Source organism: Amycolatopsis sp. cmx-11-12 (assembly GCF_046269425.1).
Taxonomy (GTDB): domain Bacteria; phylum Actinomycetota; class Actinomycetes; order Mycobacteriales; family Pseudonocardiaceae; genus Amycolatopsis.
Window position 1 is genome coordinate 1 of record NZ_JADNQM010000005.1, and the last position, 230686, is coordinate 230686.

A 230686-nucleotide genomic window follows, 5' to 3' on the forward strand; every position below is an offset into this window, starting at 1 on the left:
TCAGGGCTGCTCCCGCTTCCCCAGCGTCTCCTGGTTCCGCTGCCCTCAGCTATCACCGCTATGATGCGACATAACAATGGTGCAGGTCTTTCACCTCCACATTGATTGACAGCGCCTCGTGGCGCACGCCGGGTCTTCGGCACTCGCGATCCCGGACGCGGACGAACTCGGCCATCGCCGCGTCCGGTCGATACCGGGTTCTGCCGAGATCTTGGACCTGCCCACTCAAGGGGTCGGTGATGATCCGCCGCAACACCGTGTTCGGGCCCGTGGCGATGTGGCGGCCCAGCGAAGCGGGGATGTGGCCGTGTCCGGCCATCTTCACCGGATCGTCGTTCAGCCCCAGATACGTGAACATGTCCATGTAGAGGAACACTTCGGCTCGCTCGGCGGCGCCACCTTTCCCGCTGAGCAACAGATCGAGGGCGATGTCGGCCCGGAGCTGGTTCATCGTCCGGGTATCGCCGTCGTTCTTCAGCGCCCTGGCCTCCTGGTGGATTCGCCGGTAGGCCGCGTTGACCTTCTCCGCCTGCCCGTCCACCACTTCGATCGAGGCGACCCCGGCCCCGCCTTGTGCCACCGACAAACGGCGCCTGTCACGGCTTTCCTTCGACCGTTTTCCGGCACCGACCGGATCGGCCTTGTTCGCGGCGTAGTTCGCCGCCTTGCGGACCTGGGTACTGTTCTTCTTCGGCAGCCGCGACTCCAACTTGGCATCGACCACCAGCGAATCCTCGTCCGACAACCACGCCGTCGCCTCGGCGACCTTCTGCGCGGAGTAGCCGCCCACCAAACCCCGGTCCAGCAAGGACAGCGTCCGCGGTAGCCGGGATGTCAACGCGACTCCTGTCGAGACAAGGGAACCGGCGAAATTGTCCACAAGAGACAGCGTCATCGCCACCTCTTGCACCACGCTCCGCACGCCGCCCCGAAGCTCGCTCAGCCGTGACAGGGCGCGATACCGGACGGCTTCCCACCGGGCGAGCGCGGCGGTGGCTTCCTGTGCGACGAAGATGGCGTCCTTGTCGTCCAGGGAATTCAGCAGGGCATTGATTTCCTCCAGGTCAGTTGAGTCGGATAGGTCCTTCAAAGCGGCGATGGCCGCTTGGGAAGTTTCCATGCGGTGAAGGTACCGTCGACCACCGACAAAAAACTGAAACCTGTTTGCTGGCAAGGAAATCTGGCCTAATCGATGCTCGCGGGCGCTCGCGTTGCCGAATACCGGCGAAGGCGCATCTGGCGACAGAATCTTGAGCAGTTCAATCCTGAGTTCTCGAGTGAGAAGCTGTGTGAAGGGTCTTGAGCCTTCAGTGTGGCCGCGATCCTCGGCGTCGTTGGGATCGCGGCCGCCCGTGTTGCCGAATACCGGCGAAGGCGCATTTGGCGACAGAATCTTGGGCAGCCAATCCTGAGTTCTCGAGTGAGAAGCTGGGTGAAGGCCCCGAACCACCAGCGTGGCCGCGATCCTCGGCGCCGTTGGGATCGCGGTCACCCGCGTTGCCGAATACCGGCAACCTCACCCGACAACAGAATCCCAAGCATCCACCCTCGAAGCCTCGAGCGAAAGCTCCGCGAAGGCTCCCAAGCCACCAACGCGGCCAAGAACATCAACGCGTGCCGATCCGCCACCGTCCGCGTCGCCAAAGACCGGCAAAACCTCACCCCGCAACAGAATCCCGAGCAGCCGCCACCCTCGCAACCTCAAGCGACGAACTCCGCGAAGGCTCCCGAACCACCAGCGTGGCCAAGAACGTCAACGCGATACACCCGGTCACCAGCCAGAAGAACACGCTCTCGTGCCCGGCCTGCTTCAACGCCAGAGCGATCGGCTCCGAAAGTCCGCCGAAGATCGCGGTCGCCAGTGCGTGCGGCAGTCCGACGCCGAGGGCGCGGACGTTGGTGGGGAACATTTCCGCCTTGACGATCGCCGACAACGCCGTATAGCCGCTGAGAAACACCAGTGCCGTGATCATGAGCAGGAAAGCGATCCACGGATCGGACGTCTTGCCCACGAGCGTCATGATCGGGACGGTCAGCAGCATGCCGCCGATGGAGAAGCAGAACATGACCGGACGGCGGCCCCAGCGGTCGGAGAGCGCGCCGGCGACGGGTCGCATGAAGATGAACAGGAACAGTGCGGCGAGAGGCAGTCGGCTTGGGGATTCCCGCCGTGTTCACCATGTACTTCTGCAGGTAGCTGGTGAAGGTGTGGAACGCCACCGTGCCACCGATCGCGAGGCCGAGGACAGCGAGGACCTGGCGGCGGTGCCGGGTCAGCAGGACTCGGAGGCCGCCGGGTTTCGGGGAACGGGCCGAGAGCCGGAAGTGTTCCGACTCCATCATGGTGCGGCGCAGGTACATCACCACGAGTCCGGCGATCGCGCCGAGGACGAACGGGATCCGCCAGCCCCAGGCGTACATCTGCGCTTCGGTCAGCAGCGACTGCATCACGATCATCACCAGCAGGGTCGCGAGCTGGCCGACGGTGATCGAGACGTACTGGAAGCTCGAGTAGAACCCGCGTCGTCCCGGCGTGGCGATCTCGGACAGGTAGGTCGCGCTCGAACCGAACTCACCGCCGACCGAGAGGCCTTGCGCGAGCCTGGCGACCACCAGGATCACGGGCGCGAGGATGCCGATCGACGCGTAGCCGGGTGTGACGGCGATGGCCAGCGAACCGAAGCTCATCAACGTCACGGACAGCGTCAACGCCGCCCGGCGGCCGAATTTGTCCGCGTAGAGGCCCAGTAGCCAGCCGTCGAGTGGGCGCATCAGGAAGCCGACCGTGAACACGACGGCCGTGGAAAGCAACTGTGCCGTCAGGTTTCCTCGGGGAAGAAGCTGGCCGCGAAATAAATACTGAACGAGGCGTAGACGAACCAGTCGTACCACTCGACCAGGTTTCCGAGGCAGCCGCGAACCACGTTCGCCACGACACCGGGTTTCTTGTGCGGCAAGGGAAGCTCCTTCGCTCCGGGAATACCGACCATCATGAGCTGTGATCCCCACGGCTGAGAAATAGAAATCCGCGATGGGCACATACCCGGTCGGCATGAGCTATCCGAGGAAGTCGCTCACCAGCTCGCTCGACTCCGGGCGGCATTCGTCGAAGTAGGCGTGCCGTGCCCCGGCGAAGAGGTGCATCCGGGCGTCGGGAATCCGGTCGGCCAGCAGGGGCGCGTTCACCGGCGGTGCGAGCAGGTCGTCGTCGCCGTGGAGGACCAGGGTGGGGGCGGTGATCTCCGGGAGCACGTCCCAGGCGTCGTGGGTGTTGCTCGCGACGAGGTGCCCGCGGACCGCGTGTGGCGGCATCCCGTGTGCACCGAGCACCCGGTACGGGCCGGGGTTCGCGGCTCGCCATTCGGGCGTGTACATCAGATTCTCCAACGTTTCCCGTGCCTCGACGGAGGATCGCCGGGCGAGGGCCAGCCGCACGTCGTTCGACCGCTCGACGCCGTGGGTGCCGCCGGGTGAGGTGCAGCCGAGGACGAGCCGCCGCACCCGGCCGGGATACCGCGCGGCGACCCATTGCGCGACACGGCCACCCATCGAGGTTCCGTAGACGTCGGCCTCGGCGACGCCGAGTTCGTCGAGGACCGCGATCACGTCGTCCGCGAATCCCGTTGTGGAATACGGGGTATCGGGTGCGTCGCTGGCCCCGGTGCCGCGGTAGTCCATGGTGATCTTGCTCGGGAAATCCCCGCGTGCGCGGTTCCACCACGTGTGGTCGTTCGCCTGTCCGGCCAGCAGCACGAGCGGCCTGCCCGTGCCGTGCCACTGGTAGGCCAGCCGGGTGCCGTCGGCGGCGACGGCGTGGCCGGTTCGGGGGAGCGTGGTCATCCTTCTCCTGTTCGGTCTTCCCAGATCCGGGCCGAGGGCCACTCGCCCTCGTTCACCGTCTGATGGATCTGCTGGACCAGTGCCCGCGCGACGGCGTCGACGGCGGGCGTGACGCGGCCGGTCCGGGGGATGCCGAGGACGACGGTGCGCCAGACCTCCGGTTCGCTCACCGGAGCCGCGCTCAAGACGCCGTCGGCGACGTCCGCCGCGATGCCGATGCCCGGCAGGATCGTCCAGCCGTGCCCGCCCAGTACCAGCCGTTTTTGCAGCGTCATGGAGTTGGTCTGCACGGTGACCTCGGTCTGGGCTCCTGCCTCACGGGCCGCGCCGTCGATAAGGGTGCGCAGCGCGTGTCCCTCGGACGGCATGACGAGCGGATGCGCGGCCACCTCGGCGAACGGGACGGGGTGCGCGGGGTCAAGGCCGTCCGACGGGGGAGCGACGGCCCAGAGTCGTTCGCGGACCAGCGGGCGGACGTTGAGTGAAGGCGTACTGGTCAGGTTGTACAGCAGGCTCACATCGACGTCGCCGTCGTCGATCCACCGCTGGAGTTGCCCCGAGTACGCGGTCAGCAGCCGCAGTTCGATCCCCGGATGGTCGCGCAGCACGGCCGTCGTCAAGGGCGCGGCGAGCCGTTCGGCGGTGCTCTCCAGCAGGCCGACCGTGACGATCCCGGTGACCACGCCGGGTGCCGGGGCCAGTTCGGCCTTGGCTCGGTCGAGTTCGGTGAGCGCCCGCCGGGCGCGTTCGACGAGGGTCGCCCCTGCCTCGGTCAGCCGCATCCCGTTGCGGGTCCGCTCGAACAGCGGCACCCCCAGTTCCTGCTCCAGGGTACGGATCTGCCGGGTGACCGCGGGCTGGACCAGGTGCAGCAGCTCGGCCGCGCGGGTCACGCTGCCGACCTCGGCGATCGTCACCAACGCCTTGAGCTGCTTCAAGTCCATCGTCGTCCCCTGTCATCGCGCCTCGGTATGCAGCGATCACGATTCGGTATTTCACTTACCCAGTCATCAGGGCTCATGATAATCACATGACCGAAGAAGAGGACGCGATCGTCGCGCTCGTGGCGGAGTTCGTAGATCGCGAAGTCCGGCCCGTCGCGCGGGAACTCGACCACACGAACACCTATCCCGAAAAGCTCATCGATCAGATGAAGGCGATGGGCGTCTTCGGGCTGGCCGTGCCCGAACCTTGGGGCGAGACCCAGGTTTCCGCCCAGTGCTACGCGCTGGTCACCGAGGAACTGGCGCGCGGTTGGATGAGCCTCGCCGGCGCGATGGGCGGCCACACCGTCGTCGCGAAACTCCTCGCCACATACGGTACGCGGGAGCAGAAGGACGCTTACCTGCCGAAGATGGCCGCCGGCGAGATCCGCGCGACGATGGCGCTCACCGAACCCGGCGGTGGCTCGGACCTCCAGGCCCTGCGCACCACGGCGCGGCGCGAGGGCGACGAGTACGTCGTCAACGGCAGCAAGACCTGGATCACCAACGCCCGCCGGTCCCAGCTGGTCGCGCTGCTGTGCAAGACCGACCCGGCCACCGAACCGGCGCACCGGGGGATCTCCGTCCTGCTGGTGGAGAAAGGGCCCGGTTTCCAGGTCTCGCGGGATCTGCCCAAACTCGGCTACAAGGGTGTCGAGAGCTGCGAACTCTCCTTCGACGACTTCCGCGCCCCGGCCACGGCGCTGCTCGGTGGCGAGGAGGGGAGCGGCTTCGGTCAGATGATGCGGGGCCTGGAGATCGGCCGGATCCAGGTCGCCTGCCGGGCACTCGGTGTCGGACGGGCCGCGCTGGAGGATTCCCTGCGCTACGCCCAGGAACGGGAGAGCTTCGGCAAGCCGATCTGGCAGCATCAGTCGATCGGCAACTACCTTGCGGACATGGCGACCAAACTCGAGGCCGCGCGCCAGCTGGTGCACCACGCGGCCCGGCGCTACGACTCTGGTGAGCGCGCGGACATGGAGGCCGGGATGGCGAAATTGTTCGCTTCCGAGGCCGCGATGGAGATCGCGCTCGACGCGGTCCGCATCCACGGCGGTTACGGTTACTCGACCGAGTTCGACGTCGAGCGGTACTTCCGCGACGCGCCCCTGATGATCGTCGGTGAGGGCACCAACGAGATCCAGCGCGGCGTGATCGCGCGTCAGCTGGTCGAACGGCACCGCATCCCGTCCTGAACGGCAAGGAAGGCAGTATGCGCCAACCACTCGAGGGAATCACCGTCGTCGCGCTCGAACAGGCCGTCGCGGCGCCGTTCGCCTCGCGCCAGCTCGCCGACCTCGGCGCGCGGGTCATCAAGATCGAACGTCGCGGCGTCGGCGACTTCGCCCGCGACTACGACCGGACAGTGCACGGGCAGTCGAGTTACTTCGTCTGGCTCAACCGGGGCAAGGAAAGCGTTGAACTCGACATCAAGGATCCGGCCGATCGGGCGCTGCTCGACACGATGATCGGCCGGGCGGACGTGTTCGTGCAGAACCTCGTCCCCGGTGCGGTGGAGCGACTCGGACTCGACGCCGAGACGCTGCGCGCGGAACGTCCGGAACTGATCCACTGTTCCATCTCGGGTTATGGTCCCGAAGGTCCATATAGGACGAAGAAGGCGTACGACCTGCTGGTGCAGTGTGAAACCGGGCTCGTGATGTCCACCGGGACACCGGAGACCCCGGCCAAGGCAGGGATCTCGATCGCCGACATCTCCACCGGGATGTACGCCTACACCGGCATTCTCACCGCGCTCTACGACCGCGAGCGCACCGGTGAGGGCGCGAGCCTGCACGTCGCGATGATCGACTCGCTCGGCGAGTGGATGAGCCAGCCCGCGTATTTCTCGCGCTACGGACAAGAACCGCCGCGGCGCACGGCGGCGTCACATCCGTCGATCTCGCCGTACGGGCCGTACCGCACCGGTGACGACAAGGTCTTCCTGAGTGTCCAAAGTGAACGGGAATGGGTCGTGCTCTGCCAGGACGTGCTGGGGCGCAAGGAACTCGTCGACGAGCCGCGCTTCCGCACCAACGACGACCGCGTCGCCCACGACGACGAACTCACCGCGATCCTCGAACAGGCCTTCACCGGCCTGACCGCGGACGAGGTCGGCGAGCTGCTGGAGCGTGCCGGGATCGCCAACGCCCGGCTGCGGACGCCGGAGCAGTTCACCCGGCATCCGCAGCTGGCCGCGCGGAATCGCTGGCGCGCGGTGGAGACGCCGGCCGGCGTGCTGGAGGCGTTGCTGCCGCCCGTCGAAGTGGCCGGTCAGGAACCGGTCATGGGGCCGGTTCCGGCGCTGGGGGCGCACAACGAGTCGATCCGGGCCGAGTTCGGCACCGCCGAGGAGGTTCGCGCGTGAAGGAAGTAGCCGAGGTTTTGCAGCCCGGCCCGGCGGAAGCGCTGGGCTCACTGCTCGACGTCGAGATGCCGGATCTGGACCGCGACGGCCTGCCGTTGCTGTGGCATTGGTTCTACCTGCTGGACCGGCCGGCGCAGGCCGATCTGGGGCCGGACGGACATCCCGTGTCGCCGGAGCCGGGACGCTGTCGGATGTGGGCAGGCGGGCGGGTGCGGACACTGGGGCCGTTGCGGTGCGGACTGCCCGCGATCCGGCGTACGGAAGTGCTTTCCACACAAGAGAAACAAGGGCGCACCGGACGGCTGACGTTCGTCGTGACCGGACACAAGATCTTCCAGGGCGGCAAGGTCGTGGTCGAGGAAGAGCAGGACATCGTCTACCGCGACGCCGCTTCCGGACCGGCCAAGACGGCCGCCGAAGAGCCGGAGGCGCCGGTGACCGAGGACGAATGGGCGATCGACGTCTCGCCGACCCTGCTGTTCCGCTTCTCGGCGCTGACCTACAACGCCCACCGCATCCACTACGACCGCGACTACGCCAGGGACGTCGAAGGCTATCCGGGGTTGCTCACCCACGGGCCGTTGCAGGCGCTCGCGATGGCCGAAGCCGCGCGACGGCGGGGGAGCGGCGGGGAACTGGCCTTCGATTATCGGCTCGTCTCGCCGCTGTTCGACCACCAGGGCATGATCGTCCAGGCCGAGGCAGGAGCGGCGGAGACCGTCACCGCCGTGCGGGATCGCCACGGGCGGCGGACCGCGGCCGGGACGGTGCGGAGCCTCGGCCGATGAGCGATCTCCTTGCCCATGCGAAGACCTTCCTGTTCGTCCCGGGTCACCGGCCGGACCGGTTCGCCAAAGCCGCGGCCAGTGGTGCCGACGTCGTGATCCTCGACCTGGAAGACGCCGTTGGGCCCGATCGGAAGGAGTCCGCGCGCGAGCATGTCCGGGCGTGGCTGGCGGAGGGCCATCAGGCGGTCGTCCGGATCAACGCCGCGGGAACCGTTTGGTACCAAGAGGATGTCGCGAGCGTCGGGCGCGCGCTCGCGGTGATGCCGCCTAAGGCCGAGGACCGCGCCGAGCTCGACGCCCTCGCCGGACGGCTGCCCGGCGTGCCGATCCTTCCGCTGGTGGAGACCGCGGCCGGGATCGCCGCCGCGATGGCCGTCTGCGGCGCGGACGCGGTGGTGCGGCCGGCGTTCGGCAGCGTCGACCTGGCCGCGCAGCTCGGCGTCGACCATCGGTCGCACGAGGCGTTGCGGTACGCGCGATCCGCGCTCGTCGTCGCCGCGGCGGCCACGGGCAGGGCGGCCCCGATCGACGGTGTCACCACGGCGCTCGACGACGAGGCCGCGCTCACCGCGGACCTCGATCACGCCAAGACCCTGGGTTTCACCGGGAAACTCTGCGTGCACCCGCGCCAGGTGCCCGTCGCGAATCGCGGAATGGCCCCGTCGGAAGGCGAAATCGAGTGGGCCCGAAACGTGGCCGCGCTCGTGGGCGACGGTTCCGTGGCCGTGGCGGACGGCCAGATGGTCGACCGACCGGTCGAACTGCGCGCCAGGGCGATCCTCGACCGCGCCGGTGAGCCATTTCGACCAGCCGGATGACTCCGACTCGGCCTGGCAGTGCCCGCCGGTTGGCGGTACCGTTCCGGTGAGCGGACTTTTCGTTACGGGTGAACGGAAAGGAGCGTGGTCCCGTGCACGAACCGAGGGTGACGGACTTCGCGACCACCGATCCGGAACAGGCGCGTGCCCTGATCGCCGAGGCTTACCGCGACAACCGGTTGCGGGTGCGAGGCACCGTCGAGAACTACCGTTTCGAGCACAACCGCTGTGACCTCGGGGACGTGCATTTCGACTTCCTGCACAACACGCTGACCACCGAGGTCGTCGTCCAGCCGCTGGGCAGGGTGGTGCTGTTGCGCGTGCTGGGTGGTGAGCTGGAGATCGATGACGGCGTCAGCGACCGTCGGCTGGGTCCCGGCGACGTGTTCGTCGGCCCGCACCCCGGCCACGGCTACCGGACGGGGATGCACGGCGCGCGGCTGCAGGTCACCGGTATCGATCTGACCCTGTTGACCGAGATGGACCCGGCGCGGGACGGCGGGGCGGTCGAAAGGCTGCGCTACGAGCCGGTGTGCCTGGAGAAGGCACGACGATGGCAGCGGACGGTCGACTACCTCACCGGGCTCTTTTCCGAACCGGGGGTGGAGCACGGCCCGCTGGTGCTCGGCGCGGCGGGACGGCTGATGGCCGCCGTGGCCCTGGACACCTTCACCGCGGGCGAGGGCGACGCCCACCCCAGTGACCGCCGGGACGCCGTCCCGGACACCGTGCGCCGCGGGATCGCCTTCCTGGAGGCCAATCCGGACCTCGATCTCGGCGTGGCCGACGTCGCCCGTGCCTGCTGGGTCTCGGTGCGTGCCCTGCAACTGGCGTTCCGACGGCACCTGGACACCACGCCCATGGCCTATCTGCGCCGGGTCCGGCTGGACCGGATCCGGGCCGAGCTCCGCGCCGCCGTACCCGGCGACGGCACGACGGTCACCGGTATCGCGGCGAAGTGGGGGTTCCTGGACGGCAGCCGGTTGAGTGCGCACTACCGCGCGACCTTCGGCGAGTCGCCGAGTCAGACCCTGCACAAGTGCTGAGTTCGCTTTCGTCGGTACGACTCTGCGTTTTCGCCGCTGGACGACCGAGGCCGGGAGCGGTTCCATGGATTCCGGCACCAGTAACGCCGGGTCCCCGCCTACTGGTGTGTCGTAGCCGGACCGGCCGGTCGGTTGCCTAATGACGGTTCGCGATCCCGTCGTACATGACGCGGCGGACGGCTCTGCTCATCGCCGCCTGCCCCTGCGGCGACGGATCGCGCAGTCCGGACAGCACCGAAGCGAGGATCATCCCGTTGATCGCCCGCGCGGTGGCGTCGACGTCCAGATCCTCGTGCAGATAACCGAGACGGACGCCGTGGTGGAGGTAGCCCGCGGTCAGTTCCGCGGCGGTCTCGTAGAAGTCCAGTACGCGCTCCCGCATCTCGGCGTCGATGCCGGCGGCCTCGAGCAGGAGGAACCGGGCCATCCGCGGGTCGCTGCCGAAGATCTGGGCGAGCGCGTCGCCGATCCTCGCGCTCTGCTTGCGGTATTCGGCCAGGCTGTTGACCGCGTCGGGGGCGTTGTCCGCCGCCAGTGAGGCGACCACCTTCTCGACCAGGTCCGTGATGACGTGGTCGACGATGTCCCGCTTGTTCTGGAAGTAGCGGTAGAAGGTGCCGTGCCCGATGCCCAGCCGCGCGGCGATGTCGGCGATCCCCGTCGCGTGGTAGCCGCGTTCGGCGAAGCAGTCGAACGCGGTCTCCACGATCTCGCGCCGTAGTTCCTGCTTCTTCCGTGCGGCCCTGCTGACCGGGGTCTCCGTCGTCATCCCGCCAGCTTATTGCCCCGCGCGCTCAAATGACATACCGTTCCGGAAATGACACGTCATTCCGCGAGAGCACTGGTGCTCGGCTGCGGCGGCACGCTGGGCTTCGCCTGGACAGCGGCGGTCCTCGACGCGCTGCACACCCGGGCTGGCTGGGACCCGCGCGAGGTGGACGTCCTGGTCGGGACCTCCGCGGGCGCCGAGGCGGTGGCCATGCTCGGGGCGGGTATCCCGGCGAAGGCGATCCTCGGCGCGCTGGCAGGCACGCCTGACGGCGATCCCATCGTCGCCGCGCACGTACGGCGGGTGCCGAACCGGTTCCCGCCGGTGCCGTATCCGCGGTGGCCCGCCGCCAAGCTCGTCCGGGCCGCGCTGCGCCGGGACGTCGACGCGACGGCCGGTCTCGCGGGACTTCTTCCCCGTGGCAGGGGAGACGCCGGCTGGCTCCGTGAACTCGGGGTCGCGCTGGCACCGGACGGCTGGGTCCCGCATCCCGCGACCTGGCTGATGGCCACGGATCCGGCGGGCGAGCGGGTCGCGCTCGGCTCCGCGGACGCGCCGACCGCCCGGCTCGGCGAGGCGATCGCCGCGTCGTGGGCGATCCCCGGCTGGTTTCCTCCGTCCGTTGTGGACGGACGTCCGCTGCTCGACGGCGGAACGGTTTCGCCGACCTCGGCCGATCTCCTGCTCGGCCATGACGTCGGCGAGGTCGTGCTGATCGCGCCGATGAGCAGCGAAGGCGGGGCTCCGGCGCGCGGTCCGGCCAGGCTGGAACGCCTGCTGCGGAAGGCGATGACCCGGCGCGTGGACGACGAGGCGCGGCGGTTGCGCGCGGTGGGCGTGCGGGTGGTCCGGATCGAACCGGGGCCTGCCGATCTCGCCGCGATGGGCGCCAACTTCATGGACGGACGGCGGCGGGAGCAGGTGCTCGCGACCGCGTTGCGGACGGCGCCCGGACTGGTCGCCGGTGCTTTCGAACGAGAGGGAGTGCGCGCGTGAGCAAGTACCCGGACCTCGACCTCGCTCGCGCGCATGTGGCGATCACCGGTGCGGGACAGGGCATCGGCCGCGCGACCGCGGAACGCATGGCCGCACTTGGCGCGCGTGTGTCCATCGGCGACCTCGATCTCGAAGCCGCGAAACGTACCGCCGCCGACATCGGCGGGACCGCGCATCACCTCGACGTCGCCGACCCCGTCTCCTTCGCCACCTTTCTCGGTGACGCCGAACAGGCGAACGGGCCGCTCGCGGTGCTCGTCAACAACGCCGGGATCATGCCGAACGGTGGTTTCCTCGACCTCTCCGACGCCCTGAACCGGGCGACCATGGAGGTCAACGTCTTCGGCGTCGTCCACGGCATGCGGCTGGCGCTGCCCGGCATGCTGGAGCGCGGCCGCGGGCACATCGTGAACGTCGCGTCGCTGGCAGGGAAGTTCCCCGTCAAGGGGCTGGCGATCTACAACGCCAGCAAGTTCGCCGTCGTCGGGCTGACCGCGGCGACCCGGCTGGAGTACGCGCCGCACGGCGTGAGCGTCTCCGCCGTGCTGCCGTCCGCGGTCGACACCGCGCTCGCGTCCGGACTCGACATGCGGCCGATCCCGAAGGTGAAACCGGGCCGGATCGCCGACGCCGTCGTGGCTTCCGTCCGCACCCGTGCCGCGGAGATCGCCGTGCCCGGCTATGTCGGCGCGCTCGCCACCCTCGCGGCCGTCACACCCGAACCGGCACGCAACGCCTTCCGCCGCCTGATCCGGGACGACCGGGCCCTGCGCCCCGACTCACCGGATCGCGCGGCCTACCGCACGCGTCTCGACCAGGACACCCACCGGGAGGAAAACGCATGAACGCGCAGTACGACGCCGTCGTCGTCGGGGCCGGTTTCGGCGGGATGGGCGCGGCGATCCAGCTCAACCGGCTCGGCTACGACAACCTGCTCATCCTCGAACGCGAGTCCGATCTCGGCGGCACCTGGCATGTGAACCGCTATCCGGGGCTGGCCGTCGACATCCCGTCGGCCACCTACTCGTACTCGTTCGAGCCGAACCCGCACTGGTCGCGCCTCTTCGCGCCGGGCGCGGAACTCAAGCGATACGCCGAGCACGTCGCGGACAAGTACCGGCTGCGGCACTACATGCGCTTCGGGACCGTCGTCACCGGCGCGGTCTGGGACGAGGCGAACGCGCACTGGACGGTGTCCCTCGCCGACGGTGAGCCGGTCACCGCGAAGTACCTGCTGACCGCGACAGGATTCCTTTCCCAGCCCAAGAAACCCGACATCCCCGGGATTGATACCTTCGGCGGCAAGGTCATCCACACCACCGCCTGGGACGACGGCTACGACCTCGCGGGCAAACGCGTCGCGGTGATCGGCACCGGCGCGACCGCGGTCCAGCTGATCCCCGAGATCGCGAAGGTCGCGCGGGAACTCAGCGTGTACCAGCGGACCCCGATCTGGGTGAGCCCGAAACTGGACTTCCCGGTGCCCAAGGCGGTCCGCCGCGCGTTCGCCGCGGTCCCGTTCACCCAGCGGGTCGCCCGGCTGACCGGGACCGCGCTGCTGGAACTGATGATGGTCTCCGGCGTGCTGCACTACAAGCAACTGCCGATCGCGAACCGGCTCGGCAAGATGTGGTGCCTGGCGCACCTCCGCCGCCAGGTGCGGGATCGGGGGCTGCGCGCGGAACTCACACCGCGGTATTCGTTCGGCTGCAAGCGCCCGACGTTCTCCAACGAGTACTTCCCGGCCTTCACCAAGGACCACGTGCACCTGGAGACGACGTCCATCGCGAAGATCGACGAGACCGGGATCGAGACCGCCGACGGTGCGCGGCGGGACATCGACGTCCTGGTGCTGGCGACCGGATTCGACCTGTGGGAGGCGAACTTCCCGGCGATCGAGATCATCGGCCGCGGCGGTCGCGATCTCGGGAAGTGGTGGCGGGAGAACCGGTTCCAGGCCTATGAGGGCGTCGCGATCCCGAAGTTCCCCAACTTCATTTCGCTCAACAGCCCGTATTCTTACTCGGGACTGTCCTATTTCACCACCATCGAGACGCAGATGCGGCATATGGACCGGCTTTTCGGCGCGATGCGGCGGCGCGGCGCGACCGAGTTCGAGGTCACGCAGGAAGCCAACGACGCGTTCCTCGACCGGATGACCGAACGGCTCGGCGACTCGATCTTCACCCTCGGGAACTGCGCTCCGGCGAACAGCTACTACTTCAATCCGCACGGGGAGGCGACCCTGCTCCGCCCGTCCTCCACGCTCAACGCCATCAAGGAGGCGCAGAGCTTCCCCATCGAGGACTACACCTTCGCCTAATACCGCCCGTTCGCGGCCGTGATCAGACGGCGCACACATGTGATCAGGCGGAGAACACGCGTGATCAGACGGAGAACACACCCTGGACACTGTCCTCCGGAGTGTTCTCCGTTCAATCACGCATGTTCTCCGCCTGATCACGCGTGTTCTCCGTTGGCGTCCGCTGGGGCCGGGATCCCGCGCGATCCCGGCCCCAGCGTCACTGCCGCTTACTGCCTGCGGAGCCGCAGCGTGACGGCCGTGCCCGCCACGGCGAGGAACACCGCGCCGAGGGCGTACGGCCACCACGGCACCGAGTTGTCACCCACCGGCGAGGCGCCGTAACCACCGGCCGCGCCCGTGCGGTCGTAGGTCGAGCCGGGCAGTTTGTCGCCGTAGCGGCTTTGCAGGGCCTCACGGTAGGCGGCGAGGGTCATCTTCTCGCCGGTCTTCGCCACCGACGATCCATCGAGGACGGTCACGGTGTCCCCGTCGACGGCGTACCAGGCACCGGCCTGCGGTTCGCTCAGGAGATAGCCCTTGCCGGTTCGCGCCGCGAGGCGCTTTTCGACGTCACCCGAGGCGACGTTGTAGACCGACCAGCCCGCGCCTTCGCGCTGCGACCACACGGTCGCCGCGTCGCCGTTGCCCAGGGTGGCGGGAGTGGCGACGTAGGCCAATTCCGCCGGCACGGCCGAGGTGCCGGCGATGAAGGCCGCAGTCGGCTGGTAGACCGCCACCGGGGTGCGCGGATCGGCCTTGGCGGTCCTGGCCGCGATGGCCATGTCAGCCTTGGCGGCACCGGGGAACTCCGCTTTGGCGAGCCGTTGGGTGGTCGCGTCGCTGGTGACCACTGTGGACACCGCGGCGAGGTCGGCGGCGGTGGGTGCGCCGGCCGGGGCGTCGGCGGCGGAGGCGTGGCCGCCGAGTGCCAGTGACAGTCCGATGGCGAGGATCGTGGCGCCGAGGAAGGTTCGCTTCATGGTTTCAGTCCTTGATCCCGTAGACGGTGTGGGTCCAGGTGAAGGAGTTGTTGGACCGGTAGGCGTTGTAGCTCATCTGGTTGTAGCGGGGGCTCGAGCCCCACGGGTCGCCGTAGTACACCGTCGTCGCGCCGCCTGAGTTGTCGTAGCCGTAGAGCACGTGCATGTGGCCGCCGCCGTTGCGCCAGCCGATCCGGGTGCCGATCGGCTGCCGCGCGTCGACCTGGCTCTTGATGGTGGCGAAGCTCAGCGTCTGACCGGAGGAGTTGTAGCTGCCGACGTTGCTGAACCCGAGCCACCGGAACACGCGCTGCTGATCGCTCAGGTAGCCCTGGTTGTTCGCACAGTCCGAACCGGACTCGTTGTGCGCGACCTGGCAGAACTTCGTCTGGGTGATCGAGTGCCCCCACCACGCGGCGATGGTGTTGCCGCTGGCGTCCCAGCACCAGTTGCTCTTCTGCTGGGCTTGCATGGTGATCGGGATCGTGGTGGCCGCCGTGATCGCTGGCGCCGCGGAGGCTGGCGCCTGCAAGGCGACCATCGCGGCGACACCGGCGCAGGCCGTGGCCAGCCCGCGCCTGAATGAGGTCTTCACCGTCGGAACACTCCTAACTGGATGGTCGAACGCGAAGCACGCGCGGGCGGCTACCCGGAGGGGACACGTGAAGGCTTCGGCTACCCGACTGGGTGGCCGTCCGGCGCGAGCGGGGGACTTGCGCTGTGGTGAGGTAACACAGGGGCACTGCGAACAGACTGAGATTCACCCTCCGGGGGTACCCGTGGCAAGGTTCGCGGCAATACCTAAGGGTCCGTATTGCCGATGCAGGAGTCCGCGCCGGGCAGGTCGGCGTCGACCGATCGAGTTAACGCGGTGACTCCGGTGGTGTGGACCAGCGGAAAGCCTTCGGCGCCTGGTCACTGTTCGTGTTCCCGCCTTTCGGCGGGTGTCCTCTCGGTATGGTCCCGAGCATGCCGACGATCGGTGCGGCACCGGTGTTCGTGGCCCGCGACACCGAACTGGCCGAACTGGTGCGCCTCACCTCGAGCCCGCCGTCGGTCGCCGTGGTCGAGGGCGAACCGGGTGTGGGCCGAAGCCGTCTGCTCGAAGAATTGGCTTCCCATCCCGCGATCGCGTCGCGCGTGGTCTGGTCCGCCCGCTGTGGTTCTTTCGCGCGGCCGTGCCGGTTGGCGCCCTTGGTCGACGCGCTGCTCGGGAAGAGCGAGGTGGCCGCCGCCCACGCGGCAGGCTTCTCCCCGGTGACGGGCGTCCTGCGACGGCTGATCCCCGAATGGTCGCCGTGGCTGCCGCCGTTCCCGGAGAACGCGGACGCCGAGACCGTCCGGCAGCAGGAGTTCCGTGCCGTGCGCGAAGTCCTGACCGGCTGCGGTCCGGCGGTGCTGGTGCTCGACGACGTCCACTCCGCCGACGACGACACGTGGGAGTTCCTGCGCGGGCTCGCGGCGGCGCCGTTGAGCGTGGTGGTCAGTTCGGTCGCGTGCGGCCCGCGGCGATTCCCGCCGATGAGGGAGATCGCCGCGCATCTCACACTTCCGGCGTTCACCGCCGCCCAGGTGCGGACACTGCTGGACGCGACGTTCGGCCGCTGCGCGCCGGATTTCGCCGAAGCGGCGCACCGGCGGACGTCCGGGATCGCCGTCGACCTGACGGCCTTGGTACAGAGCGTCGGTGACACGGCCGAGGCGCTGTCGGCGGACAGGCTGGCGTCGGCGACCGTGCCGCCGATCGTCCGGAGCCGGGTCGCCGGGCTGATGGCGGAGATCGGCTCGACCGCGCGGGACGTCGTGCGCGCGGCCGCCGTGCTGGGATCCCCCGCCGGGGAAGCGGAACTGGGTGCGGTGGCGGCACCGTCATCCGGGGAGGTCTCTGGCGCGGTTACCGAAGCGGTGGAAACGGGGCTGTTGCGGGATCTCGGCCGCGGCCGCTACGAGTCGGGGAGCCCGCTGATCGCCGAAGCGGTCTACGCACTGCTTCCCGGCCCTCAGCGCTGCGCGATGCACGGCCGCGCCGCCGCCAGGCTCGCCTCGGGCGCGGAACCCTTCGCGTCGCTCATCGCCCGGCACGCGCGGCTGGCGGGTGATCTCGTCGCGTGGACACAGTGGACCTGTGTCGCGGTCGACAACGCCATCGAAGACGGCCGGACCGAGGAAGCGAGTTGTCTGCTCGAAGCGGCTTTGCGGGATCCGGACCTGCCCCGGACCGCGCGCGAGTCGTTCGCCGTCCGACTCGGGCGGGAACTGCCGCGCAGCATCGCCCACGCAGGCACGGTCCGGCTGCTGCGGGAGATCCTGCGCGAATGGCCGCTGAGCAAGGCCGCGCGGGGCGAGATCCGGGTCCACCTCGGCCAGGTGCTGATCAACCAGGTGGGCAAGGTCGAAGCGGGCAGGCTCGAGATCGAGCTGGGCGCGGCCGACCTCGGCAGACGGCAGGCGCTGCTCGCCAGGGGACTGGTCACCTTGGCACTGCCGCATATCGGGACGGTCCCGGTCGAGGAGAACTTCCGCTGGCTCGACGAGGCCGAGCAGGTGAGCAAAGGGGAACACGACGCAGGGCTGCTCGCCGCGATCGCCGCCAACCGGCTTTCGGCGCGGATGCAGGTCGCCGATCCGGACGCCTGGCACGCCATCGCCGACCTGCCGCGGGCCCCCGAATCGGCCGAGGTCTGCCGCCAGGTGGCTCGCACCTACATCAACCTGGCCGACGCCGTGGCGTGGAACGGGCACTACCCGGTCGCGCGGGCCTACCTCGCGACCGCGCGGCGGCTGATCCGCGACGACCACCAGCCCTACCTCGACGCGCTGGCCGACGGTACGGAACTGCGCCTCGACCTCGCGATGGGGGAGTGGTCGATCGTCGCCGAGAAGGCGCGGGCGATGCTGACGCGGGTCGACAAGGACGGTTCACTGGCCGCCGAACCGCTGCTCGTCCTCGGCTGGTACGAGTACGGGCAACACCGGCCGACGGCGGCCCTGCGCAGTTTCGACGCGGCGTTCGCGCTGTCCGCGGGCAGTGTCCCGATCCAGGCGTCGGCGTACGCGGGCCGCGTCGCGGTCCATCAGGCGGGCAAGGAGCTGCAAGCCGCCCGGCGTCTCGCCGAGTACGGCCTGGATACCGTGCGCCGCAAGAACAACTGGGTCTGGGCGGCCGAGCTGATGCCGTTCGCCGTGCGGACCATGCTCGGGCTGGGACAGCTCGTCGAGGCGAGGGAACTGCTCGGGGAGTACCGGCAGGGCATCGACGGCAAGGATGCGCCGGTCGCCAACGCGGCGGCGCTGCTGTGCCGGGGAATACTGACCCAGGCCCGCGGTGAGACGCTCGCCGCCGGAGACCTGTTGCTCGGTGCCTCGAAGGCCTACTACGCGCTGCCTTTCCCGTACTTCGCCGCCTACGCCGACGAACTCGCGGCCGGATGCTTCGCCGAAGCCGGGGATCGGGAACGCGCCCTCGCCTCTTACACCACCGCCGAGACGGTGTACGCGAATCTCGGCGCCGCTGTGGACGCGCTCCGCTGCCGTCGGTCGTTGCGCCGATGCGATCCGGAGATGCCTCGTCGTGGCCGCAAGGGGTACGGCGAAGGGTTGTCGCCGCGGGAACTCGAGGTCGCCAGGCTCGCCGCCCAGAACCTCACCAACCGGGAGATCGGCGAGCGGCTGTTCCTGTCGCCACGGACGGTCGAGATCCACGTCGGACGGGCGCTGCGCAAATTGGGGCTGCCTTCGCGCACGGTCCTGACCGAGGACATGCTCCGCGACGCGAGCGGCGAGGATTCCAAAACGGCCTGAGGTATTCCTTAGGGGTCCGTATTCGGCGATTCGCTGGGTAATTCGTGAGAAACCGCAGGTGAGAGCCGGTTTCTTTAAATAGTGGAACGACTGCCGCGTTCCACTATTGTTCCGTTTCCGCCGCCGTCCGACAGTTGTCCGGCAGTCGCGATTTCCCGGAAAGGAATCACCGTGAGCAGAAAACGGATCTTCGGCGTGGTCGTCCTGACCATGGCCGCGCTGGCACCGGCGGCCGGCATCGCCGGTGCGGCACCGGACACTCCATCAGCCGACCTCCACCGTGCCGTCGCCCCGACGGATGCCGCGCCCTTGCCGACGGGCGGCGTCCACGGCCAGAGCATCGGAGGCTCGCCCGCGTCGGTCAAGGACTACCCGTACGTCATCGCCGCGCTTCGGGAAGGCGGTTCGCGGCCGAAAGGGCAGAGCTGCACCGGTTCCGTCATCGCGCCGCGGAAGGTCATGGTCGCGGCCCACTGCAAGGAACTGGCCGGCGAAAAGAGTGTCCTTTATGGACTGGATGACCTCAAGAGCGCCGGCGGCACCCAGCTGAAGGCCGTCGACTACCAGCTCCACCCCAGATTCACGCAGCCGTGGAACGGTTACGACGTCGCGGTGATCACCACCGACGGCGACATCCCGGTCCCGCCCGGCGGTTATGCCAAGGTCGCCACCTCCGCCGACACCGGCCTGGAGACGCCCGGCAAGGACGGGTTCAGCCTGGGTTACGGCAAGAAGGACATGAACGACTCCACCCAGGACGTCACGCTGCACAAACTGACGCTGCCGATCGTCAACGCGAGTCAGTGCACCGGCGTGGAGAACGGCGTCGACCCGAAGACGATGATCTGCGCCGGGTACTCCGACGGCCGCAAGACCGTCCTGCCCGGTGACAGCGGTGGCCCGTTCGTCGTCGACGGGAAGGTCGTCGGGATCACCTCCTGGAGCCGCAGCGATTTCCGCTGGTACAGCGTCTACAGCAGGCTCAACAACGAGATGGGGGACTGGGTCGCCGAGCAGATCGGCGGCGAGCAGCCGGGCGACGCCTTCACCCTGGCCGCTTCGCCGTCGTCGGTGAAGGTCCTGCCAGGCAAGTACGTGTCGGCGAGCGTCACGAGCAAGCCGGGCAAGAACGGCGCCGAGAACATCACGCTGTCGGTGTCGGGACTGCCCGAGGGAGCCAAGGCCACCTTCCAGCCCGCCACGATCAAGGCGGGCGAGGTGGCGAAACTGACCATCGAGACCACCTCCGGGACACCGGAAAAGGCCTATCAGGTCACGATTTCCGGGAAGGGCACGACCGAGACGGCCACCGCCGGGCTCACCCTCACCGTCGGCGCGGGCGAACCTCCCGTCGGCGATCTGAAGGTGACGGTGAACCCGTCCTCCGGATCCGGCCGCGCGGGTTCGCTGGTGAGCGCCACCGTCACCGCGACCGGCGGCAGCGGCTCGATCACGTTGTCCGCCAGTGGTTCCGGGCTGCCGATCAACCCGTTCTTCTCGCCGCAGAGCGTGTCGAGCGGTGGCAGTTCGACCATGCAGGTCTTCGCGCCGTTCCAGCCGGGCACGTATCCGGTCACGGTGACCGCCAAGGACGCCGTCGGCAAGACCGCGACCGCCACGTACACCCTCACCGTCCAGTGATCTTCGCCGAAACAGAGGTGACAATCCATGCGTAACAAGACGAAAACCCTGCTGGCACTGGGCTTGTTGGGCCCACTCCTCGCGCTCGGCGCCGGAACCGCCGTCGCCGCCGGGGCGGAAGGCGTCGTGATCCCGGCCAAGGAACACTATGGTGATCAGTACATCGTCGTCCTCCACGACGTCGCCGCGGCCGGGCAGTCGGCTTCGGCCGAGCTGGCCCACCGATACGGCGGCGAGGTCCGTTCGGTCTGGACCGCGACCATCCGCGGGTTCTCGGCCAAGAGCATGACCCTGGCCGAAGCGCGGAGGCTGGCCGCGGACCCGTCGGTCAAGACGGTCTACGAGGACGGCACCGCACGCGGCACGGGCACCCAGCAGAACCCGACGTGGGGGCTGGACCGGGTCGACCAGAAGAACCTTCCGCTCGACAAGACCTACACCTATCCCAACGAAGGCGAGGGCGTCACCGCCTACGACCTCGACAGCGGCATCAACCCGTCGAATCCGGAGTACGAAGGCCGTGCCAGCCTCGGCAAGGACTTCTTCGGCGGTGACGGCAAGGACTGTCATGGCCACGGCAGCCACACCGCGGGCACACTCGGCAGCAAGACCTACGGCGTCGCGAAGAAGGTCAAGATCGTCGGGCTGAAGGTGCTGGGTTGCGACAACTCCGGGCCGGACTCGGGCATCATCGACGCCGTCGACTGGGTGACGGCCAACGCGAAGAAGCCCGCGGTGGCGAACATGAGCCTGGGCATGGACGCCCCCGGGGTCGGTGACGACGCGGTCAAACGGTCGATCGCCTCGGGTGTCGTCTACGGCGTGGCGGCGGGCAACGCGTCCACCGACGCCTGCAACACCAGCCCGGCGCGGGTGCCGGAGGCGATCACCGTGAACGCCTCGGACTCCGGCGACAACCGGTCGTCGTTCTCCAACTACGGCAGCTGCACCGACATCTTCGCGCCGGGTACCAACATCATGTCGCTGAGCCCGGGCAACGGCGGTTCGGCGGGGATGAGCGGAACCTCGATGGCGACGCCGCACGTCGTCGGCGCGGCCGCGCTCTACCTGTCGGCCAATCCGGGCGCCACACCGCGACAGGTCCGGGACGCGCTGGTCGACAACGCGACCGCGGGCGTCATCAAGAACGCGGGCAGCGGCTCGCCGAACAAGCTGCTCGACGTCTCGTTCATCGGCACCGGCGGCCCCGGCCCGAAATGCGGCGTCAAGTCGAACACCACGCCGGTGTCCATTCCGGACGCCGGAGCCGCGGTGACCAGTTCGGTGACCCAGGAAGGCTGTGACGGCAAGGCTTCCGCGTCGTTGCCGGTCAAGGTGGACGTCTCGCACACCTACAGCGCCGACCTCGTCCTCGATCTGGTCGGGCCGAGCGGCAAGACGTACCGGCTCAAGGGTTCCGGCGGCGGCGGCTCGGCCGACGGCGTGCACCAGACGTTCACGGTCGACGCGTCCGGTGAAGCGGCCAACGGCACCTGGAAGCTGAGCGCGCAGGACGTCTACCAGTTCGACACGGGCAGCATCGACGGATTCAGCGTCACCTTCTGAATCCGGTGAGACTCGCCGGCAGGGCGGGGAGGGAAGACACCGGCGGGGCCGCGCTTGCGGTCCCGCCGGTGTCGCTTTGGTCGCGAGTGGGCAAGTCGGGAGGCTGGCGTCACGGCCCGGTGAACTGAGCAGCGCGCGGCTCGGCCTGCCCGAGAGATCGTCAGGATGCTGTGAGCGCCCGCCGGAGTTCCTCGTAGGTCGGCGCGAGCGCCCGGAGCGTGTCCGCGGCGCGCGTGTCGTCCTCGGTGACCAGGTCGTACTGCAACGAACCGACCAGCCGCGCTTGCGTGGTGAGGATGGCGGCGGCGCCGTCGTGGCCCACCCGGCGCAGGCACGTCGCCGCGTCGGTCAGCCGCCGAGCGCCGACGCGGACCCCGAAGTGCACGAGGAGCCCGCGCAGGTCCGGGTCACAGCGGGAGCCGATCCGGGCGGCCAGCGCCAAGGCCGCGTCGGCGTTGCCGAGGCTGCCCGGCGGGAGTCCGGCTTCGTTCTCGCCGCCGAGCCTGCCGATCGCGCGGGGGAGCGACGCGACGATCGCGGCCTCGTCGGCGACGACGGTGTGCCGGACGAAGTTCGTCCGCATCGTGTGTGGCTTGCCGTAGGCCACGGTTTCGGCCCGCCACGCGGCGGTGAACTCCGCGTGCGGTAGCCGCGCGTACGGGTATCCCTGCGGGTCGTGGACGGTGACGGACTCGCTGTCCGCGGCGAGCACGACGAGGAAATGGTCGGCTCCGATCGGGCCGGTCATCCCGGGCTGGTAGCGCAAATGCCCCATCTCGACGGGGCCGATCATGACCGGGCCGTCGGAAAGGCCTTCGACGAGGCGGGCGAACGCGTCGTCGGGGTCTTCATCGCTGAAGGTGTCCGCGCTCCAGCCGAGGACGTCGAGCGCTTCGCCGATACCGATGTCGGGATCCCAGCCGAAGGCGTCGAAGAACGGCAGCGATCCGCCGACCAGTTGCATGCCGAAGGGGCTGCCGGTCACGGTTTCGAGCACCTCGATTCCCGGCGCCTCGGCGCCGAGCATCATCGCGAGGGAATGGGCGTAGCAATAGGGGCCGGAGCCCCGGTAAGGAAAGTCGATCACGTGTTCGACGATGGCAGTTTTCGCGGGAAAACACCACCCTCGATGCTTGCGGTCCGTTGTGGACGATTCTCCGGGCTTTCATCACCCGTCCGGGGGTTTCCAGGCCACTCAACGGGTTCTATCCAGGGGACACCGCCGATCCCGGTTGCCGTCCATGATCTTCGCGACACAGGATGACGTCGATCGGGCTCGCTGTCCCCGTCGTCCTGACCTGGGCCGATGGAAGCGAGGGGTGAGGCGGAGGCGGCATGGCGGTACGTCGTGGGCGAAATCGGTGGCGCCGGGGCATAGCGCTGCTCGCGGTGGTCGCCGTGGCCCTCCTGATGGGTGCCCCGCTGCCCGCCAGTGCCCAGACCCAGCCGCGCGGAGCGGGCACCGAACGGCCGATCGGGCCGGAGCCGGTGTACAACGGGCTGGCGCACGGCGGGATCGCGATGGCCGCCAACTCCGTTGTGCAATGCGGTTTCGGCGTCGTTTGTGACGGCTCCGCGAGCAACGCGAGCCCGGTGTCCTGGATCAAGACCGATCCGGCCGCGCCCGGCAACACCGCCTCCGCGGCGAACCTGAGCATTCCGGCCGGCGCGAAGGTGCTCAACGCCCGGTTGTACTGGCAGTTCAACCCGGTCGCCTCCGCCGGGACCTCCGGTGACGGCTCGATCGGCAACCAGGTCTCGATGAAGACCCCCGGGTCGACCTCCTACCAGCGGATCACGGCCGACACCTACGACTATTTCCCCGCGCTGACGACGTCCGGTTTCCCGACCCCGTACGCCTACGGTGGCGCGGCCGACGTCACCGCCGCGGTGGCCAGGGCCGGGGTGGGCCAGTACACGGTCGCCGACATCCAGGCCTGCCAGGGCCAGTCGATCAGCGGGACCAACCTCGGCTGCTGGGGCGGCTGGTCGCTCGTGGTGGCGTACGAACTGCCCAGTGCGCCGCTGCGTTACCTGCAGGTCTGGGACGGTCTTCAGCGAGTCGCGGGCGGTGGCACGCCGGTCTCGGCGACCATCGAACTGAGCGGCATCAAGGCCCCGACCTCCCGTCAGCCGAACGTCGAACTCGGCATCGTGGCCGGTGACGGTGACGCGCCCATCTCCGGTGACTACCTCCAGGTCGGCCCGAACTCCTCCAGCCTTCAGGACATCCCTCTGCCCGGCCCCGCCGGCACGGTGACGAACAACGCCTTCACCAGCCGTATCGACAAGGTGTCGTCGAGCGGCTCGGGATCGAACGTGACCACGCGTGATCCGAACCCGCTGAACAACGTCGGGTACGACGCCCGCAGCATCGACATCACCGGCAAGGTCCCCGCGGGCACGTCCGCACTCGACGTGAAGCTCGGTACCACCGGCGACGCGATCTACTCGCAGGTGGTCTGGCTCGTCACGGACGCGCTCGAGCCGGACTTGCAGATCACCAAGGCCAACGATCCGGTCGGCAACACGAACGACAACCCGCCCGGGTACGTCACCAAGGGCGGCGAGGTCACCTACACCTTCGACGTCACCAACAAACACGCTGACGGCTCCGTCAACGACCTCGACACCGCGACGAACGTGGTGCTCACCGACACCCTGCCGGACGGCGTGACCTTCGTGGCCGGGTCCAATCCGGACTGTTCGGCCGCCGGGCAGGTGGTCACCTGCCGGGTGCGGAATCTGCCGCCCGGCCAGTCGCAGAAGGTCGTCTTCAAGGTCAAGGTCGGTGCGACGGTGCCGGACGGCACCAAACTCGACAACACCGGCAAGCTGACTTTCCGCGGACAGGACACCGGCCGCCCGCAGGAACGCACTTCGAACACGGTGCGGAACACGGTCGCCTCGCCGGGATATCAGCTGACGAAGTCGGTCGACCTCGCGGAGGCGATCCCGGGGGACACCCTGACCTACCAGGTGACCGTGCGGAACACCGGTGTGATCCCGGTTCCCGCCCTCACCGTTCGCGACACCTTGCCGCCGGGCACGACCTACGTGTCGTCCGCTCCTTCGAAGGGAACGGCGTCGGGCACCGGCCCGATCGACTGGGCGGTGAACGGCCTCGCCGTCGGGGAGACCGCGACGCTGACGGTGCGGGTGAAGGTCGAAGAGGCCGCGATCGGCAAGGAACTGGTGAACCGGGCGACCGTCCCGACCGGACCGCCGCCGGTCGTCCCGCCCGACAACCGCTGTCCGGACGATCCCGCCGCGGCTTGCGCGAAGACCAAGGTGCCGCCGCCCGCGTACACGGTGACCAAGACCGCGGACAAGGAGTCCGCGAACCCCGGTGACACCGTCCGCTACACGGTCAAGGTCGCCAACACCGGACGGGTGACCGCGGCGGGCCTGAAGGTCGTCGACGACCTGACCGGGGTTTTGGACGACGCGGTCTACCAGAACGACGCCACCGCGTCACCGGGCTCGGTGTCCTATGCGGAGCCGAAACTGACCTGGACCGGAACGCTCGCCGCAGGGGCAAGCGCCGAGTTCAGCTACACGGTCAAGGTGAAGAATCCCAACACCGGGGACAACCTGCTCAAGAACGTCGTGACGTCGGAGACGCCGGGTGGCAACTGTCCGCCGGGTTCGACGGATCCGAAGTGCACCACGACGACGCCGGTGTCGGGCTTACTGATCGAGAAGTCCGTGGACAAGCAGTCGGCGAATCCCGGTGACGTCGTCAAGTACACCGTGACAGTGCGGAATACCGGTCAGACGAAGTTGACGGGTGCGACGTTCACCGATGACCTGAGCCAGGTTTTGGACGACGCGGACTATCAGAATGACGGTGCCGCGACGATCGGTGGTGTTTCGTTCGCGGCGCCGAAGCTGACCTGGACCGGTGACCTCGGCGTCGGTGAGACGTCCACGGTGACCTACACGGTCAAGGTGAAGAAGCCGAACACCGGCGACAACCGGCTGAAGAACACGGTGTCGTCGGAGACGCCGGGTGGTAACTGTCCGCCGGGTTCGACGGATCCGAAGTGCGGGACGACGACGCCGGTTTCCGGTTTGCTGATCGAGAAGTCCGTGGACAAGCAGTCGGCGAATCCCGGTGACGTCGTCAAGTACACCGTGACAGTGCGGAACACTGGTCAGACGAAGTTGACGGGTGCGACGTTCACCGATGACCTGACGCAGGTTCTCGATGACGCGGACTATCAGAACGATGGTGCCGCGACGATCGGTGGTGTTTCGTTCGCGATACCGAAACTGACCTGGACCGGCGACCTGGACGTCGGGCAGACGTCGACCGTGACGTACACGGTGAAGGTGAAGAACCCGAACCCTGGCGACAAGAAGTTGTCCAATGTGGTCACTTCGGACACGCCGGGTGGCAACTGTCCGCCGGGTTCGACGGATCCGAAGTGCGGGACCACGACTCCGGTGTCGGGCTTGACGATCGAGAAGGTTGTCGACAAGCAGTCGGCGAACCCCGGTGACGTCGTCAAATACACCGTGACCGTCACGAACACCGGCCAGACGAAGCTGACGGGTGCGACGTTCACGGACGACCTGACTCAGGTCTTGGACGACGCCGTCTATCAGAACGACGGTGCGGCGACGATCGGCGCGGTGTCCTATGTGGAACCGAAGCTGACCTGGACCGGCGACCTCGACATCGGCCAGGCGTCCACGGTCACTTACACGGTGAAGGTGAAGAACCCCAACACGGGGGACAACCGGCTCAAGAACGCGGTCAGTTCCGAGACCCCGGGCGGGAACTGTCCGCCGGGTTCGACGGATCCGAAGTGTGGGACCACGACTCCGGTGTCGGGCTTGACGATCGAGAAGGTTGTCGACAAGCAGTCGGCGAACCCCGGTGACGTCGTCAAATACACCGTGACCGTCACGAACACCGGCCAGACTAAGCTGACGGGTGCGACGTTCACGGACGACCTGACTCAGGTCTTGGACGACGCCGTCTATCAGAACGACGGTGCGGCGACGATCGGTGCGGTGTCCTACGCGGCACCCAAGCTGACTTGGACGGGCGACCTCGAAATCGGAGGGGCCTCGACCGTCACTTACACGGTGAAGGTGAAGAACCCCAGCACCGGAGACAAGAAGCTCGTCAACACGGTCAGTTCCGAGACGCCAGGCGGGAACTGTCCGCCGGGTTCGACGGATCCGAAGTGCACCACGACGACTCCGGTGTCGGGCTTGCTGATCGAGAAGTCCGTGGACAAGCAGTCGGCCAACCCGGGCGACGTCGTCAAGTACACGGTGACCGTGCAGAACACCGGGCAGACCAAGCTGACAGCAGCGACGTTCACCGATGACCTGACCCAGGTTCTCGATGACGCCGACTATCAGAACGATGGTGCCGCCACGATCGGCGCAGTGTCCTTCGCGGCGCCGAAGCTGACCTGGACCGGCGACCTCGGCGTCGGTGACACGGCCAAGGTGACGTACACGGTCAAGGTGAAGAACCCGAACACCGGGGACAACCGGCTCAAGAACACGGTGTCGTCGGAGACGCCGGGCGGCAACTGTCCGCCGGGCTCCACGGATCCGGCCTGTGGCACGGACACCCCGGTGTCGGGCCTCAAGATCGAGAAGGCGGTCGACAAGCAGTCGGCGAACCCGGGCGACGTCGTGAAGTACACGGTGACCGTCACCAACACCGGGCAGACCAAGCTGACCGGCGCGACGTTCACCGATGACCTGACCCAGGTTCTCGATGACGCCGATTACCAGAACGACGGCGCGGCCACGATCGGCGCGGTGTCCTATGCGGAACCGAAGCTGACCTGGACCGGCGACCTGGAGATCGGTGGTACGTCCACGATCACGTACACGGTCAAGGTGAAGAACCCGGGCGACGGCGACAAGAAGCTCGTCAACACGGTCACCTCCGAGACGCCGGGCGGCAACTGCCCGCCGGGTTCCACCGACCCGAAGTGCGGGACGACGACCCCGGTTTCCGGACTACTCATCAAGAAGGTCGCCGACAAGAAGTCGGTCGACCCCGGTGACACGGTGAAGTACACGATCACCGTCACCAACACCGGGCAGACCAAACAGGACGGTGCGGCGTTCACCGACGACATGACCGAGGTCCTGGATGACGCCGACTATCAGAACGACGGCGCGGCGACGATCGGTGGCGTCACCTACGCGGCACCGAAACTGAGCTGGACCGGTTCGCTCGACATCGGGCAGACGTCGACCATCACCTACACGGTGAAGATCAAGAACCCGAATACCGGCGACAAGAAACTGTCCAATGTGGTCACGTCGGACACCCCGGGCAACAACTGCCCGCCGGATTCGACCGACCCGAACTGTGTCGCGGACGTGCCGTCGCGGGAACTGACGGTGAAGAAGACCGCGGACAAGCAGACCGCGAACCCGGGCGACGTCGTCACCTACACCGTCACCGTCGCCAACACCGGCAAGGTCGATCTGGTCGGTGAGGACGCCGCGCGCGTCACGGACGACCTGTCCGAGGTGCTCGACGACGCCGACTACCGGGACGACGCCGCCTCGGTGCCGGTCGTCGGGACGTTCGTCTTCACCACGCCGAACCTGGTGTGGACCGGCGATCTCCCGGTGGGGGCGTCGATCACGCTGAAGTACTCGGTGAAGGTGAAGAGCCCGGTCACGGGCGACCACGAACTGCGGAACACCGTCAGCACCAACACCCCGGGCACCTGCCCGCCGCAGTCCGACGACCCGGCCTGTTCGACCAGCACTCCGGTACCCGGCATCACGCTGGAGAAGAAGGCGGACAAGGCGACGGTGAACCCGGGTGACGTCGTGAAGTACACGGTCACGGTCCGCAACACGGGCAAGACCAAACTGACCGGCGCGACCTTCACCGACGACCTCACCAAGGTCCTCGACGACGCCGAGTTCCAGAAGGACGGCACGGCGACGATCGGCGAGGTGACCTACGCGGAACCGAAGCTGACCTGGACCGGTGATCTGGAGATCGGGCAGACGGCGACGGTCACCTACAGCGTGAAGGTGACCAAGACCGACGGTGACGGCAAGCTGATCAACGCGATCACTTCCGACACCCCCGGCGGAAACTGCCCGCCGGGCAGCAAGGATCCGAAGTGCGGCACGACGACGCCGTTGTCCAGCCTGAAGATCAAGAAGACGGTCGACAAGACGGAGGCCAAGCCCGGCGAGGTCGTCACGTTCACCGTCACGGTGGAGAACACCGGACAGGCCACAGTGGACGATGCGAAGTTCACCGATGACCTGACCCAGGTGCTCGACGACGCCACCTTCGACGGCACGGCGAAGGCCAGCATCGGAACGGTGACCTATTCCGCGCCGAAGCTCACCTGGAAGGGCAAGCTCGAGCCGGGGGAGAAGGCCACCGTCACCTACGCCGTCACCGTGCGGAAGCCGGCGATCGGTGACCACCGCCTCCGCAACGCCGTCACCTCGGACAACCCCGGTGTCAACTGCCCGCCGGGCTCGGCGAACCCCGATTGCGGCACCGACACCCGGGTGCCGCCGGACCCGGAGCCGCCGGTGAAGCCGGACCCGCAGCCGCCGGTCACCCCGCGTCCGCCCGGCCTGGCCGTCACCGGTTCGCCGGTGAAGACGATGACGGTGCTGGCGCTGGGGATGCTGGCCATCGGCGCGCTGCTGCTCCTCGCGGGACGGAGGCGCCGGGAGTCCTAGTGCCTAGTGCGGGCCCGGCGACATCAAGACGGTGAGGGCCGTTCCATCGTCACGGGACGAGCTTAGGCACCGCGACCAGCGCTTCGACCTCGACGACGAGTTCCGGGCGGGCCAGCGCAGCCACGACGATCAGCGACTGCGCTGGCCAGTCCGCTTCGGGATACCAGCGGGTGAAAGCCTCGCGGGAGGCGGTGCGGAAGCCGTCGAGGTGTTCGGTGCCGGACAGCATGCTGAAGACCTTGACCAGGTTCCCCGGTCCCGCGCCCGCGGCTTCGAGCAGCCGTTCGAGGTTCGCGAACACCGCCCGCGTCTGGGACTCGGCGTCGGGCCCGGCGAGGTCCCCGCCGCGAAGGACGCCGACCTGGCCGGACACGACGACCAGTTCGTGGTCGGCCGGGACATGGGCCAGATGGCTGTAGGGCCCGATGGGGGCGGCCACCGCCTCCGGGTTCCAGCGCCGGATCATCGGCTCTCCTCGTGCGCGGGGGACGGATCCGCGTTCCGAAAGTATCGGCGACCGATGATTCCGGACCGCGACGGGAGTCTCTTCCTGAGAACGACTGGAGGGAGTCCGAGATGACGAACACGGGACCGCGAGCGCGCGGCCGCGCCGCGACCGGGGTCTGGCCGCTGATCCACACCGAGCGGGCGGCATTGGCGAACGACCTGATCGGGCTCACCGAACCGCGGTGGGAGACGCCGTCGCTGTGCACCGGGTTGACCGTGCGCGAAGTGCTGGCGCATCTCACCGCGGGGGCGAGTCTCACGCCCGCGCGCTGGCTGGCGGGGGTGCTCCGCTGCCGGTTCGATTTCGACAAGCAGGTCGCGATGCGACTGGCCGAACATCTGGGGGCGGACGGCGCCGAGACGCTGGAGCGGTTCCGCCGAGCCGTCAAGAGCACGACGAAACCGCCGCTCCCCGCCATCGCGATGCTCGGTGAGGTGATCGTGCACGGCGAGGACATCCGCCGCCCGCTCGGTCTCCGCCGTGACCATCCAATCGCCGTCCTCACCTCCCTGGCCGGCTACTACCAGGGTGCCGATCTGGTGGTGATGGCGAAGGGACGCATCGGCGGGCTCCGGCTCGAAGCGACCGACGGCCCCTTCGCCGTCGGATCCGGGCAGCTCGTCTCGGGCACGACCCTGGCGCTGATCATGGCCATGACCGGACGAGCGGCCTATCTGGACGAGCTCCGCGGTGACGGGGTCGCGATCCTGCGGCGGCGCGTTCCCGCTCCGGAGTGAGGATCAGTTCTGCTCAAGCGGGAGGCCGGCGTCGGCCCAGTCCTCGATGCCCTCCCGGTATTTGCGGACGTCGGTGTAGCCCAGCGCGGTGAGCCGGTCGGCGACCTGTCCGCTGTTGGGGCAGGCGGGGTTCGAGCAGTAGGTGACGATCGTCGCGCCGCGATCGGGCAGCACGGTGGCGGCCCGGGCGTCGACGTCCGCGAGGACGAGAGGGACGGCGCCAGGCAGATGCTGCTTGGCGTAGTACTCGCCACCCAGCGCGTCGACCACCGTCACGGTCTTCGCGTCGATCGCGGCCTTCAGTTCGTCACGGGTGATGAGTGCGGTCATGTCGCTACCTCCGAGCTAATCGGACTATAGTCCGTATGTGTCCCACGACCGTAACGGACCGAAGTCCGCTTTCGCAACGCCGCTGGAACTGCTGCGCACGCCGCCACCCAAGGAGCGCGCGGACGCCGCCCGAAACCGGGCCGCGATCCTGGACGCGGCCGCGTCGCTGTTCGCCGAGCAGGGTGTCGACGCGGTCTCCATGGACCAGGTGGCGGCGGCCGCGAATGTGGGCAAGGGGACGCTGTTCCGCCGCTTCGGCGACAAAGCCGGACTGGCCGCCGCGTTGCTGGACGCGCGGGAACGCGTGCTCCAGGAAGGGATCCTGCACGGACCGCCACCGCTGGGGCCCGGGGCGCCGCCGTCCGAGCGGCTCTTGGCCTTTGCCGATGCCTACGTCGACTACGTGCTCAAGCATCTGCCGCTGGTGCGGATGTCGGAGACCGCGGCACCGGGGGCGCGCTACCGCATCGGCGCCTACCGGTTCTGGCACCGGCACGTCGCGATCCTGCTCGACGGCACCCCCGACCCCGAGCATGCCGCGCACGCCCTCTTGGCCCCGCTGGCGGCCGAACACGTGACCGCGCTGCTGCCGGAACTGGGGGAGGCCCGCCTTCGCGCCGGCATCGCGCGACTGTGGCGGGGCGCCGGAGCCAAGTAGGGTGTCGGCGAGAACTCCGGGAGTGTGTCGATGACGGTGGAGAGCCGGACGTACCGGCCTGCCAGGCAGGCCGTGCTGGTGCTGCTCGCCGCCGTGCTGACCGCGCTCGGCCTGTTCTTCGCGCTTCACTCGGGTGATTCCGCTTCGGCGGACGACTCGCGTGGGGCGAACGCGATGGTCGACTCCTCGGTCTCCAAGGCCGTGGCACCGGTGCGCGCCATGGGCAGGCTCGCCGCCGAGCCTTCGCTCCTGGGTGTGCACGGTCACGGTGACCTGCCTCTCTTCGGCACCGTCCCGCACGGGCCAGGGTCGACGACGTTGCTCCGGCTCGGTGAACTCCACGCCGACGTCACTCCTCTCTCCCGCGCGGCGCACCGCCTCGCGCTGGGGGATCGCGCTCCTCCTTTCCCGGTAGCCGTCTGAAGCTCACGGGCGCGCCTTCCGTGCGCCCGAACCGGGAAAACATCGAGGAGAAACCGTCGTGCCGCGCGAAACCGCGCGGCGAGGCATGACCGGGCGAGCCGTCGTCTCGCTGGTCGTCCTCGCCGCGACCGTGTACCTGTTGCTGACCACCGCCCCGCGCCTGGGGCTCGATCTGCGTGGTGGCACGCAGATCGTGCTGGAGACCAAGGACTCGCCGACCGCCACCGCCGGGCCGGAGACCACCGACCGGACGCTCGAGGTGCTGCGCCGCCGGGTCGACGCGCTGGGCGTCGCCGAACCCATGCTCGCCCGCTCCGGGGACAACCGGATCATCGTCGAACTGCCCGGCGTGCGGGATCCGCAGGAGGCCGTCGAAGTGATCGGCCGCACCGCGCAACTGTCCTTCCATCCGGTGCTCGGAGCTTCCGCCGAAGCATCGCAGGGAAGCCGCGTGTTGCCCGACGAGAGCGGGCAGTCGATCACCCTCGGGCCCGCGGCGCTGACCGGGGAAGGCGTCGACAAGGCAAACTCGACGATCGATTCGCAGGGCGGCGGCTGGCTCGTTTCCGTTGACTTCAAAGGGGATTCCGGTCGTGCCTGGGAGAAGCTGACCGGGCAGGCCGCCTGTTCCCCGCCCGGCGATCCGACCCGGCGGGTGGCGATCGCGCTCGACGACAAGGTGATCTCGTCGCCACAGGTGAGCCCGCAGGTCGCCTGCGGAGTCGGGATCGTCGGCGGGAGCACGCAGATCACCGGGCGGTTCTCCCCGGACGAGGCGAAGGATCTGGCGTTGCTGATCAACGCCGGCGCGCTGCCGACGCCGGTCGAGATCATCGAGCAGCGCACGGTCGGCCCCACCCTCGGCGCCGCCGCGATCGACGCCAGCGCCCGCGCCGCCGTGATCGGCCTGGCGCTGACCGCGCTGTTCCTGCTGGCGGTGTACCGGCTGGCCGGATTGATCGCCGTCGGCGCGCTGGTCGCGTACGCCGCCGTGTCCTACGCCGCCCTGCTCGCCGTCGGCGCGACGCTGACCTTGCCAGGGCTCGCCGGGTTCGTCCTGGCCATCGGCATGGCCGTCGACGCCACCGTGCTCGTCTTCGAACGGGCGAGAGAAGAACACTCGGTCAAACGAGGAGGCACGCTGTCCCGATCGGTCAGCCGCGGGTTCAGCGGGGCGTTGTCGGCGATCGTCGATTCGAACGTGACCACCCTGCTCGCCGCGGGGTTGCTGTTCTGGCTGGCGTCCGGCCCGGTGCGCGGGTTCGGGGTGACGCTGTCCATCGGGGTGATCGTCGCCCTGTTCATCTCGCTCGTGCTCACGCGCTGGCTGCTGCACCTCACGATGCGGGGAGTGGTCGCGCGTAAACCGCGGCTTTCCGGGCTCACGCACGAAGGCCGGGTCCGCCAGTGGGTGAACCGCCGCGACCCGGCGTTCCTCGGCGAACCCCAGCGCTGGCTGATGGTGGCCGGGGCGGTCGTCATCGCCGCGATCGCGGGACTCTTCGTGGCGGGGCCGAATCTCGGCGTCGAGTTCACCGGCGGCCGGGTGATCGAATACAGCACTTCGGCGTCCGCCGACGTCGAACAGGTCCGGGACGCGGTGTCCGACGCCGGATTCCCGCGCGCCGTCGTGCAGATGTCCGGCGAGAAGGACATCGCGGTGCGCACCGAGCCCATCGACGAGGCCGCCACCGAACGGATCCGGGCCGCGGTCGCCGGGGTCACGGGTGACGCCACCGAGATCCGCGACGAACAGATCGGCCCGAGCCTCGGCGCCGAACTGCGCACCAAGGCGGTCATCGCGCTCGGCCTCGCCGTACTGGCGCAGCTGATCTATCTCGCGGTGCGGTTCGACTGGCGGCTCGGCCTCGCCACGGTGGCGGCGCTCGCCCAGGATGTCCTGATCATCCTCGGGATCTTCGCCTGGCTGGGCAAGTCCATGGACGGCGTCTTCCTCGCCGCGCTGCTGACGGTGATCGGCTATTCGGTCAACGACTCGGTGGTGGTCTTCGACCGGGTCCGGGAAGTGCGGGGGCTGCGCCGCAAGGAACCGTTCGCCCGCGTCGTCGGCACGGCGGTACTGCAAACGTTGCCCCGGACGATCAACACCGGCATCGGGGTGCTGTTCGTGCTCGGCGCGCTGCTGTTCCTCGGGGACGGTTCGCTGGCCGACTTCGCCCTCGCGCTCCTGCTCGGTCTCATCGCGGGCACAGTGTCCACTGTGGCCACAGCGGGGCCCGTGGCCATCCTGCTCGACCGGCGGTGGCCGGGAGCCGGACGTCCGGTCAGGAAGCCGTCGCGGACACGGGAGCGCGAAGACAACGGCGCGGTGGTGTGATCGGCGTTCCTTTGTGGACCGTCGCGCTCCGCCCGGCCTCTATGCTCGTTCCCGGTGGCAGGGGAGTCCACCGGGAACGAGGGGTGGGGTAGATGATCCAGAGTGTGCTCGTCGGCGCGGTCGTCGTGCTGGCTTGGACGATGACGGCGGCACGGCTGGAGCGGTGGCAGATCACCGCGCCGATGGCGATGGTCGTGGCGGGGCTGGCGATCGGGTTCAGCACCCGCAACGACCTCGGCAACGGGCTCAACACCGAGATCGCCCTCAACGCCGCGGAACTGATCCTCGCGCTGTTGCTGTTCGTGGACGCCACCGCGGTCAAGGGCGGCTACCTCGGTCACGACGGCAAGACCGCGGTCCGGCTGCTGCTGATCGCGCTGCCGCTGACGATCCTGATCGTCATGGGCGCCGGCCTGCTGGCGCTGCCGGGTCTCGGGTGGCCGGTGGTGCTGCTGATCGCCTGCATCATCGCCCCCACGGATTTCGCGCCGGCGACGTCGGTGGTGCACGACGTCCGGGTGCCCGAACGTGTACGGCATCTGCTGAACGTCGAAAGCGGCTACAACGACGGCGTCGTCGCCCCGGTGTTCATCTTCGCGCTCACCCTCGCGGGGAGCAATCACCAGGCGAACACGCCGGGTGAGGCGTTGCAGGCCGCGATCCCCGCGGCGCTGCTGGCCGTGCTGGCGGGCTCCGTGATCGGCGCGGTGGCCGCGGTGGCGATGAACGTGACAGGCAAGCACGGCTGGTCGACACGGCATTCCGCGCGGGTGGCGGCGGTCGCGTTGCCGCTGCTGACCTACACCGCCGCCGTCGCGATCGGCGGCAACGGCTTCGTCGCCGCGTTCATCTGCGGAATCGCCTACAAGACCGCCCGGCACCCGAGCGAAGACGAACTCGGGCTGGCCGAAGACGTCAGTTCGCTGTGCGGGCTGCTGATGTGGTTCGTCTTCGGCAGCACCGCGGTGCTGGTGCTGTCCTTCGGCCTCACTTGGGGCGTGGTGATCGTCAGCGTCGTCGCACTGACCGTCGCACGGCTGATCCCGGTGCTGCTCACCCTGCTGCGGACGGATTTCCGGTGGCGGGACCGGATGACCGTCGGCCTGCTGGCGCCGCGTGGCGCGGCGTCGATCGTGTTCGGGTTGCTGGCCTACAACTCACTCGACGGGGACGCGGCGGACATCGCGTTGAGCGTCATGGCGGTCACGGTGCTGGCGAGTGTGCTCGCGCATGGCGTGGGAGCGTCGGCGTTCTTGAACCGCAAGTCGAAGACTTCGTGACGAGGTAGGAACCTGAGTCCGAAGTTCGTGTCGTGAGCACGCGAGTGCCGGGTTTGATCCAGATTCCCGCTGGACGCACGAACCTCCGGCGCGGGGCACTGGTCGATTCCGAGCCGCCTCAGCCGCTCATCGCCTTCCTGATCGCCTCTTCGAGCACCTTCACGTTCTTGGAGTCCATCCCGCCATAGGTGAAGGTGTTCATGTCCACCTTGTCGGCGTACATGGGCACGTCCTCGACGACAGCCTTGGACGCGCCAGGCACCTCGAAGACGAGCTTCCCCGGCTTGAACGCCGTCGGCGGAATGTTCTTGAGGCCGCTGATCTTCCCGACGCTGAACGTGTGCTTTCGGTCGCCGAGTCCTTTGACGGCGGCCTTGATCGTGATCGTCCGGCCGCTGAAACTGATGGATCGACGTCTGGCGTGGATGTACACGAACCCTCCCCTGGGCGCGGAAAAAGGCACTCTATGAGAGAGGCGGAGCGCTGACGGGCGCTCGTTCCCGAACCGTTATCGCGCGTGACGGTGAGCGCCGGGCGGTCAACATCCGGTGTCGGCACCTCGAAACCGCCATCAGTCCCTGTCGTCCGGGCTCAGGTCGTACGGTTCGGCGCTGTCCCACAACGCCTCCGCCTCGCCGAGGAAGGTCCGGTAAGCCGCGCCGTCCCCGGGTTGCAGGACGAACTTCGGCTCGCCCGCCGCCTGGTAGGTGTAGTACTCGGCGAACAGTGCCGAGCCGGTGGCGATGACCCCGACGGCGATGGGATGGGTGACGAGCCGGACGGAGAGATCGCCGCCGGTCGAGCGCCTCAGCTCGGCGAGCACCCGCAGCGTGTGGAGAACGCGTTCCCTGGCGCTTTCCGGTGAGCGGACGGCGTAGTAGCGGGACGCGGCCGTGTCGATCGCGGGCGAGTGCGGGTCGATCAGCACGAACCGGATCCGCGCCTCGGCGCTCAGCCGTTCTTCCAGCTTGCCGTAGTTGTTGTTCACCAGGGTGTTGCGGGCCATCCCGGTGACGAGCAGTTCGCCCGCGTCGCCGATCGCCTCGGTGAGTTCGGGGCCGAAGCCCTCGCTGAAGACCGGACGGCGTGCCCGCGCGACCTGATCCGCGGGGGACAGCGGCCAGGGTGTGCCGTCTTCCCACAACCGTTCCGCCTCGTCGGCGAAGTACTGGAACCAGGGAGCGTCCTTCGGTTCCACTGTGAACACGGGCGCCGCTTCTCCGGACGGCCGGTGTTCGTAGTGCTGCACGCAGATCAGGCCCCGTTTGCTCGCCATGTCGAGACAGTTGAAGCCCGCGGACGAGATCCGTGACGACACCCGGATCTCCAGTCTGCCGCTCGTCCTGCTCCTCAGCGACGTCAGTTCGTCGAGGGTGGTCATGATCCGTTGCCGCATCCGTCCCTGACCGTGGCTTCGCGAGATCCGGCGGTCCGCGACGTCGACGATCGCTTCGTCGGTCGGGTCCAGCACGAGTACCCGGATCCGTCCGCCCGCTTCGAGGATCGACCGGATGTCGCTGCGCATGCCCTGCACGGTCCTGGTCATCGAGTGGCCGATGAGCAGGATGTCGAAGGCCGCCGCGCGCCGGGAGATGAGATCCGCGGGGAACTGCGGTTCGAAGAACGCCGCCGGGCCGCCCCGGTTCGAGTCCCGGACCTGTTCGGTCAGCCGTCGCGAGCGGATCTGTGAAAAGGCGAGCAGGGCCAGCAGCGCCGTCACCACGGAAGAAAGCGTTTTGACGTCCGAGATCCCGGTCGCGCCCAGGACGGTGAATGCCAGCGCGACAGTGCCGAGTACGTACAGATCCAGGTTGTCGTCGGTGATCACCCGAGTCAGCGACCGCCGGATCCGCCCACGCTCGTCCGCCACGAAACCCCCTCGTCGTCATCGGCTCCGAGGTGGACCGTATCGGTCGAGTGCCCCTCTCGTCCGGGATTCCTTCACGTTCACGGGATCCGATACCGAATTCCTGACATCGATGGCATTTCACGGCCGCCGGACCGTTTCCGCGTGTTAGTGCCTGGTCAGGACCCCTGGCGGGCACCAGAAACCCCTCCCGGGTACCGCCGGTGCCGGAACGACGCGAAGCCATTCGGAGCATTTCTTCACTTGGTCCAGTCCAGTTACCGCTCTAACGTAGAGGGATGGAGCTGGAACTGCGCCACCTGCGCATCATGTGCGCCATCGCCGAACTCGGGAGTATCACCAAAGCGGCGAACACGCTCGGAATGGCGCAGCCCGCTTTGACCGCACAACTGAAGCGCATCGAACGGACGCTCGGCGGGAAGCTCTTCCTCCGCGATCACACGGGGACTCGGCCGACCGCGCTAGGCCTCCTTGTCCTCGACCGGGCCAAGATGGTGCTCCCCGCCGTGTCGTCCCTGCACGACGAGGCGGCACGCCTCGCCCAGCACGCCGGCACCGCCGAACCGGTGACCTTGCGACTCGGCTCGGCGACGGGACCGATGCTCGGGGCGCTCCTGCAGCGACTCGGCACCACCCATCCCGACATCCATGTCGCCACGCATACCTCGTGGTCGGCCAACAAACTCGCGGACATGACCGTCGAGGGGGCGCTGGACTTCGCCTTCGTCGGCGTCTGCGGTGACGCCGGGCCGCCGCCGGAGCCCGGCGTCCGGTGGCGGACGCTCGCGCATCATCCGGTGTTCGTGCTGATGTCGGCGCGCGACGAACGTGCCCAGCACGACGAGGTGGAACTCGGCGCACTGGCGGACGAACGGTGGTGCGCCACGCCGGGGGACGGATGCTTCGGCGACTGTTTCGCGTCCGCGTGCGCCCGGTCGGGGTTCACGCCGCGTTCGCTGTACGAGACCGATGTGCTGACCTGTATCGAGATGGTCGAATCGGGACACGCGGTGGTGCTGTGCCAGCCGCTGTTCCACGAGATCCCGGGGATCGTCGCCGTCCCGATCGCGGGGAATCCGCTGAGCTGGCGAAATCTCGTCGGCTGGTCGGAGCGAGGGGAGATGGGGCCGTTCGCCGCGGAGATGATCGCCCTGTCCCGCGCGGTGTACGGCGAACTGATCGACCGGCGGCCGACCTACTCGAAGTACCTCGAGTTGAACCCGGGTTACGGTGTCGACTACACGGACGCGGGGGTACGCTGACCTGCGCCGAGTCCGGTAATAGGTCCAGTCCACTGGGGTGGGTATGACCTAAATGGTATGTACCTTTTGCGTGAGGCGCCTCGTACGGTCGGGGACGAGATCCCCTTCCGGTACGTCTTGAGGAAGCGCCTGAAATGAACCGTAAGATCGTAGCGGCCGCCGCGGCGGCCATCACCGGCGCCGGCCTGGTCACGGCCATCGCGCTGACACCGAGCGCCAGCGCCGGCCAGACCGTCTCGGCGGCCGACCAGGTCCAGTCGGAGATCGTCGCCGCCTTGTCGCGCGACCTGAAGATCAGTCCGGATCAGGCAAAGACCCGCCTCGCCGGTGAGCAGACGGCGGCCCGCGCCGACAGCGCCCTCAAGAGCAGACTCGGTTCGTCCTACGCGGGATCGTGGCTGGACGCGGCCGGGACCACGCTGACCGTCGCGGTCACCGACGCCGCGCTGGAGAGCGCCGTCCGCGAGGCGGGCGCGACCCCCAAGATCGTCGCGCGGAGTGCCGCCCAGCTCGACGCGGCGAAGCTCTCGTTGGACGCCAAGGGAACCAGCGCGCCGAAGTCCGTGCCCGGCTGGTACGTCGACGCCGCCACCAACTCGATCGTCGTACTCGCCAACGCCGGCACCGAGGCCGCCGCGAAGTCGTGGGCCACCGCCTCCGGCGTGCGGGCCGACGCGGTGCGGGTCGAGGCCAGCACCGAGAGCCCGGTCCCGCTGATCGACGTCATCGGCGGCAACGCCTACACGTTCGGTTCGGGCCGCTGCTCGATCGGTTTCTCGGTCGAGGGCGGCTTCGTGACCGCCGGGCACTGCGGCACCACCGGCACGCGGACCTCGAACCCGAGCGGGAGCGTCGCGGGCTCCAGCTTCCCCGGCAACGACTACGGATGGGTCCGCGTGGACGCGGGCAACACCCCGCGTCCGCTGGTGAACCGCTACCCGGGCACCGTGCCGGTGGCGGGCTCGCAGGAGGCCGCGATCGGCGCTTCGGTCTGCCGCTCCGGTTCCACGACCGGCTGGCGCTGCGGCACCATCCAGCAGAAGAACGCCTCGGTGAACTACCCGCAGGGCACCGTTTCCGGTCTCACCCGGACCAACGCCTGCGCCGAGCCGGGAGACTCCGGTGGTTCGTGGCTCGCGGGCGACCAGGCGCAGGGCGTCACCTCCGGCGGTTCCGGCAATTGCAGTTCGGGCGGCACATTCTACTTCCAGCCGATCTCGGAGATCCTGAGCGTCTACAACCTGCGGCTGGTGACCTCCGGCTCGAACCCGCCGTCCAGCACCACCACGACGCCGACCGGTCCGACGACGTCGAACCCGCCCACCGGAACCTGGGCGGCCGGTACCACCTACGCCGTGGGCGCGACGGTCACCTACAACGGCGCTTCGTACCGGGCCTTGCAGGGCCACACTGCTCAGGCCGGCTGGGAGCCGCCGAACGTCCCCGCCCTTTGGGCGCGCTCCTGACCGCCTAGCCGTCCGGGCCACACGCAGGGGTGCGCCCGGGCCCGACCGCCCCCGACGTCGTCCGTGCGTCGGGGGCGGTCCCTTTTCGGGGGACTGAAGGGGACTTTCCCCGCGTGGCATGCGGGGATGGCGTCCTTCGCGTCGCGAAGCTATTGAGGGGTAAGGCAACGGTGGAGTCGGGCGAGGGGTGTGTGGATTTTGGGTCATCTAACGCACCAAAATCCACACAGTGAGGGACGCGGTCCGGCATCGGGACCGTGCCCGGGCTCAATGCAGGACTTTCAGTCCCACCACACACGCGACGATCCCCACGATCAGCAGAATTTTGGCCAGTGAGGCGGTTTCCGCGCCCGACCACATGCCGTAGCCGACGGTGAGCGACGCCCCGATCCCGACCCAGACCGCGTAGGCGGTGCCGACCGGGAGATCCTTCATCGCGTAACCGAGACCCACCATGCTCGCCACCAGTGTCACGCCGAAGATCACCGACGGCGTCGGCCGGGACAGTCCTTCGGACTTGCCGAGGGCGGTGGCCCACACGGCTTCCAGAACACCCGAAACGATCAGCACAAGCCAGGACATGACGCGCTCCCAGAGCGCCGTCTTGTCGCTGGCCGGGTACGGCACCCACTCGTCCGGGGACCTCGATCACGAGGTTCCGTACCCAGGATCGCACACCGTCGGTGTGGGGCGCCCGCGGGTTTGACGAGGATCACCCACGCGGACGCGCCACTGTGGACGGTCAGGGCTTCAGTTTTGGCGCCCTGCCAGCACCTTGGGTGCCGACCAGGCGAGCAAACCCAGTTCCAGTACCGAGAACCCGATCAGCGCCCACGCGCTCGGCAGCCAGATCAGCGCGATGCCGACGAGAAGGATGGGCAGGACCAGTCCGGCGTAGGCGGCCAGGAACAGGGCCGCGAGTACTTCGCCGCGCACCGGCGGTTCGGCGAGGGTGGCGACGGTGGCCACCGAGGCGCGGAAGCCGAGCCCGACGCCGGCACCCGCCGCGATCCCGCCCGCGAGGAAGAGCCACAGCTGGGACGCGGTCACCGCGACCGGCAACGCCACCAGGCCGGACACCATCAGCACGAGGCCGAGCCGAAGCTGGGTCCGCCTGGCCAACCCGGCGAAGATCACCTGTGCCGCGGCGGCCGCGACGAACACGGAGAACGACGCGAGACCGGCCAGCAGTCGCGAACTCTCGTGCATACCCTGCGCCAGCAGTGTCGGCGTCAGCGCCATGAACAAGCCGGTTATCGCGAAGGCCGCGAAGGCGCCGATCGCCGCGCCGAAGAACGCGGGCCGCGCGCTCGACGGCAGCGAGACGCGTTGTGGCCGGTACGCGGGCCGTTCCTCGGCGCGCTCCACCGTTTCCGGTACGAGCGCGACCGCGATGGCCGAGACCAGCAGCAGTACCAGGAAGAACACGAACGGGGTGACGAGCGGCTCTGCCGAATAGCTCGCGAACACCCCGCCGAACAACGGCCCGAGCGACAGTCCGCCCATGTTGACCACGGTCGCGATCAGTCCCGCGCGGCCGTGGTCTTCGCGCGGCCGGGCCACGGCGCGCAGTTCGGATAGATGCGCGGTGGCGGTCGCGGTCAGCGCGCCGATCCCCGCGCCGCCGACGAGCCTGGCCAGGATCAGCCCGGGGACGTCCGGCCACGCCAGGAAGAGCGTCGCGGAAAGCGCCTGTGCCAGGGTCGCGGCGAGGATCACGCGCCGTCGTCCCAGCCAGTCGCTGACATGACCGGCGAGGTACAGGCTGGCCATCACGCCGACCGCGTACGCCGCGAACACGATGGTCACGACGTAGGTCGGGAAGCCGTCACGCTGCTGGTAAAGCACGTAAAGCGGGGTGGGAACGGTCGAGAAGGCCAGCGAGACGGCGTAGGCGGCCGCGATGACCCAGAAGCCGCGACCGTGGCTGATCCGCCGGAGCGCGGTACGGGGGAGGGTGACGGTGTTCAGCATTTCTCCACTGTGGATCCTCCGATCATCCAAGTCCAACGAACAATGCTGGTCACAGTTATCCTGAACTGCGATAATTGCCGTCGTGGAGACCCGTCAGCTCGAATGCTTCGTCGCCGTCGCCGAGGAACTCAGCTTCACCCGCGCCGCTCGACGGCTGTACGCGGTGCAGTCCACCGTGTCGGCGACGATCCAGGCGCTCGAAGGCGACCTGGGCGTCAAACTGTTCGACCGGTCGACGCGGCGGGTCGAGCTTTCCCCGGCGGGCAAGGTGTTCCTGCCCGAGGCCAAGGCCGCGCTGGAGGCGCTCGGCAGAGCGCGTGAGGTGGTCGCCGACGCCTCCGCCGGTCTGCGCGGCAGTCTTCGCGTCGGGACCCTGACCAGCGTCGGGGACCTCGACCTGCCGGATCTGCTCGGTGCGTTCCACCGGCGGTACCCGCTGGTCGACCTGCACGTCACGGTGTCGATCACCGGATCGACCGGATTGGCCGAAGACCTGCGCCAGGGCAGGCTCGACATCGCCCTGCTCGGCCTGCCCGAGTCCGATCTAGCCGGGCTCGACACCAAACTGGTCGGCGCGGCGCCGTTCGTCGCCGTGCTGCCGGACGGTCACCGACTGGAAAACCGCCGATCGCTGACCTTGGCGGATCTCGCGGACGAGTCGTTCGTGGACAATCCGCGCGGCTTCGGCAACCGGGTCGCCCTTGACCGCGCGTTCGAGGCGATCGGGGCCCCGCGTCGGGTCATCGTCGAAGTCGCCGATCTGCGCGCGGTGCCCGCTTACGTGGCGGCGGGGCTCGGCATCGCCGTGGTGCCCGATCTCCGGCTGCTGTCGGGGGTCAGGACGATCCCGGTCGACGAACCCGGCCTTGTCTGGCCGCTGACGATCGCCACCAGGGGCGAGCGGCCGCCCGGTCCGGCGGCCCGTCTGCTGCTCGACCTGATCGACGGCGGGGAGTTCTCCATCGCGATCCCGGTCCGGACCTGAACTCAGCGCCTGTTGGCGGAGCTGCGACGTGCTTCGCGAAAGGGACATAACGTGTGAACCCGCTCCGGCCGAAGGCCCCGCTATCGCGGTGGCAGGGCGCCTCTGTCGCCAACGTGAGAGGTTTGATCAGGTCGCGCCCTGTCGACGCGATCGCGGACGCGGGTTCACCAACAGACACTCAGCCCGAGCCCGACAGCAGCGTGCGGGTCGTCCTGGCCACCAGGTCGACGGTGCGTGGCGGCGGTGCCTCGCCGCGGTCGAGGTGTCTCCTCACCGCGGCGTAGGGGAGGTCCACGAGGGCCAGCATCAGTTCATCGGTGCTCTGGCCGGTCAGCGGGCGCAGCCGTCGCACGATTTTGGTGATCGCCGCGTCGAGGCGGCGGTTGGCTTCGTCCGCGCGAGCACGGTCTTCGTCGTTCCAATCATCGACGCCGAGCGCGCGATTGCCCTGGTAGAGGAGTTTTCCCTCGGCGGGATGGGCGCGGCACCAGCGGACGATCTGTGCCGCCGCTTCGATGGCGGCCTCCAGGGGCGGTTCCTGTTCCAGGGCTTCGAGGTAGCCCTGCTGGAAGCTGGTCAGGGTACGGAACCAGACGGCCGCGAGCAGGGCCGGACGTCCGGGGAAGCGGTGGTAGATCGACCCGCTCGGCGCGCCGACCTCGCGGGCGACGGCGGACATGGTCACTCCGGCGGCCCCTTCGGCGGCGAAGAGCCGCACCGCGGCGTCGAGGAAGTCGTCGGCGGTGTGCCGCGGTGGCCGTCCCATTTTCAGAGACTATCCTCTACTATGGTTTTAGTGGAAGGTCTCTAGAACTGGGAGGCGCGATGCGCGTATGGAACAGGCATTCCCGAACTTTCGCCGTGTCACCGGAGCGCGTCGGCGTGCTGATCGACACGCTTGCCGGGGACGACGACAGACTTTGGCCCGTCGACTCGTGGCCGCCGTTGCGGTTCGACCGGCCGCTCGGCGTGGGAGCCGACGGCGGGCACGGGCCGGTGCGGTATTTCGTCGAGTCCTACGAACCGGGGAAGTCGGTCCGGTTCCGGTTCACCGCGCCCCGCGGCTTCGACGGCTTCCACGAATTCACCCTGCGTGCCAGGGAAACAGGGGAGATCGAGCTTGAGCACCTGATGGTGCTGCGGCTCCGGCATCCCGCTTGGTTCACGTACCCACTGCTCTGGCGGCCGATGCACGACGCCTTGATCGAGGACGGCCTGGACCGTGCCGAGCGGGAACTCACCGGCACGGTCCGGACGCCCGCGCGGTGGAGTCCTTACGTCCGGCTCTTGCGGAACCTGATCTCCGGCAACAGGTTCTTCCGCTTCAGGAAGAACAAGGTCCCGCCGATGAGCGCGACGGCGATCAGGTAGCCCAGCGCCAGTGACACGGCGCCGCCGTTCGCGGGTGGGAGCAGTACACCGAACACCGCGCTGATCCCGGCGAGGATCCACCGCCCGCGGCCGGTGGTGAGGCTGACGGCGAGCAGCGCGACCGTCCACAGGAGATACCACGGTTGCACGACCGGTCCGAGGATCAGCATCGCGGCGAAGGTCAGCCCTGCGCCGTAGAGCGGATGCATCTTCTCGCGGTAGGTGAGCCACAACAGCCTGGCGCCGACGGCGAGGCCGAGGATCGCGCCGATGAGCGAGAACACCTTGATCGCGCCGTCGGTCAGGTCCGCGCCGAAGATCTTGCCTATCCCGCCGACGAGGAAGCCGAGTTCGTTGGTGGGCGCCATCCAGCTGTGGACCTGGCCGGAAACCCCGGAGAGCACGCGGACCCAGCCGAAACCGAGCCCGCTGCCGAGGGAGATCGCCACGGTGACCGCGGCGAATCCGGCGGGCAGCCCGAGCGCCACCGCCACCCGGCCGGTGGGTGTCGCCCGGCGGAACAGGTCGACGCCGACGAACAGCAGACCCGCGACGGCCACGATCTTGATGTTCGCGGCGGCGCTCACCGCGATCACACCCGCCGCGATCAGCGACGGCCGGGTAGCGCCGGTCTTCGCCGCGCCCATGAGGACGAGTTCCAGCCCGGCGACCATCAGCCCGACCATGAGCCCGTCGTTGTGCACGCCCGCGACGATGTGCCACAACACCAGCGGGTTGAGCAGGGCCAGCCACAGCGCGATCGACGGCGAGACGCCGACGCGGCGGGCGAGCCGGGGGAGCGCCCACGCCATGAGCGCGATACCGGCCAGCCCCAGCAGCCGGTGCAGCAACACGGTCGGGACGAAGTCCTCCCCGGCGATGTGGGCGATCGTGCGGGCCAGCGCGACGAACGCCGGTCCGTAGGGCGCGGGGGTGTCCCGCCAGTAGTGGCTGACCGCCAGTGTCACCGGCGAATCGGCGCCGAGTGCCTCCGCCGGTCCGACGAGATAGGTGTCGAACCCCTTGGCCGCGATGAGCCCCTGCGCCAGATAGCTGTTGATGTCGCCGCTGAACAGCGGGCGCGCGACCAGCAGCGGCGCGCACCACGAGACCGCGATCCAGTACAGCCGCCGTTCGGGCAGGCCGGCGGCGAGCCGTCCGATGCCCAGCCAGGACAGCACCAGGGTGGCCATCCCGGTGACGCCCAGTGCCACCACCAGTACCGACGGCAGGCCGATCCCGGACGTGACCAGCACCAGCACCGCGATTCCGAGGAAACCCGCCCAGTGCAACGCCGAGATGTTCAGCCCGGTCTTCTCCGGCGCGGGCAAGACGTTTTGCATGCGGTCAAACTACTCCAACCGCGAAATCCGGTTCGGCCGATCGTCCGAGAAACCGGCCGGGACGCTTCGAGACCGCGTCCACCGGGTATCCCCGCGCTGGAGAGGCGGTGATGGGCGTGAAGAAACGCTGGGTGCGTCTCGGCGCGTTCGCCCTGGTCGGTTTGCTGATCGTCGGTGCTGTGTTGCAGTTCACCGGGCTGCTGTCGAAGCTCAACCCGTTCGAAACGTCCACTGTGGACCGTTCGCAGCCCGCGGTGCTGCAGGCCATGCGCGACCTCAGCCAGTATCACGCCGCGGTCGGCGACTACCAGGTCATCGTCGACATCGAGAAGGACGTCAAGTGGGTGCCCGCGAGCATCGCCGGGGAGCGGACCCTGTTCGTGGCGGCGGGCTCGGTCGACGCGTACCTCGATTTCGGCTCGCTGGCGGAGAAATCCCTCACTGTCTCGGAAGACCGGACCTCCGTCGAGGTGCGGTTGCCCGAACCTCAGCTGGCGAAACCCAACCTGGACAACGAGCGCAGCTACGTCTTCGGCCAGGAGCGCGGCCTGGTCGACCGGCTCGGGGCGCTCGTCTCCGTGCCGGACCAGCATCAGTTCTACGTCGCCGCGGAGAAACGGATCGCCGACGCGGCGCAGAACTCCGGCCTGCTCGAGCGCGCCAAGATCAACACCAAGGCGATGCTGACGGGGATGCTCCAGGCGCTGGGCTTCCGCGTGACGTTCCCGGCCGAGCCGACGACCTGACCGGCGCCCGGGAATGCGCGTACGTGCTGTACTTGCGGTTACTCTCTTGACCACGTGACCTCGTGCTGGTGGGCTCAGGGTGTCGAATGGGAGGCACGATGGTGACGAAGCCGAAGGACAGGCTGATCTGCAAGCCGCTCGCCGCCGGTGAGGTCACCGTCGACGCTCCGCCCGAGATCGTGTACCGGCTGGTCAGTGACCCCGTCGCGATGGCGGAGTGCGCTGAGGAGCTTCGTAAGGCTCGCTGGATCCGCGGTGCGACCGAGGCCGCCGTGGGGAACCGGTTCGCGGGCAGCAACCGCAACGGCTGGCGGCACTGGGTGACCCACGCCGAAATCATCGAAGCCGAGCCCGGGCGCCGGTTCGCCTACCGGGTGCGCACGCAGTTCCGGGTGCCGATTTCCCGCTGGGAGTACGACATCCGGTCCGACGGGGACGGCAGCCGCGTCACCGTGACGAACTGGCTGTGGATGCCGTCCTGGTTCGTCCCGATCGCCATCTTCATCACCGGCCAGTCCGACCGCGCCGGGGCCAACCGCGCCAACATCGCGATCACCTTGCAGCGGTTGAAGGCCCGGGTCGAGGGCCGGGACTGGCGTCGCGACTAACGCCACCCGCCTCGCGTGTCCAGACGGCGAACTCACGTGCTTGAACGGCGAACTCACGTGCTTGAACGGAGAACACGCGTGATTGGGCGGAGATCACGCGGCGGGATCCGGCCGGGCGTGTTCTCCGCCCAATCACGCGAGATCTCCGTCTAATCACGCGAGTTACGTCTCTGAGCACGCGTGATCTCCGTCCAAGCACGCGAGTTCGCCTCGGCAGGTGTGGCTCAGCGGACTTCGAGTCCTTTGTGGACTGCCAGTTCGACACCGACGGCGAGCCGGTACGGGCGGGTGTCCACAATGGCGCCGAGCAGCCGCCGCAGGCGGGAGACGTCGGCGCGCACGGTGACGAGGTGTTCGGCGTCGCCGTAGAGCGCCCGGCTGAGCGCCTCGGTCGAAAGCCCGGCCGGACCCGTCGCGTGAAGGTGCACCAGGATCTCCGCGTGCCGGGGCGTCACGGTGCGGACCCAGCCGACGTCCCCCGCGAGCATCCGCAGTACGGGTGCGTGGCCGAGTTCGAGGTCCAGCCGGACCTGGCGCGCGGTGTCGGCGGGGCGTACGAGCCAGCCTTCGGCGAGGCGTTCGGGCAGGCAGGCGCCCAAGCCGGGAACGGCGAGGATCTGTCCCTCCGTGGGCGCGGCGATCCTCGCGCCGGGGGAGATTTCGGCCGAGTGGGCCACCCAGCCGTCGTCGTCCACCAGCAGTGCCGGACCGCCGACCCCGGCCACCACCGGCTCGGCCGTCCTCCGCAGTTTGTCCAGGCCTTGCTGGTGGTGGCGCCAGAGTTCGGATTCGGCCAGCCGCCTGCGGTCTTCACCAGCGCGGCGATCGCCGGGTGCAGGGTCAGCGCGGCCCCGCTGACGTCGATCACGCCGAGCAGTTCGCCGGTCCGCAGGTCGTGCACCGGCGACGCCGTGTAGTACCAAGGATGCTGGCCCTGTTCGAAATGTTCTCCGGCGAGCAGTTCCACCGGCGCGGCCTCGGCGAGCGCGGTGCCGATCGATGTAGGAATCGGGACAGTGAACGTCCCAGTTCCTACATCGTCACTGCCGAGTGCTGCCCGCCGGTGATCGGCAACGTGCCGGTCTACCTCGACGACAACCACGTCAGTGATCCAGACAACAAATCGCCGCTGGATTGTGTAACAGTGCACTGAATCGATGGTTCGCCATCAGCTTGCGCAACGATTCGCCCTTATCTGCGCAGCGATACGGCAGATATCGTCATCGGCATGAAGGTCGCTGTCCACCAGGGTTCCTACGCCGAACTCCCTGCCGCGGTCGCGGCGTCGGACGCCGATCTCGTGGTCGCCGCCGAAATGATCACCACCGGCTACCACATCGGCGCCCGTTCCCATGAGCTCGCCGAACCGGTCGACGGTCCGGCGGCGGCGCGGATGTCCGCGCTGGCCACGGAAACCGGCGTCGCGCTGGCTTACGGCTATCCCGAACGCGACGGCGCCCACGTCTACAACAGTGTCCAGCTGATCGGCCCCGACGGCCGCCGTCTGGCGAACTACCGCAAGACACATCTGTTCGGCGACATCGACCGCTCCTGGTTCGAGCCGGGCACCGAAGCGGTCGTACGCGCCGATCTCGGCGGTGTCTCCGTCGGCCTGGTGATCTGTTACGACGTCGAGTTCCCCGAGTTGGTGCGGGCGCACGCGCTGGCCGGGACCGACCTTCTGCTGGTGCCGACGGCGCTGATGAGCCCGTACGAACTGGTCGCCGACACGCTGGTGCCCGCCCGCGCGTACGAAAGCCAGCTGTACGTCGTCTACGCGAACCGGTGCGACACCGAACAGGAACTGACTTACTGCGGCCGGTCCTGCGTCGTCGCCCCGACCGGTGAAGTGCTCGCCCGCGCGGGCGACGGTCCGGAGCTGATCAGCGCCGACGTCGACCGGGCCGCGCTGCTCGCTTCCCGCGCCGAAAACACCCACCTGGCCGATCGACGGCCCGAGCTGTACCGAGGACTCTCCGCATGACTTCCGCTCTCCCGACCGCGATCCACCATGACGAACCGGCCGGTCGTCCGATCACCATGTTCGGCCCCGATTTCCCGTTCGCCTACGACGATTTCCTCGCGAATCCCGCCGGTCTCGGCTCGATTCCGGCCGACCGGCACGGCACCGAGGTGGCGGTGATCGGCGGTGGCCTTTCCGGCATCGTCACCGCGTACGAGCTGATGAAACTCGGCCTGCGCCCGGTCGTCTACGAGATCGCCGAGATCGGCGGCCGCCTGCGCACGGTGAACTTCCCCGGCTGCCCGGACGACGTCGTCGCGGAGATGGGCGCGATGCGTTTCCCGCCCGCGTCCACCGCGCTGTTCCACTACATCGACAAGGTCGGCCTGGAGACGACGCCGTTCCCGAACCCGCTGGCGCCGGGAACGCCGAGCACCGTCGTCGATCTCAAGGGCGAGAGCCACTACGCGCGCACGGCGGACGAACTTCCCGCCGTTTTCGGCAAGGTCGCCGCCGCCTGGGACAGCACGCTGACCGAGCAGGCCGCGTTCACCGAGATGCAGACCGCGATCCGGGACCGCGATGCGAAGACGATCAAGCGGTTGTGGAACGAACTCGTGCCGCGGCTGGACAACCAGACGTTCTACGGTTTCCTCTGCGACTCGCCCGCGTTCGCCTCCTTCCGCGACCGCGAGATCTTCGGCCAGGTCGGCTTCGGCACCGGCGGCTGGGACACCGACTTCCCCAACTCCATCCTGGAGATCCTGCGGGTGGTCTACACCGGCGCCGACGACGAGCACCGCAGCATCGTCGGCGGCAGCAGGCAGCTTCCGTTGCGGCTGTGGGAACACGCGCCCGAGGACATCGCGTTCTGGCCCGCCGGAACGAGTTTGAGTTCGCTGCACGGCGGAAGCCCGAACCCCGGCGTCGCCCGGTTGCACCGCACCGCGCCGAACAACATCACCGTGACCGACACCGAAGGCCGCATCCGCACCTATCCCGCGGCGGTGTTCACCGCGCAGAGCTGGATGCTGCTGTCGAAGATCGAATGCGACGAGGCGCTGTTCCCGATCGACCACTGGACCGCGATCGAGCGCACGCACTACATGGAGTCGTCGAAGGTGTTCGTCCCGGTGGACCGGCCCTTCTGGCTGGACAAGGATCCGGAGACCGGCCGCGACACGATGAGCATGACACTGACCGACCGGATGCCGCGCGGCACCTATCTGCTCGGCGACGATCCGGACGCGCCCGCGGTGATCTGCCTGTCCTACACCTGGGCCGACGATTCGCTGAAGTGGCTGCCGCTCTCGGTCTCCGAGCGCGTCGAGGTGATGCTCCAGTCGCTGCGGGAGATCTATCCCGGCGTCGACGTCCGGCGGCACATCATCGGCGACCCGGTGACCGTGTCGTGGGAGGCCGAGCCGCATTTCATGGGCGCGTTCAAGGCCAACCTGCCCGGCCACTACCGCTACCAGCACCGGCTGTTCACGCACTTCATGCAGGACGGCCTCGAAGCCCGTCACCGCGGCCTTTTCCTCGCGGGCGACGACGTTTCGTGGACGGCCGGCTGGGCCGAAGGCGCCGTCCAGACGGCGTTGAACGCGGTGTGGGGCGTGCTGAACCACTTCGGCGGCGAGACCGACCCGGCGAATCCGGGGCCGGGTGACGTCTACGACGACATCGCGCCCATCGAACTGCCCGACTGAGCACGGCGGTTCGCGAGGCGGGCCGTGACGGCGGCGAGGAGAACGCCGAGGACCGCGCCGAGGGTGTTCATCAGCCAGTCGTTGGTGTCGCAGGCGCGGCCGATCGTGGGCACGAGTGCTTGCGATGCCTCGACCACCGCGGACAGCGCCGAGCCCGCGGCGAGCGTCGTCAGCGGGCGCCGGGACGCCAGCGCGGCGAAGTACACCGGCGGCAGGAACAGCGCGACGTTGGCCAAGAGTTCCACCGCGCCCAGCGAGGGCAGGGAAAACTGGACCGTGCACACGATCTCCTCGATCGTGCTGCCGGTGGGCACCAGCGTCAGCGCGAAGACCGGCACCAGGGCCACCCCGGTGAGGGCCCAAAGGATCCGGCGCCTGCCCGCGAGCAGGCGACCGAGGACGGCGCAGACGAGCGCGACCAGCAGGATCGCCACCGGCACGAGTGCCGAGTGGTCGAGCAGGAAGTTCGTGATCATGCGGTGAAGTCGACCTCCGCCGCGGGCACCACGCGCAACCGCCCGCCGGGGTGGATCGCCGTACTGAGGATCAGGTTGTGCCGGGCGATGACCTGTTCGGCGGTCAGCCCGGTGATGGGATCGCCGTCGGACGACGGCGCGTGGCCGTCGCCGACCAGGACGACGTCCAGGCCGTGGCTCTGCGCCGACCGGGCGGTCGCGTCGACGCAGTAGTCGGTCGCCAGACCGGTCAGCACCACCGTGTCCACGCCCCGTTCGACGAGCAGCGCCGCCAGTCCGGTGCGGTAGAAGGAATCCGTCGCCGTCTTCTCGACCACGAGGTCGATCGGTTCGAGGCCGAGCAGGTGGCTCAGCCTGGTGCCCGGCGACGCGGGGTCGAAGTCGGTGCCGGACGCGCCGATCTGCCTCAGCGCGATCACCGGGACCCCTTGTTCGCGGGCCTCGCGCGCCAGCACGGCGATCCGGGCCGCCAGTTCCTCGCCGCGCCAGACCAGGGGAACGAGCATTTCCTGCATGTCGACGATCAGCAGCGCGGCTCTCATGTCCGGCAGCGTAGGGCAACGCGGGCGCAGGACACGTCCGACACCGCCCGCGCGCCACCCGGATCGGCCGCCGCGACGCTGGATACGTGCCCGCGGTCGGCGTCGGCCGTGCTGCCACACGCTCGTGATCGGCGACTTGTTCGCCGACGCCGGGACGTTGCCGAAGCTGACCCAGCTGTTGTGCTTGCGGCAGAGTGAGACATCAGATGTCTTAACTGCACCTAAACGGCACGGAACGCGCCGACCTATCAAGATCACTTGACCGGAGTAGTCCTGCCTGGCGGCGAAATCGATGGCCTTATCGCAATTGGCTGATTCAGCCGGTTGACGGTGGCATCGCCATAAGAACCGGCTCATATGGTGCACTCATCCGACCATTGGTTAAGCTGGTGGGCGTGAAGCCCCTTTTGCCGAGGTCTGCCGGATACACGATCGAAGAACTTTCCGCGATCGTCGGCATGTCCGCGCGCAATATCCGGGCACATCAGACGAGAGGTCTGCTGCCACCCCCCGCCCGGCACGGCAGGTCGGCGTACTACGGGCCCGTGCATCTATGGCGGTTGCAACGCATCACGACGCTGCAGAAACAGGGCTTCAACCTGGCCTCCATCGCCGCGATGCTCGGAACGGCCACAGTGGACGGCGGCGACGGTCCGCTGGACGCGGCGATGGCCGACATCGCCCGCGACCAGCCCGCGATCGTCCGTTGCCTGGAACGGCACGGTGTGGTCGGCCGCGACGATGCCGGGGCGCCGGCCGTCGTGCGCCCGTCCGTGCGACGCGCGGTCGCCGATCTGGCCGGAGCCGGGGTGCCGCCCGCCGCGGCCCTGCGGTTCCTCGGGCAGTTCATGGACCGGGTCGCGCCACTGGCCGACGAGCAGCTCGCCGCGCTCAGGGCGCAGACCGGAGGCACTTCGGCGGCTCCGCGAGCCTGTCTTGCCGAGCTGCTGGTAAGCGCTTTCAGCGTGATGGTCGAGAACGCGGCCCAGGTCACTTTTCCAGACGGGGAGCCAGGGACGAGGCGGCCGACGTAGCGGCCGCCGTCGCCACCGAGAGGCCCGTGCCTTCGGCGAAACTGCACAGGACGACCACGATGTAGCGATCGCCTTCGCCGACGAGCCCGGTCGTGTGCGCGTCCACGGCGCCGCGTCCGGCCGCCCAGCCCTGCTTCACCGCCCACGGCCGGTCGTGGAAGGCCGACGGGATGCCGAAGTGCTGGTCGAACCCGTCGGCGGCGGTCCTGCTCGCCTCTCGCAGCGGTTTCAGGATCAGATTTCGCTTGGCCTTCGGCAGCTTGAGGATGTGCCGGTAGGTCGCGACGACGTCGTCCGCAGTGGACAGTGTGTCGCCCCAGCGGCCCGCGTCGGCGGGTGGGGCGGTGTTCTTCAGCCCGGCGGCCGCCACCGTCCTGGTGACGATCGCGGACGCGCCGTTCCGGCTCCAGAGCGTGTTGGCGATCGCGTCGTCGCTTTTGGACAGCATCCGGCTTATCTGGGCCTCGTCGGACTTCCGCGGGCTGTGCGTGATCGCGTCCAGCGCGATGAATAGTTTCACCACCGAAGCGGTGCGGAATCTCTCCGTGCCCCGGTCACCGATCACCTGCTTGCCCGACGTACGGTCGAAGACCGCGGTGGCGACCCGCTTTCCCGGCGCCGAGCGGCTTGCCGCGTTGGCCTGGAAGATCACGTAGCCGAGGATTCCGGTGACGACCAGCAAGGCGATCAGCACCGCCACGCGAAGGTGGAGTCGCCGATTCGCGCCGGGAACGGCGATCGGCGTGGTTCGTTCGTCGAACATGATGTCGATGTTCAGAGACGATCATCGTTGTCCCGTCTCGTTCATGTCATGAATTCGTAACAGCGCCGAGCCGCACAAAACTATTCTTCGCGCTTCGGGAAATGTGGCCGGAAAATGGGATCCGATACCGGCCGATCGGCCGAGGCGGACTGGCTTTCCGGACGATGCGCTCGTCGCCGGATCAGGTGGGGGCTTCCGCAAGTAGTCGACTGGTTGCGGCCCGTTCGGCGATCTCGCGTGACTGGGCGGAGATCTCGCGTGATTGGACGGAGATCTCGCGAGTTACGGCTCTAATCACGTGAGTTCGGAGGAAACGACCGAGGGCAGGGCCCGCAGTCGGTCCAGCAGCGGCTCGACCTCGTCTTCCCCGAGCAGGACGGCGCAGGTCATGGCGCTTTCCCTGACCCCGTCGCGCACGTCGACGGACAGTTCGTGGACGAGGCAGCCGAGTGTGTCGACCAGGGCGGGGATCTGTTCGACACCGCCGACGAAGTAGGTGGCGATCCGGCGGCGGACCATCAGGGACGAGCGGGGAGCGGGAACCTGGAACGTGGTGAGCGACATCGTGGTCTCCAAGAAACGGGACGAATCGGCCAAGAGGGCCAGGTCCCGGGAGATACCCCGTGTCGAGGGGTCGCCGGACTGCGCGCCGGCGACCTGGTTCAGCCGGCGCGCTTGAGTACGAGTCGAGACCAGCGCTGCACGGCGACAGGCTAGCACGACCTACTCGCGGGTCACGAGAGCCGCAGCCGGGGTCCCTGTTCGCGGACGTGCGCGGGGGAGCCGCAGTCCAGATCCAGCTGCCGCTGCCGTTCCGCGACGAAAGCCCGTCCGAGACCCGTGCGGTCCGAAGTGGACATTGTGCGCCGGAGTTCGTTCAGCAACCCGCGCTCTTCCGAACGGATATGCGTGTCGACCGAATTCTCCAGCGACACCAAGGCTTTTTCGAAGTCGTCGGGTTCGAGTACTGCCAGCAACTCGGCTGCTAGGCCGCTCTCTGTCGCATCAGGACGGACGATCCGTTCCGTCGCGGTGACGTGGGCGACCAGCAGCGCCGAAAGTTCCGCGACCAGCGCAGGGCGGTCGGCCTCGTCGTTGCGGAGGTCGCGGAAGAGCTGCTCGATCCGGCGGTGATCGGCCAGGACGACCTCGACCAGATCGGAGCCCGGCGGCGCGGCCGTCGGCCCGGGACGCATCCAGCCGAACGTCAGTTCCACGGCCTGCCGCCACTGCGCGTACTCGCTGTCGCGGCGGGTGGGGTTCATCGACGGCAGCCATTGTCCGGCGCGGTGCCAATTCCTGCGCAGGCCCTCCAGATCCGGCCAGTACCCGACGGACAACCCGGCCGCGTACGCCGCGCCCAGCGACACCGTTTCGGCGACCATCGGGCGGACCACCGGAACGTCGAGCACGTCGGCGACGAACTGCATCAGCAGGTTGTCCGCGGTCATGCCACCGTCCACTTTGAGCGTCGACAGGGCGAGTCCGGAGTCGGCGTTCATCGCGTCGACGACCTCGCGTGTCTGCCAGCCTGTCGCCTCCAGCACGGCACGAGCGAGGTGTCCCTTCGTGATGTACGACGTCAGCCCGGCGATCACGCCGCGCGCCTCGCTGTGCCAGTGCGGCGCGAACAGGCCCGAGAACGCGGGCACGATGTAGCAGCCGCCGTTGTCCTCTACGGTGCGCGCGAGCGTCTCGATCTCGGGCGCGCTGCCGATCAGTTCGAGGCCGTCCCGGAACCATTGCACCAGCGAGCCGGTGACCGCGATCGAGCCTTCCAGCGCGTACACGGCGGGCTCGTCGCCGATCTTGAAGCCGACGGTGGTCAGCATGCCGTGGGCCGAAAGCACCGGCGTCGGACCGGTGTTGAGCAGCAGGAAACTGCCGGTGCCGTACGTGCACTTCGCTTCGCCGGGCGCGAAGCAGGTCTGGCCGAACAACGCCGCCTGCTGATCGCCGAGCGCCGCCGCGATCCGGATCCCGGGCACCACCCGCGACGTCGTCCCGTACACCTCTGTCGACGGCCGGATCTCCGGCAGCATCGCGCGCGGGACGTCGAAGAACTCCAGCAGTTCGTCGTCCCACGACAGCGTCCGCAGGTTCATCAGCATGGTGCGCGAGGCGTTGGTGACGTCGGTGACGTGGACGCCACCCTCCGGACCGCCGGTCAGGTTCCAGATCAGCCAGCTCTCGACCGTCCCGAACAGGACGTCGCCGCGCTCGGCGCGTTCCCGCAGGCCAGGGGTCCTTTCGAGCAGCCACCGGACGCGGGGTGCGGAGAAGTACGTGGCCAGCGGCAGCCCGCACAGTCGCCGGACGCGGTCGGCGCCCGGCTCGCGGGCGAGTTGTTCGAGCATCGCGTCGGTGCGGGTGTCCTGCCAGACGATCGCGCGCCCGACCGGGTTGCCGGTGTGCCGGTCCCACAGCACGGTGGTCTCACGCTGGTTCGCGATGCCGAGGCCGACCACCTGCCCGGCTTCCGCGCCGGCGTCGGCCAGCGCCTGCGGCACGATCCGGGCGACGTTGCGCCAGATCTCCGCCGCGTCGTGCTCGACCCAGCCCGGTCGGGGGAAGTGCTGCTGGTGCTCGCGTTGTGCGACCGAGACGAGCCTGCCGCGCGCGTCGAACAGGATGCACCGTGTCGACGTGGTGCCCTGGTCGATCGACATCACATAGCGCTGGACCACGCGAGCACCTCCATCACCATCGGGACGCGCCGAGATCGCGGGAGACCGCCCGTGCCGCGTCGCGCACGTGGCCGAGCAGCTTCGGGATCGGGCTGCCGTCGGCCTCGCAGATCCGTTCCACCGCGCCGGACACCCCGATCGCACCGACCACGATGCCGCCGTGGCCGCGGATCGGCGCCGCTATCCCGGCCTCACCGGTGATCATCTCGCCGTTCTCACTCGCCCAGCCCGCCTCGCGCACCTTGCCGCAGGCGCGTTTGATCGCGGTCTGGGTGACCAGGGTCCGGCGGGTGTAGGCCTCCGGCCCGCCGGTGCGCAACGATGCCACGAGACCGGTGTCGTAGGCCAGCAGTACTTTCCCGAGCGCGGTCGCGTGCAACGGCAGGAGCGTGCCGACGTCGAGCGTTTGCAGGCTGTCATCCGGCCGGAACACGTGGTGCACCACCAGGACCCGGCCCTCCAGCGGCGAGCCGATCCGGACGGCCTCGCCGCTGCGCGCGGCCAGCGCGTCGGCCCAGTTGATCGCACGCGAGCGGAGTTCGTTGACGTCGAGGTAGCTCGTGCCGAGGTGCAGCAGTGCCGCGCCGAGCTGGTACTTGCCGCTGTCACGATCCTGCTCGACGAACCCCACACCCTGCAAGGTGCGCAGGATCCCGTGCGCGGTTCCTTTGGCCAGTTCGAGGGAATCGGCGATCTCGCCGACCCCGAGACGGCCGGAACCGCGCGCCAGCAACCGCAGGATCGCGGCGGCGCGCTCGATGGACTGGATCGGACCGGGCACGGCACAACCGTAGCCCGACCGGCCCTGATTCGACAATGTCGAACATCGTCTCCGGACGTTCGACAATGCCGACCGGGGTCCGTTGACCCCGGGTTTCCTCGAACTTAACTTCGGCTTCAGCAGGGCAACGGTGTCCTTTGTGGAGGAAGCAATGGTGCGAAACCTCAAGGCTCGCGGACTCGCGGGCGAACTGGCGGCGGAGTTCGTCGGGACGATGATCCTCATCCTGTTCGGCTGCGGGGTGGTGGCCCAAGTCGCAGCCGCGGGTATCGGGGATCACGACAGCATCGCGTGGGCCTGGGGCATCGGCGTCACGCTCGGTATCTACGTGGCTTCGCGGGTCAGTGGGGCACATCTCAACCCCGCCATCACCGTGGCGCTCGCGGTGTTCAAGGGCTTCTCCTGGCGCAAAGTCGCCCCGTACGCCCTCGCGCAGACCGCCGGCGCGTTCCTCGCGGCGATGCTGGTGCGCTGGAACTACACCGAGGTGCTCAACGCGGCCGACCCCGGTCTGACGATCAAGACCCAGGGCGTCTTTTCCACCCTTCCGGGTAACGGAACCCTGCCGGTGGGTGACTGGGGTGCCTTCCGCGACCAGATCATCGGTACCGCCATTCTCGCTCTGGTGATCTTCGCCATCACCGACCTCCGCAACACCTCGCCCGGCGCGAATCTCGCCCCGGTCGTCGTCGGGTTCTCCGTCGTCGCGATCGGCATGGCCTGGGGCACCAACGCCGGTTACGCGATCAACCCCGCCCGCGACTTCGGCCCGCGCCTCGCGTCCTGGCTCACCGGTTACGACACCGCGTTCACCGACCAATACGGCTATCCGTACTGGTGGATCCCGATCGTGGCCCCGATCATCGGCGCGGTCATCGGCGGCGCGATCTACAAGTACTTCATCGAGCGCTATCTGCCCGCCGAGCCCCAGCCCGTCGCCTGAGCCTACGAAGGAGAGAATCCATGCCTGACTACATCGGCGCCGTCGACCAGGGCACCACCAGCACGCGGTTCATGATCTTCGACCACGGCGGCAACGAGATCGCCCGCCATCAGCTGGAGCACGAGCAGATTCTGCCGAAGCCGGGCTGGGTCGAACACGACGCGACCGAGATCTGGGAGCGGACCCGCTCGGTCATCGCCACCGCGCTCAACAAGGCGAACCTCACCACGGCCGACCTCGCCGCGCTCGGCATCACCAACCAGCGCGAGACCACCGTCGTATGGAACCGCCGCACCGGGCGCCCGTACTGCAACGCCATCGTGTGGCAGGACACCCGCACCGACCGGATCGCCTCGGCGCTGGAACGGTCCGGCAAGGGCGACGTCATCCGCCGCAAGGCCGGGCTGCCGCCCGCGACGTACTTCTCCGGCGGCAAGCTTCAGTGGATCCTGGAGAACGTCGACGGCGTCCGCGAAGACGCGGAGAAGGGCGACGCGCTCTTCGGCACCACCGACTCCTGGCTGATCTGGAACCTCACCGGCGGATCCGACGGCGGCGTCCACGTCACGGATCCGACCAACGCGTCGCGCACGATGCTGATGGACCTCGAAACGCTGGAGTGGGACGACGAACTGTTGTCGTTCTTCGACATTCCGACGCAGATGCTGCCGTCGATCCGGCCGTCGTCGAACAACGGCCACTTCGGGACCACCCGCGCGGACGGCCCGCTCGGCGGCGAGGTGGCCATCACCGGGGTGCTGGGCGACCAGCAGGCGGCGACCGTCGGCCAGGTGTGCTTCCGTCCCGGCGAGGCCAAGAACACCTACGGCACCGGCAACTTCCTGTTGCTCAACACCGGCCACGAGGTCGTCCGCTCGAAGCACGGCCTGCTCACCACGCTGGCCTACCAGTTCGGCGACGAGAAGCCGGTGTACGCGCTGGAAGGTTCGATCGCCGTCACCGGTTCCGCCGTGCAGTGGCTGCGCGACCAGCTGGGCATCATCAGCGGAGCCTCGCAGAGCGAAAGCCTCGCCCGGCAGGTCGAGGACAACGGCGGTGTCTACTTCGTACCGGCGTTCTCCGGACTTTTCGCGCCCTACTGGCGTTCCGACGCGCGCGGCGCGATCGTCGGCCTCACCAGGGCGACCACCAACGCGCATCTGGCGCGCGCGACGCTCGAAGCGATCTGCTATCAGACCCGCGACGTCGTCGAGGCCATGCAGAACGACTCGGGCGTCGCGCTCGACGTGTTGCGTGTGGATGGTGGCGTGACCGCGAACGAACTGTGCATGCAGCTCCAGGCCGACATCCTCGGCGTGCCGGTGTCGAAGCCGGTCGTCGCCGAGACCACCGCGCTCGGTGCCGCCTACGCGGCCGGGCTGGCCGTCGGGTTCTGGAAGAACACCGACGAGCTCCTGCAGAACTGGAACGAGGACAAGCGCTGGGCTCCGTCGTGGACGGACGAACAGCGCGCCGAGGGCTACGCGGGCTGGCAGAAGGCCGTCGGCCGCACGCTCGACTGGGTCGAGGTCGAGTGAACCCGATGAAGACAAGGAGAAGCACAGTGACACCCGTACCGCTTTCCCCGGTCTACCGTGCCGAGACGCTGCGCAAGCTGGCTCGTGAAGAGGTCGACGTGCTGGTCGTCGGCGGGGGAGTGACCGGTGCCGGCGTCGCGCTCGACGCGGCGTCGCGCGGGCTCTCCGTCGCGCTCGTCGAGGCCCGTGACTTCGCCGCCGGTACGTCCAGCCGGTCCAGCAAGCTGATCCACGGCGGGCTGCGCTACCTGGAGAACCTGGACTTCAAGCTGGTCCGTGAGGCGCTGAAGGAGCGCAGCCTGTTGTTGCAGACGCTGGCGCCGCATCTGGTCCGGCCGGTGAAGTTCCTGGTGCCGCTCAAGCACCGCGTCTGGGAGCGCGGCTACATCGGCGCCGGTGTCACGCTCTACGACACCCTCGGCGGGGCTCGCGCGCTGCCGCGCCACCGGCACCTGTCCAAGCGCGGCGCCGCGAAGGTGGCGCCCGGGCTGGCCGAAGACGCGCTGATCGGCGCGATCCAGTACTACGACGCCCAGGTCGACGACGCCCGTCACACGATGACGATCGCCCGTACCGCGGCCGAGCAAGGCGCCTCCGTCCTGACCCGAGCCCGGGTCACGTCGCTCATCCGCGACGGCGAACGCGTCGTCGGCGCCAAGGTCGTCGACCGCGAGAGCGGCGCGGAGATCGAGGTCCGGGCGAAGACGGTCGTCGCGGCCACCGGTGTGTGGAGCGACGACATGGCCGAAGCGGCGGGCATCCCCGCGCCGTTCACCGTGCGTGCGTCGAAGGGCATCCACCTGGTGGTGCCGCACGAGAAGATCGACCTGGACACCGGGCTGATCCTGCGCACCGAGAAGAGCGTCCTGTTCGTCATCCCGTGGGGACGGCACTGGATCGTCGGCACCACCGACACCGAATGGGATCTCGACCGCGAGCACCCGGCGGCCAGCCAGGCGGACGTCGACTACGTGCTCGGCCACCTCAACGCCGTCCTGCGCACGCCGCTCACCGCAGACGACATCGAAGGTGTGTACGCCGGGCTTCGGCCGCTGCTGGCCGCGAAGGCGACGTCGACGACGAAGCTGTCGCGGGAGCACGCTGTGGCGCATCCCGTGCCGGGTCTGGTGATCGTGGCCGGTGGCAAGTACACGACCTATCGCGTGATGGCCGCGGACGCGGTCGACGTCGCGGTGGAGGACCTCGGCCGTCCGGCGCCGTCGTCGTGGACCGAACGCCTGCCGATCGTCGGTGCGGCGGGCTACCACGAACTGTGGGGCGCGCGGCATGCGCTCGCCCAGCGCGCCGGGTTGCCGCTCGGCCGGATCGAGCACCTGCTCCAGCGCTACGGCACCGCGACCGAGGACCTTCTCGCGTCCATTGTGGACCTTCCCGAGCTCGGGGAGCCGATTCCGGGAACGGCGGAATACCTCAAGGCGGAAGCCGTGTACGCGGTCTCGCACGAGGGCGCGCTGCATCTGGAGGACGTCCTGACGCGGCGCACCCGGATCTCGATCGAGGAGCGGGACCGCGGGGTGACCGCGGCGCCGGTGGTGGCCGCGTTGATGGCGCCGCTGCTGGGCTGGGACTCGCACCGGCAGCAGCGCGAGGTCACCAACTACCTCGCCCGGGTCGAGGCGGAGCGCTCCGCTCAGGCCCAGCCGGATGACGAAGCGGCGAACGCCAGCCGTCTCGCCGCTCCGGCTCTGTTGCCGAGCTGAGCTGAGCTGAGCTGAAGGGGCCCTTCGCCGCATACCACGCGGCGAAGGGCCCTTTCGTCGCGTCACATGCGGGCATGGTTCCCTTCAGCTCGCCTACTTGAGCCAGTCGAGGTACCGGGTCGCGGCGATGCGGGCGCCGTCCTTCGTGGTGAGGACGTCGCCCTTGACGGCGGAGAACATGCCCGCGGTCTCGTCGACGGTCACCGAACGCGTGTCACCCTTGGCGGACAAGGTGATCCGGCCCAGTTCGTCCAGCGGGTAGACGTCCGGACCGCCGACGTCGAGGGTGCCGCTCAGCGGCTTTCCGGCCGAAACCTCGGAAACGGCGGCGGCGACGTCGGCCGCCGCGATCGGCTGGACCGGCGTGCTGGGTAGCCGGACGGTCGTGTCGTCGGACGTCCAGGACAGGACGGCGCCGACGAATTCCATGAACTGGGTGGCGCGGACGATCGAGTAGGGGACGCCGCTGCTCTTGAGGATGTCCTCCTGCAGCGTCTTCGCCCGGTAGTAGTCGAGTTCGGGGACCTGGTCGACGCCGACGATCGACAGGATCACGAAATGCCCGGTGCCCGCCTTCTTCGCCGCGGCGACGAGGTTGTCCATCGAGGTCTGGAAGAACGCGGGGGAGGCCTCGTCGAAGGTCGGGGAATTGGTCAGGTTGACGACCACGTCGGCGCCGTCGAGCGCGGTGTCCAGACCCTGCCCGGTGAGAAGGTCGACCCCGGTGGACGGCGAATGCGGCACCGCTTCGTGCCCGGCCTCGTTCAGGTTCCGCACGACCTGCGAGCCGATCAGCCCGGTCCCGCCGATGATCGCGAATTTCATGACCCAGTGCCCTTCGTCGGTGGATGTCCGCTAACCCGGACACCTTATGTCCGAGATAATACTCAGACACATTGTGTCCGAGTCAAGAGGGCGGGTTAGAGTCATCCGGGTGAAGATGTCCGGCGGGGTCGAATGGGCCCTGCACTGCTGCGTCGTGCTGACCTCGGTCGACGAACCCGCGCCTGCCGCGCGCCTGGCGCAGCTTCACGACGTCTCCCCGAGCTACCTCGCGAAGCAGCTCCAAGCCCTTTCACGGGCCGATCTCATCCGGTCGGTGCAGGGGAAGGCCGGCGGTTACGTCCTCACTCGGCCGCCTTCGGAGATCACGGTGCTCGACGTCGTCGAGGCCATCGACGGGCCCGGCCCGGCCTTCATCTGCACCGAGATCCGGCAGCGCGGCCCGATGGCGACGCCGCCCGAAGCGTGCACCGCGCCCTGCGCCATCAGCCGCGCGATGGCCAACGCCGAGACACAGTGGCGAGCGGCGTTGCGCGCGGTCTCCATCGCGGATCTGGCCGACGACGTCAGGGGCGACTACGGTCCCGGCGCGCTCGCCGGAATCGGTGCCTGGTTCAAGGCCGCCGACGGCTAGCCGCCGGGTCACCTGCTCCGCTGTGCCCGGTCCGGGTTCCCCAATGTCGCATTTGAGTCGCTGAGCGTCTCACATGCGGCATTGGGAACATCGGCGGCTGAGAGACCACGCGACTCGCCGCTCACGATCTGCCGCCCCGGTCGGCCACTCGATGTGGCTGGTAAGCGTGTGAGGTATCACCCAGGGTGAGGGGTGTGTGGATTTCGGGTCATCTGAGAGCCCCAAAATCCACACAGTCGGCGTCCTGGAGTGGACGTCGCGCAGGGCCACTGACCACCCGCACCCGTCCCCTTCAGCTCCGGGTCTTGGGCCGCATCAGCGCGGTGGCCCCCATGGTCGCGACCACCAACGCCGCCGCCAGCGAGAACGCCCGCATAGGCGAGTGCCCGTGCAGGAAGACGGTGCCGAACACCGCGATACCCAGCGTCCCGCCCAATTGCTGCACCGCGTTCAGCAGGCCCGCCGCGGATCCGGTCTCATGTGGACGGACGCCCGCCAGTGCCGTGGTGAAGAACGGCACCGTGAACAGTCCCAGGCCGAGCCCGCCGATCCCGAGCGCGGGAAGCAGCGGGCCCGCCATCGCCAGCAGGATTCCCGCGAGCAACAGCGTCAGCCCGGCGAAGGCGACGCGCAGTCCGTAACGGGGCACGAGCCATCCGCCCGCCACCCACGACGACACCGCAAGCCCGCCCGACCACGGCAGCAGCGTCAGCCCGGACGCGAGAACCCCGCGTCCCTCGTCGAGTTGCTGGTGCAGGACGACCACGAGCATCAGCCCGTTCATCACCGCGAAGAACAGGGTCGACGCCACCAGCGCCGCGGGGAAACCGCGGTGGTCGAACAAGCTCGGCTCGATCAGCGGATGCCGTCGTTTCCGCTGGTGGAATCCGAACGCCACCAACACGGCGGCACCGCCGGTGAAGAGACCCCAGTTCCACTTGTCGATCAGCGGGTACACCAGCAGTCCGACGCCGAGTGAGGCGAGCACGGTGCCCGGCACGTCCAGCCGGACCGGCCGCGTGGCACGGTCTTCCGGCAGCAGCCGCCCGGCCAGCAGCACCGCGATCGAGATCGGCACGTTCACCAGGAACGCCGCCCGCCAGGAAACCAGATCCGTCAGCAGGGCGCCGAGCAGCGGCCCGCTCACCGCGGACAGCCCCACCACCGGCCCGTTCCAGCCGAGTGCCGCCGCCAGCGCCGGGCCGGTGAACATGGCCTTGATCAACCCGATGGTCTGGGGGATCACCAGCGCCGCCGCCATACCCTGCACCGCTCGCGCGCCGATCAGCACGCCGGTGTCCGGCGCGAGCGCGCAGCACAGCGACGCGAGGGCGAACACGGCGACCCCGGACCGGAACACGCGGCGGCGGCCCAGCAGGTCGCCGAGCCTGCCGCCGGTGATCAGGAGTACCGCGAACGGGAGCGTGTACGCGGCACTGAACCACTGGATGCCGGAAGCGGAGCCGCCCAGATCGGCGTGGATCGCCGGACCGGCGACCTGGGTGATCGTCGCGTCCAGCACGTTCATCGCCTCGGCCGCGAGCAGGACGGCGAGGGGAACCGGACTTGTCTTCGTTACTTGCATGGTCGGGATCGTGCGGCGAAGATGAGTTCTATTCCATGAAACCCGCCTCGGATGGACGAAATATTCCATGCTCGACGAAATCGACCGCGCTCTGATCCACGCCCTGCATATCGACGCCCGTGCGCCGTTCAGCCGGATCGGCGAGGTGCTCGGCGTCTCCACCCAGACCGTCGCCCGTCGCTACCAACGGCTTCGCGCCGACGCGGGGTTGCGAGTGGTGGGTCTGCCCGATCCCGACCGGGCAGGCCTGACGCAGTGGCTGGTGCGGCTCACCGCGCAGCCCGCCACCGCGCGGACGCTGGCTCGTTCGCTGGCCAGACGGGCGGACACGTCCTGGGTCAAGCTGACCTCGGGCGGCACGGAGATCGTGACGATCGCGCATACGCCGAGACATTCGCCGAGTGCCATGTTGCTGCACGACATCCCGCGCACCGCGAGCGTCACCGCGGTCTCCGCGCATTTCATCCTGCACACCTATCTCGGCGGGCCGACCGCGTGGCACGGCAGGGTCGCCGCGCTGACCGACGAGCAGCAGGAAGCGTTGCGGCCGCCGGAAACCGTCGCCGAGGACGAGCCGCTGACCTCGGCGGATCACGCGCTGATCGCCGCACTCCGGCACGATGGCCGCACGGGCATCGCGGACCTCGCCGCCGCGGCGAACCTGGCACCGGCCACCGCGGCCCGCCGCTTGGCGAGCCTTCGCGAGCGGGGTGCGCTGTTCTTCGACGTCGAGATCAGCGCTGCCCTGTACGGCGTGACCACCCAGGCGTTCCTGTGGATAGCCGTCCCGCCGGCGGACCTCGACGAGGTGGCGACGACGCTGGCCACTCACGAGGAGTTGGCCGTCGTCGTCGCCACGACTGGCCCCACGAACCTGGCCGCGCAGGCGTTGTGCCCGGATCCCGCCGCACTACACCGCTATCTCACGCACCGGCTCGGCGCACTGCGCGCGATCCACACGGTGCACACCGCGCCGGTGCTGGAAATCGTGAAGGCGGTCGGACCGCTCACGCGGTGAACCGGTCGGCGTGCTCGCTCACCCACTGCGCGAAGGTGCGGGCGGGGCGCCCGGTGACCTGCTCGACGGTGCCGACCACAGTCCTCGCCTCCACCGGCGGATCGGAATGCCAGCCGACGACGTATTCGGCGTCCGCCACCGAGACGCCGTCGGCCAGCAGCCGGTCGATCGCCTGCTGCCGGGTGATCTGGTCGAGATCGAGGTCTCGGCCGAGGGCGGCGCCGAGGATCGCGATCCGTTCGCGGGTGGTCAGCGCTTCCGGGCCGGTCAGGTTGTAGACCTTGCCGGAGTGCCCGTCCTCGACGAGCGCGGTGGCGGCGACGGCACCGATGTCACCCTCGTGCACCACCGCGCTGGGGAGGTCGAACGGCTCGCGGACCACGCCGTCGGCGCGGATGGAGTCGATCCAGGTCAGGGCGTTGGACATGAACTCCTGCGGCTCCAGTCGCGTCCATTCCACGCCGGACTCGGCCATGGCCTGCTCCGTCGGCCCGACGTAGCCGCCCCAGACGATGGTCATCCGGCGCACGCCCGCGTCGACGGCGCGTTTGACCAGTTCCGCGCCGACGTCGGCGAGTCCGGCGGTGACGGTGATGTGCAGCCGGGTGACGCCCTCGAAGGCTTCGGTCAGCGTTTCCGGCGCGGTGTGCGTGCCTTCCACCAGTTCGACCTCCGACGGAAGCCGGGCTCCCGCTGGATTCCTGGTGAGTGCCCGGACGCGTTCCCCGCGACGGACGAGTTCGGCCACCACGTGGCGGCCGGTGTTGCCGGTAGCCCCTGTTACCAAGACGGTCATCGTTGTTCCCTTCGTTTCCCGTGAAGGTAGAAGCTCAAGTAATGTGGAGGTCAAGCGGGCTCGGCGCCCGGTGGCCAGATGACGGGTCAAGTCTTAGTTCACGGCAAAAATTAACGGCAGTCGTACCTGTCCGAAACTCTTGACGCCGCCGCCTTGTCCGGTGAGGATCGGCCAGTCCCGTCTCCCGCAGAATGGACCAGACCATGGCAAGACGTCTCCGCGCGCGCCGAAGTCCGCTGATCGCCTTGATGAGTCTCGCCCTGCTGGGAGGGGCGGTGGTGGCCGCGCCGACCGCGGGCGCGGCCGAGCAGCCGGTGATCGGGAAGCCCGCACTCGACCGGGACGGCTGTGCCCGGATCGAGAAGAGCCTGCCGACGCTCGCCGACTGGCCGAAGGTCGAGAGCCGGTTCAAGGGCAAGACCGGTGACGAGGCGCGGATCGCCCAGATCCTCGGGGGAATGACCCTCGAGGAGAAGGTCGGGCAGATGACGCAGCCCGAGATCGCCGCCATCACCCCCGACGAGGTCCGCCAGTACTCCATCGGCTCGGTCCTCAACGGCGGCGGTTCGTGGCCGAACCAGGACAAGCACGCGTCCCAGCGGGATTGGCTGAAGCTCGCCGACTCCTATTGGGACGCCGCGAAGGCCGGCCGGACGAAGATCCCGGTGATCTGGGGTATCGACGCCGTGCACGGCAACAACAACGTGTACGGGGCCACCGTCTTCCCGCACAACATCGGACTCGGCGCGGCGCACGACCCGTGCCTGGTGCGCGACGTCTCCGCGGCGACGGCCCGGCAGATCCGCGCCACCGGCCAGGACTGGGCGTTCGCGCCGACGCTGGCCGTCGTGAAGGACGACCGCTGGGGCCGCACCTACGAAGGATTCTCGGAGGACCCGCGCATCACCCGCGCCTACGGCTACGAGGCGATCAACGGGCTTCAGGACGGCTCGACCAAACGCATCGGCTACAACGGCGTCATCGGCACCGCCAAGCACTTCATCGGTGACGGCGGCACCCTCAAGGGGCAGGACCAGGGCGTCACCCCGGCGTCCGAAGCCGAGATGATCAACGTCCACGGCCAGGGCTACTACGGCGCGCTCGCGGCGGGCTCCCAGACCGTGATGGTGTCGTTCAACAGCTGGACCAACGCCGAACTCGGGATCGACGAGGGCAAGCTGCACGGCAGCGACAAGGCGCTGAACCAGATCCTCAAGGGCAAGATGGGCTTCGACGGCCTCGTCGTGTCCGACTGGAACGGCATCGGCCAGGTTCCCGGCTGCACCAACGCGTCCTGCCCGCAGGCGATCAACGCCGGCATCGACATCGTGATGGTCCCGCACGACTGGAAGGCGTTCATCACGAACACCGTCGCGCAGGTCAACGGCGGTCAGATCCCGGTCTCGCGGATCGACGACGCGGTGACTCGTATCCTGCGTGTCAAGCTGCGCTCGGGGCTGTACGAATCGCAGAAGCCGTCGGATCGTTCCTACGCCAACTCCGACGAAGCGCTGAAGGAGACCTGGCTGGCCCGCGACGCGGCCCGCTCGTCGCAGACGTTGTTGAAGAACAACGGAAACGTGCTGCCGCTGAAGCCGAAGTCGAAGATCCTCGTGGTCGGCAAGAGCGCGGACAGCATCCAGAACCAGACCGGTGGCTGGACGCTGAGCTGGCAGGGGACCGGCAACACCAACGCCGACTTCCCGAACGCGACGTCGATCCTCGCCGGGCTCAAGCAGAATCTCGGCGACGTCAACGTCACCTTCGACGAGAAGGGCGACGCCGACCCCGCGGGCTACGACGCCGTCATCGCCGTCATCGGTGAGACGCCGTACGCGGAAGGTGTCGGCGATCTGACTCGCAAGACGCTCGAGGCCTCGAAGCTCTATCCCGAAGACCTGGCCGTGCTGGACAAGGTCCGTGGCAAGGGTGCCCCTGTCGTCACCGTCTACGTCGGCGGGCGACCGCTGTACATGAACAAGGAGATCAACCGTTCCGACGCGTTCGTGGCGGCCTGGCTGCCCGGCACCGAAGGCGGCGGCGTCGCCGACGTGCTCGTCAAGGGCGGTTTCAAGGGCACCTTGCCGTACTCGTGGCCCAAGAACGCGTGCCAGACGCCGCTGAACGCGGGCTCGGCCGAGTACGACCCGCTGTTCAAACTCGGCTACGGCCTCAAGACCGGGCAGCGCGTCACCATCGGGCAGCTGGACGAGACCGTCGGTCCGGTGACCTGTGGCTCGACCGGTGGCGGCGGCACCGCGACCGAGGATCTCGAGGTGTTCAACCGCACGGATATCGCGCCGTACAAGGGTTTCATCGGCTCCGCGCAGAACTGGGGCGGCACCGAGATCGGCCCGGACGGTGCCGCTTCGCACGCCGAGATCGACGTCGTCCAGTCCGATGTGAACGTCCAGCAGGACGGGCTCAAGTCGACCTGGACCGGCACCGGCCCGGCGCAGCTCTACTTCCAGAACCCGGCCGGTACCAACGATCTGCGGGGTTACCTCAACGCCGACGCGGCGCTGGAATTCGACACGATCGTGCACGAGGCACCGGCCAACCGGACGGTGATCAGCATGCACTGCGTCTACCCCTGCTTCTCCGAGGTGAACGCGACCAAGCTGTTCACCGACCTGGCGGGCACACCGAAGTCGACGGTGAAGATCCCGGTGTCGTGCTTCGCCAACGGGCTGGACCTGGAGAACATCAACACGCCGTTCCTGGTGTACACCGACGGGCGGTTCTCGGCTTCGTTCGCGAACGTGCGGTGGGTGCCCAAGGGGGCTCAGGATCCCGATGCGAGGTCTTGCTCGAGTTTGAGCTGACCTCGAGCGGGTGGTGAGCCGGCTCGAGCTGTCCTTACCACTCACGACGGCCCATGCGGCAGAGCGTGGGCACTTCCCTGCCGCTGCCCGACCGCAAGTAGTCCTCTACTTGCGGTCGGTGTGAGTGGTGTCGGCACTTGCCCGCCTTCACGTGCTGTCGGCCTGCAGCGAACCTCGGGTGCGCTATGAACGGCCCGTTACTTGCAAAATTTGCAAGTAACGGGCCGTTCATAGCATCAGGACGCGCTCAAGAAGGGCGGTTCATGTCCGGGATCTCGATGTTCACCGGCCTGCCTTCCGAGAGCCACAGCCGGATGTACTGCCGGATCGCCTCGTCCAGCACCCAGGCGACCGGCGGCACCAGCGGCAGCGGGATGAGCTTCTCGTGGAACGCCACCAGTGCCGGGAACGCGGTGCCGATGAGCGGGTCCCAGATTTGTTCCCGTGGGATGCCGTTCCATTCGGAGAACCGATCGCCGATGATGTAGCGGGCCAGCGCGTTGACCATCGGCCGGTCGGCGCCGCCGGGGCTGGTCTGGTCGGCGAGCATGTCGAGGAGGATGTCGGTGAGTTCGACGCCCTCGCGGGTCGGCCCCATCGCCGGGTCCAGCACCTGCTTGGACTGGGCGTTCGCCGCGTCCCACGACGACGGCAGGTACTCGTCGCTGATCCCGAGCATATGTCCGGTCACCTGCCAGATGTGCAGGTACGCGGCGGAATGGGCGGGGGAGACGCGGACGCGCCATTCGGTCAGCTTCTGCATCGTGTAGGTCGGCAAGGTGTGCCAGGTGACCAGCATGTCGTTCTGGCTGATCGGGATTCCCTGCTGCCAGTGCGGTGATTGCGGCAGCAGATGCCGGACGGCGGCGTGCACCAGGCGGGTCTTCACCGCCGAGACGATCATCTGGCCGTCGGGTCGGTAGGCGTTCAGCGAGCCGACGTCGTAACCGAGTTTCGCCGTTTTCGCGACACGGTCCTTCATGTCCGCGCCACCCTTGGAGTAGTAGACCGCGCGGGCCTCGTTCGGGATGGCGGTGCTCAGCATCCCGCCGCCGAGTCCGTTCAGCAGGTTGACGAACCGCCCGCTGACCTTCATGAAATCCGCTGCCTTGTCCAATGTGGACTGATTCGCCCACGGTGGCAGCCGTCGCGCGTGTTCGATGAACTCCCGCAGGTCCGGCGGGAGCCCGGACGGTGTCGGTTGATCGTTCCTCGTCCAGGTCCGCAGCGCCCGGTTGACCTCAGCGACCTGTCCCCGGTCGAGGACGGCGGCGACCACCGGATCGGCTTCGGCGTCCCATACCCATTTCGGATCGGTGCCCGCCCCCGCCCCGGCCACCGAACCGCTCGGACTCCACGCCCAGGCGGGCTGGGCCATCCCCATGGCCCCCAGCAGGGTCGCTCCGCCACTGACGATCAGCATCTTGCGTCGATTGAGTTCGGTCATGCGCCAGTACTCCTCCTTGAGTCCCGGACCTGCGGATTGATACTGTGATACAAATAGTGCAACCGCGTATCTCAAGGAGAGCACAATCATCGCGAAGACGCCAGACCCGGATTCTTTGCTGGAGCGCGCGCTCGCCGACGCGCTCGAACGCGCCGAAGAGGGTGACGAGATCGCTCTTCGGCTGCTCGACGCCGCCTACGAACAGTTCTGCCGGATGGGGATCCGGCGGTCGACCATGGAGGACGTCGCCCGCCGGGCCGGTGTCTCCCGGATCACCGCGTACCGCCGGTTCGCCACCAAGGACGCCTTGGTGGAACAGGTCGTCCGCCGTGAGTTCCGCCGCTACTTCGACCAGTTCCTGCTCGACATCCAGCTGGCCGAAACCGCCGCGGACCGGGTCGTGCTCGGCTTCGCCAGCGCGCTGCGGGCGATCCGGCACAACCCGTTGATCGGCGGGCTGATGGCCGTCGAACCCGACGTGCTCGTCCCGTCGATGGTCAGCGACGGCGGCGGCACCCTGGCGACGGTGCAACGGTTCGTCGCGGGTCAGCTCCGCCGCGAGCAGCACGCGGGCAACGTGGCGGAGGACGTCGACGTCGAACTCGTCGCCGAACTGATGACCAGGGTCTCCGCCTCGTTCCTGGTCACTCCCAGTCAGGTCATCGATCTCGACGACGACGAACAGGTCCGCGAAGTGGCTAGGCGGTTCCTGGTCCCGATGCTGCGGCCGCGACAAGGCCGGTGATCAGCAGATCCAAGGCCCGGGTGAAGTCCCGTTCGGGATCGCCGGCCGTCAGCGCGGGTATCGCGCGGCTGAAGTTCGGCAGGACCGCCGGGTCGACCCGGCGGAGGTAGTGATCCTCTTGCTCGGTTTTGCCGCGGCGCGGCGTGGTGAAGCCGACGGTCGTCAGCAGCAGGGAACCGAAGACGAGACTGTTCAGCGCTCCCAGTGTCTGGCGGATTCCGTCGTCTTCGAAGCCTGCCTCGTAGAGCGCGCCGACGAGATCGTCGATCGGTCGCAGGGCCCGCAGTGAGTTCGGATTGGCCTCGTCGGTGGCTAGCGCCATCGGCACGACCGGATGCCGGGCGAGTGCGCGATAGATGTTGAGCACGGTGCTCCGTACCCGTTCCGGCCACGGTGAATCCGGGTCCGCGCGCTCGATCCCGCTGTAGACGCGCTCCGCGATGCCGTCGAGGATGTCGGTCTTGTTCTGGACGTGGTTGTACAGCGCCATCGCTTCGACGCCGAGCGTCTTGGCGAGCTTGCGCATCGACAGTCCCTTGAGCCCCTCCTCGGCGGCCAAAGCGAGCGCCGCGTCCAGGACCTTCTCCCGGTTCAACGGTTCTCGTCGCGTCATCTCGGCGCCTCTCGTTTGACAGGTTTACGGTGTATCTATCATATTTACGGCGTAAATATACACTGTAAATGCGGGGAGTGTCGTGAACGACGTGATCATCGTGGGCGGGGGACCGGTCGGCCTGCTGCTCGCAGGTGAGCTTCGGCTGGCGGGAGTCGATCCGCTCGTCCTGGAGGCGGCTGACGGGTCCGCCCGCCGAAACCGGAGTTTCGGGTTGCGCGGGATCAATGGCCGGACCTCGCAGTCCTTGCGGTTGCGGGGCCTGACCGAGGCGTTGTCGAAGGCGCAGAGCGAGATGTTCGGCGTCGCCCGAGGGCTCTCGCAGCTGATGAACGGGAATCAGGCCAGGGGGCATTTCGCGGGTCTGCCGCTGCTGGAGGACGAGGCCGAGCCTGGGGCGGCAGCCGGATTCGTGCTCCGGCAGCATGTCGTGGAACAAATCTTCACTGACTGGGCGACCGGGCTCGGTGTCCGGATCCACGCGGGCCACGAGGTCGTCGATGTCGTTCAAGAGGACGACGTGGTCCGGGCTGTGCTCGCCGACGGCCGTTCCGAACGGGCCGCCTACCTGGTGGGGTGCGACGGCGGCCGTAGCGTCGTGCGGAAGCGGTCCGGGATCGCGTTCCCCGGTACGGCCGCGACGATGACCGGGCGGGTCGCCTCGGTCGAACTCGCCGATCCCGGCGCGGTGAAGTCGTCCATGCACGGTCCCGGCGGGATGGTGCACCTGTCGCCGGTGCCGGGGGAGATCTCCACCATGGAGTTCGACGGCGGACCGGGTGACCGGGACGCGTCGCTGACGGCCGAGGAGATGCGGGCGAGCATCAGCCGGACCAGCGGGATCGACGTGACCGTCACCAGGCTGGACGGTGGGATCCGCTTCAGCGACAACACGCGCCAAGCGGCCACTTACCGGCAGGGGCGGGTGCTCCTGGCCGGCGACGCCGCGCATGTGCATTCGCCGATCGGTGGCCAGGGGCTGAACCTCGGCCTCCAGGACGCGATGAACCTCGGCTGGAAACTGGGCCTGGTGACGCGGGGTGTGGCGCCGGAGTCCTTATTGGACACTTACACCGCGGAACGGCATCCCGTCGGCGAGCGCGTGCTGCGCAACACCCGGGCCCAGGTCGCCCTGATGCGTCCCGGCCCGCAGGTCGCCGCGCTCCGCGAAGTGCTGGAGGAGACGCTGGAGATCCCGGCGGCCAAACGGCATTTCATCGCGATGGGCAACGGGGCCGACATCGACTACGCACCGGACGCCGCGCATCCACTCGTCGGCCGGTTCGCTCCGCTGCCGTTGGTGTCCGAAGACGGCCGCCCGATCCTGGTGGCCGGCTCCGAAGGGATCCGAGACGTGGTGAACGGCCGGGTCCGGACCGTCGAGACGGACTCCGAGCCGTCCTTCCTGATGCGTCCGGACGGGTACGTCGCTTGGGCCACCTCGGACGGTGATCCGGCCGGACTGACCGAAGCGCTCCGGCTCGTTGCGGGGTCCGACCGGACGAGTGTATAAAGTGAAACGAGTGTTCAAAATGTAACGACTGTTCAAGTTTTGGAGCGTGTTGTGGCCAACCCGTACCGCGAGTTGTTCTCCGCGAAGGGCTCGATCGCCTTCTCCGCGGCGGGCTTAGTCGCCCGGATCCCGGTCCCCATGATGGGGATCGGGATCATCACCATGCTGGCGCAGACGCGCGGCGACTACGGCCTCGCCGGGCTGGTCTCAGCGGCGTTCACGCTGTCCATGGCGCTGCTCGGACCGCAGGTTTCGCGGCTGGTGGATCGCCGGGGGCAGAGCCGGATCCTCCTGCCGGTGACCGGAATCAGCGTGATGGCGCTCGGCGCGCTGCTGCTCTGTGCCCGGTTCGGGGCTCCCGCCTGGACGCTGTACGTGTGCGCGATCCTCGCCGGGTTCATGCCGAGCATGGCGGCGATGGTCCGGGCCCGCTGGTCGCAGCTGTACCGCGACTCGCCCCGGCTGCACACGGCGTTCGCGCTGGAATCGGTGGTCGACGAACTGACCTTCGTCATCGGGCCCGCGCTGTCGGTGGCGTTGTGCACCATCGTGTTCCCCGAAGCGGGACCACTGGTCGCCGTGGTGTTCCTCGCCGTCGGCGTGCTGCTGTTCGTCGCGCAGCGCGAGACGGAACCGGCTGTCCTGCCGACGAGCGGGCCGGCGGGCCGGTCGGCGATCCGGCTGGGCGCGGTACGGGTGCTGGTGCTGACACTGGTGGCGGGCGGTGTCATCGTCGGCACGGTCGACGTCGTCAGTGTGGCCTTCGCCCAGCACGTCGGGTCGCCGTCGGCCGCGGGCATCGTCGTGTCGGTCTACGCGGTGGGCTCCGCGATCTCCGGGCTGGCCTTCGGGACGCTCAAGATGACCACGGCGCCGCCTCGGCTGCTCCTGATCGGCACCGCGGGCACGGCCGCGAGTGCGGTGCCGCTGCTGATCGTGGACGGGATCGTGAGCCTGTGCGTCGTGGTCTTCGTCGCCGGATTGTTCTTCTCTCCCACGATGATCGTCGTGATGGGGATGATCGAAAAGGTCGTCCCGGCCGAGAAACTGACCGAGGGGATGACGTGGGCGATCACCGGCCTCAGCATCGGTGTCGCGCTCGGCGCCGCCGTGTCGGGCGAGGCCGTCGACCGCTTCGGGCCGGATGGCGGGTTCACCGTCGCGGTCGTGGCGGGCGGTTCGATCATCCTGATCGCCCTGCTCTCGTATCCTCTGCTGAGCACCGTGGTGCGTGAGAAAGCGGAGGCGGCACACTGAACGAACCGATCACCGACGGCCGCCTGGCCAAAGGCGAGCAACGGAAACAAGAGCTGATCGAGGCCACCCTGCGCATCGTCGCGAGGGACGGGGTTTCGGGGGTCAGCCATCGCACGGTCGCCCGTGAGGCGGGTCTCCCCGCGACGGCGGCCGCGTACCACTTCAAGGGGATCGACGACCTGTTGACCGCCGCGCTGACCCGGTGCATGGACGAAGACACCGAGCGGATGCGTGTCCTCGCCGCGGAAACCGGCGAAGACGCCTTGCGGAAGTTCGCCGCCCTGATGGCCTGGGTGGTGACGGAACCCGGGCATCTGCTGGCGGAGTACGAGCTGTACCTGCTGGCCGCGCGGGAGCCGAAGCTCCGCGAGTCGACCGATCGCTGGATGGCGGCCTTGGCGGACTTCGCGCGACAGCACACCGACGATCCGGTGCGGGTCGAGATGCTGGTCGGGCTGGTGGACGGGTTGCTGCTGCAAGCCTTGCTGCGGGACGAACCGCCGACCGCGGCACGGTTCGAGGCCGTCCTGCGGACCGCACTGGGGTTTCCAAGTACTTGAAGGCCCCCTTCCTGTACCTAGGCGTAGGGTCCCGGCAAAGTCATATACCTGCTGGTCGACGTGGCGTGTCGCGAAAGCCACTTTCGAGACGTCTGGTGTCCCGAAAGTGGCTTTCGCGACACGAGCATCGTTGCCGTGCGGACCAGATGCCGCCCTGCTGTCCACAAGAGACACTCGTGGGAAGTGAGATGTACGGTTAATGGCGATATGCCCGATTGTCGGGCGAGGTCGCGAGTCCCCGATGCCCCACCTGATCGGCCAGTATGCGACTTTGCCGGGACCCTGTACCTAGGCGCAAGGAAGGGGGCCTTCATGTACTTCAGGAGCCTGGCGTCACGCGGTCGCGGGTGGCGACCAGGTCAGCCGTGGGTCCGTCTGCACGAAGCTGCCCAGCAGCTGATCGATCCGGGTCAGCGCGTCGAGGTCCAGTGTCACCCCGGACGCCTTCGCGTTCTCGGTCACCTGGGCGGCGCTGCTCGCGCCGGTCACCACCGAGGCGACGGTGTTGTGCTGCAACGTCCACGCGAGCGCCAGCTGGGCCATGGTCAGTCCGGCCTCGTCGGCGACGCCGCGCAGCATGCCGACGCGTTCGAGGAGGTCCGGCAGGAGCAGCGGCCGGGCCTCGCGCGCCGTGGCGGCCCGCGAGTCCGGCGGGATCTCGCCCGGCCGGTACTTGCCCGTCAGCACACCTTGCGCGAGGGCGACCGACGCGAACTGGCCGATCCCGGCGCGTTCGCACACCGGCATCACCTGCGCCTCGGCGACCCGCCACAGCATCGAGTAGTGCGGCTGGTTGGCGATGAGCGGGACACCGTGCCGGTCGGCGATCGGTTTGGCCTCCAGCAACTGTTCGGCTGTCCACTCCGCGGTGCCGGCGTAGAGGATCTTCCCCTGCCGCACCAGATCCGACAGCGTGAGGAACGTTTCTTCCAGCGGGGTGCGGTAGTCGAACCGCAGCAACTGGTAGACGTCGACGTAGTCGGTGCGCAGACGCCGCAGCGAGCCGTGCAGCGACGTGACCAGGTGCTTTCGGCTGAGGCCCGCGTCGTTGACACCCGGGCCTTCGGGCCAGAACACGCCGGTACACAGGACGAGATCGTCGCGGCGCGCGTGTCCCAGTGCCGCGGCGAGGTTCTCTTCGGCGGCACCTCCGTCCCAGGCTGCGGCGGTGTGGAAGGTGGTGATGCCCGCGTCGAGGGCGGCTTGGACGCAGTCCGCGCCGTCCGGGTGCGTGAGCCAGTTGCCGTAGGAGATCTCGCTGACGGACAGCCCGCTCGCGCCGAGCCTGCGGTAGTCCATGCTCACCTCTTCCGCGCGCCGGTTTCGAGGATGGTGCGGTCGATCCATTCGTCGAGACCCGCCGCCTTGCGCGCGTAGGTCTCGCGCACCGATTCGTGCGGCAGGATCAGGAACTCCTCCGACGCCAGGCCGTGCACGACGGACTCCGCGACGTCCTCCGGTTCCAGCAGGGGCGCCGCGGCGGCGATCGCGAGTGCGGCGGGGTGTCCGGCGGCGATCCCCGGTTCCAGCAACGCGGTCCGCACGCCGAGCGGGCACAGCGCGCTGACCCGGACCCCGCGCGGCCGGTAGGTGATGGCGAGCCATTCGGCCAGTCCGACGGCGGCGTGCTTGGTCACCGAGTACGGCGCGTCGCCGGGAGTGCCGAGCAGGCCCGCTCCCGACGCCGTGATCAGCAGGTATCCCTGACCACGGCTCAACATCGCGGGGAGCGCGACCTGCGCGGCGTGTACATGCTGCATGACGTTGATCGCCCACGATCGCGACCATTGTTCGTCGGCCGCGTGCACGCCCGTCCCGAACGCGGCACCGGCGTTGGAGCAGAACAGGTCCACCGGCCCGAACTCCGCGCGCGCCTCGGTCACCAGCATCTTCAAGTCCTCTTTGGACGATGCGTCGGCGTGGCGAGCGATCGCGGCACCGCCTGAGTCCGTGATCCCGGCGACGACCTTCTCCGCCGCGTCGAGATCGAGGTCGGAGACCACCACTCCGGCGGCGCCCTCGGCGGCGAACCGCCGGGCCATGGCGGCGCCGATACCGTGTGCCGCGCCGGTCAGCACGACGACTCGTCCTGTCACTTCCACATGCGCTCCATGGTTATTGATTCTGCTTTCGATGACAATTCTTCTGTTTTGTCACGCCGGTGAGCAACGTGCTGCCGAAATCTGGAATACGGGTGATAAAAGTGCAGGTCAGAAGCTTGCTCTGATCGTGTCGACATATTTGTTTCCGGCGCCGGACTTTAGCACGCGTTCCCTTGTTTTCCGAGTTTTCGCGCGAGAGTATTGCGCTCTCTGCGGCAAGTAGGTTATTTCTTGGGAATCCCGCTGAAGATCGCCGAACCCGGCGAGGTTCGACCAGCCCCAGCCGAACAGGAGGTTCGCCGGTGAGTCTTGCGACGGCGCGCACGCGGGTACTCGGCGTCAACCCGCTCGGACGTCCGGATCCCGGGCTGGCGGCCGCCGTCGCCAGGGGAGGTGGCCTCGGGGTCGTCGACCTCGGCCGCGCAGGGTCCACAGTGGACGGAGGATTCCCCTTCGGTGTCCGGATCCCCGAGGGCTGTCAGGTGCGGTCCGAAGAGGTACGGGAAAGCGGTGCGGGGCTCGTCCTGCTGGCCGAAGGGGCAGTTTGGCAGGGCAAGGGCGATCTCCCCGTGCTGGCCGAGGTGACCGGTGTCGAGCAGGCCGTCCGGATGCTCGGCACCGGCGCCTCTGGTCTCGTCGCGAAAGGCTCCGAGGCCGGCGGCTCGGATCTCACCACGTTCGTCCTGGTACAGCGGTTGCTGGAGCGGTTCGGCGACGAAGTCCCGGTGTGGGCGTACGGCGGCATCGGACCGCGGACGGCGGTGGCCGCGATCGCCGGCGGCGCGGCAGGAGTGGTGCTCGACGGACTCGGCCTGTTCCCGGAGACCGACGTGCCCGCGGCGGCGAGGAACGAACTCGCCAGGGCCGATGACGGACTCGCGACCTTGTTCGCGAATCGCTTCGAGGCCGCGGAAAGCGCTGTCCGATCGGTCGTGCGCTCACTCGCCACGCTGCCGTCGGCGAACCCCTTGGACCAAGGCGCCCGGCTGTGCCGGACGTTGGGGACCGGCCTGCCGGTAGTGCAGGGACCGATGACGAGGGTGAGTGACCAGCCTGGTTTCGCCGCCGCCGTCGCCGCGCACGACGGGTTCCCGTTCGTCGCGGTGGCTACCGCGAACGGCGCCAAGACCACCGAACTGCTCGGCCGCACCGCCGAAGCGCTCGGCGAACGGCCTTGGGGTGCGGGCATCCTCGGCTTCGTCCCGGAGGACTTGCGCGCCGAACAACTCGCGGCTGTCCGTGCCGCGCGCCCGCGGTGTGTGCTGATCGCGGGCGGGAAACCCGCGCAGGCCAAGGCACTCGAAGCCGACGGGATCGCGACCTTCCTGCATGTGCCGTCGCCCATCCTCCTGCGGCAGTTCCTCGACGCCGGGATCCGCCGGTTCGTCTTCGAGGGCGCCGAATGCGGTGGGCACGTCGGCCCGCGGTCGAGTTTCGTGCTGTGGGAGCAGCAGCTGGACGTCCTGCGTGAACACGGCGCCAAGGACGTCGAAGTGCTGTTCGCGGGCGGGATCCACGACGCCCGGTCCGCCGCGATGGTCGCCGCGATGGCGGAGCCGCTCACCGGGATCGGTGTCCTGATGGGCACCGCGTACCTGTTCACCGAGGAAGCCGTGACCCACGGCGCCATCACCGAGGTCTTCCAGGACCGGGTGCTCGATGCCGGGTCCACGGTCACCCTGGAGACCGCGCCCGGACATCTCACCCGCTGCCTGCCCAGCCCGTACACCGACGAGTTCGCCGCGCTGAAGGCCGGGCTCCGCGCGGACGGCGTCCCGCCGCAGGAGAGCTGGCAACGGCTGGAGGAGCTGAACACCGGACGGCTGCGGATCGCTAGCAAGGGGATCCGGCGTGAAGGAGACGCCCTCGTCGACGTCGACGCTGATGGTCAGCTCGCCGAGGGCATGTACATGGCCGGACAGGTGACGGTCCTGCGGGAGCAGCGCACCGATATCGGCACGTTGCACCGCGAAGTCACCGAGGGCGCGGCGGAACTGCTCGCCTCCCGCACACTGCCTGAAGAGTCCGTTGTGGACGGTGACGTCGCCATTGTCGGCATGGCTTGCGTGTTCCCCGGCGCCCCCGACCTCCCGGCCTTCTGGTCCAACGTCGTGCGCGGCGCCGACGCCGTCACTGAGGTGCCGGATCAGCGCTGGGACAAGAAGGTCTACGCCGAACAGTCGACGTCCAAGTGGGGCGGGTTCCTGCCACCGGTGGACTTCGACCCGCTCGCGTACGGCATCCCGCCGAAGTCGATGGGCAGCATCGACCCGGCCCAGCTGGTGTCGTTGCAGACGGCCCGGCGTGCGCTTGAAGACGCGGGCTACGGCGATGGCGGTTTCGACCGTGAGCGCACTAGCGTCATCTTCGGCGCCGAAGCCGGGGGAGACCTGGCGAACGCCGGTGTCCTGCGCGCGCTGCTGCCCAGCTATTTCGAAGACGTCCCGGAAGAACTGCTCGCGCAGTTGCCGGAACTGACCGAGGACTCGTTCCCCGGCACGCTCGCCAACGTCATCTCGGGCCGGATCGCCAACCGGCTCGACCTCGGCGGCACCAACTACACCGTCGACGCCGCGTGCGGTTCCTCGCTGGCGGCGCTGGACCTCGCGGTGAAGGAGCTGCGGGCGGGTACGAGCGCGATGGTCCTGTGCGGTGCAGTCGATCTGCACAACGGCGTCAACGACTACCTCATGTTCACCTCCGCGGGCGCGTTGTCACCGACCGGACGGTGCCGTCCGTTCGACGCGACGGCGGACGGGATCGCGCTCGGCGAGGGCGTCGCGTGCCTCGTGCTCAAGCGACGCGCCGATGCCGAACGCGACGGCGACCGGGTCTACGCCGTGGTCAAGGGGGTCGGCGCCGCGAGTGACGGCAAGGCGCTCGGCCTCACCGCGCCCCGGCCCGAGGGACAACGGCGAGCGCTTGAGCGGGCCTACCGCGACGCGCGAGTGTCCCCGGCGGACGTCTCGCTGGTGGAGGCGCACGGCACCGGCACGGTCGTCGGCGACGCCACCGAACTGACCACGCTCACCGAGTTCTTCCTCGACGCGGGCGCCGAACCGGGCACGTGCGCGCTGGGTTCGGTGAAAAGCCAGATCGGGCACACGAAATGCGCCGCGGGACTGGCGGGCCTGATGAAGGCGGCGCTGGCGCTGTGGCACGAGGTCGTGCCGCCCACGCTGCACCTGAGCAGGCCGAACCCCGCGTGGGACGCCCAGAGCAGTCCCTTCACCTTCTCCACCGGTGCCCGGCCGTCGCCGGTTCCCCGCGGACGTGAGTTCGCGGGCGTGAGCGCGTTCGGGTTCGGTGGGACCAATTTCCACGCGGTGCTCGCGGCCCCGGAAGTCCCGCCCGCCCGGCGGCACGGGCCTCGCGACTGGGACGCCGAACTGGTCCTGCTCCGCGGTTCCGATGTGGACAGTGCCCGCGCCGCGCTGCGCGAGTTGCTGTCGGAGAACGAAAGTCGGCCGCTGCGGGAAATCGCCGCTCTCGCCGCCGAGCGAGGCAGGCCTGAGCCGGTGCGGCTCGCGGTCGTCGCGAGTGATCTCGCGGAACTGCGCGAGGCCGCCGAGAACGCGGGCGGGCTCACCGCGGGGAACACCGAATCCGGTGCGGTCGCGTTCCTGTTCCCCGGACAGGGCAGCCAGCGGACCGGCATGCTGGCCGACTTGTTCGTGCACTTCCCGGAACTCGCCGACGTCCTGAAGCTCGCCCCCGATGCCGCCGCGACCACGTTCCCGCCGCGTGCCTTCGCCGAAGAGACCCGCGCGGCGCAGGACGAGGCTCTCAAGGACACACGGGTCGCGCAGCCCGCGCTCGGGCTTGTCGAGTCGGCCGTGTGCCGGTTGCTCGCCGACCTCGGTGTCCGGCCGGATCTGCTGGCGGGGCACAGCTACGGCGAGCTGGCCGCGCTCTCGGTCGCCGGAGCCTTCGACACCCCGACCCTGGTGGCGCTCAGCCAGGCCAGGGCCCGCTCGATCGCCGAGGTCGCGGGCGGCGATCCTGGGGCGATGGCCGTGGTGAAGGCGTCCCGTGAGGACCTGGCCGCCGCCCTCGACCGGTCCGACGTCGTGCTGGCCAACCACAACGCACCCGCGCAGACCGTCCTTTCCGGACCGACGGCGGCCATCGAAGACGCCGTCCGCACACTGCGGGAGCAGGGGATCGGGGCCAAACGGATCCCGGTCGCCTGCGCCTTCCACAGTCCGCTGGTGGCCGGGGCGAGCGACGTGTTCGCCGTCGACCTCGACAACGCCGAGATCGGCGAGCCGGGCCTGCCGGTGTGGTCGAACCGCACCGCCCGGCCGTACGAGCCCGGAAAGGTACGCGCTGAACTGGCCGATCAGATCGGCTCGCCGGTGCGCTTCGTGGATCTGATCGAGGACATGTACGCCGCGGGCGCGCGCACGTTCGTCGAGGCAGGCCCCGGACAGGTGCTTTCCCGGCTGGCCAAGGACATCCTCGGCGATCGGCCGCATACCGTGATCGCGTGCGATCCCGGCGGCCCTGGCCTGCGCGGGTTCCTCACCGCGCTCGCGCGCCTGGCGCTCACGGGCGTCGATGTGCGCACCGAACGGCTCTTCCGTGGCCGCGTCCGCGTCGGCCCGCTTCCCACGCCGGCTTGGACCGTGGACGGCCAGACCGTCCGCGCGCCCGGCGGCGAGGTCCCCGCCCATGGGCTCGTGCCCGCCCGACGAATCCCGAGGACGACCATGAACCAGCCCGCGCCCGGTCGCGACCAGGCCGTCGTCGAATTCCTCCGCACCAGCCGCGAACTGCTGGCGGCGCAACGGGACGTGATGCTGGGGTACCTCGGCACCGCACCCCTCGCCGCCGCTCCGGCACCGGCCCCGGTCGCGCCGGTGCTGCTTCCGCCGGTCGAGACCCCGGCCGTCATCGTGCCCGCCGCCGCCCCGGAACCCGTTGCCGAGACCCCCGTGCAGGACGTGCTGGCCACCGTCATCGGCGCGATCAGCGAACGCACCGGCTATCCGGCCGAGATGATCGACGACGATCTCGACCTGGAAGCGGACCTTTCCATCGACTCGATCAAGCGCACCGAAATCGCGGGCTCGCTGTTGGCGAAGCTCGGTCTCTCCGGACGGGTGCACGACGACGCCCAGGACCAGCTCAGCCGCGATCGGACGGCGAGCGCGCTCGCCGCCAGGCTGCGGAAATGGCTCGAACCGGCGGCTCCGGCCGCCGTGACACCGGCCCCCGTCGAGGCTCCGGCAGGCCGCGCGCCCGGCCGGTACCTGCTCAGCCGGGTAGCCGCGCCGCTCGGGACGCCCGACCTCGCCAGGGTGGGCGGTAAGACGATCGCGGTGAGTTTCGAGCCCGGTCAGGAGGAGTTGGCCGAGTCGGTCCGCGCGGTGTTCGCCGAGGCGGGCGCCGTTCCGGGAGCGTTGGACGTCGCGGACATCCTGATCGTGCTGAATCCGTTGTCGGACGCCGAAGAACCGGTCGCGGCGCAGGTTTTCTCCCTGCTCAAGACCGCCAAGGGTGCGGTGGTCGTGGTAGCGAGGCCGGGGTCCGGCCACACCGCCGGGCTGCGTGGCCTTGTCCGCGCCGCGGCTCGGGAACGGACCGAGCCGACCAGACTGGTCGAACTGGAGTCCACAGTGGACCTAGCGCGGATAGCGCTGGAGGAGGTGATCGCGGAAGGGCCTGCCGCCGTGCGATACGACACCGCGGGTCGCGCCGCTTTCGAGCCGTCCGCCGGCTCTCTCGGCTCGATCGCTTACGCGGGCGCGGGTCCTGGTGGCGGCGAGACCACCGCGCTCGGGCTCGGGGTGGACTCGGTGCTGCTGCTGATCGGTGGCGCCCGCGGGATCACCGCACGGGCGGCGGTCGCGCTGGCGGCGAGCGGCTGCCGGATCGAACTGGCCGGGCGCACCCCGTGGCCCGCCGAACCCGGCGACGAGGACTTCCCCGGCGACGCGCCGGGGATGCGGTCGGCGTTGGCCGCGCGCGGCGGTTCACTGGCGGACATCGAACGCAGGGTGCGCACAGTGCTGGCCCAGCAGGAGATCGCCAGGACGCTCGACCAGATCGCCGCGGCCGGTGGGACCGCGGCCTATCGGTCGCTCGACGTGCGTGACGGCGCCGCCGTCCGGCAGGTGGTCAAGGACCTGCACACCCGCTACGGCCGTATCGACGGTGTCGTCCACGCGGCCGGGGTGATCGACGACAAGCTGATGGCGGACAAGGACGAAAACTCGTTCCGCACGGTCTACGGGACCAAAGTGGACGGTGCGCGGGCGCTGCTCGACGCCTTGGAACACTTCGGCGTCCGGCCCGGGTTCGTGACCTTCTTCGGAAGCATCGCCGCCGTACTGGGCAACCGTGGCCAGACCGACTACGCGGCGGCGAACGATGCGCTCGAGACCCTCGGCGAGCAGTGGGCGGACCGCACCGGCTGCCGGGCGTTGACCGTCCATTGGGGACCGTGGGCGCCTTCGGACGATCACACAGGCATGGTCTCGCCGGAGCTGGCTCGCGAGTACGAACGACGGGAGGTGGCGCTGATCGACCCGGACGAAGGCACCGCCGCCCTCTTGCGTGAACTCGCCTACGGCCCGGCCGACGTCCGCTCAGTGCTGTACACGGCATCGCTGTGGTGAACCAAGAGCCGGTCGCGATTGTCGGGATGGGCGTGTTCCTCCCCGGATCGTCCACTGTGGACGAGTATTGGCAGAACATCGTTTCCGGTACCGACGCGATCACCGAGATCCCGCCGCATCGCTGGGATCCGAGCTTCCACGACGGCGACGGCCGCACTCCCGACCGCACTTACGGGCGGCGCGGCGGGTTCGTCGCCGACAGCCTGGACTTCGACGCGACGGGTCTCGGCATCGCCCCCAGTTCCGTCGCCGGGATGGAGCCCGACCAGCTGGTGGCGCTGGCCGTCGCTGCTTCGGCAGTCGACGACGCGGGCGGCCTGCGACGGCTGGGCGATCTCGAACGCGTGGGCGTGATCCTCGGCAGGGGCGGCTATCTGTCGCCCGGACTCCAGCGGTTCGACCAGCGAGTCCGGTCGGTCCGCCAGATCACCGGCGCCGTCCGGGAACTGCTCCCGTCGGCGCGGCCGGAGATGCTCGACAAGCTGCGGGACGCGTTGCTGGAACCGCTCGGAGAGTTCCGGCCCGACACCGCGATCGGGCTGGTGCCGAACCTCGCCGCGTCACGCGTGGCCAACCGTTTGGACCTCGGCGGCCCCGCGTACACGGTGGACGCCGCCTGCGCGTCCTCGTTGCTGGCCGTGGACCAGGCGATCGGCGAACTCGCCCGGCGCCGCTGCGACGTCGTGCTGGCCGGCGGGGTGCACCACTGCCACGACGACACGCTCTGGTCGATGTTCACCCAGCTCGGCGCCCTGTCGCCGAGCCAGCGGATCAGCCCGTTCTCCCGCGACGCGGACGGTCTGCTGATCGGCGAGGGCACCGCGATCGTCGTGCTGAAGCGGTTCTACGACGCGCGTCGCGATGGCGACCGGGTCTATGCGGTGCTCCGCGGGTCCGGAACGTCCAGTGACGGCAAGAGCGCGAGCCTGCTCAGCCCGGCCGTGACCGGTCAGACCCTGGCGCTGCGCCGCGCGTGGGCGTCGGCGGGCCTCGACCCCACCGCGCCCGGCGCACTCGGCCTGCTGGAAGCGCACGGGACCGCGACGCCGGCCGGGGACGCTGCCGAACTCGCCACGCTCGCCGAGGTGTTCGGCCCGCCGGACGGACCGCGCGCCGCGATCGGCGCGGTCAAGGCGATGATCGGGCACACCATGCCCACCGCCGGTGCCGCCGGACTGATCAAGGCCGCGCTCGCGTTGCATCACGCCGTCCTGCCGCCGACCCTGAACTGCGCCGATCCGAGTCCGCTGCTGGACAAGACCCGGTTCCGGACCTTGGCCACGGCCGAGCGCTGGTTCGCCGGTGACGTGCCACGCCGGGCGGCGGTCAACGCCTTCGGTTTCGGCGGCGTCAACGCGCACGTGGTGCTGGAAGAGGCCGACCCGGCGCCCACGCGGCCGCGCCGGGCCAAGGTGTCCGAGGAGCCCGAGCGGGTCTTGCTGCTCGCGGCGTCCACTCCGGACGAATTGCGGGTCCTGCTCGACCACCCGGACCCGGAATCCGGCGGACGTGGACCGTGCCGGATCGGGATCGTCGGACCGACCGACAAGCGCCTCGCAGTCGCGCGGCGAGTGCTCGCGAAGGTCGCTGCCGAGGGCAAGTCCTGGCACGGGCCCAACGACATCTGGTGCAGTACGGCGCCTTTGCTGGAGCAGGAGGGCGCGAAGACCGCTTTCGTCTACCCGGGACTGGAGGCGGACGCGGAACCGCGCTGCGCCGACGTCGCCCGGCACTTCGGGCTGGAGCGGCCCGAGTGGTCGACGACGAGTGTCCTGTCCCGCGCGTCGAGCGTGTCCCAAGTCGGATTGCTGCTCGACACCGCGCTACGGCGACTCTCCATCACCCCGGACCTGCTCGCCGGGCACAGCGTCGGCGAGTGGACCGCGATGCAGGCCGCCGGGATGTACCCAGGACAGTCCACGGAGGACATGTTGAGCCGCTACTGGCCGCAGGGATTCACTCTGCCCGACGCCGAGTTCCTGGTGCTCGGCTGTTCCGCGGAACGGGCCACCGCACTGCTCGCCGCCGAACCGGAGCTGATGATCTCCCACGAGAACGCGCCACGGCAGACGATCGTCTGCGGTGACCCGGCGGCCGCGGCCCGGCTCGCCCGCCTGTGCACCCAGCACGGCGTCGTCGCACGGACGCTGCCGTTCCGGTCCGGGTTCCACACCCCGCTGATGCGCTCCCGGCTCGGCCCGTTCACCCTGCTCGCGGCGGAACTGGACCTGAAGGCGCCGCGGATCCCGGTCTGGTCGGCGACCACGGCCCGGCCGTATCCGGCGGATCCGGTGGAGGTCCGTGAGCTGTACCTGGCCCACCTGGTGCGCAAGGTCCGGTTCCGGGAACTCATCGACGCGCTCCATGCCGACGGTGCCCGCGTTTTCGTGCAGGCGGGCGCCGGTCAGGTCGGTTCGTTCGTGGCCGACACGCTGGGGGACCGGCCGCATCTGGTCATCGCGGCGTCGTCCGGCACGAGGCCCGGCCTCGCCCAGTTGCGCCGGGTGGCCACCGCGGTCTGGGTGGAGGGCGGGTCGCCCGCGTTCGACGCGCTGGAGCCACGCCGGACCCGGATCGACACGGCGGGCACACTGCTCTCGGTCGACGGTGATGCCAAGGGCATGTTCGACGGCGCGGTGCCCGAACTGGTCGACGGCGTGCCGGACGCGATCGTCGCGGAGTTCACCGCGTTGCTCGCCGAAACCAGGCAGGCCGCCGCGAGCGTCGTCAACGCGGCTGCCCGGCGCACTGACGAGTCCACTGTGGACGCCTCGCTCTCGGCGATGCCGTACCTGGTGGATCACCGCTTCTTCCGCCAGCGCCAGGACTGGCCCGACGAAGCGGACTTCCGCCCCACCGTCCCCGCGACGACGCTGGTCGACCTTGCCTGCCGCGCGGCGGAACGGGCTTGGCCGGGGATGATCGCGACCGGCGTGAGCAACGCGGCCTTCTCCCGGTGGCTGATCGCCGCACCTGCGCAGCGCGTGCCGCTTTCGATGACCCGTGAGGGCGACCGGATCAGTGTCCAAATAGGACCGCACGCCAGTATGGACGTCCAGCTGGCGCCGCGGTATCCCACGGCGCCCCGGCCGTCCCCGCTGCCGGGACCGGAAACCGCGCCCCCGCTGACCGCCGCCGAGATCTACTCGCGCCGGGAGATGTTCCACGGCCCCGCGTACCAAGGGCTCGCGAGGCTCACCGGGCTCGGTGAACGGCACATCCGCGGCGACCTCGTCGTGCCGACGGCGCCCGGCGCGCTGCTCGACAACGTCGGACAACTGCTGGGCTGCTGGCTGATGGCCACCAAGGCGGACGCGCTGCTGGCGTTCCCGACGTCGATGGGCCGGATCACCTGGTACGGCCCGGAACCGGCGCCGGGCACGCCGCTCCAGTGCGTCGTCCGGGTCCGGCTGCCTCGTCCGGACGTGCTGGAGATGGACGCCGAACTGGTGCGGGACGGCACCGTGCTGGCAAGGATCGAACAGTGGCGGGACATCCGGTTCCCGTGCGACCGGCCCGCTCACCGGGTCTACGCCTTTCCCGACCGGCACCGGCTTTCCGAGGACCACCCCAGTGGCTGGACGCTGGTCACCGACCGGTGGCCGAGCCCGGCCGCGCGCGACATCTACGCCGGCGTCCACCTGGGTTCGGCGGAACGCGCCGAATTCGCCGCCTGTGCGCCCCGGCGGCAGCGCGGCTGGCTGCTGGAACGGATCGCGATCAAGGACGCCGTGCGCGCGAAACTCAGGCTGGACGGCGTTTACCCGGCGGAAATCCGGGTCAGCGCCGACGGTACGGCGGTGACCGGGGTCCACGGCCGGGAACTGCCGCCGCTGGCAGTGGCCGTCGCGTCCACCGGAGAGGTCGCGGTGGCCCTCGTCCGGGAACGGGGCGCGACGCCGCCCCGGATCGCGGTCCGGGCCGAGGGTGATTTGGCGGGGCTGGCCGAGGAGGTCGGCCCCGGGGTGGAGTTCGCCGGGATACCGGGGCACGTGGTGGCCTGGAACCGCGGTTAGGAACAGGAGCAGAGCATGACGATCGAACAGCAGAGCCCGGCCTCCGTCTTCGGCACCGTGGCCGAATTGCTGAGAGAACTGGTGGGGGACGTCGACGTCCTCGGCATCGAGATCACCCCGCGGACCACCTTCCACGAGGATCTCCAGCTGGAGAGCATCGACCTGGTGACGTTCGCGAGCATCCTCGCCGAGTTCTTCGGCGCGGACGTCAATCTCGCGGAGTTCCTGGCGGAGAAGGATCTCGACGACGTGATCGAACTGCGGGTCGGCGACATCGCCGACTACGTGGCCGCCCGCCTCGGTGAACGGGGCTGAGGCGGTGCCGACGATGACCGTCAACGGGCTGCGCACGAACGTGCACCTCGTGCCCGGCGGGGGTACCGAGACCGTGGTGTTCCTGCACGGCATGGGTACGGACAGCCTGGCGAGCTTCTACCTCACGCTGGCCCCGCCGGTCGCCGCCGCCGGGGTGGACGTGGTCAGCTACGACCTGCGCGGGCACGGCAAGACCGAACGTCCCGAGCGCGGGTACACGATCGCGGACTTCATCGCCGACCTCGACGACCTGCTTGCCCAGCTCGACCTCGACCGGCCGGTTCACTTGGTGGGCAACAGTTTCGGCGGCACCCTCGCCTATAGCTACGCCGTGGCGAAACCGGAGCGTGTGCGCAGCATCGTGTGCATCGAGTCGGAGCCCGCCACCGAACTGTGGGCGGACAAGATGGCGCAGATCCTCGAGCACACCGTGCGGTTCTTGAAGGTCGAGGAGAGCTTCGACTGGATCGAGGCCAACTACAGCGCCCATCACCGGCGGCTGGCGAGAATGGCGGCCGAGCGGATCATGTCCACGACGATGGCCGAGGAGGTTCCGCTCGGCCCGTTGCTGACCCTGGACCAGGTGGCGGGGATCGACTGCCCCGTACTGTCCATTTTGGGCAGTCACGGGTATCAGGCCGACGATCTCAACGCGCTGACGTCCTTGTTGCCGCGCGGCGAGTTGCACGTGTTCGAGGGCCAGGGGCATTCGGTGCTCGTCGAGCAGCACCGTGAAGTGCGGGAGCTGCTGCTGAACTGGATCTCCCGGCACGGGAGGCCACGCGGATGAGCCGGTTCCTGCTGGTCGTCCCGCCGCTGACCGGACATGTGGCGCCGTTGCGCGCGGTGGCCGCCGAACTGGTGGGCCGCGGTCACGACGTCGCCTGGTGCGGTCCGGAACCCACGACGTCGGAGCTGACGCGGGCGGGCCGGGTGTACGCGGCGGGGGACGCGCTGGAGTTCGCCGTGGAGCGTCGTCCCGAGGGCCTGCGCGGCTTCGCGGCACTGAAGTTCCTGTGGGAGCAGTACCTGGTGCCGCTCGCGGACGCGATGGTCCCCGGGGTCGAGAGAGCGGCGGCCGCTTTCCGGCCCGACGTCGTCATCGCGGACCAGCAGGCCTTCGCGGGCGCCCTGGTGGCGAGCCGTCGTGGGCTGCCGTGGGTGACCTCGGCGTCGACGTCGACCGAACTCGGCGACCCGCTCGCCGCCATGCCGAAGATCGCCGCCTGGGTCGACAAATTGCAGGAAGACCTCCGGACGCGGCACAAGGTGTCCTGCGGTGACCTGCGCTTCTCCCCGGGCCTCGTTCTCGCTTTCACCACCGTGTCACTGACCGGACCGATCGCCGGCACGGGCGCTGTCCGGTTCGTCGGCCCGGCGCTGGCTCCCGCGCCCCCGGTGGGCTTCTCGTGGGACCGGCTCGACGGCCGTCCGCTCGTCCTCGCCACCCTCGGCACCGCCAACGCCGCTCTCGGCCGCCGCTTCCTCGCCGAATGCGTCGACGCCCTCGCCGGGATGCCCGAGGTCCAAGGCCTGGTCGTCGACCCCACCGGCGAACTGCTCAGCGAGGAAGTGCTGATCGCCAGGCGGATCCCGCAGGCGGAAGTGGTGCGGAAGGCGGCGGCGGTGATCTGCCACGGCGGGCACAACACGGTCAGCGAGACCCTCGCGTCCGGGCTGCCACTGGTGATCGCGCCGATCCGGGACGACCAGTCGATGCTGGCTCAGCAGGTCGAGGCCGCCGGGGCCGGGTTGCGGCTGCGCTTCGACCGCGTGAAGGCGCCGGACATTCGCGGCACGGTCACCGAAGTCCTCACCGAGCCCGCCTATGCCGCGGCGGCCGCGCGGGTGCGGGCTTCGTTCGCGGCGGCCGGGGGAGTGGTGGCCGCCGCGGACCACTTGGAGTCCTTGCCCTAGGGAGGGCCGCGCACTGCTCCCCGTGCGTTGCGCGTGAAGGTCCCCTTCCCTCGGCTCAGCCGAGGGAAGGGGACCTTCACGCGCCGTCGATGTGATCTCTGGTGACGTCGGGGCGAAAGTGGCCGGAGCCTTTCACGGACATGCGCGGCTGAGGAAACTCGACCTTCACACCGTCCCCAGTACATGAAGGACCCCTTCCTTGCGCCAGGCGCAAGGAAGGGGTCCTTCATGTACCTCAGACAGGCTCGCGCGGGAGGCCACCTCACCCTGGCGGGGCTTCCCGCGGTGACCGGAACGTCCTCGCCGCGATCCACCCGCCCGCCAGCGCCGCCACGGCCGCGATCCCGAGCGACACGGGGATCGACCAGCCCGACGGCCGTCCCAGCGCGAGCGCCCTGGTCGCGTCGATCGCGTAGGTCAGCGGGTTGATCGCCGAGACCACCCGCAGCCAGGTCGGCATGGTCTCGAGCGGCATGTAGGCGCTGGAGGAGAACATCAGCGGGAACATGACCACGAAGGACGCCATCTGCAGCGTTTCGGCCTTGCGCAGCCAGGTCGTGATGGCGACGAAGATCCAGCTCAGGCACCAGCCGACGACGAGGGTGAGCAGAAGTGCCGCGGTGACACCGAAAACCCCGCCGGTCGGCCGGAAACCGAGCAGCACCACGCTGGTGAGCGCCGTCACCAGCAGCTGCACCGCGAGCCGGGCGGAGTCGGAGATGGTGCGGGCCACCAGGACAGCCGAAAGGCTGATGGGCATGCAGCGAAGGCGTCCGGTGAAGCCACTGTAGATCTCCGCGAGCAGGCCGGCGCCCGAACTCATCGCCGTGGTCATCGCGATGTTCACCAGTGTCGCCGGGACGAGGAAGTTCACGTATCCCTGGTATGCGGCGACGCCGGGCAGCGTGCTGACGCCGTTGAAGACCTGACTGAACAACAGAAGCAGCACGATCGGTTGCAGGAGACCGAAGAACACCAGCCGCCGGTCGCCGAACGCGGTTCTCAGCGAGCGTCCGGCGAGGACGCGGACCTGGGTGGCGAAAGTGCTCGGCGGCCACGAAGCCGGATCGGTCAGGAGAACCGGCGAAGGTGCGCGGTGCCGTGCTTCGGTCATGACGGGACCGCCGGATTCCGGTGCAGGGAAAGGTAGACGTCGTCGAGCGTCGGCTCGGCGACGGTGAGGTCCTTCATCGGCGCGCCCGCCGCGTCGAGCGCGCGGACCAGCACCGTGATGTCGGAGGGCCCGGACAGTGCGACGCCGAGCACCAGCCCGGAGGCCGACGTCGTGCAGGTCATGCCGAGCCGGTGCAGTGCGGCCAAGGCCCGGTGGGCGGCGAGGTCGGTGCCGAAGGTCAGCGTCGCGGTCCGCTCCCCGAGCCGGGCCTTCAGTTCCGACGGTCTGCCGGAAACCGTGACGTGCCCCAGTCCCAGCACGATGACGTGATCCGCCAGCCTGTCCGCCTCCTCGAGATACTGCGTGGTGAGCACGACGGTGGTGCCCCGGGCGGCGAGCCGTTCGACGCCGTCCCAGAGCCCCGCGCGGCTGAGCGGGTCGAGTCCGGTCGTCGGTTCGTCCAGGAAGAGGACGTCGGGGGAGCCGACGAGACCGGCGGCCAGGTCGAGCCGCCGCCGCATTCCGCCGGAGTAGGTGCGCGCGGGCCGGTCCGCCGCGTCGTCGAGGCCGAACATGGCGAGCAGTTCGGCCGCGCGGGCCCTGGCCTGGCGGCGGTTCGCGCCCAGCAGCCGCGCGACGAGCTCGAGGTTGCCGCGGCCGGAGAGCGCGTCGTCGACCGCCGCGAACTGGCCGGTGACGCCGATTCGCCGCCGGACGTGATGCCCGGCGCGGACGACGTCGAAACCGCAGACTTTGGCGCTGCCGCCGCTCGGTTTCACCCGGGTGCTGAGGATGTCGATGAGCGTCGTCTTCCCGGCGCCGTTGTGGCCGAGCACCGCGAGCACGGTGCCACGGCCGACACGAAGACTGACGCCGGCGAGGGCGGTCACCTCACCGTAGTGCTTGGCGAGGCCGGTCACCTCGATGGCAGCCTGCTCCATTCGCCGAACGTAGCGGGGATTTCGGTACGGCCGCAATGAACGGGCGAGGACTCCGGACGCACGTGACAATTCCGCGCGTGGTCCTTCTCATGCGCGTCACAAGAACGCGCAGGTGACAGTTCCTGGTTCCCTTTCGCTGACGAAGGTGACAAAAGTGATTTCGCGCGGGTCCCGATGCCAGTGAATTCTGCACCTGACCGCATGGGGATGACAAAGAAAGGGCGACGGATTCGGTGTCCTTGCCGGTGCGGGCGGGCAGAGGTAATTTACCGCTTTCGTGACGGTGCCGTTTCGGCCGTGTCACGCAATTTCTCCGATTCCCCGGGAGTGACCGTTGTGAAGTTCCCACAGAAACTGAAGTCGAAAAGATCCGTGCAGGCCTTGGCCGCCGGTACGGTGGCCGCCGTCGCGGCCACCCTGGGTATCGTCGGCGCGGGTATGAGCGAGGCGGCGCCCGCGTCGCTGACGTTGAAGTACACCTGCCCGTTCCCGCTGATCGGCGACCAGACGCTGGTCGTGAAGATCGACACCGTCCTGCCGGACGACGCGGTGGCCGGGAAGACCTCCACCCCGATCACGTTCGACGTCGACGTCACCGTCCCGGCGGACGCGACCGCCGGGCTCGCGCTCGTCGGCGCCACCACCATCGAGGGCAGTGCGAAGGCCGGCGCGGTACTGAAGTATCCGGTCGACAAGACGCTGAACCTCGGCCTGCCGCTGGTCATCCCGGTCACGCCGGTGCCGGAGTCCGGCGACTTCCACGTCAAGACCAGCGGCAAGGCGCCCGCGGTCACGTTCCCCAGCCCTGGCACCGCTTCGGTGACGGTCGGGAACTTCAGCACCACCATGACGCCGAAGAACGCGCAAGGGCAGCCGACCGACCTCGGCACGTTCACCTCGGACTGCATCGTCCAGCCGGGACAGAACCAGCAGCTGGGGACGTTCGAGATCAAGCCCGCCGGCGGTGGCACGACGACGCCGACCACCCCGACGACACCTACTACCCCGACCACACCCACGACGCCGACCACGCCGACGACGCCCACCACGGAGCCGACGCCGACAACGACGCCGACCACTCCGACCACGGAGCCGACGCCGACCTCTCCGACGACGCCCACCACGCCCACCACGCCGACAACGGAACCGACTCCGACGACGCCGACCACTCCGACGACACCCACAACGCCGACTACGGAGCCCACTCCGACGACAACGCCGACCACCCCGACGACCGAGCCGACTCCGACGACGACGCCGACTACTCCGACCACGGAGCCGACTCCGACGACGACGCCGACTACTCCGACCACGGAGCCCACTCCGACGACCACTCCGACGACACCCACCACGGAGCCGACGCCGACGACCCAGCCGACGAGCCCGACCACCGCGCCGACCACGACGCAGCCGCCGGGTGACACCACCATCGTTTACGGCGTCAAGGGCAAGACCACCATCGCGGGGCTGAACGCCAAGCTGCCGCTGGGCCCCGGTGAGTTCACCGCGAAGCTGAACGCGCAGTCGGGCAAGTTCACCGGCCAGCTGTCGCTGCCGCCGTCTTCGGTGCAGTTCCGCTTCCTCGGCTTCTTCCCCGCCTCGGCGACGGTGAAGATCAACCAGGTCGGTGACGTGACGGGCACCGTCAACGCCGGTGCGGTCAAGGCAGACGCCAAGGCCGACGTCAAGCTGCTCACGGTGCGGCTGTTCGGATTCCCGATCCTGGCGAGTTCGACGTGCAAGACCGCTCAGCCCGCCGACATCCCGTTGGTTTCGTCGCACGGTTTCAACCCGATGAAGGGCGGCAAACTGACGGCGGAGTACACGCTGCCGCAGTTCCGCGGTTGTGGCCTGCTCACCCCGATGATCAGCGCGCTGGCGTCGGGTGACGGGAACAGCCTGGAAGTGAACCTCACCAAGAAGTAGGCCCACCAAGGTCGTGAGTGGCGATTCGGGTTATCGCCCGAATCGCCACTCGGGCCCCACTGGTCCGGCCGTCGTGAGGGCCGCACCAACCCTTCCGGGTGTCGCGAAAGCCACTTTCGGGACATCAGATGTCCCGAAAGTGGCTTTCGCGACACAGCCGCTGGGCATCGCGGACCGACCCTGCGATCAACCGCACCCAAAATCCAGTAGGTACCGAAGACACGGTTGGCTCTAACCCGAATCGTCACTCACGACCCGCGAGCGGCGAAGAAACTATCACTCGCCGCCCCTCCTCAGTACATCGGAACAGTTACGCCCGTAACAAGAATTACGGCCCCGAAACCTAAAATCCCCCATTGCTTGTTTCCCTGATCTTCCGCCAGTAGCGTGCTGCACAAGTTGGCCGCTCGGCCGGAGAAGTCGAAGTGAGGAAGCCCGAATGTCAGTGATGACCGGGCGCGTTCTGCGCGCCTTCCTGCTCCCGGCGGTGCTGGGGCTGGGGGCGCTTTCGCTGGCTTCCGCTTCGGCTGCTCCCGCGCCGACGCAGCAGGCCGAACCCGAACTGCCGCCGTCCGCCGCGCAAGCCGGGCTGAAGTTCGGTTTCTACGTCGGTGACGAACAACAGCCCACGACGAGCCGGGTCGCGAAACTCGGTTCGGACATCACGTTCCCGCAGGGCCGGTTCGACGGCATGATCCTCGGCTTCACCGGCAAGGTGCCGGTCACCGGCAAGCTCGCCATCCCGTCCACGTCGAGCTATTTCGTGTCGTTCCGGTTCATGCCTGCCACCGGCGACGTCGAACTCATCCCGGACGGCGACGCCACCGGGACCGTCCACGTGAAGACCGGCGCCAAGGGCGATTGCAAAGCGGTCGGTACTCCCATCTGCGCGGACACCGACGTCACGAACAAGGTGTTCATCAAGCTTTCCAACGTCAAAGTGGACGGCAAGGTGCTCGACGTCGGCCCGAACTGCCGGACCGCGCAGTCGGCCGCGGTGAACATCAAGGCGCTGGTGCCGCTCGCGTTCCCCGCCCCGCCGGTGAAGGTCACCAGCACCTTCCCCACGCCGGGCTTCGCCGGTTGCGGGGTCCGTGAGGATCTGAGCCCGTTGCTCACCGGTCTGGTGGCCGGACCGGGCAACACCCTGGTCACCCACCTCAAGCTGCGGTGCGTCGGCTCGGGCCCGCCCCCCAACGGATGCGGAGCCTGACGATGACCAATCCCGTCAGCTTGCTCGCCCGCGCTCCGGAGAAGGCCGCCGCGGGACTGCGCGAGTTCGGCCGCATGTGCGCCATGGGGCTCGACGTCGTCCTCGCGATGTTCCGCCGCCCGGTGCAGGTCCGCGAGTTCATCCAGCAGTTCTGGTTCATCGCGAGTGTTTCGATCATGCCGGCGATCCTCGTGTCGATCCCGTTCGGCGCGGTCCTTTCGCTCCAGCTCGGTTCGCTCACGAGTCAGATCGGCGCGCAGCAGTTCAACGGCGCGGCGAGTGTACTGGCCGTCGTGCAGCAGGCCAGTCCGATCGTGACGACTTTGATCATCGCCGGTGCCGGTGGTTCGGCGATCTGCGCGGATCTCGGTGCTCGCTCCATCCGTGAGGAGATCGACGCGATGGAGGTGCTCGGCGTCTCGCCGATCCATCGGCTGATCGTCCCGCGGGTACAAGCCGCCATCGCGGTTTCGGTGCTGCTGAACGGTTTGGTCAGTGTCGTCGGTGTGCTCGGCGGCTACTTCTTCAACGTCATCGTGCAGGACGGCACCCCGGGCGCGTACCTCGCGAGCTTCAACGCGCTGGCCCAGCTGCCCGACCTCGTCGTCAGCTCGATCAAGGCGTTCATCTTCGGTTTCCTGGCCGGTGTCGTCGCGGCCTACCGGGGACTGAACCCCCGAGGTGGCCCCAAAGGTGTCGGCGACGTCGTCAACCAGTCGGTGGTGATCACGTTCCTGCTCCTGTTCTTCGTCAACACCATCCTGACCGCGCTGTACCTGCAGCTCGTCCCCGCGAAGGGAACCTGATCCCGTGACCAGCGTCCCCGAACGGGCCCGTGAGGCGTTCAAACGCCCCGGCAACAGTCTCTACGCTCTGGGCGACCAGTTGCTGTTCTACATCCGCGCCCTCGCGGCGGTACCGATGGCCATTACCCGCTATTTCCGCGAAATGGTGCGGTTGCTCGCCGAGGTGACCTTCGGCAGTGGTGCGCTCGCGGTGATCGGCGGCACGGTCGGCGTGATGGTCGGCCTCTGCGTGTTCACCGGGATCACCGTGGGGCTGCAGGGTTTCAGCGCGCTGAACCAGATCAACATCTCCGCGATGACCGGCTTCCTCACCGCGTACTTCAACACCCGTGAAATCGCGCCGCTCTCGGCTGGGCTGGCGTTGTCCGCGACGGTCGGCGCCGGGTTCACCGCGCAATTGGGCGCCATGCGGATCTCCGAAGAGATCGACGCGCTGGAAGTGATGGCGGTGCGCAGCATGCCGTATCTGGTCACCACCCGGATCGTGGCCGGGTTCATCGCGATCATCCCGCTGTACGTGATCGGCCTGCTGGTGTCGTACCTCGGTTCGCGGGTGACCACGGTGGTGTTCTTCGGCCAGTCGGGCGGCACCTACGACCACTATTTCACGTTGTTCCTGCCACCTGAAGACGTGCTGTGGTCGTTCGCCAAGGTGCTCGTGTTCAGCGTCGCCGTCATCCTCACGCACTGCTTCTACGGCTATCGCGCGTCGGGCGGCCCGGCGGGTGTCGGGGTCGCGGTAGGCCGGGCGGTGCGGACGTCGATCGTGTTGATCAGCGTGCTGGACCTGTTCCTCAGCTTGGCGATCTGGGGCTCCACGACGACGGTGAAGGTGTCCGGATGAGCACGCGGACACGGACACAGGCGGCCGGGGTGTTCTTCCTCGTCATCCTGGTGCTGCTCGGCTGGCTCGCCGTCGCCATCTTCAACAAGGACCTCGACCGCGTGGAACTGGTCACGCTCAAAACCGACCGCGTCGGCAACCAGCTGGCCCCGCCCGCCGAGGTCAAGGTCCGCGGCGTCCCGTTCGGCGAGGTCAGGGCGGTGCGGGGGAGCGCGGATGGCGTCGAAGTCGATCTCGCCATCGATCCGGCGAAGATCGATCAGTTGCCGCGCAACGTCTCGGCCCGGCTGCTGCCGAAGACGGTGTTCGGCGAGCGCTACGTCAATCTCGTGCTCCCGGAGCGGCCCGACGGCGTCTCGCTGCGGGACGGCGACGTCATCACCCAGGACCGGTCGTCCAACGCGATCGAACTGGAACGTGTCCTCGGCGATCTGCTGCCCCTGCTGCGGGCGGTGCAGCCGCAGAAGCTCAACAGTTCGCTCGGCGCGATCTCACTCGCGCTCGACAATCGCGGGAAATCCTTGGGAGACAGCATCGTCCAGCTCAACGACCTCCTCGGCCAGGTGAACCCGCTGATGCCGCAGTTCAAGGCGGACATCAGTGGCGTCGCCGACGTGGCCGATCTCTACACCAGCGCAGCACCGGACATCCTCACAGCCCTCTCGGATCTCTCCACCACCGCGAAGACCATTGTGGACACTCGTGCGGATCTCGACAAGCTGTACACCAGTGTCACCACCGCGAGCGGTGACCTGAACAAGTTCTTGGTGCAGAACAAGGACAACATCATCGGCGTCAGCGTGAAGAGCAGGCCGACACTGGAGCTGCTGTCCCGCTATTCGCCCGAGTTCCCGTGCCTGTTCGACGCGGTGAACCGGCTCAAACCGGTGATGGAGAAGGCCTTGGGCAAGGGCACCGGTGAGCCGGGGCTGCATGTGACGTTGTCCGTCCACGATCCGCGCGACAAGTACGTGCCGGGCCGGGACGATCCGCGGTTCGACCAAAAGGGCGGTCCTCGGTGCTACGGCGGGGGCGCGACTTCGGCGACGGTCTCTTTCGCCGCCGATGGGGACCTCGGCCCGGCCAATTCGAAGGGGGAGCGAGGGTTGGTCGCCGAGATCATGGCGCCGTCGCTCGGGATGAAACCGGCCGAGGTCCCGGACTGGAGCAGCGTGCTCGTGGGCCCGGCGTTGCGTGGAACGGAGGTGACCGTCCGATGAGGGGTGTCGCGAGCCCGGCGATCAAGGGCCTGATCTTCTTCGTGGTCACCGCGGTGGCGACCGGGATCCTGGCCATCACCATCGCCAACTCCGGGGTCGGCACGACGGTCGGCTACACCGCGAGGTTCACCGACGCGACTTCGGTCAACCCCGGCGACGAGGTCCGGATGTCCGGCGTCCGGATCGGCCAGGTGGACTCGATCGGGGTGGTCGACCGGCGCCTGGCGGACGTGCGGTTCTCGATCGAGAACAAGCGCCGGCTCACCTCGGGAGCCACGGTCACCATCCGGTACCGCAACCTCGTCGGCCAGCGGTACCTCTCGATCGACCCAGGCCCGGATGGCCCGGCCGTCCTCGGCGAGGGCGCGCTGATCCCGCCCGAGCGGACGCGGCCCGCGCTGGATCTCACGGCCTTGTTCAACGGGTTCAAACCGCTGTTCCAGGCGCTGTCGCCGAACGACGTCAACCAGTTGTCCTTCGAGATCGTCCAGGTGCTGCAAGGGGAAGGGAGCACCATCGACAGCCTGCTCGGGCACACCGCGTCGCTGACGAGCACGTTGGCAGGCAAGGACAAGGTGATCGGCGAGGTGGTCGGGAACCTCAACACGGTGCTCGACACGCTGAACTCGCAGGGCGACCAGTTCGACAAACTCGTCGACGTCACCGCGCAACTGGTCTCCGGGCTCGCCGGGGACGCGAAACCCATCGGGCAGGCGATCGGCGGGCTCGGCGAGCTCACCACCGCCACCGCGGATCTGCTCCAGGACGGCCGGGCGCCGCTGAAGTCCAGCATCACCACTCTCGGCGACCTGTCGAAGAACCTCGCCGACAACACCCCGGTGTTCGAGCAGTTCCTGGCGAATCTGCCGAAGAAGCTGGACCGCATGGGTGCGATGGTCTCGTACGGCTCGTGGTTCAACTTCTACCTGTGCTCGGTCAAATCGGACGCGCGGCCCGCCCCTGGCGGCCCGCCGGTCGGCATCCCGCTGACCCAAGGACGGTGCCGGTGAAAGCGCCAAGGATCAAACCCTTCCGCAGCCGCAACCCGATCGTCGTCGGCACCGTCACGGCGGTGCTGATGGCCGCGGCCGGCTCGGCGGTGTTCTTCTCCGACGACCTCCCGTTGGTCGGCGGCGGCGTCACGTACGCGGCCGAGTTCACCGAAGCCGCCGGGCTCAAACGCAACGACGAAGTCCGGGTCGCCGGGGTGAAGGTCGGCGAGGTCTCCGACGTCCTGCTGGACGGCGGCCGCGTCAAGGTCCTGTTCCGGGTCAAGGACACCTGGGTCGGCAACCGCACCACCGCCGCGATCAAGATCAAGACGTTGCTGGGGCAGAAGAACCTGGTCATCGACCCGGTCGGCAACGCGGAACTCGACCCGGACGAGCCGATCCCGGTGCAGCGCACGAGTTCTCCGTACGACGTCACCACGGTGTTCAACGACCTCGCGAACACCGTCGGCGCGATCGACACCGATCAGCTGGCGAAGGCTTTCGGGACGATGTCGGAAACGCTCGGTGCCTCCACGCCACAGGACGTCCGGACCGCCTTCGACGGCATCACCGCGCTGTCCAAGACGCTCGCGTCGCGCGACGAAGAACTGGTGAAACTGTTCCAGAACACGAACAAGGTGTCTCAGACGCTCGGCGACCGGTCGCAGCAGATCGAGGCGCTGATCCGCGACGGCAACACCTTGCTGACGGAGCTGAACGCGCGCAAGGACGCGATCGCGAAGCTGTTCAGTGGGGTGAAGAACCTGTCGGTGCAGCTCAAGGGACTCGTGGCGGACAACCAGAAGACACTCGGTCCCGCGCTCGACCAGCTCGACCGCGTCGCCACCGTGCTGCAACGCAACCAGGACAAGCTCAGCGAAAGCCTGCGCCTGGCCGGGCCTTTCTACCGGCTGCTCGGCAACGCGGTCGGCAACGGCCGCTGGATCGACACCTACATCTGCGGGCTCGTCCCGACCGGAAGCACTCCGGGTAGCTGTATGCCTTCGAGGAACGGGGGACGCTGATGGGGCGCCACTTCACGTTGTCCGATCTCGGGGCGCACGCCCGGCGCCGGGCCTGGGTGCGGCGGCTCGCGCTCGCCGTCGTCGCGGGACTGGTCGTGACGGCGGCCTGGCCGCTGCTGACCCGGCAGGCCGACCGCGTCCTGACCGGGTACTTCACCGCGACCGTCGGCGTTTACGCGAACACCGAGGTGCGTGTGCTCGGGGTCCCGATCGGTTCGGTGACCAAAGTCGAGCCGCGCGGCACGAACGTCGAGGTGACCATGACGGTCCGTCCCGACGTCAAACTGCCCGCCGACGTCGGCGCCGTCGTGATCACACCGAGCCTGGTCGCCGACCGGTACGTGCAGCTCACCCCGGTGTACGTGGGTGGGCCGGAGCTGGGCGGCGACGCCCGGATCCCGCCGGAACGCACCGTGACCCCGGTCGAGGTCGACGAACTCCTCGGCAGCCTCAACCAGCTGATGACCGCGCTGGGGCCGAAGGGCGCCAACAAGGACGGCGCTGTCAGCGACGTGCTGACCAAGGCCGCGACCTACCTCGACGGCAACGGCGGCAAACTCGGCGAGGCGATCAAGAATCTCGGCGAATTCGCCAGGACGGCCAGCGATTCCAAGGACGACCTGTTCAACTCCGTCGACAACATCAGCAAGTTCACCGCGATGCTCGCCTCGAACGACGGCAGGGTGAAGGAGGCGATCCAGCAGATCTCCTCGATCAGCAGGATCCTGGCCGATCAGCGCGACCAGTTCTCCGGCGCGATGACCGAACTCACCGAGGCGCTCAGCGTCGTGCAGGGCTTCATCAAGGACAACCGGGGCAAAGTGAAGTCCGATGTGGACAAACTCGCCGAGATCACCAAGGTGCTCAGCCAGCAGAAGGCGTCACTGAGCGAGGCACTCGACGCCGCGCCGAACGCGCTGGCGAACGTGCTCGGCGCGTACAACCAGGGCGCGGGAACGTTGGACGGCCGAGGGAACCTCACCGAATTCTCGGGGGCGAAATGAAGCCCCGGCTCAAGTGCGCGGCGATGCTGGCACTGACACTGGCGGCCACCGGCTGTAGCAGCGGTGTCGACGTCTACGACATCCCGTTGCCGGGTGGCGCCGCGCTGGGCGACCGTCCGATCCACGTCACGGCGAGTTTCACCAACGTGCTGGATCTCGTGCCGCAGTCCGGAGTGAAGGTCAACGACGTCCCGGTCGGCCAGGTACGGACGGTCGAACTGGCGCCGGACGGGCGCAGCGCGGTGGTCGGGTTGCTGCTCAACGGGGACGTGAGCTTGCCTGCCAACTCCGTCGCGCGGCTGCGGCAGGCGAGCATCCTCGGCGAGAAGTTCGTCGAACTCGCGCCACCGGACGACGGGACCCCGAGCGGTCGGCTCACCGACGGCGCGGTCATCCCGCTGGCCAGCTCGTCGCTGACTCCGGAGATCGAAGAGGTCTTCGGCGCGCTTTCCCTGCTGCTCAATGGTGGAGGCGTCGCGCAGGTGCAGAACATCACCCGCGAACTCAACGACGCGCTCGGCGGCAAGGAAAGCGCGGCCCGCAGCCTGCTGTCCAATTTGGACACGTTTGTACGAGGACTCGACGAGCACAAGGCCGAGATCACTCGCGCCATCGAGAGCGTCAACAAGCTCTCGGCGACGCTGAACGCGAACACCGAAGAGATCAAGGCGACGTTGAACGGACTCACGCCGGGCATCGAGGTGCTGAACGAGCAACGTCAGGCGCTGGTCGGGATGCTGAAGTCGCTGGACGGGCTCACGTCGGTCGCGGTCGATACGGTGAACCGCAGCAAGGACGATCTCGTCGCGGATCTGAAAGCGCTCGAACCATTCCTGCGCAAGCTGGCCGATTCCGGGGACAAGCTGCCGAAGGCGATGGAGATGATCTTCACCTTCCCGTTCCCCGACGCCGCGCTGGAGGCCATCCGCGGTGACTACCTGAACACGTTCCTGACCTTCAAGAACAGTGGTGGTCGCTGATGCTGACCAAGTTCGTCCGCGTCCAGTTGGTGGTCTTCGTGGTCATCGCCGTCCTCGGTGTCGCGTACGTCGGCGCGACGTACGCGGGGCTGGACAAGCTGGTGCTCGACCGCGGCTACACCGTCAAAGTGCGGCTCGCCACCGGTGGCGGCATCTTCAGCAACGCCGAGGTCACCTATCGCGGCGTGCCGATCGGCCGGGTCGGCGAACTGCGGCTGACCGCCTCCGGGATGGAGGTGGATCTCGAAATCGGGCCTGACAGCCCGGAGGTACCCGCGGACACCGAAGCGGTCGTCGCCAACCGGTCCGCCGTCGGCGAGCAGTTCGTCGATCTGCGTCCGCGCCGCGCCGACGGCGCCATGTTGCGGGACGGTTCGGTGATCAGCCAGGCGGACACGAAGATCCCGTTGCCGGTGGACGTCGTTCTGTCCAGTGTGGACTCTTTCGCCAACTCGGTGCCGAAGCCCGCCCTGCGGACCGTGGTCGACGAGCTGTACAACGCGACGTCCGACGCGGGCCCGGCGCTGGACCAGCTCGTCGGACGGGGGATCGAGTTCGTGCGGGAGGCGAGCGCACACGTCGGCCCGCTGACCAGGTTCGTTACCGACGCGCAGGTCGTGCTCGACACGCAGGTCTCACAGGCGGACGCGATCCGCTCGTTCGGCGCGAACGCGAAACTGCTCGCCGCGACGCTGAAGAGTTCCGACGGTGATCTGCGACGGCTGATCCCGGCCGTGCCGGCGGCGGCGAACGAGGTCAGCACGCTGCTGCGGGAGACCGGCCCGAGCCTCGGCATCCTGCTGGCGAACCTGCTGACCACCGCGGACGTGCTGGAAGCGCGGCAGGATGGCCTCGAACAACTGCTGGTCACCGCGCCGAAGGCGGTCGCCGCGGGCCACGCGATCATGGGCCCGGACGGCGCGCACGTCGGACTGTCGCTGACGTTCTTCGACCCGCCGCCATGCGTCACCGGCTACGGCACCGCATATCGCGATGGCCTCGACACATCAGCACGTCCGTTGAACACCGCGGCGCGCTGTGCCTTGCCGAAGGGCAACCCGACGAACGTGCGCGGCTCGCAGAACGTGCCGGGAAGGTGAAGCTCATGACTCGTATCGCTGCCCTGCTCGCGGCGGTGGCCACGGCCCTGGCGGCCTGGTTCGGCTACTCCTGGTGGGACGCCGGGAGAGACGACGCCGTCGCGCGGGCCACAGTCCGCGAAGACGCCTTGCAGGTGGGCAGGCAAGCGGTCGCCGCTCTGACCACTTTGGACTATCGACAGGCGGAACAGGGCTACCAGAACTGGCTCAACCTCACCGGTGGCGCACTCCACGACGAACTGGCGCGAGACAGGGACGGCGGACTCGGCCGGATCGGTCAAGCGAAAACCGTCACCACCGGCCGGGTCGTCGACGCCGCGGTGACCGAAGTGGACAGTGGCGGCGGGACCGCCGAGGTGATCGCCTCGGTCGAACTCGAGGTCCGGCCCGACGGCGGGGAAGCCGTGACCAAGCACAACCGGTTCCGCGCCGGCCTGAACCGGACACCGGACGGGTGGCGCGTGACGTCGCTCGGCCAAGTTCCGGTGACCGACACCGGAAAGCCCTGACGGAGGACGGAATGACCACGAAACGAGCCGTCAAACCCGTACGGCGCAGTGTGAAGGTGGCCGGGAAAATGGGCGGGAGCGCCCGGACCAGTGTCCTCGAACCTCCTCCTGAAGTCGCGGATGAGGTTGTCGAGGTCGTCGTTGTTCCTGTGCGGCGACGGGCTGCTGTCGTGTTCGGCGCGGTCGCGGTGGTGATGGCGGGCCTCGCGGGGTGGTTCGCGATCGAGGCGCGGGATGCCACGGCGGTACTGACGCACAACACCGCCCTGACCGACGTCGCCACGACCGCCGAGGTGAGCGACCAGGTCGGCAAGGCGCTCGGCACGGTCTTCTCCTACCGCTACGACGATCCCGCCAAGAGCGAGCAGGCCGCGAAAGAGGTACTGACCGGGCAGGCGCTGGGGCAGTACGACCAGCTGTTCGCGCAGGTCCGGAGCCTGGCCGTGGAACAGAAGCTGGTGGTGACCTCGACTCCGGTGGTGTCGGGCGTCAAGATCCTCGACGGTGACCGGGCGTCGCTGCTGGTGTTCCTGGACCAGACCGGGGTGCGGGGGGACGGGCAGCGGAGCACCGGTGCGGCTCAGCTGAGCGTGACCGCGGAACGTTCCGAGGGCCGTTGGCGAGTCACCGCCCTCGCCGCTGCTTGACGCTTCCGCAAGTAGTCGCCTACTTGCGCCGTGCTGTCGTTCCGTGAAGGCCTCCTTCCCTACTCTCAAGGTAGGGAAGGAGGCCTTCGCTACTTTGGGGCCGCTCGCCAAGTGGCCTGACGACCACCCCACCGCGGCCAGAATCCGGGCCACCCAACGTCGACCCTCAAGACACTCTCGGCCCTGAGTCGAGTGTCCCCAATGCGGCATTGGAGGCACTGAGCGACTCCAATGCCGCATTGGGGACACCGCGTGCTCGGGTGACCGCTCCAGTTGGCGCAAGTAGTCGCCTACTTGCGCCAACCCACCCGCGGCAACTCAACCCGCGTGAAGGCCCCCTTCCCTCGGCTCAGCCGAGGGAAGGGGGCCTTCACGCGGGAAAGCAGTCCTCAAGAAGGAGCGGCTCGCAAAGCCAGGATCATCTCGAACCGCCGCTCAGGATCGCGCAGCCCGTCCGAGAACAGCGCCTCAAGTTCCTGAGCGCGTGACCGTACCGTCTGCGGATGCACCGCGAGCCGTTCCGCCACCTCGCGAACGTTCCCGCACGTCTCCAGCCACGCCAGCAGCGTCCCGGCCAGCCGCGAATGCTGCTTCCCGGTCAGCCCGGCCAGTGGCCCGAGGCGTTCCCGGACCAGCTCGGTGGCCAAGAACGGTTCTTTGAGCAGCCAGAGACGCGAAAGATGGTCGACGCACCACGTCACGGGTTCGTCCGCGAGCCCGCCGGACTCGACGAGTCGCAGGGCCTCTCGCGCGGCCCGCAGGGAACGGGCCGCGAAGGTGGGTGGGACGGCGGGGCCGATCGCGGCCCGCCAGCCTGCCAGGTCTTCGGCGAATTGCTCCCGCTTGTCCGGTTCCGGAGCGGGCAGCAGCAGACAGGGGGAGGTGCTCTCGAAGTCGGCCAGCGCGTTCGAAGCAGCCGCCGGAACTTCGTCCGACGGCTGGTCGAGGGCGACGGCGACGAGCAGGTCCGGTAGCTGCCATCGGGCGAGATCGGCGGCGTTCTTGACCAGTTCGGGTGGGGACGGCGGGTCGGCGAGCAGGAGTTCCATGAGCCGGTGCCGACGGCGTTCCAGCGCGCCGGCGGCTTTTTCCCGTGCTTCCGCGTGGCCCTCGACCGACAGCGCCGACAGTTCGTCGATGTAGGCGAAGATGGCTTCCGCGAGCAGGCATAGCGTCGCCGAAGGTACGCCCGCGCGTCGGCCGGCGTCGGCCACCCGGCGCCAGGTCACCCTGGCCCCGACGCGGTACGCGGCCTGGAGGACGTCGACGTTGCGGCCCTGGTGGAACTCCTGGACACCCAGGCTCAGGAACACGCTCCGGCGGTCTTCCGACGGCGCCTCCGGGTTCCCGATCCGCTCCAGGAACTGCAGGAACGCCATCTGGACGCCGGTTTTGAGCGACTTCCCGAACGCGCCGTCCAGCGGCCGCGCGTAGTCGGGGATGGTCCGCTGGATCTCGCGGACCACCTCCCCGGCCACGTCGGCCAGCACCGGCCGGAACACGGTCGCCAGCTCTCTCGGCAGCAGCGCCCAGAGCTGGACGGGGCGCCCGCTCGTCCCACCCGGACGAGCGGGCGTGAGGAGCGGGCCGTACGTCGCTTCGACCCCGCTGCGGCCATCCTGCGGTCGGGTCACCTCGTCACCTCGTTGTGAGTGGGAAACGCTGATCAGTCCTCGGCGAGCAAGGCCTCCGCGCGCAGGGCGATCTCCATGTCGAGCCGGTCGTCGGCGTTGTTCAACCGGTCGCCGAAGAGATCGATGAGCTGGTGCATGCGATACCGGACGGTCTGGGGGTGGACCTTGAGTTTCTTCGCGATCTCCGGAGCGCTGCCCCGGGACTGCAACCAGATCAGCAACGTCTCCCCGAGCCGCGTCCGCTGCTTGGGGGTGAGGTCGTTGAACGGGGCGAGGCTGCGTGTGCACAGCTCGCGGACCAGGAACTCGTCGGCGAGCAGCCACAGGGTGGACAGGTGATCGCTGTACCTCGTGACCGGATTGTCCGGCAGCACCCCGCGCTGGACGAGCCGCAGCGTGCGACGGGCCCACAGCAGGGAGCGCGGCGCTTCGGTGAGCCGCACGGCCGGGCCGATCACCGCCCGCCAGCCGGGAAGCCGTTCGGCGAGGTCCTTCAGGTGCTTGTCGGGGTCGCCGGTGACCAGGCAGGGTTTGGGCCCCTCGAAGTCGACCAGGACGTCGGAGTCCAGGTCGGCGCTGTCGGGGTCCAGCGGGCCGAGCCGTCGTTCCAGCGCGACGACCGTGACCTCGGCGGGCAGCGCCCACTGGGCGTTGGCGGCGTGGGACGCGATCGACTGCGGTGAGGACGGCGGATCGGAGAGCATCAGTTCGAGCAACCTGCGCCTGCGTCTCGCTCTGGTGCCCGCGGCCCGTTCCTGGGCGGCCGTGTAGCCCTCGATGGACAGCGCGGAAATCTCGTCCACGTAAGCGAAGATCGCCTCGGCAGCGGTGCACAGGAGATCGGCGTCCGCTCCGATCGCCTGCCCGAATTCCGAGACGTGCCGCCAGGCGACGCGACCGCCGACGCGGTAGGCCGTCTGCAAGCAGTCGAGACTGCGACCCTCGCTGAACTCGACCTTCCCGAGATTGCGGAAGACCGCGGTCCATTTGTCGAGGGGGGCCGTCCCCTGACCGATGGTATCGAGGCAGTGCAGGATGGCTTGCCGGATACCCTGCGTGATGATCTGTCCGAACGCGCCTTCCAGCGGCTGCGCGTACTCGGGGACGGCTCGTTGCACCTCCTGAAGGATGGCTCGCGCCAACGGGTCGGCCCGGGGCCGGAACCTCTCGCCCAGCTCCCGGGGCAGTGACGCCCACAGTCCATTCGCGCCGGTGCTGCGCACGGGTCGGTTCTCCACTGGGGTTCTCGGTGCCGGCGTGAAGGCGCGCGGTCGCTGGACCGGACCCGGTGGCTGGCGGTGCGGGGTGGCGGGGTGACGCACGTCGGGGTCAGGCCGTGCGGTCCGCAGATCGTGCCGCGAGAACCCGGTATCCAAGTCGGTCATGTTTTTATCCTTGTTAGCAACAAAATCAGCCTCTTCAACGGTGAAGCCGATCCAGATTTTGTGGCTCACGCAACATAAAATCCGGCCGAGAGGACTGTCAACGGCTGGCGGGGCCTTGATCGGCCACCTGGATGGACTACACCCGAACGGGTGGTCCGATCCGGCGGCAAGTGACATTTAGGCACGCCTGAGATGGGGTCCGGGTGACAACTTTTCCGGGGCCTTTCGGGGCGCCTCCGGCCGGTCCGCGCCCTCGCTCGCTCGAACGAGGATCGCGACGACCTCGTCCAGGCTCAGCCGGGCGGGCGCGGTCTCGGCGAGGAAGCGTTCGATCTCGCCGCCGAACCGGGCCGGGTCGGCCACATGTGGAAAGTGTTTCGCATTTTCGAACACCGTCAAGCGGCTGTCCGGCAGCAATTCGGCGGTCTTCCGGCCGTGGTCGACCGGGATGAGCGGGTCGTGCGCGCCCCAGACGACGAGCGTCGGCACCTCCCTGGCGAGGTAGAGCTTGTCGACGGCGCTCGCGCGCTGGCCGCGGAGGTCGATCAGGCTGCGCGCGATGAACAGGAACGCCCGCCGCCGGCCGGGGTCGGCGAGGGACGAAAGATGCCGCGTGAGCTCACGCGTCTCGGGCGAGAGCTTTCCGCCGAGACCGCGGCAGGCGGCGGCGAGGCCGCGGGCGATCGCGACGGTGGCCGGGTTGACGGCGGCCCAGAGTGTCGCGTTGGCCCCCGGCAGCGCCGTCGCACGCAGGACCGGGGTCACCTGCGGCCCGAGTCCGGCGCTGCCCACGAGGATCAGCCGGGCGCACATCTCCGGGAACTGGTACGCGAACTGCATCGCGATCCCGCCGCCGAGGGAGTGTCCGGCGACGGTCGCGTGCCGGTTCCCGGTGAGCGCGAGGACGTCACGGACCACGCTGGCCATCGCGCCGAGGCCGTAGTCGGCCCGCGGCGAGCCCGAATCACCGTGTCCGGGAAGGTCGGGGACGAGCACGCGGCGGTCGAACCCGATCCGCTCGAAGTGGTCGAGCAACGGCACCCAGGTCTCGCCGCTGCCGGAGATCCCGTGCAGCAGCACGAGCGGCTCGCCGGTGACGTCCTTTGTGGACGGAAGGTATTCCCGCAACCGGATTTCCTGCCCGTGCAGGGTCAGTGTGCGCGTTTGGAGGACCATGTCCCGCCTTTCCGTTGTCAGGCGTCAAAATAACGGGTAGAACGCTTGCTTCGTCAGCGTGTCGCCGGACACGTCCGGTAATGGCGACCCGGGTGACAAGAATTCCGGGGCGGACCCCGAGCCGGATGCTAAAACCGTGACGGCGAGGCCGTTTCGCATCGACTTTTCCCCGCCGTCCCGGTATTCAGGAAAGCGTCGGTAAACACCCGTCACCACGGGGAGAAATGCGATGGCCTGCCGGGCGGACTTCCACGTCGATCAGCCGAGGGCGAAGCGTGCCCGCCGAGGCTTGCGCTGGGTGCTGCCCACTGTGCGGCCACCGGAACGACGGGTACGGCGCGTCAGTTCCCTGATGTCCCGTCGTCGCGGTGGTGGGCCCGCATGAGCCGCTGGGCGCGCAACGCGAGTTGCATGCCCAGCCGGTCGTCGGCGTCCTTGAGGCGGTCGCCGAACAGTTCTTCCAGTTGCCGCAGGCGGTTCCGCACGGTCTGAGGATGCACTCCCAGCCGTTGCGCGATCTCCGGTGCCCCGCCGCGGGATTCCAGCCACGCCAGCAGGGTTTCGCTGAGCCGTTCCTGTTGTTTCCCGCCCAGCGAGCTGAACGGGTCGAGGCTCTGCTTCGCCAGCTCGGCGCCGAGGAAGTCCTCGGCGAGCAGCCACAGCGTGGCGAGGTGGTCCCGGCACCAGATGACAGGGCCGGGCGCGTGTTCGCTGGACAGCAGTAACGCGCGGCGGGCGGTGCGGAGCGCGGCGGGGGCGTCGGCGAGCGGCACGACGGGGGACACCGCCGCACGCCAGCCGTCCAGTGCGTCCTTCAGTGGCGCGAGATCGGCGTCGGGATCCGCGGTGAGCAGATACGGCTCGGCGGTGTCGAGATCGAGCAGCACGGTGTCGTCCAAGAGATGGGCGGGGAACTCGAGCGCGCCCGGAGCGCGCTGAAGCGCGACCATGGCCGCGGCCCCCGGAACCCGCCATCCGGCGCCGTCGGCCAGGCTCGCGATGCTGCACGCGGACCCCTCCGGTGCCTGTGAGATCAGTTCGAGCAGGCGTCGGCGCCGCAGCGGGATCGCGCCCGCGGCCTTGGCCTCCGCCTCTTGGTATCCCTCGATCGTCGTGGCGCACAGTTCGTCGACGTAGACGAAGACGGACTCCGCCGCGAGCGCGATGACGTTTGGGCCGACGCCGAGCCCGCGCACGATGGGCCGCATCGAGCGCCATGCCGTCCGCGCGCCGATCGTCACGCTGTCGTGCAACGGTTCCAGGCTGCGGCCCTCGGTGAATTCGGTTCGTCCGCGCAGGCGGTAGAAGTCGATCCAGCGGTCGTGGGACACGTCCGGATCCCCGATGCAGTCGACGTAGTGGCGCACCGCCAGCTCGCAGGAGACGACGACGGCGCGGCCGAAGGCGCCGCGCAACGGCTGCGAGTACGCGGCGACCGATCGCTGCACCTGTCTGATCATGGCCGCCGCGGCGTGCCCGGTATGCGGACGCAGTTCTTCGCCGAGCGAACGCGGCAGCGTCGCCAGCATGCGGAAACTGCGGTACTCGACCACGAAGACCACCCTTTGATTTTCTTCGAACCGGGACGGGAAACGTGAATCCCTTTGCGCAACCGCGTCGGATCGACGGAACGGGCGCCGGGAGTGTTTCTACTGGATCGGCCGACGGCGTGTACCACGAATGTGACGTTGAATTGACGACGGAAAGTCGCGACGCTCCGTACCGGTGACACGGACGGGCGTTTCGGTGTGGCGGCTTTTGACACGGATGTGGCGCCGGTTCTACGCTCCGTGCATTCGAGTGCGCCGGTGGCGCGCGGACGAAAGGGAATTGGTGCCCGTAATCGTCGGCCTACTTCACAACGGGGGATCCCACACGTGAGCTGGCAGCCCGTTGGTTCGCTGTGGGCACGCCTGCCGAGGGAACTCGGTGACGCCGTCCGGCCGCGGATCCCGGCGATCGCCCGGCACTGCGTCGACGGCGTGGTGTCCGAAATCGGCGAATGCGCCGAAGTGTTCAGTGACAGCGACGCCCGTGCCGCGGCCGTCGAGCTGACCAGGCGCAGCATCGAACGCGCCATCGACAGGGTCGGCGTCCCCGAACTGTTGCAGAACGACCTGCTGGCGGACTTCCGCGCGCAGGGCCGGATCGCGTTCCACCAAGGACTCAGTCGTGAGGCCGCACAGGCGGCGTTCCGGGTCTCGAGCCGGGTGTTGTGGCGTTCGATCGCCGCCGCCGGCCGCCAGCTCCAGCTGTCGGGCGATGTCCTCTACGGCGCGGCGGAATGCCTGTTCGGCGACGTCGTCGAGGTGACGATGGCGCTGACCGAGGGCTACAACGCGGCACAGGCCGAGGCCACCGGACCCGCGGAACAGCGGGCCCGGTTGTTCCGGCTGCTAACCGGTGGCGCGGGGTACTCCCAGGCCGACGCCGGCGCGCTCGCCGTCGCGATCGGCTGGCGGATCCCGCAGCGGATCACCGCGGTCGTCTTCAGCTCGGCACCCGGGGCACCCGCTTTTCCGGCTGGCCTGTTGCCCTCGGCGGTGCCCGCGGATCTGGTCTCCGACGCGCCGGGTGCGCTGGTGGCCTGCCCCGAAACCGACCTCGGCGGCCTGCGGGAACTGCCTTCCGGCTGGTCGGCGACGGTCGGGGTGTCCGTCCCGGTGGCACAGGCTGCCGAGTCCTTCCGGATCGCGCGCCGCGCGTCCGAGCTGGCACAGCGGGGGATGATCACCACGGTCGGCCCGGTGCTGTGGTGCGAGGAGCACATCACCACGTTGCTGTTGCTCGCGGACGAATTCCTGCTGGACCAGCTGGCCGGGGAGGCGCTGGAACCACTGTCGGGGCTGGCACCGCGGCAGCACGACGAGCTGGCGGCGACCCTGCTCACACAGGTGCAGACGCGGGGGAGTGCGCCCGAGATCGCCCGGCGGCTCGCCGTGCATCCGCAGACGGTGCGGGCCCGCCTGCGGCGGCTCACGGAGTTGTTCGGCGAGCGGCTGGAGGATCCGGATCAGCGGCTGCGGATCGAACTGGCGCTGCGGGCGGAACGGCTGCGGCCCGCCGACGTCTGAGTCTGTCGGGCTCCCGCCACTGGAAACACCCAGCGGCGGTAGCCCCACCAGCGGAAGGCCGAACCCGCCGCGGTGCCGAGCAGCATCCCGCTGACGAAGTCGGCGATCTCCTGTGCCAGGAAGCTGACCTCGGGGACCTCGAGACGCAGGACGTAGCGCGAGATCAGCGGCGGGCACAGGTTGATCGTCACGGCGATCGCGTTGACGGTGAAGAACAACGCCGCCTCGTGGAGACGGCGCCTGCCGCCGCGGGTGTGGAACGCCCAGCGCCGGGAAAGCAGGTACGCGAAGGCCGTCGCCACGACGGTCGCGATCGCCAGCGCCGTGACCGGTTTGGCTTGCAGGACGGTGAGTTTGAGCCCGTAGTTGGTCCCGAGGGTGAGGACGAACGCCGCGAGGCCGACGGTGGCGAACCGGAGCAGCTCACGCCGCTTCCCGGTCCGCGCACCGCCGGTCGCCACGTCGTCCACAAAGGACGCGGGGGCGGTTCTGAGCATCGCGGGCTCAGCAGTTCGACGTCGCGGGCGTGCCCGCGACCCGGTCCTTGAGGAAGGCGAGCACGTCGGCGTTCCCCGTGTAGACCGCCGTGATGTGATCGGTCTCGAAGGTCTTCCAGGTCGTCTTGACCCCAGCGGCGCAGTAGGCCTTGCGCAGCGTGTCGGCCTGGGTGAACTGCACGAGCTGGTCCTGAGTGGCGTGGTAGAGCAGCACCGGGACCTTGGGGGGTGTGCCGCCGAGCTTGTTCTCGTTGAGCCGCTTCACCCATTCCGGCCGCACGTAGCCGGCGCTGGTCGTGTAGTCGGCGATCCTCTGGTTCGCGTAGGTGGTGAGCAGCTCGAACGTGCACGCGCTCTTCTGCATCTCCGCCAGTTTCGCGCGGCCGTTGTCGCTGAGGAAGGAGTCCAGTTTCAGCTCGGGGTAGGCGTTGTCCAGGCCGACGAGGGCGTAGGCGAAGACACCGAAGCCCTGTTTCCCGTCGAGTTGCAGGGTGACCTGGACGAGGTCGGCGGGCACGCCGCCCGCCGCGACCCCGACGAGGTTCAGTTCCGGGGCGTACGCGGGTTGCAGTTCACCGGCCCAGACGGCCGCTCCGCCGCCCTGCGAGTAGCCGCGGAAGAGCACCTTGGCGTCGGCGGCCAGCTTCGCCTCCGGCAGGCGTTGCGCGGCGCGGACCGCGTCGATCAGCGCCGGGCCTTCCGAACGCCCGACCACGTAGGTCGTCTTCGGATCCTGGCGGTAACCCTCGTAGTCGGTCAGCGCGACGGCGTACCCGGCGTCGAGCGCGTCATCGAGACCGGACTGCTCGTAGAACGCGCCGATGTCGATCATCTTCGACGGTGCGCAGTCGAACGCCGGTCCCTGCGTACCGGCGCCGAACGAGACGATCGGCGCCTTCGCCGGGTCGACGTTCTTCGGCACCAGCACCGTCCCGGTCACCGCGTCCGGCCGCCCGAGGGCGTCCGTCGACAGGTACATGACCTGCCACGCGTTGACGGAATCCTTACGCGGCCCGGCTTTCGAGACACGCGAGCGGATGATGTCACCCGGCTTGCCCGCGGGGAGCGGGGACGGCGGGGTGTAGAACGAGTCGTCGGACGCCGCGGGAGCGGCGGAACTCGCCGGGCTCACGCTCAGCGCGGTCAGCACACCGGCGGACAGGACGATCGCCAGCGCGGCGGCGAGTGTCCGGCGGGATGGGCGGGGGAACGAGATCGGCACGGCCGGGCCTCCAGAGTGCGGGTCGGGTTCAGGCGTTGCCGTAGACCTGGCGGCAGGTCTGGGATTCGGCGAAGGCGAGGTCCAGTTCCGGGTTGGCGCGGAGGGGTTTGATCGGTCCCTCCGGCTCGCTCAGCCCGCTCATCGTGCTGTCGGCGTCGGCGATCACCTTGTCGAGACTCGCCTTGTCGGTGACCTTCGCGTCCTGCATCTTCGCCAGGGTGGCGGTCACCTTCGACTTGGTCTCGTCAAGTGTGGTGGTGGCTTTGTCCACAGCGGACTGTCCATCCGGGACCGGCGGCACGCCGGCGTTGCGAATGCCGCCCGCCATGTCGTCGAGCGCCACGGTGAGCGAGTTCAGGAAGCCCACCATCGCGGACTTCGCGCCCTGCGGGTTGCCGGGGTCGAACGCGGGCGGCTGGGCCAGCTTCGCCGAACCGGCCGCCACTCCGGAGCACACCTTGTCCACCCAGGCGAGCGCGGCGGGGTCGGCGTGCCTGCCGGAGTCGGCGGGTTCGTCGGACCCGCAGGCGGTCAGCAGGATTGCCGCGGCGGACGCGGAGAGGGTGGCGAACGCGATTCGCGCTGCCGTGCGGCGCATTCTCTTCATGGTTTCCCCGTCGAATTCGGCGAAAGAGGGCCGGCCGCGGCACGACGCGCGGAAATCCGCGGTGGTCGGCGATGACCGGCATGCTGAACCGCGAGGTTACTCACGAAAGATTCCCGCAGGCAAGCAGATCGGCGCGGCAGGGAAGTGAGAAAAAGGCGATTGGCACGTACGAGATAATTTCGCGAGGTGTGGTTGTCACCCGCGTCAGCGGTTCCGCAGGTCGCCTCTGGTGGCTCTGTGCTGGGGAAACCCATGTACCGTTACTAGGAAACGGACAGTCGCACCGTGCCAGCGTGACAATTTACCGGCGACGCGTCAACTTTTCCCGGTAAGCCCTTGATAGCAGTGCTCCCGCCTCGTTAGTTTACTGTTCGGTTGCGATCCGTCAGACATCGTCGCTACCCGGAGAATTCTCTCGGGCCGATATTCATTGCTCTGGGGAATTGTACGCCGTTTCGTATCATCGTTGATACCACGGAAGGACGATCGTGAGTCACCGTAGAGGAACCAAGAAGGCGGTCGCCGTCGCCGCTGCCGGTGCCGTGGGGCTTGCCACCGCGGTACTCGTGGTCGGCGCACAGGCCAGTGTCGCCGAACCGATTTCGCTCTCGCTCAACTACCACTGCGATTACCCGCTCGTGGGCTCCCAGGCGCTGAAGGTGGTGATCAACACCGATCTCCCGTTGTCGGTCAAGACCGGTCAGCCGACCGGCGCGTTCGACATCAAGGCGATCTCCACGATCAACGCGGAGACCGTCAGCGGGCTCAACCTGATCAGCGCGACGACGCTGGAAGGCCAGGCGGTCGCCGCGGCGACCGTGGCCGCCCCCGGGATGAACCTGCCGGTCAAGGTGCCGAACGAGCTGACCAAGACGAACATCCCGCCCTCCGGCGAGATGGTCATCAACGCGGCGGGCAAGACGCCCTCGCTGACCTTCAACACGCCCGGCGAAGCCAAGATCACCGTGAATGACCTGCAGCTGAAGGTCACTCCGCGCAAGGCCGACGGCTCCGTCACGGAGATCACCCCGGACGGCACGATCGACGCTCCGTGCAAGCAGGACCCGGGTCAGAACAACGTCCTGGCCACGATCAAGATCGGCGATGGTCCCACCCCCACCGGGACGACCACCACCACTCCGCCGAGCTCCACCACCACCCCGCCGAGCTCCACCACGACCCCGCCGACCACTACGACCACCCCCGGTGGTGGCGGGATCAAGTACGCGTTCGGCATCAAGGGTAAGACCGACCTGAAGGCGCTCGGCAGCACCGCGCCGATCAGCGGTGGTTTCGACGCGGATGTGGACCTCGCGTCGAAGAAGTTCACCGGCGACCTCAAGCTCGACCCGTCGAAGACCGACTTCAAGCTCTTCGGGTTCGTGCAGGGCAGCTCGGACATCATCGTCGAGCAGGTCGGCAAGCAGTCCGGTGAGCTCATCGGCACCGGGTTCAAGGCGAACGTCAAGTTCAACGTGTTCCTGCCGAAGGTGCAGGTGTTCGGGTTCCCGATCAGCAACGACCCGAAGTGCGGGACGGTCAGCCCGTCGACAAGCGAGATGACCACGGCACCGGACTTCAACCTGCTCAAGGGCGGGAAGCTGACCGGTACCTACGCGCTGTCGGGCCTGCAGAACTGTGGCTCGTTCAACGACATGATCAGCATGTTCACCAAGAGCGAGGGCAACACCCTCGATCTGGACCTCACCAAGAAGTAGTCAGGTAGCCGGTCCCCGTCGCCTCCCGCGACGGGGACCGGTGCCGTTTCCGGGAAGGCGACCATGCCCCTACGCATCAACGTCCGGATGCTGCTCGCGGCGGGCCTCATCGTCCTGCTCACCGCCGGCGGCCTGCTGTTCGTCGCCGTCCGCGGCGCGGCGGCGGGCACCCCCGTCGACAAGAAACTGTCGTTCACCTGCCCGTTCCCGCTGATCGGGTTGCAGAAGCTCGACGTGAACATCAAGGCCGACTTCGAGGTGCCGACAGCACCCGGCGGCAAGCTCAGCACCTCCGGGCTGACGATCACCGTGAACGTGCCGGACAAGGCGACACGCGGACTGAACCTCGTCGGCGCCAGCACCATCGAAGGCACCGCGGCGGCGGGCGTGACGCTGGTCAACGGCGACGCGAACCCCTTCCCGGTGCGCATTCCGCTGAACGTCGCCAAGACCGACCTCCCGCCGTCCGGCTCGTTCAGCACGGTGGCGACCGGCTCCGTGCCCACGGTGACACTGGCGAAACCGGGCAAGACCACCCTGACCGTCGGTGACTTCACCACCCGCCTGACCCCGAAGAAGGCCGACGGCTCGTTCACCGGGATCGGTTCGTTCACCTCGGACTGCGTGCTCGACCCCGGCCAGGACGCTGTCCTGCTCTCCTTCGACCTCGGCTCGACGCCGACGGGGCGCCAGTACTCGGTCGCCGGGAAGACCGGCGTCAAGGCACTGGGCGCGACCGCGCCGCTGACCGGTGGGTTCGACCTGAGCGCCACGTCGGCCACGGTCTTCACCGGTGGTCCGGTGTTCGACAAGGCGCATACCGACTTCCGGCTGTTCGGCTTCCTGCCGGGCACGGCCGATCTCGAGTTCGTCGCCGAAGGACCGCAAGGTGGCGACCTCGCCGGGACGGGTTTCGTCGCCAGGCCGCGGTTCACCACCGTCCTCCCGCTCGTCACGCTGATCGGCATGCCGGTCAGCACCGGGCCGGGCTGCAAGACGTCGGCCCCGTCCACGGCGGAACTGCGGACCGGGGACGGCTTCACCCTGGCGGCGGGCGGCAAACTCACCGGCACCTACTCGCTGGCGCCGCTGACCGGCTGCGGCGCGTTCACCTCGGCCCTGAGCACGTTCGTGCAAGGCGAGGGCAACACGTTCGATCTCGTGCTGACACCTCGCTAGTCACGCGAGATCTCCGTCCAATCACGCGAGATACGCCTCTGATCACGCGAGATCGCCGTTCAAGCACGCGAGATCGCCGCGAGGGGGCGCCGACCCTGGCTTTCCTGCGGCGTGAAGGGGACTTTCCCCGCATGGCATGCGGGGAAAGTCCCCTTCACGCACCCAGAACACCGCGGATCCGCGAATCTGACGGCCCGCGTCGCAGTATGGACGGTTCAGACGTCACGTACGGTGACTGGCCCCGTTGCCAGGACCTCGCCGTCGGGACGGAGGGCGCGACTCGCGTGCTTGAACTCCGCACACGCGAGATCGCCGTTGCGGACACCTGTTCTCACCACCATCGCAGTAGTCGGGCCGGAGGCGGGCCCGGTTCCCGGCGGCGGTAATCTGCCTCGCGACACCTCGGGACACCTGTTCCACCACCAAGGAACCACTGGTGAATCCCTGGGAGTGCCACGAAATGACGATTTCCGCGCCGGAGGCCGCCGTCCGCACGGTGGAACTGACCGTGTCGGGGATGACCTGCGCCGCTTGTTCGGCGCGGGTGGAGCGCACGCTGAACAAAATGGACGGTGTCCGCGCGTCGGTGAACTACGCGACCGAGCGCGCCACCGTGCAGGTTCCCGAAGCGCTGGCCGACGACGTCCTCATCGAGCGGGTCCGCAAATCCGGCTACACGGCGGAGATCCGCGGGGAAGAGGATCCGGACACCGGCTTCGCACGGGTCCGCGATCTCCGGCGGCGGCTGGTCGTCGCCGCTCTGCTGGCGATCCCGTTGGGGAACCTCTCGATCACCCTCGCCCTGGTGCCGCGACTGCGATTCCCCGGCTGGGAACTGCTGTGCCTCGTACTGGCCGTTCCCGTGGTGTTCTGGTCCGCGCTGCCGTTCCACCGCGCCACGCTGCGGAATCTCCGGCATCGTTCGTCCAGTATGGACACACTGGTGTCGCTGGGGGTGCTCTCGTCGTTCGCGTGGTCGGCGTGGTCCGCTTTCGCCGGTGGCGCCGAACCCGGGTACTGGATCGGTTTCGGCCCGACGGCGGCCGGGGCGGACGCGATCTACCTCGACGTCGCCGCGGGCGTGACCACCTTCCTGCTGGCGGGCCGGTACTTCGAAAGCCGGTCCCGGCGTAGCGCCGCCGGGTTGCTGGCGGCGCTGGACGCCTTGGCGGCCAAGGACGTCCGGGTGCTGCGCGACGGAGCCGAGCGGATGGTCCCGATCGGCGAACTGGCCGCCGGGGACCTGTTCGTGGTGAAACCGGGGGAGTCGATCGCCGCCGACGGCGTCGTCCACGGTGGACTGTCCACTGTGGACGTCAGCGCGGTGACCGGCGAACCGGTTCCCGCGGAGGTCGGCGAAGGGGACCGGCTCATCGGCGCCTCGGTGAACCGGGACGGCAGGCTGGTCGTGCGGGCGACCGCGGTCGGTGCGCACACCCAGCTGGCCCAGATGACCGCGCTGGCGGAACGCGCGCAGGCCCGCAAGGCCGCGGTGCAACGCCTGGTCGACCGGATCTGCGCGGTGTTCGTCCCCGCCGTGCTCGGCGTGGCCGTGCTGACGCTCGCGGTGTGGCTTCTCGCCGGGACACCCGCTCGCGAGGGTTTCGCGGCGGCCGTCGCCGTCCTGATCATCGCCTGCCCGTGCGCGCTCGGGCTGGCCACGCCCACCGCGCTCATGGCAGGCGTCGGCCGCGGTGCTCAGCTGGGCATTCTCATCAAGGGACCGGACGCGCTCGAAGCGAGCCGCACGGTGGACACCGTGGTGCTGGACAAGACCGGCACCGTCACCACGGGGAAGATGACCGTCACCGCGTGCCGTCCCGCCGACGGGTTCACCCTCCCTGAGGTGCTGCGGTTCGCCGGGGCCGTCGAGGCCGGTTCGGAACACGCCATCGCGGCCGCCGTGGTGACCGCGGCGAGGGCCGAGCTGCCGGATCTGCCCCCGGTCGAGGGATTCGGCGCGTTGCCGGGGCTCGGCGCAAAGGGCGAGGTCGAGGGGCACGAGGTCCTCGTCGTCAACGCGCGGCTTTTCGGCGATCGGGAGATCGACATCTCGGACGAGGTGGCGGACAAGCTGGCCGACGCCGAACGAGACGGCGCGACGGCGATCCTCGTCGCGGTGGACGGCCGGGTCGCCGGGCATCTGGTGATCCGGGACGTCGTGAAGCCGTCGGCGAAGGCCGCGGTCGAAGCCCTGCACGCGCTCGGACTCCGGACCGTGCTGCTGACCGGCGACAACGAGGCCGCCGCCAGGCTGGTCGCGGACGAGATCGGCGTCTCCGACGTCCGCGCCGGCGTCCTGCCAGCCGAGAAGGCCGAGGTCATCGAGGAACTGCGGGCCGGGGGAGCACGGGTCGCGATGGTCGGCGACGGGATCAACGACGGCCCGGCACTGGCCACCGCGGATCTCGGCATGGCGATGGCGCGGGGCAGCGACATCGCGCTGCGCTCGGCCGACATCGTGCTGGTCCGGGAAGACCTGCGGGTGGTCCCCGACGCCATCCGGCTCGCCGATCGCACCCTGCGCATCATCAGGGGGAACCTGGCCTGGGCGTTCGGCTACAACGTCGCCGCGATCCCGCTGGCCGCGCTGGGGCTGCTGAACCCGCTGATCGCCGGGGCGGCGATGTCACTGTCGTCCGTGCTCGTCGTGTCCAACAGTCTCCGGCTCAAGGACTTCGGCCGGGCGGACCGACGCGCTGCGTGACACTTCCGGGTGGTTTTGTACCATCGCCCCGGACAAGGGGGCCTTCGTGAAGCCGTTGAACACCGGCGAACCCACCGGCGTGGGGCGCTACCGGGTGTTCGCCGCGCTCGGAGAGGGCGGGATGGGCCGGGTGCTGCTCGGGATCTCCTCCGACGGGCGCCTGGTCGCGATCAAGCAGGTCCACCCGGGATTCGCGCACGATCCCGGCTTCCGTGAGCGGTTCCGCCGCGAGGTCGAGACGTCGCGTCTGGTCTCCGGCGCGTACACCGCCCCGGTCATGGACGCGGATCCGAACGCGCCGACCCCGTGGCTGGCCTCGGTGTTCGTGCCGGGACCGTCGTTGTCCGAGGCGGTGACCGCGGACGGGCCGCTGCCGCCGATGGCGGTCCGGCATCTCGCCGCGGGGCTCGCGCTGGCGCTGGGCGACATCCACCGCGCCGGGCTGATCCACCGGGACCTGAAGCCGAGCAACGTCATCCTCACCGGTGACGGCCCCCGGGTGATCGACTTCGGGATCGCCCGCGCCGTCGAAGGCGACTCGGAGCTCACGCACACCGGCGCGATCATCGGCTCGCCCGGGTTCATGTCGCCGGAGCAGGCCGAGGGCAAACCGCTGACTCCGGCGAGCGACATGTTCTCGTTCGGCGCGCTGCTGGTGATGGCCGCGACCGGGACGAATCCCTTCACCGGAACGTCCACTCCGCACACTCTGTACAACGTCGTGCACGTCCAGCCCGACCTGCGGCACCTTCCGCCGGAGCTCCGGCAGATCGTCGAGCCGTGCCTGGCGAAGAACCCGGCGGACCGGCCGTCCCCGGCCTGGGTGCTGGAGCGGCTCGGTCCGATCCCGCCGACGACCAGCCCGTGGCCGCCGGTGGTGCCGCACCTCATCGAGGCACAGCAGGCCGAGGTCCGGCGGCTGCTGAACCCGCCTCTGCCGAAGCGGTCCCGGCGGGGCCTATACGCGGGACTCGCCGCGGCCGCCGTCGTACTGCTGGCCGGTGGCGTCATCACGGCGATCTCGTTGAACAAGGAGGATCCGCCTCCGGCCGTGGCCGCGCCGAGTTCACCGCAGCTGCCGGACGAACCGGTCGCCACCCCGGTCAACCAGGATCCGCTCGGCCCGGACAATCTGCGCCGGGTGAATCTGTGCAAGGTGCTCAACGGGCGCGACGTGCCAGGGTTCGGCAAGCTGAGCACGGAGATCGACATCCATTTCGACTCGTGCACGTACTCCTCGCCCGCGGGCAAGTGGCTGGATCTGAAGGTCGGTGGCGACCTGATCGAAGGTGAAGCGGGTGGCGAGCTGGAGGGGCTTCCTCTGCGCGTCAAGGGGTCCGACGACTCGTGTGCGGTCGCGGTCCCCGTCACCGGGCTGCCGAACACGAAACTCAGCACCGAGGTGAACGCGATGTCCACAAAGGACGAGGCATGCTCGGTCGTGAAGGCGGCGCTCACCGACGCGGTCAAACGGATCCGGGCCGGTGGCCAAGATCGCGAGCTTCCAGCGGGCACGCTCGCGCCGCTGGACCCGTGCGCGCTGGTCGGCCCCGCGACCACGGACCGGCTGATCGGGCCGGTGATCGAAACGGTTCGCGAGCATCTGCACCAATGCTGGTACGACGCGGCGGGCAGTGTCCGGGTGAGCCTCGTGCGCGCCTACCCGCCACAGCAGACGAAGGACTCGTACTACACGGGTTCCGCCACCCTGGATCTCGGCGGTACCAAGGTGTACCTGGCGAAGAAGGACGACGGCGTCGCTCGCTCCAGCTGTTCGCTGACCTGGCAGCACCGGTCCGTCAGCGACCGTGACGGGGAGAACGTCGAGCTGGCCGTCGGCACCAGCGGGACGAAGATGACCGCCGACGAGGCGTGCGAGAAGGCCAAGGGCTTCGCCGAGGCACTGTTGCCGAAACTTCCGAAACCCTAGGGCTGGCCAGTGAAACCGTTGAACCCCGCCGAACCCCGGCAGATCGGCCCGTACCGGATCATCGCCGAGATCGGCGAAGGCGGCATGGGCCGGGTCGTGCTGGGCCTCGCGCCGGACGGCAGGCTCGTCGCGGTCAAGCAGTTGCACGCCCAGTTCGCTCACGATCCGCGCTTCCGTGAACGGTTCCGGCGTGAGGTCGCCACCTCACGTCTGGTGTCCGGCGCCTACACCGCCGCGGTCATGGACGCCGACGCGGAGGCGGAAACTCCGTGGCTCGCGTCGGTCTTCGTCACCGGACCGTCCTTGAAGGAAGCAGTGGACGCGACCGGACCGCTACCCGCCGAGTCGGTGCGCCTGCTGGCGTCCGGGCTCGCGGCCGCGCTGACCGAGATCCACCGCGCCGGTCTGATCCACCGGGACCTCAAGCCCAGCAACATCATCCTGACGAGTGACGGGCCCAGGGTGATCGACTTCGGCATCGCGCGAGTGGCGGAGGAGGTGCAGGACCTCACCGGAACGGGCGCGATCATCGGGTCACCCGCGTTCATGTCGCCGGAGCAGGCGGGTAGCGGGCAGGTCACCGGGGCGAGCGACGTGTTCTCCCTCGGCGCGATCCTGGTCATGGCCGCGACCGGACGCGGTCCCTTCACCGGCCCGACCGCACCGCAGACGCTGTATAACGTCGTTCACGCCGCCGCGGACTTCGCCGATGCCCCGGCGGAGATCCGGCAGCTCGCCGAGCCGTGCCTGGCCAAAGACCCCGCACGGAGGCCGACCCCGGAACAGATCCTCGACTTCCTCGGTCCGGTGCCACCGGCTGCCGCTCCCTGGCCGCCCGCCGTGCACGCCCGGATCCAGCAGCAGGACGCCGAGGTACGGTCGGTGCTGGCCCTGCCGCTGCCGATCTGGCGGCCGCCGACGAAGAAGATGGCGCCACGGACGAAGAAGATCCTGTTCGGCGCGCTCGCCGGGGTCGTCCTGCTCGTCGTCGCGGGAATCGTCGCGCTCAGCCTCTCCATCGCCGACTACGCCAAACCCCAGGACCCCGGAGCGACGTCGCTGGCGGCGTCCGAGGCGCTCAGCCCGGACCGGCTGCGCCTCGCCGATCCGTGCAAGGTGCTCGCCGGCCGGTTCGTGCAGGAGTTCGGCACCCTGAAGCCGGAAACGGATCCGATCTACCCGGCGCGCTGCAAGTACACCGGCCTCGACGACGTCTCCTTCGAGGTCAAGCTCGGCGAAGGTGTGACCACCAGCAGCCTCGAGCGGACCGACCGGGCCGCCGAGGGCCTTCCGTTGCTGCGCAGCACGATCAGCGGCGGATGCGACTCGGTGGTCCAGCTTCCGGCGGATCGACGGCTCGGCGTGATCGTCTCCCACCCGAGCCGGGACGGTGACCCCTGCAAGGCCGCCGCCGACCTGCTGACCGCGGCTCTCACCCGGCTGCGCACGCACGAGGTCGACCGCGCCGGTGACCCGGCGAGCCTGCTCCCGCTCGACCCGTGCGCGGTCGCCGATCAGGCGGTGCTCGGCAAGAACATGCCCAACACGCAACCCGTTCCGCGGACGCTGCGGATCTGCGAGTGGCAGGGCGGCGGGGACATGCTGACCGTCGAGTTGCAGCGGGGCGCCTACGCGCCCGAAGGGTCGCCTGTCGACCTCGGCAATGGCGTCACCGGCGACATCCGGGAATTCGGGGACTCGAACTGCGTCGTGACCTGGCGGCACCGCCCGCTGACCGACCGCGAGGTCGAGCACGTCGCCGTCCGGCTGCTCGCCCGGGAGGGGAGCGGGAGTTCCTGCGACCGGACCAAGGCGATCGCGGGCTCGGTCGCTTCGCGGCTGCCGAAACCCTGACCTGCCTGGGTTTCGATCGAGAAGGGGAACCCCTGTGCGGGCCCGGAAACGGGTCCGCTAAGCTAGCTCCCGTACGAACAACTTCATCACGCGCGTTTAGCTCAGCGGGAGAGCGCTTCCCTGACACGGAAGAGGTCACTGGTTCAATCCCAGTATCGCGCACCAGGTTCACTTCCCCGGTGAACCGGAGTTCGTACCGCGGGCGATTAGCTCAGGGGGAGAGCGCTTCGTTCACACCGAAGAGGTCACTGGTTCGATCCCAGTATCGCCCACAGCAAGCAAGGCCCCGTCTTTCGAGACGGGGCCTTTTGCGTTGCGCGGGTGTGGGTTTCTGTGTCTGGAGGGACGAAAGTGTCTTAGGTACCTACTGGGTTCGGGGTGTGGTTGGTCGCGGGTTCGGTCCGTGAAGGCCGCGTCGCGACTGCCGGGTGGCTGTGTCGCGAAAGCCACTTTCGGGACATCAGGTGTCGCGAAAGTGGCTTTCGCGACACCTGGGGTGGCGGCCGTGCTCAACACCTGAGTCACCCGTCGGCCGGGTAGGTCGTGAGTGGCAGGACGGATAGGGCCGACCGTGTCTTAGGTACGTACTGCTGGTGTTCGGGTGGCGGTTTCGCGTGTCTGGATGGACAACACGCGTGACTGGGCGGAGAACACGCGGCGAATCCGACCCTGGTCAGCGCAGGGACTCGAGCATCGGCGTGAGCGTGTCCATCGTCGCGGAGAGGTCGGACTTCGGGTCGGGGGAGTGGGCGAGCCAGACGGCGGCCTCGTTCATCGCACCGGAAAGCAGGCGTACCAACGGTTCCACCGGTCGCTTCGCCAGGACGCCGTCGGTCATCAGTCCGGTCAGCGCTTCGGCGAGGTGCCGGGCGGAGGACTCGTCGTCGAGTTCTCGCCAGTCTTGCCAGCCCAGGACGGATGGGCCGTCCAGCAGCATGATCTGCTGGATCTCCGGATCGGTCGCCGCGGCGAGGAAGGCGCGGCAGCCCGCTAGCAGTCCCGTCCACGGGTCCGGCGCGGAATCCGCGGCCTGCGCGACCTGCTCGCCGACGTCGTGTTGCACGGTGGAGAGGACGTGCCGGAACAGGTCCGCTTTGCTGCTGAAGTGGTGGTAGAGCGCGCCTTTGCTCACGCCCGCGGTCTGGGCGATGGTCTCCAGTCCGACGTTGCCGTAGCCGTGCTCGGCGAACAGACGGCGTGCGGTGGCGGTCAACGCCTCCATTGTCTCTTCGCGCTGCTGCTGTTTCGTGCGGGCCATGCCCGAATCTTGACATACCGACCGTCGGTTGGCTAACTTCGAAGAAACAAACCGACGGTCGGTATTGTTACTGAGACTAGGTGGCGTCATGCGACTGACCAGCTTCTATCCCGTCCTCATGACCGAGCGGCTCACCGAGACGCGCGACTTCTACTGCGGTCACTTCGGCTTCGAGCTCACCTTCGAGGCCGATTGGTACGTCAGCCTCAAGCGCGGCGAGTGGGAGCTCGCGATCCTCGCGCCGGGCCACGGCACCATCCCCGGCGGGTTCGGCAGACCGGTCCAGGGGCTGTTGCTGAACTTCGAGGTCGACGACGTCGACGCCGAGCACCGGCGGCTGGTCGTCGAGGCGGGCCTGACCGAGGCGCTTTCCTTGCGCAGCGAGGAGTTCGGGCAGCGGCACTTCATCGTCGCCGACCCCAACGGCGTGCTGATCGACGTGATCCAGCAGATCCCGCCGACCGGCGAGTACGCCGAGCAGTTCACCGACGAGGCGCGCCCGCGCTGACGAGCACGGCCAGGACGAACAGTCCACAAGCGACGGCCGCGGACACCTGGAGTCCGGTGGTGCAAGCGGCTCGCGCGGCTTCGAGCAACTCGTCGGCTAAACGCGGCGTGAGGCCCGAGGCGGCGGTTTCCGCTTGCGCCGGCCCGGACAGGGCGAGTCGCCGTGCCGGTTCGGAAACGCCGGACGGGACGGCCAGGTGTCCCGCGTACACGGCGGCCGCCAGTGACCCGAACACGGTCGTCCCGAAACCCGCGCCCAGTTCGTAGCCGGTCTTCTCCACCGCCGCGGCGCCCCCGGCCTGGTCCGCGGACGTCGCCGAAAGCAGGGTGTCGGTGCTCGAAGTGAGCGCGAGTGCCATGCCCAGTCCCAATCCCGCCAGCCCGGCCCCGAGCACCACCGGTGACGTCAGCGCGGCCGAGCCAGCCGCCGGGACCAGCAGCGACACCGCCGCGACGGCGAATCCGGCCGTCCGGACGCGGGCGTTGCCGAACCGCTCCAGCAGCGAAGGCGTCACGACGCTGCCGACGGCCGACGCGCCGAGCACCAGGAGCAGCCGGGCGGCGGCAGCTGTCGGGGAGAGGCCGAGCACCACTTGCAGGTACTGGGCGAACAGCAGGCCGAGGCCGACGAGAGTGCTCATCACCAGCAGTACCCCACCGACGGCGGCACGTACTCCGGGAAGGCGGAACAACGTGAGGTCGAGCAACGGCGGATCGGTCCGGCGCTGACGGCGCAGGAACAGTCCGATGAGGACACAGCCGGTCACGCCCGAAGCGACGGCTGGGAGCCAGGAACCCGGCTGGCCGACGGCGAACGCGATGCCGAGGACACCGCCCGCCGCGAGACCCGCGCTGAGCGCGTCCCACGGTCGCCGTCCCGGCGGGTTCCGGGGCAGCCACCGCAACGCGAGCACCACCGCGGCCAGGATCACCGGCGGATTCAGCAGGAACGTGGCGCGCCAGCCCCACGTTTCGACGAGCACCCCGCCGAGGATCGGCCCGAACACCGAGCCGGTGCCCGCGATCCCACTGCACACCGCGATCGCCGTGCGGCGACGCCGCTGCTCCGGGAACAGTTCCCGGAGCAGCGACATCGTCACCGGCATGATCATCGCGCCGCCCACCCCGAGCACCGCGCGGAAGCCCAGCAGCACCGGGACGTTCGGCGCGAACGCGCACCCGAGCGACGCGATCCCGAACACGACGTACCCGGTGACCAGCACACGTCGCCGTCCGTACCGGTCGCCGAGGGTGCCGAAAGGCAGCAGCAGTGGCGCGGCGGTCAGCGGGTAGATCGCCACGATCCACACCTGCGCCACCGCACCGGGCCGCAGGTCGCGGACGAGGTCGGGCAACGCGACGTGTAGGACGGTCGCGTCGACCGCCACGAGGAAGAGCCCGGCGCCGAGCACCGCCAGCAGCGGCCAGGCGCGGTCGACCGCTCGCTCGGCCCGGGCCGTGGTCACAGGAGTCCCGCCAGATGCCTCGCCACGACGTCGACGTGCGGCGGGTCGACGACCGACAGGTGATGGGCTTCGATCGGCACGATCTCCAGGCCGGGGCACAGGTCCGCCCAACCCGCCGCGAGATCCGTGCGGGAATAACGCGGTTCCATCGCCAGTCCGGCCGCGTACTGCTCGACAGCCCGGTACAGCACGACCCGGCCGTCGTAGCGGCGGGGCGTACCGCGTTCGGCCGCCAGCGTGTCCAAAAAGGACTGACGCTGGTGTCGGAGCACACCGGGACTGAGCAAACCCGCCTCGGCGACCCGCCGCATGGTCAGCTCGATCTGCTCCTCTTCGGGCAGTGGCGCGAGTTCCTCATGTCCTAATTGGACTTCGCGGCCGTAGGTCCCTTCGACGTAGCCGGTGAACCGCAGGAATCGCCGGGCGGACGACGCCCGCGGATCGAGGTCCGGCTCCGGCAGCGGGAGCATGGTGTCGATCAGCGCGACGAACTCGACCTCCTCGCCTTCCTCCGCGAGCCGCGCGGCGACGCCGTAGGCCAGCGCTCCGCCGAACGACCAGCCCGCCAGCCGGTACGGCCGGTCGCGACGGTGCGCCCGCACCAGCGGCAGCAGTTGTTCGACACGTTCCTCGATACTGACACCGGGAACGCGTTCGAAGCCGATGCACGGCACCGAGGTGGGCAGCCGGTCCAGCAGCGGCCGGTAGACGGTGCACGTGCTGCCGCCGGGGTGGAACAGCAGCAGCGGCGCGACCCCGTCCTCGCCGGACGCCAGGACGTGTACGGGTCCCTGTTCCTCCCGCGTGTCGAGGACGGCACGGGCGACATCGGCGATGGCCGCGAGCGAATCGTGCCGCCGGAGTTCGGCGGCGTCGACCGGGGTGGCGAGTTCGGTGCTGAGCCCCTCGGCGAGCAGTTCGGCCAGCCGATCCGGGGTACCGGTCTCGGTCAGTCGGACATGCGTGCCACCCGCGTCGGACCCGGTGTGCTCCTGCCACAGGCGCAGCACCAGCCGGTCCGCCGCGTCCCAGGCACGACCCCGGGCGGGAAGCGGATCCTCGTCCTCGCGCGGCGCGAGATCGCGGCTGAGGTCGGCGAGCGTGGCGCCCCGGAGCACACTGGCGGCGTCGGGTTCGGTGCCGAACTCCCGGCGGACGGCCTCCCGGATCCGGTTCGCCATCAGGGAATCCAGCCCGAGTTCGACGAGTGGGACGTCCGCGTCGATGCGGTCGGCGCGCAAGCCCATGACGGCCGCGACGATCTCGGTCAGCCGGTTCCCGCCGGTGCTCCGGACAGGTTCGGGTTCGGTCGTGCGCGTCGCGAACGACGGCGGCTCCTCGGTGGAGGTGTACCAGTGCCGCTCGTGCCGCCACGGCATCGGCGGGACGTCGACGAGGCGGGCGCCGTCATCCGGATCGGCGGGGGTGATCCGCGTTCCCGCGCAGTAGAGTTCGGCCGCTGCGGCGCCCAGCGCGCGGACCTCGTCCTGGCCCCGGCGCAGGGTTCCGGTGACGACGGCGTCGTGAATGCCCTCGGCCGCGAGCGTCCGCGCCACCGATCCCCGCAGGATCGGATGCGGTGAGACCTCGACGAAGACGCGGTGCCCGTCCGCGGCGGCTGCCGCCACGGCCTGCCGGAACCGCACCGGACGGCGCAGATGCGCGGCCCAGTACCCGGCGTCGAAGTCCGGCGGATCCGTCGGATCGGTCGAAACCGTGTCGTACCAAGGCACCGTCGGACGGCGTCCGCCCAGTTCGGCGAGCGCCTCCCGGAGCGCGGGAAGGACGGGGTCGACGCGAGCGGAGTGCCCGGCGACCTCGACCGGCAGCCGTCGCGCGGTGAGCCCGGCGGCCTCGAGTTCCGCGACGAGCAGGTCGAGGACGGTCGCGTCCCCGGCCACGGTCAACTGACCCGGCGCGGATTCGACGGCGAGTTCGATATCGGGGTACAGCTCGAGTTCCTCCGGCGCCAGTTCCACCGCCGCCATCGCTCCTCCCGGACCGATCGTGCCCAGGAGCCGGGCACGGGTCGCGACCAGGTGGACGGCCTCGTCGGGGGTGAGCACGCCGCTCACCACAGCGGCGGCCGCGGAACCCAGTGAGTGCCCGATGACGGCCGACGGCCGCACTCCGAGCGCCTCCCACTGCGCGGCCAGCGCGATCTGCGTCCCGAAGATCGCCGCCTGGGTTTCGGGCAAGGGCAACGGATCCCCGGTGGTGAGCAGGGAACGCAGCGAGCGGCCGGTGTGTTCGGTGAACAGATCACCGAGTTTGTCGACCTGTGCGGCGAACGCGGGCTCGGCGGCCAGCAAGCCGAGACCCATGCCAGGCCACTGGGAGCCGTGACCGGAGAACACGAACACTGGCCCGTCGGTGGTCCGGGAGGTTCCGACGGCCGCGCCCGCGGGCAGCGGATCGGCGCCGGAGCCGACGGCACGCAGCAGCACCGCCAGTTCCGCGGTGTCCCCGGCGACGACGGCGGCGCGATGCGGCCCGCCGTTGTCCCGCCGGAACAGCGTGTGCGTGACGTCGGCGAGAGAGAGCGGTGACGTGGATTCCAGCCAGTTCGCCAGTTGCGTCGCCCGTTCGGTGAGACGGTCGCGGGTGCGGGCCGACAGCAGTCCGATCCGGACGTCCGCGCGGTCCGGCGCCGGTTCCAGCACCGGGGCCTGTTCGAGGACGACGTGCGCGTTGGTCCCGCCGAAGCCGAACGCGGACACTCCGGCCGTGGCGCGGCCGGACCGGCGCGGCCAAGGCGTCGGTTCGGTCACCACCTTCAGGCGCAGGTCGTCGAACGGGATGTGCGGGTTGGGCGCGGCGAAGTGCAGCTGGGGCGGCAGTTCGTCGTGGGTCATCGCGAGCACGACCTTGATCAGCCCGGCGATCCCGGCGGCCGCCTCCGCGTGCGCGATGTTCGTCTTCACCGAACCGATCAGCAACGGGGCGTCGGCCGGCCGGTCCTTGCCGAGGACGGCGCCGAGCGAGCGGGCCTCGATCGGGTCGCCGAGCAGGGTGCCGGTGCCGTGCGCCTCGACGTAGTCCACAGTGGACGGATCGAGCCGGGCGCCGTGGTACGCCGTGCGCAGCATGTCCTGCTGGGCGACGGGATTCGGCGCCGCCAGGCCTTGGGATCGGCCGTCGGAGTTGACCGCGGTGGAGCGGATCACCGCGAGCACCCGGTCGCCGTCGTACTCCGCGTCCGCCAGTCGCTTGAGCACGATGACGCCGCAGCCTTCCGCACGCGCGATGCCGTCGGCGCCCGCGGCGAACGTCTTGCAGCGACCGTCCTCGGCGAGCAGGCCCGCCGCCGCGAACGCGGCCGTCGGTCCGGGCAGCAGCATGAGGTTCACCCCGCCGGCCAGTGCGAGATCGGCCTCGCCGTCGCGCAGCGCGCGCACCGCGTGGTGCACCGCGACCAGCGACGAGGAGCAGGCGGTGTCCACCGCCATACTCGGCCCGCGCAGGTCGTAGATGTAGGACAGTCGATTGGCCGAGATGCTCCCGGCCGCGCCGGTGGCCGTCCACAGGTCCACCTCGCCGCCCGCCATCGTGAGGTGCCCGTAGTCGTGGGTGGAGATCCCGGTGAACACGCCGGTCCGGCTGCCGCGCAGGGAAACCGGGGCGATCCCGGCGTGCTCCAGTGCAGCCCAGGCGACCTCCAGGAGCATCCGCTGCTGTGGGTCCATTGTGGACGCCTCGCGCGGGGTTATGCCGAAGTGATCGGCGTCGAAACCGGCGACGTCGTCCAGGAATCCGCCGACGATCGGGGCCGCGGCCGCGGTCCACCGTCCGGGTGGCGCGGTCCGGACGGCGTCCCGCCCGCTGCTCAGCAGGTCCCAGAACTCTTCGAGACCGTTCGCGCCCGGCCAGCGGCAGCCGAGGCCGACGACGGCGATCGGATCGGTCCGGCGACGGTCCGTGCCGGTCACCTCCGGTTCCGGTTCGGTGCCGCCGGTGAGGGAGCGGGCGAGGTGGTCGAGGGTCGGGCTTTCCCACAGCAGGGTCGCCGGGAGCGGCGTGCCGAGCAGGTCTTCGAGATCCGCGGCGATGCCGACGGCCTGACGGGAGGACAGGCCGTAGTCACTGAGCGGACGGTCGGTTTCGAGCCGGGCGGCGTCCACGCCGATGTGCTCGGCGACGGTATCGAGCAGCCAGCGGCGCAGTGCGGGGGTGTCGAGCGTCGGGTTTCTCATCGCACCAGGGCCTTTCCGTAGTCGCCTGCGAGGTAACGGTCGCGGCAGGCGCTGCGCGCGATCTTGCCGCTGGAGGTGCGCGGGACCAGTCCCGCCGGGACGAGCACGACGTCACGCAGGGAAAGGCCGTGCGCGTCGGAGACGAGCCGCCGGATCGAGGCGGCGAGGGCTCGTTCGTCCTCGGTGGTCAGTTCACTGTGGCCGCGGTGTTCGGCGACGATGACCGCGGCTTCGGTGTCGGTGCCTTCGACTGCGAACGAGGCGACACTGCCGGGGCGGATGTCGTGATCGGCCGAGGCGGCGGTCGCTTCGACGTCCTGCGGATAGTGGTTGCGACCGTCGACGATGAGCAGGTCCTTGATGCGGCCGGCGATGTAGACCTCGCCGTCGTACCGGACGCCGAGGTCGCCGGTACGGAGCCAGGGCCACTCGGGGAGTCCCGGGTGATCACCGGTCAGCCGGGCGCCGAAGGTCTCGGTGCTCTCCAAGGGTTTCTGCCAGTAGCCGGTGCCGACGTTGGGACCGTGGACCCAGATTTCGCCGACCGAGCCGTCTTCCAGCGCGACACCGGTTTCCGGGTCGACCAGCGCGACGTGCTGGCCGACGGGGACACCGCAGGCGACGAGCTTGAGGCCGTCGTCGGCCTGCCGCGCGACGCCAGCCCCGAGCGCGGCGCGGTCGAACGTGGTGACCCGCGGCGGCACGCCGGGTCCGGTCGTGACGAAGACGGTCGCCTCGGCGAGGCCGTAGGCGGGCCGGGTCTTGTCCGGCGTGTACCCGGAATCGGCGAACGCGGCGTGGAACCGGTCCAGTACGCCGGGGTTGATCGGTTCGGCGCCGTTGACGATCGCGGCGACGCGGTCGAGGCGGAGCCGGGCGCGGTCCTCTTCGCGCACCCGGGTCGCGCTGTAGTGGAAGGCGAAGTTCGGCGCGGCACTCCAGCTTCCCTTGTGGTCGCTCAGCAACTCCAGCCAGCGGACCGGGCGTTCGATGAAGGCGAGCGGATCCATCAGCACGGACCGCATGCCCATCGCCAGCGGCGTGATCAGGCCGAGCACGAGACCCATGTCGTGGAACAGCGGCAGCCACGACACGGTGCTGCCAGCCGGGTCGATGCCGAGCCCGTGCACGGCCTGCCTGACGTTGGCCAGCACGTTCTCGTGGGTCAGCACCACGCCGGCCGGGGTGCGGGTCGAACCGGACGTGTACTGGAGGTAGGCCACGTCCTCCGGCGCCGCGGCCGGGGCCGGCCACGCGGGGCCTTCGGCGGGCTGGTCGACCGCGACGACGGCGACGTGTTCGCCGCCGGGCAGTCCGACGAGGAACTCGCGGACCGCGTCCTCGGCCGCGGCGGTGGTGACCACGGCGGCAGGGGAGCAGTCGGTCAGCACCGCGGCGAGCCGTCCGGCGTGCCCCGGCAGTCCGGGGTCGAACAGCGGCACGGCGATCGCGCCCGCGGTGATCGCGCCGAGGAAACCGACGACGTAGTCCGCGCTCTGCGGGCATAGCACGGCCACCCGGTCACCAGGCCGGACGGAGAGTGCCCCCGCGACGCCGTCGACGCGGTCCTGGAGTTGCCGCCAAGTCAGGGTCTTCCGCCGCCCGGCGCGATCGGTCGCGAAGTCGGCGAAGGTCAGCGCGGGCCGATCGCCGTCGGTGTCCGCCCAATGCCGGAGGCAGGCGGGGAGGGTGGTGCCGGCCGTGGCGGGCAGGTTTTCAGGGGCCAGGGACATGGCGTCTCCTCGGGGTTCGGCAAGGTTGGTGCGGGGTTCAGCGGCCGAGCGGTCCGGCGGCGTGCTGCCAGGCGGCGACGGCGAGGGCGTCGAGATCGAGGCCGGTGGTTCCGGCGTCACGAAGCACGACCAGCACGTCGTCGGCGGCGATGGCGACGGTGCGCAGGCGCAGTCCTGGCAGCTCGGGGGGCTGTCCGGGTAGCGTCAGGAGTTGTTGGTACGAAAGGGTTTTCGCGCCCTGGACGGCGGGCGCGGGGTGGACGGTGACGGTCGACACCGCGGTACCGGCCGCGTCGTCGACCGTCACCTTCGAGCACTGCACGGCCTGCGCGGCCCACGCCGTCAGGTCGGGCGGGTTCGTCGTACGCGCTACGAGTTCGGAGACCTGCCCGCCGGGCACGGCGGACTGGAAACCCTGACCGGTGGCGGTGGAGCCGACCAGCCTGCCGTGGACGACGTCTTCGCAGCCTCCGACGTCGATCCGGCTCTCCTCACGGTCCGAGGTGGACAGCGCCGTGCCCAGGTCGAAACCGTCGCGCGCGGACGCCTTCGGCACGGTCTCCGGCGGCAGGAGGGCGGCAGGCGGAACGGCGGGCGGAGGCGGCGCCGCGGCCGCCTGAATCGATTCTCCGGGCAGGCCGGAAATGGTCGCCACCGCGGCGGCGGAGACGACGAGCGCGCGAATTCGGGCAGCCATGAATAGCCCTTTCGGAAGGGTCCTGATGGGGTCGCGGTCCCTTCGGTGGGACGCAGGCGCCAGGGTCGCGTCAGCGGACGCCGAACCTGGGCGGCACGACGAAGGCTACGGCGGGAAATCGAATACCGGAAGGTATCAAGAGAACGTAAATGTCCTTCGTGTACTGGGTGTGACCTGCGACTTCCGAGCTTTCCGCAGGTGCGTGCGCCAGTTTGGTACCACCGTGCCAGTGTCGCTCACCGTCCGTGAGCGCTGGGTCACCCTGATGGGGGAGGTGGACGCATTTCTTGTTTCCCTGGCATTCACATTGTCCTCCCGGAATGTGGGCAGGACAATTGCTCGGAGGGGGCTCTTCCGCTTAACGTGTCGGCACCTCCGGATTTCTTTTGCGGGTAATCGCCGTCACATTTTCGAATTCTGTCGAACGACCGGGACAAAGGATTACGTATGCGCATTACTTCGAGGCGGCTGCGGGCCGTCGCGCTGCTGGCGGCCGTGACGTGCTCGCTGCCGAGCGTCGCCGCCGCCCCGGCACTGGCCGAGAGCGGTGTCCCGGACGCCCGGGCCGACGACGGCTCGCACGTCGTCGCCCAGACCACTGTGGACGGTGATCCGCGGATGCTGGACCTCACCGTGCGCTCGGTCGGCGTCGGGAGTTACGCGATGGTCCGGGTGATCCTGCCGTCGGGATGGGACACCGAACCGGACCGGAAGTGGCCTGCCGTCTACCTGCTCGCCGGGGAGACGCGACTGCAGGACTACCGCGGGTGGACCGCGAACACCGACATCCGGAAGCTCGCCGACGATGCCGGCGCGCTGGTGGTGATGCCGGGTTCCGGTTCCGCGGGGTTCTTTTCCGACTGGTGGAATTACGGCAAGGACGTCGTCCTCAATCAGTGGGAGACGTTCACCGCGGTCGAGATCCCGCAGCTGATCGATCGTGGCTATCGCGGCGACGGCAGGCGGGTGGCGGCCGGGCTCTCGCTCGGCGGATACGGCGCGGTGGAACTCGCCGCCCGGCGGCCGGGGGTGTTCCGGTTCGCCGGGTCGTTCAGCGGCAACCTCAACCCGACCGGCCCGTACGGCGAGCTGCTGACCAGCGCGATCGTCGCCTCGGCCCGGCAGGATCCCGAGGCGCTCTGGGGCGACCGGCGGCGCCAGGCGTCCCGCTGGGACGCGCACGATCCGCTGGTGAACGCCGATCGCCTGCGCGGCACCGAGCTGTACCTGTCGACGGGCAACGGCCTGCCGGGACCGTTCGACGGCAAGCTCCCGGTCGACGTGCTGCCCGGCGCGATGCTGCTCGAATTCCTGTGCTCCGGCCAGACCACCGCGATGGCGGACCGGCTGAGCCGCCTCGGTGTCCCGGTCATGACGGATTTCTACGGGCCGGGTACGCACCACTGGGCGTACTGGCAGGACCAGTTGCACAAGACCTGGCCTCGGATGCTGCGCGCGCTGTCGGCGCCGGTGAAGGCGGGGGAGGCGTCGTGACTCGTCCGTCCTTTGTGGTCACCGGGGCTTCGAGCGGGATCGGGCGGGCCTGCGTGGCCGAACTCGTCCGGCGCGGCGCCCACGTCTGGGCCAGTGTGCGCACCGACGCGGACGAGACCGAGATCGCCCGCGTGTACGGCGAAGCGGTCTCCGTGCTGCGGATGGACCTCCGGGACGCGGCGTCGATCGCGGCGTGCGGCGAGAAGGTCGCGGCGGCGGGACCGTTGCGGGGCCTGGTGAACAACGCCGGGATGGCCCGCCCTGGACCGCTGGAACATGTCCCGCTCGAGGACTTCCGGCAGCAGTTGGAGGTCAATGTCACCGGTCAGCTCGCCGTCACGCAGGCGATGTTGCCCGCGTTGCGTGCCGCGCCCGGCGCCCGGGTGGTGACGGTCGGGTCGATGGGCGGGCGTATCGCCGGGCCGATGGTCGGGCCGTATCACACGTCGAAGTTCGCCTTGGTCGGCTTGACCGACAGTCTGCGCGCCGAACTGGCGCCGTCCGGGATCGGCGTGGTCCTCGTGGAGCCCGGCGCGGTCGCCACGTCGATCTGGCCACGCGCTCGCGTCGCCGCCGCGGAGGTGCGCGCCGCGTTGCCGGAGGTCGCGCGGGAAAGGTATGCGGCGCAATTGGACGAGGCGGAACGCAGTGCGGAGCGTTCCGCGCGGAACGGTGTCCCGCCGGAACAGGCCGCGCGGGTCGTCGTCCACGCGCTGACCGCTCGCCGTCCGGCACCGCGGTATCTGGTCGGCCGGGACGCGCGGATCGCGGCGGTGCTGGCGAACCTGCCGTTCCGGCTCCGTTATCGGCTGACCGCGGCGAAGCGATGAGCCGGCTCGTCGTGATCGTCGCTCCCGGTTCGCGCGGCGACGTCCAGCCGTGTATCGCCTTGGGCCGTGGTCTGGCCGTCGACGGCGATCGTGTGCGGGTGCTGGCGGCGGAGCGATTCCGGACGCTGGTGACCGGCCACGGTCTGGACTTCGCGCCGCTTTCGGCCGATCCGGGCGACGTCCTCGGTTCGGACGGGGGACGCGAATGGACCGAGGGCGGGCGTAATCCCGCGACGTTCCTGCGCGGGCTGCGGGGCGCGCTGGCTCCTGTGATGGAACGTTTGCTGGCGGATGTCCACAAAGGAGCGTCCGGGGCGGATCTCGTGCTCGCCCCGACACTGGGTTTCCTGGGCGCGCACCTGGGTGCCTCGCTCGGCGTGCCCGACGTCGAACTGCACTACCAGCCCAGCGTGCCGACCCGGGCGTTCGCGCATCCGTTGCTGCCGTGGTCTTCCAGGCTCGGTCCGTGCGGACGGCGGCTGAGCTTCCACGCCGTCGACAGCGTCGCCTGGCAGGTGCTGCGCCCCGAGGTGGACCGCTGGCGCGAGCACTCGCTCGGACTGCCCGCGGCCGGGGTGCGCGGCCCCTGTCGGAAGGAAACCCCGGTGCTGTGCGGGTTTTCCGACGCCGTCGTGCCCCGGCCGAAAGATTGGCCCACCAGGGTCCACGTCACCGGATACTGGTTCCTCGATGCTCCCGCCACGTGGAGGCCGGACCCGCGCCTGCGCGACTTCCTCGCTTCGGGGCCGCCGCCGGTGTACGTCGGTTTCGGCAGCATGCGGCCGTCGGAGGCGGAGCGGACCTTCGCCGCCGTCCGCACGGCGTTGCGCCGAGTCGGGCTCCGGGGTCTTCTCGGTACCGATGCCGAGTACGCCGACGACGATCTGTTGACGGTCCAGGACGTCCCGCACGCGTGGTTGTTCCCGCGCACCGCGGCGGTGGTGCATCACGGCGGCGCGGGCACGACCGCGGCGGCGTTGCGGGCAGGTGTCCCGGCGCTGGTCTGCCCGGTCTTCTCCGACCAGCCCTACTGGGGAGACCGCGTGTACCGCCTCGGCGCGGGCCCGCGCCCGCTGCCGTTACGGGAAGTCACCGCGGACGCCTTGACCACGCGACTGCTGGAGTTGTCCGGTAACCTCCTGTTCCGCCGCGGGGCGCAGTACGTCGCCGCGCGGCTGCGCGAGGAGGACGGGGTGGCGCGGGCCCGTGAGGTGCTGCGGGACGTGGGTCAGCGCGTCTCCGCGAGATAGGTGGCGAGGCAGTCGAAACAGGACTGCCAGCCGTCGACGTGCTCGTCGCGCTCCGTCACGGTCTCGAAGATCGCTTGGTGGAAGGTCATTTCGGTTTTGCCACCCCGGTCGGAGAGGACGATCGTGACGAGGGTGTCGTGGCTCCGCGCGCCTTCCGGCTCCTCCCAGGCGAAACTGAAGACGAGCCGCTCCGGCGGGACGATCTCGTGGTAGACCCCCGAGGCCCACAGGTCGGTCTCGCCGTCACTGACGCAGACCCGCCAGCGGCCGCCCTCGGTGAGGTTGACCGTGCAGGACTTGGTGCTGAACCCGGCCGGGCCCCACCAGCGGGCGAGATGGTCCGGATCGGTCCACACCCGGAAGGCGAGCTCGCGGGGCGCGTCGAGGAGGCGGGTGATCGTCAGGTCGGTCATCGATTCTCTCCCGCGACGAGTGTATTCAACCAAGGGGTTGAACTGTAGTGGGTTGGGTGGTGGTGTCAAGTCGCAAGTAGTCGACTGGTTGCGGGGTCGTCTGAGGTACATGAAGGACCCCTTGCTTGCGCCTAGGTACAGGAAGGGGGCCTTCATGTACTTGGGGAAGGCGTTGCGAAAGCCCGGTTCACTCGTACGGTCACACAATGGACCTGCGCTCAGCACTCTGGTTGCCGATCTTCGACGAACTGGCCGACCCGGTGGTCATCACCCGGCTCGCCGCCGAGGCCGAAGAAGCGGGCTGGCACGGCCTGTTCGTCTGGGATCACGTTCGCTGGCGCGAGCCGGTGCGCGCGATCGCCGACCCGTGGATCACCCTCGCCGCCGTCGCGTCCGCCACCGAGAACCTCGTCTTCGGCCCGATGGTCACGCCGCTCGCCCGCCGTCGCCCGGTCAAACTCGCCCGCGAGACGGTCACGCTCGACCGGTTGAGCGGCGGCAGGCTGATCCTCGGTGCCGGTCTCGGCAGCGACCGTTTCGGTGGCGAGTTCTCCAAGACCGGCGACGAGCCGGACGACCGCAAACGCGGCGAGATGCTGGACGAGTCGCTCGAGATCCTCACGGCCGCCTGGTCCGGTGAGCCGGTGCGGCACCACGGCGTGCATTACACGGTCGACGACATCACGTTCCTCCCGACGCCGGCGCGCCCGGTTCCCGTGTGGCTGGCGGGTTTCCCGGGGAAGCAGAAGCCGATGCGGAGGGCTGCTCGCTACGACGGGTTCTTCCCGGTGCACCTGCCGAGCGCGGACGAGTTCGCCGAGACGGTCGAGACGATCACGGCGCTGCGTGAAGACGACCGGAAGCCGTACGACTTCGCGATCGGCGTCCCCGCGGGCACGGACCTCGCACCCTACGAGCGGGCGGGAGCGACCTGGTGGATGGCCGAATTCCCGTGGGACGACCTGTCCGTCGACGCGGTGCGCGGCGTGCTGCGGGACGGCCCGGCCTGATCCGTCTTTAACATCTCTTTACCAAATGGCATACTGTGACGACGAGGGGAGTACTTCTCAAGGGTCTGCCCGGTCAGTACGGACACTCCGCCGGTGTCCCCGGGAGGCCGCCCGACGGGTGAAGGAGACCTCGAACTTCGAGTTCGAGGAGGCTCCATGCCCGAGTCAAGCGTCGCCGTGGGATCGCCGGGGTTGTGGGCGATCAGCATCGCCGCCCTGCTGGCACTGCTCGTCGCCGATTTCGCCGTCACCCGACGTCCCCACGAGGTGTCGATGCGGGAGGCCGTCGGCTGGTCGGTCTTCTACCTCGCGCTCCCGGTGGTGTTCGGCCTCTGGCTGTGGCTCGAATTCGGCGGTGGGCAGGCGCTCGAGTTCATGACGGGCTTCGTCGTCGAGAAGTCCTTGTCGGTCGACAACCTGTTCGTCTTCATGTTGCTGCTCGCAGCCTTCGCGGTCCCGTCCGCCGTGCAGCAACGTGTGCTGCTGTACGGCATCGTGGGCGCGCTGGTGCTGCGAGGAGTGTTCATCGCGGCCGGGGCGGCGATGCTGTCGGCGGGCACCTGGGCGTTCCTCGTGTTCGGCGCGATCCTGTTGGCCTCCGCGGTCAAGATCCTGCGTGAGGCCATGTCGGACGGCGAAAGCGAGATGGATCTCTCGAAGCTGCGGTCGGTCCGGTTGTTGCGCAGGCTGATGCCGGTCACCGACGACTACCGCGGTACCCGGCTGACCGTGCGCGAAAACGGGCGCCGTGCGCTCACGCCGCTGGCCGTGGTGGTCGTCGCCGTCTTCGCCACCGACGTGGTGTTCGCGGTCGATTCGGTGCCCGCCGTCTACGGCATCACTGAGGACCCGTATCTCGTCTTCGCGACCAACGCCTTCGCCCTGCTGGGCCTGCGCGCGCTCTACTTCGTGCTTCATTCGGCGCTGGCGAAACTGGTCCACCTGAACCACGGCCTCGCGATCATCCTCGCCTTCATCGGGGTGAAACTGGTGCTGCACTGGGCACACGGGATCTGGCCGGGGGTGCCGCAGGTGCCCACACCCGTCTCACTGGGGGTGATCATCGCCGTCCTTGTCACGGTTTCGTTCACCAGCCTGTACGCGCGCCGTCGCGAAGCCGCACGGTCGAGCCAGGAGTGAGCGATGATCACCGGACTCGTCGTCGGCTTCCTGATCGATCTGGCTGTCGCCGCACTCTTCCTCGCCGCGTTGCTCCTGGTCTTCGCGGCGATGCGGCCGCCCCGCTGACCTCAGGGGAAGCGCAGCACGGTGATCCCGGCCAGCACGAAGAACACCAGCACCACCAGGGTGCTGCTGTGCCCGCCGGACGAACTGGTCACGACCTGCTCGACGGCGCCGGTCAACCGTACGCCGCAGTCGGCGACGACGATGTGCTTGCCCGCCTCGATCCGGGTGAACTCGACGGCCGCGGTGAAGGCGCCGGTGCCGTCGGCGTAGGCATGGCCGACCCGGTCGCCGTCCGACGTCAGGGTGACGGGCGCGCCGGGAACGCAACCCTTGCCGGTCGCGGACAGTTCGTCGCCGGGCTGCACGCTCGGCCGGTCGAGGACCAGATCGTTCGGCCCAGGCGGGGTGCTGCTCGTCGAGGGGACGTCCGTCGGCGGGGGAGTGTCCGTTGTGGACGGTGGCGTCGTCGTGTGCGGAGTCGTCGTGGTGACCGGCGTGGTGGTCGTGCCCGGTCTGGTCGGGATGGTCGGGGTGGTCACGGGGACGGTCGGTTTCGTGGTCGGAGGCACCTTCGTCGTCGGCGGCGCCGTGGTCACGGTCCCGGTCACGCGGAAGGTCGCGCTCCCGGTCAGCGGATTGCCGGTCCGCGCGTTCGTGCAGCTGCCCGCGACGGTGTAGCTACCGGGAGTCGCGTTGCCGGGCACCGTCGCCCCCACCTGTCCACTCGGGGCGCTGACCGAGGTGATGGCCGCTCCCGACCACGTGAAAGAAATCGGGCCTTTGCACGGGGAGAAATTCCAAGAAATGGTGAAAGAACTCCCGGCGCTCCCACTCGAAGGTTTCAAACCAACCGTTGATTGATAAGGCGACTGTTGCGCGTTTCCTGTTCCCACCAGGGAAAGCAGGAACAGCAGTCCGGTCACGGCGCCGAATATCAGCCGAACCACGATACGCATTGGGACGTCCCTCTCCGGTAAGTACTCGCTGTAGCATTCCGGACCAGTCGGATTTCGCAAACAGGGGATGCGCAAAATGGGACGTGTCATCGCGGCAGGGGTTGCGTTGGGTCTGTGTGCGGTCCTCCTGGGCTCGCCACCGGCCATCGCGGACAGTGCGGACAGTGGCAGGCTCGAACTGGCGGTCACCCTCGACGACCGGCCGATCACCAACGCCACGGTCACGGTCGATCCGGCCAAGCAGCTCGAACTCACCGTCACGGCGACCAACAGCGGCGGGACCGCGGTCAAGGTCCGCAGCGTGCGGGTGTCCGGCGTCGCGCTCGCCCTGACCTTCTTCGCTTACGACACCACGGCCCCGTTCGAGGTCCCCGCGCACAGCCGGGTCACCAGGACCTTCGTGCTGGACATGGCCGACCTCTCCGGCCAGGCGATCGGCCTGCTCCCGTCGACGGTGGAACTGCTGGACGCCCAGCGCGGAACCCTCGGCGAGGCCGCCACGGTCGCCGACATCCGCGGTTCCTTCTGGTCCGTCTACGGCGCCTTCGGTCTCGCGATGCTCGTGCTCACCGTGCTGGCGTGGCTGACCGCCCTGCTCGCGCTCGCCCGCCATCGTCTGCCGGCCAACCGCTGGCGCCGCGGTCTGCGGTTCCTGCCCGCCGGGTTCGGCACCGGGCTGGTCGCGGTCGTCTCGCTGTCGGTGCTGCGGCTCGTCCCGCCCGAACCGGCGATCGAGATCCCGGTGGTCCTCGGCGCCGCCGTCATCGCGTTCCTGCTCGGCTATCTGACGCCGCATCCGGCGCCCGCACCCGCCGCTGCCGACGTCGACACGGTCCGCTTTCCCGACGCCACCAAGGAATTCAACCGATGAGCGCACCCGCCGAGGTCGTCGCCGCGCTGCCGCAGTACGAGATCGGGGCCGCGATCGGCCAGGGCGGGATGGGGGTCGTCTTCGCCGGCGTCCACCGTTCGCTGCGGCGTGATGTCGCGATCAAGCAGCTGCCGTGGGACGTGCTGAACCACGCCGTCAGCAGTGAGCTGTTCGACCGCGAAGCGCGTGTCCTGGCCAGCCTCGACCACCCGCACATCGTGCCCGTCTACGACTACGTGCGCACCGGCCGCGAGCACCTGATGGTGATGGAACGTCTCGACGGCGGCACGGTGCACAGCCGGTTTCAGAGCGGGGCAGTCAGCGCGGAGCAGGCCTGCGCGATCGGGCTGGCGATGCTCGCCGGGCTGCACGCGGCACACGAAGCGGGCGTTCTGCATCTGGACGTCAAACCGAAGAACCTGCTCCTCACCACGCAAGGCGTGATGAAGGTGGCCGACTTCGGCATCGCGAAGGTGATCAGCGAGGGCGCCACCCTCGTCACGCACGGCGGCGAAGTCCTCGGCACGCCCGCCTACATCGCGCCGGAACAGGCGATGGGCAACGCGCTGAGCCCGGCCGCCGACGTCTACTCGGCGGGCACGGTGCTCTACGAACTGCTGTCCGGGAACCTGCCGTTCGACAACACCCGGGGCGCGATCAGCATGATGCGCCAGCACATGTTCACCGACCCGCGCCCGATCGACGGCGTGCCCGCGCCGATCGCGGCGGTCATCATGCGCAGCCTCGCGCGGGAACTCGACTCCCGCTACCGCGACGCGGAGACCTTCGCGGCCGACCTCGCTTCGGCCGCCACCGCCGTCTACGGGCCGGGCTGGCTGGAACGCTCCCGGGTGCCGGTCCGGCATCTCACCCCGCGGGTGATCTCCGCGCTCAGCACGCCGATCGCCGCTCCGGTTCCGGTCGGGGACGGCCCGACTCGGCCGGTTCGCCGTGCCACCACGCCGGATCCGACGCTGTCGGCGACCCGGGCGGCGTTCGAGCCCGAGCCCACCGGGAAGCCGGGTGGGGTGCTCTGGTTCAGGCTCGCCGCGGCGGTCGCCGCGATGGTGCTCGTGGTGCTCGCGCTGCTCAACCCGGAACGGCTGCCGCACGAGGCCGGACTCACGGCGGTCGACGGCGTGCTCCTCACCGCGCCGGTGGAGGTGGACCTCAGCAAGACGTTCACGGTGACCGGAGAGGGCGATCCGCAACGGCTGAGCCTCGACCTGACGGCCGCGGGGATACCGCTGGGTTCCGCGACGGCGACACCGAAGGCCAACGACGGCTTTTACCGAGCCGATCTCCAGTTCCCGGGGCTCACCCGGTGGATCGTCGGCGGGGCCGTGACCGCCACGGTGACGACCGACGGCGCACCCCAGACGTTCACGCTGCTCACCCGGCAGCATCCGCTGGCGAGCGCGCTCGGCGCGGGCAGCCTGATCCTGGCGCTGTTCGCCTTGGCATACCTGGAATCCGGGCTGCGGACCATCCGCAACGGCCACCGCTGGCGGGGCGCCCTCGTCGGCGGGCCGGTACTCGGCCTGCTGTTCGGCGCCACGACGTGGCTGTGCGTCTCGGTGCTGCGCGTACGCGAACCCGCGGTGCTGTCCGGCGTCGGCTGCGCGATCGCGGGTGCGGTGGCGGCGGGTTTCGTCGTCGCGGCCGCCCGCGCACGCCGCTCGCGCTGAAACCCCAAGGGGCGGCCCGTCGCGCGGGCCGCCCCCTGTTCCGGGATCAGGACTTGCGGTGCTTGCCGTCGTCCGTGACCTCGAACTGCTCCTTGCGGACCTTCCCGGAGATCGTCTGATCCTCGGTGACGGTCTCGGTCTTGAGCCTCGCCCGCTCGACCTCGACGGTTTCCTTGCCCACCACCGGTTTCTCGGCGTGCAGCACGACCTCGGTCTCGTCCTCGGCGATCTCGGCCTTCCCGCCGGAACCCTTCGTGATCGGTTCCCGCTCGATGCGCACCTCTTCGTGGCTGACCGGGATGGTCACCTGCTGCTCCTCGGTGACCACGTACTTGCGCAACCGGACGTGGCCGGTCTCGACCTGTTCGGTGCCGACCTTCAGCCGCTCCTCGGAGCGCGTCATGCTGTGCTCGGCGTCCCGGTCCTTCTTGCCGGTGCCCGCGTCCATTCCGGGCTTACCGCGACCGGTGCCGCCCATGGCGCCCTTCCCGGCGGCCGCGTCGTCCATTCCGGACCGGCCCTTGCCCCGCGCACGGTCGTCCATCCGGCCGTCCGGCGACGTCCGCGGCATCGGCAGCCCGTAGTGCTTGTACAGCTGCGCGCTCTCCTCCATGGACAGGTGTCCGTCGGCGTCGATACGGGGCGCGTCGGAGACGGCGGCCTTGTCGACGCGGACGTGCACGCCGTCCTTGTCCGCGTGCGCCCCCGAGAGCGGGACAAAACTCTCCTTGGTGCCGAACAGGCCCGTCTTGACCGTGATCCATTCCGGCTGGTGCGTCGCATCGGCGAGGTAGACGTTGCCGACCTTTCCGAGCTTGTTGCCCGTCGGATCGACCACGGCACTGTCGATGAGTTCCTGCGGCTGCATGGTCTTCGCCATCGGCTCTGCTCCTCCCGAACGATGTTGCTGGTGAGAAGCCCACCGTCGGCCGGGCCGGTGATCATGGCAACCGTCGTGGTGCACCTGTGGGTGACCCCTGAAAGTGAGGGTTTGAAGCCGTGCTCACGGGCTAGGCCCGGGATGTCGTCGCAGGTGGAAGGGGGTGTCCGAGGGGTGACCGGTGGTCATGGGTTGGTGCGAAGGTGTGGATCTCCCGCTCGCCGGAAAACCGGATGCGCGGATGCCGGACCCTGTCCTACCCTCGTGATCGTGATGCAGCAACTGCTGTTCCTCTGAGGAACGACGCCTCCACCGGTACCGCGAGCCGCGGTACCGGAGTTCGTTCTTCCTGCTCATCACTTTCGCTGGAGGCAGTCCCTTCATGTCATCCCCTCTTTCGCCCGCGCCACTGCGTGCGGCGCACGTCCGCCTGTCCGACGTCCACCTGTCCTTCGGGGGACGGCCGGTGCTCTCCGGAGTCGACCTCGTCGCCGCTGCCGGTGAGCGGGTCGCCATCGTCGGGGAGAACGGCCGTGGCAAGACCACCCTGCTCCGGGTACTCGCCGGTGAGCTGGCCGCAGACCGCGGTGAGGTGCACCGCGCGGGCTCGGCCGGTGTCGCCGACCAGCAGATCCCGCTCGCCGCGACCGACACCGTCGGCGCGCTGATCGATCTCGAACTGGCCGCCGTACGCGGTGCGCTGGCTCGTCTGGAGGCGGCCACGGTCGCGCTCAGCGATGGCCGTCCCGGCGCGGACGACGTCTTCGCCGCCGCGCTCGCGGAGGCCGAGGCTCTCGACGCGTGGGACGCGGACAGGCGGGTCGAGGTCTCGCTGGCCGCCTTGAACGCCGTCGACGACCGTGACCGTCCACTCGGGACACTGTCGGTCGGGCAGCGCCACCGCGTCCGGCTGGCCTGCCTGCTGGGTGCCGGGCATTCCGTCCTGCTGCTCGACGAGCCGACCAACCACCTCGACGCCGGCGGGCTCGAGCACCTCACCGAACGACTGCGCGCCCACCCTGGCGTGGTCGTCCTGGTCAGTCACGACCGGGCGTTGCTCGCGGACGTGGCCACCACGGTGATCGACCTCGATCCGTCGAGCGACGACCGGCCCCGGGTCTACGGCGGTGGCTACGCCGCCTATGTCGAGGCTCGCCGAGCCGAACGCGCCCGCTGGGAGTCGTTGCACGCCGAGCAGATCGCCGAGCGACAGCGGCTCGCCGACGATCTGTCGTCGGCGCAGAACCGGTTGCGTGACAACTGGCGGCCGCCCAAGGGCACCGGCAGGCACGTCCGCGCCACCCGCGCGCCGGGGCTGGTCAGGGCCGTTCACCGTCGGCAGGAGGAGCTGGCCGGGCACGTGGTGGCCATCCCGCCACCGCCCGCCCGGTTCGCCATGCCCGAGCTACCGGGGCGTCGCGGGGCGAACCTGCTCCGCGCCGCCGGGGTGACGGTGGCCGGGCGGCTCGCGCGTCCGGTCGAGCTGGCGCTGGAAAGCGGCGACCGGCTGGTGGTCACCGGGCCCAACGGCGCGGGTAAATCGACCCTCCTTGCCGTGCTGGCCGGCGAGCTGGAGCCGAGTACGGGCACGGTCACCCGTTCCCGATCGGCGCGCATCGGGCGGCTGGGACAGGAGTCCGATCTGCCGGGCAGGCGTTCGGCGACGGAGCTTTACGACGAACAGCTCGCCAGGGCCGGGACTTCGGGGCCGGGGCTGGGCGAACTCGGCCTGCTCGCCGGGTACGACCGGCGACGGCCGGTGGCCGAACTGTCGGTCGGTGCCCGGCGGCGGCTGGACCTGGCACTGGTGCTGGCTCGCCGCCCGCACGTGGTGCTGCTGGACGAACCGACCAACCACCTGTCCGCCACGCTCGTCGACGAGCTGACCGCCGCACTCGCGACCACCCCGGCCGCGGTGGTGATCGCCACGCACGACCGGCAGCTGTCGCGGGACACGGCGTCCTGGCCGAGGCTCGCGTTGTGAGCCGTCACCCGCGGTGGGCGATGGTGTAGCGCACGGTCTGCGCCAGCACCACGCTCCCGTCGGGCTCGCGCAACGGTTCGAGTTCCGCGAGCACGGCCTGGCGTACGGCGTCGAGGCGGTCTTCCGGGACCAGCTCCCAGAACAGCCGCTGGCCGTGTGACCAGGACCAGGTGATCCAGTGCCCGGGGTCGGCGAACTTCACCGGATAGACGCGTTCCACGGACGTGACGCCGGTGAAGCCCGCCGACTCCACGGCCTGGTCGAAGCCCTCGATGGTGGCGAACAGACCGGATCTGACGGCGAGGGTCCAGGCCAGCTCCGGCGGCACGAACGGTTTGAACACCTCACGCACGGCCGCCCATCGGGGATCGTCCGCGCCGAACGTGGTCACACCCGCCCGGCCGCCCGGCTTGAGCAGGCGGTGCCACGACCGCAGACCGGCGACCGGATCCGGCAGGAAGAACACCACGAAGGACGCGAGGAGCACCTCGAAGCCGGCGTCGTCCAACGTCGGTTCTTGGGCGTCCATAAGGGAAACCGAGACATTGGCCAGCCCGCGGTCCTCGATGTCCTTCGCGGTGCGCTCGATCATCGCGGAAGAGAGGTCGATCCCCAACACCGATCCGTCCGCGCCGACTCGCTCGGCCGCCGGGAACAGCACCGCGCCGCGCCCGCAGCCGACGTCCAGCACACGCTCACCGGGGGCGACCCCGGCGCGATCGAGCAGTTCGCGGGCGAACACGCCGAAGAAGTCGACGCCGAGCGCGTCGTAGGTCTTCGCCGTCCGGTCGAACAGCAGCGCCATCGCCTGCCGGGTATACGCGCTCATGCGCAGGACGATGGCCCGGCGCACTGATGTTGTCAAAGGAAGGGGCTGGATTTGTCACGCCGTGCCGATCGGTGCTGACACGAATTCGCCCTGAGATATCAGTTCTTCAGCAGGGGCTGTGACACCCTACCGAGGTAGACGTCAGGCGTGCCTGTATGGACGACACGCGGCGGGCAGTCGGTCCGGTGCCGATGTCGTGACGGCCCGAACGGTGCTCGGTTGATGTCCCCAATGAGGCATTGGAGACGCTGAGCGTCCCTAATGTGGCATTGGGGACATCGACCTCGCGTGATCTCCGTCTGAAGAACGAAACCAAACGTCAAACAAGCAGGATCACGCGTGCTAGAAGACCCGGGACAACTGGGAGAGGACGATCAAGCCACAGATGATCAGGTTCTTGACCTTGTGGTCGACCAGGATGGCCACGAATTCGCGGAGAGTGGCGCTCGGCCAGAAGTACCAGGCCGTCGGCGACCCGATAACCTGACCGTTCACCTTGGCGCGGCGGGCGGTCAGGGCGGCGCGGAGCACGTGGAAGTTGTTCGTGACCACTGTGCACCGGTACTCCGCCTTCTCCCGCTTCATGATCTCGGCGCTGAAGGTGAGATTCTCGAACGTCGTCCGCGACCGATCCTCCAGGAGGATCCGCTCCCTCGGCAGCCCGGCCTCGACCAGGTAATCGGCCATGGCATGGGATTCAGGCAAGTCCTCGTCAGGCCCTTGGCCGCCCGACGTGACCACCATCGGCTCCCGGCCCCGGCGACCCTCCGCGTCCACGACGCGTTTGGCCCGCTTCAGGCGGCTGGCCAGCAGCGGCGGCACCTGGTGGCCGTCCAGCAGCCCCGAGCCCAGCACCACGATGAAGTCCACGTCCTTCTCGGGACCGATGCGGCCGTAGACGATCGAGTACAGGAGGAAGCAGACGAAGAGAAATGAGACGTAGACGATGATTCCGTTGAGGCTGCCCCGGAGGATGTCGAGCGGCTCCCAGGCCAGTTGCGTGACCGTCGCGTTGAACACGATCAGCAGGCAGATGCCGATCCCGGTCAGCAGCGACAGCACGTTGGCGAGCCTGCGGCCCTCGCGGCGGAGCATGGTGATCCCGTTGCAGATCAGGAAGACCGTCAACGCGAGGACCGTCGGCACGATCAGCAGGACCACACCCAGCGCGACCACGCCCGCCGCGTCGGGCGAGACCGAGGCGAGCAGTGCGATGAGGGTGATGCCGAGGAACAGGAGCGCGAAGAAGAGGTAGAAGCCGTTGCGCAGCCGACGTCGGTCGCGAAGGAAGCTCACCAGGAACGCCGCGCAGCACAATGCCGCGATGGCGAAGGGAATTGCGGCGGCCTGCACGAGATCTCCAGCGTTCGGACTAGACGGGCACTCGTGTATCGGCACGCGGTGCGGCGGCATTGAAACACACGGCGGCGGCGCTGGTGACGCTGTCGCTCGGCGTGTCGCCTTTCCTTACCCGACAGGGGGAAACCGGCGGCTTACCGCGCCCGCTGCACCGGCCGCTCGTCCCACACCGGTTCCGTCGTTTCCCGCACCTTCCCGTCGGTGCCGAACACGAGGAACCGGTCGAAGGAGCGCGCGAACCACCGGTCGTGCGTCACCGCCACCGTGGTTCCTTCGTACGCTTCCAGCGCCTGTTGCAGCGCTTCCGCCGAGGCGAGGTCGAGGTTGTCGGTCGGCTCGTCGAGCAGGAGGATGGTGGCGCCGCCGATCTCCAGCAGCAGGATCTGGAATCGCGCCTGCTGGCCACCGGAGAGCTTCTCGAATCGCTGGTCGCCTTGGCCGTCGAGTTCGTAGCGGCGCAGGATGTTCATCGCGGGCCCGCGGCTTCGCGCGTAGCCGGTCCAGAGGATGTCGACGAGCGTCTGCCCGAGCAGTTCGGGATGAGCGTGCGTCTGCGCGAAATGGCCGGGTACGACCCGGGCGCCGAGTTTCCACAGGCCGTCGTGCGCGACGTCCTCACCTGCCAGCAGGCGCAGGAAGTGCGATTTGCCGGAGCCGTTCGAGCCGAGCACCGCGACTCGTTCGCCGTAGAAGATCTCCAGGTCGAAGGGTTTCATCAGGCCGCGGAGTTCGAGTTCTTCGCAGGTGACGGCGCGGACGCCGGTCCGGCCACCGCGCAGGCGCATGGTGATCTTCTGCTCACGCGGGGGAGCGGCAGGCGCTCCGGCCTCCTCGAACTTGCGTAGCCGCGTCTGGGCGGCGTGGTAGCGCGAGGCCATCTCGTCGCTGCGTGCGGCGTACTGGCGCATGTCGGCGACGAGTTTCTTGAGCTGGGCGTGCTTTTCGTCCCAGCGGCGGCGAAGCTCCTCGAAGCGTTCGAACCGCTCCGTGCGTGCCTGGTGGTAGGTGCCGAAGCCGCCGCCGTGCACCCAGACGTCGCTGCCGGCGGGACTTGGCTCGACGCTGATGATCTTCTTCGCCGCCCGCGCCAGCAGTTCCCGGTCGTGCGAAACGAACAGCACGGTCTTCTGGGTCTCGCGCAGTCGCTCCTCCAGCCAGAGTTTGCCGGGGACGTCGAGGTAGTTGTCCGGCTCGTCGAGCAGGAGGACACCGGAGCCGCCGAGCAGTAGCGCCTCCAGGACCAGCCGTTTCTGTTCGCCGCCGGACAGGGTGCGCACCTCGCGCCAGCGCGCCTTCTCGTACGGCAGGTTGAGCGCGGCCGTCGTGCACTTGTCCCACACGACTTCGGCTTCGTAGCCGCGCGCGTCGCCCCAGTCGGCGAGCGCCTGGGCGTAGGCCATTTGGGATGCTTCGTCGTCGCGTTCCATCAGTGCGAGTTCGGCCTCGTCGACAGCGCGGGCGGCGGTGCGGAGCGCGTCCGGTGACACCGAGACGAGCAGGTCCCGCACGGTCCGTTCGTCCCGCACCGATCCGACGAACTGGGGCATCACCCCGAGCCCGCCACTGATGGTCACCGAGCCGCCGTCGGGCTTGAGCTCACCCGAGATCAGCCGCAGCAAGGTCGTCTTGCCCGCGCCGTTGGCGCCGACGAGCGCGCAGACGGCGCCTTCGCCGACCCGGAACGAGACGTCGCCGAGAAGCATCCGCCCGTCGGGCAGGTAGTACTCGACGTGCGCGACCTCGACGTGTCCCATTTCGACAGCCTGCCTTCGCTCGCGGTGATCACGCAACGCAATATCTCCGGTAAGGTCGGTGACGTGGAGCGAACCTACTTCGGCGTGCGGCTCAAGCTGATGCTTGCGCTGTTCCTGCCCGAGTTGTTCGTCGTGCTCCCGGTCGTCGGCGGGGTGAACCCGCTGAGCCTGGTCACCGCGCTGACGGCGTCGGTGGCGGTCGCCAACCCGCTCGGGCTGGCCGCCGCCTTGACCGCGTCCCTCGCCGTCATCCTGGTCGCGCTCGCGGCGCATTTCCGGCTGGAACCGACGGCCGCCGCGATGAAGGTGCGCGCCATCAGCCTGCGCGAACGGGCGCAGCTGTTCTTGAGCCTGCGCGACCCCGACGCGCGCGGCCGCGTCCGGCCACGAGCTCCGTCACCGGGCATCGTGGCTGCCTGACTTCTCTTCGTTCGAAGGTGAGGCAGTCACTCCTGCCCGCGCACCTTCAAACGACGGAGTGATTTGGTCATGTTCGATGTCTTTCTGTACCCCGTTTCCGCCATTCTCTGGTTCTGGCACAAGGTTTTCGGCGCCGTGGCGAGCCCCGACTCAGGCGTGGCCTGGGTGCTTTCCATCGCGTTCCTCGTCTTCACCCTGCGTCTCCTGCTGGTGAAACCCGCGCTCGGCGCACTGCGCGCGGGCCGACGTACGCAAGCACTCGCCCCGCAAATGCAGAAGATCAAGGAGAAATACGGCAAGGATCGCCAGCGGATGGCGAAGGAGATCCAAAAACTGCACGCCGACAACGGTTCCAGCCTGTTGGGCGGCTGCCTCCCGGCGCTGGTCCAGCTGCCGGTGTTCCTGTCGCTCTACTGGGTACTGCGTGATTTCACGCCGGAAGCCCAGTCGAATCACGTATTCGATCGCGCCGGGGTGGAGTCGTTCCTGAACGCCGACCTGTTCGGCGCGAAGCTCGGAAACTGGCTTTCGCAACCGGCGGCGGAGCTGGCCGCGTTCGGCACCGACCACGCCCACATGATCGCGGTCGGGGTGCCGTTGATGCTGATCGCGAGCCTGGCCACGTTCTTCTCGATGCGCTCGAGCCTCACCCGGCAGACCACGACCGCCCCGCAGGCCGCGGGGATCGCGAAGCTGATGATGTACCTCGCGCCGCTCGGGATGCTGGTCTCGGGTTCGTTCTTCCCGGTGCCGATCGGGGTCCTGCTGTACTTCCTGGCCACCAACGTGTGGACGCTGGGGCAGCAGCATTTCCTCACCAAGGTCGTCGACAGGGAAGAAGAGGCGAAACCCCACCGCAACTAGTCACCTAGTTGCGGTGGGGTTTCGCCCCGTCCGGCGTCACCAGATGCGCACTTCGTAAACCCGGACGGTGCCGGAGAAGCCCACGCCCTGCCAATAGCCGAGGGTCGACGATTCGTAGCGGCCATTGCGTTCGTAGTTGATCGTGGCCTTGTTGTTGCCCGAGAAGATGTTGTAGACCCCGCCGATATTGGTGCCCGTGACTCCCGAGTTAGCGAAGCACTTGTTGGTGCCCATTCCGTTTCCGAACGAAACGTCCAGCTTCACGAAGTCGTTCCGGTTTCCGCAGGCGACCTCGCCGATGGCGAAGGCGTTCGCCGGGACGGCCACGAACAGTCCGAGTGCGGCTGTGCCTACGACGGCAAGCCTCTTGAGACTCTTGCGCATTATGGCTGGATTTCCTTTCGGAAAATGAGGGAGTTCTCTGCTTTCCGGTGTTCGCGAGCGAGCTTATCTTCCCTTGAACGACACGGAATGAAACGTCGGTGACACTGCCTGTTCCGTGTTCTGTCGTTGCCCGAAAAGGCAGGAGGTGGGTGGCCTCGACCCCAGTGTGACAACGGAAACAGGCCAAGAACTGTTCGGTACCGGCGTGTCGGGCAGAGCCTGATCGGGAATCATCTCGCTCTGCCTGGGAACTGTTCCCGGGCGGGTGGGTGTTCCCGGCGCCGTCCGGCGCCGGGAACGCGTTGCCGCAGGTCAGCGCTTCCGCAGGTAACGGCCCGTCAGTGACGTGGGGTCCTCGGCCAGCGCCGACGGCGTGCCCTCGAACACGACCGTCCCGCCGTCGTGACCAGCGCCGGGACCGATGTCGATGACGTGGTCCGCGTGCGCGATGACGCGCTGGTTGTGCTCGATCAGCACGAGGGTCGCGCCGTCGTCGACGAGGTCGTCGCAGAGCGCGAGCAGCTTGTCGACGTCGCTGCCGTGCAGCCCGGCGGTGGGTTCGTCGAGGACGAGCCGCAGGTCGGCCGCGGGGCCCGCGTCGGCGAGGTGGCGGGCGAGGAGGAGCCGTTGCCGCTCGCCGCCGGACAAGGTGTCGAGGCTCTGCCCGATCGTCAGATAGCCGAGGCCGACCTTCTCCAGCCACAACAGCCGCCGCGCGATGGGGGAGCCCTCGCCGAACAGGGCGGCGGCGTCCGCGGGGTTCATCGCCAGGACGTCGGCGATGGTGCGGCCGTTCAGCCGGGCGGCGAGCGTTTCCGGGTTGAACCGAGTGCCGCCGCAGGCGTCACAGCCGGTTTGGACGTCGTCGAGGAACGCCAGATCGGTGATGATGACGCCCTTGCCCTTGCAGACGGGGCAGGCTCCCCGGCCGTTGGCGCTGAACCACGACGGATGCTTCCCGGTCGCCTTGCCGAAGGTGTCGCGGATGGGTTCGGCGACACCGAGCACCGTGGCGGGGGTCGAGCGGATGCCGCCGCGCAGTGGAGCCTGCTCGACGACGACGAACTCGGGATGCCGCCGGGGGAGTTCGCCCGCGATCAGGGTGCTCTTGCCGGAACCGGCGACCCCCGACACGACGGTCAGGACGCCGAGCGGCACGCCGACGGTGACGTCACGGAGGTTGTGACTGCTCGCGCCGGAGATCGTCACGGTTCCCCGGGCGGACCGGGTCCGCTTCCGGAGGCGAAGCGGGGCACGGAGAACCTTCCCCGTTTCGGTGTCGGTCGCGGCGAGTTCGCCGGGAGCGCCTTCGAACTGGACGTGACCGCCGTCGGCACCGCCGGCGGGGCCGAGGTCGATGACGTGGTCGGCGGCCGCGATGACCGCGGGGTGGTGTTCGACCACGAGGATCGTGTTGTGCGCGTCGCGGAGTTCGGCCAGCAGTTCGAGCAACCGGTGCACGTCATGCGGGTGAAGGCCGGTGCTGGGCTCGTCGAACACGTAGCAGACGTCGCTGAGTGCGCTGCTGAGGTGACGGACGATCTTGACGCGCTGGGCTTCACCGCCGGACAGCGTCCTGGATTCCCGCGACAGGCTGAGATAGCCGAGGCCGACGGAATCCAGCGCGTCGAGGCGCTCCCGGATCGCTTGAAGGAGCGGTGCCACAGCCGGATCACGCACGCTCGCGACGACGTCGCGCAGGTCGCCCACCGGCAGCGCCGACCAGTCCGCGATGGATCGACCGTCGATCAGGCTTTTCCTCGCCGCTTCGGCGAGGCGGGTCCCCGCGCAGTCCGGGCAGGTGCCGCGGGTGACGACGTCGGCGAGCCCTTCTTGTTCCTCGGCGGTGAGGCGTGACGGCGTCTTGCGCAGGTACGAATCCCGCAGTCGCGGGAGGATTCCGTCGAACATGCCGTGCTTGGGGTACTCGGATCCGGGGTCGTCGAGGGTAAGTCCTTCGGCGTGCAGCAGGGTTTCGACCTTCGCCGCCGGTAACCGGCCCAGCGGGACATCCGGGTCGACGAGTCCGGATTGGACGAGTCGCTTCCACCGGTAGGTCCCGGGAGCGAACGTCGGGAAGCGCACGGCGCCTTCGCGCAGGCTTCGCGAGGGGTCGAGCAGCCGGTCGAGGTTGATGTCGTCGACCACGCCGAGCCCTTCGCAGCGCGGGCACATTCCGCTGGGGTCGTTGAACGAATAGGCGGGCGAGAACCCGGCGCACGGCTCGCCGAGGCGGGAGAACAACAGGCGCAGCAACGGCGCGATGTCGCTCGCCGTGCCCACCGTGGACCGCGCGTTCCCGGTGAACCGCCGTTGATCCACGATCGTGGTGAAGATCAGGCCGTCGATCCGGTCGACGTCGGCTGGCGGATGCTGGGGGAGCCGGTTCCGGACGAAGGCGGGATAGGTCCCGGTGACCAGGCGTTCGGCTTCGGCCGCGATCGTGTCGAACGCCAGCGACGACTTCCCCGACCCCGAGACGCCGGTGAACACCGTCAGCTGGTGTTTCGGCACCCGCACCGACACCTCGCGGAGATTGTGCGTCCGGGCTCCTTCCACGGTGATCCATCGGCCGCGTTCTGTCCGTACTTTCGCCATGAGGCCAGGCTACGATGAGATGTGGCCGGTTTACGGCCACAATTATCGGGAGGCGTCGTGACAGCACCACGAGAACGGATGTTGCGGCTGCTGTCGCTCCTGCAGACCGGCCGCCAGTGGCCCGCCGCCGAACTCGCGACGGCCATGGAAGTCCCGCCGCGCACGCTTCGCCGGGACCTCGATCACCTTCGCACCCTGGGCTATCCCGTGGAGAGCACGCGCGGTCCGGGTGGCAACTACCGTCTTGTCGCGGGCGGCGCGCTGCCGCCGCTCATGCTGGAGCACGACGAGGCGGTCGCCACCGTGCTCGGGCTGCGCCTCGCCGCCGCGGGCGGAACCGGCATCGACCTCACCGCCGAATCGGCGGACCGCGCCGCCGCGAAACTCCGGCGCGTCCTCCCGGCGGCCTTGCGCCGCCGGACCGACGAAATGCTCGCCGCGGTCGAGTTCGGGAGCGGTGAACAGCCGCGGGTCGCCCCTGACGTCCTGAACGTCCTCGCCGCGGCGATCGCGGCTCGCCGGTGCCTTGAGTTCGCGTACACGGCGAAGGGAGGCCCGTCGTCCCGGACGGTCGAGCCGATGCGCCTCGTCCAGCTCGGCAGGCGGTGGTACCTCTACGCCTGGGACCTCGACCGGCGGGATTGGCGGAGCTTCCGGCTCGACCGGATCACCGCGCCGAAGACGACCGCGGTGGCGTTCGAGCCTCGCGCTCTCCCTGTCGACGACGTCGCCGCACACCTCCAAGAACGCTTCCACAGCCCGAAATCGCTCCGGATCACGCTGACCCTGCACGTCGGCGCGAGTGAGGCCGCGGCCCGTCTGCATCGGATCGACGGGAGTTTCGAAGCGCTCGGCGACCATCGCTGCCGGTACGTCGCGTACGTCGATTCGTTCGAGTGGCTGGCCGTGGTCCTGACCCTGACCGATATCGGGTTCACCGTGGAGGAACCGGCCGAGTTCGGCGAGTACCTCGCGCGGACGGGGCGGCGTCTGCTGCGCGCGACCGAACCCGGCTAGGTGGTGAGTGGTAAGGACGGTTAGGGCCAAGGGCGTCTTAGGTACCGATCGGGTTCCGGGTGTCGTGTCGCGAAAGCCACTTTCGGGACATCAGACGTCGCGAAAGTGGCTTTCGCGACACCCGGGATGGTGGCCGCGCTCAACGCCTGAGTCACGCTTCGGCCGAGTAGGTCGTGAGTGGTAAGGACGGTTAGGGCGGACTTGCATTTGCGTACCTACGCCGGACCGGCACGAGGTCGCGCCACCCAGACACAGCCGAGCGGGGAGGATTTGGGACGTTGGACGTCCTAAATCCTCCCCGCTCGGCCCGGCACCGGTTCAGTGGGTAGGCAAATACTGGTCCACCCGAACCGTCCTTACCACTCGCGAGACTCACCTCAGGACCGCTGAGCGGCGATCGTCGCCGCGACTCCGTCCAGGACCAGCTCCAGGCCGAACGCGAAGTCGTCGACAGCCGGATCATCCTCGGGTCCCGGCTCGAAGACCTCGGCGCTGAACAGCTGGGCCGCGTAAGGAAACCGCTCCGGGTCGACCAGCGTCGCGAGTGTCCGCCCATAGTTCTGTTCGACGTCGGCCTGGCTGAGCCCGGTGCCGTCGCGCCCCTGCTCGAGTTGCCGGGTCAGCGTCAGCGCGTGCCGGAGGTAGCCGCTGACGACGTTCAGGACGCCGACCTGGGTGGCGAGGTCGAGTCCGGTGTCCCGCAGGACCCGCAGCATGGCGTCCATCCAGCTGATGGCGTTCGGCCCGCGCGGCGGGCCGGACGTCGGCATCTCTATCAGCCAGGGGTGTTCGGTGTACCTGGCGCGGATCGCGGCGGACCACCGCCGCACGCCCTCGCGCCAGCCGTCCTCGTCGCCGAGGTCGGGGGCTGGGCCGTTGGCGTGGTCGGCCATCAGTTCGAACAGCTCGTCCTTGGAGCCGACGTGCCGGTACAGGGACATCTTCGTGAAGCCCAGCGCTTGCGCGACCTTCTGCAGGGTCACGCCGTCCAGCCCGTCCCGGTCCGCCAGGTCGACGGCGGCGCGCACGACCTGGTCCAGATCCAGTTCGGCGGGCCGCCCGAGGCGGGCAGGCGCCGGGAGCCGCCAGAGTCGTCCCAGGTCGGCGGGCACCTCGCGGTCGGTCATGACAGGCAGCCATCCATATAGTGTCCATGGGATAGTATCCTAGGGACACTATCCAGTGATCGCGTTGAATTCAGGGGGAAGTCATGACCGGACAACTCGCCGCGGCGAGGGCACGGGTACACGACGTCGACGCTTTACGCGGCTTCGCGCTGCTCGGGATCTTCATCGTCAACATCACCTTCATGGCGTCCGGTTATCCGGGCAACCTCGTCACCGACCCGGCGTATTCGTCCACTTTCGACGACGTCGTCCGTGGACTGTCCTCGGTGTTCGTGGACATGAAGTTCTATCTCCTCTTCTCGTTCCTCTTCGGCTACAGCTTCACCCTGCAGATGGACGCGGCCGCCCGCGCGGGAGCGGACTTCGCGCCCCGCATGCTGCGCCGGATCGCCGGTCTGTTCGTGCTGGGTTTGCTGCACATCGTGCTCCTCTACGGTGGCGACGTCCTCACCACCTACGCGGTGGTGTGCCTGATCCTCTTCTGGATGCGCGGCGTCCGCGACCGAACGGCACTGCGGGTCGCCGCGATCGTGTATGGCGTCGTGCTGCTCAGTATGGTGAGCAGCGGGCTTTTCCTGGACTCTTCGGCGTTCCTGCCGTCCGGGAGCGAGGCACTGGCCAACGCCGAGCGGACCACCCAGGCGTTGCTCGGCGGTTTCGACGGGATCATCGGCCAGCACTTGAGCGGCCTGCCGCTGCTGGCGATCCAGGCGGTTTCGATGCAAGGCCCGACCGCGCTCGCGATGTTCCTGCTGGGCCTGGTCGCCGGACGGCGGCAGTTGCTCGCCCGGATCCGGGGAGACGAACCCGTCCTGCGCCGGATCCAGTGGATCGGCTTCCCGGTGGGGATCGCGGGCGGCGTGGGCTACACGCTCGGCGGTGGCAACGGGCATGTCCTGGCCGTCGCGGTCAGCGTCGCCACCGCTCCGTTCCTGACGGCGGCCTACGTCGCGACGCTGCTTCGCGTCATGCATCACCCGCGGACGGCGAAGGTTCGCGACATGCTCGCCCCTGCCGGGCGGATCGCGCTCACCAACTATCTCGGCCAGTCCCTGATCGGCCTGCTGATCTTCACCGGGGTCGGGTTCGGCGCCGTGGGCTCCCTCTCGCCACTGGCCACGGTGGGGCTGGCGTTGCTCATCTTCGCCCTCCAGTTGGTGGCCAGCGCGTTGTGGCTGCGCCGCTTCCGGTACGGCCCGGCCGAATGGCTCCTGCGGTGGGTCACCAACGGCAGCCGTCCGGACAAGATCACCCGGTAGGCCGTGACGGGCTCAGGCGCCGCCGTCCTGGGGCCACTGCTGGCCGCGGCTCCAGGAGTCCAGCACCATCAGGGTTTTCGTCCCCGTCACCTGGTGATGCCGCCTGATCTCGTCGATGGTCTGTTGCAGGTGGCCCATGTCCCGCACCCGCAGCCAGACGAGCGCGTCGGGATCACCCGCGATGGTGAACACGGCCTGTGCCTCCGGCATCCGGGTGGTCGTCCGGACGATCTCGCCGACCTTGGTGGTCCCGGTGAACCGCAGTTCGGTGAACGCCTCGATGGCCCAGCCGAGTTTGGCGTGGTCGATCTGGACGGTGTAGCCGACGATGACGCCGTTCTCCTGCATGCGGTCGATGCGGCGTTTGACCGCGGCGGTGGACAGCGTGACGCGAGCCCCGATGTCGCCGAGGGTGCGCCTGGCGTCTTCCCGCAGGAGTTCGAGGATTTCGCGATCGGTCTCGTCGATGAGCTGGTCCGCCATGAGCCGGATGGTACGCAGACGCAACAGATATCGGCCAGTGGTGAGGAAGGGTCGGATATTTTGCGCGATCTGCGTCAATAGACTGCCGCTTGTTGCGGCGGCCCGGGAGCTTCGGGTCTTCTGTCGTGACGTCACGCGGGGGTGCCGAAGGAGGCAGGTCTGGTGGAACAGTTCACGTTGGAGGACCGGTATCTGCGGGAAGACGGCACCGTCTACCTCAGCGGAGTTCAAGCGCTGGTCAGGATGCTGTTCGACCGGGTGCGGCACGACCGCGCCGCCGGCGCGTCCCCCGCGGTGTTCGTCTCCGGCTACGAAGGGTCCCCGCTGGCCGGGTACGACCTCGAACTCGGCCGCCGGTCGGTCCTGCTCGACAAGCACGACGTCGTCCACCGCCCTGGCCTGAACGAGGAACTCGCCGCGACGGCGGTGATGGGCAGTCAGCTCACCGCGTCGGTCGGCTCGTCGCCCGGCGGGGTCACCGGGTTCTGGTACGGCAAGGCACCGGGCCTCGACCGGGCGACGGACGCCCTGCGGCACGCCAATCTCGCGGGCACCGATCCGGCCGGCGGCGCGGTGGCGCTGGTCGGCGACGATCCGAACGCCAAGTCCTCCTCGGTGCCCTGCGCCTCCGAACTCGCGCTGGCCGACCTGTCCATGCCGGTGTTCTTCCCCTCCGACTCCCAGGACGTGCTGGACTTCGGGTTGCACGCCGTCGAGCTGTCCAGAGCGAGCGGGCTGTGGTCGTCGATGAAACTGGTGGCGAACGTCGCCGATGCCGCGAGCACCGCCCGAGTCCGGCCACAGTGGACGCCGCCGGAGCTGGCGCTGCCCGCCTACCGGCACAAGCCCAGCTCCCGGCTGCTCGGCACCACGCTGATGGCACTCGAACGCAGCCTCTACACCGAACGCCTCCCGCTGGCCGTCGAGTACGTGCGGGCGAGCGGGGTCAACCGGATCGTCCAGGAAGGACCGGCGGACCGCATCGGCATCGTCACAGCCGGAAAGTCCTATTTGGACTTGATGCAGGCGCTGCGGCTGCTCGGCCTGGACTCCGACGCGTTGTCGCGGCACGGGATCCGGATCCTCAAACTCGGCGTCATCCACCCGCTCGAACCGTCGATCATCCGCCGGTTCGCCGACGGCCTGACCGAGATCGTCGTGGTGGAGGAGAAGCGTTCCTTCGTCGAATCGGCGATCAAGGAGGTGCTCTACGGCACCGCCGGAGCGCCCGCCGTCCACGGCAAGACCGGCCCGGACGGCCGCACGCTGTGCACCGAACTCGGCGAACTCGACCCGGACGCCGTCGCGCACGTGCTGGCCGCGCGGTTGACCGCGCACCACGAGATCCCGTCCGTGACCGCGTGGCGGGGACAACGGCGCCGTGAGCGCATCTCGATCCCGTTGCTGACCCGGACGCCGTACTTCTGTTCCGGCTGCCCGCACAACTCCTCGACGAAGGTGCCAGAGGGAACCGTGGTGGGCGGCGGCATCGGCTGTCACGCCATGGCGCTGTTCATGGAGCCGGAACAGGTCGGGGACGTCGTCGGACTGACGCAGATGGGCGGCGAGGGCGCGCAGTGGCTCGGGATGGAGCCGTTCGTCGAGGCCTCGCATTTCGTGCAGAACATCGGCGACGGCACGTTCACCCATTCCGGCAGCCTGGCGGTGCGGGCCGCGGTGGCCGCCGGGGTGAACATCACCTACAAGCTCCTCTACAACGCGACCGTCGCGATGACCGGCGGACAGGACGCCGTCGGTGGCCTTCCGGTGGAGCGGCTGGCGTCACTGCTGCTGGTCGAAGGCGTCGCCAAGGTGGTCATCACCAGTGACGAGCCGAAACGCTTCCGCGGCGTCCGCCTTCCCGACGGCGTGGAGGTCCGGCATCGCGACGAATTGCTGCGCACACAAGAGGAACTGGCTGCCGTTCCCGGGGTGACGGTGCTCATCCACGACCAGGAATGCGCCGCGGAGAAGCGCCGCAAACGTCGTCGCGGCAAGCTGCCGACGCCGGCCGCCAAGATCGTGATCAACGAGCGGGTGTGCGAGGGGTGCGGCGACTGCGGCGAGAAGTCGAACTGCCTGTCGGTACAGCCGGTCAGTACCGAATTCGGCCGCAAGACCACGATCCACCAGTCTTCGTGCAATGTGGACTATTCGTGCCTGGCGGGGGACTGCCCCTCGTTCATGACGGTGGTGCCCACCGGGCGGAAACAACGGCGGCAGGCGGGGGAGATCACCGCGGCCGAGCTGCCCGCGCCCGAGACCGCCGGAACCGACTTCACCGTGCGGATCACCGGGGTCGGCGGGACCGGCGTGGTCACCGTCGCGCAGATCCTCGCCACCGCCGCCGTGATCGAAGGCAGGCAGGTCCGGACACTGGATCAGACCGGGCTCGCGCAGAAGGGCGGCGCCGTCGTCTCGGATCTGAAGATCACCGCCGAACCGACCCCGCAGGCCCCGAAACTCGCCGCCGGGGAATGCGATCTCTATCTGGCCTGTGACGTCCTCGTCGGCGCCGACCCAGTGCATCTGACCGTCGCGGATCCCGGCCGTACCACCGCGGTGGTCTCCACGACCGAGGTGTCGACCGGCCGGATGGTCGTCGACACCACCGTGTCCTTCCCCGACGCCGCGGCCGTGCGGGGCGCGATCTCGGAGAACGCGGCGCGAACCGTCGTGCTCGACGCCCGCGCACTGGCGGAAACCCTGTTCGACGACGACCAGTTCGCCAACATCCTGCAACTCGGCGCGGCCCACCAGACCGGCGCCATCCCGCTGGACGCGGCCAGTCTGGAACGCGCGATCGAGCTCAACGGGGTCGCCGTCGCGGGCAATCTCCAGGCTTTCCGGCGCGGCAGGCAACTCGTCGCCGATCCCGGCGGACTGCACGCCGCCGTCACCCCTCCCGCCGTCGCCGCGACCGCCACCCCGTCGGAAGCCACTCTCCGTACCCGCGCGCTCGTGCACGCCGAGCCTGGCTCGGAACTCGCGCGCCTGCTGGACATCCGCGTCCCCGAACTCGTTCAGTACCAGGACGTTCGCTACGCGCGGGAGTACGCCGAGTTCGTCGAACGCGTCCGGGTGCTGGAAGGGGACTCGACCACCGTCACCGAAGCGGTGGCGCGCAACCTGCACAAACTGATGGCCTACAAGGACGAGTACGAGGTCGCGCGGCTCTCGCTCGATCCTGCCGTGCTCGCGGGGATCGAGGCGGAGTTCGGCGTGGGCAGCCGCTACGCCTACCGTCTGCACCCGCCCGTCCTCCGCGCACTCGGGATGAAGCGGAAGATCGCACTGGGCAAGGGTTTCCGTCCGGTGTTCGTCGCACTGCGCGCCGCGCGGAAACTGCGTGGCACGCGCTGGGACCCGTTCGGCAGGGCAGGGGTCCGGAAGGTCGAGCGGGAACTCGTCGTTGAGTACCGGGAGACGATCCTCGCCGCCTTCGCCACCGAGGACGCCGATCGCGGCAGGTTGCTGGCCTTGGCCGAACTGCCCGACCTGGTTCGCGGCTACGAAGACGTCAAACTGGCGAACGTCGAGGCCTACCGCCGGGAACAGTCGGCGCTCCTGGCCGAACTCGGGAGCCGGTCAGTCCCCGTCCAGTCCTAAAAGGACGGCTAGGCCGCGCAGGCAGTCCTCGAAGACGGGTTCCAAGTCGGTGTAGGCGAAGTCGAGTTGGTGCAGGACTTCCATGCACAGCAAGCCGTACAGCCGGGTCCAGCAGGTCAGGAAGACGTACGCGGCCTCAGGAGGGAGGCGTGCGTCGATAGTGGCGGAGTAGGCGGTCAGTTGCTTGCGGAGCGCCGGGGAAAGGTCGGCCGGATCGGGTACCGGGAACGGCCGGGTCCGCCACAGCTCGGCGGTCAGTTCGAGCAGAACGAGCTCGAACCGTTGCCCGGCTTCGTGCCGGGGTGAGCTCTGATCCAGGTTGGACGGGGTGATCGGGCTGGCGAAGATCCAGCCGAACTCCGCCGGGTTGGTGATCGCCCAGGTACGCAAGGCCCGGCACACCTCGAGGATGCGATGGCCGGTCGGTGCGTCGGCGTGGGTGTCGCGGGCCTGTTCCAAGGCGGCGGTCAGCTCGCGGAAGAAGTCGGCGGTCACCGCACCGATCAGTTCGTCGTGACCCGCGTAGTAGTGGTACAGCGCGGGGCCGCTCATGCCCACCTGCCGGGCGACCGCGTTGATGGTCACCGCGGCCGATCCCTGCTCGACCAGCAGCGTGCGCACGGCCGCGTGGATCTCCTTCAGCGCGTCCTGGCGCCTTCTCTCCCGCCTGCTGCTTGGGCCGTCGGCCATTGTCGCCTCATCTCGTCGCACTGTTGACATCCTAGAGCACCTATGTTTCCTTAATGACTCTAAGCTAGCCTAGAGTCATTAAGGGGGATCGCCGATGAAGGTGACCATCGTGGGCGGCGGTATCGGAGGACTGACCGCCGCCGTCGCGTTCCACCAGCGCGGCTGGGAGGTCGAGGTGCTCGAGCGCGCCCCCGAATTCACCGAGATCGGTGCGGGGATTTCGATCCAGCCCAACGCCCTGCGCGCGCTGGACGCACTCGGTCTGGGTGACCGTCTTCGCTCCGGTGGACTGGCCGACCCGTTCGCGGGTGTCCGTCGCGCGGATGGGCGATGGCTGTTCCGCAACGACGTCGCCGACCTGAAGCGCCGGTTCGGCCAATGGGCGACCGTGCACCGCGCCGACCTGATCGACCTGCTCGTCAAGGCCCTGCCTGCGCGGGTGCTGCGGCCCGGCACCGACGTGCGTGAGGTGCGGCCCGACGGTGTCGTCGTGCACAGTGGCGGCGCCGTCGCCGCCGACCTCGTCGTGGGCGCCGACGGGGTGTACAGCGCGACCCGACGGTCCCTGTGGCCCGATGCGCCCGGACCGCGTTACGTCGGGTACACCACGTGGCGCTTCATCGTCCCGCCGCATCCGATCACCGAAAGCGTGGAAACCTGGGGCCGTGGCGAACGATTCGGGCACCTTCCGATGCCGGACGGCCGCGTCTACTGCTACCTGATGGCCAACGCCCCCATCCGTTCACGGACCGGTCTGGACCAGCTACGCGAACGGTTCGCGGGTTGGCACGATCCGATCCCCGCACTGCTGTCGGCGGCGGAGGAGCACACGGTGTCGCAGCATGACAGCTACCAGCTGCCAGAGTTGCCCACCTACGTGTCCGGCACGGTCGCCCTTCTCGGTGACGCCGCACATGCCATGACGCCCAACCTCGGGCAGGGCGCGTGTCAGACCCTCGAGGATGCCGTCACGCTCGCCCTCACCGTCGACACGCTGGGCGTGCCCGCGGGACTGGAGGAATACGACCGTTCCCGCCGCCCGCGGACACAGATGATCACCCGCCGTTCCCTTCAGGCCGGGGCTCCCGCGCACTGGACGTCCCCGCCGGCGATCGCCCTCCGCGACGCAGTGCTTCCTCGTTTGCCGAAATCCTTCTTCGAGCGCTCGCTCGTCCCCACTTACACCTGGACGATCTGTTGAGGGGTAAGGCAAAGGTGGCGTGTTCGGGCGCGGTGTGCCGGTGACCGGTCCTTTGACCTACCCCTCACTAACTGATCCGAAAGGCATAGTCCATGGCCCTGCCACGAACGCTGATCATCGTCGTCGGAGTGATCACGACGATCAGCGCCGTACTCGCCGATCTGGTCGTTCCCGAGCTGGCGGCGCAGCACGCCTTCAACCCGGGTTGGCCGCCCCACGCCAAGTTCCACGACGCCCAGTACATGGTGATGACCGTGCTGCTGGGTCTGCTCGGCCTCACCCTCGCTCTCCGGCGGTCGGGCGACCCGCGCGGCAGGCTGCTGTGCGCCACCGGCGTCCTCGCCACCCCCTGGCTCGGAATGATCGGCGCGCTCCTGTTCCCCGGCACCGCGACCTACGACCCGGAGTTCGCCGACAGCACGCTCTTCGTCTTCGGTCTGCACGGCCAGGTTCTGATGGCGATCGTCCTGATCTTCGTTCTGCTCGGTGCGGCAGCGGCGACACTGCGCCTGCCGTCGGAAGCCGGTATCCGGCCCTGAAGCAACGTTGTTCAGGCCATCATGCCGGTATCCTGTGAGCGCTATGGAAAACCCCATTACGGGTGACGAAGCCGAGCGCCGATGGGACACTTATCTCGTCGCCAGGCGCGAAGAAACCTCCAGTCGCAGAAGCGTCAGCGAACTCGGCGGTGAGGCGGTCGCTCTGCTGGCGCACAAGATTCGGCGCGGGCATCCCGAAGAACGTGCTGCGGCTCTCGATCTGTCGGCCGATGACCCCGATCTCGCGGCCGCCCTGATCGACAGCTTGTTGTGGTTGTCAGTGACGCACGCGTGGGCAGGCAGGGTCAGGCAGGTCCTTGACAACATCCCTTCGTTTGAGCTGTTCCCGATGCTCACGCAGCGGGTCCCGGAATTGCTGGACCAGGCGCTGATCGAAGAGGACGAGCCGTACGACGACTTTCGGCGGTTCGCCGAACTTCTCGAGCACGTCCGGCATTGGCATCTGCTGGGGGAACTGGTTGGCAAGGCGAGCGAAAGCGCGGACGCCGATGTTCGTGAAGTGGTCGAAGACTACGAGAAGTACCGGCACCTCTGGAGCTTTTCCCGCGGCGATCAGGCGGATCCCGGATAGCAGCGTTTCCGGGCGGCCGTTGCGTCAATTGACACAAGCCTCGCCATGGCTCTGCACTAAGCATGATTCATGAGAACGCGGCGATCGGCTGTGCATCGGACCGTGCTGGCGGTGGACGTTCAGGGATTCGGAGACCAGCGCCGGACCACACCGCACCAGCTCGTGGTGCGGGAGGGTATGTACCGCGCGCTGGAGAATGCCTTCATCGCCGCGGGAATGTCGTGGGACGAGTGTCACCACGAGGATCGCGGCGACGGTCTCGTCGTGCTGGCTCCTTCGCAGGCACCCAAAACACCGTTCGTGGAGCTGTTTCCCCACGCGGTCGCCGCCGAACTGCGCGCGCACAACGCGACGCGACGGGCGGAGCAGCAGATCCGGCTGCGCCTCGCGTTGCATGCCGGGGAGGTGGTCTTCGACGAGCACGGGGTCACCGGCGCGGCGGTCAATCTGACGTTCCGGCTCCTGGACGCGCCCGCGTTGAAGGAAACGCTGGCGGAGTCACCGGGCGTGCTGGCGGTGATCACGTCGGGGTGGTTCTTCGACGAAGTCGTGCGCAACAGCGCGGTCGCCGATCCGGCGACATTCCGGCAGGTGCGGGTGGTGGTGAAGGAGACCGCGGCGGTGGCGTGGATCAGCCGCCCGGACCATCCCTATCCCGCCGGCCCCGCCGACCTTGAAGTGCCTGCCGACGCCCCGCCGAAGCAGGCGGAATCCGGACCGGCGGGCGGGGCGGTCACGATGACCGCGACCTCGTCGGACAGCGGCAGGGTGTATCAGGCCGCGCGTGACCAGCACATCACCGAAGCATGATGTGCCCCCGTGAAGACGAGGACACGCCGGTCGAGGGAATCCATCTCGAGGCGCATGCTTCCGGCGACGGCCATATCCACCAGGCCGGTCGGGATCAGCACGTCCATTACACCGATGGAGTACGCGGTCGCCGCCGCACCATGCCGGGCAGGGCCGGGCGGGAGTGCCCTTATCCGGGTTTGGCCGCGTTCGGTCGGGAACAGGCCGAGTGGTTCTTCGGGCGGGACGATCTGGTCGCCGAGCTGATCACGCGACTGGATCGGCGCCTGGCCACCGGCGGCCTGCAAATGGTGGTGGCGCCATCAGGGGCGGGGAAGTCTTCGTTGCTGCGGGCGGGATTGGTGCCCGCACTCGACCGGGCCGCCCTGCCGCATTCGGATGGCTGGCCGAAGGTGGTGTTCACCCCCACCGCCGAACCGATGCGGGAGTCGGCGGTCGTCGATCGGGAACCCGGATCGCCGATCGTCGTCGTGGTCGACCAGTTCGAGGAACTCTTCACGCTGTGCACCGATGACGAGCAGCGACACGAATTCATCGACCGGCTCATCGCGATCGCCGACGGGGGAGGGTTGGTCGTCGTCGGCGTCCGTGCGGACTTCTACTCGGCCTGCGCCGACGATCCCCGGCTGCGGGCCGCGTTGCAGGACGCGCCGTTGGTGGTCGGGCCGATGTCGGAAGGGGAACTCCGCGAGGCGATTCTGTTTCCCGCCAAGGCCGTCGAACTCGACATCGAGCCAGGGCTGATCGAAGTGCTGCTTCGCGACCTCGGTATCACAGCGAAGTCCGGCACCGCGGGTTACGAGGCGGGCCGGTTGCCGCTGCTGGCGCACGCGCTGCGGGTCAGCTGGCAGCAGCGAAGCGGCTCGACCCTCACGGTGCAGGGGTACGAGACCACCGGCGGCATCCACAACGCCATCGCCACCACCGCCGACCGGGTGTTCACCGGACTGGATGAGGCCGGGCGAAAGGCCGCGCGCTCGCTCTTCCTCCGCCTGATCAAGATCGGGGACGGGACTGAGGACACCCGCCGTCGCGTCCCCGGCGCCGAGTTGACGGACACCGCGGCGATCGTGGACGCCTTCACCCAGGCCCGGCTGCTCACCCGGCAGCAGGACGACGTCGAGATCACCCATGAGACCTTGCTGCACAGCTGGCCACGGCTGCGGGAGTGGATCAACGCCGACCGCGCCGGCCGGTTGACCCACCAGAACCTGGAGGAAATGGCGGCAACCTGGGACCGCGCCGATCGCGATTCGTCGCTGTTGTTCTGGGGCAGCCGTCTCGAAGTCGCGCAGGCGTGGGCGGACAGTGCCCCGGACGGTGAGCTGAGCCAGGTCGGCGAGGCGTTTCTGGCGGCCTGCCGTCGATCGCGACGCCGGGCCGCGCAACGGAAGACAAGGGTCATCGCGGTGCTCACGGTGCTCACCGTGGTCGCTTCCACGGCCGCGTTCCTCTTCTTCCGGCAGCAACGTGAGGCGGTGCATCAACGCGACCTCGCCATCTACAACCGGGTCCTCACCGAAGCGGATCAGCTTCGCGGCACCGACGTGTCGCTGTCGGCGCAACTCGACCTGGTCGCACACCGGCTCCGGCCCGGCGAGGAGACCGCCACCCGGCTGGTCACCGCGGCCAACATGCCGTTGTCCACTCCACTGACCGGCCACACGGACGCCATCACCGCCGTGGCGTTCAGCTCGGACGGGCGCATCCTGATCACCGCGAGCATGGACGAATCCCTCCGGTTGTGGAACGTCTCCGACGGCACCCGGCCGATCCTGCTGGGGCAGGCCGCCGATTCCGGCAGCCGAGTCCACGCCATGGCGTTCAGCCCGGACGGGCGCACCGTGGCCACCGGCAGTTTGGGCGGGGCGGTGAAACTGTGGAACGTCTCCGACCCCGCCCACCCGGCCGAGTCGGGCGGCTACCTGAGAGATCAAGACGGCTTCATGGGCCAATTCGGCACCATCGACACGGTGGCGTTCAGCCCGGACGGCCATACGCTGGCCGCGGCCAGCGAACAAGGATCGGTGCAACTGTGGAACGTGTCCGATCCCGCCCGGCGCGCGTCACCGAGTAAAGTCTTCGGCCACAACAAGTCCGTCAACTCGGTGGCGTTCAGCCCCGATGGGCGCACCCTCGCCACCGGCAGCGGCGACTACACGGCGCGGTTGTGGAACATCACCGATTTCAGCAAGCCCACGCCGCGGGGCGAACCTTTGGAAGGCCACCTCGCCGTCGTCAATTCAGTGGCGTTCAGCCCGGACGGGCGCACACTCGCCAGCGGCAGCGACGACAACACCATGCGCTTGTGGAACATCTCCGATCCCGCGTCGCCCACGCCATTCGGCCGCTCCGCGAGCGGCCATCTCGGTTCCGCGGTGAGCTCCGTCAAAGCGGTGGCTTTCAGCCGGGACGGACGCACGCTCGCCAGCGGCAGCACCGATTCCTCGGCACGGTTGTGGAACGTCTCCGATCCAGCCCGTCCCAAGGAACTGGGCGAGCCGCTGAGAGGTCACACCGGCGCCGTCGACACGGTCGCGTTCAGCCCCGACGGGCGCACGCTGGCCACCGGCAGCCTCGACCAGTCCGCCAGGCTGTGGAACATCCCGGGTTCCACGCTGACCGGTGGCACCACCACCATCTACTCGGTGGCGTTCAGCCCGGACGGGCGCACCATGGCCTCCGGGGCGGGCGATTCCACGGCGCGGCTGTGGAACGTCTCCGATCCCGCCCGGCCCGTACCCGTGGGGCCGCCCTTGACCGGCGCGACGAAAGCCGTTGTCTCAGTGGCGTTCAGCCGGGACGGGCGCACACTGGCCACCGGCAGCAGCGATTCCACGGTGCGGTTGTGGGACATCTCGGACCGGGCACAGCCCACTTCTCTGGGCGAACCGCTGAAGGGGCACACCAGAGCCGTCAATTCGGTGGCGTTCAGTCCGGACACACGCACTTTGGCCACCGGCAGCAGCGATTCCACGGTGCGACTATGGGACATTTCGAATACGGGCAAGCCGCTGGCGCTCGCCTACCCGCTCACCACGCACACCGCCGAGACCATCATGACCGGACGTTCCGACGCGATCTTCTCGGTGGCGTTCAGCCCGGATGGGCGTACTTTGGCCACCGGCAGCAGCGACTTCACGGCGATGCTCTGGAATGTCTCGGACCTGACCAGGCCGGTGCAGTCGGGCCCGCCACTGACCGGGCACACCCGGACGGTCCACTCGGTGGCGTTCAGTCCGGACGGCCGCACCTTGGCCACCGGCAGCGCCGATTCCACGCTGCGCTTGTGGAATGTCGCCGATCCCGCGAAATCGAGCAGGCCGCCGACCGACCACTCCGGCACCGTTTCTTCGGTGGCGTTCAGCCCGGACGGCCGTACCCTGGCCACCGGCAGCAACGATTCCACGGTCCGGCTGTGGAATGTCTCGGATCCGGCGAGACCGGCTTCGGCGGGCCTGCCGTTGAGTGGTCACACCGACGCCGTCACCGCTGTCGCCTTCAGTCCCGATGGACACACGTTGGCCAGTGGCAGCGCGGATCTATCGATACGGCTGACCGGACTGAACGTGGACCGGGACATCGACCGGATTTGCGCCGTCACCGGTGACACGCTCACCGGCAAGGAATGGGAACGCTATGTCGGCAGCGATGTTCCCTTCGACCCGCCCTGTGAGATGAGGAGATCGTCGTGAAGAGGTCCGTTCTCGTCGGTGCCTTGATCGGAGCCGTCGTGGTGGCCGGCGGCCTGGTCTTGGCGTTTCGGCCGTCGTCGCAAAGCCCCGGCGCCACTCCGGAAAACGGTGCGGCCACGGCAAGTTTGGCGGCCGAACTGTCCGCCAAGGCCGACGTCTACGACGTGGCCTTCAGCCCGGACGGCCGAAACGTGGCCGTCTCCAGCAAGGACGGCACCGTCCGGCTGTGGGACACCGGCACCCGGCAGGAGGTCGGCCCGCCCTTCACCGGTATAAGTCGCGACGAGAGCCCGCTACCGCTCGCGTTCAGCCCCGACGGCCGCACCCTCGCCACCGGCGGCACCAGCGCACGGTTGTGGGACGTGGCCAGCCGCCAACCACTCGGCGCTCTCTCCGACCCCGCCGCCGTCGTGCCACGCCCCGTGCAGGCGCTGGCGTTCAGCCCGGACGGGCGGTTGGTGGCGACCGGCGGCTTCAGCGAAACCCGGCTCTGGGAAGTGAGCAACCACCGGCCACTCGGCAAGCCTTTCGCCCGCGGCATGTTCAGCCTGTCGTTCAGCCCGGACAGTCGCACGCTGGCCGCAGGGGGGCTTAAAGGCGCGTCACTGTGGACAGTGGCCGACCAACAGCAGATCGGCGAGCCGCTCGCCCAAGGCGATTGGATTCTCGGGGTGGACTTCAGTCCCGACGGTCGCGTGCTGGCCATGGCCGGAGGTGTCGCCGTCGACAACGGGGTGCGTCTGTGGGATCCGGCGAGCCGCCGGCTGATCGGCAAGCCTTTCGGGCACGGGGTCGGCGGCGTGGCATTCAGTCCCGACGGGCGCAAACTCGCCACGGTCGGTGGCAGCGCGAGCGACGGCGGCCACGACGAATCGGCGCGGTTGTGGGACGTGACCAGCCAGCAACAGATCGGCGCACCGCTTGACCGCGGAATACTCAAAGTGGCGTACAGCTCCGACGGACGCCATCTCGCCACGGCCAGCGGCGGTCCGTCGGCACGGTTGTGGGACCTCAGCGGCTGATCTTCCGGTGGAAGCAAACCCGGTCGTGCCCGGGGCCGTCGTAGTCGGTGTGCAGGGGCAGACCGTCGACCACCCGGTCGCCGGTTTCGAGCGTGAACCCCATCGCACGGTGAAAGGCGATGGAGCCGGTGTTACCCGGCGAGGTGATCGCCCGCACTTCCGTGCGTCCCGCCTCGGCGGCGCGCTGGAAGAAGGTCGTGTACAGACGACGAGCCGTCCCCTGCCCGCGAAGCTTCGGGTCCACTCCGACGAAGTGGATGTACGCCTCGACATCATTGTCGGCGGAGTAGAAGCCGACGAGGAACGCCCTGATGCCGTCTTCGTCCTCCAGTACCAGGCTCGTGCCGGAGAAGAACTGCAAGAACAGCTTGGGAAGCAGGAGAGAAAGCTCGCGGGCCTGCTCGGGGGTGCGTGAGTCGCTCCACCACTGGTGCACGCGTTCGACGATCGCGCCGTGGTCGGAGACGCGGGCTTGGCGCATGTCGTTTCCTTTCGGAGTCAAGGTCGCGACACCGTTCTACCAGCTGAAGCGGACGGTGTGATCGACACCCGGAGCCGCGAAAGCGAGCAGCCGCAAAGCTTCCGCTTCGATCGCGGCACGATCGGCGGTGGAGATCGGGCGCAAGGGCACCACGGTGAGTCTGCCCGTCCGGTCCTTCGTCCAGGTCGCCGCCACCGTTCCGTCGACGAGCACGGTGGCGGCGACCGCCGCGCCCTGACAGACCTGACGCCGGATCTCGTCGGTCATCACCCGGGTCCGGTCGGCGTGCGCGAGCAGCGTCGCGTCGAACTCCGGGAGCAGCCGGACGGGCACGGCCAGATCCGCCGGTGGCAGGTCGCGGTCCGGCAGGTCGAACAACTCACGGCCCGATTCGTCGGCGTAGGTGCGCAGTTCCGGCCGGAGCCGCTCGAAGACCTCACGCAGTCCTCCCACGCCGGACCAGCTCCGCGCGTCGGCGACGGTGGCCGGACCGAACGCGGCCAGGTAGCGACGGACCATTTCGCCCACGTCCTCGGCGGTGGCGGCCTCGGGCACGCCGGAGAAGGCGGCGAACGGGGTCGCGCCGCGTTTGCCCCACGTTCCGCTCGGCGCCGGGTGCACCACGGGGAGCAGGTATTGCACGGTCCAGCCGAGCGCGTTCGGGTCGGCGTCCGGCCGGGTACTGGCGAGCGCGCCCGAGTTCGGGGCGGGTGAGAGTGGCACCGTCGGCGAGCAGTCCGGCCGCGTCGGCGACAAGCCCGTCGAGGTCGACACCGGTGGTGCGACTGCCGAACGCGTTGCGCTGCACCCGCCGCAGCAGTGGCGTCAGCACCGGCCGGACGAGCCGGAAATCCGCCGCCGACATCAGGTGCTGGGTGGCCCGCATCATCGTCGACCGCACGAGGACGCCGTTCTCGATGGCGACGGTGAGGTCCTCGATGGCGAACCGTTCGAGCCGGTTCCAGAGCGCGAGGTACGGCAGATCCGGGTCTTGCGCGTTGAGCCCGAGGAGGTGCTCGGTCGCCGCGGCCACCCCGAGATCGGCGCGGTCGACCAGCAGTTGCCTGCCGAGGAGGGCGCGGCCGAGCGCCCGCGGGCTCAGTACCGCGGTCCCGCGGGCGCCCATCTCAGCGCACCTTCCGGAAGAACACGCGGACGTCGCCGACCAGCGCGTCCGGTGCCTCCATGGCGAGGAAATGCCCGCCGTGGCCGAGTTCGGTCCAGTGCACGATGCGGTGGTCGCGTTCGGCCCAGCGGCGGACCGTCACGTCGTGCGCGGCCACCAGCACTCCGGTGGGCACGGTGCCGCCCCAGTCGCCGCCGCTCCAGTCGCTCGCGGAGATCTCTTCGTAGTAGATCTGTGCCGCCGAACCGGCCGTGCCGGTGAACCAGTACAGCGAGATGGTGGTGAGCATGCGGTCGCGATCCACGCACTGCTCGGGAAGGGCGTCTTCCGGCAAGGTGAGTTCCTTGAACTTCTCCACGATCCACGCGAGCTGACCGGCGGGCGAGTCGTGCAGGCCGTAGGCCACCGTCTGCGGGCGTTTGGAGTTGCACTGCAAGTAGCCGTCGTTGAAGTTCTGCATCGAGTCCCAGCGACGCTGGTCAGTCTCGGAGAGGTCGTCCAGTTCGCCTTCGGCCCCGATCGGGAACGAGATCATCGCGTTGAGGTGCACCCCGAGCACGTGCTCCGGATCCTGCTTGCCGATCTCCGGCCCGACCCAGGAGCCGGTGTCGTAGCCCTGCACGCCGTACCGCTCGTAGCCGAGCGCGGCCATCAGCCGGACGAAGAGGCCGGCCATCTTCGCGGCGTTCATGCCCGGTCCTGCCAGCGGCGTCGAGAAACCGAACCCTGGCAGGGACGGGATCACCAGGTGGAAGGCGTCGGCCGGGTCGCCGCCGTGCGCCCTCGGGTCCGAGAGCGGCCCGATCACGTCGAGGAAGTCGGTCACCCCGCCCGGCCAGCCGTGCAGCAGGACCAGGGGAGTGGCGTCCGGCTCGGGCGAGCGCACGTGCAGGAAGTGCAGGCGCTGACCGTCGATGGTGGTGACGAATTGCGGGTGGGCGTTGAGCTCGGCTTCCTGTGCCCGCCAGTCGAATCCGTCGCGCCAGTACTCGGCGAGTCCGGTGAGGTAGCCGACGGGCACGCCCCGGGCCCAGTCGACTCCCGGGAGTTCGCCGGGCCACCGGGTGGCGGCCAGCCGCGCGGCGAGGTCGTCGAGCTCGGCCTGCGGGATGTCGATCGAGAAGGGGCGGATGTCCTGTGTCATGGGAACCACGCTAGAACCAGGTTAGGACAGGTTCGGTCCTAACCGTCGGGCAAGATGGAACTCATGCTGGAAACGTCGGCACGGCTGCTGAAACTCCTCTCGCTGTTGCAGACCCACCGCGACTGGCCGGGCACCGACCTGGCCGAACGCCTCGGCGTCACCACCCGGACCGTGCGGCGGGATGTCGAGCGGCTGCGGGAACTCGGCTATCCGGTGCACGCGTTGCAAGGCACGCCCGGCTATCGGCTCGGTGCGGGCGCGGCCTTGCCGCCACTGCTGCTCGACGACGACGAAGCCGTCGCGGTGGCCGTCGGGCTGCGCACCGCCACCGGCAGTTCGGTCACCGGCATCGAGGAAACCGCGTTGCGCGCGCTCACCAAACTGGAGCAGGTGCTGCCGTCACGGCTGCGCCATCGGGTGAACACGATGCAGACCGCCGACCGTGCGAGCCGGGGTGGCGCCCGGCCCTAAGGTCTCGGCGGACGCGCTGATGACGATCGCGGAAGCCTGTCGTCGCCACGAACGGCTGCGCTTCGACTACCTCAGCCCGCGTGGCGGCGCTTCCCACCGGGACGCCGAGCCGTACCACCTGGTCAACTTCGGCAGGCACTGGTATCTCGTCGCCTTCGACGTCGATCGCGACGACTGGCGCACCTTCCGCGTGGACCGGCTCACCCCGCGTACGCCGGCGGGCCCTCGGTTCGTGCCCCGCGAGCCGCCGTACGACGACGTCGCGACCTACCTGGCGCATCAGCTTTCCGCACGCACCTGGCCGAGCCAGGCCACGGTCCGCCTGCACGAATCAGCCGACGCCGTGGCCGAGCGGGTGTGGCCGGGAATGGGCGTCGTCGAAGCCGTCGACGAGCACGCTTGCCTGCTGCACCTCGGTGGCGAGACCCCGGACGATCTGGTCTGGATGATCACCTCGGTGCAGACCGATTTCACCTTGGTCAGCGGGCCGCCGGAACTCGCCGTCGCGCTCCGGCGGCAGGCGGAACGTTGTCTGGCCGCGATCGCGCCGGACACGACCCGCCGGTCTGAGCCATGACCGGATCACCTGGCCGGAAGCCGGTCACCTCGGCGCGGACGACTTCCGTCATCTCGGAACCGAGCATGAGTTGACCCGTGGGGCATTCTGGAACGGTCCGGTTCGAGCCCGGGTTTCGTACGTTGCCCGAAAACCGTCCACGAAAGCGTCCAGAGTCCGAAGTTCGTGTCGTAAGTACGTGGGCCGCCTTGCTGACGCAGCCGTGCGCGCCCGCCTGGATCGCGGCCAGCAAGTCCTCCGGACCCGCTTGGGAGAGCACGAGAACGCGTACCTCCGGCCTGCACTGCCGCAGGTGGTGGATCACGCCGACACCGTCGCCGGTGGGTTCTTCGAGATGGGTCGCCATGGACGTCGGACTCGGGACCTGGCCGACACCGGTGCGTGGCCTGCTCGGCAACCCCGAGAACAATCCGAACCTGCTGGAAGGCAGAGACGGCACGCGGTACGTCGTCCCGCTCAAGTTCGGCGATGTCTACGCGTACGGCAACACCTGGCGGGTCGCCTCCACCGCGTCGTTGCTCCGGCCTTGCAGCCAGGTCGCCGCGGGTAACCCGACGGCGCCGTTCTTCACGGCCGACCTGAATCCCTCGCTGCGCGTCCAGTCCGAGAACGTCTGCCGCCGTACTCGGCCCGCGGGCCGCGACCTTCTACCTCGACCGGCAACCGAACGTCATCGACGCCAACCCGCCACGGCGGCCACCGTGCTCACCGGCTGGCTGCCGCGGTATCCGCTGACCGCAACACGTTTCGCTCACGGCGGGCCCGAGTGGACCACGGGGCCTGCCGTGAGTTCGGTCTTGTGCATGGTGCGGGGTCAGCGCGTCCGGACGGGGCAGGCTAGGTTCCCCGTGTGAGTCTCCTCGATGATGTGGCCGAGCGCGACGGCTGGCGATGCTGGGTGTGCGACGAACCGGTCGACGCCGACATGTCGGTGAACGACCCGCGAGGGCCGAGTGTCGACAGCCGGACCGCCGACCGGAAGGCCAAGATCCCCGAGCGGCTCGCGCATCGCGGATGCAACACCCGCAAGGGCGCGGTCAAGGTGGTCATCTCCTGGCCGGACCGCCTGCACGTGGTCGAACCCGCGCCGCTGATCACCGTCGCCGGGAGGCTGGAGCGCAAGGGAGGCCGCGAGATGGTGGCCCGTTGCCCGACCAAGCAGGACGCCCAAGAGGCAGCGGACTGGCTGGTGGACCGGTTCTCCCGCCTGGTGCCAGGGCTGCCGGTGACCGCCGCCATCGAGCCGGGTGGCGGCCAGTTCCTCGTCATCCTGGCCGCCGGCCGTCGCTGACCGGGGCACCGAAGCGAGCAGGGAACCCCAGCTGCCTGCGGATTCCGGTCTCAAAACCGAGAGTCTCGCGGACCTTCAGGCTCACGGCTATGCCGAAGACATCGCCACGGGCGACAGGGTCGAGGTCCAGCGGAGTCACAAGAAGTTCAAGATGGGTCTCAAACCGCAGTATCCGTCGGACGATGACGTCGGCGACAAGCGGGGGAGTTGTACCAGCAGGAAGGCGACCTGGTGGGACGCGAACGGACGTGACTGGATCAAGTCGCCCGCCGTGCGGTTGCAGATCCCGGGCACGCCTTCGAACGTTCGCACTCTGACGACTGAAGCCCTGCACCGAGGGGGAGCAGGGCTTCAGTCAGGTGCGGGTGGCGATCAGGGTGGAACAGGTGTTGTGCAGGAGGTAGGTGCCGTCGGTGCGCCGATACGGTGAGATCGATTCGGTGATGGTGTCCGTGACGCGCTGTTTGCCGACATGGCTGATCGCCGCGGCTGCCGGGCCGGTCGAGAGCAGCCCGCGTAGGGCGGTCGCTTGGTCGGGGTATTCCCATGGGCAGGAAAGGGTTCGCTCTCGGGTGATGGCCAGGCCCGTGCGCGACAGCAGTCGGCGGGCGGTCGCGGGATCTGAAAGGTCCTCCGGCGGTTCCGCTTGGGGCGGGGTGGAGGGCAGCAGCCCGCCGAGGTCGAGGAAGTACGCCAGTGCGTCGCAGTCGATGAGGGGCCCCCAGGTCGAGATGGCGATGTGTCCTCCTGGGCGGGTGACGCGTATCGCTTCGGTGAGGGCTCTGGCGGGGTTGCGTGCGAAGTGGAGGCTGTTGAACGCGGTCACCGCGGCGAATTCGGCGTCGGGGAAGGGGAGCTGTTCCATGTCGCCGACCCGGAAGGTCCCTGTCGGGTTCCGGGTGCGGGCGATCTCGACCAGTGCGGCGGAGGCGTCCAGACCACTGACTTTGACGTCGTGCCGGGCGGCCAGCTGAGTGAAACCACCGGCGCCACAGCCCAGATCCAGCAACAGCTCTTCGGGTGAGGGCGTCAGCTCGTTCAGGACGGCGAGCCAGCTGGGGTGGATGGTGTGTTCCTGGATGTCGGCCCAGTCCTGGGTGTTGGTACTCCAGTCAGCCACCGGCGACCGCGGTGAAGAACTCGATCCGGTCGTCGTCGCCCAGCGGCATCGCGTGGTTGGGGTGTGGGATGAGTTCGCCGTTGAGGAATACGCGGTGTGCTTTGCGGAGGTTTCCGGTGTTGTCGAGAAGGACTCTGTCCATCGCCGGGAATTTGGTCGTCAGCTCGCCCAGTGCGTCGGCGAGTGTGGTGGCTTCGACCGCGACCGTGCGGTTGTTGTTCGCGGCGCGCAGGAGGATGCCCGTGAATTCGATGTTCATGCTGCTTATCCCTTCTCGTGCCGGTGCGATCGCGCGACGACGCCGGCGCCGAGGTTGACTTCCAGGATGTCGTTGGTTCCCGCGACGATGGGGAGCCCGCTGAAATCGCGCAGGTAGCGGCCCAGATGTGGTGAGCCGTAGAAGGCGTGGCCGCCCATGACGCGGAACGCTGATTCGAGCACGAACCGGATCTGGTCGGCCGCGAAGCATTTGGCGGCCGAGAGCAGGGGATCGAACACCGGCTCGGCGCGTCCTGCTCCGACGTGGGTGAGAGCGCGGTACAGCATGGACCGGGCGGATTCGATCGCCACGTACATCCGCCCGAGTGTCGCTTCGACGTTCTTCAGACCGGCGACCGGTTCGCCGTATCGGATACTGCTCGACAGCCAGGTCGCGCAGTCTTCCAGGACTCGCTGCGCGCGTCCGAGCGGAGCGCAGGTGATCCACAGCCGTTGATGGCTCAGGAACCGTTGCGCGTGAGTGAGCCCGTCACTGGGCTCGAGTATGCGTTCCGCGGTCAGCGGTACATCCTCGAAGGTGAGCGATGCAGCGCCTGCGGTCCGCATGCCGAGGGGTGCCGCCGGGGTCACGGTCACTCCGGGGTCGTCGCGCTCCACCAGGCACGCCACCATGTCCCCGGTTTCGTCGAGGGGATAGACGAGGAAGACGTCGCTCATGACTCCGGCGGTCACATAGGTTTTGTGGCCGGACAGGACGAAGTCGTCACCCTTGCGCCGGAGCACGGTGGTGAAGGACCAGGCGTCGGCGTCTTCGGTGTAGGCGATAGCCGCGCCGATGGTTCCTCGCCCGATCGGTTCGGCGTACTTCTCGATCAGGTCGTCGCGGCCGGATTCCTCGATGAACCGCGCGATGTCGATGGTGTGGTTGATGATCATCGGCAGGGCGGAATCGGTGCAGCGGTAGCCGACTTGTTCGAGCACCATGCCCCAGGTCAGGAAGTCGGCCCCCTCACCGCCGATCGCCGGGGGCAGCGAAAGCCGGTGGAGTCCCGCCTTCGCGAGTGCGTCCATCAGTTCAGCGGGAGGCGGAAGCCGGGCCTCGTCTCGCTCGACCACGGTGTCGCCGACCTTGTCGAGCAGGGTTCCCCAGCGGGCCCGGACCATGTCGGCGATTTCGGTCCGTTCGTCCGTGACGTCGAGCACTGCCTACCTCCGGTCATCGCGGTGCGACCCCTAGTACACCGTCGGACCTTGTGACCACACGGCCGGTTTGAGCACTCTTGGTGTTGAACATGTTGAACGCCCGCAGCGTTTCCTCCCCGGACCATGTGGAGGCACCATGTCGCGCCGTGCACGCAATGATCGGCTTCGGGACTTGCTGACCGCCGCCGGGTGGAGTTTCGACAGTCTGGCGCGCGCGGTGAACAGCGCGGGCGCCGAGGCAGGGTTGCAGCTGCGCTACGACCGGACCGCTGTCGCACACTGGATCTCGGGGACCCGCCCTCGTGCTCAAGTTCCCGCCTTGATCACCGAGGCGCTGACCCGAAGACTGGGCAGGCCGGTAACTCCCGCCGAGCTCGGCTTCGACCTGGCCGCTCCCGGGCCGATGTCGATCAGGCCCGGCGGCGGGACCGCCGCGCTGGCCGATCTGGTCTGTGCCGATCTGGATCCCGTCGGTCATCGCCTGCTCGCTCGCTCGGTGTACCGGCTGGACGAGCTGGCGGTACCGGCATGGCTCGAGGAGGCACAGGAAGACCGCGGGAACGCCCGAGGTGCCTTGGCGCGGATCGACGTGACCCAGCACATGGTCGAGGTCTTCGCCGCCATCAATCACCGATTCGGCAGCGGCCATGCCCGGACCGCGTTGACCGCCTACCTCGCCGATGATGTCCTTCCGCATCTCGCCGGCCCGGAGATCGAGAGCGGTTATCGGGAACTGCTGGGTTCGGCCATCGACCTCGTGGTGCTCATCGGGTTCGCGTGCTTCGACAGCAATGAGCACGGGCTGGCTCAGCGCTACTATCGCGTCGCACTGGATCTGGCGGTCCTTGACCGTGACGCCGTTCGGTACGCCATCGTGCTGCGCGCGCTCAGTCATCAGGCCTGTCACCTCGGGCACGGGACACCGGCACTGGAACTGGCTCTCGCGGCGCTCTCGGCGGGTGACCGCCAGGCCACGCCTCATACCAGTGCGTTCCTGCATGCCCAGGTGTCGCTGAGCTATGCCGTTCTCGGACGCGGTGAGGCCGCACTCGCCTCTCATCAGCGTGCTCGCGACAGCCTCAGCCGGGCCGTCGGACCGTCTCCGACGTTCGGCTCTTATCACCGGGGCGAGTTGAACTATCACGCCGCGTCGATCCGCGTCTTCGACGGCGACATCTCAGGAGCGGTAACGGCGCTCCGTTCCGCACTGCGCCATTACCCGTCCGCCGAGCGCCGCTCGCGCGCACTGACGCTGGCCGAGCTCGCTGAACGACAACTCGATCTCGGCCTGCTCTCGCGCGCCTGCGCCACAGCCCACCGTTTTCTCGACGACTCTCCGAATCTGTGCTCCGGTCGTGTCTCCACCGCGATGCGAAGTCTGCGAGAGCGCCTTCAACAGTTTCGGCGGAACTCCGAAGCCCGCAGCTTTGTCCGGCGGTCCTCGGCGATCCCTGCCTTCACCCGTCCGGGCAGCTGACTTCACCGGTGGCGGACACCAGGTGTCCACCGAGGACGGTCAGGACCGAGTGGGCGCCGAGCAGTTCCCGTCCGCTCGCGGTGACCGGATCCCGGTCGAGGACGGCCAGGTCGGCGAGTCGGCCGGGCACCAGCGTCCCCTTGCGGTTTTCGGCGTGTTCCAGCCACGCCGGACCGGTCGTCCACAGCCGCAGCGCCTCGTCCCGGCTGAGCCATTTTTCTTGCGGGAGCAGGGAAAACGGGTTGGGCCCCGGCTCGCCGGTGAAGGTCGCGACGCCGCGTCGCCAGTCCGGTTCGGTCACCGGGGCGTCCGAACTGTCCGCGACCACCACCCCGTTGTCGAGCAGTGTCCGCGCGGGGAACGCCTCCTGCCAGCGATCCTCGCCCACGATCCGGACCATCGACGGACCGCTGAACGTCCGCATGAGCGAGCTGGTGATCACGCCGGTCCCGGTCCGGGCCAGGCGCTCGTGTACTTCCGGCGACAGGAAGGTGCCGTGGATGAGCACGTGCCGCGCGTCCGGCCACGGGTCGGCGGCCGCGGCGGCCTCGATGGCGTCGACCACGGCGTCGGCCGCGCGATCGCCGGTCACGTGGACCTGCACGCGCACCCGGCGCCGGTGGGCGACGGCGATCAGTTCGTGCAGTTCACGGACCTGTTCCGGATCGCCGGACCCGGCCGTGACGAGACCTCCGTGCCCGCCATCGGGATACGGCTGGTGCATCCAGGCCGTGCAGTGCGTCGGGACGCCGTCGGCGAACAGCTTGATCCCGCCGATGCGCAGCAGGTCGTCGCCGGCACCCAGGTCCGTGCTGTCCAGCGTCCGGCTCAGGTCGGCCGCCGAAGTCGTGGGGGACGGCCAATTCCAGTGCAGCAGCGCGGTGACCCGCAGCGTCATCCGGCCCGCCGCGTGCAGATCCCGGTAGTCCTGCCACAACCCTGGCGGAACGATCGGGTCGGTGACACTGGTGACGCCAAGGCGGTTCAGCCGGGCCATCGTGCGCACGGTCGCGTCCAGCCGCTCGTCCCGGCTCGGCTCCGGCACCAGCCGGGCCACGAGTTCCTGCGCACTCTCGACGAGCACCCCGGTCGGCTCCCCGTCGTCGTCCCGGAGGATCGCTCCCGCCGTCGGATCCGGTGTCCCCGCGGTGATCGAGGCCCGCTCCAGGGCGGCGCTGTTGACCCAGATCGAATGGGACGAAGCGTGGTGCAGCACCGTGGGCCGGGTCCCGGTCACGCCGTCGAGCCAGGCCCGCGACGGTGCGGCACGGCCGTCGGCGAACTCGGCGATGGTGGTCTCACGCCAGCCGCGGCCGACGATCCATTCGCCCGGCGGCGCGGCATCCAGCGCCCGCCGGACCTCGGCGAGACTGGCCGCGGCCGCCAGGTTCACGCAGAACTCCGGTCCGGCCAAGGCATACCAGGCCAGATGCAGATGCGCGTCGTTGATCCCCGGCAGGACGGTCCTTCCCCGCAGGTCGACCGTCGGCGTGCCGGGGGCAGCCGCGGCGGAGACGGTGTCGTCGTCCCCGACCGCGACCACGCGGCCGCCAGAAAACAGGATCGCCGTGGCATTCCCGAGTTCGGCGTCGAAAGTGCGCACGAGGCCACCGCGCAGAAGCAGGTCGGAGGTCATACCGCTGTCCTTTCCTTGGCGGGGACGGCAGCCTGATGCTCCGGGTGCCAGGCCACGGTGACGTCGTCGCCGGGACGGTGTTCGTGCGCCGCTCCCGCGGCGAGCACCGCGCAGCCGCGGGCGCCGTCGGCGTACCGCAGCCAGATCCGGCTGTGGTCGCCCACGTAGACGATGTCGGTGACCTGGGCGCTGACCCGCTGATGCCCGGACGGGACCGGTTCGGCGCGGGTGTACAGCGTCAGCCGCTCCGGCCGCACGATCGTGACCTCGCCGGGCGTGAGGGACAAGGCGTTGGACTCGCCGACGAACTGCGCGACGAACAACGTTTCCGGCCGCTCGTACAGGTCTTCGGGTGTGCCGACCTGTTCGATCCGGCCCTCGTTGAACACCGCGATCCGGTCGGACAGGGTGAGCGCCTCCTGCTGGTCGTGGGTGACGAACAGGAACGTCATGCCCAGCTCTCGGTGCATCCGGGCGATCTCACGCTGCAATTGGTCGCGCAGCTTCTTGTCGAGGGCGCCTAGCGGCTCGTCCATCAGCAGTGCCCGAGGCTGGTAGACCACGGCGCGGGCCAGTGCGACCCGCTGCTGCTGACCGCCGGAAAGCTGACGGGGCAACCGGTCCCGTACCGCCGACAAGCCGACGAGTTCCAGCACCTCGGTGACCCGGCGGTGGATCTCCGCCTTCGGCCGTTTGCGTTGTGTGAGCCCGAAAGCGACGTTGCGGGCGACCGACATGTGCGGGAACAGGGCGTACTGCTGGAACACCACCCCGAGATCGCGCCGGTGTGGTTTGAGCCGGGAGATCTCCTGACCGTCCAGGGTGATCGAGCCCTCGGTGAGCGGGGTGAAGCCGGCGATCATCGACAGCATCGTCGTCTTGCCCGAACCGGACGGGCCGAGGAAGGTCATGAACTCGCCGTCGGCGATGTGCAGTGACACGTCGTCCACGGCGGGACGGCCGACACCGGCGTACGCCTTGGTCACGTGGGCGGTGGTGATACCGCGGTGGTCGTCAGTCATGGTTGCTCCGTCGGCGCAGGAACGTGGGCACGAACAGCAGGATCGTGGTGAACACGACGATCAGGCTCGACGCCGCGGCGATGGTGGGGTCGATCTCCAGGACGATCGACTCGTACATCTTCACCGGCAAGGTCTTGATGGCGGGCGTCTGCAGGAAAAGGGCGACCACGACCTCGTCGAAGGAGGTGGCGAAGGCGAACACGAAACCCGACATCACGCCGGGCGCGATGATCGGCAGCACGACCTTGCGCAGTGTCGTGAGCTTCGGCGCGCCGAGACTCGCCGCGGCCTTCTCCACGACCGGGTCGTAGCCGGCGAGACTGGTCTGCACGGAGGTCAGCACGAACGGCACGCCCAGCACGGCGTGCGCCAGCACGAAACCGAGCATCGTCCCGTTGAGCTGCCACCGCAGGAAGACCCCGTAGACGGCGACCGCGACGACGATCCCCGGCAGGATCATCGGCGCCATCAACAGCTGCCGCACGACGCCCCGGCCACGGAACCGCGCACGGTCGAGACCGAACGCGGCCGCCACCCCGACGACCGTCGCGAGCACCGCCGCCAGCAGGCCGACCTGAACCGAGTTGGCCAGCGCGGCGAGCCATTGCTTACTGCCGAAGAACTCGCCGTACCAGCGCCATGACCAGTCGTCAGGCGGGAACTGGAAGGTCGAGCCCGCGCCGAAGCTCATCGGGATCACGACGAGGGTGGGCGCGACGAGCACGAACCCGACAACGGCGACCCACGCGCGCAGGCCCCAGCCGAGTGTCCGCTGCCGGAGCGCAGCCCTGGAGATGGACGGTTTGTCAGCCACGGTCGGCACCTCCTGCCGCGCTGGTACCCAGCGGTGCGGCCACCCGGCTGAGCACGGCCAGCACCACGAGCGTGATGACCAGCAGGATCGCCCCGAGCGCACCGGCACCGGCGAAGTCCAGCAGATCGTTGACCTGGGTCCCGATCACCTGCGCGGCCAGCGCCTGTTGCGGCGTGCCGAGCAGTGCCGGGGTGATGTAGAAGCCCAGCGACATGATGAACACCACCGAGACCCCGGCCAGCACTCCTGGCATCGACAGCGGCACGTACACCCGCAGGAAGGCGACCGGCCGGGACGCGCCGAGACTTCCGGCCGCGTGGAGCAGGGTGCGGTCGATCCCGGTCATCGAACTGTGCAGCGGCAGCACCATGAACGGCAGCATCACCTGCACCATCGCGACGGTCACCCCGGCCACCGAACCCAGGAGCACCACGCCGTCGATACCGATCGCGGCGAGCGCCTTCTCGATCACGCCGCCCCGTTGTTCGAGGACGTACCAGGCGAAGTTGCGGGCCATCACGCTGGTCCAGAACGGCATCAGGACCAGCAGCGTCAGCACCGTGCGGGCCCGGCGCCCGACCAGGGTCATCGCGTAGGCGTACGGATAGGCGACGATCAGCGTGGCGATGGTGATGATCAGCGCGGTCCGCAAGGTCCGGAGCACCACCCGGATCTGCACCTCGTCCCCGAGGACGGCCAGGTAGTTGCCGACGCCGAAATCGGGCTCGGTGAAGCTGCGCCAGAGGATCGCGGCGAGCGGGTAGAAGAAGAACACGAGCACCACCGCCGCGGCGGGGAGCAGCAGCCAGGTCGCGGAAGCGGGCCGTCGCCTTGTCCGAACGACGGTCATCCGGTCCTCCAATCCGACCAGGCTTTGACGAGCCTGGTGCGGTTCGCAGCCCACCAGCGCACGTCGCTGAGCACCCGCAGGTTCTCCTTGCCGTCACCCCAGATGTCGAGCTCGCGCCCGATTTCGTTGGCCGGTGCGGGTGCGGCGGTGTTCGCGGGGCCGACGCCCGCACTGGCCGCGAAGGCCGCAGCCTGCGCTGGTTCCGAGGCGAACCGGATCAGCCGCTTGGCCTCGTCCGCGCGCGGTGTCCCCTTGGGCACGACGAGCACGTCCCAGGTCACCGGGACGGGAATACCGGGCACCACCTTCCAGCCGGTCGCCCCGGCCTTCAGCAGTGAGAACGCGCGGGCGCTGACGATGAGCGCCATGTCCGCCTGTCCGCCCGCCATGCGTTGCTGCTGGTCGCCGTAGGTGCTGGTGATGGTGAGTTCCGGCCGGATCCGGTCGTACATCGACAGCGCGCGGGGGACGTCGAGCGGGTACAACGCGTCGCGCGGGACTCCGTCGGCGAGCAGGGCGGCCTCGATCGTGCCCACACTCGGGTCGCCGCCGTAGATGATCCGCCGCCCGGGGAACTTCCGGGGATCGAAGAAGTCGGCCATCCTGGTCGGCGGGTGATCGCCGTAGACCTTGGCGTCGTACATCAGCATCATGCCGAAGAAGGCGTCCGGCACCCCGCAGTCGGTCATCGACCCTTTCGGGAAGCCGTCCGCCAGCGGTCCCATGTCGATGGGCTCCAGGAGGCTGCCGCAGACCGCGGCGGCCGCGGAGGCGTCGGTGTCCACGACGTCCCAGGTGACCTTGCCCGCCTCGACCATCGCCTTCAGCTTGGCGTTGCTCGACGGGCCGTCGATCGTGACCGTGGTCCCGGTGAGCTTCTCGTACGGGTCGAGCCACGCCGAGCGTTGTCCCGCTTGGTAGGCGCCCTGGCCGTAGGAGACGAACACGAGTGAATTCGGGCCACCTTCGGAAATGGCGCATCCGGTGGCGACGAGGGGGACGGTCAGCGCGGCGGACAACAGCGTCGGTATCCGGCGTCTCATGGGTCTTCTCCGCTCAGCTCGCCGCGGCCGCGACGTGACGGCACAGCACGTCGGCCAGGGTGTCGATCTGCTCCTCGGTGATGACCAGCGGCGGGGACAGCACGATGCTGGTGCCGGAGGCCCGGACCACGACGCCGTCCGCGCGGCAGCCGGACTGCACCGACGCGGTCGGCACGTCGGTGAATTCGATGCCGAGCATCAGGCCGACACCGCGGACCTCCCGCACGTGGGGGAGTGCGGTGAGCGGGTCGAGCCGCTCGCGCAGGCGGGCGCCGAGAACGCGGGCGCGTTCGAGCAGGTTCTCCCGCTCGATGATGTCGAGGTTCGCCAGCGCGACCGCTGCCCCGACGGGGTGACCGTTGTAGGTGAAACCGTGCAGGAACGTGGCTCCGTCGGCGAGTTCGAGGACCCGGCGGCCGATCAGCACCGCACCCATCGGCACGTAGCCGCTGGTGATGCCCTTCGCGGTGACGATCATGTCCGGCTCGATGCCGAAATGCCGGCTGCCGAACCACTGGCCCGTCCGGCCGAAGGCGGTCACGATCTCGTCGACGATCAACAGGATCCCGTTGCGGCGCAAGACTTCCTGCACGCGCGGCCAGTACCCGTCCGGCGGCGGCACCATCCCGCCGACGCCCAGCACCGGTTCGCCGATGAACGCGGCGATGCGTTGCGCGCCGATCTCGGCGATGCGCTGTTCCAGCTCCGCGACGAGCACGTCCGTCGCGTCCGGGCCGTATTCGATGGCGTGGGGCTTCCCCAGCCATTCGATATCGGGCAGCAGCGGGCCGAACCCGGCGCGCAGGCCCTCGATCCCGGTGGCGGCGAGCGACGCGCCGCCCATACCGTGGTAACCGCCGGTCCTGGCCAGTACCACCGTCCGCTCCGGGGAACCGGCGTGGTGGAAGGCGAGCCGGGCGAGCTTGATCGCGGTCTCGTTGCCTTCCGAACCGCCGTTGGTGAGGAACACGCGTTCCAGACCGGCGGGTGCGAGCGACAGCAGTCGTTCGGCGAGGCGGATCGACGGAGCGTTCGAGTAGTCACCGAAGGACGAGTAGAACTCCAGGCGGCGGATCTGCTCGGCGGCGACGTCGGCGAGTTCGGTGCGGCCGTGGCCGACCGGGCACTGCCACAGACCGCAGGTGCCGTCGATGTACTGGCGGCCTTCGGTGTCCCACAGCAGAGCGCCTTCACCGCGGTCGAGGATGAGCGGCTCGGCCGGGGCGCCGATCGTGGTGTGCGGGTGCACGAGGGTGTGCCGGTCGAGAGCGGCGAGATCGGTGGTGCTGGTCATGAAGGTCCTTTCGTTGCCAGGGCGTGCTCAGAACCGCAGCGCCACGGCCTTCGTCTCGGTGTAGGCCTCGATGCCTTCGGCGCCGCCTTCGCGTTCCTGGCCGGAGTTCTTCTGGCCGCCGAAAGGCAGTTCCGGGCGGACCGGGGCCGGGTCGTTGACCCCGATCACGCCGAAGTCAAGCCGGTCGAGTGCCCGCCAGACGCGGCGCAGGTCGCTGCCGAACAGATAGGCGGCCAGCCCGTAGTCCGTGGCGTTGGCCAGTGCGATCGCCTCGTCGTCGTCGGTGAACGTGGCGACGGCGAGCACCGGGCCGAACGTCTCCTCGTGGCTGATGAGCATGTCCGCGGTGACGCCGGTCAGCACCGTTGGCCGGAAGTAGTGGCCGCGCAGCGCCGGATCGCCGGACTCCCAGCGGCCACCGCCGATCAGGACCCGGGCGCCCTTGGCCACGGCGTCGGCGACCTGGTTCTCGACCTTCGCGAGCCCGGCCTCGTCGATCAACGGGCCGACCGTGGTGCCGTCGGCGTCTCCGCGTCCGAGGCGCAGCGCGGCCGTCTTCTTCTCGAGCAGCGCGAGCAGGTCGTCCCGCACGCTCTCGTGGACGTAAAGCCGGTTCACGGCAGTGCAGCTTTGGCCAGCGTTGAAGAACTTCGCGGTGACCACGCCGGTGGCGGCCGCTTCGAGATCGGCGTCGGCGAAGACGATCGCGGGGGAGTGCCCGCCCATTTCGAGCGACGTGCGGCGAAGTGTGTCGCTGGTCTGCCGCAACAGGCCGAGGCCGACCTCGGTCGACCCGGTGAAGCTGACCTTGCGCAGCCTGCGATCGGCCAGCAGTACCCCCACGAGTTCGGCGGGACTGGTCGTGGTCAGGGATTGCAGCACGCCCGCCGGGAGCCCGGTCGCCTGCAGGATGCCGAGCAGTGCCGTGGCGATGAGCGGGGTCTGCTCGGCCGGTTTGGCGATCACCGGGCAGCCGGCGGCCAGTGCGAGCCCGACCTTGCGCAGCAGCATGCTCGCCGGGAAGTTCCACGGCGTGATCGCGAGGACTGGCCCGACGGGGGAGCGCAGCACCAGCCCGGGGCCCGCCGCGGAGGCGGGCGTGACCCGGCCGTAGGCACGCCGTCCCTCTTCCGCGGCCCACTCCAGCATCCGGGCCCCGCCCACCAGTTCACCGGCGGCTTCCGCGAGTGGTTTGCCGTTCTCCCGGCTCAGCAACGAGGCGAGTTTACCCTGCCGTGCACGGATTTCCGCCGCCGCGGCGCGAAGATGGCCACTGCGGGTTTCCGGGTCGGTGTCCGCCCAGCCGCGAGCGGCGGCGGCCGCGGCGTCGAGTACGGCGAGAGCGTGAGTGGGCCCCGCGTCGGCCGCCTGGCCGAGGACGTCGAGGCTCGCGGGGTCCACGACGTCGAACGTCGTCGGGGAGGAATGCCAGCGACCGTCGATCAGCAAGGTCGCGGCAGCGGTGTCGGGCATCGGAAGGCCTTTCGCTTCATCGGGTGTGCGCCGAGTCTGACTCCCGAGTGTTGATTAAGTCAACACCTAGATCGGTTCCGGTTGTCGCAAAAGGACAGTGTGGAGTTGTTGCCCTGTAACGAAAAAAGGGCAGTATCACGGCCCGGTGTCACGCGGGTGCGTGTCACCGGGCGGTGGTACTGCCGGGTTGGTCTCAGTTATGGTTCGCCAGGATGGCGTGCAGGGCTTCGAGTGCCGGGCCGGGGTCGACGTCCGGATCCGCCACCTGATGCAGGAACATCCCGTCGAGGGCGTAGAAAACGAGTTGTGCGAATCCGTCGTCGGCTGTCAGTTCTTTGCCGACCGCGTCGAGGTATCCGCGGTAGAGCCGCCGGACCACCGGACGCAGCTCCGGGCGCCGCGCCGACTCCACGACCAGCTGGTACTGGAAGATCTGGATCTCCGCGCTGTCCTGATACCGCTTCCGGACCTCCGCGCCATCGGCGAACACTCCGGTGCGAGCGCCGATCAAACCGTTCTCCGCGCTCTCTTCGAGTACCCAGTCCAAAGAGGACTGAAGGAGATCGTCGAGTGAGGAGAAGTGGTGCTGTACCGCGCCTGTGGTGCAGCCGGCCGCATTGGCGACCGCGCGATAGGTGAGACCGCGCAGCCCGTTCCGTGCCACGACTTCGACCGCCGCGCGCTGGAGTGCCCGCTTCACCTCGGAACCTCCTATGTGGCCGGTGGGTGTAGGAAGAGGCTACATTACAGATGTAATGTCGCGCCAGTGCTGGACGCTCGGCTCCGAAGTCCGTGAAGGCCTCCTTGCCTACCCTGAAGGTAGTGAAGGAGGCCTTCACGGACCTGCCGCCCGCGCGACATCGCCGACTTTCGGCCCAAAGTCCGTGAAGGCCCCTTTCTTTGCGCTAGACGCAAGGAAAGGGGCCTTCACGACACCGGGAACAGCACCACGGCTGATGCCCCCAATGCGGCATCGGGGGCACTCAACGCACCCAATGCCACATTGGAGGCGTCAGCGAGACGCAGCCAAGCGTCAGGGCCGGAGCCGGGCGACGGCCGCGTCGTACTCCTCCACGATCCGTCCCACGATCTCGGCGGCGGGCAGCACGTCGGTCACCAGCCCGGCCGATTGACCCGCTTCGACCTTGCCGTTCTTCAGGTCGCCGTCGAGCGCGGCGTCTCGCAGGGTCGAGGCCGTGAACACCTCACGTCGTCGGTCGACGTCGGCCGCGGAGTTCTCGAGGTCGGTCATCCGGTCGGTGAAGTCGTTGGCCAGCGCGCGGATCAGGCCGAGTTCCCGGCCGACGGTGCGGGTCGAGTCGATCCCGGCGGCGACCACGGCGGCCTTGTAGTCCGGGTGGACGGTGGCTTCGGTGCTGGCGAGGAACCGGGTGCCGAATTGGGCGGCGCCCGCGCCGAGGGCGAGCATCGCGGCGAGGCCCGCTCCGTCGGCGAGGCCTCCGGCCGCGACGATCGGCGTGTCCGGGACCGCGGTGGCGACAGCGCGGGTGAGGACCAGCGTCGTGACGAGGCCGGGCGGCGGATGCCCGCCGGCCTCGGCGCCGACCACGACGAGCCCGTCGACACCGGCGTCGACGGCCTTCTTCGCGTGCTCGGTTCCGGCGACCACGTGCAGGCAGGTGGTCCCGACGTCGTGGAAGCGGGCGAGGTAGCGCCGCGGGCCGCCCTGCGAAGCGATCAGTACCGGCGGCCGGCGCGTGAGCAGCAACTCGATCACTTCCTCGGCGCCCGACCGGTAGAGCGGCAGGTTCACCGCCCACGGCGACTCGGTGCCGTCGCCCATTTCGTCGAGGGTGCGGGCCAGATCCGGCAGCCGCATCGGTCCGGCGGCGACCACCCCGAGCCCGCCGGCGTTGCTGACCGCGAGCGGCAGGGCCGAGCACGACGAAGCCCAGGACATCCCCGCCTGCACGATCGGCAGCTCGATGCCCAGCAGTGCGGTGACGGGGGTCGGGATCCGCCTCATCGAGCAGGCCCGAGCAGGGTGCGGGCGTGTTCCGCGAGCTGGTTCTTCCGCACCTTCGAACTCGCGGTCATGCCGATCCCTTCGAAGCCGTCGACGATCCGAAGATGGTGCGGCACCTTGAAACCCGCCATGTGGGCCTTCGCCCAGCGCAGCAATTCTTCTTCGGTGACAGCATCGGCCTCGCGGAGCACGACGAAGGCGAACGGGACCTCGATCAGCCGCTCGTGAGGTACCCCGACCACAGCGGCCTGCCGGACCGCGGCATGCCGGTGCAGGACGTCCTCGACGTCGGCAGGGGCGACGTTCTCGCCGCCGACGCGGATGATGTCCTTGGTGCGCCCGATGAAATGGAGTCTGCCGGACCGATCGAGCAGTCCGACGTCCCCTGTGGACAGCCAGCCGTCGGCGTCGATCGCGGCGGCGGTCTGCTCGGGGTCGTCGAGGTAGCCCAGCATGACGTTCCAGCCGCGGACGAGGATCGCGCCCGGGGTGCCCGGCGCGCAGTCGTGTTCCCCGTCGAGCGCGCGGATGCGGATCTCCACTCCGGGTTCGGCGGCCATCGCGCCGGAAGCCCTGATCTCCTCGGGCTCCCACCAGCAGGACTGCGCGGCGTTCGGCGACGCCTCCGACAGGCCGTATCCCGCGACGCATTCGCGGGCGCCGAGTTCGTCGATCACCCGCCGGATCACCGTTGGCGACGCCGCGACCCAGGCACCGCGCAGGTGGAGTTTCCGCGTCGCGCGGCCAGGATGGTTGAGCAACATCATCGCGATGGTGTCGTTGCCCGAGAAATGCGTGCAGCGTTCCTCTTCCAGCAGGCGCAACGCCTCTCCCGCCTCGAATTTGGCCATGGCCACCAACGTGATGGCGTGCTGCAAGCTGGCGAGCACCGACAGCGTGCTTCCGGCGACGTGGAAGAAGGGGCGGGCGCTGAGGAAGCGGTCGGCGGGGCGGAACCCGAGCCGGGCGCCGGAAAAGTACGCGTTGGCGCACATGCTCCGATGGGTGAGCAGGACGCCCTTCGGCCGGGCCGTCGTGCCCGAGGTGTACTGCACGAGCAGGACGTCGTCCGGTTCCGCGGTGGCCGGGGCGTCGCCGTCGGCGGCGGCGAGGAACGACGGCCAGGACGTCGTACCCTCCGGCACCTCCGTGCCCAGGACGACCACGGAGGTCAGGTCGGGCAACGTGGCACAGCGCCCGTCGGCCCCGAGGCCCAGCTCGCGCAGCATCGCGATGAAGTCGACACGCAGCACGCGGTCCGCGGTGAAGAGTGTCGAAACCTTCGCCTTGTCCAGCATGTACCGCACCTCGTCGGCGGTGCACCGGGTGTTGACGGGCACGGTGACGGCCCCGAGCGAGCCGATCGCGACGAACAACGCGACCCAGTCGGGACCGTTGCCGAGGCAGACACCGACGCTGTCGCCCCGCCCGATGCCGTGTGCCGCGAGCGCGGCCCGGATCCGGGCGACGTTCCCGGCGAGTTCGCCGTAGGTGACGCGGGAGTCGGCGGTGACGACGGCCTCGACGTCCGGCGCGGTCAGTGCGGCGCGCTCCAGCGCCTCGTGCGCGGTGAGCGGGCAGACGGTGCGCAGGTCCATCACTCTGCCTCCTCGGTAGCTGAGAAAGCGCGGAAGCGGTCGATGCCGTCACGCCAGTCGCCAGTCTCCAGATTCTGCTCGATCGCGGCCATTTCGATGCGGATGCCGCGGTCGAGGTCGGTCTCGGTGCCGAGATCCACCGCGCGTTTGGTCAGCGCGATGGCACCCGGTGGTGCCTTGGCGATGTTCCGCGCCGTCTCGTCCCCGGCCTCGATCAGCTCCGCCGGGGGAACGACGCGGACGACGAGCCCGAGGTCGCGGGCCTCTTCCGCGCCGACGGGGCGATTGGTGAACAGCAGTTCCTTGGCGCGGCGCGGCCCGATCGCCCTCGGCAGCCGCTGCGTCGCACCGATCGTGCCCCAATGCGGCTCGGGGAAGCGGAACGTGGTGCCCTCGGCGGCAATGGCGAAATCGGCGGCGAGGGTGATCTCACCGCCCGAGCCGACCACGGCCCCGTGCACCAGCGCGATCACCGGACGGCGGCAGGCCGCGATCGCGGCGTAGGCGGCGAACGAGGCCGCGCGGCGGCGGCGCACCCACGACGCGTCCTTGCCGGTGCGCTCCTTGAGGTCTGCGCCAGCGCAGAAGACCGGCCCCTGCCCGGAGAGCAAGACGACACGGACCGACTCGTCGGCGTCGATCTCGTCGAACGCCGCGCGCAGTTGAAGGCACAGGGGCAGGTCCACGGCGTTGCGCGCGGCCGGGCGGGCCAGTTGCAGCCGGGCGATCCCGGCGGTGACGTCGAGCCGGATCCGCTCGTCCACTCAGATCACTCCTTCGCGGCGCAGGTCCGCGATCTCGGCCGAGCCGAAGCCCGCGTCCGCGAGCACGGTCTCGGTGTCGGCGCCCAGCAACGGCGGGCTCGCCAGGTCTTGTGGCCGCGCCCCGGTGTCCCGCAGCGGGGTGCGGATCGCGGGGAACGTGCCTTCGGTGGGATGCGAGAAGGTGCCGACGACGCCGCGTGCCCGCGCGTGCGGATCGTCCAGTGCTTCGCGGACGCCGCGGACCTCGCCCACCGGAACGTCGGCCGCGCGCAGTTCCCCGACCAGCTCGCCGCTTTCACGGCAGGCGATCGCCGTACGCAGCGCGGTCATCACCCGGTCCCGGCGGGCGACACGTCCGGCGTTGTGCCGGAGTTCGCTGTCGGACCCCAGTTCGTCGAGGCGGAGCACCCGGCACAGCGGTGCCCAGTGCTGGTCGCTGCAACTGATGTGCACCCAGCGGCCGTCCGCGGCCTCGAAGGCGGCGGACGGGACGCGACCGGGATGCTGGCTGCCGGTCCGCGCCGGATCCTCGTCGAGGGCGAACAGCCGGGCGGCGTTAAGCGCGTGCAGGCTGAGCTGGACGTCCATCATGGACACGTCCAGGTGGCGGCCTTGTCCGGTGGCGCTCCGGCCGGCCAGCCCGGTCAGTGCGGCGATGACCACCCAGAGACCCGAAGTCAGGTCCGCGGCCGGGATCCCGGTCTTGACCGGCGGGCCGTCCGGTTCGCCGGTCATCGCCATGACTCCGGACAGGGCCTGGAAGACGGTGTCGTAGCCCTTCCGGGAGCGGTCCGGGCCGGTCTGCCCGAACCCGGTGGCGGACACGTACACCAGGCCGGGGTTGCTCTCGGACAGGTCTTCGTAGCCGAGGCCGAGCCGGTCCATGGTGCCGGGCAGGAAGTTCTCCACCACGACGTCGGCGTCGGTTGCGAGGCGGCGGGCGACGTCGCGGCCGCGGGTGTCCTTCAGATCGAGGGTCACCGAGTGTTTGCCCCGGTTGACGGCGAAGAAGTAGGCACTTTCCCCGGCGGGGAGCCGGGGTTCGAAGCCCCGGGTCTCGTCGCCGGAGCCCGGCCGTTCGACCTTGATCACCGTCGCGCCCAGTTCGCCGAGGATCTGCGTGGCCATCGGGGCGGCCAGCACACGGGAGAAGTCGAGCACGGTGATGCCTTCGAGTGGCGGGGTCACCGGCGGAACCCCCGCATCAGGGCGTTCACGTCCTGGCCGGCGCGCACGGCGGCGTCGGTCGGCAGGTCGGCGACCCGGTAGAACAGGTCTTTGGCGGCGCTCAGTGCCCGTGGCTCCACCGCCGCCCAGCCCGCGGCGATCTCCAGCGCGGCGGAGAGGACGTTCTCGGCCTCGACGACCCGGTTGACCAGGCCGTGCTCGGACGCTTCGGCCGCTGTGAGCAGCCTGCCGGTGCTGATCAGCTCGAAGGCGAGCTTGCGGCCTAGGTGCCGAACCAGACCGGTCATCACCAGGGCCGGGACGAGGGAGTGCCGCAGTTCCGGGTAGCCGAACCGCAGGTCGGCGCCCGCGACGACCATGTCGGCGCCGATCGCGAGGCCCGCGCCGCCGCCGACCGCCGCGCCGCGGACCGCGGTGACGACCGGAGTGCCCATTCGCTGCATCCGGGTCTGGAGTCCGGCGGTCAGCGCCGCTCGCTCCAGCACGGCGTCGGGCTGCTCCGGAGTGAGGGCGGAGAACTCGGAAAGGTCCGCGCCCGCACAGAATCCGCGGCCGTTGCCGGTCAGCACCACGGCACGGACGCCGGGGTCGTGGTCGGCGTCGTCGAGGGCGTCCCGCAGAGCCCGGGTGAGGGCGGTGTCGAGCGCGTTGAGCTTGTCCGGCCGGTTGAGGGTGAGGATCCGGACCCGGTCGCGGTCCTCGGTGAGCAGGATCATCGTCGGCTTTCTCCTTGTGTGCGGGCGAAACCGGCTCGCGCGACCATGCTGTGCAGTGGGCGGCCGAGTGCTTTCTCGCAGGCGGCGGACGACTCGGCGAGCGCGTCGGGATCCAGTCCGGTTTGGACACCCATCGCGTGGAAGAGGTCGACGAGGTCCTCGGTGCAGACGTTGCCGGTCAGCCCGGCGCCGTAGCCGATCGACGCCGGATGGCCGCCGACCCCGCCCATCGCGCTGTCGAAGTGGCGGCAGCCCGCGTCCAGCGCGGCCACCGCGTTGGCGATGCCCGCGCCGCGCGAGTTGTGGAAGTGCGCGATCAGCGGCAGCCCTGGATGGGCCCGGCCGAGCCTTTCGAACAGGGCGGTCACGGTCTTCGGCGTCGCCACCCCGGTGGTGTCGCCCAAGGTGACCGCGTCGGCGCCGAGATCGGCGAACCGCGCGACGTCCTCGGCGACCCGACCCGGGTCGACGGCACCTTCGAACGGGCAGCCGAACGCGACGGACACCACGCCGATCAGGCGGAAACGCTTGTCCGCCAAACGGATCATCTCCGCGACCCGCTCCCACTGGGCGGCGCGGGTGGTGCGCAGATTCCGTTCGGTGTGGCTCTCGCTCGCCGAGACCAGCAGGCTCAGCTCTTGAGCCCCGGCGCCACGATCCAGGTCTTCCAGCGCGCGCGTCACGGCGCGGGGGTTGGGGCACGTCGCCTTGAACGCCACGCCCGGCCGGTGGCCGACAGAGACGAGCACGTCGCTCGCGTCGGCGAACGCCGGGACCCGCTCCGGGTGGCTGTAGCTCGTGGCTTCGATGCGGGTGAACCCCGCGCGGGCGAAACCTTCCAGCAGGGCGACCTTCGTCGCGGTCGGGACGAACGACGGCTCGTGTTGCAGCCCGTCCCTGGCGAAGCATTCACAAATCGTGACCCCGTCGGTCATCGAGTCACCTCCTACGGTGACTCCAGAACTACTCGCCGACAGTTGATAATGTCAACACTTAGGGTTTCGTGTCACGCTCGCGCTCCTCTTGTTCGACGACTAGCGCGGCGTCGGCGAGCTTGTCCAGTGCGCGTTCGAGGACCTCGGCTTCGGTGGAGGTCAGGATGCCGAGGAAGGCGGCGTCGCGCTCGTTCGCCGCGACGATGAGACCCCGGTAGACGGTGAGGCCGTCCTCGGTCAGCGCCAGGCGGGAGGTGCGGCCCGAAGCGGCCGTGCGGTTCACCAAGCCGCGCTCGACCAGCTTTGCCACGACCCTGCTCATCTGCGCTTTGTCCAGGCCCGCCCGGCGGGCGAGCCGGTTGAGGGTGAGCGTCGGGTCCGCGGCGATGAGGGCGATCGCCCGCCATTCGCCGAGGCTAACGTCGAACTCCCGGCGGTAGCGCAACGCCGCAGAACGCGACAGGGCGGCCGACGTGCGGGAGAGTCGGTAGGACAGCAGCTGGGAGATCGGGACGAGCTCGTGTCCGTCCGGACGTTCGGTCATGCCGCGCATCCTACCCATCTAAATCCCGGTGTTGACAGTATCAACACCCGGGCGCATGCTCACGTGGTCCCCGCCGCCGACAAGGGAGTCGAAGACCGTGGCCGATCCCAGCCCAGCCACCGAACAATCCGCCGTACCGGTCGACCGCCCCGCCACCTACCGGGTGATCGCGCTGCGGATCATGCCCCTGCTCGTGATCTGCTACATCGTCAGCTTCATCGACCGGACCAACATCGGGATCGCGCAGGAGGGCCTCAAACGCGACCTCGGTTTCGGCCCCGCTGTCTACGGCCTCGGCGTGACGGTGTTCTTCGTCGGGTTCATCCTCTTCGAGGTTCCGAGCAACGCGCTGATGGCACGGATCGGAGCGCGGAAGTCCCTGGTGCGCATCATGGCCTCCTGGGGTGTCGTGACCGTGGCGACGATGTTCGTCCAGGACGAGTACACCTTCTATGTGGCGAGGTTCCTGCTCGGCGTCGCCGAGGCCGGGTTCTTTCCCGGGGCGTTGTTCTATCTGTCCCGCTGGTTCCCGTCCGCGCGCCGGACCCGGATGACCGCGATCTTCTTCATCGGGGTGCCGGTTTCCGGAATCGTGGGTTCGGTGGTCTCCGGCGGCATCATGCACACCCTCGGTGGGGTCGCCGGACTCGCGGACTGGCAATGGTTGTTCCTCATCGAGGGGATCCCACCGATCCTGCTCGCCGTCGCCGTACTGTTCTGGCTCGCCGACGAGCCCGAGCAGGTCCGCTGGCTCACTCCCGCGCAGAAGGCCGCGGTCCGCGCCGACCTCGACGCCGATCAGCGCCTCAAGGGCGGCGCGGGCGGCACCCGTACCCATATCGGGCTCCGCGCGGCATTGAGTGACCCCAAGGTCTGGATCCTCGGGCTGTGCGCGTGCGGCGCGTACACGCTCGCGAACGCGGTTTCCTTCTGGGCGCCCAGGATCATCGCCGACGCGGGCGTGGGCGACGTGCTGAACCTCGGCCTGTTCTCCGCCCTGCCGCCGCTGGCCGGGATCGTCGCCATGCTGATCGTCGGACGGCATTCCGACCGCACTCTCGAACGGCGCTGGCACGCCGCCACGGCATGGATCGTCGCGGCGCTCGCGATGTTCGCGATTTCCCTCGCCCACGGCAATGTCTTCGCGGTCGTGGTGCTGCTCGCCGTCCTCGCGGCGGCGCACTACTCGGGTCTGACGGTGTTCTACTCGATCCCGTCCATCTATCTTTCGGACCGCGCGGCGGCGACCGGGATCGCCGTCGTGACCTCGATGGGCTCCTTCGCGGCCGCCGCGTCGCCTTCCCTGCTCGGGTTCATCCAGTCCGCGACCGGGAGCCTCGCCCTCGGGCTGCAGATCAGCAGCGGGATCGTGCTGCTCGCGGTGGTCGTCCTTCTCGTCGGTGTACGGGCGGACGACCTCAAGGAGATCAAACCCAGCCGATCTTCTCGTAAAACGGAGTGATCCACGCCCGGAACCGCTCCCCGTGGACCTCCTGCGCGGCGGCCACCACGGCGTCCGGATCCTCGGCCGGTGCCAGGCCACGCTGCTGGAGCCACTCGACGAACTCGTCATGCGAGCCGCTGTGGTCGTCGTCTTCCTCACGGAAGTAGTACGCCGAGTCGTGGTCGACCATGATCTCGGCGTCGTAGCCCAGCAGCCGCAGGAAATCCTGGAAGTCGCGGGCGATGACGTGTTCACCGCCCTCGTCACCGAAGGCCACGACAGGCAGCAGGGCGAGGTCCGTCTCGTCAGAGGATCGCCAGAGCGCGTACATCGAGCCACTCCCGTTCGCCTGGGCGAAGGGAATCAACCGGGAAAGGAACTGCGGATCGTCCAGCTCCTTGGGGAAGTGGCGTTCCTTGTCGTCGTAGTCGTACAGCTCGAAGCCGTCGGCGAGGAAGTCGCTGGCCGAGTCGTAGAGGTCCTTCAGCTCGTTCAGGGCGGGGATGGGGGAGTACACGCGGCAACTATAAGTGACCCACGTCCTGGTGTACTTCCCTTGTTGAGGGTAGGTCAAAGGTGTCGTGTTCGGGCGCGCTGCCGGGCAGGGTCGCAACTATAACGGTCGACCGCATCACCCCATGCTACGAACGGCCGCCGGGTTGAACCGCGGGCCGACCGGGTACCTGATCTGTCATGTGGATGGCGCTGGTGACCCCGATGCTGATCATGGTGTTCGCCCTGATCATGGAACGCGTCGAAGTGACCGTCCCCAGCGGGAGACCGCGTCCTGAGCGATCATCGATCGCGGCCGGCGAGGGCTGAGGCGATCAGGGCGACAGCCGGGTCTTCGTCCTCGGCCAGCTGTCGCAGGACGCCCCGTGCCAGGGGGCCCGAAATCTCCGCCAGGGCTTGGATCACCCGAATCCGGATCGCGGAATCCTCGGTGTGCGCGGCGAGTTCGCCGGACAAAGCGGCCATGATCCGTTCCTCGAACCCGTGACTTTCCGCCAGAGCGCCCAGCACTTCCGCCGCTTCGACGTCGTTCGCGCCCTCGACCACCATGCCCACGAGGGTCGGCACGGCCGCGGTCGTGCCGACTCTGCCCAAGGCCAGCGCGGCGGGCCGTCGCACTCTCGCGTCGGAGTCTTCGAGCGCCTCCGTGAGGGCCGCCACCGCTTCCTCGCCGGGCATCTCGGCGATCGTCAGGACCGCGCGCTGCCGGACGTCGACGTTCTCCGAACGCAGACCGGCCGCCACGCCGGCCACGCCGTCGCCACCTGCCCGCGCGAGAGCCCAGCGCAGGGCTCCGGCGACGTTCGGATCGGACTCGGTCAGGACCGCGTCGGCGAGCAGATCGGCGGGAACCGGGATGTCCTCGGCCGGGTTCAGGGCGGCTTGCTGGCGGTGCGCGGCATGGGGCGAACCGAGCCCCCGTAGAAGTTCCACGATGCGCAAGACGTCCTGCCAGTCCGACGGTGCCGAAGCACCGACCGTGCGAAGCCGTTCGAGCAGCTCCTGCTCCCGGCTCAAACGGTCTTCGGTCCGGCGGATGAGGTCGCCGACCAGCGCCGACGGCGTGAAGGCCGGATCCTCGAGGGCGCGCGAGATCTGGCGCAGCGACAGTCCCAGCGACCGCAGGCACTCCACGTGGAAGATCCGGCGGATGTCCTCGGTCGAATACTCCCGGTAGCCGCCGACGGTGCGACCGGTCGGCCGCACCAGCCCGAGGGAGTCGTAGTGGCGCAGCATCCGGGTGCTCACTCCCGAATGCCGTGCCACCTCACCGATCAGCATCCCGATCCTTCTGTCCGGTGCGGACCGAGCGCCACGATCCGTTTCGCCTCGTCGGCCGTCACGTCGAAACCGGCGTCGGGGTCGTGCAGGAGCCGTTCCGTGGCACGCGCGTGTGCGCGCACCGTCGGGTCACGATGCTCCAGCCCTTTCCGCAGAGCCGCCTCGCTCGCGTCCCCGAGCGCGACGAGTGCGCGGCTGAGGCTCAGCCGCCTGTTCCGGTCGCCACGTCCGAGCTGCGTGACCAGTTCCGCGGCCAGGCCGGCTCGTTCCCACTCCGGCACCAGGACGACGGCCGCGCGCCACGCACTGCGCGCGACCTCGTCGTCGGCGTCGTGCAGCAAGGACCGCGTTATCGCGGGCCAGGCGGCGCGGTCGCCGATCTTCGACAGCGTGTGCAACGCCTGACTCCGGGCTTGAGCAGGCTCGGAACGAAGCTCCGCGAGGAGCCTGGGCACCGTGACCCGCGGTGGGAGGCGGGTCAGGGCCCAGGTGAGCATGTCGCGGACGAAGAAGTCCGGCTCGACCGCGCATCGCGCGACGAGCGCGTCGACGAAGCCGGGGTCGGGCCGGGTCCCGGCCGCCAGGGCGGCTTTGAGCCGGGTCGACGAGTCCTCGGCGCTCAGCGCGTCGAGCAGTGGCCTGCTCGGTGAATCCGTGGTCGGGTTCATGGGAACCACCTCCTGCGATTCAGTGAAGACCTTGTCACGGTGTCAAGGTCAACTGCCATTCGGCCGTGACACCGATCTCTTTCCGGTGAATCCACTGTGGACGCCTTCACCGCGTGGTCCGAACGAGCCCGAGACGCGGTGTCATCGCCGCTTATAGGGTTCGGGGATGAGCCAGTCGATCTCGTTCACCGACCCCAATTTCAAGCTCGCCGTCGTCCAGGAGCTGATGTACAACCAGGACCTCCTGCCGAAGTTCGACCTGCGGCAGTTCGCCGCCGAGCAGGGCTTCACTTTCGATGGCGGGAGCGTCGAGGCGGTACCTGAGGCTCTGGCCTACTTCGAGGCGCTCGAGGTCCCCGTCGAGCTCGCGGACAAGATCATCGAGATCGAGATGGACGGCGGCAACGAGATCTACCTCGAGATCGCGCCGAACTGGGACGGCGAGGACGGGCTGTTCGACGTCGACGAGTTCGCCGACTTGCGGCACTTCCCGAACCTGAAGTCGATGACGCTGTTCTACACGGGCAACGAGGAGGCGCTCGAGACGCTGCGTGCTCGCGGCATCGAGGCAGACTGGCTCTGACCTGGCCGCCCAGCCGAGTTGAGCTAGCGGAGCGGGAAGTCGGCTCCGTGTTCCTCCTTCGGGCGCGGGCCGTGGATGCGCCGCTCGGTCTCGGGGAAGGCGACGTCGTTGATGCTCGCCTCACGGCGGCTCATGAGACCGTGCTCGTCGAACTCCCACAGTTCGTTTCCGTAGCTGCGCCACCACTGTCCGGTCTGGTCGTGCCATTCGTACTGGAACCGGACGGCGATCCGGTCCTCGGTGAACGCCCACAGGTTCTTGCGCAGCGCGTAGTCCAGTTCCCGCTCCCACTTCCCGGTCAGGAACGTGACGATCTCCTCTCGGCCGTGGACGAACGTGTCCCGGTTGCGCCATACCGAATCCGGCGTGTACGCCGACGCCACCCGACGGGGATCGCGGGTATTCCAGGCGTCCTCGGCCGCTTGGACCTTCCGCAGCGCCGTCTCTCGGGTGAACGGCGGGTAGGGCGGGCGATCTTCCGGCATCGTCGACCTCCTCAGGTGGAGAACGTGCGTTCTCCGTGTCTGGCGCCTACGATAGGGAACGTTCGTTCTCAACGTCAAGGAGTTTCGATGCCCGCCGCCGTCACCGACGAGCAGAACCGCTTGGATCGCGAGACCCTGCTCGACGCCGCCGAGAATCTCTTCTACGAGAACGGCATCCAGGCGGTCGGCATGGACCAGGTCCGCGCGGCGTCCGGCCTCTCGCTGAAGCGGATCTACCGGTTCTTCGAAACCAAGGAAGCCCTCGTGGTGGCGATGCTCAAACGTCGTGATCAGCGCTGGCGGGGCAGCCTGGCGGCCTATGTGGACCAGGTCGTGGATCCCCGTGAGCGGGTGCTCTCGATCTTCGACTGGCTCGCCGAATGGTTCGCCGAACCCGGTTTTCGCGGCTGCGCTTGGATCAACGCCCACGGCGAATTCGGCCCCTCGTCCGCGGCGGTTCTGGCCGAAGTGCGGGCACACAAACGGGCGTTCCACGAGCAGATCGAGACCTGGGTGCTGGCCGCCGGGGCGACGGTGACCGAACCGGTCTACCTGCTCGCCGAAGGAGCCGTCGTGACGGCGGGCATCAACGGCGACCCGGCGCCCGCACGTCAGGCGCGCGAGGCCGTCGCGGCACTGCTCGGGAGTTCGCACGGTGATGTCACCGGGGTTTGAGTCTGCCGCCACCGTGGTACTGACGGAGTCCATCGCTTTTCCGTTTTGGAGGCTGTCAGTGCAAATCCAAGTCAACACCGATCACAAGATCCCCGGTGGCGAACGACTGGCCACCTATGTGACCACCGACCTGGAGAACAGCCTGTCCCGGTTCGGTGGATGGTTGACCCGGGTGGAGGTGCACCTCAGCGAAGACGGCGGCGGCAAACCGGAGGACAAGAAGTGCGTGATCGAAGCGCGGCCCGGTGGTAAACAACCGGTCGCGGTCACCCACCATGCGAGCACTGTGGACGATGCCTACGCCGGGGCGGCGCACAAACTGGTGCGGCTGCTGGATTCCCGGCACAGCCGCGCCCACGACCACAAGGGCAGCGACAGCATCCGTCACATGCCAGGGCCGGAGGACCCGGAGCAGGTCGGTGCGATCGAGGACGAGTCCGCTGATCGGATCGAGGCGGAGCGGAACCCCCAAGCGACGTGATCGCGTGAAGTGCAACCCCGCGAAGGAATCCTTCCCTTGACCGTCCATAAAGGACAGTGGTTGTGTCGAAATGTCTGATTGCCTGTATTGCCGGGTCTGTGAGGGCCCTCAAGGCGGGGGACCGTGGCCGTCTCGGTCGCGGACGCCCCTTCGGCGCGAACCAAGGTCGTGAAGGCCTCCTTGCCTACCTTGAGGGTAAGCAAGGAGGCCTTCACGGAATCAACCGCCTAGTCTCGCCGACCGGCGGAACATGATGAGTGCCGGTTCGCCGGATTCGACCGGGCCGCACTCTCCTGCGCCAGCGCGTCCGCGGCTGACCGTTCAGTGGCCTGGGCGGCGTAGCCCGTCCAGTACGAGGGTGATGACACCGTCGGCCTCGGCCCGCCAATCGGGACGGTCATGTGCTGCACCGATGCCATGCAGTGCCATCATGACCGTGCCGGAACCCACGTCGTCGCGGACGGTGCCGTCCCGCTTGGCGGCAGCCACCAGGTCGGCGACGGCCTGCTCCATCGCTCGGCCGCCCTCGGCGAGTGCACCCGAGCCGGCGGCCATGAGCGTGGCCAGCGTCCGGGCTAGCCCCTGGTGGGCGTCCATGTAGTCGACCATTTCGCGCAGGAAAGTCGCCAGCGCCTCCGCCGCGGGCAGGGTGGCCCGCAACTGGCCCGCGCGGTCGCACAGCGTGGCGACCACCTGGTGATAGACCGCTTCGGCCAACGCCTCCCGGGTGGGGAAGTGGCGGTAGAGCGTGCCCGTGCCGACACCGGCCAGGCGGGCGAAGTCATCGAAGCGCAGGTCGAAGAAGTCGCCGGTGTCGAAGACCTCGCGGGCCGCGGCGAGCAGGGCCTCGCGTTTGCGTCGGGCGTCGGCCCGCAACGGCTTGGGGGCGGTCATGCGCTACCTCGCGGTTGACAAGTGGAGATTATCTCCATATTTTCGAAAAGTGGAGATGACCTCCAGATCGATCGTACTCCACGAGGTGCAAACGTGAAGATCCTGATGTTCGGCCGAGGCGTGATCGCCACCATCTATGGCTGGGTCCTGGAACGGGCCGGGCACGAAGTCGAGTTCTACGTCCGGCCGGGCCGCGCCGCGGCGTACGGGGACACTGTCGACCTCGATTTGCTCGATGCGCGGCGCCGACCGTGGGGGCAGCGCGTCGTCGAGGAGTGGCCGGTGCGCTACCGCGAGGCGCTGGAGCCAGACCACGACTTCGACCTGATAGTGCTCAGCGTGCAGCACCACCGCCTCGAGGAGGCGGCGGCCTTCCTGGCACCGCGCGTCGGCCAAGCCACGGTGCTGGTCTTCGGCAACATCTGGGCCGAGCCGCTGGCCGCGATCGGCGCTCTTCCCGTCGACCAGGTCGCCTGGGGCTTCCCCCAAGCAGGCGGCGGCTTCGGCGAGGACGGCGTCCTCCGCGGGTCACTGTTTCCGATGGCCATCTTCGGCACCCTCGGCCAGTCTTTGAGTGACCGTGAGCGGGCCGTGCGCGAAGTGTTTCGCGAGGCCGGGTTCCGGCTCCGGGAGCGACCGGACTTCCGCGGCTGGCTGTGGATCCATTTCGTGGCGGACGCGGGCGTGCATTCGCAGGGCCTGCGGTTGGGATCGTTGGCCAAGCTGGCCGGAGCAAGGGGCGACTTGCGCGAGGCGCTGCTGACCAGCCGTGAACTTCTGCCGCTTCTTGAGGCGCGGGGCCTGGATCTTCGACGTCACCGGGGCGGCGGGCTGCTGTTCCGTGCGCCCACCTGGCTGACGGCCGCCGTGCTCGCCTGGCTGACCGTTCATGTCGCGGTGGTGTGCGTGAGTTTTACGGCGCACTCCGACCCCGAGGCCGAGGAGCCTCGTGAGGTCTGCCGGGACACCCTCGCTGAAGCGCGACGATTGGGCATCGCGGTGCCGCGATTGGAAGCGGCGGAACCGAACTTCGCCCGTGAGGGAGTCTGAATCCACGGGCGGTTGGCGGAACTGTGTTGTGCTGAATGGCCGTCGATGGAGCACGTTGCCACAGCGGACAATGAGAACGTCACTGAATTGAGCCCAGGAATCGCGAAAGGACATCCTTGTCGTGAAACTGCTCCGCAACTTTGCGATTATCGTAGCCATGTTCGCACTGTTCCTGTCGATCTCGGCTTCCGCTCAAGGGAAGACCGAGTCGGGGCTGCAAGAAATCCAGGCCGTCGACGGCCGGCAGCGTGGTCAGGATTCAGCCGATCCGGCGGGAATCGGAGCCGGCGTCTACGCCAAGTTCAACCTGCTCTCGCTCTTCCAGTGCCCTTACACCAATTGTAACCAGGGGTGGGTCAACGAGGGCTTTCCCTTGCCTGCCGACGACGTGGCGGCCATCTGCCAGTACCCGGGGTGGAAGAGTCCTCGCGGCAACAACTGGGTGCTCCTCCTCAGTCATCAGAACAACCACGTGGGCTTCGCGGACATCGGCGATGTCGTCGCACAGAACGGTAGCTTCAGCCCGCCGGCGTGTTGAGGCCGTGGTCAGCTTTCGGTCTTGACGTACCGGTGCACGTTTCCGCCGCGGTGCGTGCGGAAATTATTGAGGGGTAAGGCAAGCGTGGCGGGTGCGCGCGTTCACCTGGCCTTCAAAACACGGGAAACGTCCGGCGGTCGGCTGTCGATCCATGTCGGCGCGGCCTTGCTCGGACACGTGAACTTGCAAATCACGCAAGGCTACTTTGCGGAGTTCGAGCGGACGTCCATATCGAACAGATTGTCGGCATGAGCACGCGTGCTTGACCGAAATGCTCTCGAGGCGGTTCATCGACAAGCGCGCCGACGTCCTGCGGCCGGCCCGGATCACCCGACAGGTCAATCTCGGCTGTGCAGGAGGGGATTTCGGCAGCGTGGGCTAGCGCATCAGGCAAGGGGGCTCTCACAGTACCTGTATCACCAGGGTCTCCCAGGCGTCCAGGATGCCTGTCAACCTGTTTAAGTCGGCGCCCTGGACGAAAGCGCCGACAACACTTGATGGACACGCACAGCTGTACCGGACGCGCGACCGCGTCAGGACATGCTTGCCATGACAAAATGATGGAGACCAATGGCGAACAACCAGTTCACCACTCACACAGACCTTTTCGATTTGAGTGGGAAGTATGCACTTGTCACTGGCGGCACCAGGGGCATTGGGATGATGATCGCGCGCGGCCTTCTGCAGGCGGGCGCCCGCGTCGTCGTCAGCTCACGCAAGGCAGACGCGTGCGCGGAGGCTCAGCGTCTACTGTCCGAATTCGGCGACGTTCAAGCAATCCCCGCCGACCTGTCGAGGTACGACGAGTGTCAGCGCCTCGCTGATCTGGTCAAGGCCGACTCGGAACGCCTGGACATCCTCGTCAACAACGCGGGAGCGATGTGGCGCGAGCCGCTGGAGACGTTCCCGGCCGAGGCATGGGACGCAGTGATCGACCTCAACCTCAAGTCGCCGTTCTGGCTGGTGCAGGCGCTGCTGCCCGCACTGCGCGGGGCGGGCACCGCCGATGATCCCGCGCGGATCATCAACATCGGCAGTATCGCCGCCATCCACGTCGCCGAGGCGCCCAACTACTCGTACGCCAGCAGCAAAGCGGCACTCCATCAACTCACCAGGGTGCTTGCCAGGGAGCTGGGCCCACAGCACGTCACGGTGAACGCGGTAGCCCCAGGAGTGTTCCCGTCGCAGATGATGGCGGCCACGATCGATGCCGTCGGCGACACGATCGCGGCGAAGGCCCCTCTGCGCAGGCTCGGCCGTGACGACGACATGGCGGGCATCGCCGTGTTCCTCGCTAGCCGGGCCGGGTCTTACCTCACGGGCACCATCATCCCGGTCGACGGCGGCACCGCCACGACCGCATCAGGTACCTAGTGTCGCGTGATCCTGCAGGTCTTACCCGTGACTGGACGGAGATCTCGCGTGATTGGACGGAGATCTCGCGAGATCTCCGTCCGAGGAACGAAACCCGACATCAAGCAAGCAGGATCACGCGACACTAGGCGTGTCGGACAAGTCTTGGTCTAGTGCTCACCGGCTCGGACGGACCCTGGAGCCGACCGGAGCAGGTCATGTGCCGATGCTCAACGCGGGCTGCGCCGGCTCCGGTAGGCCGCGACGCTGGCCCGGTGTGCGCAGGTTCGGGTGCAGAACTGCTTCGAGCCGTTGCGCGAGAGGTCCACGAAAGTGCCTCGGCAGTTCTGTCCGGCACATACGCCGAGACGGGTCGGGCCGAGCGTGGCGATCACGCCGGCCAGTGCGCTGAGCGTGGTCGCGGCCAGGTGTGCCGCGCAGCGGTCGGTGTCGGAGGTGACCTCGGTCCACCAGCGGTCGTGGTCGTGGCGCAGCGCCGGGGTGGCGCGGCTGCGACGCAGGCCGTCATTGATCAGGATCGCAATTCCGGCCGCGTCGGTGTTCGCTCGTTCGAGCACGGCACGCACCGTCTCGCGTAACGCGCGGACCTCTGCCAGGTCGGCGCGGGTGAGCCGCGGTAGACCGCTCACTTGGTCCGCGGCCGAACTCGGAGGTCCGGCCGGGGGATGGTTGTCGAGGAAGCCCCGGAGCTGCTCCACGGTCTCGAGCGCGTCCTCTTCCTTGATTGGCTTCAAGGTGTTGGCGAGGTCGACGGCCGTCTGGACCGCCGACTCGGTGTAACACGCATCGAGCATTTGACGTATCTCCTTCGCGTTCCTATGGTGACATCCATAGTAGCTGTCACATGTCACCACTGGCCCGGAGGAGACGACGATGCCGCAGACGATCCCCTCGGGTGGAGCCCTCAGCGGCGGATTGGACCACGCCCCGGACGGGCGCCGGCTGGGGCTGGCCCTGGGAATGCTGGTGCTGCCGCAGTATGTGGCACTGGGAGCACCGTCGGTGGCGCTGCCTGCCATCGGCCGCGCACTCGCGGTGCCGTTCGGTGCCACGGCCTGGATTCTCGCCGCGTGGTCGCTGACCTCCGCGCTCGCGATGCCGGTCGCGGGCCGGCTGATGGCCCGGTGGAGCCCCTTCCGGGTACTCGTCGCCGGGGTCGTGGTGCTCGCCGCGGGCTCGGCGCTCGCAGGCGCCGGCCCGACGCTGCCGGTCGTGATCGCCGGTCGGCTGATCGGTGGAGCCGGGGCGGGTGCGACCGTGATCTCCGTCTTTGCCACGGTCACCTCCCTTCCTGGGCGGGAACGGACCCGCGCGCTGGGGATCATCGCGGCCGCCAGCGCGACGGCGTCGGCGTGCGGGACCCTGTTGGGCGGGGCGCTGACCGCATGGTTGGGGTGGCGTGCCGTGCTCGCCTTCCCGGTCGTCGCACTGCCCCTCCTGCTGGTCACTTTGGCGGGTAGGCGCTCGTTCACGCGAATCGGTGGCGGTGAGGGGGACGGCTCGGCCGAGAAGCTCGACATCGTCGGCGCGGCCGTGCTCTCGGTGCTCGCCGGATCGTTGATCACGTTGCTGCAGGTGCACTCGATCGGCCTGTCCACTCCGGTCACGCTGGTCGTGGCTGCCGCCGGTGCGCTCGCCGCAGTGGGACTGTGGTGGCGCGTGCGGCGCACGCCCGACGGGTTCGTACCCCGGCGGGTGATCGCGGCTCGCGGCTTCCTGCCGGCCGGCCTCATCGGCGCGACGGTCTTCGCCGGCTACTACGGGGTGCTGTTCCTCGCCCCGTCCCTGATCGAGCAGGCCACGGGCGGTGGCGCCCTCGAAGCGGGCGCGCTCTTGGTCCCGGCCGCCGCCTGCTCGGTGCTGGCCGGGCGCCTGGTCGGTGCCTTGACCGATCGGTTCACCGGTTGGCAAGTGTCGGCCGGGCTCGCTGCCCTCACCGTCGCCGGCGTGCTCGTGGTCGCGGTCTTCGCCGGGCCGGTCCCGGTTGTCGTCGGCGCGGCGCTGACCGTGTGCGGGTTCACCGGCGCCCAGGCCGTCCTGGTGGGCCTCGCCCCGGAACTGGTCGCCACGCACGACCGCGACACCGCACAAGGTTTGCTCAACTTCATGATCTTCCTGGGTGGCGGGATCGGTCCGGCCGCTGTCGCGGGCCTGTCCGGCATCGTGCCGGTGCCGGTGGCCCTCGCCGTGCTCGCGGCACTCCCGCTGGCCGGACTCGTCCTCAGCCTGACCCGGCGCCCTGGCGCCGGCCACCAACCCTGAAATGTCCCGCTGGGAAAGGAGTCCCGCTGTGGCTGCCGAGCCGTTTGAGGCCAGCATCACCGAAGCCGAGATCGCGGATCTGCGTGAACGGTTGCGACGGACACGGTGGCCCGAGCCCGAGCCGGTCGACGACTGGTCACAGGGGTTGCCGCTGGCCTATGCGCAGGAGCTGTGCCGCAGCTGGGCCGAGGACTACGACTTCGGGTTCGCCGAGCGGCTGAACGTGTTCCCGCAGTACCGCGACACCGTCGACGGGCTGGGCATCCACTTCCTGCACGTCCGCTCGCCGGAGCCGGACGCGTTCCCGCTCGTGCTCACGCACGGGTGGCCGGGATCGGTGCTCGAGTTCCTGGACGTCCTCGGTCCGCTGACCGACCCGCGCGCGCACGGCGGAGACCCGGCGGACGCATTCCACGTGGTCGCGCCGTCGTTGCCCGGATACGGCTGGAGCGACAAGCCGTCGACGACCGGGTGGGGCATCACTCGCACCGCGCGCGCCTGGGACACGTTGATGGTCTCGCTGGGTTACGAACGGTACGGCGCGCAGGGCGGTGACTGGGGTTCGGCGGTGTCCGGCGCGCTGGGCGAGGTGGCACCCGAGCGGGTCGCCGGCGTGCACCTGAATCTGGGATCCGTCGCGGCGGGTGCGTTCGACGACCCGACGCCCGCGGAGCTGGCGAACCTCGAGGCCGAGAAGGAGTTCCAGCGCACCGGCCGGGGGTACTCGGCGCTCCAGGCGACCCGGCCGCAGACGCTCGGCTACGGCCTCACCGACTCCCCGGCGGGGCAGGCCGCCTGGATCGCCGAGAAGTTCTGGGCCTGGACTGACCACAACGGCGACCTCGAGGACGCGGTGTCGCGGCAGAAGCTCCTCGACGAGATCTCGGTCTACTGGTTCACCGCGTCGGCCACGTCGTCGGCGCGCCTGTACTGGGAGAGCTTCGCCAACTTCCGCGACAAGGTCACGGCGCCGTCCGGGCTGGCGGTCTACCCGCGCGACATAACCCGCCCCTCGCGCCGGGAGGCCGAGCTGCGGTTCACCGACCTGCGCTCGTTCGAGGAACTACCGCGAGGCGGCCACTTCGCCGCGCTAGAGCAGCCGAAGTCGCTGGTCGAGCAGGTGCGCGGGTTCTTTCGCCTCTTCCGCTGACGGTCCGCGGGCGCTCACTCCTCGATGGCGATCTTCGGGCGTCCGCATCCCGGTCGACGGAGGCATTGCGTGTGGGGGGTACGAGCAGAACCTCCCTTCGCCTGCGGACAGGACCTATGGTGAAGGGGTGGCCATGATCGATCTGCGCACCGAGATCAAGGAATTCCTGAGCTCGCGTCGCGCGCGGATCGCGCCCGAGCGGGCCGGACTGCCCGCCTACGGCCGCAACCGCCGGGTCAAAGGTCTGCGTCGCGAAGAGGTAGCTCTACTGGCAGGGGTATCGGTCGACTACTACGTGCGTATGGAGCGCGGCAGTCTCGCCGGCGCCTCCGACGGAGTGCTCGACGCGCTGGCCTCCGCCTTGCAACTTGACGAGGCCGAGCGCGATCACCTCTTCCACCTTGCACGGCAGTCCAGGGCGCCCGGCGGTCCACGCCGCCGGCGACCCGCCGCGACGGTGCGTCCGGCGCTTCAGCAGGTACTCGACGCCATCACCGATGCACCGGCGTGGATTTGCAACGGCCGTTATGACGTGCTGGCCATGAATCACCTTGCCCGCGCGCTGTATTCACCGGTGCTGGCCGACACGCGACGGCCGGCGAACACCGCGCGGTTCGTGTATCTGGATCCCGAAGCGGCAAAAACGTTCTTCGTCGACTATGACCGAATCGTCTGCGATGTGGCCGCGAAGCTACGCATGGAAGCCGGCCGCAATCCACACGACGAGGAGCTGATCGCCCTGGTCGGTGAATTATCGACACGCAGTGAACTGTTTCGGCAGCGGTGGGCATCTCAGGACGTTCGGCTCCACCGGTCCGGACGCAAACGTATGCACCATCCGGTAGTGGGCCAGCTCGACCTGGACGTCGAGTCGATGGAGCTGCCTGCCGAACCCGGCCTGCTCCTGACCGTCTACACCGCGCCCGCCGGCACGGTGACCGCGGACGGTCTGGCTCTATTGGCGTCGTGGGCGGCTAGCCAGGAGAGGCTAGCGACCGTGATTCAAGCACTCAGCTGAAATTTCGACCTTTTCAGTCCGTCTGAGTGAGTTTTGTTGCTGCGGGGAAGGTTGAGCGGGGAAGAATTGAGACGTTGAACGTCCTGAATCTTCCCCGCTCGGCTGTGCTGGGGGTGGTTCGATACCGGTCTCCCTGACGAAGCCACTCCCGCCGCCACGCCACCATTGCCTTTCCCCAACAGTTCTGGAGTTGCGCGCTGCTCGCGATGCATCTGGCCGCGCCGCGGTGGTGGGGGACGGCGCGTCGGCCGGGACCGTGGGATTCCGTGGTGGCACCGGGTCGATCCGCCGGTCGGCGTCGCCGTGATTGGGCCAGTAGGACATGGCCCGTTCCGCCTGCGCGGTGATGGTCAGGGACGGGGTGTCGCCGAGATGGTCGATCCGTCGACGATGTGCAGGCCGTCGTATCCGTGCACCGGTGGTACGGGTCGATGACGCCGCTGCCCGGGCCCCGGCCCGGAGACCCGTTTGTGGCGGCCGGTGCGGGTGCGTTGGCCGGACACGGTGATGGAGTTGTCGAGCGTCTGCATCACCAGCAGGATGATCGTGCGCTCGGACCAGTGCCGGGGCAGCGACAGGGCGTTGCTGCCTTTGCCGTAGCGGCACGGTTCGACATGGGTTGCGGTCGAGGGTGTTCTTGGCAGTCGTGGTCGTGAGTGGCGAGTGTTCCACGAATTGATCGGGCTCACGAAAAGGGCGAATACTCTATCTCGACAGAGTGCGGTGTCAAGTCGGTTTCCCCTGATGAAACAGGCGTGGCATTTCGCGGTGAAGTACTGACGGTTGTCGTGGCTGGTGAGCGGCTCATTCGGGTGTTCTTGCGGCGACCGTGTGTGCCGGCGCTGTTCTTCCCGGCGGCGACCGTGGTCCTGTGTCGCGATAGCCGCATTCGCAATCCGCGCCGTCGTGAACGTGGTGATCGCAACCGTTGCCAGGCCTGGCTTAGCGCGGAGTTCGGCTGGGGCGCACTGGTCCGATCGGGTGTTCTCGGGATCGAGCGGGCGCATAGTTGACTGAACAATTTCAGTCAATACGCCATTTTGGTGGGAAGGGTCGAAGTGAATGCCTTCGATCAAGCGATCGAATTCTGCAAGTCATGTGATGCATATCACTTGCAGTGAACACGGTGCACCGTGTTGAATCGATTTCAGGTGTCAGCCTGAGTTGTGAAGTCAATTCGTGTCTTCGGCCGCCACCTTTGCCAGACGAAGAATTCGTGGCAACTGGGGTTTCATAGTTTTGTGTCTGTCCAATGGCGCGATCGGCCACCTGCGGAACTCTGGCCGCGTGGTGGGTGACACCGGCGTCACCTGGCCCTCGAACGAACAAGCTCGCCGATCCGTGGACGATCGCGGGCCGTGTTGCGCCATCACATCCGAGGGGGGACGTGATGCATTTCAGGATGCTCGGTCCGTTAGAGGTTCTCGTCGACGAGCGGCAGGTCGCGCTCGGCGGGATCAAACAACGCGGCACACTCGGCTTCCTGCTGCTCAACGCCAACCGGGTGGCCGCGACGAGTCAGCTCATGAAGGCTTTGTGGCCGGTCGAGACGCCGATGTCGGCACGCAAGATCCTGCAGAACGCGGTGTGGGGCCTGCGGAGTCTGCTCACACCCGGCGTTCGCGATCTCCGTGAGCCGGAGTTGCTGACGCAGGCGCCGGGATACATGTTGCGGGTCGATCCGGAAGCGGTGGACCTCTACCGGTTCCAGCGGATGGTCGCGGCGGGCCGGGTCGGTTTGGCGAGCGGCAACGCCGAACAGGCCAGCGCGGTCCTGCGTGACGCGCTCGCGCTGTGGCGCGGCCCCGCGCTGGCCGATCTCGTGGAGGCCGGGGCGGCCTGGCCGGAACTGACCGCCGTGCAGAACGCCCGGCTGGACGCGCTGGAGGAGTACTTCGACGCCGAGCTCGGATGCGGCCGCCACCATGAGATCTTGCGTGAGCTTGAGACGACGGTCGAGACGGAACCCTTGCGTGAGCGTGCCTGCGGTCAGCTGATGCGGGCGCTCTACCTGTGCGGACGGCAGGCGGACGCGCTGAGTGTCTACGCCAGGGTCCGCACCCAGCTGATCGACGAACTCGGTCTGGAGCCGGGCCGGAAGCTGCAGGTGCTCCAGCATTCCATCCTGACGCACGACCCGTCGCTCGGCTCGACCGGACTGGTGCTGCCCGACAGCAGGGAGCGCGTCGAAGTGGCGGTCGACAGGAGGCCGGAGCCGGTGCTCGCCGATGAACCCGAGCCGCCGGAGAACCCCGACGCCACCGAACGGCAGCCGGTCAGCGTGATCGTGGTGCGCACGCAACTCAGCCCGCAGGGTTCGGAGGTCGCGCCGGAGGACGTCGACGAGGCCTTCGAGTGCATGTCCGCGACCATCCGTGAGGAAGCCGAGGCACGCGGTGGCGTGGTGGTCGCGTCGTTCGGGTCCATCTCGATGGCGGTCTTCGGTCCCGCGGACGCTTCGGACACCGCGGTGCGAGCCGTCAAGACGGCGATCGCGGTTCGGGAAAGACTGCGGGTCTCCGCCATGCTGGCGGCGCGCACCACGCCGGTGGTCCGCGGCCTGGCGGTGCACGCCGCCGTCGCGACGGGCAAGGCGAGGGTGCGCTACCAGAACGGCGAGACCGATACGCCGACGGTGGTCAACGGCGCTCTGCTCGACCAATGCCAGGCGATGCTCAACGACGTCCCGGATGACGAGATCCTGGTCTGCGACAACACCCGCCTGTCCACCCAGTCCGTGGTCAATTACCACCCGATGACCGATGTGCGGGCAGGCTGGCAGGTCGGTGAACCGTGGCCGGAGTACCTGGGTTACCAGGACGTGGTGCCGCTCGTGGACCGGGACAGCGAACTGGACCTGTTGCGGGGAGTGCTGAACCGGGCCATTCACCGCAACCGCTGCCATATGGTGACGGTGATCGGCGACCCGGGGATCGGGAAGACCCGGCTGGTGCGGGAATTCGCCAAGCGGTACGGCGGGCCGCAGGGGATGGCCCGGTTCCTCATCGGGCGTTCGTCACTGGGGCCGGGCGGCAGCCCGCTGGCCGTACAGGCGGACATCCTCGCGGGCTATTGCGGGGTCCGGCCCGGCGACGACCGGTCGTCGGTCCGGGAGAAGGTGCAGGCCGCGCTTCAGCAACTCGCCCTCGACGACGGCGAGGTCCAATGGCTGATGTCCGGTCTGGTGCCGCTCGCCGAACTGGCGGCGGGCGGCGACAACAGCAGGGTCGCGAGTTCCGGCGACGCGGCCGACACCTTGCAGATGTGGCAGCGGTTTCTCGCGCTGGTCGCGCAGGACACCCCGCTCGTGGTCGTGGTGGAAGACCTGCACCGGTGCGACCGGACCATTCGTCAATGGGTACGGCGGCTGGCCCAGCCCACCCAGCAGGGCGTGCCGATGATGATCGTCGCCACCGCCCTGCCGGAACTGCTCGGGCTCAACCCGGACTGGGGGAGTGGCGCGCAAAGCGTGACGATCAAGCTCGAACCGCTGTCCGACGACGCCATCGACAAGCTGGCGGAATCGCTCACCGACATGATGGACAGCGAACTCGAACGGCTGGTGAGCGGCTACTGCGGCCACCAGTACGGCGAGGCGGGACCGGTGGCGGACAACCGCCGCGAGTACCTCAGATTGCTGCTCGGCCACGGCGCCAAGCAGACCTTCGACGAAGAGGAACCGAAGGTGCCCGCGCCGCGGCGGTGAACGGACAACCGTGGCAGGGGCGGAGTCCGCCCCTGCCCGGTCACGGCTGGAAGATCCGGTCCGGCCGGTCCCGCAGGATCGCGCTCACCGCGCGCAGCGCCGTCGCCGTCTGCTCGATCTCCTCGTCGGTCAGCTGGAGGGACGGCTCGAACCGCAACGTGTTCGGGGCGCTCGCGGTGGGGAAGATCCGGATCCGGTGCTCACGCAACAGGTAGCCGGCGATCACGTAGCCGAGGATGCCTTGCAGTGCGGCGGCGCGGACCGGTTCGGACGGCGATCCGGTCTGGTCCTCGAATTCGAGCCCGAGCATCAAACCCTTGCCGCGGACGGCTTTGACCACACCGGGGAAGTCGGCCGCGACACCGTCCAAAGCGGACTTGAGCCGGGCGCCGAGCTCGGCCGCCCGCCGGTACGCCGCGCCGTCCTCCGCCTCGAGCAGTTCGACGACCTTGAGGGCGATCGCGGTGGAGAAGCCGTCCTTGGCGAACGTCGAGCTGTGCAGGAACTCGAACTCCGGCCGGTACTTGGCCTGCCGGATCAGCAGGATGGAGATCTTCGCGATCCCACCGCCGAGACTCTTGGCGAGGGTGTAGTAATCCCCGCGCAGGCCAACGGCGGATCCGGCCAGAAAGGTCCCGGTCCGGCCCATCCCGCACTGGATCTCGTCGACGACGACGGGGACGTCCAGCGCGTCGGCGGTCCGGCGCAACTGCGTGGTGAACTCCTCGCTCAGGACGTTGATCCCGCCTTCGCCCTGGACTGGCTCGACGAGGAACGCGGTGAACACCGGGTAGTTCCTCGGCGCGACCGTGACCACCCCGGCGTCGATCGTCAGATCCAGCAGCGCCGCCTGCTCACTGTCGACGACCTTGGCCAGCGCGTCCGGCCGGTCGATCGGCACGAACCTGGCCTGCGCGGCGAGCGCCTGGAACGGGTCGCGGACCACCGGGTTGTGGGTCAGTTGCACGCTGCCCGCCAGTTTGCCGTGGAAGGATCCTTCCAGTGCAAGGAAAAGAGGCGGCTTGGCGAGGAGGGCCTCGTTGTGCGCACGCACGTGGGCGATGAGCTCCTCCGGCCCGGACACCCCGAGTTCCGCCTGCACGGATCCGGGTACCGAAGCGCTGCCTGACCGCGACGCGGCACGGACCTCTTCGACATGGGAGTCGATTTCGGCGATCAGCGCGCCGATGCGCATCCGGCGGTCCAGTTCGGCGTGTTTGATCGCCGTTTCGACGGCCTCCGCGCCGGTGCTCGCGAAAAACGCCAGGTAATCCTCGGTCGTTTCCAGTTCCCGGTGCAGGATCCGGTTCAGCGCCAGCGCCAGCCGATTCGCGGATGAATGCCGGGAGAACTGAATGTGTACGGGTGTGCGCGCGTCCAGCAGCTTCTTGGCGTGCGCCACGATCTCGGGATTGTTGTGCCCGAGCAGCAGCGAGCCGTATCCGCCGACGTGATCGAGCACGGCGACGTCTTCGCCGTCGGCGCCAGCCTGGACCAGGGTGTTTCCCTCCGCCCGGAGGTATTCGACGTCGAGGCCCACGCTCCCCAGTAGCGCGCGCATGTTCGGCTCGGTGATTTCGGGTTCGGTGGCATTCCCATTCATAGTGCCACCGTGCCCTTCGCCGGTCATTCGCCGGGCATCGCCGGTTCATCAGTGCCGGTCGCCGCCAGGGTTACTCGGCCATGACCGAGGAGTCTGCCGATCGGTCCGGCGCGTCGGTAGGGTCGTTTTCGTTGTGTCCCAGCGATTCACCTGTTCACGGTCGAAAAGGGTGCGAGATGAATTCTCCGGTGCTCAACGACGGAATTGTCGGCCTGCGTGAGGTCATGTCGCAATTCGCGACCGGGGTCACCGTGCTGACGGTCGGCGGGGAGCGTGTCCACGGGATGACCGCCAACGCGTTCACCTCGTTGTCCCAGGACCCGCCCCAGGTGCTGTGCTGTGTGGCGCATACGGCCGTGATGAACGGCGCGATCAGTGCCGCGGGCGGGTTCGCGGTCTCGATCCTGCACGCGGACCAGGAACGGGTCGCGCGGTACTTCGCCGACCGGCACCGGCCGCTCGGGCCGGTCCAGTTCGCTTCCTTGGACTGGCTTCCGGGCTCGCGGACCGGGGCTCCGCTGATCGCGGGAGCGCTGGCGTGGATGGAGTGCGAGCTCGTCTCCTCCTACGAGGCGGGGGACCACACGATCTTCGTCGGCGGACTGCTCAGCCTGGCGAGAGGCTCCGGCGGGCCGGGGTTGCTGTTCTTCGACGGCGGTTTCGGCAAAGCCGTGCCGCGGGCGCAGTGACCACATCGGACACCAGGGAGACCTTCGATGCTCGTGAACTCCGCCCGGATCGACTTCATGCCCGGGCCGCAGCCGAGGGCGGCCAACGGGAACGGCGCGCATCGCGCGGTGCCCGTCGTGGCGAGGACGATGCGGACGCTGCTCGAGGAGCGCGACCGCATCCGTGAGCGGGCGATGGCGGGCGGCGGTGCCGAACGCCAGCACCGGTTGGGCAAACGCACCGCGCGGGAACGGCTGGACCTCCTGCTGGACCAGGATTCCTTCGTCGAGATCGACATGTTCCGCCGCCATCAGGAACACGGCCTCACGGCTTCGGCCCAGCGCCCGCACACCGACGGTGTCGTCACGGGCGCGGGCACCATCGACGGCCGCCAGGTGTTCGTCTACGCCCAGGACTTCACCGTGTTCGGCGGATCCCTCGGACAGGCGCACGCCGCGAAGATCCACAAGGTGCTGGATCTGGCGCTGGCGACCGGCTCGCCGGTGATCGCGCTGAACGACAGCGGCGGGGCCCGGATCCAGGAAGGCGTGCCCGCGCTGGACGGCTACGGCGGGATCTTCCGCCGCCAGGTCGCCGCGTCCGGCGTGATCCCCCAGATCAGCGTGGTGCTCGGCCCGTGCGCGGGCGGCGCGGCGTACTCGCCGGCGTTGGCCGATTTCACGTTCATGGTCAAGGGAATCGGCCAGATGTACCTGACCGGACCGGACGTGGTCGAGGCCGTCAGCGGTGAGCGGGTGACGCACGCCGAGCTGGGTGGCGCGGAGGTGCACGGCGAACACTCGGGCGTCGCCGCGTTCGTCCGGGAGGACGAGGTGACCTGTCTCGCGGACGTCCGCTACCTCGTGTCCTTGTTGCCCCGCAACAACCTGGAATCTCCGCCGTCCGCACCGCGGCGTGGTGACACGTACGACGAGCGGCCCCGCTTCGCCGAGATCGTCCCAGTCGAGCCGAACAAGCCGTACGACATGCGTGACGTGATCGCGGAACTCGTCGACGACGAGGATTTCCTCGAGGTCAACGAGGACTGGGCGGGCAACGTGGTGTGCGTGCTGGCCCGGATCGACGGCGAGGTCGTCGGTGTCGTCGGGAACCAGCCCCTGGTGCTCGCCGGTGTGCTGAACATCCCGGCTTCCCAGAAGGCCGCGAGATTCGTGCGGTTCTGCGACGCGTTCAACATCCCGCTGGTGACCCTCGTGGACGTCCCCGGCTTCCTGCCCGGCAAGGAGCAGGAGCACGCGGGGATCATCCGGCACGGGGCGAAACTGTTGTACGCGTACTGCGAAGCGACTGTGCCGCGAATCCAGGTGATCGTGCGCAAGGCCTACGGCGGCGCGTACATCGTGATGGACTCGCGTTCCATCGGAACGGACCTCTCGCTGGCGTGGCCCACCAACGAGATCGCCGTGATGGGTGCCGAAGGCGCGGTGAACGTCTTGTACCGCAAGCAACTCGCCGGTTCGGCGGATCCCGTCCGGCTGCGCGCCGAGCTGACGGGTGACTACCGGGCCGAGCTCATGCACCCCTATTACGCGGCCGAACGAGGTCTGGTCGACGACGTGATCGACCCGGCGCGGACGCGTGCGATGGTCGCGCGCGGGCTGGCCATGTTGCGGGACAAGCGCAAGCCGTCGCCGCAACGCAAACACGGGAACATCCCGCAGTGACCCGGATCGATCGAGGAACAGGGAGGTGACCGCGGTGAGCGGTCAGGCCGGAAAACGTGCGATCGTACTCGGCGGGAGTGTCGCGGGGCTCTTCGCCGCGCGGGTGCTCTCCGAGTCGTACTCGCAGGTGCTGGTGGTGGATCGCGACGTCCTGACCGGGGTCCGCGAGACACGGCGAAGCGTGCCACAGGGCAAACAGGTGCATGGTCTGCTTGCCAAGGGACAACAGGTGATCGAGGAACTGTTCCCCGGTTTCACCGAAGAGATCGAGGCGGACGGCGCCGGCATCGGTGACGTCGCGGGCAACCTGCGGTGGTACTTCAACGGAAAACCGCTGGCCCGCGACGAATCGGGGCTGGTCGCGGTGACCGCCAGCCGTCCGTTCCTCGAGTACCACATACGCCGCCGCGTCCAGGCGCTGACGAACGTGACGTTCCTCGAAGGGTACGACATTCTCAGCCTGGCGACCTCCGAGGACAGCCGCCGGGTTCTCGGTGCCAACGTGAGCGGGCCGGACGGCGCGGAGGAGACCCTCACCGGTGACCTGGTGGTCGATGCGATGGGCCGCGGTTCGCGGACACCCGTGTGGCTGACGGAGCTGGGGTACCCGCGCGTCGAGGAAGAGCGCCTGAAGATCGGCATCGGCTACGCCACCCGGCACTACCGGCTCAAGACGGATCCTTACCAGGGCGACATCTCCATCAACGTGATCGCCTCCCCGATGCTGCCGCGCGGCGCGATCTGCGGGAAGCACGGGGACAAGATCGAACTCACCGCCTACGGGATCCTCGACGACCATCCGCCGACCGACAACGAGGGTTTCCTCGCGTTCATCAAATCCTTGCCGGTCCCGGACATCTACGACGCGATCTCCGAATCGGAACCGCTGGACGACCCGGTGGCGTACCGGTTCCCGGCGAACCTGCGCCGCCGTTACGAGAACCTGGCGGACTTCCCCGAAGGCCTGTTCGTCGTCGGTGACTCGGTGTGCAGCTTCAACCCGACCTACGCGCAGGGAATGACCATCTCCGCCTTGGGCGCGCTGGCGATGCGCGAGCACCTGCGGTCGGGCGCCGGGCCGCGGCCGAAGCAGTACCTGAAGGAACTCGCCCGCGACGTCCTGGACGCGCCGTGGGAGATGATGAACACCGGCGACCTGGGCTTCCCGGACGTGCCGGGCAAGCGGACCATGAAGGTGAAGATGGGGCACGCCTACGTGGGGAAGGTGCTGGAAGCCGCCACGCGCGACGGCAAGGTGGCCACCGCCTATCTGAAGATGACCGGACTGGTGACCACCCCCGAGGCGTTGATGAGCCCCGCCATGTTGCTGCGCGTCCTGCGTAACTCGCGTGGCGAGGCCGCGGCCTGAAGCCGGGAAAATGGGATCGTGAGTGGCGATTCGGGTTAGGGCCAATCGTGTTCTAGGTACCTACGGCTGGGTCGGACTCGGAACATGCCCCGGTAGCCCCGCCAGTCACAACGGTGGCGCGTGAAGGCCCCCTTCCTGTACCTAGGCGCAAGCAAGGGGGCCTTCATGTACTTCAGGCGACAGGGTGCCGGTATCCGTGAGAAAGTGTCCCTTGTGGACGCTCGGAGCACGTCCGAGTCCGTCTGGACCGCCGTGCCGTGACCTACCTCCCCTGAACGCGGTGAGCCCGCGAAGAAGCCCCCGGTGCCGAACCACCGGGGGCTTCTTTCGCAGGTCTGATCAGGCTTGTGGCATGTCATCGGCGATCGGGCGGTCGATCACCATGGACCACTTGCCGTCGTCGCCCCGACGCATCACGTCGGTGCAGGAGCCGTGCAGTGTCACCCGCTTGCCCGGCTCGGTCTCGACCTCGAGGTCGAAGTCCACGATCACCAGGGAGACGTCCCCGGCCACCCACGCGCTGCGGACGGTCGACTTCAGATGCGGTTTCTTGGCGATGAAATCGACGATGAACTGCTTGCGCTCCTCACCGCGCAGCGGCCCGCCGGACAGGTTCGAGATCGCGTCCTCGCGGTAGAGCCGGTTGAAGATGTTGCCGTCACCGGAGTTGAACGCTCGCATGAACACTTCGTTCTGGATCTCCGGGTCGGCCGTGAGATCCGGATTCTCGAGATCGATTTCGAGATTAGCGGTCATAACCCAACTTCCCTGCTTTCTGGATATCCAGGTGTGTGCCGGATCAATGCTATCCGGGCGGCACTCATTCCCGGGTAATCGCCGGTGAGAAGACCATTCGATGACTGGCGGATTCGGTGCCTGAGTACCGTGGGAATAAATATTCTTTCGCGGAAAGAAAGGCATGTCCATCGTGACGACGCAACGTTCTGAGGGGCTGTCGCGGCGGGGTCTGCTGACCGCCGCGGGGGTCGCCGCCGTGGGCCTCGGTGCCCTCCCTGGGCAGGGGCTGGCCGAGGAGGTGGCCGCCTACGACGCGATCGTGATCGGCGGCGGTTTCGCCGGTGCCACCGCGGCCAAGGAGCTGCGGGCCAGGGGACGGCGTCCGCTGATCCTCGAGGCAAGGGACCGGGTCGGCGGCCGGACCTGGACGGATACCTTCCTCGGCAAGAAGGTCGAGCGCGGCGGGACCTGGGTGCACTGGAGCCAGCCGCATGTGTGGGCCGAGATGATGCGCTACGGCCTGCCGATCGTCGAAGATCCCGGCCCGGATCGCGTGATCCTCTCCACCGACGGCGGGCCGCGCTCGTTCCCGCCTGCCGAGGCGTTCGGCCGGATCGGTGAACTGCTCGGCCGCGTTTTCGAAGGTGCCCCGGCGCTTTTCGACCGGCCCTTCGACCCGCTGTTCCGTGACGCCGACGTGCGCGCGATCGACGGGCTCTCCCTGCGCGGGCGGCTCGACCAGCTTCGGCTGCCACCGCAGGACGAAGGCTGGATCAACGGCTTCACCGCGTCCTACGCGGGCGGGACCAACGCCCGCGGTGCCTACACCCAGATGGCCAAATGGTGGGCGCTCGCCGGTGGCACGAACAGCGCCTGGGGCAACGCGACCGGGCGCTACCGCGTCGAACCCGGCACCGGCGCGCTGCTTCAGGCGATCCTCGCCGACTCGGGTGCCCAGGTGCGGCTGCGGACCCCGGTGGCCTCCGTCGCCGACAACGGCAAGCAGGTCGTGGTCACCACGCGGTCGGGGGAGCGGTTCACCGCGCCGATCGCGGTGGTCGCCGTACCGGTCAACGTGTGGAAGAAGATCGCGTTCACCCCGGCGCTGCCCGCGGCCCACGCCGCCGCCACCCAAGAGGGCATCGGCGTGCCCAACGGGACGAAGATCTGGCTGCACATCCGCGGTGACATCGGCCGGGTCTACGCCCAGCCGGCCGAGGGCAACCCGATCGGCAGCCTGATTCCCTTCGCTCAGCTGGACGACGGCCAGCTTTTCGTCGCGTTCAGCTTCCACGACACCTTCGACGGAACCGACCTGCGTCAGGTCCAGGACGCCGTCCGGGCGCTGGAACCGAAGGCGGACGTCGTCGCGATCAAGGCCCAGAACTGGGCGAAGGACGAGTTCTCGCTGGGTGCGGCCGCCTATCTGCAACCAGGTCAGCTCACGCGCCTGCACGAGGCGCTGCAACGGCCCTCCGGTCGTGTCGCCTTCGCCACCGCCGACATCGCGCGGGGATGGAACGGCTACATCGACGGAGCCATCGAGTCGGGTGTGCGCGCGGCTCGAAGCCTGGGCTGAGCCCCGGTAGCTCCACCAGTCACAAGTATGGCGCGTGCTAAGTACATGAAGGTCCCCTTCCTTGCGCCTAGCGCAGGGTCCCGGCAAAGTCGAGATCTTGCAGGTCAGGCGGCTATTCGCCGCCTGCGTGAGGCTGACGATGAAGGAATTGGGACGTTGAGTGTCCCAATTCCTTCATCGTCAGCGGTCACACCGGTTGCGGAGCCCCCTTGAGCGGGGAGGATTCCGGACGTTCAACGTCCGGAATCCTCCCCGCTCGACCCTTGCGGGCACCAGCGATGTCAAGCCCGGATTACCAAGAGCAGCGCTGACCAGCAGCTCTGCGACTTTGCCGGGACCCTGCGCCTAGCGCAAGGAAGGGGCCCATCATGTACTTCAGACGACCAGGGCACCGGTACTGAGAGAGTCAGTGCGGCTGAGCGACAAAAAGTCCCTCGTGAGCGCCGTTGCTCACGAGGGACTTTTCTGTCGGTGCGGTGGGTCAGAGCAGGTAGGTGTTCGGGTCCAGTCCCAGCTCCACCCGGCCGTGCACCTCCAGGTTCGAGTTCGGCGTCATCATGCCGTGCAGCGCCAGGCCCTCGATGTCCCGGAAGAAGCGCTGGAACGGGGAGTTCCGCATGATTGCCGAGCCGCTGCTGACACTTTGCAGCTCCTCGACGGCCTCCTTGGCCAGCTGGATGGCGTAGCCGCACTGGCCGCGACCGGTCGCCTTTTCCCCGGCGGTCGGCTGTTCACCCGCGTCGGCACGCTGCTGGAGGAGGGTGATCCACCGTGCCACCAGCGACTCCGCCGCCGCGATCTTGTTGGCCGCCAAGGAAACCTTGAGCTGCGTCAGCGGGTGCTCGCTCTGGTCCTCCCACGGCGTGTAGGCGATGGGCTTGCCGCCGACCTTGGACACGAACAGCTCGTACGCCGCCCGCGCCATGCCCACGTAGGAAGCCACCGACTCCGTCATCACGAACCCGATCAGGCCGTAGTTCCGGCCGTTCGCGCCGGTGTTCGACCGGTCGCCGGTGAGGCCGAAGAGCGCGTCGCCAGCGTCGATGACCCGGTGCGCGGGCACGAACACGTCGTTGGCCGTCGTGGACGAGCTGCCCGTCGCGGCGGCCGCGCTGACGTGCCAGTCGTCCGCGATGGACAGCTCCGACATCGGCACGATCACGTACAGTTCCCGGTGCTCGCCGTCGGGCTCCTCAAGGGTCACCCCCAGGAGATCCCAGTGTGCGCCGCGACAGCCGGAGTTGAAGCGCCAAGTGCCGTTGAGGTTGTAACCGCCCTCGGTCCGTTCGACCGTGCCGGTCGGTGCGAAACCGCCGGAGACCCGCACCGACGGATTGGCGAAGATCTCCTCTTGGGCCTTGTCCGGGTACTGCGTGGCCAGCCAGGCGGTGGACACCCACGCCATCGACACCCAGCCGGTCGAACCGCAGCCGCGGGCGATCTCGGCGAGGATCTCGAACTGGTCGGCCAGCGGCAGGTCCAGCCCGCCGAACCGGCGAGGCGTCGCGATCTGGAAAACGCCCGCCTTGTCCAGCAGGTCGACGTTCTCGTCCGGGATCCAGCGCGCGTCCTCGGCCTTGTGGCCGTTCTCCCGGAGCCGGGGCACGATGTCGCGGACCGCCTTGAGCACGGCGGCGGCGTCCTGGTCGTTCGTCATGGTTCCGTTCCCTCCTTTCGTTTCTTCGGCCGGGTCAGTGGTTTTCGCTCTCCGGGTCGTCCACCGCGTACCGCCACTTGCTGTCCTCGCCCCGGCGCAGCACGTCGAGACCGAGGCCCTCGAAGTGCTCGGTCTCGCCGTTCTCACCGGGCAGGTCCACGGTCCACTCGGTGACCAGCAGGGTGGCGTCACCCGCCTCGTAGATGTGTTTCGCGGTGGCGGTCATGGCCGGCCGCTTGCCGATGAACTCCACGAGGTGCGCTCGCAGGGCCTGGCCGGACAGCGGTTGGCCGTCACGCACGGCGATGGCGTCTTCGGTGTAGAACCGGGCCACCGCGTCCACGTCGCCGGCGTTGACGGCGCGGACGTAGTGTTCGGTCGCCTTTGCGGCATCGTCGACGAGTTCGAAGTCGAGCGCTCTGGTCATGATTGAAGAGACCCGCTTTCTGTGATTTTTGGATTTCCGCGTCTTCGGCGAAACTAGCCGAACCGGCGGCATCGACCGTTCATCGTCAAGTAATCGGCCGAGCGAGAACCGCGGATTACCGCGTGCTCGGTAACGTCCGATGTCGGCCGCCGGTGTGGCGCGAATGTGACCCCGGGAATTCGAGGAAAGGCAATCGTGCGCGATGACCAGTGTCGTTGACGAACTTGACGAGTCCGGCGAGTACATTGCCGTCATCGGTGTTTCCTGCCGCTTGCCGGGGGCGGCGTCTCCCGCCGAGTTCTGGCGGTTGCTGCGCACGGGTACGAGCGCGATCGGTGAGGTGCCGTCCGGTCGCTGGCCCGCCACGGCGACGCCGAGCGCCCGGTTCGGTGGATTCCTCGACGCCGTAGGGGATTTCGACGCAGGGTTCTTCGGTATCTCGCCGCGCGAGACGGTCACCATGGACCCGCAGCAGCGGCTCGTGCTGGAGCTGGCGTGGGAGGCGCTCGAAGACGCCCGGATCGTCCCGGACACGCTCGCGGGCAGCAAGACCTCGGTGTACGTCGGCACCTTGCGTGACGACTACACGGCTTTGCTGCACCAGCATGGCCACCAGGCCATCACCCAGCACACGATCACCGGCGTGAACCGGGGCGTGATCGCCAACCGCCTGTCGTACGCGCTCGATCTTCGCGGCCCCAGCCTCACCGTGGACACGGCACAGTCGTCCTCGCTCGTGGCCGTGCACCTGGCGTGTGAGAGCCTTCGCGCCGGCGAGTCCGCGACCGCGATCGTCGCCGGGGTGAACCTCAACCTCGTCGCGGAAAGCGCGGTCACCGCGGAACGGTTCGGCGGGTTGTCCCCGGACGGCCGGTGCTTCACCTTCGACGCCCGCGCCAACGGTTTCGTGCGTGGCGAGGGCGCCGGGGTCGTCGTGCTCAAACCGCTGCGGCGGGCCGTCGAGGACGGCGACCGCGTGCACGCGGTGATCCGGGGTACGGCGGTGAACAACGACGGCGCCACGACCGGGCTGACCGTTCCCGGGCAGGAGACGCAGGAGGAGGTCCTGCGTGCCGCTTACGAGCGGGCGGCCGTCGACCCCGGTGCCGTGCAGTACGTCGAATTGCACGGCACGGGGACGCCGGTGGGCGATCCGATCGAGGCCGCCGCGCTCGGCTCCGTACTCGGATCCGTCCGGACGGGCGAGGACCGGCTGCGGGTCGGCTCGGTCAAGACCAACGTCGGTCACCTCGAAGGCGCGGCGGGTATTACCGGGCTGCTCAAGGTGATCCTGAGCCTGCGCCACCGGGAATTGCCGCCCAGCTTGAACTTCGAGACACCGAACCCGTCGATTCCGCTGGACGAACTGAATCTGTCCGTGCAGACCGAGTCCACCGCCTGGCCACATCAGGACCGGGCACTGGTCGCCGGGGTGAGTTCGTTCGGGATCGGCGGTACGAACTGCCACATCGTGCTGTCGGAACCGCCCGCGGTGCCCGCCTCGCGACCGAGCGACGCCGCCGAGGCGAAGCCGCTGGTCCTCACCGGGCGCACGGAACCCGCGTTGCGCGCGCAGGCCGCGCGGCTGCGCGAACTCCTCGGCACGGACGTCGACCTCGCCGACGTCGGCTGGTCCCTGCTCACGGCCAGGGCCCGGTTCGAGCACCGAGCGGTCGTTCTCGGCGACGATCGGGACGGTCTGCTGGCGGGCCTGGAGTCTCTGGCGAACGGTCTGCCTTCGCGCACCGCAGTGTCCAATGTGGTCACTCCCGGCGGGCTGGCGTTCTTGTTCACTGGTCAGGGTTCTCAGCGGGCCGGTATGGGTCTTGAGTTGTACGAGGCTTTCCCGGTGTTCGCGCGTGCTTTTGATGAGTTGTGTGACGACTCCCTGCGGGAGGTGATCGAGGCCGGCGTGGATCTTGATCAGACCGGGTGGGCTCAGCCAGCGTTGTTCGCGGTCGAGGTCGCGTTGTTCCGGCTGCTGGAATCGTGGGGTGTCCGGCCTGATTTTGTTGCCGGGCATTCGATCGGTGAGATCGCGGCGGCTCACGTGGCCGGTGTCCTGTCACTCGAGGACGCGCTGACCTTGGTTCGTGCCCGTGGCCGGTTGATGCAGCAGTTGCCTTCCGGCGGTGCGATGGTGGCGATCCAGGCCAGGGAAGAAGATGTGCTGCCGCTCCTGGTCGACGGCGTCGGGATCGCGGCGGTGAACAGTCCGGATTCGGTGGTGATCTCCGGTGTCGAGGACAAGGTTCTGGAGATCGCGGCGGGGTTCGCGAAGACGAAGCGGTTGTCGGTGAGTCATGCGTTCCACTCACCGTTGATGGAGCCGATGCTCGATGAGTTCCGGGCGGTGGTCGAGGGTCTGGAGTTCAGGTCCCCGGCCATTTCCGCGGTGTCTTCGGTGACCGGCCAGGTGGTGTCCGGCGAGTGGAGCTCGCCGGAGTACTGGGTGCGGCAGGTCCGGGAACCCGTGCGATTCCTGGACGCCGCACAGAGCCTGTCCGCCGCGGGTGCCACGACCTTCGTCGAAATCGGACCGGACTCCGTGCTGTCGTCGATGGTCGACGGTGCCGTGCCCGTCCTGCGCGCCGACCTGCCGGAGCGCCAGACGGTCCTGGCCCTGCTGGCCTTCGTGTTCGCGCGCGGGTTCGACGTCGACTGGAAGATCGCCTACGCGGACACCCCGGCGAACGTGGTCGACCTGCCCACCTACGCCTTCCAGCGACAGCGGTACTGGGTCGGTGACAAGACCAGGACCACGGCGAAGGTCGAACGTGACCACTCGGTGGTGGACACGGTCCGCAACCACGTCGCCGCGATCCTGGACCATCCGCCCGGCACCGCTCTGGAACAGCACAAACCCTTCCGTGACCTCGGCTTCGACTCCCTGCTGGCCGTCGAACTGCGCAACGGGCTCGCCACGGCGACCGGGCTCGCCCTGCCCTCGGGCCTGCTCTTCGACTACCCGACGCCAGCCGCGCTCATCGCGTACCTCCAGCAGAACCTCGGCGACACCGAGATCGACACCGAGATCGAAGCCGAGACGGAGACGTTCACCCCGGCCGCACCGGAAGAGCCGATCGCGATCGTGGGGATGGCGTGCCGGTATCCCGGCGGTATCGCCTCGCCCGAGGATCTGTGGCGGCTGGTCGCCGACGCGGGCGACGCCATCACGGACTTCCCGGACGACCGCGGCTGGGGCGGGAGCAAGCTCGACCCCGGCACCGTCCGGCTGGGTGGTTTCCTGCGGGACGTCGGGGATTTCGACGCCGGCTTCTTCCGTATCTCGCCGCGTGAAGCGCAGGCCATGGACCCCCAGCAACGTCTGCTGCTGGAGTCCGCCTGGGAGGCCTTGGAGCGTGCCGGGATCACCGCTGACGGCCTGCGGGGCAGTGACACCGGTGTCTTCGTCGGTGCCACGGCGCAGGACTACGGCCACCGGATGCACGATGCCCCCGAGAGCGTCGGCGGGCACATCCTCACCGGCGTGACCAGCAGCGTGATGTCCGGCCGGATCGCATACCAGTTCGGCTTCACCGGCCCGGCGATCACCGTCGACACCGCTTGCTCCTCGTCGCTCGTCGCCCTGCACCTGGCCGTGCGGTCGCTCCGCACCGGCGAATCGTCACTGGCACTGGCCGGTGGCGTGACGGCGATGCCGACCCCTGGCATGTTCGTGGAGTTCTCGCGCCAGCGCGGGCTGGCGCCGGACGGCCGAGCCAAGCCGTTCGCCGCCGCCGCGGACGGCACCGCCTGGGCCGAAGGCGTCGGACTGCTCGTGCTGGAACGGTTGTCCGACGCGCGGCGCAACGGCCATCAGGTGCTCGCGGTGGTCCGCGGTTCGGCCATCAACCAGGACGGCGCCAGCAACGGCCTCTCCGCGCCGAACGGCCCGTCGCAGGAACGCGTGATCCGCCGTGCACTGGCCGACGCCGGTCTCGCACCGTCCGAAGTGGACGCCGTGGAGGCGCACGGCACCGGAACGACGCTCGGTGACCCGATCGAGGCGAACGCCCTGATCGCGACCTACGGCAAGCGGCGGGAACGGCCGCTCTGGCTGGGCTCCTTCAAATCGAACATCGGGCACGCGCAGGCGGCCGCGGGAGTCGGCGGCGTGATCAAGATGGTGGAGGCGATGCGGCACGGCGTGCTGCCCAAGAGCCTGCACGTCGACGAGCCGACGTCTCACGTCGATTGGACGGCGGGAGCGGTCTCGCTGCTCACCGACCACCGGCCGTGGCCCGACGAGGAACATCCTCGCCGCGCGGGGGTGTCCTCCTTCGGCATCAGCGGGACGAACGCCCACGTGATCATCGAGCAGGCGCCGGTCGCCGAGGAACCCGCTGAAGCCGGTGTGCCCGAGGCGGTTCCGCTGATCCTGTCGGCGCACAGCGCGCCTGCGCTGCGGGCACAGGCGGAACAGCTGCGCACCCTGCTCGCCGGAGAGACACCGACGGCGGACATCGCGTGGTCTTTGGCGCGGGGCCGGTCGGCGCTCGAGCATCGGGCGGTCATCGTCGGCGATGACCGGGCTGACCTGCTCGAAGGGTTGAGCGCGGTGGCCGGTGGTGAGGCGCGTGAGGGCGTGGTGACCGGGTTGGCGCCCGGTGACCGCGGTGACGTCGTGTTCCTGTTCCCCGGCCAGGGATCGCAATGGGCCGGGATGGCGACGCGGCTGCTCGCCTCGTCCCCGGTGTTCGCCACCCGGATCCGGGAATGCGAAACGGCGCTGGCCGAGTACGTCGACTGGTCGTTGACCGACGTGCTGCTCGGCGAGGACGGCGCGCCTTCGCTGGAGCGGGTCGACGTGGTCCAGCCGGTCCTGTTCGCCGTCATGGTCTCGCTGGCCGAGGTGTGGCGGTCCTACGGCGTCGAGCCGGGCGCGGTGGTCGGGCATTCGCAAGGAGAGATCGCGGCCGCCTGCGTGGCGGGCGCCTTGAGCCTCCAGGACGCCGCCAAGGTGGTCGCCCTGCGTTCACAGGCCATCACCGCGATCGCCGGACTCGGCGGGATGACCTCCCTCGCGCTGCCCGCGGACGACGTCGAGCGACGGATCACCCGGTGGGACGGCAGGATCTCGATCGCGGCCGTGAACGGGCCGTCCGCGACTGTCGTGTCCGGTGACATCGAGGCGCTGGACGAACTGTTCGCCGAATGTGTCGCCGACGGTGTGCGGTCGCGGCGGATCCCGGTGGACTACGCGTCGCATTCCGCGCACGTCGAGCGGATCGAGGGCGAGATCCTGCGGGTGCTCGGTGGGATCCGGCCCGAGCCGTCCCGGGTACCGTTCTTCTCGACCGTGACCGGCGAATGGCTCGACACCACGGAGATGGACGCGGGCTACTGGTACCGCAACCTGCGTCACACGGTGCGGTTCGCGCCCGCGATCAGCCGTCTCGCCGAGCTGGGCTTCGGGTATTTCGTGGAGTGCAGCGCGCATCCGCTGCTGACCATGGGGGTGCAAGACCTCCTCGACGGCACCGGTGCTGTGGTGACGGGTTCGCTGCGCCGCGATCACGGCGGTCTCGACCGGATGCTCGCGTCGATCGCCGAGGTGTACGTCGTCGGCCGGGACGTCGACTGGTCGCTGCCGAGGGGCCGGTGGGCGGACCTGCCGACGTATCCGTTCCAGCGGGAGACGTTCTGGCTCACACCCGGCAACGGCACCGGTGACGTCAGTGGGCTGGGCGTACGCGCGACTGGGCATCCCTTGCTGGGTGCCGCCGTCGACGTTGGCGACGCCGGACAGCTCGTCCTCACCGGCAGGCTGGCGCGCGATGCCCAGCCGTGGCTGGCCGACCACGCGGTGCTGGGCTCGGTCCTCTTCCCCGGCACGGGTTTCGTCGAGCTGGCGGCGCAGGCGGGTGCGGCGGCGGGCTGCGAACGCATCGACGAACTGACCGTCACGGCGCCGCTCATCCTCCCCGAACACGGAGCCGTGCTGATCCAGGTCGTGGTCGGCGAGGGCGACCCGTCGGGGCGCCGGTCGCTGGACGTGTACTCACGCCAGGAAGACGCCGAGGACTGGACCAGGCATGCCACCGGCGCGCTGTCCGCGGAGGTCGTCGGCGTCACGGACGAACTCACCCAGTGGCCGCCCGCCGCGACCGAGGTCGGGATCGACGGCGTCTACGACCGGTTGCTGGACCAAGGTTATGTGTACGGGCCGGTGTTCCTTGGCCTGCGCAAGGTGTGGCGCGCCGAGGGCGAGATCTTCGCGGAGGTGTCGACGGACGAGGACACCGAGGCGTTCGTACTGCATCCCGCGCTGCTCGACGCCGCGCTGCACGCGTTGCTCCCCGGTGTCGTCGACGACGACGATCGGCTGGTCCTGCCGTTCTCTTGGTCCGGGATCCGGATTCTGGCTTCGGGCGCTTCCACGTTGCGGGTCCGGTTCACCCTCACCGGTGACGACACCGCGAAGGTCGTCGTGGCCGACGAAACCGGTGCGCTGGTCGCGGTCGCGGACTCGCTGGTCATGCGTCCCGTGGCCCGGGAAGCGTTGCGCGAGAACATCAGCGGCACGCTGTACGGGATCGACTGGCACGGCGTGGCGATTCGCGGCACGGCCCCGGCCGACGTGGTCGTCACCGAGGCCCCGACCGGACCGGCCGCCGACGTGACGAAACGGATGCTCGAAGTACTGCGGGAGTCCTTGTCCGGCACCGATCGACTGGCCGTGGTGACGCGGGGAGCGATCGCCGTCGGCGACGAGGACGTCGCGGATCTCGGCCAGGCGGCGGTATGGGGCCTGGTGCGCACCGCCCAGACCGAGAACCCCGGCCGGTTCCTCCTGATCGACGCGCCCGGGGACGTGGCCGACGAGACACTGGCCGGCGCGCTGGCCAGTGGGGAGCCGCAGGTCGCACTCCGGGACGGGCAGGCCTTCGTGCCCCGCCTCGCCCGTCGTTTCCCCGAAGCGACGTCCACTGTGGACTGGGGCAGCGGACAGGTGCTCGTCACGGGCGGTACCGGCGCGCTGGGCGCGTTGCTCGCCCGGCATTTGGTGCGACAGCACGGCGTACGGGACCTGTTGCTCGTCAGCCGTCAAGGTCCGGACGCCCCCGGGGCCGCGGAACTGCGCGAGGAACTCGGTGCCGAGATCGTCGCGTGTGACGTGGCCGATCGGGACGCGCTGGCGGCGCTGCTGGCCGAACACCCGGTGAGCGCCGTGATCCACACCGCCGGTGTGCTGGACGACGGCGTGATCGAATCGCTGACCTCCGAGCAGGTGGACCGGGTGCTGCGGCCGAAGGTCGACGCCGCCTGGAACCTGCACGAACTCACCGACAACCTGAAGGCGTTCGTGCTGTATTCGTCGGTGACGGGCATTCTCGGCGCGGCCGGTCAGGGCAACTACGCCGCGGCGAACACGTACCTGGACGCGCTCGCGCACCACCGCCACGCACAGGGCCTGCCCGCGACCTCGCTCGCGTGGGGCCTGTGGGAACAGACCAGCGGGATGACCGGCCGGATG

The 230686-nt window shown here is 68.8% G+C and carries 185 protein-coding genes, 2 tRNA genes, 4 pseudogenes and 1 riboswitch (1 of these 192 cut by a window edge); of the genes and pseudogenes, 104 read left to right on the forward strand and 87 right to left on the reverse strand.

Annotated elements, in window-relative coordinates; genetic code table 11:
• Positions 1-58: 58 nt before the first annotated feature.
• The 4 genes and pseudogenes from ACLARN_RS08405 to ACLARN_RS08420 all read right to left on the reverse strand — a co-directional run bounded on the left by ACLARN_RS08405 (position 59) and on the right by ACLARN_RS08420 (position 4784).
• On the reverse strand, positions 59-1492 hold the full coding sequence (locus ACLARN_RS08405; protein ID WP_409490738.1) for a DUF222 domain-containing protein: 1434 nt from the start codon (positions 1490-1492) through the stop codon (positions 59-61).
• Between the two features lie 166 nt (positions 1493-1658).
• Positions 1659-2993 (reverse strand): annotated as a pseudogene (locus ACLARN_RS08410) (MFS transporter).
• A gap of 64 nt (positions 2994-3057) precedes the next feature.
• Complete coding sequence (locus ACLARN_RS08415) at positions 3058-3840, reverse strand: alpha/beta fold hydrolase (RefSeq protein WP_409490739.1); 783 nt, start codon at positions 3838-3840, stop codon at positions 3058-3060.
• Complete coding sequence (locus ACLARN_RS08420) at positions 3837-4784, reverse strand: LysR family transcriptional regulator (RefSeq protein WP_409490740.1); 948 nt, start codon at positions 4782-4784, stop codon at positions 3837-3839. The genes ACLARN_RS08415 and ACLARN_RS08420 overlap by 4 nt, the downstream gene beginning before the upstream one ends.
• An 86-nt stretch (positions 4785-4870) precedes the next feature.
• On the opposite strand from ACLARN_RS08420, the gene ACLARN_RS08425 reads away from it, so the two are divergent.
• The 5 genes from ACLARN_RS08425 (at position 4871) to ACLARN_RS08445 (ending at position 9843) form a co-directional block, all read left to right on the forward strand.
• On the forward strand, positions 4871-6019 hold the full coding sequence (locus tag ACLARN_RS08425; protein ID WP_409490741.1) for an acyl-CoA dehydrogenase family protein: 1149 nt from the start codon (positions 4871-4873) through the stop codon (positions 6017-6019).
• Positions 6020-6036: 17 nt separating this feature from the next.
• Entirely contained in the window at positions 6037-7191 is a 1155-nt protein-coding gene (locus ACLARN_RS08430; RefSeq protein ID WP_409490742.1) for a CaiB/BaiF CoA transferase family protein, read from the forward strand.
• Positions 7188-7979, forward strand: coding sequence for a mesaconyl-C4 CoA hydratase (locus tag ACLARN_RS08435; RefSeq protein ID WP_409490743.1), 792 nt, complete (start codon positions 7188-7190; stop codon positions 7977-7979). The genes ACLARN_RS08430 and ACLARN_RS08435 overlap by 4 nt, the downstream gene beginning before the upstream one ends.
• Positions 7976-8797, forward strand: a complete 822-nt coding sequence (locus tag ACLARN_RS08440; protein ID WP_409490744.1) for an HpcH/HpaI aldolase/citrate lyase family protein — start codon at positions 7976-7978, stop codon at positions 8795-8797. The genes ACLARN_RS08435 and ACLARN_RS08440 overlap by 4 nt, the downstream gene beginning before the upstream one ends.
• A 92-nt stretch (positions 8798-8889) precedes the next feature.
• On the forward strand, positions 8890-9843 hold the full coding sequence (locus tag ACLARN_RS08445; RefSeq protein ID WP_409490745.1) for a helix-turn-helix transcriptional regulator: 954 nt from the start codon (positions 8890-8892) through the stop codon (positions 9841-9843).
• Between the two features lie 136 nt (positions 9844-9979).
• Here the strand turns inward: ACLARN_RS08445 and ACLARN_RS08450 are convergent, their stop codons facing one another.
• Complete coding sequence (locus ACLARN_RS08450; RefSeq protein ID WP_409490746.1) at positions 9980-10612, reverse strand: TetR/AcrR family transcriptional regulator; 633 nt, start codon at positions 10610-10612, stop codon at positions 9980-9982.
• A gap of 48 nt (positions 10613-10660) precedes the next feature.
• Here ACLARN_RS08450 and ACLARN_RS08455 point away from each other — a divergent pair, with 48 nt between their 5' ends.
• From ACLARN_RS08455 to ACLARN_RS08465, 3 genes are read left to right on the forward strand one after another with little or no spacing between them, the layout of a single operon-like run.
• Positions 10661-11608 (forward strand): patatin-like phospholipase family protein, encoded by a 948-nt coding sequence (locus ACLARN_RS08455; RefSeq protein ID WP_409490747.1) that lies wholly within the window; start codon positions 10661-10663, stop codon positions 11606-11608.
• Positions 11605-12453 (forward strand): SDR family oxidoreductase, encoded by an 849-nt coding sequence (locus ACLARN_RS08460; protein WP_409490748.1) that lies wholly within the window; start codon positions 11605-11607, stop codon positions 12451-12453. The genes ACLARN_RS08455 and ACLARN_RS08460 overlap by 4 nt, the downstream gene beginning before the upstream one ends.
• Positions 12450-13931: a flavin-containing monooxygenase gene (locus tag ACLARN_RS08465; RefSeq protein WP_409490749.1), complete on the forward strand. Its 1482-nt coding sequence runs from the start codon at positions 12450-12452 to the stop codon at positions 13929-13931. The genes ACLARN_RS08460 and ACLARN_RS08465 overlap by 4 nt, the downstream gene beginning before the upstream one ends.
• Positions 13932-14140: 209 nt before the next feature.
• Here the strand turns inward: ACLARN_RS08465 and ACLARN_RS08470 are convergent, their stop codons facing one another.
• The gene (locus ACLARN_RS08470) at positions 14141-14893 is read right to left on the reverse strand and encodes a hypothetical protein (RefSeq protein ID WP_409490750.1); all 753 of its coding nucleotides are present in this window, start codon (positions 14891-14893) and stop codon (positions 14141-14143) included.
• Positions 14894-14897: 4 nt separating this feature from the next.
• Positions 14898-15488, reverse strand: coding sequence for a papain-like cysteine protease family protein (locus ACLARN_RS08475; RefSeq protein WP_409490751.1), 591 nt, complete (start codon positions 15486-15488; stop codon positions 14898-14900).
• Between the two features lie 374 nt (positions 15489-15862).
• Between ACLARN_RS08475 and ACLARN_RS08480 the strand changes: the two genes are divergently transcribed.
• The 3 genes from ACLARN_RS08480 (at position 15863) to ACLARN_RS08490 (ending at position 21901) form a co-directional block, all read left to right on the forward strand.
• Positions 15863-18694, forward strand: coding sequence for a helix-turn-helix transcriptional regulator (locus tag ACLARN_RS08480; protein ID WP_409490752.1), 2832 nt, complete (start codon positions 15863-15865; stop codon positions 18692-18694).
• Between the two features lie 171 nt (positions 18695-18865).
• Positions 18866-20335, forward strand: coding sequence for a trypsin-like serine protease (locus tag ACLARN_RS08485; protein ID WP_409490753.1), 1470 nt, complete (start codon positions 18866-18868; stop codon positions 20333-20335).
• A gap of 27 nt (positions 20336-20362) precedes the next feature.
• The gene (locus tag ACLARN_RS08490; RefSeq protein ID WP_409490754.1) at positions 20363-21901 is read left to right on the forward strand and encodes a S8 family serine peptidase; all 1539 of its coding nucleotides are present in this window, start codon (positions 20363-20365) and stop codon (positions 21899-21901) included.
• Between the two features lie 160 nt (positions 21902-22061).
• Here ACLARN_RS08490 and ACLARN_RS08495 read toward each other — a convergent pair whose 3' ends face one another.
• Positions 22062-22988, reverse strand: coding sequence for a hypothetical protein (locus ACLARN_RS08495; RefSeq protein WP_409490755.1), 927 nt, complete (start codon positions 22986-22988; stop codon positions 22062-22064).
• A gap of 248 nt (positions 22989-23236) precedes the next feature.
• On the opposite strand from ACLARN_RS08495, the gene ACLARN_RS08500 reads away from it, so the two are divergent.
• Positions 23237-29608 (forward strand): hypothetical protein, encoded by a 6372-nt coding sequence (locus tag ACLARN_RS08500; RefSeq protein ID WP_409490756.1) that lies wholly within the window; start codon positions 23237-23239, stop codon positions 29606-29608.
• Positions 29609-29657: 49 nt separating this feature from the next.
• Here the strand turns inward: ACLARN_RS08500 and ACLARN_RS08505 are convergent, their stop codons facing one another.
• Positions 29658-30074, reverse strand: a complete 417-nt coding sequence (locus ACLARN_RS08505) for a RidA family protein (RefSeq protein ID WP_409490757.1) — start codon at positions 30072-30074, stop codon at positions 29658-29660.
• Between the two features lie 110 nt (positions 30075-30184).
• On the opposite strand from ACLARN_RS08505, the gene ACLARN_RS08510 reads away from it, so the two are divergent.
• Positions 30185-30853, forward strand: coding sequence for a maleylpyruvate isomerase family mycothiol-dependent enzyme (locus ACLARN_RS08510; protein ID WP_409490758.1), 669 nt, complete (start codon positions 30185-30187; stop codon positions 30851-30853).
• A gap of 3 nt (positions 30854-30856) precedes the next feature.
• On the opposite strand, the gene ACLARN_RS08515 is transcribed toward ACLARN_RS08510, so the two are convergent.
• Entirely contained in the window at positions 30857-31183 is a 327-nt protein-coding gene (locus ACLARN_RS08515) for a rhodanese-like domain-containing protein (RefSeq protein WP_409490759.1), read from the reverse strand.
• 82 nt (positions 31184-31265) lie between these two features.
• Here ACLARN_RS08515 and ACLARN_RS08520 point away from each other — a divergent pair, with 82 nt between their 5' ends.
• The 4 genes from ACLARN_RS08520 to ACLARN_RS08535 all read left to right on the forward strand — a co-directional run bounded on the left by ACLARN_RS08520 (position 31266) and on the right by ACLARN_RS08535 (position 35882).
• Positions 31266-31841, forward strand: a complete 576-nt coding sequence (locus tag ACLARN_RS08520; RefSeq protein WP_409491012.1) for a helix-turn-helix domain-containing protein — start codon at positions 31266-31268, stop codon at positions 31839-31841.
• Positions 31842-31871: 30 nt separating this feature from the next.
• Positions 31872-32264, forward strand: a complete 393-nt coding sequence (locus ACLARN_RS08525; RefSeq protein ID WP_409490760.1) for a hypothetical protein — start codon at positions 31872-31874, stop codon at positions 32262-32264.
• A 58-nt stretch (positions 32265-32322) separates the two neighbouring features.
• Entirely contained in the window at positions 32323-34602 is a 2280-nt protein-coding gene (gene secD / locus ACLARN_RS08530) for a protein translocase subunit SecD (RefSeq protein ID WP_409490761.1), read from the forward strand.
• 92 nt (positions 34603-34694) lie between these two features.
• Complete coding sequence (locus ACLARN_RS08535; RefSeq protein ID WP_409490762.1) at positions 34695-35882, forward strand: cation:proton antiporter; 1188 nt, start codon at positions 34695-34697, stop codon at positions 35880-35882.
• Positions 35883-36000: 118 nt separating this feature from the next.
• On the opposite strand, the gene ACLARN_RS08540 is transcribed toward ACLARN_RS08535, so the two are convergent.
• Positions 36001-36315: a hypothetical protein gene (locus ACLARN_RS08540; RefSeq protein ID WP_409490763.1), complete on the reverse strand. Its 315-nt coding sequence runs from the start codon at positions 36313-36315 to the stop codon at positions 36001-36003.
• 138 nt (positions 36316-36453) lie between these two features.
• On the reverse strand, positions 36454-37752 hold the full coding sequence (locus tag ACLARN_RS08545) for a hypothetical protein (protein ID WP_409490764.1): 1299 nt from the start codon (positions 37750-37752) through the stop codon (positions 36454-36456).
• A 275-nt stretch (positions 37753-38027) separates the two neighbouring features.
• Here ACLARN_RS08545 and ACLARN_RS08550 point away from each other — a divergent pair, with 275 nt between their 5' ends.
• Together ACLARN_RS08550 and ACLARN_RS08555 are read left to right on the forward strand one after the other, a co-directional pair.
• Positions 38028-39011, forward strand: a complete 984-nt coding sequence (locus ACLARN_RS08550; protein WP_409490765.1) for a LysR substrate-binding domain-containing protein — start codon at positions 38028-38030, stop codon at positions 39009-39011.
• 134 nt (positions 39012-39145) lie between these two features.
• Positions 39146-40477: an alpha-lytic protease prodomain-containing protein gene (locus tag ACLARN_RS08555; protein WP_409490766.1), complete on the forward strand. Its 1332-nt coding sequence runs from the start codon at positions 39146-39148 to the stop codon at positions 40475-40477.
• Positions 40478-40744: 267 nt separating this feature from the next.
• Here the strand turns inward: ACLARN_RS08555 and ACLARN_RS08560 are convergent, their stop codons facing one another.
• Together ACLARN_RS08560 and ACLARN_RS08565 are read right to left on the reverse strand one after the other, a co-directional pair.
• Positions 40745-41059, reverse strand: a complete 315-nt coding sequence (locus ACLARN_RS08560) for a DMT family transporter (protein ID WP_076168905.1) — start codon at positions 41057-41059, stop codon at positions 40745-40747.
• A gap of 11 nt (positions 41060-41070) precedes the next feature.
• A riboswitch (guanidine-III (ykkC-III) riboswitch) is annotated at positions 41071-41138 on the reverse strand.
• Between the two features lie 89 nt (positions 41139-41227).
• The gene (locus ACLARN_RS08565; protein WP_409490767.1) at positions 41228-42451 is read right to left on the reverse strand and encodes an MFS transporter; all 1224 of its coding nucleotides are present in this window, start codon (positions 42449-42451) and stop codon (positions 41228-41230) included.
• 82 nt (positions 42452-42533) lie between these two features.
• On the opposite strand from ACLARN_RS08565, the gene ACLARN_RS08570 reads away from it, so the two are divergent.
• Entirely contained in the window at positions 42534-43436 is a 903-nt protein-coding gene (locus ACLARN_RS08570) for a LysR family transcriptional regulator (protein ID WP_409490768.1), read from the forward strand.
• A 178-nt stretch (positions 43437-43614) separates the two neighbouring features.
• Here ACLARN_RS08570 and ACLARN_RS08575 read toward each other — a convergent pair whose 3' ends face one another.
• The gene (locus ACLARN_RS08575) at positions 43615-44202 is read right to left on the reverse strand and encodes a TetR/AcrR family transcriptional regulator (protein ID WP_409490769.1); all 588 of its coding nucleotides are present in this window, start codon (positions 44200-44202) and stop codon (positions 43615-43617) included.
• Between the two features lie 95 nt (positions 44203-44297).
• Between ACLARN_RS08575 and ACLARN_RS08580 the strand changes: the two genes are divergently transcribed.
• Positions 44298-44807 carry an SRPBCC family protein gene (locus tag ACLARN_RS08580; protein WP_409490770.1) on the forward strand — a complete coding sequence of 170 codons (510 nt, stop codon included), beginning with the start codon at positions 44298-44300 and terminating at the stop codon, positions 44805-44807.
• Here the strand turns inward: ACLARN_RS08580 and mptB are convergent.
• A complete protein-coding gene (mptB, locus tag ACLARN_RS08585) occupies positions 44711-46150 on the reverse strand; it encodes a polyprenol phosphomannose-dependent alpha 1,6 mannosyltransferase MptB (RefSeq protein WP_409490771.1) in 1440 nt (479 codons plus the stop codon). The genes ACLARN_RS08580 and mptB overlap by 97 nt on opposite strands.
• Positions 46151-46260: 110 nt before the next feature.
• On the opposite strand from mptB, the gene ACLARN_RS08590 reads away from it, so the two are divergent.
• Positions 46261-46896 (forward strand): DUF4230 domain-containing protein, encoded by a 636-nt coding sequence (locus ACLARN_RS08590; protein ID WP_409490772.1) that lies wholly within the window; start codon positions 46261-46263, stop codon positions 46894-46896.
• Positions 46897-46994: 98 nt separating this feature from the next.
• Positions 46995-47504 (forward strand): SRPBCC family protein, encoded by a 510-nt coding sequence (locus ACLARN_RS08595; RefSeq protein ID WP_409490773.1) that lies wholly within the window; start codon positions 46995-46997, stop codon positions 47502-47504.
• A 224-nt stretch (positions 47505-47728) separates the two neighbouring features.
• On the opposite strand, the gene ACLARN_RS08600 is transcribed toward ACLARN_RS08595, so the two are convergent.
• Positions 47729-48232, reverse strand: coding sequence for a hypothetical protein (locus tag ACLARN_RS08600; RefSeq protein ID WP_409490774.1), 504 nt, complete (start codon positions 48230-48232; stop codon positions 47729-47731).
• 197 nt (positions 48233-48429) lie between these two features.
• On the opposite strand from ACLARN_RS08600, the gene ACLARN_RS08605 reads away from it, so the two are divergent.
• The 3 genes from ACLARN_RS08605 (at position 48430) to ACLARN_RS08615 (ending at position 51176) form a co-directional block, all read left to right on the forward strand.
• Positions 48430-48657: a hypothetical protein gene (locus ACLARN_RS08605; RefSeq protein WP_409490775.1), complete on the forward strand. Its 228-nt coding sequence runs from the start codon at positions 48430-48432 to the stop codon at positions 48655-48657.
• Between the two features lie 75 nt (positions 48658-48732).
• Positions 48733-49488 (forward strand): carbon-nitrogen hydrolase family protein, encoded by a 756-nt coding sequence (locus tag ACLARN_RS08610; RefSeq protein ID WP_409490776.1) that lies wholly within the window; start codon positions 48733-48735, stop codon positions 49486-49488.
• Positions 49485-51176, forward strand: coding sequence for a flavin monoamine oxidase family protein (locus ACLARN_RS08615; RefSeq protein ID WP_409490777.1), 1692 nt, complete (start codon positions 49485-49487; stop codon positions 51174-51176). The genes ACLARN_RS08610 and ACLARN_RS08615 overlap by 4 nt, the downstream gene beginning before the upstream one ends.
• Here the strand turns inward: ACLARN_RS08615 and ACLARN_RS08620 are convergent.
• Positions 51140-51652, reverse strand: a complete 513-nt coding sequence (locus ACLARN_RS08620) for a VanZ family protein (protein ID WP_409490778.1) — start codon at positions 51650-51652, stop codon at positions 51140-51142. The genes ACLARN_RS08615 and ACLARN_RS08620 overlap by 37 nt on opposite strands.
• Positions 51649-52194 (reverse strand): cysteine hydrolase family protein, encoded by a 546-nt coding sequence (locus ACLARN_RS08625; protein WP_409490779.1) that lies wholly within the window; start codon positions 52192-52194, stop codon positions 51649-51651. Before ACLARN_RS08625 ends, ACLARN_RS08620 begins: the two co-directional genes overlap by 4 nt.
• 395 nt (positions 52195-52589) lie before the next feature.
• On the opposite strand from ACLARN_RS08625, the gene ACLARN_RS08630 reads away from it, so the two are divergent.
• The gene (locus tag ACLARN_RS08630; RefSeq protein WP_409490780.1) at positions 52590-53228 is read left to right on the forward strand and encodes a MerR family transcriptional regulator; all 639 of its coding nucleotides are present in this window, start codon (positions 52590-52592) and stop codon (positions 53226-53228) included.
• Here ACLARN_RS08630 and ACLARN_RS08635 read toward each other — a convergent pair.
• The 4 genes from ACLARN_RS08635 to ACLARN_RS08650 form a co-directional block, all read right to left on the reverse strand.
• Positions 53185-53991, reverse strand: coding sequence for a serine hydrolase (locus ACLARN_RS08635; protein WP_409490781.1), 807 nt, complete (start codon positions 53989-53991; stop codon positions 53185-53187). The genes ACLARN_RS08630 and ACLARN_RS08635 overlap by 44 nt on opposite strands.
• 294 nt (positions 53992-54285) lie before the next feature.
• Entirely contained in the window at positions 54286-54555 is a 270-nt protein-coding gene (locus tag ACLARN_RS08640) for a hypothetical protein (protein ID WP_409490782.1), read from the reverse strand.
• Between the two features lie 170 nt (positions 54556-54725).
• Entirely contained in the window at positions 54726-56678 is a 1953-nt protein-coding gene (glpK, locus tag ACLARN_RS08645) for a glycerol kinase GlpK (protein ID WP_409490783.1), read from the reverse strand.
• 13 nt (positions 56679-56691) lie between these two features.
• A complete protein-coding gene (locus ACLARN_RS08650; RefSeq protein WP_409490784.1) occupies positions 56692-57459 on the reverse strand; it encodes an IclR family transcriptional regulator in 768 nt (255 codons plus the stop codon).
• 151 nt (positions 57460-57610) lie between these two features.
• On the opposite strand from ACLARN_RS08650, the gene ACLARN_RS08655 reads away from it, so the two are divergent.
• From ACLARN_RS08655 to glpD, 3 genes are read left to right on the forward strand one after another with little or no spacing between them, the layout of a single operon-like run.
• Positions 57611-58402, forward strand: coding sequence for an MIP/aquaporin family protein (locus ACLARN_RS08655; RefSeq protein ID WP_409490785.1), 792 nt, complete (start codon positions 57611-57613; stop codon positions 58400-58402).
• A 20-nt stretch (positions 58403-58422) separates the two neighbouring features.
• Positions 58423-59940 carry a glycerol kinase GlpK gene (gene glpK / locus ACLARN_RS08660; RefSeq protein ID WP_409490786.1) on the forward strand — a complete coding sequence of 506 codons (1518 nt, stop codon included), beginning with the start codon at positions 58423-58425 and terminating at the stop codon, positions 59938-59940.
• A 5-nt stretch (positions 59941-59945) separates the two neighbouring features.
• Positions 59946-61661 (forward strand): glycerol-3-phosphate dehydrogenase, encoded by a 1716-nt coding sequence (gene glpD, locus ACLARN_RS08665; RefSeq protein WP_409490787.1) that lies wholly within the window; start codon positions 59946-59948, stop codon positions 61659-61661.
• 93 nt (positions 61662-61754) lie between these two features.
• Here glpD and ACLARN_RS08670 read toward each other — a convergent pair whose 3' ends face one another.
• Positions 61755-62486, reverse strand: coding sequence for an SDR family oxidoreductase (locus ACLARN_RS08670; protein WP_409490788.1), 732 nt, complete (start codon positions 62484-62486; stop codon positions 61755-61757).
• 115 nt (positions 62487-62601) lie between these two features.
• Here ACLARN_RS08670 and ACLARN_RS08675 point away from each other — a divergent pair, with 115 nt between their 5' ends.
• Positions 62602-63078, forward strand: coding sequence for an RrF2 family transcriptional regulator (locus ACLARN_RS08675; protein ID WP_409491013.1), 477 nt, complete (start codon positions 62602-62604; stop codon positions 63076-63078).
• Between the two features lie 292 nt (positions 63079-63370).
• Here the strand turns inward: ACLARN_RS08675 and ACLARN_RS08680 are convergent, their stop codons facing one another.
• The gene (locus tag ACLARN_RS08680; protein ID WP_409490789.1) at positions 63371-64663 is read right to left on the reverse strand and encodes an MFS transporter; all 1293 of its coding nucleotides are present in this window, start codon (positions 64661-64663) and stop codon (positions 63371-63373) included.
• Positions 64664-64730: 67 nt separating this feature from the next.
• Here ACLARN_RS08680 and ACLARN_RS08685 point away from each other — a divergent pair, with 67 nt between their 5' ends.
• Positions 64731-65681 carry an Lrp/AsnC family transcriptional regulator gene (locus tag ACLARN_RS08685; protein ID WP_409490790.1) on the forward strand — a complete coding sequence of 317 codons (951 nt, stop codon included), beginning with the start codon at positions 64731-64733 and terminating at the stop codon, positions 65679-65681.
• On the opposite strand, the gene ACLARN_RS08690 is transcribed toward ACLARN_RS08685, so the two are convergent.
• Positions 65671-66477: an NAD(P)H-binding protein gene (locus ACLARN_RS08690; protein WP_409490791.1), complete on the reverse strand. Its 807-nt coding sequence runs from the start codon at positions 66475-66477 to the stop codon at positions 65671-65673. The two genes, ACLARN_RS08685 and ACLARN_RS08690, sit on opposite strands and share 11 nt — an antisense overlap.
• A gap of 248 nt (positions 66478-66725) precedes the next feature.
• Between ACLARN_RS08690 and ACLARN_RS08695 the strand changes: the two genes are divergently transcribed.
• Positions 66726-69302, forward strand: coding sequence for a glycoside hydrolase family 3 N-terminal domain-containing protein (locus tag ACLARN_RS08695; RefSeq protein WP_409491014.1), 2577 nt, complete (start codon positions 66726-66728; stop codon positions 69300-69302).
• Between the two features lie 247 nt (positions 69303-69549).
• Here ACLARN_RS08695 and ACLARN_RS08700 read toward each other — a convergent pair whose 3' ends face one another.
• A complete protein-coding gene (locus tag ACLARN_RS08700; protein ID WP_409490792.1) occupies positions 69550-70749 on the reverse strand; it encodes an oxygenase MpaB family protein in 1200 nt (399 codons plus the stop codon).
• Positions 70750-70864: 115 nt separating this feature from the next.
• Here ACLARN_RS08700 and ACLARN_RS08705 point away from each other — a divergent pair, with 115 nt between their 5' ends.
• On the forward strand, positions 70865-71494 hold the full coding sequence (locus ACLARN_RS08705; RefSeq protein WP_409490793.1) for a TetR/AcrR family transcriptional regulator: 630 nt from the start codon (positions 70865-70867) through the stop codon (positions 71492-71494).
• On the opposite strand, the gene ACLARN_RS08710 is transcribed toward ACLARN_RS08705, so the two are convergent.
• Complete coding sequence (locus ACLARN_RS08710; protein ID WP_409490794.1) at positions 71448-72107, reverse strand: TetR/AcrR family transcriptional regulator C-terminal domain-containing protein; 660 nt, start codon at positions 72105-72107, stop codon at positions 71448-71450. The genes ACLARN_RS08705 and ACLARN_RS08710 overlap by 47 nt on opposite strands.
• Before the next feature lie 82 nt (positions 72108-72189).
• On the opposite strand from ACLARN_RS08710, the gene ACLARN_RS08715 reads away from it, so the two are divergent.
• From ACLARN_RS08715 to ACLARN_RS08730, 4 genes and pseudogenes are all read left to right on the forward strand, one after another.
• Entirely contained in the window at positions 72190-73620 is a 1431-nt protein-coding gene (locus ACLARN_RS08715; protein ID WP_409490795.1) for an FAD-dependent monooxygenase, read from the forward strand.
• 51 nt (positions 73621-73671) lie between these two features.
• Positions 73672-74877, forward strand: a complete 1206-nt coding sequence (locus ACLARN_RS08720; protein WP_409490796.1) for an MFS transporter — start codon at positions 73672-73674, stop codon at positions 74875-74877.
• A gap of 56 nt (positions 74878-74933) precedes the next feature.
• Positions 74934-75056 (forward strand): annotated as a pseudogene (locus ACLARN_RS08725) (TetR family transcriptional regulator); the annotation flags it as partial.
• A gap of 3 nt (positions 75057-75059) precedes the next feature.
• Positions 75060-75437 carry a hypothetical protein gene (locus ACLARN_RS08730; RefSeq protein ID WP_409490797.1) on the forward strand — a complete coding sequence of 126 codons (378 nt, stop codon included), beginning with the start codon at positions 75060-75062 and terminating at the stop codon, positions 75435-75437.
• 333 nt (positions 75438-75770) lie between these two features.
• Here ACLARN_RS08730 and ACLARN_RS08735 read toward each other — a convergent pair whose 3' ends face one another.
• Complete coding sequence (locus tag ACLARN_RS08735) at positions 75771-76736, reverse strand: aldo/keto reductase (protein WP_409490798.1); 966 nt, start codon at positions 76734-76736, stop codon at positions 75771-75773.
• Positions 76737-76738: 2 nt separating this feature from the next.
• On the reverse strand, positions 76739-77539 hold the full coding sequence (locus ACLARN_RS08740; protein ID WP_409490799.1) for an SDR family oxidoreductase: 801 nt from the start codon (positions 77537-77539) through the stop codon (positions 76739-76741).
• A 302-nt stretch (positions 77540-77841) separates the two neighbouring features.
• On the opposite strand from ACLARN_RS08740, the gene ACLARN_RS08745 reads away from it, so the two are divergent.
• The 5 genes from ACLARN_RS08745 to ACLARN_RS08765 are packed head-to-tail and all read left to right on the forward strand — an operon-like array spanning position 77842 to position 90410.
• Complete coding sequence (locus ACLARN_RS08745; RefSeq protein WP_409490800.1) at positions 77842-84162, forward strand: SDR family NAD(P)-dependent oxidoreductase; 6321 nt, start codon at positions 77842-77844, stop codon at positions 84160-84162.
• Positions 84156-88178 (forward strand): beta-ketoacyl synthase N-terminal-like domain-containing protein, encoded by a 4023-nt coding sequence (locus ACLARN_RS08750; RefSeq protein WP_409490801.1) that lies wholly within the window; start codon positions 84156-84158, stop codon positions 88176-88178. Before ACLARN_RS08745 ends, ACLARN_RS08750 begins: the two co-directional genes overlap by 7 nt.
• Before the next feature lie 15 nt (positions 88179-88193).
• Complete coding sequence (locus ACLARN_RS08755) at positions 88194-88493, forward strand: phosphopantetheine-binding protein (protein ID WP_409490802.1); 300 nt, start codon at positions 88194-88196, stop codon at positions 88491-88493.
• A 4-nt stretch (positions 88494-88497) separates the two neighbouring features.
• On the forward strand, positions 88498-89283 hold the full coding sequence (locus ACLARN_RS08760; RefSeq protein ID WP_409490803.1) for an alpha/beta fold hydrolase: 786 nt from the start codon (positions 88498-88500) through the stop codon (positions 89281-89283).
• On the forward strand, positions 89280-90410 hold the full coding sequence (locus ACLARN_RS08765; protein WP_409490804.1) for a glycosyltransferase: 1131 nt from the start codon (positions 89280-89282) through the stop codon (positions 90408-90410). Before ACLARN_RS08760 ends, ACLARN_RS08765 begins: the two co-directional genes overlap by 4 nt.
• Before the next feature lie 262 nt (positions 90411-90672).
• Here the strand turns inward: ACLARN_RS08765 and ACLARN_RS08770 are convergent, their stop codons facing one another.
• Both ACLARN_RS08770 and ACLARN_RS08775 read right to left on the reverse strand, forming a co-directional pair.
• Positions 90673-91524: an ABC transporter permease gene (locus ACLARN_RS08770; protein ID WP_409490805.1), complete on the reverse strand. Its 852-nt coding sequence runs from the start codon at positions 91522-91524 to the stop codon at positions 90673-90675.
• The gene (locus ACLARN_RS08775) at positions 91521-92465 is read right to left on the reverse strand and encodes an ATP-binding cassette domain-containing protein (RefSeq protein WP_409490806.1); all 945 of its coding nucleotides are present in this window, start codon (positions 92463-92465) and stop codon (positions 91521-91523) included. The genes ACLARN_RS08770 and ACLARN_RS08775 overlap by 4 nt, the downstream gene beginning before the upstream one ends.
• Before the next feature lie 336 nt (positions 92466-92801).
• Between ACLARN_RS08775 and ACLARN_RS08780 the strand changes: the two genes are divergently transcribed.
• The 12 genes from ACLARN_RS08780 (at position 92802) to ACLARN_RS08835 (ending at position 104731) form a co-directional block, all read left to right on the forward strand.
• The gene (locus tag ACLARN_RS08780) at positions 92802-94391 is read left to right on the forward strand and encodes a DUF6801 domain-containing protein (RefSeq protein ID WP_409490807.1); all 1590 of its coding nucleotides are present in this window, start codon (positions 92802-92804) and stop codon (positions 94389-94391) included.
• A gap of 439 nt (positions 94392-94830) precedes the next feature.
• Positions 94831-95604, forward strand: a complete 774-nt coding sequence (locus ACLARN_RS08785; protein ID WP_409490808.1) for a hypothetical protein — start codon at positions 94831-94833, stop codon at positions 95602-95604.
• 2 nt (positions 95605-95606) lie between these two features.
• The gene (locus ACLARN_RS08790) at positions 95607-96410 is read left to right on the forward strand and encodes an MlaE family ABC transporter permease (RefSeq protein ID WP_409490809.1); all 804 of its coding nucleotides are present in this window, start codon (positions 95607-95609) and stop codon (positions 96408-96410) included.
• 4 nt (positions 96411-96414) lie between these two features.
• A complete protein-coding gene (locus ACLARN_RS08795) occupies positions 96415-97254 on the forward strand; it encodes an MlaE family ABC transporter permease (RefSeq protein ID WP_409490810.1) in 840 nt (279 codons plus the stop codon).
• Positions 97251-98474 carry an MCE family protein gene (locus ACLARN_RS08800; protein WP_409490811.1) on the forward strand — a complete coding sequence of 408 codons (1224 nt, stop codon included), beginning with the start codon at positions 97251-97253 and terminating at the stop codon, positions 98472-98474. Before ACLARN_RS08795 ends, ACLARN_RS08800 begins: the two co-directional genes overlap by 4 nt.
• A complete protein-coding gene (locus ACLARN_RS08805; RefSeq protein ID WP_409490812.1) occupies positions 98471-99484 on the forward strand; it encodes an MCE family protein in 1014 nt (337 codons plus the stop codon). The genes ACLARN_RS08800 and ACLARN_RS08805 overlap by 4 nt, the downstream gene beginning before the upstream one ends.
• Positions 99481-100491: an MCE family protein gene (locus ACLARN_RS08810; protein WP_409490813.1), complete on the forward strand. Its 1011-nt coding sequence runs from the start codon at positions 99481-99483 to the stop codon at positions 100489-100491. Before ACLARN_RS08805 ends, ACLARN_RS08810 begins: the two co-directional genes overlap by 4 nt.
• Complete coding sequence (locus tag ACLARN_RS08815) at positions 100491-101495, forward strand: MCE family protein (protein WP_409490814.1); 1005 nt, start codon at positions 100491-100493, stop codon at positions 101493-101495. Before ACLARN_RS08810 ends, ACLARN_RS08815 begins: the two co-directional genes overlap by 1 nt.
• Positions 101492-102475, forward strand: coding sequence for an MCE family protein (locus ACLARN_RS08820; protein ID WP_409490815.1), 984 nt, complete (start codon positions 101492-101494; stop codon positions 102473-102475). The genes ACLARN_RS08815 and ACLARN_RS08820 overlap by 4 nt, the downstream gene beginning before the upstream one ends.
• Positions 102475-103575, forward strand: coding sequence for an MCE family protein (locus ACLARN_RS08825; RefSeq protein WP_409490816.1), 1101 nt, complete (start codon positions 102475-102477; stop codon positions 103573-103575). The genes ACLARN_RS08820 and ACLARN_RS08825 overlap by 1 nt, the downstream gene beginning before the upstream one ends.
• Before the next feature lie 5 nt (positions 103576-103580).
• Positions 103581-104084: a hypothetical protein gene (locus ACLARN_RS08830; protein WP_076167262.1), complete on the forward strand. Its 504-nt coding sequence runs from the start codon at positions 103581-103583 to the stop codon at positions 104082-104084.
• An 11-nt stretch (positions 104085-104095) separates the two neighbouring features.
• The gene (locus tag ACLARN_RS08835; RefSeq protein WP_409490817.1) at positions 104096-104731 is read left to right on the forward strand and encodes a hypothetical protein; all 636 of its coding nucleotides are present in this window, start codon (positions 104096-104098) and stop codon (positions 104729-104731) included.
• A 389-nt stretch (positions 104732-105120) separates the two neighbouring features.
• Here ACLARN_RS08835 and ACLARN_RS08840 read toward each other — a convergent pair whose 3' ends face one another.
• From ACLARN_RS08840 to ACLARN_RS08855, 4 genes are all read right to left on the reverse strand, one after another.
• Positions 105121-106365: a PucR family transcriptional regulator gene (locus tag ACLARN_RS08840; RefSeq protein ID WP_409490818.1), complete on the reverse strand. Its 1245-nt coding sequence runs from the start codon at positions 106363-106365 to the stop codon at positions 105121-105123.
• 32 nt (positions 106366-106397) lie between these two features.
• Positions 106398-107588, reverse strand: coding sequence for a helix-turn-helix domain-containing protein (locus ACLARN_RS08845; protein WP_409491015.1), 1191 nt, complete (start codon positions 107586-107588; stop codon positions 106398-106400).
• A 339-nt stretch (positions 107589-107927) separates the two neighbouring features.
• Positions 107928-108926, reverse strand: coding sequence for an alpha/beta fold hydrolase (locus ACLARN_RS08850; protein ID WP_409490819.1), 999 nt, complete (start codon positions 108924-108926; stop codon positions 107928-107930).
• A 341-nt stretch (positions 108927-109267) separates the two neighbouring features.
• Positions 109268-110488, reverse strand: a complete 1221-nt coding sequence (locus tag ACLARN_RS08855; RefSeq protein ID WP_409490820.1) for a helix-turn-helix domain-containing protein — start codon at positions 110486-110488, stop codon at positions 109268-109270.
• 315 nt (positions 110489-110803) lie between these two features.
• Here ACLARN_RS08855 and ACLARN_RS08860 point away from each other — a divergent pair, with 315 nt between their 5' ends.
• Positions 110804-112000 (forward strand): helix-turn-helix domain-containing protein, encoded by a 1197-nt coding sequence (locus ACLARN_RS08860; protein ID WP_409490821.1) that lies wholly within the window; start codon positions 110804-110806, stop codon positions 111998-112000.
• On the opposite strand, the gene ACLARN_RS08865 is transcribed toward ACLARN_RS08860, so the two are convergent.
• From ACLARN_RS08865 to ACLARN_RS08875, 3 genes are read right to left on the reverse strand one after another with little or no spacing between them, the layout of a single operon-like run.
• Positions 111940-112497, reverse strand: a complete 558-nt coding sequence (locus tag ACLARN_RS08865) for a GtrA family protein (protein ID WP_409490822.1) — start codon at positions 112495-112497, stop codon at positions 111940-111942. The genes ACLARN_RS08860 and ACLARN_RS08865 overlap by 61 nt on opposite strands.
• A gap of 7 nt (positions 112498-112504) precedes the next feature.
• Positions 112505-113719 carry a lipase family protein gene (locus ACLARN_RS08870; RefSeq protein ID WP_409490823.1) on the reverse strand — a complete coding sequence of 405 codons (1215 nt, stop codon included), beginning with the start codon at positions 113717-113719 and terminating at the stop codon, positions 112505-112507.
• A 28-nt stretch (positions 113720-113747) separates the two neighbouring features.
• Complete coding sequence (locus ACLARN_RS08875) at positions 113748-114317, reverse strand: hypothetical protein (protein WP_409490824.1); 570 nt, start codon at positions 114315-114317, stop codon at positions 113748-113750.
• A gap of 497 nt (positions 114318-114814) precedes the next feature.
• Here ACLARN_RS08875 and ACLARN_RS08880 point away from each other — a divergent pair, with 497 nt between their 5' ends.
• From ACLARN_RS08880 to ACLARN_RS08910, 7 genes are all read left to right on the forward strand, one after another.
• Positions 114815-116044, forward strand: coding sequence for a DUF6801 domain-containing protein (locus ACLARN_RS08880; protein WP_409490825.1), 1230 nt, complete (start codon positions 114815-114817; stop codon positions 116042-116044).
• A 63-nt stretch (positions 116045-116107) separates the two neighbouring features.
• On the forward strand, positions 116108-117223 hold the full coding sequence (locus ACLARN_RS08885) for a DUF6801 domain-containing protein (RefSeq protein WP_409490826.1): 1116 nt from the start codon (positions 116108-116110) through the stop codon (positions 117221-117223).
• 460 nt (positions 117224-117683) lie between these two features.
• Positions 117684-119930, forward strand: a complete 2247-nt coding sequence (locus ACLARN_RS08890; protein WP_409490827.1) for a heavy metal translocating P-type ATPase — start codon at positions 117684-117686, stop codon at positions 119928-119930.
• Between the two features lie 46 nt (positions 119931-119976).
• Positions 119977-121860: a serine/threonine-protein kinase gene (locus tag ACLARN_RS08895; RefSeq protein WP_409490828.1), complete on the forward strand. Its 1884-nt coding sequence runs from the start codon at positions 119977-119979 to the stop codon at positions 121858-121860.
• 9 nt (positions 121861-121869) lie between these two features.
• On the forward strand, positions 121870-123714 hold the full coding sequence (locus tag ACLARN_RS08900) for a serine/threonine-protein kinase (RefSeq protein WP_409490829.1): 1845 nt from the start codon (positions 121870-121872) through the stop codon (positions 123712-123714).
• Between the two features lie 90 nt (positions 123715-123804).
• Positions 123805-123879 (forward strand) — tRNA-Val (locus tag ACLARN_RS08905).
• Positions 123880-123914: 35 nt separating this feature from the next.
• Positions 123915-123986 (forward strand) — tRNA-Val (locus tag ACLARN_RS08910).
• A gap of 401 nt (positions 123987-124387) precedes the next feature.
• On the opposite strand, the gene ACLARN_RS08915 is transcribed toward ACLARN_RS08910, so the two are convergent.
• Positions 124388-124972 carry a TetR/AcrR family transcriptional regulator gene (locus ACLARN_RS08915; protein WP_409490830.1) on the reverse strand — a complete coding sequence of 195 codons (585 nt, stop codon included), beginning with the start codon at positions 124970-124972 and terminating at the stop codon, positions 124388-124390.
• A gap of 88 nt (positions 124973-125060) precedes the next feature.
• On the opposite strand from ACLARN_RS08915, the gene ACLARN_RS08920 reads away from it, so the two are divergent.
• The gene (locus tag ACLARN_RS08920) at positions 125061-125480 is read left to right on the forward strand and encodes a VOC family protein (RefSeq protein ID WP_409490831.1); all 420 of its coding nucleotides are present in this window, start codon (positions 125061-125063) and stop codon (positions 125478-125480) included.
• On the opposite strand, the gene ACLARN_RS08925 is transcribed toward ACLARN_RS08920, so the two are convergent.
• Genes ACLARN_RS08925 through ACLARN_RS08940 form a run of 4 tightly spaced genes read right to left on the reverse strand, consistent with a single transcriptional unit; the run spans position 125455 to position 133568 of the window.
• Entirely contained in the window at positions 125455-126945 is a 1491-nt protein-coding gene (locus tag ACLARN_RS08925; protein ID WP_409490832.1) for an MFS transporter, read from the reverse strand. The genes ACLARN_RS08920 and ACLARN_RS08925 overlap by 26 nt on opposite strands.
• A complete protein-coding gene (locus ACLARN_RS08930) occupies positions 126942-131138 on the reverse strand; it encodes a beta-ketoacyl synthase N-terminal-like domain-containing protein (RefSeq protein ID WP_409490833.1) in 4197 nt (1398 codons plus the stop codon). The genes ACLARN_RS08925 and ACLARN_RS08930 overlap by 4 nt, the downstream gene beginning before the upstream one ends.
• Positions 131135-132871 (reverse strand): fatty acyl-AMP ligase, encoded by a 1737-nt coding sequence (locus ACLARN_RS08935; RefSeq protein WP_409490834.1) that lies wholly within the window; start codon positions 132869-132871, stop codon positions 131135-131137. Before ACLARN_RS08935 ends, ACLARN_RS08930 begins: the two co-directional genes overlap by 4 nt.
• Positions 132872-132908: 37 nt before the next feature.
• Positions 132909-133568 carry a hypothetical protein gene (locus ACLARN_RS08940; RefSeq protein ID WP_409490835.1) on the reverse strand — a complete coding sequence of 220 codons (660 nt, stop codon included), beginning with the start codon at positions 133566-133568 and terminating at the stop codon, positions 132909-132911.
• Positions 133569-134015: 447 nt separating this feature from the next.
• On the opposite strand from ACLARN_RS08940, the gene ACLARN_RS08945 reads away from it, so the two are divergent.
• From ACLARN_RS08945 to ACLARN_RS08955, 3 genes are read left to right on the forward strand one after another with little or no spacing between them, the layout of a single operon-like run.
• Positions 134016-135062, forward strand: coding sequence for an alpha/beta hydrolase (locus ACLARN_RS08945; protein WP_409490836.1), 1047 nt, complete (start codon positions 134016-134018; stop codon positions 135060-135062).
• Positions 135059-135892: an SDR family NAD(P)-dependent oxidoreductase gene (locus ACLARN_RS08950; protein ID WP_409490837.1), complete on the forward strand. Its 834-nt coding sequence runs from the start codon at positions 135059-135061 to the stop codon at positions 135890-135892. The genes ACLARN_RS08945 and ACLARN_RS08950 overlap by 4 nt, the downstream gene beginning before the upstream one ends.
• Complete coding sequence (locus tag ACLARN_RS08955) at positions 135889-137142, forward strand: glycosyltransferase (RefSeq protein WP_409490838.1); 1254 nt, start codon at positions 135889-135891, stop codon at positions 137140-137142. Before ACLARN_RS08950 ends, ACLARN_RS08955 begins: the two co-directional genes overlap by 4 nt.
• Here the strand turns inward: ACLARN_RS08955 and ACLARN_RS08960 are convergent.
• Positions 137121-137555, reverse strand: a complete 435-nt coding sequence (locus ACLARN_RS08960; protein WP_409490839.1) for an SRPBCC domain-containing protein — start codon at positions 137553-137555, stop codon at positions 137121-137123. The two genes, ACLARN_RS08955 and ACLARN_RS08960, sit on opposite strands and share 22 nt — an antisense overlap.
• 206 nt (positions 137556-137761) lie before the next feature.
• Between ACLARN_RS08960 and ACLARN_RS08965 the strand changes: the two genes are divergently transcribed.
• Together ACLARN_RS08965 and ACLARN_RS08970 are read left to right on the forward strand one after the other, a co-directional pair.
• Positions 137762-138565 (forward strand): LLM class flavin-dependent oxidoreductase, encoded by an 804-nt coding sequence (locus ACLARN_RS08965; RefSeq protein WP_409490840.1) that lies wholly within the window; start codon positions 137762-137764, stop codon positions 138563-138565.
• Positions 138566-138721: 156 nt separating this feature from the next.
• Positions 138722-139705, forward strand: coding sequence for a TerC/Alx family metal homeostasis membrane protein (locus tag ACLARN_RS08970; protein WP_409490841.1), 984 nt, complete (start codon positions 138722-138724; stop codon positions 139703-139705).
• A gap of 110 nt (positions 139706-139815) precedes the next feature.
• Here ACLARN_RS08970 and ACLARN_RS08975 read toward each other — a convergent pair whose 3' ends face one another.
• On the reverse strand, positions 139816-140118 hold the full coding sequence (locus ACLARN_RS08975) for a hypothetical protein (RefSeq protein ID WP_409490842.1): 303 nt from the start codon (positions 140116-140118) through the stop codon (positions 139816-139818).
• Positions 140119-140158: 40 nt separating this feature from the next.
• Between ACLARN_RS08975 and ACLARN_RS08980 the strand changes: the two genes are divergently transcribed.
• The 3 genes from ACLARN_RS08980 to ACLARN_RS08990 all read left to right on the forward strand — a co-directional run bounded on the left by ACLARN_RS08980 (position 140159) and on the right by ACLARN_RS08990 (position 143268).
• Positions 140159-140431 (forward strand): hypothetical protein, encoded by a 273-nt coding sequence (locus ACLARN_RS08980; protein WP_409490843.1) that lies wholly within the window; start codon positions 140159-140161, stop codon positions 140429-140431.
• Positions 140432-140785: 354 nt separating this feature from the next.
• The gene (locus ACLARN_RS08985) at positions 140786-141580 is read left to right on the forward strand and encodes a hypothetical protein (protein WP_409490844.1); all 795 of its coding nucleotides are present in this window, start codon (positions 140786-140788) and stop codon (positions 141578-141580) included.
• Positions 141577-143268: a serine/threonine-protein kinase gene (locus ACLARN_RS08990; protein WP_409490845.1), complete on the forward strand. Its 1692-nt coding sequence runs from the start codon at positions 141577-141579 to the stop codon at positions 143266-143268. Before ACLARN_RS08985 ends, ACLARN_RS08990 begins: the two co-directional genes overlap by 4 nt.
• Positions 143269-143314: 46 nt before the next feature.
• On the opposite strand, the gene ACLARN_RS08995 is transcribed toward ACLARN_RS08990, so the two are convergent.
• Positions 143315-144148 (reverse strand): DUF2382 domain-containing protein, encoded by an 834-nt coding sequence (locus tag ACLARN_RS08995; RefSeq protein ID WP_409490846.1) that lies wholly within the window; start codon positions 144146-144148, stop codon positions 143315-143317.
• Between the two features lie 382 nt (positions 144149-144530).
• Here ACLARN_RS08995 and ACLARN_RS09000 point away from each other — a divergent pair, with 382 nt between their 5' ends.
• Positions 144531-146132: an ATP-binding cassette domain-containing protein gene (locus tag ACLARN_RS09000; RefSeq protein WP_409490847.1), complete on the forward strand. Its 1602-nt coding sequence runs from the start codon at positions 144531-144533 to the stop codon at positions 146130-146132.
• A 4-nt stretch (positions 146133-146136) separates the two neighbouring features.
• Here the strand turns inward: ACLARN_RS09000 and ACLARN_RS09005 are convergent, their stop codons facing one another.
• The 3 genes from ACLARN_RS09005 to ACLARN_RS09015 form a co-directional block, all read right to left on the reverse strand.
• A complete protein-coding gene (locus ACLARN_RS09005) occupies positions 146137-146961 on the reverse strand; it encodes a class I SAM-dependent methyltransferase (protein WP_409490848.1) in 825 nt (274 codons plus the stop codon).
• 342 nt (positions 146962-147303) lie between these two features.
• Positions 147304-148314: a YdcF family protein gene (locus ACLARN_RS09010; RefSeq protein ID WP_409490849.1), complete on the reverse strand. Its 1011-nt coding sequence runs from the start codon at positions 148312-148314 to the stop codon at positions 147304-147306.
• Positions 148315-148454: 140 nt separating this feature from the next.
• Positions 148455-150074 (reverse strand): ABC-F family ATP-binding cassette domain-containing protein, encoded by a 1620-nt coding sequence (locus ACLARN_RS09015; RefSeq protein WP_409490850.1) that lies wholly within the window; start codon positions 150072-150074, stop codon positions 148455-148457.
• Here ACLARN_RS09015 and ACLARN_RS09020 point away from each other — a divergent pair.
• On the forward strand, positions 150051-150494 hold the full coding sequence (locus ACLARN_RS09020) for a DUF6412 domain-containing protein (RefSeq protein WP_409490851.1): 444 nt from the start codon (positions 150051-150053) through the stop codon (positions 150492-150494). The two genes, ACLARN_RS09015 and ACLARN_RS09020, sit on opposite strands and share 24 nt — an antisense overlap.
• 69 nt (positions 150495-150563) lie before the next feature.
• Positions 150564-151358 (forward strand): membrane protein insertase YidC, encoded by a 795-nt coding sequence (gene yidC / locus ACLARN_RS09025; protein WP_409490852.1) that lies wholly within the window; start codon positions 150564-150566, stop codon positions 151356-151358.
• A gap of 36 nt (positions 151359-151394) precedes the next feature.
• Here yidC and ACLARN_RS09030 read toward each other — a convergent pair whose 3' ends face one another.
• Together ACLARN_RS09030 and ACLARN_RS09035 are read right to left on the reverse strand one after the other, a co-directional pair.
• Entirely contained in the window at positions 151395-151742 is a 348-nt protein-coding gene (locus tag ACLARN_RS09030) for a beta/gamma crystallin domain-containing protein (RefSeq protein WP_409490853.1), read from the reverse strand.
• 312 nt (positions 151743-152054) lie between these two features.
• Entirely contained in the window at positions 152055-154340 is a 2286-nt protein-coding gene (locus ACLARN_RS09035; protein WP_409490854.1) for an excinuclease ABC subunit UvrA, read from the reverse strand.
• A gap of 57 nt (positions 154341-154397) precedes the next feature.
• Between ACLARN_RS09035 and ACLARN_RS09040 the strand changes: the two genes are divergently transcribed.
• A complete protein-coding gene (locus tag ACLARN_RS09040) occupies positions 154398-155357 on the forward strand; it encodes a helix-turn-helix transcriptional regulator (RefSeq protein WP_409490855.1) in 960 nt (319 codons plus the stop codon).
• 377 nt (positions 155358-155734) lie between these two features.
• On the opposite strand, the gene ACLARN_RS09045 is transcribed toward ACLARN_RS09040, so the two are convergent.
• Positions 155735-156484, reverse strand: coding sequence for a TetR/AcrR family transcriptional regulator (locus ACLARN_RS09045; RefSeq protein WP_409490856.1), 750 nt, complete (start codon positions 156482-156484; stop codon positions 155735-155737).
• An 83-nt stretch (positions 156485-156567) separates the two neighbouring features.
• On the opposite strand from ACLARN_RS09045, the gene ACLARN_RS09050 reads away from it, so the two are divergent.
• On the forward strand, positions 156568-157743 hold the full coding sequence (locus tag ACLARN_RS09050) for a DUF418 domain-containing protein (RefSeq protein ID WP_409490857.1): 1176 nt from the start codon (positions 156568-156570) through the stop codon (positions 157741-157743).
• A 12-nt stretch (positions 157744-157755) separates the two neighbouring features.
• Here the strand turns inward: ACLARN_RS09050 and ACLARN_RS09055 are convergent, their stop codons facing one another.
• Positions 157756-158226 (reverse strand): Lrp/AsnC family transcriptional regulator, encoded by a 471-nt coding sequence (locus tag ACLARN_RS09055; protein ID WP_076168891.1) that lies wholly within the window; start codon positions 158224-158226, stop codon positions 157756-157758.
• Between the two features lie 162 nt (positions 158227-158388).
• On the opposite strand from ACLARN_RS09055, the gene ACLARN_RS09060 reads away from it, so the two are divergent.
• A complete protein-coding gene (locus ACLARN_RS09060) occupies positions 158389-161835 on the forward strand; it encodes an indolepyruvate ferredoxin oxidoreductase family protein (protein ID WP_409490858.1) in 3447 nt (1148 codons plus the stop codon).
• On the opposite strand, the gene ACLARN_RS09065 is transcribed toward ACLARN_RS09060, so the two are convergent.
• On the reverse strand, positions 161815-162525 hold the full coding sequence (locus tag ACLARN_RS09065; RefSeq protein ID WP_409490859.1) for a TetR/AcrR family transcriptional regulator: 711 nt from the start codon (positions 162523-162525) through the stop codon (positions 161815-161817). The genes ACLARN_RS09060 and ACLARN_RS09065 overlap by 21 nt on opposite strands.
• 94 nt (positions 162526-162619) lie before the next feature.
• Here ACLARN_RS09065 and ACLARN_RS09070 point away from each other — a divergent pair, with 94 nt between their 5' ends.
• The 6 genes from ACLARN_RS09070 (at position 162620) to ACLARN_RS09095 (ending at position 170384) form a co-directional block, all read left to right on the forward strand.
• On the forward strand, positions 162620-163726 hold the full coding sequence (locus tag ACLARN_RS09070) for an FAD-dependent monooxygenase (RefSeq protein ID WP_409490860.1): 1107 nt from the start codon (positions 162620-162622) through the stop codon (positions 163724-163726).
• 92 nt (positions 163727-163818) lie between these two features.
• Positions 163819-164265 (forward strand): DUF6640 family protein, encoded by a 447-nt coding sequence (locus tag ACLARN_RS09075; RefSeq protein WP_409490861.1) that lies wholly within the window; start codon positions 163819-163821, stop codon positions 164263-164265.
• 43 nt (positions 164266-164308) lie between these two features.
• Positions 164309-164857 carry a hypothetical protein gene (locus tag ACLARN_RS09080; RefSeq protein WP_409490862.1) on the forward strand — a complete coding sequence of 183 codons (549 nt, stop codon included), beginning with the start codon at positions 164309-164311 and terminating at the stop codon, positions 164855-164857.
• A gap of 111 nt (positions 164858-164968) precedes the next feature.
• A complete protein-coding gene (locus ACLARN_RS09085; protein ID WP_409490863.1) occupies positions 164969-165667 on the forward strand; it encodes a hypothetical protein in 699 nt (232 codons plus the stop codon).
• A complete protein-coding gene (locus ACLARN_RS09090; RefSeq protein ID WP_409490864.1) occupies positions 165667-169362 on the forward strand; it encodes a WD40 repeat domain-containing protein in 3696 nt (1231 codons plus the stop codon). Before ACLARN_RS09085 ends, ACLARN_RS09090 begins: the two co-directional genes overlap by 1 nt.
• Positions 169359-170384, forward strand: coding sequence for a WD40 repeat domain-containing protein (locus ACLARN_RS09095; protein ID WP_409490865.1), 1026 nt, complete (start codon positions 169359-169361; stop codon positions 170382-170384). Before ACLARN_RS09090 ends, ACLARN_RS09095 begins: the two co-directional genes overlap by 4 nt.
• On the opposite strand, the gene ACLARN_RS09100 is transcribed toward ACLARN_RS09095, so the two are convergent.
• From ACLARN_RS09100 to ACLARN_RS09110, 3 genes and pseudogenes are all read right to left on the reverse strand, one after another.
• On the reverse strand, positions 170374-170865 hold the full coding sequence (locus ACLARN_RS09100; RefSeq protein WP_409490866.1) for an N-acetyltransferase family protein: 492 nt from the start codon (positions 170863-170865) through the stop codon (positions 170374-170376). The two genes, ACLARN_RS09095 and ACLARN_RS09100, sit on opposite strands and share 11 nt — an antisense overlap.
• Before the next feature lie 36 nt (positions 170866-170901).
• A pseudogene (locus tag ACLARN_RS09105) lies at positions 170902-171991 on the reverse strand (winged helix DNA-binding domain-containing protein).
• Position 171992: 1 nt separating this feature from the next.
• Entirely contained in the window at positions 171993-173135 is a 1143-nt protein-coding gene (locus tag ACLARN_RS09110) for an epoxide hydrolase family protein (RefSeq protein ID WP_409490867.1), read from the reverse strand.
• A gap of 63 nt (positions 173136-173198) precedes the next feature.
• Here ACLARN_RS09110 and ACLARN_RS09115 point away from each other — a divergent pair.
• The 3 genes and pseudogenes from ACLARN_RS09115 to ACLARN_RS09125 all read left to right on the forward strand — a co-directional run bounded on the left by ACLARN_RS09115 (position 173199) and on the right by ACLARN_RS09125 (position 175474).
• Positions 173199-174183, forward strand: a pseudogene (locus tag ACLARN_RS09115) (helix-turn-helix transcriptional regulator).
• 344 nt (positions 174184-174527) lie between these two features.
• Positions 174528-175037, forward strand: coding sequence for a hypothetical protein (locus tag ACLARN_RS09120; RefSeq protein ID WP_409490868.1), 510 nt, complete (start codon positions 174528-174530; stop codon positions 175035-175037).
• Entirely contained in the window at positions 175034-175474 is a 441-nt protein-coding gene (locus ACLARN_RS09125; protein ID WP_076168842.1) for a hypothetical protein, read from the forward strand. Before ACLARN_RS09120 ends, ACLARN_RS09125 begins: the two co-directional genes overlap by 4 nt.
• A gap of 355 nt (positions 175475-175829) precedes the next feature.
• Here ACLARN_RS09125 and ACLARN_RS09130 read toward each other — a convergent pair whose 3' ends face one another.
• From ACLARN_RS09130 to ACLARN_RS09140, 3 genes are read right to left on the reverse strand one after another with little or no spacing between them, the layout of a single operon-like run.
• Entirely contained in the window at positions 175830-176594 is a 765-nt protein-coding gene (locus tag ACLARN_RS09130; RefSeq protein ID WP_409490869.1) for a class I SAM-dependent methyltransferase, read from the reverse strand.
• Complete coding sequence (locus ACLARN_RS09135; protein WP_409490870.1) at positions 176587-176853, reverse strand: MoaD/ThiS family protein; 267 nt, start codon at positions 176851-176853, stop codon at positions 176587-176589. Before ACLARN_RS09135 ends, ACLARN_RS09130 begins: the two co-directional genes overlap by 8 nt.
• A gap of 5 nt (positions 176854-176858) precedes the next feature.
• On the reverse strand, positions 176859-178016 hold the full coding sequence (locus tag ACLARN_RS09140; RefSeq protein ID WP_409490871.1) for an acyl-CoA dehydrogenase family protein: 1158 nt from the start codon (positions 178014-178016) through the stop codon (positions 176859-176861).
• 136 nt (positions 178017-178152) lie between these two features.
• Here ACLARN_RS09140 and ACLARN_RS09145 point away from each other — a divergent pair, with 136 nt between their 5' ends.
• Positions 178153-179493, forward strand: coding sequence for a tetratricopeptide repeat protein (locus ACLARN_RS09145; protein WP_409490872.1), 1341 nt, complete (start codon positions 178153-178155; stop codon positions 179491-179493).
• Here ACLARN_RS09145 and ACLARN_RS09150 read toward each other — a convergent pair.
• The 15 genes from ACLARN_RS09150 to ACLARN_RS09220 form a co-directional block, all read right to left on the reverse strand.
• Positions 179474-181129 (reverse strand): amidohydrolase, encoded by a 1656-nt coding sequence (locus ACLARN_RS09150; protein WP_409490873.1) that lies wholly within the window; start codon positions 181127-181129, stop codon positions 179474-179476. The genes ACLARN_RS09145 and ACLARN_RS09150 overlap by 20 nt on opposite strands.
• Entirely contained in the window at positions 181126-182151 is a 1026-nt protein-coding gene (locus ACLARN_RS09155; RefSeq protein ID WP_409490874.1) for an ABC transporter ATP-binding protein, read from the reverse strand. The genes ACLARN_RS09150 and ACLARN_RS09155 overlap by 4 nt, the downstream gene beginning before the upstream one ends.
• Complete coding sequence (locus ACLARN_RS09160; protein ID WP_409490875.1) at positions 182144-182965, reverse strand: ABC transporter permease; 822 nt, start codon at positions 182963-182965, stop codon at positions 182144-182146. Before ACLARN_RS09160 ends, ACLARN_RS09155 begins: the two co-directional genes overlap by 8 nt.
• The gene (locus tag ACLARN_RS09165; protein ID WP_409490876.1) at positions 182958-183815 is read right to left on the reverse strand and encodes an ABC transporter permease; all 858 of its coding nucleotides are present in this window, start codon (positions 183813-183815) and stop codon (positions 182958-182960) included. Before ACLARN_RS09165 ends, ACLARN_RS09160 begins: the two co-directional genes overlap by 8 nt.
• The gene (locus tag ACLARN_RS09170; RefSeq protein WP_409490877.1) at positions 183812-184858 is read right to left on the reverse strand and encodes an extracellular solute-binding protein; all 1047 of its coding nucleotides are present in this window, start codon (positions 184856-184858) and stop codon (positions 183812-183814) included. The genes ACLARN_RS09165 and ACLARN_RS09170 overlap by 4 nt, the downstream gene beginning before the upstream one ends.
• A 13-nt stretch (positions 184859-184871) precedes the next feature.
• The gene (locus ACLARN_RS09175) at positions 184872-186152 is read right to left on the reverse strand and encodes an aspartate aminotransferase family protein (RefSeq protein ID WP_409490878.1); all 1281 of its coding nucleotides are present in this window, start codon (positions 186150-186152) and stop codon (positions 184872-184874) included.
• Between the two features lie 27 nt (positions 186153-186179).
• Complete coding sequence (locus ACLARN_RS09180) at positions 186180-187625, reverse strand: NAD-dependent succinate-semialdehyde dehydrogenase (protein WP_409490879.1); 1446 nt, start codon at positions 187623-187625, stop codon at positions 186180-186182.
• A 193-nt stretch (positions 187626-187818) separates the two neighbouring features.
• Entirely contained in the window at positions 187819-188325 is a 507-nt protein-coding gene (locus ACLARN_RS09185; protein ID WP_409490880.1) for a TetR/AcrR family transcriptional regulator, read from the reverse strand.
• 333 nt (positions 188326-188658) lie between these two features.
• Entirely contained in the window at positions 188659-189612 is a 954-nt protein-coding gene (locus tag ACLARN_RS09190; protein ID WP_409490881.1) for an NAD(P)H-dependent flavin oxidoreductase, read from the reverse strand.
• Positions 189609-191210 (reverse strand): AMP-binding protein, encoded by a 1602-nt coding sequence (locus tag ACLARN_RS09195; RefSeq protein WP_409490882.1) that lies wholly within the window; start codon positions 191208-191210, stop codon positions 189609-189611. Before ACLARN_RS09195 ends, ACLARN_RS09190 begins: the two co-directional genes overlap by 4 nt.
• Positions 191210-191974, reverse strand: a complete 765-nt coding sequence (locus ACLARN_RS09200) for an enoyl-CoA hydratase/isomerase family protein (protein ID WP_409490883.1) — start codon at positions 191972-191974, stop codon at positions 191210-191212. Before ACLARN_RS09200 ends, ACLARN_RS09195 begins: the two co-directional genes overlap by 1 nt.
• Positions 191975-193162 (reverse strand): CaiB/BaiF CoA transferase family protein, encoded by a 1188-nt coding sequence (locus ACLARN_RS09205; protein ID WP_409490884.1) that lies wholly within the window; start codon positions 193160-193162, stop codon positions 191975-191977.
• Positions 193159-193878 (reverse strand): enoyl-CoA hydratase/isomerase family protein, encoded by a 720-nt coding sequence (locus ACLARN_RS09210; RefSeq protein ID WP_409490885.1) that lies wholly within the window; start codon positions 193876-193878, stop codon positions 193159-193161. Before ACLARN_RS09210 ends, ACLARN_RS09205 begins: the two co-directional genes overlap by 4 nt.
• Entirely contained in the window at positions 193875-194813 is a 939-nt protein-coding gene (locus ACLARN_RS09215; protein WP_409490886.1) for a hydroxymethylglutaryl-CoA lyase, read from the reverse strand. The genes ACLARN_RS09210 and ACLARN_RS09215 overlap by 4 nt, the downstream gene beginning before the upstream one ends.
• A 58-nt stretch (positions 194814-194871) precedes the next feature.
• Positions 194872-195357: a MarR family winged helix-turn-helix transcriptional regulator gene (locus ACLARN_RS09220; protein ID WP_409490887.1), complete on the reverse strand. Its 486-nt coding sequence runs from the start codon at positions 195355-195357 to the stop codon at positions 194872-194874.
• Between the two features lie 97 nt (positions 195358-195454).
• Here ACLARN_RS09220 and ACLARN_RS09225 point away from each other — a divergent pair, with 97 nt between their 5' ends.
• Complete coding sequence (locus ACLARN_RS09225; RefSeq protein ID WP_409490888.1) at positions 195455-196819, forward strand: MFS transporter; 1365 nt, start codon at positions 195455-195457, stop codon at positions 196817-196819.
• On the opposite strand, the gene ACLARN_RS09230 is transcribed toward ACLARN_RS09225, so the two are convergent.
• The 3 genes from ACLARN_RS09230 to ACLARN_RS09240 form a co-directional block, all read right to left on the reverse strand.
• Positions 196785-197318, reverse strand: coding sequence for a hypothetical protein (locus tag ACLARN_RS09230; protein WP_409490889.1), 534 nt, complete (start codon positions 197316-197318; stop codon positions 196785-196787). The two genes, ACLARN_RS09225 and ACLARN_RS09230, sit on opposite strands and share 35 nt — an antisense overlap.
• Positions 197319-197596: 278 nt before the next feature.
• Positions 197597-198595, reverse strand: coding sequence for a HEAT repeat domain-containing protein (locus tag ACLARN_RS09235; RefSeq protein ID WP_409490890.1), 999 nt, complete (start codon positions 198593-198595; stop codon positions 197597-197599).
• A complete protein-coding gene (locus tag ACLARN_RS09240) occupies positions 198589-199263 on the reverse strand; it encodes a HEAT repeat domain-containing protein (protein WP_409490891.1) in 675 nt (224 codons plus the stop codon). The genes ACLARN_RS09235 and ACLARN_RS09240 overlap by 7 nt, the downstream gene beginning before the upstream one ends.
• Before the next feature lie 166 nt (positions 199264-199429).
• On the opposite strand from ACLARN_RS09240, the gene ACLARN_RS09245 reads away from it, so the two are divergent.
• Positions 199430-199846: a DUF6892 domain-containing protein gene (locus ACLARN_RS09245; RefSeq protein WP_409490892.1), complete on the forward strand. Its 417-nt coding sequence runs from the start codon at positions 199430-199432 to the stop codon at positions 199844-199846.
• A 23-nt stretch (positions 199847-199869) separates the two neighbouring features.
• Here ACLARN_RS09245 and ACLARN_RS09250 read toward each other — a convergent pair whose 3' ends face one another.
• Positions 199870-200331: a nuclear transport factor 2 family protein gene (locus ACLARN_RS09250; protein WP_409490893.1), complete on the reverse strand. Its 462-nt coding sequence runs from the start codon at positions 200329-200331 to the stop codon at positions 199870-199872.
• An 87-nt stretch (positions 200332-200418) separates the two neighbouring features.
• Here ACLARN_RS09250 and ACLARN_RS09255 point away from each other — a divergent pair, with 87 nt between their 5' ends.
• Both ACLARN_RS09255 and ACLARN_RS09260 read left to right on the forward strand, forming a co-directional pair.
• Positions 200419-201006, forward strand: a complete 588-nt coding sequence (locus ACLARN_RS09255) for a TetR/AcrR family transcriptional regulator (protein WP_409490894.1) — start codon at positions 200419-200421, stop codon at positions 201004-201006.
• Between the two features lie 58 nt (positions 201007-201064).
• Positions 201065-201487, forward strand: a complete 423-nt coding sequence (locus ACLARN_RS09260) for an HPF/RaiA family ribosome-associated protein (RefSeq protein ID WP_409490895.1) — start codon at positions 201065-201067, stop codon at positions 201485-201487.
• Positions 201488-201808: 321 nt separating this feature from the next.
• On the opposite strand, the gene ACLARN_RS09265 is transcribed toward ACLARN_RS09260, so the two are convergent.
• Positions 201809-202381 carry a TetR/AcrR family transcriptional regulator gene (locus ACLARN_RS09265; protein ID WP_409490896.1) on the reverse strand — a complete coding sequence of 191 codons (573 nt, stop codon included), beginning with the start codon at positions 202379-202381 and terminating at the stop codon, positions 201809-201811.
• 93 nt (positions 202382-202474) lie between these two features.
• On the opposite strand from ACLARN_RS09265, the gene ACLARN_RS09270 reads away from it, so the two are divergent.
• The 3 genes from ACLARN_RS09270 (at position 202475) to ACLARN_RS09280 (ending at position 205343) form a co-directional block, all read left to right on the forward strand.
• Positions 202475-203431 (forward strand): ketopantoate reductase family protein, encoded by a 957-nt coding sequence (locus ACLARN_RS09270; protein WP_409490897.1) that lies wholly within the window; start codon positions 202475-202477, stop codon positions 203429-203431.
• A 121-nt stretch (positions 203432-203552) separates the two neighbouring features.
• The gene (locus ACLARN_RS09275; protein ID WP_409490898.1) at positions 203553-203969 is read left to right on the forward strand and encodes a hypothetical protein; all 417 of its coding nucleotides are present in this window, start codon (positions 203553-203555) and stop codon (positions 203967-203969) included.
• Between the two features lie 570 nt (positions 203970-204539).
• Positions 204540-205343: an SDR family oxidoreductase gene (locus ACLARN_RS09280; RefSeq protein ID WP_409490899.1), complete on the forward strand. Its 804-nt coding sequence runs from the start codon at positions 204540-204542 to the stop codon at positions 205341-205343.
• Between the two features lie 209 nt (positions 205344-205552).
• Here ACLARN_RS09280 and ACLARN_RS09285 read toward each other — a convergent pair whose 3' ends face one another.
• Positions 205553-206137 carry a CGNR zinc finger domain-containing protein gene (locus ACLARN_RS09285; RefSeq protein ID WP_409490900.1) on the reverse strand — a complete coding sequence of 195 codons (585 nt, stop codon included), beginning with the start codon at positions 206135-206137 and terminating at the stop codon, positions 205553-205555.
• Positions 206138-206216: 79 nt separating this feature from the next.
• Here ACLARN_RS09285 and ACLARN_RS09290 point away from each other — a divergent pair, with 79 nt between their 5' ends.
• From ACLARN_RS09290 to ACLARN_RS09300, 3 genes are all read left to right on the forward strand, one after another.
• Positions 206217-207605, forward strand: coding sequence for an MFS transporter (locus ACLARN_RS09290; RefSeq protein WP_409490901.1), 1389 nt, complete (start codon positions 206217-206219; stop codon positions 207603-207605).
• Between the two features lie 28 nt (positions 207606-207633).
• Positions 207634-208755: an epoxide hydrolase family protein gene (locus tag ACLARN_RS09295; RefSeq protein ID WP_409490902.1), complete on the forward strand. Its 1122-nt coding sequence runs from the start codon at positions 207634-207636 to the stop codon at positions 208753-208755.
• A gap of 127 nt (positions 208756-208882) precedes the next feature.
• The gene (locus tag ACLARN_RS09300) at positions 208883-209773 is read left to right on the forward strand and encodes a helix-turn-helix transcriptional regulator (RefSeq protein ID WP_409490903.1); all 891 of its coding nucleotides are present in this window, start codon (positions 208883-208885) and stop codon (positions 209771-209773) included.
• Between the two features lie 350 nt (positions 209774-210123).
• Here ACLARN_RS09300 and ACLARN_RS09305 read toward each other — a convergent pair whose 3' ends face one another.
• On the reverse strand, positions 210124-210849 hold the full coding sequence (locus ACLARN_RS09305) for a hypothetical protein (RefSeq protein ID WP_409490904.1): 726 nt from the start codon (positions 210847-210849) through the stop codon (positions 210124-210126).
• Positions 210850-211175: 326 nt separating this feature from the next.
• Here ACLARN_RS09305 and ACLARN_RS09310 point away from each other — a divergent pair, with 326 nt between their 5' ends.
• The gene (locus ACLARN_RS09310; RefSeq protein WP_409490905.1) at positions 211176-213479 is read left to right on the forward strand and encodes a BTAD domain-containing putative transcriptional regulator; all 2304 of its coding nucleotides are present in this window, start codon (positions 211176-211178) and stop codon (positions 213477-213479) included.
• Between the two features lie 40 nt (positions 213480-213519).
• Here ACLARN_RS09310 and ACLARN_RS09315 read toward each other — a convergent pair whose 3' ends face one another.
• The gene (locus tag ACLARN_RS09315; RefSeq protein ID WP_409490906.1) at positions 213520-215082 is read right to left on the reverse strand and encodes an aspartate aminotransferase family protein; all 1563 of its coding nucleotides are present in this window, start codon (positions 215080-215082) and stop codon (positions 213520-213522) included.
• 176 nt (positions 215083-215258) lie between these two features.
• Between ACLARN_RS09315 and ACLARN_RS09320 the strand changes: the two genes are divergently transcribed.
• The 3 genes from ACLARN_RS09320 to ACLARN_RS09330 are packed head-to-tail and all read left to right on the forward strand — an operon-like array spanning position 215259 to position 218805.
• Positions 215259-215771, forward strand: coding sequence for a flavin reductase family protein (locus ACLARN_RS09320; protein WP_409490907.1), 513 nt, complete (start codon positions 215259-215261; stop codon positions 215769-215771).
• A gap of 27 nt (positions 215772-215798) precedes the next feature.
• The gene (locus tag ACLARN_RS09325) at positions 215799-217436 is read left to right on the forward strand and encodes an acyl-CoA carboxylase subunit beta (protein ID WP_409490908.1); all 1638 of its coding nucleotides are present in this window, start codon (positions 215799-215801) and stop codon (positions 217434-217436) included.
• Positions 217437-217461: 25 nt separating this feature from the next.
• Positions 217462-218805, forward strand: coding sequence for an FAD-dependent oxidoreductase (locus ACLARN_RS09330; RefSeq protein ID WP_409490909.1), 1344 nt, complete (start codon positions 217462-217464; stop codon positions 218803-218805).
• 339 nt (positions 218806-219144) lie between these two features.
• Here the strand turns inward: ACLARN_RS09330 and ACLARN_RS09335 are convergent, their stop codons facing one another.
• Positions 219145-219561, reverse strand: a complete 417-nt coding sequence (locus tag ACLARN_RS09335; RefSeq protein ID WP_409490910.1) for a YybH family protein — start codon at positions 219559-219561, stop codon at positions 219145-219147.
• Between the two features lie 163 nt (positions 219562-219724).
• Between ACLARN_RS09335 and ACLARN_RS09340 the strand changes: the two genes are divergently transcribed.
• Positions 219725-221122 carry a flavin monoamine oxidase family protein gene (locus tag ACLARN_RS09340; protein ID WP_409490911.1) on the forward strand — a complete coding sequence of 466 codons (1398 nt, stop codon included), beginning with the start codon at positions 219725-219727 and terminating at the stop codon, positions 221120-221122.
• Positions 221123-221603: 481 nt separating this feature from the next.
• Here ACLARN_RS09340 and ACLARN_RS09345 read toward each other — a convergent pair whose 3' ends face one another.
• Both ACLARN_RS09345 and ACLARN_RS09350 read right to left on the reverse strand, forming a co-directional pair.
• Positions 221604-222779 (reverse strand): acyl-CoA dehydrogenase family protein, encoded by a 1176-nt coding sequence (locus ACLARN_RS09345; protein ID WP_409490912.1) that lies wholly within the window; start codon positions 222777-222779, stop codon positions 221604-221606.
• A gap of 34 nt (positions 222780-222813) precedes the next feature.
• The gene (locus tag ACLARN_RS09350; RefSeq protein ID WP_409490913.1) at positions 222814-223206 is read right to left on the reverse strand and encodes a YybH family protein; all 393 of its coding nucleotides are present in this window, start codon (positions 223204-223206) and stop codon (positions 222814-222816) included.
• Positions 223207-223408: 202 nt separating this feature from the next.
• On the opposite strand from ACLARN_RS09350, the gene ACLARN_RS09355 reads away from it, so the two are divergent.
• Positions 223409-230686, forward strand: the 5' portion of a protein-coding gene (locus ACLARN_RS09355) for an SDR family NAD(P)-dependent oxidoreductase (RefSeq protein ID WP_409490914.1). It continues 5607 nt past the right edge of the window; 7278 of the gene's 12885 nt are visible here — the first part of the coding sequence; it begins with the start codon at positions 223409-223411; its stop codon lies beyond the right edge, outside the window.

Bases quoted from the DNA above. Each gene is read 5' to 3' on its own strand.
- ACLARN_RS08415 (WP_409490739.1), bottom strand. From the start codon at position 3,840: ATGACCACGCTCCCCCGAACCGGCCACGCCGTCGCCGCCGACGGCACC.
- ACLARN_RS08420 (WP_409490740.1), bottom strand. From the start codon at position 4,784: ATGGACTTGAAGCAGCTCAAGGCGTTGGTGACGATCGCCGAGGTCGGC.
- ACLARN_RS08425 (WP_409490741.1), top strand. From the start codon at position 4,871: ATGACCGAAGAAGAGGACGCGATCGTCGCGCTCGTGGCGGAGTTCGTA.
- ACLARN_RS08430 (WP_409490742.1), top strand. From the start codon at position 6,037: ATGCGCCAACCACTCGAGGGAATCACCGTCGTCGCGCTCGAACAGGCC.
- ACLARN_RS08440 (WP_409490744.1), top strand. From the start codon at position 7,976: ATGAGCGATCTCCTTGCCCATGCGAAGACCTTCCTGTTCGTCCCGGGT.
- ACLARN_RS08450 (WP_409490746.1), bottom strand. From the start codon at position 10,612: ATGACGACGGAGACCCCGGTCAGCAGGGCCGCACGGAAGAAGCAGGAA.
- ACLARN_RS08455 (WP_409490747.1), top strand. From the start codon at position 10,661: ATGACACGTCATTCCGCGAGAGCACTGGTGCTCGGCTGCGGCGGCACG.
- ACLARN_RS08465 (WP_409490749.1), top strand. From the start codon at position 12,450: ATGAACGCGCAGTACGACGCCGTCGTCGTCGGGGCCGGTTTCGGCGGG.
- ACLARN_RS08470 (WP_409490750.1), bottom strand. From the start codon at position 14,893: ATGAAGCGAACCTTCCTCGGCGCCACGATCCTCGCCATCGGACTGTCA.
- ACLARN_RS08480 (WP_409490752.1), top strand. From the start codon at position 15,863: ATGCCGACGATCGGTGCGGCACCGGTGTTCGTGGCCCGCGACACCGAA.
- ACLARN_RS08490 (WP_409490754.1), top strand. From the start codon at position 20,363: ATGCGTAACAAGACGAAAACCCTGCTGGCACTGGGCTTGTTGGGCCCA.
- ACLARN_RS08500 (WP_409490756.1), top strand. From the start codon at position 23,237: ATGGCGGTACGTCGTGGGCGAAATCGGTGGCGCCGGGGCATAGCGCTG.
- ACLARN_RS08505 (WP_409490757.1), bottom strand. From the start codon at position 30,074: ATGATCCGGCGCTGGAACCCGGAGGCGGTGGCCGCCCCCATCGGGCCC.
- ACLARN_RS08510 (WP_409490758.1), top strand. From the start codon at position 30,185: ATGACGAACACGGGACCGCGAGCGCGCGGCCGCGCCGCGACCGGGGTC.
- ACLARN_RS08515 (WP_409490759.1), bottom strand. From the start codon at position 31,183: ATGACCGCACTCATCACCCGTGACGAACTGAAGGCCGCGATCGACGCG.
- ACLARN_RS08525 (WP_409490760.1), top strand. From the start codon at position 31,872: ATGACGGTGGAGAGCCGGACGTACCGGCCTGCCAGGCAGGCCGTGCTG.
- ACLARN_RS08535 (WP_409490762.1), top strand. From the start codon at position 34,695: ATGATCCAGAGTGTGCTCGTCGGCGCGGTCGTCGTGCTGGCTTGGACG.
- ACLARN_RS08550 (WP_409490765.1), top strand. From the start codon at position 38,028: ATGGAGCTGGAACTGCGCCACCTGCGCATCATGTGCGCCATCGCCGAA.
- ACLARN_RS08555 (WP_409490766.1), top strand. From the start codon at position 39,146: ATGAACCGTAAGATCGTAGCGGCCGCCGCGGCGGCCATCACCGGCGCC.
- ACLARN_RS08560 (WP_076168905.1), bottom strand. From the start codon at position 41,059: ATGTCCTGGCTTGTGCTGATCGTTTCGGGTGTTCTGGAAGCCGTGTGG.
- ACLARN_RS08565 (WP_409490767.1), bottom strand. From the start codon at position 42,451: ATGCTGAACACCGTCACCCTCCCCCGTACCGCGCTCCGGCGGATCAGC.
- ACLARN_RS08575 (WP_409490769.1), bottom strand. From the start codon at position 44,202: ATGGGACGGCCACCGCGGCACACCGCCGACGACTTCCTCGACGCCGCG.
- mptB (WP_409490771.1), bottom strand. From the start codon at position 46,150: ATGCAAAACGTCTTGCCCGCGCCGGAGAAGACCGGGCTGAACATCTCG.
- ACLARN_RS08590 (WP_409490772.1), top strand. From the start codon at position 46,261: ATGGGCGTGAAGAAACGCTGGGTGCGTCTCGGCGCGTTCGCCCTGGTC.
- ACLARN_RS08595 (WP_409490773.1), top strand. From the start codon at position 46,995: ATGGTGACGAAGCCGAAGGACAGGCTGATCTGCAAGCCGCTCGCCGCC.
- ACLARN_RS08605 (WP_409490775.1), top strand. From the start codon at position 48,430: ATGCTGGCCCTGTTCGAAATGTTCTCCGGCGAGCAGTTCCACCGGCGC.
- ACLARN_RS08610 (WP_409490776.1), top strand. From the start codon at position 48,733: ATGAAGGTCGCTGTCCACCAGGGTTCCTACGCCGAACTCCCTGCCGCG.
- ACLARN_RS08615 (WP_409490777.1), top strand. From the start codon at position 49,485: ATGACTTCCGCTCTCCCGACCGCGATCCACCATGACGAACCGGCCGGT.
- ACLARN_RS08620 (WP_409490778.1), bottom strand. From the start codon at position 51,652: ATGATCACGAACTTCCTGCTCGACCACTCGGCACTCGTGCCGGTGGCG.
- ACLARN_RS08625 (WP_409490779.1), bottom strand. From the start codon at position 52,194: ATGAGAGCCGCGCTGCTGATCGTCGACATGCAGGAAATGCTCGTTCCC.
- ACLARN_RS08635 (WP_409490781.1), bottom strand. From the start codon at position 53,991: ATGTTCGACGAACGAACCACGCCGATCGCCGTTCCCGGCGCGAATCGG.
- ACLARN_RS08640 (WP_409490782.1), bottom strand. From the start codon at position 54,555: ATGTCGCTCACCACGTTCCAGGTTCCCGCTCCCCGCTCGTCCCTGATG.
- ACLARN_RS08655 (WP_409490785.1), top strand. From the start codon at position 57,611: ATGGTGCGAAACCTCAAGGCTCGCGGACTCGCGGGCGAACTGGCGGCG.
- glpK (WP_409490786.1), top strand. From the start codon at position 58,423: ATGCCTGACTACATCGGCGCCGTCGACCAGGGCACCACCAGCACGCGG.
- glpD (WP_409490787.1), top strand. From the start codon at position 59,946: ATGAAGACAAGGAGAAGCACAGTGACACCCGTACCGCTTTCCCCGGTC.
- ACLARN_RS08670 (WP_409490788.1), bottom strand. From the start codon at position 62,486: ATGAAATTCGCGATCATCGGCGGGACCGGGCTGATCGGCTCGCAGGTC.
- ACLARN_RS08675 (WP_409491013.1), top strand. From the start codon at position 62,602: ATGTCCGGCGGGGTCGAATGGGCCCTGCACTGCTGCGTCGTGCTGACC.
- ACLARN_RS08680 (WP_409490789.1), bottom strand. From the start codon at position 64,663: ATGCAAGTAACGAAGACAAGTCCGGTTCCCCTCGCCGTCCTGCTCGCG.
- ACLARN_RS08685 (WP_409490790.1), top strand. From the start codon at position 64,731: ATGCTCGACGAAATCGACCGCGCTCTGATCCACGCCCTGCATATCGAC.
- ACLARN_RS08690 (WP_409490791.1), bottom strand. From the start codon at position 66,477: ATGACCGTCTTGGTAACAGGGGCTACCGGCAACACCGGCCGCCACGTG.
- ACLARN_RS08695 (WP_409491014.1), top strand. From the start codon at position 66,726: ATGAGTCTCGCCCTGCTGGGAGGGGCGGTGGTGGCCGCGCCGACCGCG.
- ACLARN_RS08700 (WP_409490792.1), bottom strand. From the start codon at position 70,749: ATGACCGAACTCAATCGACGCAAGATGCTGATCGTCAGTGGCGGAGCG.
- ACLARN_RS08710 (WP_409490794.1), bottom strand. From the start codon at position 72,107: ATGACGCGACGAGAACCGTTGAACCGGGAGAAGGTCCTGGACGCGGCG.
- ACLARN_RS08735 (WP_409490798.1), bottom strand. From the start codon at position 76,736: ATGGACTACCGCAGGCTCGGCGCGAGCGGGCTGTCCGTCAGCGAGATC.
- ACLARN_RS08755 (WP_409490802.1), top strand. From the start codon at position 88,194: ATGACGATCGAACAGCAGAGCCCGGCCTCCGTCTTCGGCACCGTGGCC.
- ACLARN_RS08765 (WP_409490804.1), top strand. From the start codon at position 89,280: ATGAGCCGGTTCCTGCTGGTCGTCCCGCCGCTGACCGGACATGTGGCG.
- ACLARN_RS08770 (WP_409490805.1), bottom strand. From the start codon at position 91,524: ATGACCGAAGCACGGCACCGCGCACCTTCGCCGGTTCTCCTGACCGAT.
- ACLARN_RS08775 (WP_409490806.1), bottom strand. From the start codon at position 92,465: ATGGAGCAGGCTGCCATCGAGGTGACCGGCCTCGCCAAGCACTACGGT.
- ACLARN_RS08785 (WP_409490808.1), top strand. From the start codon at position 94,831: ATGTCAGTGATGACCGGGCGCGTTCTGCGCGCCTTCCTGCTCCCGGCG.
- ACLARN_RS08790 (WP_409490809.1), top strand. From the start codon at position 95,607: ATGACCAATCCCGTCAGCTTGCTCGCCCGCGCTCCGGAGAAGGCCGCC.
- ACLARN_RS08800 (WP_409490811.1), top strand. From the start codon at position 97,251: ATGAGCACGCGGACACGGACACAGGCGGCCGGGGTGTTCTTCCTCGTC.
- ACLARN_RS08805 (WP_409490812.1), top strand. From the start codon at position 98,471: ATGAGGGGTGTCGCGAGCCCGGCGATCAAGGGCCTGATCTTCTTCGTG.
- ACLARN_RS08815 (WP_409490814.1), top strand. From the start codon at position 100,491: ATGGGGCGCCACTTCACGTTGTCCGATCTCGGGGCGCACGCCCGGCGC.
- ACLARN_RS08820 (WP_409490815.1), top strand. From the start codon at position 101,492: ATGAAGCCCCGGCTCAAGTGCGCGGCGATGCTGGCACTGACACTGGCG.
- ACLARN_RS08825 (WP_409490816.1), top strand. From the start codon at position 102,475: ATGCTGACCAAGTTCGTCCGCGTCCAGTTGGTGGTCTTCGTGGTCATC.
- ACLARN_RS08830 (WP_076167262.1), top strand. From the start codon at position 103,581: ATGACTCGTATCGCTGCCCTGCTCGCGGCGGTGGCCACGGCCCTGGCG.
- ACLARN_RS08835 (WP_409490817.1), top strand. From the start codon at position 104,096: ATGACCACGAAACGAGCCGTCAAACCCGTACGGCGCAGTGTGAAGGTG.
- ACLARN_RS08850 (WP_409490819.1), bottom strand. From the start codon at position 108,926: ATGGTCCTCCAAACGCGCACACTGACCCTGCACGGGCAGGAAATCCGG.
- ACLARN_RS08865 (WP_409490822.1), bottom strand. From the start codon at position 112,497: ATGCTCAGAACCGCCCCCGCGTCCTTTGTGGACGACGTGGCGACCGGC.
- ACLARN_RS08875 (WP_409490824.1), bottom strand. From the start codon at position 114,317: ATGCGCCGCACGGCAGCGCGAATCGCGTTCGCCACCCTCTCCGCGTCC.
- ACLARN_RS08885 (WP_409490826.1), top strand. From the start codon at position 116,108: ATGCCCCTACGCATCAACGTCCGGATGCTGCTCGCGGCGGGCCTCATC.
- ACLARN_RS08890 (WP_409490827.1), top strand. From the start codon at position 117,684: ATGACGATTTCCGCGCCGGAGGCCGCCGTCCGCACGGTGGAACTGACC.
- ACLARN_RS08915 (WP_409490830.1), bottom strand. From the start codon at position 124,972: ATGGCCCGCACGAAACAGCAGCAGCGCGAAGAGACAATGGAGGCGTTG.
- ACLARN_RS08920 (WP_409490831.1), top strand. From the start codon at position 125,061: ATGCGACTGACCAGCTTCTATCCCGTCCTCATGACCGAGCGGCTCACC.
- ACLARN_RS08930 (WP_409490833.1), bottom strand. From the start codon at position 131,138: ATGAGAAACCCGACGCTCGACACCCCCGCACTGCGCCGCTGGCTGCTC.
- ACLARN_RS08935 (WP_409490834.1), bottom strand. From the start codon at position 132,871: ATGTCCCTGGCCCCTGAAAACCTGCCCGCCACGGCCGGCACCACCCTC.
- ACLARN_RS08940 (WP_409490835.1), bottom strand. From the start codon at position 133,568: ATGGCTGCCCGAATTCGCGCGCTCGTCGTCTCCGCCGCCGCGGTGGCG.
- ACLARN_RS08945 (WP_409490836.1), top strand. From the start codon at position 134,016: ATGCGCATTACTTCGAGGCGGCTGCGGGCCGTCGCGCTGCTGGCGGCC.
- ACLARN_RS08955 (WP_409490838.1), top strand. From the start codon at position 135,889: ATGAGCCGGCTCGTCGTGATCGTCGCTCCCGGTTCGCGCGGCGACGTC.
- ACLARN_RS08960 (WP_409490839.1), bottom strand. From the start codon at position 137,555: ATGACCGACCTGACGATCACCCGCCTCCTCGACGCGCCCCGCGAGCTC.
- ACLARN_RS08965 (WP_409490840.1), top strand. From the start codon at position 137,762: ATGGACCTGCGCTCAGCACTCTGGTTGCCGATCTTCGACGAACTGGCC.
- ACLARN_RS08970 (WP_409490841.1), top strand. From the start codon at position 138,722: ATGCCCGAGTCAAGCGTCGCCGTGGGATCGCCGGGGTTGTGGGCGATC.
- ACLARN_RS08985 (WP_409490844.1), top strand. From the start codon at position 140,786: ATGGGACGTGTCATCGCGGCAGGGGTTGCGTTGGGTCTGTGTGCGGTC.
- ACLARN_RS08990 (WP_409490845.1), top strand. From the start codon at position 141,577: ATGAGCGCACCCGCCGAGGTCGTCGCCGCGCTGCCGCAGTACGAGATC.
- ACLARN_RS08995 (WP_409490846.1), bottom strand. From the start codon at position 144,148: ATGGCGAAGACCATGCAGCCGCAGGAACTCATCGACAGTGCCGTGGTC.
- ACLARN_RS09000 (WP_409490847.1), top strand. From the start codon at position 144,531: ATGTCATCCCCTCTTTCGCCCGCGCCACTGCGTGCGGCGCACGTCCGC.
- ACLARN_RS09005 (WP_409490848.1), bottom strand. From the start codon at position 146,961: ATGAGCGCGTATACCCGGCAGGCGATGGCGCTGCTGTTCGACCGGACG.
- ACLARN_RS09015 (WP_409490850.1), bottom strand. From the start codon at position 150,074: ATGGGACACGTCGAGGTCGCGCACGTCGAGTACTACCTGCCCGACGGG.
- yidC (WP_409490852.1), top strand. From the start codon at position 150,564: ATGTTCGATGTCTTTCTGTACCCCGTTTCCGCCATTCTCTGGTTCTGG.
- ACLARN_RS09030 (WP_409490853.1), bottom strand. From the start codon at position 151,742: ATGCGCAAGAGTCTCAAGAGGCTTGCCGTCGTAGGCACAGCCGCACTC.
- ACLARN_RS09035 (WP_409490854.1), bottom strand. From the start codon at position 154,340: ATGGCGAAAGTACGGACAGAACGCGGCCGATGGATCACCGTGGAAGGA.
- ACLARN_RS09045 (WP_409490856.1), bottom strand. From the start codon at position 156,484: ATGACCGACCGCGAGGTGCCCGCCGACCTGGGACGACTCTGGCGGCTC.
- ACLARN_RS09050 (WP_409490857.1), top strand. From the start codon at position 156,568: ATGACCGGACAACTCGCCGCGGCGAGGGCACGGGTACACGACGTCGAC.
- ACLARN_RS09055 (WP_076168891.1), bottom strand. From the start codon at position 158,226: ATGGCGGACCAGCTCATCGACGAGACCGATCGCGAAATCCTCGAACTC.
- ACLARN_RS09065 (WP_409490859.1), bottom strand. From the start codon at position 162,525: ATGGCCGACGGCCCAAGCAGCAGGCGGGAGAGAAGGCGCCAGGACGCG.
- ACLARN_RS09070 (WP_409490860.1), top strand. From the start codon at position 162,620: ATGAAGGTGACCATCGTGGGCGGCGGTATCGGAGGACTGACCGCCGCC.
- ACLARN_RS09075 (WP_409490861.1), top strand. From the start codon at position 163,819: ATGGCCCTGCCACGAACGCTGATCATCGTCGTCGGAGTGATCACGACG.
- ACLARN_RS09080 (WP_409490862.1), top strand. From the start codon at position 164,309: ATGGAAAACCCCATTACGGGTGACGAAGCCGAGCGCCGATGGGACACT.
- ACLARN_RS09090 (WP_409490864.1), top strand. From the start codon at position 165,667: ATGTGCCCCCGTGAAGACGAGGACACGCCGGTCGAGGGAATCCATCTC.
- ACLARN_RS09100 (WP_409490866.1), bottom strand. From the start codon at position 170,865: ATGCGCCAAGCCCGCGTCTCCGACCACGGCGCGATCGTCGAACGCGTG.
- ACLARN_RS09110 (WP_409490867.1), bottom strand. From the start codon at position 173,135: ATGACACAGGACATCCGCCCCTTCTCGATCGACATCCCGCAGGCCGAG.
- ACLARN_RS09120 (WP_409490868.1), top strand. From the start codon at position 174,528: ATGGACGTCGGACTCGGGACCTGGCCGACACCGGTGCGTGGCCTGCTC.
- ACLARN_RS09135 (WP_409490870.1), bottom strand. From the start codon at position 176,853: ATGAACATCGAATTCACGGGCATCCTCCTGCGCGCCGCGAACAACAAC.
- ACLARN_RS09145 (WP_409490872.1), top strand. From the start codon at position 178,153: ATGTCGCGCCGTGCACGCAATGATCGGCTTCGGGACTTGCTGACCGCC.
- ACLARN_RS09150 (WP_409490873.1), bottom strand. From the start codon at position 181,129: ATGACCTCCGACCTGCTTCTGCGCGGTGGCCTCGTGCGCACTTTCGAC.
- ACLARN_RS09155 (WP_409490874.1), bottom strand. From the start codon at position 182,151: ATGACTGACGACCACCGCGGTATCACCACCGCCCACGTGACCAAGGCG.
- ACLARN_RS09165 (WP_409490876.1), bottom strand. From the start codon at position 183,815: ATGACCGTCGTTCGGACAAGGCGACGGCCCGCTTCCGCGACCTGGCTG.
- ACLARN_RS09170 (WP_409490877.1), bottom strand. From the start codon at position 184,858: ATGAGACGCCGGATACCGACGCTGTTGTCCGCCGCGCTGACCGTCCCC.
- ACLARN_RS09175 (WP_409490878.1), bottom strand. From the start codon at position 186,152: ATGACCAGCACCACCGATCTCGCCGCTCTCGACCGGCACACCCTCGTG.
- ACLARN_RS09180 (WP_409490879.1), bottom strand. From the start codon at position 187,625: ATGCCCGACACCGCTGCCGCGACCTTGCTGATCGACGGTCGCTGGCAT.
- ACLARN_RS09190 (WP_409490881.1), bottom strand. From the start codon at position 189,612: ATGAGGCGGATCCCGACCCCCGTCACCGCACTGCTGGGCATCGAGCTG.
- ACLARN_RS09195 (WP_409490882.1), bottom strand. From the start codon at position 191,210: ATGGACCTGCGCACCGTCTGCCCGCTCACCGCGCACGAGGCGCTGGAG.
- ACLARN_RS09210 (WP_409490885.1), bottom strand. From the start codon at position 193,878: ATGATCCTGCTCACCGAGGACCGCGACCGGGTCCGGATCCTCACCCTC.
- ACLARN_RS09215 (WP_409490886.1), bottom strand. From the start codon at position 194,813: ATGACCGACGGGGTCACGATTTGTGAATGCTTCGCCAGGGACGGGCTG.
- ACLARN_RS09220 (WP_409490887.1), bottom strand. From the start codon at position 195,357: ATGACCGAACGTCCGGACGGACACGAGCTCGTCCCGATCTCCCAGCTG.
- ACLARN_RS09235 (WP_409490890.1), bottom strand. From the start codon at position 198,595: ATGCTGATCGGTGAGGTGGCACGGCATTCGGGAGTGAGCACCCGGATG.
- ACLARN_RS09240 (WP_409490891.1), bottom strand. From the start codon at position 199,263: ATGAACCCGACCACGGATTCACCGAGCAGGCCACTGCTCGACGCGCTG.
- ACLARN_RS09245 (WP_409490892.1), top strand. From the start codon at position 199,430: ATGAGCCAGTCGATCTCGTTCACCGACCCCAATTTCAAGCTCGCCGTC.
- ACLARN_RS09250 (WP_409490893.1), bottom strand. From the start codon at position 200,331: ATGCCGGAAGATCGCCCGCCCTACCCGCCGTTCACCCGAGAGACGGCG.
- ACLARN_RS09255 (WP_409490894.1), top strand. From the start codon at position 200,419: ATGCCCGCCGCCGTCACCGACGAGCAGAACCGCTTGGATCGCGAGACC.
- ACLARN_RS09265 (WP_409490896.1), bottom strand. From the start codon at position 202,381: ATGACCGCCCCCAAGCCGTTGCGGGCCGACGCCCGACGCAAACGCGAG.
- ACLARN_RS09280 (WP_409490899.1), top strand. From the start codon at position 204,540: ATGGCGAACAACCAGTTCACCACTCACACAGACCTTTTCGATTTGAGT.
- ACLARN_RS09285 (WP_409490900.1), bottom strand. From the start codon at position 206,137: ATGCTCGATGCGTGTTACACCGAGTCGGCGGTCCAGACGGCCGTCGAC.
- ACLARN_RS09290 (WP_409490901.1), top strand. From the start codon at position 206,217: ATGCCGCAGACGATCCCCTCGGGTGGAGCCCTCAGCGGCGGATTGGAC.
- ACLARN_RS09310 (WP_409490905.1), top strand. From the start codon at position 211,176: ATGCTCGGTCCGTTAGAGGTTCTCGTCGACGAGCGGCAGGTCGCGCTC.
- ACLARN_RS09315 (WP_409490906.1), bottom strand. From the start codon at position 215,082: ATGAATGGGAATGCCACCGAACCCGAAATCACCGAGCCGAACATGCGC.
- ACLARN_RS09320 (WP_409490907.1), top strand. From the start codon at position 215,259: ATGAATTCTCCGGTGCTCAACGACGGAATTGTCGGCCTGCGTGAGGTC.
- ACLARN_RS09325 (WP_409490908.1), top strand. From the start codon at position 215,799: ATGCTCGTGAACTCCGCCCGGATCGACTTCATGCCCGGGCCGCAGCCG.
- ACLARN_RS09335 (WP_409490910.1), bottom strand. From the start codon at position 219,561: ATGACCGCTAATCTCGAAATCGATCTCGAGAATCCGGATCTCACGGCC.
- ACLARN_RS09340 (WP_409490911.1), top strand. From the start codon at position 219,725: ATGTCCATCGTGACGACGCAACGTTCTGAGGGGCTGTCGCGGCGGGGT.
- ACLARN_RS09345 (WP_409490912.1), bottom strand. From the start codon at position 222,779: ATGACGAACGACCAGGACGCCGCCGCCGTGCTCAAGGCGGTCCGCGAC.
- ACLARN_RS09350 (WP_409490913.1), bottom strand. From the start codon at position 223,206: ATGACCAGAGCGCTCGACTTCGAACTCGTCGACGATGCCGCAAAGGCG.